General features: G+C 67.7%; 204 protein-coding genes, 1 pseudogene and 1 CRISPR repeat array (2 of these 206 only partly in view). Of the genes and pseudogenes, 88 read left to right on the forward strand and 117 right to left on the reverse strand.

Features of this window, described 5'->3' with window-relative positions:
* The 14 genes from G4D77_RS12320 to G4D77_RS12385 form a co-directional block, all read right to left on the reverse strand.
* A protein-coding gene (locus G4D77_RS12320) for a cell surface protein (RefSeq protein ID WP_154835791.1) crosses the window boundary here: on the reverse strand, positions 1 to 1,123 show its 5' portion. 587 nt of this gene lie to the left of the window's left edge; 1,123 of the gene's 1,710 nt are visible here — the first part of the coding sequence; the start codon lies at positions 1,121 to 1,123; the stop codon falls past the left edge of the window.
* Between the two features lie 211 nt (positions 1,124 to 1,334).
* Positions 1,335 to 1,772, reverse strand: coding sequence for a hypothetical protein (locus tag G4D77_RS12325; RefSeq protein ID WP_154835793.1), 438 nt, complete (start codon positions 1,770 to 1,772; stop codon positions 1,335 to 1,337).
* Positions 1,773 to 1,848: 76 nt separating this feature from the next.
* Positions 1,849 to 4,374 carry a type II secretion system secretin GspD gene (gene gspD, locus G4D77_RS12330; RefSeq protein ID WP_154835795.1) on the reverse strand — a complete coding sequence of 842 codons (2,526 nt, stop codon included), beginning with the start codon at positions 4,372 to 4,374 and terminating at the stop codon, positions 1,849 to 1,851.
* 38 nt (positions 4,375 to 4,412) lie between these two features.
* Positions 4,413 to 5,096, reverse strand: a complete 684-nt coding sequence (locus G4D77_RS12335; protein WP_227740848.1) for a hypothetical protein — start codon at positions 5,094 to 5,096, stop codon at positions 4,413 to 4,415.
* Positions 5,093 to 5,668, reverse strand: a complete 576-nt coding sequence (gene gspM / locus G4D77_RS12340; protein WP_154835797.1) for a type II secretion system protein GspM — start codon at positions 5,666 to 5,668, stop codon at positions 5,093 to 5,095. The genes G4D77_RS12335 and gspM overlap by 4 nt, the downstream gene beginning before the upstream one ends.
* Positions 5,665 to 6,804 (reverse strand): PilN domain-containing protein, encoded by a 1,140-nt coding sequence (locus tag G4D77_RS12345; RefSeq protein WP_193726175.1) that lies wholly within the window; start codon positions 6,802 to 6,804, stop codon positions 5,665 to 5,667. The genes gspM and G4D77_RS12345 overlap by 4 nt, the downstream gene beginning before the upstream one ends.
* Before the next feature lie 65 nt (positions 6,805 to 6,869).
* The gene (locus G4D77_RS12350; RefSeq protein ID WP_154835801.1) at positions 6,870 to 7,661 is read right to left on the reverse strand and encodes a general secretion pathway protein GspK; all 792 of its coding nucleotides are present in this window, start codon (positions 7,659 to 7,661) and stop codon (positions 6,870 to 6,872) included.
* 5 nt (positions 7,662 to 7,666) lie between these two features.
* Positions 7,667 to 8,323, reverse strand: a complete 657-nt coding sequence (locus tag G4D77_RS12355) for a prepilin-type N-terminal cleavage/methylation domain-containing protein (protein WP_154835803.1) — start codon at positions 8,321 to 8,323, stop codon at positions 7,667 to 7,669.
* Complete coding sequence (locus G4D77_RS12360) at positions 8,320 to 8,685, reverse strand: type II secretion system protein (protein WP_154835805.1); 366 nt, start codon at positions 8,683 to 8,685, stop codon at positions 8,320 to 8,322. Before G4D77_RS12360 ends, G4D77_RS12355 begins: the two co-directional genes overlap by 4 nt.
* A gap of 38 nt (positions 8,686 to 8,723) precedes the next feature.
* A complete protein-coding gene (locus G4D77_RS12365; RefSeq protein WP_046240069.1) occupies positions 8,724 to 9,170 on the reverse strand; it encodes a GspH/FimT family pseudopilin in 447 nt (148 codons plus the stop codon).
* 52 nt (positions 9,171 to 9,222) lie between these two features.
* Positions 9,223 to 9,663, reverse strand: coding sequence for a type II secretion system major pseudopilin GspG (gene gspG, locus G4D77_RS12370; protein WP_017405949.1), 441 nt, complete (start codon positions 9,661 to 9,663; stop codon positions 9,223 to 9,225).
* 32 nt (positions 9,664 to 9,695) lie between these two features.
* Entirely contained in the window at positions 9,696 to 10,913 is a 1,218-nt protein-coding gene (locus G4D77_RS12375) for a type II secretion system F family protein (RefSeq protein WP_016446466.1), read from the reverse strand.
* Complete coding sequence (gspE, locus tag G4D77_RS12380) at positions 10,906 to 12,612, reverse strand: type II secretion system ATPase GspE (protein WP_016446467.1); 1,707 nt, start codon at positions 12,610 to 12,612, stop codon at positions 10,906 to 10,908. Before gspE ends, G4D77_RS12375 begins: the two co-directional genes overlap by 8 nt.
* A 199-nt stretch (positions 12,613 to 12,811) precedes the next feature.
* Positions 12,812 to 13,624, reverse strand: coding sequence for a type III pantothenate kinase (locus G4D77_RS12385; protein WP_016446468.1), 813 nt, complete (start codon positions 13,622 to 13,624; stop codon positions 12,812 to 12,814).
* 185 nt (positions 13,625 to 13,809) lie between these two features.
* Between G4D77_RS12385 and lysM the strand changes: the two genes are divergently transcribed.
* Positions 13,810 to 14,280, forward strand: a complete 471-nt coding sequence (gene lysM / locus G4D77_RS12390; protein ID WP_016446469.1) for a peptidoglycan-binding protein LysM — start codon at positions 13,810 to 13,812, stop codon at positions 14,278 to 14,280.
* 169 nt (positions 14,281 to 14,449) lie between these two features.
* On the opposite strand, the gene G4D77_RS12395 is transcribed toward lysM, so the two are convergent.
* Positions 14,450 to 15,208 carry a maleate cis-trans isomerase family protein gene (locus G4D77_RS12395; protein ID WP_154835806.1) on the reverse strand — a complete coding sequence of 253 codons (759 nt, stop codon included), beginning with the start codon at positions 15,206 to 15,208 and terminating at the stop codon, positions 14,450 to 14,452.
* 1 nt (position 15,209) lies between these two features.
* The gene (locus G4D77_RS12400) at positions 15,210 to 16,184 is read right to left on the reverse strand and encodes a Bug family tripartite tricarboxylate transporter substrate binding protein (protein ID WP_016446471.1); all 975 of its coding nucleotides are present in this window, start codon (positions 16,182 to 16,184) and stop codon (positions 15,210 to 15,212) included.
* Between the two features lie 105 nt (positions 16,185 to 16,289).
* On the opposite strand from G4D77_RS12400, the gene G4D77_RS12405 reads away from it, so the two are divergent.
* Entirely contained in the window at positions 16,290 to 17,225 is a 936-nt protein-coding gene (locus tag G4D77_RS12405) for a LysR family transcriptional regulator (protein WP_016451833.1), read from the forward strand.
* A 22-nt stretch (positions 17,226 to 17,247) separates the two neighbouring features.
* On the opposite strand, the gene G4D77_RS12410 is transcribed toward G4D77_RS12405, so the two are convergent.
* The 6 genes from G4D77_RS12410 to glyQ all read right to left on the reverse strand — a co-directional run bounded on the left by G4D77_RS12410 (position 17,248) and on the right by glyQ (position 23,439).
* Positions 17,248 to 17,688 (reverse strand): rhodanese-like domain-containing protein, encoded by a 441-nt coding sequence (locus G4D77_RS12410; protein ID WP_154835808.1) that lies wholly within the window; start codon positions 17,686 to 17,688, stop codon positions 17,248 to 17,250.
* A 90-nt stretch (positions 17,689 to 17,778) separates the two neighbouring features.
* Positions 17,779 to 18,699 (reverse strand): M48 family metallopeptidase, encoded by a 921-nt coding sequence (locus tag G4D77_RS12415; protein ID WP_016446473.1) that lies wholly within the window; start codon positions 18,697 to 18,699, stop codon positions 17,779 to 17,781.
* A 13-nt stretch (positions 18,700 to 18,712) separates the two neighbouring features.
* Entirely contained in the window at positions 18,713 to 19,453 is a 741-nt protein-coding gene (locus G4D77_RS12420) for a lysophospholipid acyltransferase family protein (RefSeq protein WP_016446474.1), read from the reverse strand.
* Positions 19,454 to 19,603: 150 nt separating this feature from the next.
* A complete protein-coding gene (locus G4D77_RS12425; RefSeq protein ID WP_016446475.1) occupies positions 19,604 to 20,173 on the reverse strand; it encodes a D-glycero-alpha-D-manno-heptose-1,7-bisphosphate 7-phosphatase in 570 nt (189 codons plus the stop codon).
* Positions 20,174 to 20,354: 181 nt separating this feature from the next.
* Positions 20,355 to 22,466 (reverse strand): glycine--tRNA ligase subunit beta, encoded by a 2,112-nt coding sequence (gene glyS / locus G4D77_RS12430; protein ID WP_154835810.1) that lies wholly within the window; start codon positions 22,464 to 22,466, stop codon positions 20,355 to 20,357.
* A gap of 34 nt (positions 22,467 to 22,500) precedes the next feature.
* Positions 22,501 to 23,439 (reverse strand): glycine--tRNA ligase subunit alpha, encoded by a 939-nt coding sequence (gene glyQ / locus G4D77_RS12435; RefSeq protein WP_016446477.1) that lies wholly within the window; start codon positions 23,437 to 23,439, stop codon positions 22,501 to 22,503.
* Positions 23,440 to 23,797: 358 nt separating this feature from the next.
* Between glyQ and G4D77_RS12440 the strand changes: the two genes are divergently transcribed.
* Complete coding sequence (locus tag G4D77_RS12440; protein ID WP_154835812.1) at positions 23,798 to 24,910, forward strand: SPFH and helix-turn-helix domain-containing protein; 1,113 nt, start codon at positions 23,798 to 23,800, stop codon at positions 24,908 to 24,910.
* Between the two features lie 73 nt (positions 24,911 to 24,983).
* Positions 24,984 to 26,159, forward strand: a complete 1,176-nt coding sequence (locus G4D77_RS12445; RefSeq protein WP_034365104.1) for a TFIIB-type zinc ribbon-containing protein — start codon at positions 24,984 to 24,986, stop codon at positions 26,157 to 26,159.
* A gap of 12 nt (positions 26,160 to 26,171) precedes the next feature.
* Here G4D77_RS12445 and G4D77_RS12450 read toward each other — a convergent pair whose 3' ends face one another.
* The 6 genes from G4D77_RS12450 to G4D77_RS12475 form a co-directional block, all read right to left on the reverse strand.
* Complete coding sequence (locus tag G4D77_RS12450; RefSeq protein ID WP_046985768.1) at positions 26,172 to 27,287, reverse strand: TIGR03364 family FAD-dependent oxidoreductase; 1,116 nt, start codon at positions 27,285 to 27,287, stop codon at positions 26,172 to 26,174.
* 33 nt (positions 27,288 to 27,320) lie between these two features.
* A complete protein-coding gene (locus G4D77_RS12455) occupies positions 27,321 to 29,087 on the reverse strand; it encodes a putative 2-aminoethylphosphonate ABC transporter permease subunit (protein ID WP_154835814.1) in 1,767 nt (588 codons plus the stop codon).
* Complete coding sequence (locus tag G4D77_RS12460) at positions 29,084 to 30,157, reverse strand: ABC transporter ATP-binding protein (RefSeq protein ID WP_016446482.1); 1,074 nt, start codon at positions 30,155 to 30,157, stop codon at positions 29,084 to 29,086. The genes G4D77_RS12455 and G4D77_RS12460 overlap by 4 nt, the downstream gene beginning before the upstream one ends.
* Before the next feature lie 14 nt (positions 30,158 to 30,171).
* Positions 30,172 to 31,215, reverse strand: a complete 1,044-nt coding sequence (locus tag G4D77_RS12465) for a putative 2-aminoethylphosphonate ABC transporter substrate-binding protein (RefSeq protein ID WP_126311299.1) — start codon at positions 31,213 to 31,215, stop codon at positions 30,172 to 30,174.
* 178 nt (positions 31,216 to 31,393) lie between these two features.
* Positions 31,394 to 32,134 (reverse strand): GntR family transcriptional regulator, encoded by a 741-nt coding sequence (locus G4D77_RS12470; protein WP_213757963.1) that lies wholly within the window; start codon positions 32,132 to 32,134, stop codon positions 31,394 to 31,396.
* Positions 32,135 to 32,144: 10 nt separating this feature from the next.
* Positions 32,145 to 33,596: an NCS1 family nucleobase:cation symporter-1 gene (locus G4D77_RS12475; RefSeq protein WP_154835816.1), complete on the reverse strand. Its 1,452-nt coding sequence runs from the start codon at positions 33,594 to 33,596 to the stop codon at positions 32,145 to 32,147.
* Positions 33,597 to 33,809: 213 nt separating this feature from the next.
* On the opposite strand from G4D77_RS12475, the gene G4D77_RS12480 reads away from it, so the two are divergent.
* The gene (locus G4D77_RS12480; RefSeq protein WP_123694161.1) at positions 33,810 to 34,691 is read left to right on the forward strand and encodes a LysR substrate-binding domain-containing protein; all 882 of its coding nucleotides are present in this window, start codon (positions 33,810 to 33,812) and stop codon (positions 34,689 to 34,691) included.
* 6 nt (positions 34,692 to 34,697) lie between these two features.
* On the opposite strand, the gene rfbC is transcribed toward G4D77_RS12480, so the two are convergent.
* From rfbC to G4D77_RS12530, 10 genes are all read right to left on the reverse strand, one after another.
* A complete protein-coding gene (rfbC, locus tag G4D77_RS12485; protein WP_154835818.1) occupies positions 34,698 to 35,246 on the reverse strand; it encodes a dTDP-4-dehydrorhamnose 3,5-epimerase in 549 nt (182 codons plus the stop codon).
* A complete protein-coding gene (gene rfbA, locus G4D77_RS12490; protein WP_012203207.1) occupies positions 35,243 to 36,133 on the reverse strand; it encodes a glucose-1-phosphate thymidylyltransferase RfbA in 891 nt (296 codons plus the stop codon). The genes rfbC and rfbA overlap by 4 nt, the downstream gene beginning before the upstream one ends.
* 40 nt (positions 36,134 to 36,173) lie before the next feature.
* Positions 36,174 to 37,076 carry a dTDP-4-dehydrorhamnose reductase gene (gene rfbD / locus G4D77_RS12495; protein WP_016446489.1) on the reverse strand — a complete coding sequence of 301 codons (903 nt, stop codon included), beginning with the start codon at positions 37,074 to 37,076 and terminating at the stop codon, positions 36,174 to 36,176.
* On the reverse strand, positions 37,073 to 38,143 hold the full coding sequence (gene rfbB, locus G4D77_RS12500; RefSeq protein WP_043789903.1) for a dTDP-glucose 4,6-dehydratase: 1,071 nt from the start codon (positions 38,141 to 38,143) through the stop codon (positions 37,073 to 37,075). The genes rfbD and rfbB overlap by 4 nt, the downstream gene beginning before the upstream one ends.
* A 164-nt stretch (positions 38,144 to 38,307) precedes the next feature.
* Positions 38,308 to 39,531: a beta-ketoacyl-ACP synthase I gene (gene fabB / locus G4D77_RS12505; protein ID WP_016446491.1), complete on the reverse strand. Its 1,224-nt coding sequence runs from the start codon at positions 39,529 to 39,531 to the stop codon at positions 38,308 to 38,310.
* Entirely contained in the window at positions 39,528 to 40,052 is a 525-nt protein-coding gene (fabA, locus tag G4D77_RS12510; RefSeq protein WP_016446492.1) for a bifunctional 3-hydroxydecanoyl-ACP dehydratase/trans-2-decenoyl-ACP isomerase, read from the reverse strand. The genes fabB and fabA overlap by 4 nt, the downstream gene beginning before the upstream one ends.
* A 178-nt stretch (positions 40,053 to 40,230) precedes the next feature.
* On the reverse strand, positions 40,231 to 41,838 hold the full coding sequence (lnt, locus tag G4D77_RS12515; RefSeq protein WP_331655184.1) for an apolipoprotein N-acyltransferase: 1,608 nt from the start codon (positions 41,836 to 41,838) through the stop codon (positions 40,231 to 40,233).
* 91 nt (positions 41,839 to 41,929) lie between these two features.
* A complete protein-coding gene (locus tag G4D77_RS12520; protein ID WP_016446494.1) occupies positions 41,930 to 42,811 on the reverse strand; it encodes a CorC family transporter in 882 nt (293 codons plus the stop codon).
* A 106-nt stretch (positions 42,812 to 42,917) separates the two neighbouring features.
* Positions 42,918 to 43,643, reverse strand: coding sequence for a GNAT family N-acetyltransferase (locus G4D77_RS12525; protein WP_016446495.1), 726 nt, complete (start codon positions 43,641 to 43,643; stop codon positions 42,918 to 42,920).
* Between the two features lie 135 nt (positions 43,644 to 43,778).
* Positions 43,779 to 44,261, reverse strand: coding sequence for an Lrp/AsnC family transcriptional regulator (locus tag G4D77_RS12530; protein ID WP_016446496.1), 483 nt, complete (start codon positions 44,259 to 44,261; stop codon positions 43,779 to 43,781).
* Positions 44,262 to 44,635: 374 nt separating this feature from the next.
* Between G4D77_RS12530 and G4D77_RS12535 the strand changes: the two genes are divergently transcribed.
* Both G4D77_RS12535 and phhA read left to right on the forward strand, forming a co-directional pair.
* On the forward strand, positions 44,636 to 45,754 hold the full coding sequence (locus G4D77_RS12535; RefSeq protein WP_223275136.1) for a Bug family tripartite tricarboxylate transporter substrate binding protein: 1,119 nt from the start codon (positions 44,636 to 44,638) through the stop codon (positions 45,752 to 45,754).
* A 64-nt stretch (positions 45,755 to 45,818) separates the two neighbouring features.
* Entirely contained in the window at positions 45,819 to 46,730 is a 912-nt protein-coding gene (gene phhA, locus G4D77_RS12540) for a phenylalanine 4-monooxygenase (protein ID WP_016446498.1), read from the forward strand.
* On the opposite strand, the gene G4D77_RS12545 is transcribed toward phhA, so the two are convergent.
* Positions 46,664 to 47,653 (reverse strand): esterase/lipase family protein, encoded by a 990-nt coding sequence (locus tag G4D77_RS12545; RefSeq protein WP_154835822.1) that lies wholly within the window; start codon positions 47,651 to 47,653, stop codon positions 46,664 to 46,666. The two genes, phhA and G4D77_RS12545, sit on opposite strands and share 67 nt — an antisense overlap.
* Positions 47,654 to 47,854: 201 nt before the next feature.
* On the opposite strand from G4D77_RS12545, the gene G4D77_RS12550 reads away from it, so the two are divergent.
* The 4 genes from G4D77_RS12550 to G4D77_RS12565 all read left to right on the forward strand — a co-directional run bounded on the left by G4D77_RS12550 (position 47,855) and on the right by G4D77_RS12565 (position 54,364).
* Positions 47,855 to 49,555 (forward strand): AMP-binding protein, encoded by a 1,701-nt coding sequence (locus tag G4D77_RS12550; RefSeq protein WP_126311293.1) that lies wholly within the window; start codon positions 47,855 to 47,857, stop codon positions 49,553 to 49,555.
* A gap of 85 nt (positions 49,556 to 49,640) precedes the next feature.
* Positions 49,641 to 50,600, forward strand: a complete 960-nt coding sequence (locus tag G4D77_RS12555) for an MBL fold metallo-hydrolase (protein WP_154835824.1) — start codon at positions 49,641 to 49,643, stop codon at positions 50,598 to 50,600.
* A 672-nt stretch (positions 50,601 to 51,272) separates the two neighbouring features.
* On the forward strand, positions 51,273 to 53,573 hold the full coding sequence (locus G4D77_RS12560) for a catecholate siderophore receptor Fiu (protein ID WP_154835826.1): 2,301 nt from the start codon (positions 51,273 to 51,275) through the stop codon (positions 53,571 to 53,573).
* A 110-nt stretch (positions 53,574 to 53,683) separates the two neighbouring features.
* Complete coding sequence (locus G4D77_RS12565) at positions 53,684 to 54,364, forward strand: Fe2+-dependent dioxygenase (RefSeq protein ID WP_154835828.1); 681 nt, start codon at positions 53,684 to 53,686, stop codon at positions 54,362 to 54,364.
* A 14-nt stretch (positions 54,365 to 54,378) separates the two neighbouring features.
* Here G4D77_RS12565 and G4D77_RS12570 read toward each other — a convergent pair whose 3' ends face one another.
* Positions 54,379 to 54,942, reverse strand: a complete 564-nt coding sequence (locus G4D77_RS12570) for a DUF4124 domain-containing protein (protein ID WP_047217751.1) — start codon at positions 54,940 to 54,942, stop codon at positions 54,379 to 54,381.
* Between the two features lie 108 nt (positions 54,943 to 55,050).
* A complete protein-coding gene (locus G4D77_RS12575) occupies positions 55,051 to 57,030 on the reverse strand; it encodes a lytic transglycosylase domain-containing protein (protein ID WP_016446505.1) in 1,980 nt (659 codons plus the stop codon).
* Between the two features lie 15 nt (positions 57,031 to 57,045).
* Between G4D77_RS12575 and G4D77_RS12580 the strand changes: the two genes are divergently transcribed.
* Positions 57,046 to 57,618, forward strand: coding sequence for a 5-formyltetrahydrofolate cyclo-ligase (locus tag G4D77_RS12580; protein ID WP_016446506.1), 573 nt, complete (start codon positions 57,046 to 57,048; stop codon positions 57,616 to 57,618).
* Positions 57,619 to 57,759: 141 nt separating this feature from the next.
* On the opposite strand, the gene queC is transcribed toward G4D77_RS12580, so the two are convergent.
* On the reverse strand, positions 57,760 to 58,518 hold the full coding sequence (gene queC / locus G4D77_RS12585; protein WP_047217753.1) for a 7-cyano-7-deazaguanine synthase QueC: 759 nt from the start codon (positions 58,516 to 58,518) through the stop codon (positions 57,760 to 57,762).
* Positions 58,519 to 58,606: 88 nt separating this feature from the next.
* Here queC and G4D77_RS12590 point away from each other — a divergent pair, with 88 nt between their 5' ends.
* On the forward strand, positions 58,607 to 59,299 hold the full coding sequence (locus tag G4D77_RS12590; protein WP_016446508.1) for a glutathione S-transferase family protein: 693 nt from the start codon (positions 58,607 to 58,609) through the stop codon (positions 59,297 to 59,299).
* A 212-nt stretch (positions 59,300 to 59,511) separates the two neighbouring features.
* Positions 59,512 to 60,765 carry a multifunctional CCA addition/repair protein gene (locus G4D77_RS12595; RefSeq protein WP_154835830.1) on the forward strand — a complete coding sequence of 418 codons (1,254 nt, stop codon included), beginning with the start codon at positions 59,512 to 59,514 and terminating at the stop codon, positions 60,763 to 60,765.
* Positions 60,766 to 60,790: 25 nt separating this feature from the next.
* Here the strand turns inward: G4D77_RS12595 and G4D77_RS12600 are convergent, their stop codons facing one another.
* A complete protein-coding gene (locus tag G4D77_RS12600) occupies positions 60,791 to 62,743 on the reverse strand; it encodes a sensor histidine kinase (RefSeq protein ID WP_154835832.1) in 1,953 nt (650 codons plus the stop codon).
* 73 nt (positions 62,744 to 62,816) lie between these two features.
* On the opposite strand from G4D77_RS12600, the gene G4D77_RS12605 reads away from it, so the two are divergent.
* A complete protein-coding gene (locus G4D77_RS12605; protein ID WP_016446511.1) occupies positions 62,817 to 63,500 on the forward strand; it encodes a response regulator transcription factor in 684 nt (227 codons plus the stop codon).
* A gap of 42 nt (positions 63,501 to 63,542) precedes the next feature.
* Here G4D77_RS12605 and trxC read toward each other — a convergent pair whose 3' ends face one another.
* Both trxC and G4D77_RS12615 read right to left on the reverse strand, forming a co-directional pair.
* A complete protein-coding gene (gene trxC, locus G4D77_RS12610; protein WP_016446512.1) occupies positions 63,543 to 63,977 on the reverse strand; it encodes a thioredoxin TrxC in 435 nt (144 codons plus the stop codon).
* A 76-nt stretch (positions 63,978 to 64,053) separates the two neighbouring features.
* The gene (locus G4D77_RS12615; protein ID WP_012203183.1) at positions 64,054 to 64,248 is read right to left on the reverse strand and encodes a DUF2905 domain-containing protein; all 195 of its coding nucleotides are present in this window, start codon (positions 64,246 to 64,248) and stop codon (positions 64,054 to 64,056) included.
* Positions 64,249 to 64,381: 133 nt separating this feature from the next.
* Here G4D77_RS12615 and G4D77_RS12620 point away from each other — a divergent pair, with 133 nt between their 5' ends.
* The gene (locus G4D77_RS12620; RefSeq protein ID WP_154835834.1) at positions 64,382 to 65,272 is read left to right on the forward strand and encodes a hypothetical protein; all 891 of its coding nucleotides are present in this window, start codon (positions 64,382 to 64,384) and stop codon (positions 65,270 to 65,272) included.
* Between the two features lie 26 nt (positions 65,273 to 65,298).
* Here G4D77_RS12620 and G4D77_RS12625 read toward each other — a convergent pair whose 3' ends face one another.
* Positions 65,299 to 66,312: a class I SAM-dependent methyltransferase gene (locus G4D77_RS12625; RefSeq protein WP_016446514.1), complete on the reverse strand. Its 1,014-nt coding sequence runs from the start codon at positions 66,310 to 66,312 to the stop codon at positions 65,299 to 65,301.
* A gap of 116 nt (positions 66,313 to 66,428) precedes the next feature.
* On the opposite strand from G4D77_RS12625, the gene G4D77_RS12630 reads away from it, so the two are divergent.
* The 4 genes from G4D77_RS12630 (at position 66,429) to G4D77_RS12645 (ending at position 69,366) form a co-directional block, all read left to right on the forward strand.
* Positions 66,429 to 67,214 carry an SDR family oxidoreductase gene (locus G4D77_RS12630; RefSeq protein ID WP_016446515.1) on the forward strand — a complete coding sequence of 262 codons (786 nt, stop codon included), beginning with the start codon at positions 66,429 to 66,431 and terminating at the stop codon, positions 67,212 to 67,214.
* A 42-nt stretch (positions 67,215 to 67,256) separates the two neighbouring features.
* On the forward strand, positions 67,257 to 67,628 hold the full coding sequence (locus G4D77_RS12635; protein WP_016446516.1) for a dihydroneopterin aldolase: 372 nt from the start codon (positions 67,257 to 67,259) through the stop codon (positions 67,626 to 67,628).
* Complete coding sequence (ttcA, locus tag G4D77_RS12640; RefSeq protein WP_016446517.1) at positions 67,622 to 68,593, forward strand: tRNA 2-thiocytidine(32) synthetase TtcA; 972 nt, start codon at positions 67,622 to 67,624, stop codon at positions 68,591 to 68,593. Before G4D77_RS12635 ends, ttcA begins: the two co-directional genes overlap by 7 nt.
* A gap of 77 nt (positions 68,594 to 68,670) precedes the next feature.
* Entirely contained in the window at positions 68,671 to 69,366 is a 696-nt protein-coding gene (locus tag G4D77_RS12645; protein WP_154835836.1) for a DUF4136 domain-containing protein, read from the forward strand.
* 74 nt (positions 69,367 to 69,440) lie between these two features.
* Here the strand turns inward: G4D77_RS12645 and G4D77_RS12650 are convergent, their stop codons facing one another.
* Genes G4D77_RS12650 through G4D77_RS12665 form a run of 4 tightly spaced genes read right to left on the reverse strand, consistent with a single transcriptional unit; the run spans position 69,441 to position 74,664 of the window.
* The gene (locus tag G4D77_RS12650) at positions 69,441 to 71,168 is read right to left on the reverse strand and encodes a dipeptide ABC transporter ATP-binding protein (protein WP_213757964.1); all 1,728 of its coding nucleotides are present in this window, start codon (positions 71,166 to 71,168) and stop codon (positions 69,441 to 69,443) included.
* Positions 71,165 to 72,103: an ABC transporter permease gene (locus G4D77_RS12655; RefSeq protein ID WP_012203172.1), complete on the reverse strand. Its 939-nt coding sequence runs from the start codon at positions 72,101 to 72,103 to the stop codon at positions 71,165 to 71,167. Before G4D77_RS12655 ends, G4D77_RS12650 begins: the two co-directional genes overlap by 4 nt.
* Complete coding sequence (locus tag G4D77_RS12660) at positions 72,100 to 73,065, reverse strand: ABC transporter permease (RefSeq protein ID WP_016446522.1); 966 nt, start codon at positions 73,063 to 73,065, stop codon at positions 72,100 to 72,102. The genes G4D77_RS12655 and G4D77_RS12660 overlap by 4 nt, the downstream gene beginning before the upstream one ends.
* Positions 73,066 to 73,071: 6 nt before the next feature.
* Entirely contained in the window at positions 73,072 to 74,664 is a 1,593-nt protein-coding gene (locus G4D77_RS12665; protein WP_126311288.1) for an ABC transporter substrate-binding protein, read from the reverse strand.
* A gap of 354 nt (positions 74,665 to 75,018) precedes the next feature.
* Between G4D77_RS12665 and G4D77_RS12670 the strand changes: the two genes are divergently transcribed.
* Together G4D77_RS12670 and G4D77_RS12675 are read left to right on the forward strand one after the other, a co-directional pair.
* Positions 75,019 to 75,510 carry a YjjA family protein gene (locus tag G4D77_RS12670; RefSeq protein ID WP_047326234.1) on the forward strand — a complete coding sequence of 164 codons (492 nt, stop codon included), beginning with the start codon at positions 75,019 to 75,021 and terminating at the stop codon, positions 75,508 to 75,510.
* A 203-nt stretch (positions 75,511 to 75,713) separates the two neighbouring features.
* Positions 75,714 to 76,355: a histidine phosphatase family protein gene (locus G4D77_RS12675; RefSeq protein ID WP_017406433.1), complete on the forward strand. Its 642-nt coding sequence runs from the start codon at positions 75,714 to 75,716 to the stop codon at positions 76,353 to 76,355.
* A 24-nt stretch (positions 76,356 to 76,379) separates the two neighbouring features.
* On the opposite strand, the gene G4D77_RS12680 is transcribed toward G4D77_RS12675, so the two are convergent.
* Complete coding sequence (locus tag G4D77_RS12680) at positions 76,380 to 77,384, reverse strand: Bug family tripartite tricarboxylate transporter substrate binding protein (protein ID WP_047217760.1); 1,005 nt, start codon at positions 77,382 to 77,384, stop codon at positions 76,380 to 76,382.
* A 236-nt stretch (positions 77,385 to 77,620) separates the two neighbouring features.
* Here G4D77_RS12680 and G4D77_RS12685 point away from each other — a divergent pair, with 236 nt between their 5' ends.
* The 5 genes from G4D77_RS12685 to G4D77_RS12705 all read left to right on the forward strand — a co-directional run bounded on the left by G4D77_RS12685 (position 77,621) and on the right by G4D77_RS12705 (position 84,154).
* Positions 77,621 to 79,456: a lysoplasmalogenase family protein gene (locus tag G4D77_RS12685; protein ID WP_154835837.1), complete on the forward strand. Its 1,836-nt coding sequence runs from the start codon at positions 77,621 to 77,623 to the stop codon at positions 79,454 to 79,456.
* Positions 79,457 to 79,748: 292 nt separating this feature from the next.
* Positions 79,749 to 79,985, forward strand: coding sequence for a hypothetical protein (locus G4D77_RS12690; protein ID WP_012203161.1), 237 nt, complete (start codon positions 79,749 to 79,751; stop codon positions 79,983 to 79,985).
* Between the two features lie 214 nt (positions 79,986 to 80,199).
* Positions 80,200 to 80,619, forward strand: a complete 420-nt coding sequence (locus G4D77_RS12695) for a hypothetical protein (RefSeq protein WP_154835839.1) — start codon at positions 80,200 to 80,202, stop codon at positions 80,617 to 80,619.
* Between the two features lie 18 nt (positions 80,620 to 80,637).
* On the forward strand, positions 80,638 to 83,397 hold the full coding sequence (gene mgtA, locus G4D77_RS12700; protein WP_213757965.1) for a magnesium-translocating P-type ATPase: 2,760 nt from the start codon (positions 80,638 to 80,640) through the stop codon (positions 83,395 to 83,397).
* 40 nt (positions 83,398 to 83,437) lie between these two features.
* Positions 83,438 to 84,154: an MgtC/SapB family protein gene (locus G4D77_RS12705; RefSeq protein ID WP_012203158.1), complete on the forward strand. Its 717-nt coding sequence runs from the start codon at positions 83,438 to 83,440 to the stop codon at positions 84,152 to 84,154.
* Between the two features lie 7 nt (positions 84,155 to 84,161).
* Here G4D77_RS12705 and ruvB read toward each other — a convergent pair whose 3' ends face one another.
* Positions 84,162 to 85,247, reverse strand: coding sequence for a Holliday junction branch migration DNA helicase RuvB (gene ruvB, locus G4D77_RS12710; protein ID WP_016451874.1), 1,086 nt, complete (start codon positions 85,245 to 85,247; stop codon positions 84,162 to 84,164).
* A 7-nt stretch (positions 85,248 to 85,254) separates the two neighbouring features.
* Positions 85,255 to 85,827 carry a Holliday junction branch migration protein RuvA gene (gene ruvA, locus G4D77_RS12715; RefSeq protein ID WP_016446532.1) on the reverse strand — a complete coding sequence of 191 codons (573 nt, stop codon included), beginning with the start codon at positions 85,825 to 85,827 and terminating at the stop codon, positions 85,255 to 85,257.
* A gap of 125 nt (positions 85,828 to 85,952) precedes the next feature.
* Here ruvA and G4D77_RS12720 point away from each other — a divergent pair, with 125 nt between their 5' ends.
* Together G4D77_RS12720 and ybeY are read left to right on the forward strand one after the other, a co-directional pair.
* Positions 85,953 to 86,924: a PhoH family protein gene (locus G4D77_RS12720; RefSeq protein WP_016446533.1), complete on the forward strand. Its 972-nt coding sequence runs from the start codon at positions 85,953 to 85,955 to the stop codon at positions 86,922 to 86,924.
* Positions 86,925 to 87,000: 76 nt separating this feature from the next.
* Entirely contained in the window at positions 87,001 to 87,459 is a 459-nt protein-coding gene (ybeY, locus tag G4D77_RS12725; RefSeq protein WP_012203154.1) for an rRNA maturation RNase YbeY, read from the forward strand.
* A gap of 24 nt (positions 87,460 to 87,483) precedes the next feature.
* Here the strand turns inward: ybeY and acuI are convergent, their stop codons facing one another.
* Together acuI and G4D77_RS12735 are read right to left on the reverse strand one after the other, a co-directional pair.
* Positions 87,484 to 88,470 carry an acrylyl-CoA reductase (NADPH) gene (gene acuI, locus G4D77_RS12730; RefSeq protein ID WP_154835843.1) on the reverse strand — a complete coding sequence of 329 codons (987 nt, stop codon included), beginning with the start codon at positions 88,468 to 88,470 and terminating at the stop codon, positions 87,484 to 87,486.
* 41 nt (positions 88,471 to 88,511) lie between these two features.
* A complete protein-coding gene (locus tag G4D77_RS12735) occupies positions 88,512 to 89,102 on the reverse strand; it encodes a CoA transferase (RefSeq protein ID WP_227740850.1) in 591 nt (196 codons plus the stop codon).
* Here G4D77_RS12735 and G4D77_RS12740 point away from each other — a divergent pair.
* Together G4D77_RS12740 and G4D77_RS12745 are read left to right on the forward strand one after the other, a co-directional pair.
* Positions 89,089 to 89,394, forward strand: a complete 306-nt coding sequence (locus G4D77_RS12740) for a LysR substrate-binding domain-containing protein (protein WP_080650098.1) — start codon at positions 89,089 to 89,091, stop codon at positions 89,392 to 89,394. The genes G4D77_RS12735 and G4D77_RS12740 overlap by 14 nt on opposite strands.
* 190 nt (positions 89,395 to 89,584) lie before the next feature.
* Entirely contained in the window at positions 89,585 to 90,343 is a 759-nt protein-coding gene (locus G4D77_RS12745; RefSeq protein ID WP_013804301.1) for a sulfite exporter TauE/SafE family protein, read from the forward strand.
* A 10-nt stretch (positions 90,344 to 90,353) separates the two neighbouring features.
* On the opposite strand, the gene G4D77_RS12750 is transcribed toward G4D77_RS12745, so the two are convergent.
* Positions 90,354 to 90,719, reverse strand: coding sequence for an Arc family DNA-binding protein (locus tag G4D77_RS12750; RefSeq protein WP_154835845.1), 366 nt, complete (start codon positions 90,717 to 90,719; stop codon positions 90,354 to 90,356).
* A 156-nt stretch (positions 90,720 to 90,875) separates the two neighbouring features.
* On the opposite strand from G4D77_RS12750, the gene G4D77_RS12755 reads away from it, so the two are divergent.
* The gene (locus G4D77_RS12755) at positions 90,876 to 91,241 is read left to right on the forward strand and encodes a hypothetical protein (RefSeq protein WP_017406420.1); all 366 of its coding nucleotides are present in this window, start codon (positions 90,876 to 90,878) and stop codon (positions 91,239 to 91,241) included.
* Between the two features lie 37 nt (positions 91,242 to 91,278).
* Positions 91,279 to 94,010: direct repeats of the CRISPR family, unit length 28 nt; unit sequence TTTCTGAGCTGCCTATGCGGCAGCGAAC.
* Positions 94,011 to 94,140: 130 nt separating this feature from the next.
* Here G4D77_RS12755 and cas6f read toward each other — a convergent pair.
* From cas6f to csy1, 4 genes are read right to left on the reverse strand one after another with little or no spacing between them, the layout of a single operon-like run.
* Entirely contained in the window at positions 94,141 to 94,707 is a 567-nt protein-coding gene (gene cas6f / locus G4D77_RS12760; protein WP_154835847.1) for a type I-F CRISPR-associated endoribonuclease Cas6/Csy4, read from the reverse strand.
* A 5-nt stretch (positions 94,708 to 94,712) separates the two neighbouring features.
* On the reverse strand, positions 94,713 to 95,741 hold the full coding sequence (csy3, locus tag G4D77_RS12765; RefSeq protein WP_154835849.1) for a type I-F CRISPR-associated protein Csy3: 1,029 nt from the start codon (positions 95,739 to 95,741) through the stop codon (positions 94,713 to 94,715).
* Between the two features lie 54 nt (positions 95,742 to 95,795).
* Positions 95,796 to 96,884, reverse strand: coding sequence for a type I-F CRISPR-associated protein Csy2 (csy2, locus tag G4D77_RS12770; RefSeq protein WP_043789325.1), 1,089 nt, complete (start codon positions 96,882 to 96,884; stop codon positions 95,796 to 95,798).
* Positions 96,881 to 98,287: a type I-F CRISPR-associated protein Csy1 gene (gene csy1, locus G4D77_RS12775; RefSeq protein WP_154835851.1), complete on the reverse strand. Its 1,407-nt coding sequence runs from the start codon at positions 98,285 to 98,287 to the stop codon at positions 96,881 to 96,883. Before csy1 ends, csy2 begins: the two co-directional genes overlap by 4 nt.
* 503 nt (positions 98,288 to 98,790) lie before the next feature.
* Here csy1 and G4D77_RS12780 point away from each other — a divergent pair.
* The gene (locus G4D77_RS12780) at positions 98,791 to 99,102 is read left to right on the forward strand and encodes a HigA family addiction module antitoxin (protein ID WP_016451884.1); all 312 of its coding nucleotides are present in this window, start codon (positions 98,791 to 98,793) and stop codon (positions 99,100 to 99,102) included.
* Positions 99,103 to 99,105: 3 nt separating this feature from the next.
* Here the strand turns inward: G4D77_RS12780 and cas3f are convergent, their stop codons facing one another.
* The 5 genes from cas3f to G4D77_RS12805 all read right to left on the reverse strand — a co-directional run bounded on the left by cas3f (position 99,106) and on the right by G4D77_RS12805 (position 107,104).
* Positions 99,106 to 102,594: a type I-F CRISPR-associated helicase Cas3f gene (gene cas3f, locus G4D77_RS12785; RefSeq protein WP_154835853.1), complete on the reverse strand. Its 3,489-nt coding sequence runs from the start codon at positions 102,592 to 102,594 to the stop codon at positions 99,106 to 99,108.
* The gene (gene cas1f, locus G4D77_RS12790; protein WP_154835855.1) at positions 102,591 to 103,613 is read right to left on the reverse strand and encodes a type I-F CRISPR-associated endonuclease Cas1f; all 1,023 of its coding nucleotides are present in this window, start codon (positions 103,611 to 103,613) and stop codon (positions 102,591 to 102,593) included. Before cas1f ends, cas3f begins: the two co-directional genes overlap by 4 nt.
* Before the next feature lie 115 nt (positions 103,614 to 103,728).
* A complete protein-coding gene (locus G4D77_RS12795; RefSeq protein ID WP_154835857.1) occupies positions 103,729 to 105,504 on the reverse strand; it encodes a dipeptidase in 1,776 nt (591 codons plus the stop codon).
* A 122-nt stretch (positions 105,505 to 105,626) separates the two neighbouring features.
* Positions 105,627 to 106,097, reverse strand: coding sequence for a D-aminoacyl-tRNA deacylase (dtd, locus tag G4D77_RS12800; protein ID WP_012203138.1), 471 nt, complete (start codon positions 106,095 to 106,097; stop codon positions 105,627 to 105,629).
* A complete protein-coding gene (locus tag G4D77_RS12805) occupies positions 106,094 to 107,104 on the reverse strand; it encodes a cation diffusion facilitator family transporter (RefSeq protein ID WP_047326242.1) in 1,011 nt (336 codons plus the stop codon). Before G4D77_RS12805 ends, dtd begins: the two co-directional genes overlap by 4 nt.
* 86 nt (positions 107,105 to 107,190) lie before the next feature.
* Between G4D77_RS12805 and G4D77_RS12810 the strand changes: the two genes are divergently transcribed.
* From G4D77_RS12810 to G4D77_RS12845, 8 genes are all read left to right on the forward strand, one after another.
* A complete protein-coding gene (locus G4D77_RS12810) occupies positions 107,191 to 108,729 on the forward strand; it encodes a sensor histidine kinase (RefSeq protein ID WP_213757966.1) in 1,539 nt (512 codons plus the stop codon).
* The gene (locus tag G4D77_RS12815) at positions 108,726 to 109,367 is read left to right on the forward strand and encodes a response regulator transcription factor (RefSeq protein ID WP_016446543.1); all 642 of its coding nucleotides are present in this window, start codon (positions 108,726 to 108,728) and stop codon (positions 109,365 to 109,367) included. Before G4D77_RS12810 ends, G4D77_RS12815 begins: the two co-directional genes overlap by 4 nt.
* 157 nt (positions 109,368 to 109,524) lie before the next feature.
* Entirely contained in the window at positions 109,525 to 110,028 is a 504-nt protein-coding gene (locus G4D77_RS12820; protein ID WP_026062812.1) for a GlcG/HbpS family heme-binding protein, read from the forward strand.
* 210 nt (positions 110,029 to 110,238) lie between these two features.
* Positions 110,239 to 112,311 (forward strand): putative bifunctional diguanylate cyclase/phosphodiesterase, encoded by a 2,073-nt coding sequence (locus G4D77_RS12825; protein WP_016446545.1) that lies wholly within the window; start codon positions 110,239 to 110,241, stop codon positions 112,309 to 112,311.
* A 3-nt stretch (positions 112,312 to 112,314) separates the two neighbouring features.
* A complete protein-coding gene (locus G4D77_RS12830; protein WP_016446546.1) occupies positions 112,315 to 113,811 on the forward strand; it encodes an AMP nucleosidase in 1,497 nt (498 codons plus the stop codon).
* 53 nt (positions 113,812 to 113,864) lie between these two features.
* Complete coding sequence (locus G4D77_RS12835) at positions 113,865 to 115,148, forward strand: GGDEF domain-containing protein (RefSeq protein WP_154835861.1); 1,284 nt, start codon at positions 113,865 to 113,867, stop codon at positions 115,146 to 115,148.
* A 24-nt stretch (positions 115,149 to 115,172) separates the two neighbouring features.
* A complete protein-coding gene (locus G4D77_RS12840; RefSeq protein ID WP_034366837.1) occupies positions 115,173 to 116,114 on the forward strand; it encodes an ATP-binding cassette domain-containing protein in 942 nt (313 codons plus the stop codon).
* 6 nt (positions 116,115 to 116,120) lie between these two features.
* Positions 116,121 to 116,942 carry an ABC transporter permease gene (locus tag G4D77_RS12845; RefSeq protein WP_016446549.1) on the forward strand — a complete coding sequence of 274 codons (822 nt, stop codon included), beginning with the start codon at positions 116,121 to 116,123 and terminating at the stop codon, positions 116,940 to 116,942.
* Positions 116,943 to 116,956: 14 nt separating this feature from the next.
* Here the strand turns inward: G4D77_RS12845 and G4D77_RS12850 are convergent, their stop codons facing one another.
* The gene (locus tag G4D77_RS12850; protein WP_154835863.1) at positions 116,957 to 118,549 is read right to left on the reverse strand and encodes a GMC family oxidoreductase; all 1,593 of its coding nucleotides are present in this window, start codon (positions 118,547 to 118,549) and stop codon (positions 116,957 to 116,959) included.
* Between the two features lie 157 nt (positions 118,550 to 118,706).
* Between G4D77_RS12850 and G4D77_RS12855 the strand changes: the two genes are divergently transcribed.
* On the forward strand, positions 118,707 to 119,555 hold the full coding sequence (locus G4D77_RS12855; protein WP_016446551.1) for a 3-hydroxybutyryl-CoA dehydrogenase: 849 nt from the start codon (positions 118,707 to 118,709) through the stop codon (positions 119,553 to 119,555).
* Positions 119,556 to 119,630: 75 nt separating this feature from the next.
* Here G4D77_RS12855 and G4D77_RS30855 read toward each other — a convergent pair whose 3' ends face one another.
* From G4D77_RS30855 to G4D77_RS12865, 3 genes are read right to left on the reverse strand one after another with little or no spacing between them, the layout of a single operon-like run.
* Entirely contained in the window at positions 119,631 to 120,425 is a 795-nt protein-coding gene (locus tag G4D77_RS30855) for a HipA domain-containing protein (protein WP_227741048.1), read from the reverse strand.
* Between the two features lie 30 nt (positions 120,426 to 120,455).
* Positions 120,456 to 120,959, reverse strand: a complete 504-nt coding sequence (locus G4D77_RS30860; protein WP_227740851.1) for a HipA N-terminal domain-containing protein — start codon at positions 120,957 to 120,959, stop codon at positions 120,456 to 120,458.
* Positions 120,956 to 121,360 carry a helix-turn-helix domain-containing protein gene (locus G4D77_RS12865; protein ID WP_016446553.1) on the reverse strand — a complete coding sequence of 135 codons (405 nt, stop codon included), beginning with the start codon at positions 121,358 to 121,360 and terminating at the stop codon, positions 120,956 to 120,958. The genes G4D77_RS30860 and G4D77_RS12865 overlap by 4 nt, the downstream gene beginning before the upstream one ends.
* Positions 121,361 to 121,572: 212 nt before the next feature.
* On the opposite strand from G4D77_RS12865, the gene G4D77_RS12870 reads away from it, so the two are divergent.
* From G4D77_RS12870 to G4D77_RS12880, 3 genes are all read left to right on the forward strand, one after another.
* The gene (locus G4D77_RS12870) at positions 121,573 to 122,388 is read left to right on the forward strand and encodes a crotonase/enoyl-CoA hydratase family protein (protein ID WP_047218472.1); all 816 of its coding nucleotides are present in this window, start codon (positions 121,573 to 121,575) and stop codon (positions 122,386 to 122,388) included.
* A gap of 102 nt (positions 122,389 to 122,490) precedes the next feature.
* Positions 122,491 to 122,961, forward strand: a complete 471-nt coding sequence (locus G4D77_RS12875) for a MarR family winged helix-turn-helix transcriptional regulator (protein ID WP_154835867.1) — start codon at positions 122,491 to 122,493, stop codon at positions 122,959 to 122,961.
* Positions 122,962 to 123,028: 67 nt separating this feature from the next.
* Complete coding sequence (locus tag G4D77_RS12880) at positions 123,029 to 123,445, forward strand: organic hydroperoxide resistance protein (RefSeq protein WP_016451896.1); 417 nt, start codon at positions 123,029 to 123,031, stop codon at positions 123,443 to 123,445.
* Here G4D77_RS12880 and G4D77_RS12885 read toward each other — a convergent pair whose 3' ends face one another.
* A complete protein-coding gene (locus G4D77_RS12885) occupies positions 123,446 to 124,198 on the reverse strand; it encodes a 2'-5' RNA ligase family protein (protein WP_154835869.1) in 753 nt (250 codons plus the stop codon). It lies immediately after the preceding gene.
* 30 nt (positions 124,199 to 124,228) lie between these two features.
* On the opposite strand from G4D77_RS12885, the gene G4D77_RS12890 reads away from it, so the two are divergent.
* Complete coding sequence (locus G4D77_RS12890) at positions 124,229 to 125,293, forward strand: serine/threonine protein kinase (protein WP_016446558.1); 1,065 nt, start codon at positions 124,229 to 124,231, stop codon at positions 125,291 to 125,293.
* A 116-nt stretch (positions 125,294 to 125,409) separates the two neighbouring features.
* A complete protein-coding gene (locus G4D77_RS12895) occupies positions 125,410 to 126,360 on the forward strand; it encodes a diguanylate cyclase (protein WP_016446559.1) in 951 nt (316 codons plus the stop codon).
* A 74-nt stretch (positions 126,361 to 126,434) separates the two neighbouring features.
* On the opposite strand, the gene G4D77_RS12900 is transcribed toward G4D77_RS12895, so the two are convergent.
* Complete coding sequence (locus G4D77_RS12900; protein WP_043789314.1) at positions 126,435 to 126,902, reverse strand: hypothetical protein; 468 nt, start codon at positions 126,900 to 126,902, stop codon at positions 126,435 to 126,437.
* 271 nt (positions 126,903 to 127,173) lie between these two features.
* On the opposite strand from G4D77_RS12900, the gene G4D77_RS12905 reads away from it, so the two are divergent.
* A complete protein-coding gene (locus tag G4D77_RS12905) occupies positions 127,174 to 128,385 on the forward strand; it encodes an MFS transporter (protein ID WP_431604981.1) in 1,212 nt (403 codons plus the stop codon).
* Positions 128,386 to 128,413: 28 nt separating this feature from the next.
* On the opposite strand, the gene soxR is transcribed toward G4D77_RS12905, so the two are convergent.
* Entirely contained in the window at positions 128,414 to 128,884 is a 471-nt protein-coding gene (gene soxR, locus G4D77_RS12910; RefSeq protein ID WP_034400108.1) for a redox-sensitive transcriptional activator SoxR, read from the reverse strand.
* A gap of 128 nt (positions 128,885 to 129,012) precedes the next feature.
* On the opposite strand from soxR, the gene G4D77_RS12915 reads away from it, so the two are divergent.
* From G4D77_RS12915 to ureC, 7 genes are all read left to right on the forward strand, one after another.
* Positions 129,013 to 129,540, forward strand: coding sequence for a RidA family protein (locus tag G4D77_RS12915; protein WP_154835871.1), 528 nt, complete (start codon positions 129,013 to 129,015; stop codon positions 129,538 to 129,540).
* A gap of 46 nt (positions 129,541 to 129,586) precedes the next feature.
* On the forward strand, positions 129,587 to 130,825 hold the full coding sequence (locus G4D77_RS12920; RefSeq protein ID WP_154835873.1) for an MFS transporter: 1,239 nt from the start codon (positions 129,587 to 129,589) through the stop codon (positions 130,823 to 130,825).
* A gap of 199 nt (positions 130,826 to 131,024) precedes the next feature.
* A complete protein-coding gene (locus tag G4D77_RS12925) occupies positions 131,025 to 131,933 on the forward strand; it encodes an urease accessory protein UreD (protein ID WP_070080685.1) in 909 nt (302 codons plus the stop codon).
* A gap of 17 nt (positions 131,934 to 131,950) precedes the next feature.
* Entirely contained in the window at positions 131,951 to 132,253 is a 303-nt protein-coding gene (locus tag G4D77_RS12930; RefSeq protein WP_154835875.1) for an urease subunit gamma, read from the forward strand.
* Between the two features lie 11 nt (positions 132,254 to 132,264).
* Positions 132,265 to 132,876 (forward strand): HupE/UreJ family protein, encoded by a 612-nt coding sequence (locus G4D77_RS12935; RefSeq protein WP_154835877.1) that lies wholly within the window; start codon positions 132,265 to 132,267, stop codon positions 132,874 to 132,876.
* A 27-nt stretch (positions 132,877 to 132,903) separates the two neighbouring features.
* On the forward strand, positions 132,904 to 133,209 hold the full coding sequence (locus tag G4D77_RS12940) for an urease subunit beta (RefSeq protein ID WP_193726252.1): 306 nt from the start codon (positions 132,904 to 132,906) through the stop codon (positions 133,207 to 133,209).
* Positions 133,210 to 133,374: 165 nt separating this feature from the next.
* Positions 133,375 to 135,078 carry an urease subunit alpha gene (ureC, locus tag G4D77_RS12945; RefSeq protein WP_154835881.1) on the forward strand — a complete coding sequence of 568 codons (1,704 nt, stop codon included), beginning with the start codon at positions 133,375 to 133,377 and terminating at the stop codon, positions 135,076 to 135,078.
* A gap of 15 nt (positions 135,079 to 135,093) precedes the next feature.
* Here the strand turns inward: ureC and G4D77_RS12950 are convergent, their stop codons facing one another.
* Entirely contained in the window at positions 135,094 to 135,498 is a 405-nt protein-coding gene (locus G4D77_RS12950) for a type II toxin-antitoxin system death-on-curing family toxin (RefSeq protein ID WP_034366858.1), read from the reverse strand.
* A complete protein-coding gene (locus G4D77_RS12955; RefSeq protein ID WP_016446570.1) occupies positions 135,495 to 135,722 on the reverse strand; it encodes an AbrB/MazE/SpoVT family DNA-binding domain-containing protein in 228 nt (75 codons plus the stop codon). The genes G4D77_RS12950 and G4D77_RS12955 overlap by 4 nt, the downstream gene beginning before the upstream one ends.
* 65 nt (positions 135,723 to 135,787) lie before the next feature.
* Here G4D77_RS12955 and ureE point away from each other — a divergent pair, with 65 nt between their 5' ends.
* The 3 genes from ureE to ureG are packed head-to-tail and all read left to right on the forward strand — an operon-like array spanning position 135,788 to position 137,809.
* Positions 135,788 to 136,438, forward strand: coding sequence for an urease accessory protein UreE (gene ureE / locus G4D77_RS12960; RefSeq protein ID WP_154835884.1), 651 nt, complete (start codon positions 135,788 to 135,790; stop codon positions 136,436 to 136,438).
* A complete protein-coding gene (locus G4D77_RS12965) occupies positions 136,431 to 137,147 on the forward strand; it encodes an urease accessory protein UreF (protein WP_154836431.1) in 717 nt (238 codons plus the stop codon). Before ureE ends, G4D77_RS12965 begins: the two co-directional genes overlap by 8 nt.
* Before the next feature lie 20 nt (positions 137,148 to 137,167).
* A complete protein-coding gene (gene ureG, locus G4D77_RS12970) occupies positions 137,168 to 137,809 on the forward strand; it encodes an urease accessory protein UreG (RefSeq protein WP_016446573.1) in 642 nt (213 codons plus the stop codon).
* A 19-nt stretch (positions 137,810 to 137,828) separates the two neighbouring features.
* On the opposite strand, the gene G4D77_RS12975 is transcribed toward ureG, so the two are convergent.
* The 4 genes from G4D77_RS12975 to htpG all read right to left on the reverse strand — a co-directional run bounded on the left by G4D77_RS12975 (position 137,829) and on the right by htpG (position 145,216).
* Positions 137,829 to 138,584: an exosortase H-associated membrane protein gene (locus tag G4D77_RS12975; RefSeq protein WP_012203109.1), complete on the reverse strand. Its 756-nt coding sequence runs from the start codon at positions 138,582 to 138,584 to the stop codon at positions 137,829 to 137,831.
* A 10-nt stretch (positions 138,585 to 138,594) separates the two neighbouring features.
* Positions 138,595 to 139,146: an exosortase H gene (xrtH, locus tag G4D77_RS12980; RefSeq protein ID WP_017407194.1), complete on the reverse strand. Its 552-nt coding sequence runs from the start codon at positions 139,144 to 139,146 to the stop codon at positions 138,595 to 138,597.
* 149 nt (positions 139,147 to 139,295) lie between these two features.
* Positions 139,296 to 142,904 (reverse strand): IPTL-CTERM sorting domain-containing protein, encoded by a 3,609-nt coding sequence (locus G4D77_RS12985; protein ID WP_154835888.1) that lies wholly within the window; start codon positions 142,902 to 142,904, stop codon positions 139,296 to 139,298.
* 365 nt (positions 142,905 to 143,269) lie between these two features.
* Positions 143,270 to 145,216: a molecular chaperone HtpG gene (htpG, locus tag G4D77_RS12990; protein WP_213757967.1), complete on the reverse strand. Its 1,947-nt coding sequence runs from the start codon at positions 145,214 to 145,216 to the stop codon at positions 143,270 to 143,272.
* Positions 145,217 to 145,459: 243 nt separating this feature from the next.
* Between htpG and aqpZ the strand changes: the two genes are divergently transcribed.
* The 3 genes from aqpZ to G4D77_RS13005 all read left to right on the forward strand — a co-directional run bounded on the left by aqpZ (position 145,460) and on the right by G4D77_RS13005 (position 149,442).
* Positions 145,460 to 146,164 (forward strand): aquaporin Z, encoded by a 705-nt coding sequence (aqpZ, locus tag G4D77_RS12995; RefSeq protein ID WP_016446578.1) that lies wholly within the window; start codon positions 145,460 to 145,462, stop codon positions 146,162 to 146,164.
* A 238-nt stretch (positions 146,165 to 146,402) separates the two neighbouring features.
* On the forward strand, positions 146,403 to 148,628 hold the full coding sequence (locus tag G4D77_RS13000) for a TonB-dependent receptor (protein ID WP_154835890.1): 2,226 nt from the start codon (positions 146,403 to 146,405) through the stop codon (positions 148,626 to 148,628).
* A gap of 133 nt (positions 148,629 to 148,761) precedes the next feature.
* Entirely contained in the window at positions 148,762 to 149,442 is a 681-nt protein-coding gene (locus G4D77_RS13005) for a Fe2+-dependent dioxygenase (protein ID WP_154835891.1), read from the forward strand.
* Between the two features lie 24 nt (positions 149,443 to 149,466).
* On the opposite strand, the gene G4D77_RS13010 is transcribed toward G4D77_RS13005, so the two are convergent.
* The 4 genes from G4D77_RS13010 to G4D77_RS13025 form a co-directional block, all read right to left on the reverse strand.
* On the reverse strand, positions 149,467 to 151,878 hold the full coding sequence (locus G4D77_RS13010) for a TonB-dependent siderophore receptor (RefSeq protein ID WP_154835893.1): 2,412 nt from the start codon (positions 151,876 to 151,878) through the stop codon (positions 149,467 to 149,469).
* A gap of 119 nt (positions 151,879 to 151,997) precedes the next feature.
* Positions 151,998 to 153,068, reverse strand: coding sequence for a FecR domain-containing protein (locus G4D77_RS13015; RefSeq protein ID WP_034366863.1), 1,071 nt, complete (start codon positions 153,066 to 153,068; stop codon positions 151,998 to 152,000).
* Positions 153,068 to 153,565: a sigma-70 family RNA polymerase sigma factor gene (locus G4D77_RS13020; RefSeq protein ID WP_016451916.1), complete on the reverse strand. Its 498-nt coding sequence runs from the start codon at positions 153,563 to 153,565 to the stop codon at positions 153,068 to 153,070. Before G4D77_RS13020 ends, G4D77_RS13015 begins: the two co-directional genes overlap by 1 nt.
* A 212-nt stretch (positions 153,566 to 153,777) precedes the next feature.
* Positions 153,778 to 155,292 carry a pseudouridine synthase gene (locus G4D77_RS13025; RefSeq protein WP_411527926.1) on the reverse strand — a complete coding sequence of 505 codons (1,515 nt, stop codon included), beginning with the start codon at positions 155,290 to 155,292 and terminating at the stop codon, positions 153,778 to 153,780.
* A gap of 270 nt (positions 155,293 to 155,562) precedes the next feature.
* On the opposite strand from G4D77_RS13025, the gene G4D77_RS13030 reads away from it, so the two are divergent.
* Complete coding sequence (locus G4D77_RS13030; RefSeq protein WP_126311254.1) at positions 155,563 to 155,844, forward strand: hypothetical protein; 282 nt, start codon at positions 155,563 to 155,565, stop codon at positions 155,842 to 155,844.
* Positions 155,841 to 156,380 carry a hypothetical protein gene (locus G4D77_RS13035; RefSeq protein ID WP_043789294.1) on the forward strand — a complete coding sequence of 180 codons (540 nt, stop codon included), beginning with the start codon at positions 155,841 to 155,843 and terminating at the stop codon, positions 156,378 to 156,380. Before G4D77_RS13030 ends, G4D77_RS13035 begins: the two co-directional genes overlap by 4 nt.
* Before the next feature lie 17 nt (positions 156,381 to 156,397).
* Here the strand turns inward: G4D77_RS13035 and G4D77_RS13040 are convergent, their stop codons facing one another.
* Positions 156,398 to 157,264, reverse strand: a complete 867-nt coding sequence (locus tag G4D77_RS13040; protein ID WP_074920648.1) for an IclR family transcriptional regulator — start codon at positions 157,262 to 157,264, stop codon at positions 156,398 to 156,400.
* 57 nt (positions 157,265 to 157,321) lie between these two features.
* Here G4D77_RS13040 and G4D77_RS13045 point away from each other — a divergent pair, with 57 nt between their 5' ends.
* Genes G4D77_RS13045 through G4D77_RS13055 form a run of 3 tightly spaced genes read left to right on the forward strand, consistent with a single transcriptional unit; the run spans position 157,322 to position 160,712 of the window.
* On the forward strand, positions 157,322 to 158,491 hold the full coding sequence (locus tag G4D77_RS13045; RefSeq protein ID WP_074920650.1) for an acyl-CoA dehydrogenase family protein: 1,170 nt from the start codon (positions 157,322 to 157,324) through the stop codon (positions 158,489 to 158,491).
* Positions 158,492 to 158,505: 14 nt separating this feature from the next.
* On the forward strand, positions 158,506 to 159,504 hold the full coding sequence (locus G4D77_RS13050; RefSeq protein WP_046986749.1) for a Bug family tripartite tricarboxylate transporter substrate binding protein: 999 nt from the start codon (positions 158,506 to 158,508) through the stop codon (positions 159,502 to 159,504).
* On the forward strand, positions 159,504 to 160,712 hold the full coding sequence (locus G4D77_RS13055) for a CaiB/BaiF CoA transferase family protein (protein WP_154835897.1): 1,209 nt from the start codon (positions 159,504 to 159,506) through the stop codon (positions 160,710 to 160,712). The genes G4D77_RS13050 and G4D77_RS13055 overlap by 1 nt, the downstream gene beginning before the upstream one ends.
* An 18-nt stretch (positions 160,713 to 160,730) precedes the next feature.
* Here G4D77_RS13055 and G4D77_RS13060 read toward each other — a convergent pair whose 3' ends face one another.
* The 3 genes from G4D77_RS13060 to G4D77_RS13070 all read right to left on the reverse strand — a co-directional run bounded on the left by G4D77_RS13060 (position 160,731) and on the right by G4D77_RS13070 (position 163,268).
* Entirely contained in the window at positions 160,731 to 161,645 is a 915-nt protein-coding gene (locus G4D77_RS13060) for a nucleotidyl transferase AbiEii/AbiGii toxin family protein (protein WP_154835899.1), read from the reverse strand.
* A complete protein-coding gene (locus tag G4D77_RS13065) occupies positions 161,642 to 162,379 on the reverse strand; it encodes a type IV toxin-antitoxin system AbiEi family antitoxin (RefSeq protein WP_017405425.1) in 738 nt (245 codons plus the stop codon). The genes G4D77_RS13060 and G4D77_RS13065 overlap by 4 nt, the downstream gene beginning before the upstream one ends.
* 160 nt (positions 162,380 to 162,539) lie before the next feature.
* Entirely contained in the window at positions 162,540 to 163,268 is a 729-nt protein-coding gene (locus G4D77_RS13070) for a Crp/Fnr family transcriptional regulator (protein ID WP_016446592.1), read from the reverse strand.
* A gap of 320 nt (positions 163,269 to 163,588) precedes the next feature.
* On the opposite strand from G4D77_RS13070, the gene G4D77_RS13075 reads away from it, so the two are divergent.
* The 8 genes from G4D77_RS13075 to G4D77_RS13110 all read left to right on the forward strand — a co-directional run bounded on the left by G4D77_RS13075 (position 163,589) and on the right by G4D77_RS13110 (position 173,579).
* Positions 163,589 to 165,526: an AMP-dependent synthetase/ligase gene (locus G4D77_RS13075; RefSeq protein ID WP_017405426.1), complete on the forward strand. Its 1,938-nt coding sequence runs from the start codon at positions 163,589 to 163,591 to the stop codon at positions 165,524 to 165,526.
* Positions 165,527 to 165,540: 14 nt separating this feature from the next.
* Positions 165,541 to 166,326: an ABC transporter ATP-binding protein gene (locus G4D77_RS13080; protein ID WP_013804350.1), complete on the forward strand. Its 786-nt coding sequence runs from the start codon at positions 165,541 to 165,543 to the stop codon at positions 166,324 to 166,326.
* Between the two features lie 10 nt (positions 166,327 to 166,336).
* Positions 166,337 to 167,266, forward strand: coding sequence for a branched-chain amino acid ABC transporter permease (locus tag G4D77_RS13085; protein WP_016446594.1), 930 nt, complete (start codon positions 166,337 to 166,339; stop codon positions 167,264 to 167,266).
* 24 nt (positions 167,267 to 167,290) lie between these two features.
* Positions 167,291 to 168,355, forward strand: coding sequence for a branched-chain amino acid ABC transporter permease (locus G4D77_RS13090; RefSeq protein ID WP_016446595.1), 1,065 nt, complete (start codon positions 167,291 to 167,293; stop codon positions 168,353 to 168,355).
* A 230-nt stretch (positions 168,356 to 168,585) separates the two neighbouring features.
* Positions 168,586 to 169,902, forward strand: coding sequence for an ABC transporter substrate-binding protein (locus G4D77_RS13095; RefSeq protein ID WP_016446596.1), 1,317 nt, complete (start codon positions 168,586 to 168,588; stop codon positions 169,900 to 169,902).
* Between the two features lie 173 nt (positions 169,903 to 170,075).
* The gene (locus G4D77_RS13100; protein WP_016446597.1) at positions 170,076 to 170,909 is read left to right on the forward strand and encodes an ABC transporter ATP-binding protein; all 834 of its coding nucleotides are present in this window, start codon (positions 170,076 to 170,078) and stop codon (positions 170,907 to 170,909) included.
* A gap of 190 nt (positions 170,910 to 171,099) precedes the next feature.
* Positions 171,100 to 172,347: a phenylacetate--CoA ligase family protein gene (locus G4D77_RS13105; RefSeq protein WP_154835901.1), complete on the forward strand. Its 1,248-nt coding sequence runs from the start codon at positions 171,100 to 171,102 to the stop codon at positions 172,345 to 172,347.
* Between the two features lie 242 nt (positions 172,348 to 172,589).
* Entirely contained in the window at positions 172,590 to 173,579 is a 990-nt protein-coding gene (locus tag G4D77_RS13110) for a tripartite tricarboxylate transporter substrate-binding protein (RefSeq protein WP_016446599.1), read from the forward strand.
* Positions 173,580 to 173,688: 109 nt separating this feature from the next.
* On the opposite strand, the gene G4D77_RS13115 is transcribed toward G4D77_RS13110, so the two are convergent.
* On the reverse strand, positions 173,689 to 174,204 hold the full coding sequence (locus G4D77_RS13115; protein WP_016446600.1) for a hypothetical protein: 516 nt from the start codon (positions 174,202 to 174,204) through the stop codon (positions 173,689 to 173,691).
* Positions 174,205 to 174,268: 64 nt separating this feature from the next.
* A complete protein-coding gene (locus G4D77_RS13120) occupies positions 174,269 to 175,153 on the reverse strand; it encodes a LysR family transcriptional regulator (RefSeq protein WP_017406673.1) in 885 nt (294 codons plus the stop codon).
* Positions 175,154 to 175,304: 151 nt separating this feature from the next.
* Here G4D77_RS13120 and G4D77_RS13125 point away from each other — a divergent pair, with 151 nt between their 5' ends.
* The gene (locus tag G4D77_RS13125) at positions 175,305 to 176,288 is read left to right on the forward strand and encodes an aldo/keto reductase (RefSeq protein WP_154835905.1); all 984 of its coding nucleotides are present in this window, start codon (positions 175,305 to 175,307) and stop codon (positions 176,286 to 176,288) included.
* Between the two features lie 22 nt (positions 176,289 to 176,310).
* Here the strand turns inward: G4D77_RS13125 and G4D77_RS13130 are convergent, their stop codons facing one another.
* Genes G4D77_RS13130 through G4D77_RS13140 form a run of 3 tightly spaced genes read right to left on the reverse strand, consistent with a single transcriptional unit; the run spans position 176,311 to position 178,635 of the window.
* Positions 176,311 to 176,640 carry a DUF1840 domain-containing protein gene (locus G4D77_RS13130; protein ID WP_016446603.1) on the reverse strand — a complete coding sequence of 110 codons (330 nt, stop codon included), beginning with the start codon at positions 176,638 to 176,640 and terminating at the stop codon, positions 176,311 to 176,313.
* A 33-nt stretch (positions 176,641 to 176,673) separates the two neighbouring features.
* Positions 176,674 to 178,002, reverse strand: coding sequence for a class I SAM-dependent methyltransferase (locus tag G4D77_RS13135; RefSeq protein ID WP_154835907.1), 1,329 nt, complete (start codon positions 178,000 to 178,002; stop codon positions 176,674 to 176,676).
* A gap of 24 nt (positions 178,003 to 178,026) precedes the next feature.
* Positions 178,027 to 178,635: a hypothetical protein gene (locus tag G4D77_RS13140; protein WP_154835909.1), complete on the reverse strand. Its 609-nt coding sequence runs from the start codon at positions 178,633 to 178,635 to the stop codon at positions 178,027 to 178,029.
* A 22-nt stretch (positions 178,636 to 178,657) separates the two neighbouring features.
* On the opposite strand from G4D77_RS13140, the gene G4D77_RS13145 reads away from it, so the two are divergent.
* The gene (locus tag G4D77_RS13145; RefSeq protein WP_154836432.1) at positions 178,658 to 179,944 is read left to right on the forward strand and encodes an aminopeptidase; all 1,287 of its coding nucleotides are present in this window, start codon (positions 178,658 to 178,660) and stop codon (positions 179,942 to 179,944) included.
* Here the strand turns inward: G4D77_RS13145 and G4D77_RS13150 are convergent.
* Positions 179,896 to 181,323 (reverse strand): ATP-binding protein, encoded by a 1,428-nt coding sequence (locus tag G4D77_RS13150; protein WP_061287197.1) that lies wholly within the window; start codon positions 181,321 to 181,323, stop codon positions 179,896 to 179,898. The two genes, G4D77_RS13145 and G4D77_RS13150, sit on opposite strands and share 49 nt — an antisense overlap.
* The gene (locus G4D77_RS13155) at positions 181,316 to 181,990 is read right to left on the reverse strand and encodes a response regulator (protein ID WP_016446608.1); all 675 of its coding nucleotides are present in this window, start codon (positions 181,988 to 181,990) and stop codon (positions 181,316 to 181,318) included. Before G4D77_RS13155 ends, G4D77_RS13150 begins: the two co-directional genes overlap by 8 nt.
* 150 nt (positions 181,991 to 182,140) lie before the next feature.
* Here G4D77_RS13155 and G4D77_RS13160 point away from each other — a divergent pair, with 150 nt between their 5' ends.
* The gene (locus tag G4D77_RS13160; RefSeq protein WP_154835911.1) at positions 182,141 to 183,907 is read left to right on the forward strand and encodes a phosphoethanolamine transferase; all 1,767 of its coding nucleotides are present in this window, start codon (positions 182,141 to 182,143) and stop codon (positions 183,905 to 183,907) included.
* An 18-nt stretch (positions 183,908 to 183,925) separates the two neighbouring features.
* On the opposite strand, the gene G4D77_RS13165 is transcribed toward G4D77_RS13160, so the two are convergent.
* From G4D77_RS13165 to G4D77_RS13190, 6 genes are all read right to left on the reverse strand, one after another.
* On the reverse strand, positions 183,926 to 184,441 hold the full coding sequence (locus G4D77_RS13165; RefSeq protein ID WP_154835913.1) for a nucleoside deaminase: 516 nt from the start codon (positions 184,439 to 184,441) through the stop codon (positions 183,926 to 183,928).
* 14 nt (positions 184,442 to 184,455) lie between these two features.
* The gene (locus G4D77_RS13170; RefSeq protein WP_012203071.1) at positions 184,456 to 185,223 is read right to left on the reverse strand and encodes an ABC transporter permease; all 768 of its coding nucleotides are present in this window, start codon (positions 185,221 to 185,223) and stop codon (positions 184,456 to 184,458) included.
* A 16-nt stretch (positions 185,224 to 185,239) separates the two neighbouring features.
* Entirely contained in the window at positions 185,240 to 186,082 is an 843-nt protein-coding gene (locus tag G4D77_RS13175) for an ABC transporter ATP-binding protein (RefSeq protein ID WP_154835915.1), read from the reverse strand.
* Positions 186,083 to 186,151: 69 nt separating this feature from the next.
* Entirely contained in the window at positions 186,152 to 187,189 is a 1,038-nt protein-coding gene (locus G4D77_RS13180; RefSeq protein WP_043825805.1) for an ABC transporter substrate-binding protein, read from the reverse strand.
* A 55-nt stretch (positions 187,190 to 187,244) separates the two neighbouring features.
* On the reverse strand, positions 187,245 to 187,760 hold the full coding sequence (locus G4D77_RS13185; RefSeq protein WP_034390074.1) for a nucleoside deaminase: 516 nt from the start codon (positions 187,758 to 187,760) through the stop codon (positions 187,245 to 187,247).
* Between the two features lie 10 nt (positions 187,761 to 187,770).
* Positions 187,771 to 188,799, reverse strand: a complete 1,029-nt coding sequence (locus tag G4D77_RS13190) for an ABC transporter substrate-binding protein (RefSeq protein WP_016446613.1) — start codon at positions 188,797 to 188,799, stop codon at positions 187,771 to 187,773.
* Between the two features lie 597 nt (positions 188,800 to 189,396).
* Here G4D77_RS13190 and G4D77_RS13195 point away from each other — a divergent pair.
* Positions 189,397 to 190,419 (forward strand): isopenicillin N synthase family dioxygenase, encoded by a 1,023-nt coding sequence (locus tag G4D77_RS13195; protein WP_047468388.1) that lies wholly within the window; start codon positions 189,397 to 189,399, stop codon positions 190,417 to 190,419.
* 201 nt (positions 190,420 to 190,620) lie between these two features.
* Here the strand turns inward: G4D77_RS13195 and G4D77_RS13200 are convergent, their stop codons facing one another.
* The 4 genes from G4D77_RS13200 to G4D77_RS13215 all read right to left on the reverse strand — a co-directional run bounded on the left by G4D77_RS13200 (position 190,621) and on the right by G4D77_RS13215 (position 194,364).
* Positions 190,621 to 190,875 (reverse strand): acyl-CoA-binding protein, encoded by a 255-nt coding sequence (locus G4D77_RS13200; RefSeq protein ID WP_012203065.1) that lies wholly within the window; start codon positions 190,873 to 190,875, stop codon positions 190,621 to 190,623.
* Positions 190,876 to 190,991: 116 nt separating this feature from the next.
* Positions 190,992 to 191,771: an ABC transporter ATP-binding protein gene (locus G4D77_RS13205; RefSeq protein ID WP_154835917.1), complete on the reverse strand. Its 780-nt coding sequence runs from the start codon at positions 191,769 to 191,771 to the stop codon at positions 190,992 to 190,994.
* Between the two features lie 61 nt (positions 191,772 to 191,832).
* Positions 191,833 to 193,041 carry a M20 aminoacylase family protein gene (locus G4D77_RS13210; RefSeq protein ID WP_154835919.1) on the reverse strand — a complete coding sequence of 403 codons (1,209 nt, stop codon included), beginning with the start codon at positions 193,039 to 193,041 and terminating at the stop codon, positions 191,833 to 191,835.
* Between the two features lie 165 nt (positions 193,042 to 193,206).
* Positions 193,207 to 194,364 (reverse strand): ABC transporter substrate-binding protein, encoded by a 1,158-nt coding sequence (locus G4D77_RS13215; RefSeq protein WP_126311243.1) that lies wholly within the window; start codon positions 194,362 to 194,364, stop codon positions 193,207 to 193,209.
* Positions 194,365 to 194,561: 197 nt separating this feature from the next.
* Here G4D77_RS13215 and G4D77_RS13220 point away from each other — a divergent pair, with 197 nt between their 5' ends.
* Together G4D77_RS13220 and G4D77_RS13225 are read left to right on the forward strand one after the other, a co-directional pair.
* Positions 194,562 to 196,640, forward strand: a complete 2,079-nt coding sequence (locus G4D77_RS13220) for a molybdopterin-containing oxidoreductase family protein (protein WP_154835921.1) — start codon at positions 194,562 to 194,564, stop codon at positions 196,638 to 196,640.
* 90 nt (positions 196,641 to 196,730) lie between these two features.
* On the forward strand, positions 196,731 to 198,497 hold the full coding sequence (locus G4D77_RS13225; RefSeq protein WP_154835923.1) for an ABC1 kinase family protein: 1,767 nt from the start codon (positions 196,731 to 196,733) through the stop codon (positions 198,495 to 198,497).
* Between the two features lie 196 nt (positions 198,498 to 198,693).
* Here G4D77_RS13225 and G4D77_RS13230 read toward each other — a convergent pair whose 3' ends face one another.
* The 3 genes from G4D77_RS13230 to G4D77_RS13240 all read right to left on the reverse strand — a co-directional run bounded on the left by G4D77_RS13230 (position 198,694) and on the right by G4D77_RS13240 (position 201,782).
* Positions 198,694 to 199,668 carry a Bug family tripartite tricarboxylate transporter substrate binding protein gene (locus G4D77_RS13230; RefSeq protein ID WP_016446620.1) on the reverse strand — a complete coding sequence of 325 codons (975 nt, stop codon included), beginning with the start codon at positions 199,666 to 199,668 and terminating at the stop codon, positions 198,694 to 198,696.
* 81 nt (positions 199,669 to 199,749) lie between these two features.
* Positions 199,750 to 200,763 (reverse strand): TraB/GumN family protein, encoded by a 1,014-nt coding sequence (locus G4D77_RS13235; protein WP_154835925.1) that lies wholly within the window; start codon positions 200,761 to 200,763, stop codon positions 199,750 to 199,752.
* Positions 200,760 to 201,782 (reverse strand): fumarylacetoacetate hydrolase family protein, encoded by a 1,023-nt coding sequence (locus tag G4D77_RS13240; RefSeq protein WP_034390060.1) that lies wholly within the window; start codon positions 201,780 to 201,782, stop codon positions 200,760 to 200,762. Before G4D77_RS13240 ends, G4D77_RS13235 begins: the two co-directional genes overlap by 4 nt.
* A gap of 126 nt (positions 201,783 to 201,908) precedes the next feature.
* Here G4D77_RS13240 and G4D77_RS13245 point away from each other — a divergent pair, with 126 nt between their 5' ends.
* The 8 genes and pseudogenes from G4D77_RS13245 (at position 201,909) to G4D77_RS13280 (ending at position 211,582) form a co-directional block, all read left to right on the forward strand.
* Entirely contained in the window at positions 201,909 to 202,688 is a 780-nt protein-coding gene (locus G4D77_RS13245; protein WP_012203056.1) for an IclR family transcriptional regulator, read from the forward strand.
* A gap of 167 nt (positions 202,689 to 202,855) precedes the next feature.
* The gene (locus G4D77_RS13250; protein ID WP_193726177.1) at positions 202,856 to 204,034 is read left to right on the forward strand and encodes a DUF3108 domain-containing protein; all 1,179 of its coding nucleotides are present in this window, start codon (positions 202,856 to 202,858) and stop codon (positions 204,032 to 204,034) included.
* Between the two features lie 235 nt (positions 204,035 to 204,269).
* Positions 204,270 to 204,563, forward strand: coding sequence for a BTH_I0359 family protein (locus G4D77_RS13255; protein WP_034363542.1), 294 nt, complete (start codon positions 204,270 to 204,272; stop codon positions 204,561 to 204,563).
* Positions 204,564 to 204,801: 238 nt separating this feature from the next.
* The gene (locus G4D77_RS13260; RefSeq protein WP_154835927.1) at positions 204,802 to 206,259 is read left to right on the forward strand and encodes an MFS transporter; all 1,458 of its coding nucleotides are present in this window, start codon (positions 204,802 to 204,804) and stop codon (positions 206,257 to 206,259) included.
* Positions 206,260 to 206,272: 13 nt separating this feature from the next.
* Positions 206,273 to 207,791: pseudogene (locus G4D77_RS13265) on the forward strand (FGGY family carbohydrate kinase).
* Positions 207,788 to 209,470, forward strand: coding sequence for a glycerol-3-phosphate dehydrogenase/oxidase (locus G4D77_RS13270; protein WP_074920704.1), 1,683 nt, complete (start codon positions 207,788 to 207,790; stop codon positions 209,468 to 209,470). Before G4D77_RS13265 ends, G4D77_RS13270 begins: the two are co-directional and overlap by 4 nt.
* Positions 209,464 to 211,014 (forward strand): FAD-binding oxidoreductase, encoded by a 1,551-nt coding sequence (locus G4D77_RS13275; protein ID WP_154835929.1) that lies wholly within the window; start codon positions 209,464 to 209,466, stop codon positions 211,012 to 211,014. Before G4D77_RS13270 ends, G4D77_RS13275 begins: the two co-directional genes overlap by 7 nt.
* 1 nt (position 211,015) lies before the next feature.
* Entirely contained in the window at positions 211,016 to 211,582 is a 567-nt protein-coding gene (locus G4D77_RS13280) for a glycerol-3-phosphate responsive antiterminator (protein ID WP_012203049.1), read from the forward strand.
* A gap of 8 nt (positions 211,583 to 211,590) precedes the next feature.
* On the opposite strand, the gene G4D77_RS13285 is transcribed toward G4D77_RS13280, so the two are convergent.
* From G4D77_RS13285 to G4D77_RS13335, 11 genes are all read right to left on the reverse strand, one after another.
* Entirely contained in the window at positions 211,591 to 212,685 is a 1,095-nt protein-coding gene (locus G4D77_RS13285; RefSeq protein WP_046239402.1) for an AbrB family transcriptional regulator, read from the reverse strand.
* A 72-nt stretch (positions 212,686 to 212,757) separates the two neighbouring features.
* Entirely contained in the window at positions 212,758 to 213,330 is a 573-nt protein-coding gene (locus G4D77_RS13290; protein ID WP_154835931.1) for a hemerythrin domain-containing protein, read from the reverse strand.
* A gap of 52 nt (positions 213,331 to 213,382) precedes the next feature.
* Positions 213,383 to 214,036, reverse strand: a complete 654-nt coding sequence (locus tag G4D77_RS13295; protein ID WP_026062994.1) for a DUF4276 family protein — start codon at positions 214,034 to 214,036, stop codon at positions 213,383 to 213,385.
* Between the two features lie 2 nt (positions 214,037 to 214,038).
* A complete protein-coding gene (locus G4D77_RS13300; protein ID WP_154835933.1) occupies positions 214,039 to 215,271 on the reverse strand; it encodes an AAA family ATPase in 1,233 nt (410 codons plus the stop codon).
* 102 nt (positions 215,272 to 215,373) lie between these two features.
* Complete coding sequence (locus tag G4D77_RS13305) at positions 215,374 to 218,967, reverse strand: ribonucleotide reductase barrel domain-containing protein (protein WP_154835935.1); 3,594 nt, start codon at positions 218,965 to 218,967, stop codon at positions 215,374 to 215,376.
* A gap of 55 nt (positions 218,968 to 219,022) precedes the next feature.
* Complete coding sequence (locus G4D77_RS13310; RefSeq protein WP_154835937.1) at positions 219,023 to 219,700, reverse strand: carbonic anhydrase; 678 nt, start codon at positions 219,698 to 219,700, stop codon at positions 219,023 to 219,025.
* 14 nt (positions 219,701 to 219,714) lie between these two features.
* A complete protein-coding gene (locus tag G4D77_RS13315; protein ID WP_154836434.1) occupies positions 219,715 to 220,536 on the reverse strand; it encodes a peptidylprolyl isomerase in 822 nt (273 codons plus the stop codon).
* 94 nt (positions 220,537 to 220,630) lie between these two features.
* Positions 220,631 to 221,368: a respiratory nitrate reductase subunit gamma gene (narI, locus tag G4D77_RS13320; RefSeq protein ID WP_046986886.1), complete on the reverse strand. Its 738-nt coding sequence runs from the start codon at positions 221,366 to 221,368 to the stop codon at positions 220,631 to 220,633.
* Positions 221,365 to 222,078 (reverse strand): nitrate reductase molybdenum cofactor assembly chaperone, encoded by a 714-nt coding sequence (narJ, locus tag G4D77_RS13325; RefSeq protein WP_154835939.1) that lies wholly within the window; start codon positions 222,076 to 222,078, stop codon positions 221,365 to 221,367. Before narJ ends, narI begins: the two co-directional genes overlap by 4 nt.
* Positions 222,079 to 222,089: 11 nt before the next feature.
* Entirely contained in the window at positions 222,090 to 223,631 is a 1,542-nt protein-coding gene (narH, locus tag G4D77_RS13330; protein ID WP_012203041.1) for a nitrate reductase subunit beta, read from the reverse strand.
* Positions 223,632 to 223,649: 18 nt separating this feature from the next.
* A protein-coding gene (locus G4D77_RS13335; protein WP_016446635.1) for a nitrate reductase subunit alpha crosses the window boundary here: on the reverse strand, positions 223,650 to 223,948 show its final stretch. Its footprint extends 3,556 nt past the window's final position; 299 of the gene's 3,855 nt are visible here — the last part of the coding sequence; its start codon lies off the right edge, out of view; its stop codon occupies positions 223,650 to 223,652.

A 223,948-nucleotide genomic window follows, 5' to 3' on the forward strand; every position in this document is an offset into this window, starting at 1 on the left:
GGGTTGCCAGCTGTTGCGACAGCGCCTGAGCCTGAGCCAAGGGAGCGGTAGCGCCAACGGCCGTGAAGTAAGGCGTCGACATGTCGGGCAGGTCGTATTCGCCAGCAGCGATCACGGGGTTCGTGAAGCTGCCACCGGAAACGGCGCCAGCTGCAGTCTTGCTAGTGCCGACATTCAGCGTACGGAACAGCGGGTCAGCCGTCACGTTGTTGGCAGTCGCTGCGTCAACAGAGTTGGCACGCTGAGGGAACAGCACGAAGTTGCCGCGAGCAGGCACGCCATTAGCCACTGCGGTCAGAGCCGTAGCAGCGCCGGAGAACGTGGTGGTCTGGGGCACGTTCATGATGTACCAGTCACCCAGCAGACCTGTGGTCGGGGTAGCCAGGCCAGCCGCAGCAGCGTCACCTTCCACCGTGTAGTTGGTGTTCAGAACAGCAGTGTTCAGGACAGAGCTGTCGCACTCAGCCACGCCAGCAGCGTTGTGCTTGATGGTCTTGTACAGAGCCGAACGTGCACCGGTAGTACCACCACCGTAGACAGAAGTGCTCGGGATGTCAGCCATGTTGAAGATTTCAACGTAGCCTTCACGCGAACCAGCAGCTTGGGCGTCAGCCGACAGCTTGGGGTTCAGACGAGCGGTCGTGCCGTTGAAGAAGCCAGCCTTGCCAGCCACCTTGCCACCGTCCACTGCCATGGGAGCCGAGTTCAGCTTGGGCAGCGTGCAGGTGTTGTCGGAGCTGACCAGTTGCAGGATGCCGTTGGAACCTTGGGTCACAGCAGCAGTCCACACGTCCTGGGGCGACAGGAAGACTTGGAAGTCCATCAGGTCGTCAGAGTTGGCAGCGCCACGGAAACGAACCTTCACGGCCTTGCCGTTCAGAGTGTCGGTGTTCACCAGGTGCAGCACGGTCATGTTGCCGTTCTGGGCGGTGAAGTAAGGCACCACCAGGTTGTGACCCGTGCCGCCTTCGTTCAGTTCAAAACCAGTTGCATTGGAAAGACCCAGCTGAGTAGCAGAAGGAACAGCACCGTTACCGCGGATCACGTCGGCCGATGCCGCACCTGCAAAGCCCAGGCCACCAACCATGGCAGCAATGCTCAGGGCCAGAACATTTTTCTTCATAAGAACTATCTCCAGTAAAAAAGATAAGGTAGTTGCAACCACCACGATTGATCGCCGAGGAATCGTAGCACAGCCAGTTAAGCCAACATGTGGCTTTTTGGGAGCACGCAAGCATGATTTTGCGAAAAAAACAACACTTGCCTGGCTGGCGCCGCTACAGGGACGGCGAATTATCCCTGACATTTATCTTTGAGCCCAGCGGTTTCTGGGGTCAGTCCAGGAAAAGCCACCACTGACCGTCTTCAAGCACCCACGCTTCGGTGATGCTGATGGGCACATCGACCCCAGGCATGCTTGGCGCCGTGGTCGTGAAGTTACGACGTATCACGCAGCGTTCGGGATCACAGTTCGTCGAAAGCCGCTCCCCCCCCTTCAGTGTGGTCGCCACACCGTTCTCCAGGCGGAAGCGCTCCTTGGTCTTGAGCGCGCGATAGGAAGGCGTGAGGTAGGCGTATGCCGCATCCAGCTCCCCCGCCTGACGCGCCTTCAGATAGGCAGCCGAGCGCTTGTTGACAGTATCTTCAGGTCCCTGGGCCTGATCCGACGTTGTGGCGCAACCTGCCAGAACGGTAGCGCAAGCCAGGCCCACGCCCCATTGCAGCCAACGCGGGCGCAGCACCGAGGCAGAGACAAGTATCGAGTGGTTCATGCGTTTTATATCTCCAGAAAAAGAGGTGGGGTTGGAGGCCCGTGGCCTTCAAACGTTCCCAAGGAACACAGCGACTTCAGCGCGGGACTGGCGTGAGAGGACCGACCTCCACAGAAGCCTTTGACGAACCGGCAGGAGGCAGTGACGACGAAGATGATGACTTCAGTGTGGGCGCCAAGGCACGCATCTGCTCACGCAGATCGTCACTGACTTCACGCACGTCGATGTCAGTTCGCACGACACGAGGGGTGATGATGACGATCAGTTCGGTTCGTGCACCCGAGTTGTTGGTGGAACCAAACAGGTTGCCAACCACGGGCAGATCATACAAATAAGGTATTCCGGAACGACCTTCACTCGAATTTTCCTGGATCAGACCACCCATGACGATGGACTCCCCTGATCGCACAGCCACACGGCTCGATATCTGCCGCTGCAAGAAGGCACGTTGTTGAGTCACTTCATCCCTGGCTCCCACATCCGTCACGGACTGATTGACTGTCATAGTGACAAGATTTCCGGCATTGACAGAAGGGACGACCTGCAAATTTACGCCTGTGTCCTTGTACGAAAAATTGTCGATGGTGGTCCCTGAAGTACCAGTGACGGTGGTACCGGATTTGTAAGGCTGCTGCGTACCTACAGCGATAGCCGCCGGATGGTTATCCAGCACCATCAGCGTGGGACTCGCGACCACCTTCACCTGGGTCTTGCCCGCCAGAGCAGTCAGCACAGCTTTGATATTGCCCAAGGAGTTTTTGAGCGTGTAGTTAAAGCCCTGTCCAAGGCTCAAATCAGCCAGTCCTCCTGTGGCAGCGTCCAAGGCTGCAGCACCGGGCGGGCGGCCTTCCCCACCTTGACCCAACACCCCGCCATTCCCGCTATAGCCTTTATTGCCCACATCGCCGCTGAAGGCCCACTGCAATCCATAGCGCAATGTGTCATTGAGCGTCACCTCCACAATGCTGGCTTCAATCAACACCTGGGTGGGCGGCAGATCCAGCTTCTTGAGTGACGCTTCAATACGCTCGTACTCTGCGGGCGTGCCCCAGACAAGAACCGAGTTGTTGAGTTCATCCGCCATGACCCGGACGCTGCCCAACGTGGCAGTGACCGAGCCCGTGCCTTGGCCGGTGCCCGTCTGGTTGCCGAACCCAGATGTCATCCCGGACCCAAACCGCTGACCCGAATTCGAGCCGAATCCGCTATTGCCGAAACTGCCGCTGCTACCGAAGCCGCCACTGCTACCGAAGCCGCCACTGCTACCGAAGCCGCCACTGCTACCGAAGCCGCCACTGCTACCGAAGCCGCCACTGCTACCGAAGCCGCTATTGCCGAAACTGTTGTTACCAAAGCCCGAGGCTCCCGAAGTGGACGTTCCCAGCCCGGGAGCAACCCCACTGTTCGCCGTACTGCCAGAGGATGCGCCGCCAAAGATGCCCGCCAGAACACCCGCAAGGTGCTTGGCATTGCCGTTTTGCACGCGATAGATGTTCAACTGAGGCGCTGCGCCTCCGGAGCCCGGCTGGTCCAGCTTGGCGATCCAACGGCGCGCCTCGTCCAGGTAAGCGGCGCGTGGCGTGATGACAAGGATGCTGTTGAGCCGTTCAATGGGCATGATGCGCAGCGCGCCGAACAAGGGGTTGGCTTCCGTAAGCGCTGCAGCCCCCGCTGCCGCATTCGCCGCAGGTGCCGCACCCGCAACACCACTGGTGCCTGCCCTGGCCGCACCCGCGGCTGCAGGCGCTGCTGCACCGCCGCCCCCACCATTCATCAACTGCAAGGCAGCGCTGACTTCCTGGATGGAGACATATTTAAGAGGGAACACCCCTACCGACATTCCCTCGAGCAGGTTCACGTCAAAAGTGCGCACCATGTCCAGCCAGCCTTCGGCCTGCGCCCGAGATCCCGCCATGACCAGCAGATTGCGGATGTTGTCCACCCGCACGATGGCGTCGCCAGGCACCATCGGGCGCAAGATGGCCGCCATCTCGTTGGCGCCAATGTACTGAAGGGGCACGATGATAGTCCCGTAGCCTGGGGCCAGCGGAGTGGATGTCGTGGCTTGGCGCACCGTGGCACCAATGCTCTTGAGGGCGTCGACACGGCCGACATGGTAGGTGCCGCGCGCATCGCGAACCATGGCCATGCCGTTGGCCTGCAATGCGGTCTCCAGCAGATTCAGCGCCTGGTCGGCAGGAATATTGTTGCGAGTGCTCAGCGTGACATTTCCCGCAATCGGGGGGTGAAGCACGTAGTCCAGGCCAAGAATGTCTCCCAGCACGGTACGCACCACTTGGGCCAGCGGAGCATCTTCGAAGTTGAGCTTGACAGGCGCTCCTGTCACCGGAGGAAAGGTCTTGGCCTCGCCCAGCAATTTTCCAGTGCCCTCGAGAATCCGGGGCTGCTGCGATTGCGCCGAATCGTCAGACTTCTTGCCCGCTTGCTCTTCACCATCCGGGAGAAATACATAGTCGCCCTGAGAAAGATCGGTACGGAAATGGCTGACGAAATTATTCTTTGCAGGCTGCGCGCAGGCCAGCAGCAACTGGCACACGGCAAGCGCCAATGCGGTTCGGATAGGACGATTAGGCAGTTGCATAAATTTTCTTGACTGATTGTTGGGTTCCTGGCGCTTAATCAGCGCACGGCTCCGTCGCCAGGGCTCCCTGCTGGGGATGGAGCGGGCCTAAGAGTTCGACTTGCATCACGTGGATCAAAAACTGCAGCGGCTTGCGGCGAAGACTGCCCTTGATACACAGGAGCAGTAGTTCTCGGACGGCTACTTGGCGATACCGCGGGCTCTTTGTCCATCGCTGCCTTGGTCAGGGCGATCCTGCGTTGCACGCCGTTGCGCTCCAACTCGATTTCCCGCCCTTGCACGCTCAACAGCTTCCACCCGCCAAGGCTCTGGCCCAGCATCAGACGCTGCTCCTTGCCCTCATACTGCACGATGGCCCCAACGACAGGGCCATCAAAGACCCCGGATATCTTGGCCATCGCCCAATGATCAGGCTCTGGAGGAGGCTCATCCTTCTTGGGTGGTGGAGGAGGTGGTGGTGGAGGTGGCGGCCTGCGACTGAGGGCGAATAGAGGCCGCTCCTGCATCTGTAGCAGCAATTGGTCGTCCTTCCGGGACTCTGGCGACGGTGCCTGCGGCTGCTTGGGAAGCAGCGCCTGGATGTCCGCCTTGACAGGGGCAGGCGGCTGCCATGTGCTGTTCTTGATATCCAATTGCGGAGTGAACCAGGCCCAGGCCAGCCCCCCCACAAGCAGTACCAGGATGGACGCTGTCGCCCAACCCAACCAGTTGATCTGCTTCACGATGTCTTGCTCCGGAGAATGCTGAAGGTGAACTGCGCACTCAACCTCGGAGCAACTTTGGGGCTGACATTCAGAAGCCCGGCCTGAAGGTTGAACTCGACGTCTTCGAGCCAGATGGTGGGCGTTATGTCGCGCAGGGATATGAGTGCCATTTGGATGGCTGGCCACTCCCCTTCGGTAGACATGATGACGTCAATGCGTTCATAGGGGCCTTCCTCCGGATTGGGACGGACTTGGCTGCTCACAATAGACAAACCAGCTCGATCCATTGCCGTGCGCAAACGCTGTTGTATGGCATTGCCAGTCTGGGTGGTATCGTTCTCCCCCGGATAGATGTGGTTGGCCTTGGCCTGTGCAACGCGCTTCAGAGCCTGCTGGATCTCTTCTTCCTGTTGCTGCATGCCAAGAAGCCGGGCATAGCGCGGCTCCAGCGTGGCCAACTGCTCCTGCCCCCACTGATGCTTCGCATGCACCCACAGCCCGACCAAGATCAGGGGCAGCAGCAGCATTCCGACCAGCACAGCCAGGATGGCCCACTGGCGCCAAGCCCGCTTTGAATTCATATTTGTCATGCGCCTTCCTGTGGAGGGTGTTGCCCTTCGGGCGCATCCGATGCCGGATTTTCCTTGGGCGCATCCTCTGATGCATGCAATCCAAGAATTGCAGGATCGATTACAGCTTCCAGTGCAAAGCTCTCCTTGCTGGAGCGGGAGGCGCGCGTCACCGCGCTGGGCAGGCGGACTTCACGAAAACCTGGCTCCCGCGACAGCAGCTCGACCACTTCGGAGGTATTGTCACTCAGGCCTTGCACGCTCAATTTCGTGCCCTTGATCTGTACCCGCTGCACTGCCGTGTCGTCAGGCAGCACCCGGGTCAGCGCGGCCATTACTCGAACATGGTCAATCTGCTGCTGCTGGCGAGCGAGGAGTTCGGACACACTTTCAGCTTCGGCCATCAATCCTTGCCGCTTGCCAACCACTTCCGAGGTGGACCGGGTCAGCTTGGCAAGTTGATTACCAGCATCGATGGCACGCAGCCGCAACTGCGCCGTGGGAGTGATGGCCAATCCGATAGCCAGAACCAGCGTCCCGAGCAGGCCAGCCACCAGCCAGCGTCGTTGCTTTGCCTCAAGCTGCAGCCTGCGCTGCTCACCAAAGCCGGTCAACATGATCGGGTTTGCCCCGGCGTTGACCCAGACCTCAGGTACCGAGCCCTGCGGCAAGTTGGCGTAATGCTCCTGCAACTCCTCTGCAACCAGACTGCGGGAAGTGATTACCACATCCACTTGCTGTGCAGCAGACAGCTGCGCGCCCGGGCGCACGACATGAGCCCAAAGTGTCTGATCTTCCCCGAATGGCGACATGGTCTGCACATCCAGTAATACAGCACCTTGCAATGCTTTAGGCGGCATGGACGGCAAGCGCAGACTGCGCAAAAGCACCTTGTCTGCAGAGAGCAAAACGGCGGCATACGCAGTCGACGCTCCTTCATTCGTCTGTATGCGCTCTCCCCAACGCAGACGGTCCCCTCGAACTAGTGCAATGGTGCCTGCAGGCACATTCACTCCATGGACTTGCATCGGCGAGGAAGGCATGCAGCGGCGTAGCAGCGGCAGGCGCTCCAACTGCTGCCAGGCTTCCCGCAGTTGACCTCCGAGCGAACTCAGGTCAATACCAAACAGCTTCGCATCGGAAGTCAGCAACGACATATTCCTTGCCACCCCTTCAAACGTTGTGCCATGTCGAAATTCTTCCTTTCTTGGCAAATAAGGCGCTATATGCGCCCCCTCCAGGCCTGGGAGGCCGAGAGAAGGACCCATGGCAGATTTCCCGGCCGGCCTCCGCCAGCCAAATCCACTTGGCGCACGACCAAGGCATCGCCCGCTCCATCAAAGGGCACCTTGGCAATGAATGAAAACCGGGAGCTGGCAATACCTTGCTGCAGTGTGACGCCTCCCTCCTCCAGCCACGGCCGCATGGATTCTGGTGAGGCCGCCGGATTGACACTGCCCCGACCATCAGAGTCCGCGACGATAAAGTCCCGGATGCTGGCAAGAACTCCATAAGTCATGCCAGGCACCTGCAACAGGTCTTCTGGAGCATCCCAGGCTGGCCGCAATGGCCGTGTTCCACCCGACACCAGCCGGGCCTGAACAATGGCCTGCGCCAAAGCATCGGCTGCCCCACCGTCCATGCCTGCGGCCCGGGACAAGAGACGCGACAAAAGCGCGGGGGGAGCATCGTTGATGTTGACCAAACCACTCCAGGGGGTGATGGCGACATCTATTATCCTGCCCGCCACTGGCACGGGCACCACCGTAAACTCACGGACATCCATGGGTTTGAGCGCCATGCGCTGTAAAAGCTGATAAATGGCGGCCTCGCCAATGGCTCGCGATTCCGTAGTCTGGCGTGCCACCCCGGCTATTGCAGCCTCCCTGCGCACGACACCCCCAAGGCTATTGGCGAAAATGGCCATGGCCGCCACAATCCACAGTACAAGCACCAGCGCCATGCCACGCTCGTTCAACCGCTCCCGCAGAGGCTTCGCACTGTCGAATCTCATCAGAACTAGCCTCCTCCCAGCACAGCCCTACCGGAACTTGCGGGATTCGACCCCGCAGGCGTACGCATGGCAATGATTGTCAGTGGCCATGGGCCACGATCCGTCTGCACCTCGATCTGTACGGCAGATGGCAGTTCCTTGTCGTTGTCCTTCTCGGGGCCCCATTGCGGCTGCCAATGTGCCACACCCAACCGGGCGTTCTGGTAACGCAAGGCAAAAGCAGTGACGCCACGATCAAGCACATAAGACTGGCTTTGGGCCCAGTCAGGCTCGACATCCTGGCCCTGCCATGGTGCGAAGCGCAGCACCAGCGCATCGCCTTCGACAGACAGTTGAAAATGGGTGCGCCCGCCCGCACCGAAGCGTGCAGGCATGATGCCCAGCCAGCGCATTCCCTGGGGCCCGCCCTGGAAGAACAGCTCGCTTTCCCCCTGCTTGCGAATGCCTGCCAGCCGCCTTACACCCGAGGCCTGACCCATGACCGAGCGCAGAAAACCAACGGACACGCGCAGATGGTCCATTCGATCAAGGCGCGCATCGACACGCTCCTGCGTCTGCGATACCGTGGACATCACCGATGCCAGGCCCAGCGTGAGCATGGACAGCAGAACCATGGCGACCAGAAGCTCGACCAGAGTGAAGCCTTGCTGGCGCGCCTTCATCGCGTCACCTCACCTGGCTGCAAAGGCCGCTGGGGACGCAGGGTTTCATACAGCCAACTGCGCCCCTCCGCCGTGATGGTGATGCGCAAGGTATGCAATGGCACCGCTCTCTCTGGTAAATCGCTGACAGGAAATGGTGCCGAGGCCACTTGCCAGGCATAAGGGCCGTCCTGCCCAGATGTTTGCACTCCGGCAGCGTCAACCATTGGAAATGCATCCATCAACGAATCTGCCAGCAGGGCTGCCCCCTGAGCTTGTTCGAGCTTTGCGACGCCACGCGCCGATCCACCCACGGCGCGATAGATCATCGCAACCGAGATAGCCATGATGGTCAACGCCACCAACAGCTCCAGCAAGGTCATGCCCCGCACCCGGGTGCGGGCTCCAGCGCGCCGACGCACTACAGGGCCTCTTTGGTGACTTGGCCGGACAGCCAGTCCACACGCAGACGCACGCCGCTGCCGCTTTGCGCGCGGGCGAGCGAAATGCTGCCGCCCGTGGCACCGCCCTCGGGCAGGAAGACGATGGTCTGGCTGCCGTCAGGCAGGGCCATGCCGGCTGCCGTGGTCAGTTGCACCGTCAGGCTGTCGGGCAGCTTGGCCGTGGCCTGGCCGGCGATGCCGTACTGCCGACTATTCGTATTGACCGCAAATGCCACGGGCATGCCCTGCAACGTGGCCTGCTGGCGCGCCTTGCGCAGCAGGGCCGTCACGTCCTGCACCGTCTGCCTATAGTCCACGGCATCGCGCAGCTTGCCCATGGCAGGCGGCACGATGCCGATGATGGCGGCAAGGATGCCGAAGACCACCAGCAACTCGATCAGCGTGAAACCATGGGCGCGCTTCAAGACATATTCCCGGCACGGAGGCAGCGTTGCACTACGGCGTCAGACCAGCAACTTACTTGGTGTTGCGGATATCGGAGGCCTCGCCCTCGCCACCAGGTGTGCCGTCGGAACCCAGCGAGAGGATTTCCAGGTCGCCATTGGCAGCCGGGTAGGTGTAGCGGTAAGGGTTGTTCCAGGGATCATTCGGCACGCCACCCTTCAGGTAAGGGCCTGCCCAGCCGGCGACGCCAGCGGGCTGCTTGACCAGCGCATCCAGGCCTTGCTGCGAGGTGGGATAGCGGCCCACGTCGAGCTTGTACAGCTCCAGCGCCTTTTCGATGTCGGCAATCTGCACGCCGGCCGTCTTGGTCTTGGCTCCGCCCAACTGGTTCAGCACCTTGGGGCCGACCAGGCCGGCCAGCAGGGTCAGGATGGCCAGCACGACCAGCAGTTCGATCAGCGTGAAGCCACGCTTGCGGGCGCGGGAGGACAGTTGCTTTTGCATGCGCATCATCTTCTACATACCTTTCAGACAATTCAGATTCATCAGACGGCCAGATCGTTGACGGACAGGATTCCGAGCAGGATCGACACGATGATGGAGGCGATAAGGATACCGAGGACCAAGATCAGCGCCGGCTCCAGCATGGTCAGGAGGCGTTTGATCGCGTTTTCGACCTCGCGGTTCAATATGTTGGACAGCTCCAGCATCATGTCGCCCAGGCGGCCGGTTTCCTCGCCCACCCGCACCAGATTCAGGGCCAGGGGCTCGAATTCTCCGGTTTTCTGGGCAGCATGGGCCATGCGATGGCCTTCCTTGACCATGGGACCCATTTTTTCCAGGCGCTCGCGGATGGCGACGTTGGAGACCGTGTCGCTGGCAATGCGCAGTGCGGTCAGCAGCGTGACGCCGTTGCCCAGCAGCGTGCCCAGCGATCGGCTGAACAAGGTGAGCTGGTACTTGCGCACCACGCCACCCAGGCCCGGCAGGCCCAGCAGCCACGATTGCCAGGTCTGGCGGCCCTTGGGGCTCTTGGCCCAGCGGGAAAAGGCCCAGCCCAGCGCGCCCAGCACGATGAACACCGCCCAGCCGTAGCTGCGAAACGCATGGCCCAGCCCCATCACGAACTGCGTGGGAAGGGGCAGCGCGTCGCCCATGTCGTTGAAGAGCTGCTCGAACTGCGGGACCACGAAGCCCAGCATGGCCACCAGGGACAGCACGGCCACGCCCAGCAGGATGGCCGGATAGATGGTGGCCGAGACCACGCTGTCGCGCAGGGCACGCTGGCGCGCCATGTGTTCCACCAGCCGGTTGAGCACACCCGACATCTGGCCGCTGGCCTCGCCCGAGCGCACCATGTTGATATAGAAGTCGCCGAACAGGTCATGGTGCTTGCCCAGCGCCTGGCTCAGCGGCATGCCGGCCTTGACGCTGTCGAGCACGGACTGGAGCATGGCCTGCATCTGCACCTTGTGGCTCATCTCCACCAGGACCTTGAGCGCATTGTCCAGCGACAGGCCGGCACGCATCATGATGGCCAGTTCGGTGGTCATGCCCTGGATGTCGTCGGCCTTGATGCGGCCTTTCTTGAGCGCACGCGCCGCCAGCGGCACATTGCCCAGGCTTGCGGCTTCCTCGACCTTGATGGGCGACAGGCGGCTCTTGCGCAGGTGCACCACCACCTCGGCCACGGCCGCAGCGGAAAAAGTGCCCTTGACCATCTGACCGCGGCTGTCCACGGCCTCCCAGCTGTAATCAGGCATCGCTCTGGTCCTGGGTCACGCGCAGCACTTCGTCGAGCGTGGTGACGCCCGAGGCCACCTTGCGCAGGCCGTCGTCATAGAGGCTCAGCATGCCGCTCTTGGCGGCCATGGCATGCAGGGCGTTGGCATCCTGGCCTTCGATGATGGCGCGGCGCAGCGGCTCGTCGATGACCATGAGTTCGTGGATGCCGGTACGCCCCTTGTAGCCCGTGCCGCGGCAGTGCTCGCAGCCGACGGCGCGGTAGATGGGCGAGCCCTCGCGCAGAAAGCGCTTGAGGCCGCTGCCCTCGATGGCGGCCGTCGGCAGTGTGTCGGGCTGCTTGCAGCGCGAGCACAGCGTGCGCACCAGCCGCTGGGCCAGCACGCCGTTGACCGAGGAGGTGATCAAGTAGCTCTCCACCCCCATGTCGCGCATGCGGGTGACGGCGCCTGCGGCGGTGTTGGTGTGCAGCGTGGACAGCACCAGGTGACCTGTCAGGGCGGACTGCACGGCGATCTGCGCGGTTTCTCCGTCACGCATTTCGCCGATCATGATGATGTCCGGGTCCTGGCGCAGGATGGAGCGCAGGGCGTTGGCGAAGGTCAGGTCGATCTGGGGATGGACCTGGATCTGGTTGATGCCGTCGAGCTGGTATTCGACCGGGTCCTCGACGGTGATGATCTTGTTGGAAACCGCGTCGATCTTGGACAGGGCTGCATACAGCGTGGTGGTCTTGCCAGAGCCCGTGGGGCCCGTGACCAGCACAATGCCGTGCGGCTTGGCCAGCAGCGTGTTGAATTTCTCGAGCGTGTCCGCCTCGAAGCCCATGCTTTCCAGACGCAACCTCACGCTGGCGCGGTCCAGCACCCGCATGACGATGCTCTCGCCATGCACCGTGGGCGCGGTGGAGACGCGCAGGTCCAGTTCGCGGCCCTTGGCGCGGGTCTTGATGCGGCCGTCCTGCGGCAGGCGGCGCTCGGCAATGTCCAGATGGGCTAGCAGCTTGACGCGCGAGCCGACGGCCGCGCTCAGCCGGGGCGGCACGAGTTCGGCCGCGTGGATCACGCCGTCCATGCGGTAGCGCACCTGCAGGCCGGCTTCAAAGGGCTCGAGGTGGATGTCGGAGGCGTGCAGCTCGATGGCGCGGGAAATGATGCCTGTGACCAGGCGGATGACGGGCGCCTCGCTGGCCAGGTCCTTCAGATGTTCGACGAAGTCGCCACCCGTGGCGTCCGATTCCCAGTCCTGGCCTTCTTCCCCTTCGGGTTCCTGGCCTGCTTCGGACAGTGCCTTGCGGATGTCGGCCTCCAGCGCCAGCACGGGCTTGATCTGCAGCCCCGTGGCCAGGCGCAGCGCCTTGGTGATGAAGGGGTCCTGAGGCACGGACATGGCCACTTCGAGCACGCCGTCCTGCAGTGAAATGGGGCAGACGCACTGCGCATCCAGAAAGCTGGCCAGCAGGCCCGGCACGTCGGGCAGCAGGTCGGGAAACTCTTCCGCACGCAGCCAGCGCATCTGCAGCTGCTCGGCCAGCGCCTGGGCCACGTCGGTTTCCGCCACCACACCCAGCTGTACCAGCACCTGGCCCAGGTAGCCGCCCAACTCCTGCTGCGCCTGCAGGGCGTTTTGCAGATCGCGCTCGTTCAGCTTGCCGGCGGAAAGGAGGCGTTCGCCCAGCCGCCCCTTGATCGGGGCTTCGACAGCGGCAATCGGTTCCATGAGGTGATTGGTGGAAGACATTGCCGCGGATTATCCACTGTCGCCGCATCCCCCGCCAAAGGCATTGCATGCGACACCCAGGGGCGCCGCCTTCCCGTCATCAACTGTTACGTGCGCAATCGTGCGGCGCGATGCTGCGCTGCACGATGAAAAGTGGCCTCAGGCGGTTCCAGGCGTTGTCAGGTGGTTCAAGGCGGCTTCAAGCCGCCTTCACCGCCTCCGCGGGCAGGCCGCTGGCATCACCCCAACGGCGCTGGGCCATGACCAGCAGCCCCTCGAAGATGAGGTTGTCCACCAGTTCGAAAGGCCGCGTCATGCTGGGCACCATCTTCCAGCCGGCGCCGCCGGCCATGACGCAGGCAGGCTCCATGCTGCAGTGCATGTAGAGATGCTGGTACATGCGCTCCACGGCACCGGCGATGGCGTAGGTGCCGCCGCTGGTCAGGGCGTCGCTGGTGTTGGTGGGAAATGGCGTGACCGCGCCCGTGGGCACATGCAGGCCGGCCGTGCCGCTTTCCAGGGCGCGCAGCATGATGCCGTGGCCCGGAAGAATCAGCCCGCCCATGAAGTGGCCATGCTGGTCCAGCGCGTCCACGGTGACGGCCGTGCCGACCATGACCACGATCAGGGGCCGCTCGGGGCCGCGCTGCAGGATGTGCTGGCGCGCACCGATCATGGCCACCCAGCGGTCCGCACCCAGGCGCGACGGAAAATCGTAGCCATTGGTGACGCCGGCCTCGGCTGCGCTGGGCACGGCCCACTGCGGCTCGAAATCCCAGCCCAGCATCATGTCGATCTGGTCGTGCACGCGCCGTCGCGCCGTGTCGCCAGCCACCACGCAGCCCAGCATGCGCGTGGGCGTGGGCAGGTCGCTCCACGGCCCTTCGGCCAGGTGCTCGATGTGCTCAAGGAACTCGGCGCCGTGCGCCAACAGGGCAGCGCCAGGCCGATGCGCGTCGTACATCGCCCATTTCAAGCGGGTGTTGCCGATGTCTATGGCCAAAAAAGTCATGGGCGGGATTATCGGAGTTTTCCGGAGGATAGCGTCAGCCATGGACGACAACTGAGTGAGGACGTGAACGCAAGAATGGCGCAAATGTCAAAAATCCGGGAGCGCTCCTGCCCGGCAGCGCGCGCTGCCACTGTTAGGCGTTACATTGGCCTTTCCGTTTTTCCACCCACCAACAGGAGTCACCCATGGGACTTTTCAGTTTCATCAAGGAAGCCGGCGAAAAGCTGTTCGGCGGCAGCGCCGCACAGGCAGCCGAGCCTGCGCAAGACCTGAATGCCAAGGCGGCCAAGGCCATCGAGACCTATATCGGCACGCAGAACCTGGGCGTCAGTGACGTGAAGGTGCAGTTCGACGGCTCGCAGGGCAAGGTCACGGTGCTGGGCACGGCACCTACCCAGGCGGCCAAGGAAAAGGTGACGCTGTGCTGCGGCAACGTCTCCAGCGTGCAGTCCGTGGACAACCAGATGACGGTGACCAACCCCGAGCCCGAAGCCCAGTACCACGACGTGGTGCGCGGCGACACGCTGTCGGCCATTGCCAAGAAGTTCTATGGCGATGCCAATAAGTACCCGGTGATCTTCGAGGCCAACAAGCCCATGCTGAGCCACCCCGACAAGATCTACCCCGGCCAGAAGCTGCGCATTCCGGCAATCTAAGCCCCCCCTGAGCGGCGTCGCCGCTTCCCCCTGAGGGGGACGACACCCTCGCGGCGGGGCGGCCCTTGCTCGGTGTCTCTGACCTGGCTCATGCCAGTTCTGGATGCCGCGAATTAGACCTACCCCGCTCCGAGAAAGGCCGCAATAGCGGCCTTTCTCAATGAAAGATTCAGTATTTACCGCTCAACAGCGCACCGAATCGCGGAACGGCTGTCGGCAAGCCCAGGCGCTTGAGCATCATGAACGTCGTGGCCACCGAGGAAGACAGTACCGGCAGGCCCACGCGGTCCTCGATGGGCTGCACCGAGGCCAGCGAGGGCATCTGCACGCAGGCCGAGGCGATGACCGCGTCGGCATTGGCCGTGTTCAGGCGCCGCGTGATCTCGATGGGTGCGCGCGCATCCTGGGCGCCCACCTGCAGGTTGTCGGCAATCTCCAGCGAGATGCTGTCCACCACTTCGATGCCTTCGTTCTCTATGTAGTCGATGACCAGCTGCGTCAGCGGCTTCATATAGGGCGCCAGCAGCGCCACCTTCTTCGCGCCGATGGCGTGCAGGCCATCGACCAGGGCGCCGGCGCTGGTGACCACAGGCGCGGGGCCGCCGTTGTCCACGGTGCGCTGGTGCAGGCGCGTCTCGGAGACACGGTGGTAGCCGCGCCCCATGCTCATGATGGCCACCAGGCAGGCATAGCCGAGCACATCGACACGCGCATCCGACAGTTCCAGCGCGCAGCGGTCGCTGTCGCCGTCCATGGCAGCCAGCTCCTCCTTGGTCACATGCTTCATGCGCATGCGGCTGGAGTGAAAGGTGAAACGCTCGGGCGCCAGGGCCTCGCGGGCCCGCAGGATGGCGGGGATCTCGGTCTCCATCGTGGTGTTGGAGCTGGGCACGATCTGCCCGATACGGAAATGGTTTTTGGCTGTCATGTCAATCCATCGTGATGTGGTTGGCCTTGATGACCTTGCCCCAGTGGTCCGTCTCGCGCTGGACCAGGGCGGCCAGCGCCTGCGGGCCGAGGAATCGCGGCTCCACGCCCTGCAGGGCCGCGCGCTTTTGCACGTCAGGCGACTCCAGGGAGGTCTTGAGCGCGTCCGACAGCCTGGCGATGGCGTCGGGCGGTGTGCCCGCAGGCGCGAACAGGCCGACCCAGGCCTCCAGCTCGAAGCCCGGCAGGCCCGCTTCTGCGGTGGTGGGCACATCGGGCAGCATGGGATGGCGCGTCTTGCTGGTCACGGCCAGGGCCCTGAGCTTGCCCGTCTGCACATGGCCCAGCACCGAAGGCGGCGTGGTGATGAACATCTGCACCTGACCGCCCAGCACGTCCTGGATGGCCGGGCCGGACCCCTTGTAGGGCACATGCGTGATCTGGGTCTGGGTCACCTGGGCGAACACGGCCGTGCCCACGTGCGACAGCGAGCCATTGCCCTGCGACGCATAGTTGACCTTGCCCGGGTTCTTGCGCAGGTAGGCAATGAATTCCTGCAGACTGTTCGCCGGCACCGAAGGATGGACGGCGATCACATTGGTGGCGGCCACGATCAGTCCCACGGGCACCAGCTCGGACTGGGCCCAGGGCAGCTTGGGAAACAGCGCCGGATTGCCCACGTGGTAGGCCGAATACGAAGCCAGCAGCGTGTAGCCGTCCTTGGGTGCCCTGGCCACCATCTGGTAGGCAATGTTGCCGCTGGCCCCGCCCCGGTTGTCCACCACGACCGACTGCCCCAGCAGGCGCGACATCGGATCGGACGCCAGGCGTGCCGCCGTGTCCACCACGCCTCCGGGCGGATTGGGGACCACGAGGGTGATGGACTTGGCTGGAAAGGCCTGGGCCTGGACGGTTCCTGCGCCCAGCAGGGCGGCCGCTGCCAGGCCGGCGGCCTGCAGCACAATGCGTCGATTCATGCTTGTCTCCATGTTCTCTTTGTACCGGCGCATTCTTGCGGGCCTGCTCGCGGTCGAAAAGCCGTATCTCGTTGATCCATCCTTCGTCTCTGGTGGAGGATGGGAATGATCAACCTCCACCGCTTCGATCTGCTGACACTGCGCCTGTATGTGGCCGTGGTCGATGCCGGCAGCCTGACGGCCGGCTCGCGCACGCTGGGGCTGTCACTGGCAGCCGCCAGCAAGCGCGTGGCCGAGCTGGAGCAGCACTGCGGCGTGACCCTGCTGGTGCGCAGCAAGCGCGGCGTCACGCCCACGCCCGCCGGCCAGAGCATGTACCACCATGCCGTGGACGTGGTGGCCCGGCTGGAGCATCTGGCCCTGGCCATGGACGACTTTCGCAGCGGCGCCACAGGCCAGTTGCGCCTGTGGGCCAACAACTCGGCGTTCGCAGGCTTTCTGCCGCGGCTGCTGGCCGACTTCATGGCCTCCCACCCAGGTGTCTCGGTGGACCTGGAGGACGCGCTGAGCGAGGAATCCGTGCGGGCCGTGCTCAGCGGCGTGGCCGAACTGGCCATCATTGGCGAGAACACGCCACTGGAAGGGCTGAGCACCCAGGTCTGCGATGTGGACGAACTGGTGCTGGTCATGCCGCGCGGCCATGCGCTGGACACGGACGACGACTCCCCCGTGCCCCTGGCCACCGTGCTGGACCACGACTTCGTGAGCCTGGCCCGCTCCACCTCGCTGATGCGGCGCATTGCCGCTGAGGCCGAGTCCATCAACCGGCCGGTGCGGATCCGCATCCAGGTGCGCAGCTTCGATGCCATGTGCCACATGGTCTCGGTGGGTCTGGGCCTGGCCATCCTGCCGCGCGCGGCCACCGCGCCGCACCTGGCCGCGCGGGCACTGCGGCTGCGCCCGCTGGGGGCGCTCAACACACGGCGCCGGCTGTTGCTGGCCATGCGCTCGCAGGCCACGCTGTCGGGACCGGCCCAGGCCCTGGTGGACATGGTGGCCGCCCGGGCGGCGGCGCTGGGGTTCGCGCAGCCGCAGCGCTGAGCGACGCCAGGTCGGCGCCGGCTTACTGGCGCCAGGGCAGGCCGCGCAGGCGCCAGCCGCCGACATGGCCGCGCTGGCTGTTGGCGTCCACATCGCCCTCAAAGCCTTCGAGGATGTTGTAGGCCTCGATGCCCAGTTGCGCTGCGCGCTGGGCAGCGGCCACCGAGCGCACGCCGCTGCGGCACAGCAGGACCACCTTGCCGCCCTCAGGCACGGCGGCGCGCAGCTGGCTGTCGAAATCGGGGTTCATGGCCATGGACGGCCACTGCTTCCAGGCCACGGCCACGGCGCCGGGTACGCGGCCCACCCACTCGCGCTCGGCATCGGTGCGCACGTCCACCAGCGCGGCTTCACCGGATTGCAGCCATTGCCAGGCAAGTTCGGGAGGAATGTCGCCTGCATAGCCCTGTGCGGGCTGGACGGCCAGGGGAATGGCTGCGGGAACGGGAGCGTTTGCGGACATGGATGGGCTTTCTTGATAGGACGCGGTTGTGTGCCCGGCAAGAATAACCGTCCAGCCCGACTGGCGCCGCCTCGCCGGTGCCCGGATCGCCTATTCCCAGGGCGGCAGCAGCCTGTCGCGCAGCACCTGGCGCTGCGCCTCCCAGCCCGGCATCACGCTGGCCACCGTGGCCCAGAAGCGCGGGCTGTGGTCCATGTGGCGCAGGTGGGACAGCTCGTGCACGACCACGTAGTCGATGACCTCGGGCGTGTGCTGCATGAGCCGCCAGTTCAGGCGGATGGCCCCTGCGGTGTTGGCGCTGCCCCAGCGCGTGCGCGCGCTGGTCAGGCGCAGGCTGGTCCATTGCACGCCCAGCAGCGGCGCATGGCGCTGCAGGCTGGCCGTGAACCAGGAGCGGGCCTCGCGCAGCATCCAGGCCTGCACGCAGGCACGCACCTCGGCAGCCGATGCGTCTGGCGCCAGGGGCAGGTGCAGGGACTGGCTGCCGTCGGCCGCCTGTTCGCGGTGGACCTGGCGGGTGCGCAGCGGCTGGGCTTCGCCACCGGTGAGAAGCAGTGCCAGGGGACGCCCCAGATAGTCGATCTGGCCGCCGTGCTCCCACCGGATGCGTGCCGACTGCTGGGCCCGCTGGCGCTGTCCGGCCTCCTGAAGCTTGCGCAGTATCCAGCCCGACTTCGCATCCAGTGCCTGCCCGATGGCCGTCATGCTCACCCATGCGGGCGCGCTGACCACCAGCCCCTGCGTGCCGATGGTGAAGCCTATGGTGCGCCGGCGCGACCGCTGCAACCGAAAGTGCAGCACCTGCCCCTGGAGAACCGCCTGCTGGTTGGCTTGCGGATGAACGAAGGAACTGTGCACGGAGCCGGCGGGCGGGGTGGGTGCAGGTGCAGGCAAAGCCTGCGGCGCTTCGGGTTGAGCGGATCGCTCACGGCGCGGCCTCAGCCCGCCGTCCTGTCTTTCCGCGGCGGGCGGCACCAACCAATCCCAGGAACGCTGTGCCGTGTCCGCCATGCCGATTCCTGCCTCAGGCGCGGTAGGCCTCGGGGTCGAGGCGCTGCATCTCGGATTCGATCCAGTTTTCGACTTCCACCATCAGCTCCTCGTGCTTGCGGCCCACGGAAGGGATGGGCTTGCCGATGGAGACATCGACCACGCCCGGCGTCTTGATGAAGGCCTTGCGCGGCCAGCACTTGGCCGAGGTGACGGCAATGGGCACCACGGGCACGCCGGTCATGATGGCCAGGCGCGTGGCGCCGGTCTTGTACTCGCCGCGTTCGCCGCGCGGGATGCGCGTGCCTTCGGGGAACATGATGACCCAGGTGCCCTGGGCCAGCAGGCGCCGGCCCTGCTCCACGACCTTGTGGAATGCGCGCGACCCGTGCTTTCGGTCGATATGGATCATGTCCATGCTGCCGATGGACCAGCCGAAGAAGGGCACCATGAGCAGTTCCTTCTTGAACACATAGGCCAGCGGGCGCGGCATGATCGCCGGCATGAGGAAGGTTTCGTAGGTGGACTGGTGCTTGACCAGCAGCACCACGCCCTGCTTGGGGTCGGTGGGCAGGTTCTCCATGCCCTGCACGCGGTGGCGCACGCCCATGATCACGCGGGCGCTGTCCACCGACAGCTTGAGCCAGGCGCGCGCCACGGCATAGACGCGGCGCGGCCCGCCGCCCAGCCAGCGCGTGAGCAGCACGGCCAGGGTGTAGGGGATCACGGTGATGCCCATCCAGAGCATGTGGAGGGTGGAGCGGATCAGGGACATGGCGGCAGTGTGGTGCAGAAAGCGGCGCAGCGGCCGGGCGGCTGGCCCGGGCCTTGCGCCCTCAGGAATCGGAATTCACAAAGATAGCATTGTGCGCAGGACAGCAGGCCGGCGGCGCATGGACAAAGCGCTGTTCGGGCGTTCAGGCGTTCAGGGAGCCGGTGCGGCATCTGCCGGAACCAGCGCATCGGCCAGCGCGGCCAGGCTGGCATGGCGCCGGGTGCCGGCAGGCAATCCGGGCGGAAGTTCGCCGTCCAGAGACACTCCGGCGCTGGCGCCCGTGCAGACCAGGTGCAGGCGTGCGCCCATGGCCGCTCCGGCCTGCAGGTGGGCCACGCAGGAACCTATGACCCACAGCTGCTGCCCCTCGACGCCGAAGCGCTCGGCAATCTGCTCGAACAGCGCCGTGCCGGGCTTGCGGCAATGGCATTCCTCGTCCGGGGCATGGGGGCAGTAGAAAACCGCATCGACGCGCGCGCCTGCCGCCGCCATTTCGCGATGCATGCGCGCGTGCACGGCATTGAGCTCGGTCACGTCGAACAGGCCCCGGCCCAGGCCTGGCTGGTTGGTGGCGACCACCACATGCCAGCCCGCCCGGTTCAGGCGCGCCACGGCTTCCAGCGCACCGCGCTGGGCCTTCCAGGCCTCGGCCGAGCCGATGAACCCCTCTTCACCGATCTGGTTGAGGGTTCCGTCACGGTCCAGGATCGCAATTTTCATGGTCGGGTCCCAAGAATGTCAGAACTCAATTGCGCGCGTCCCAAGACGAGGGACACCGAGGAAGGGCCTAGGCCGGCCGCGCCGCCCCGCACCGAGGGTGTCGTCCCCCTCCCTTGCGAAGCAAGTAGAGAGGCGCCGTGCCACGGGGGGAAGGCGCGAAGCGCCTCAGGGGGTGCTCCATTCACGCCAGTCGCGAAAGGTCCGCCACGCGGTTCATGGCTTCGTGCAACGTGGCCAGCAGGCCCAGGCGGTTGGCCTTGAGCGCCCGGTCTTCGGCGTTGACCATCACATGCTCGAAGAAGGCATCGACCGGGGCGCGCAGCGCGGCCAGAGTCTGCAGGCTGGCCGTGTAGTCGCCGGCAGCAAACTGCTGCTGCGCCTTGGGCGCCACCGATTGCAGGGCTGCGTACAGGTCCTTCTCTGCCACCTCGGCCAGCACGGCCGCGTCGACCTGGGCCTGCACGGCCTGGTCGGCCTTCTTGAGGATGTTGCCCACGCGCTTGTTGGCGGCGGCCAGGGCCGGTGCCTCGGGCAGCTCGCCGAAGGCGCGCACGGCTTCCAGGCGCTTTTGCACGTCGGACAGGCGCTGCGGGCGCAGGGCCAGCACCGAGTCCACTTCCTGGGCCGAGAAACCCTGCTCGCGCAGGTTGCCGGCCAGGCGGTCGTAGATGAAATCGGCCAGCTGGGGCGTGGCGTCCTCGATCTTGTCGCCGAAGGCGGGCAGCACGCTGACCAGCAGGGTTTCCAGGTCCAGCGCCAGGTCCTTCTCGACCAGCATGCGGATCACGCCCAGGGCGTGGCGGCGCAGCGCGAAGGGGTCGCGGTCGCCCGTGGGCAGGTTGCCGATGCCGAACATGCCGACCAGGGTTTCCAGCTTGTCGGCCAGGGCCACGACCACGCCGGCGTTGCCGCGCGGCAGTTCGTCGCCCGCAAAGCGGGGCTTGTAGTGGTCCTCGATGGCATCGGCCACGGCCACGTCCAGGCCGTCGTTGAGCGCGTAGTAGCGGCCCATGGTGCCCTGCAGTTCGGGAAACTCGCCCACCATGTCGGTCACGAGGTCGGTCTTGGCCAGTTGCGCGGCCAGGTCGGCCTGCTGGGCCAGGCCCGTGTCGCCCAGCTGGCGGGCAATGCTCTTGGCGATGGAGCGCACGCGCTCCACGCGCTCGCCCTGGGTGCCGAGCTTGTTGTGGTAGACCACCTTGCCCAGCCCGTCCACGCGCGAGGCCAGGGTCTTCTTGCGGTCCTGGTCGAAGAAGAACTTGGCGTCGGCCAGACGCGGGCGCACCACGCGTTCGTTGCCGCCGATGACGGCGCTGGCATCCTGGGGGCTGATGTTGCTGACCACCAGGAACTGGTGGGTCAGCTTGCCGGCGGCGTCCAGCAGCGGGAAGTACTTCTGGTTGGCCTTCATGGTGAGGATCAGGCATTCCTGCGGCACGTCGAGGAATTCCTTCTCGAACTCGCAGACCAGCACATTGGGGCGCTCGACCAGGGCCGTGACTTCGTCCAGCAGGGCCTCGTCCTCGATGGGACGGACACCGCCGCCCACGCGCTCGGCAGCGGCCTGCAGCTGGCGCGCGATCTCGGCACGGCGCTCGGCGAAGCTGGCGATGACGGCGCCTTCCTCGCGCAGCTGCGCGGCGTAGTCATCGGCGGAGCGGATGACCACGGGATCGACCGCCGCCTCGAAGCGGTGGCCATGCGTGGCCGTGCCGGCCGTCAGGCCCAGGGCCTTGACGCCGATCAGCACCTCGGTGCCGTGCAGCACCACCAGGCCGTGGGCCGGGCGCACGAAATGGACGCTGCTCCAGCCGTCGGCCAGTTGGTAGCGCATGACCTTGGGGATGGGCAGCCGGGCAATGGCTTCGTCCAGCGCCTTTTGCACGCCGTCGGCCAGCATCACGCCGCGCACGGTGGAGGCGTGGAACAGGGCTTCGGCCTTGCCTTCGCCCTGGCGGGTCAGGCTGGCAACGGCTTCTTCGCCGGCGCCCAGGGCGGCCAGCTTCTTGATCAGTGCGGGCGTGGGCTTGCCGTCGGCGTCCAGGCCCACGGAGACGGGCATGAGCTTTTGCGACACGGCCTTGTCCTCGGCCTGGGGCAGCACTTCGGTGATGTGGGCGGCCAGGCGGCGCGGCGAGGCATAGGCCGTCAGGCGCGCTTCGCTGGAGGCCAGCAGGCCCTGGGCCTTGAGCTGCTCGAACAGCACGCCGGCAAAGGCGTCGCCCAGCTTTTGCAGCGCCTTCGGGGGCAGCTCTTCGACAAACAGTTCAACAAGAAGATTCGATGCGTTCATGGTCTGGTGTTCTCTCGGTGCAGCGGTGTCCGCCTCAGGCGGCCTTCTTGCCCTGTTGTTCGGCGGCCTTGGCCAGCTCGGCCAGCACTTCGTCGGCATGGGCCTTGGGCGCCATGGGGAAGCCCAGGCGCGCACGGCTGTCCATATAGGCCTTGGCCACGGCGCGGGCCAGGTTGCGGATGCGGCCGATGTAGGCGGCACGCTCCGTCACGCTGATGGCGCCGCGCGCATCGAGCAGGTTGAAGGTGTGGGCGGCCTTGAGCACCTGCTCGTAGGCCGGCAGCGCCAGCTGTTCGCCGATCAGGTGGTTGGCCTGCTTTTCGTGGGCGCTGAAGGCGGTGAACAGGAAGTCGGCGTCCGAGTGCTCGAAGTTGTAGGTGGACTGCTCCACCTCGTTCTGGTGGTAGACGTCGCCGTAGCTCAGGCCGTCGGTCCAGGTCAGGTTGTAGACGTTGTCCACGCCCTGCAGGTACATGGCCAGGCGCTCCAGGCCATAGGTGATCTCGCCGGTGGCGGGCTTGCAGTCGATGCCGCCGACCTGCTGGAAGTAGGTGAACTGGGTCACCTCCATGCCGTTGAGCCAGACTTCCCAGCCCAGGCCCCAGGCGCCCAGCGTGGGGTTTTCCCAGTCGTCCTCGACAAAGCGGATGTCGTTCTTCTTGAGATCGAAGCCCAGGGCCTCGAGCGAGCCCAGGTACAGCTCCAGGATGTTGTCGGGCGCGGGCTTGAGCACGACCTGGAACTGGTAGTAGTGCTGCAGGCGGTTGGGGTTGTCGCCGTAGCGGCCGTCCTTGGGGCGGCGGCTGGGCTGCACGTAGGCGGCCTTCCAGGGCTCGGGGCCCAGGGCGCGCAGGAAGGTGGCGGTATGCGAGGTGCCCGCGCCCACTTCCATGTCATAGGGCTGGAGCAGCGCGCAGCCCTGGTCGGCCCAGTAGGACTGCAGCTTGAGGATGATTTGTTGGAAAGTGAGCATGACTTGTTTCAGGCGTCGCACGCAGGCCGGGGCCGCGCCGGTGAATGAGAGGCGGCTCGCGCCGCGCAAACGACGATTTTAAGGCGCCGCCCGGCCCTGCGCCGTGGCGCGGGCCTGCGGCCCCACGGCAGACGCTCCACAGGGCGATCTGCATCAAAAAACGGAGCAGGCGACACATGCCGGCAAAGGCCGTGGCGCGCGAAGCCCCGAAAGCCCGCCTTGCACGACGCATCCGGATCATTTTTTGACAATTCACCGGGGCAGCGGCCGGTGGCCGTTCGCCACGCCGCCATGCACGCCGCCTAGAATGGCCCATTGACCTTTTTTGTCGTGGACCACCACCGCCCCGGAGCCTGCCATGAACCTGATGAACATCATCACCAAGCAACTGATAGAGATCATCGAGTGGACCGATGACTCGCGCGACACGCTCTCCTACCGCTGGCCCGACGACGACAAGGAAATCAAGAACGGCGCCCAGCTCATCGTGCGCGAGTCGCAGCAGGTGCAGTTCGTCTCGGCCGGCCAGTACGCCGACCTGTTCAGCCCCGGCAAGCACACGCTGACCACGCAGAACATTCCCATCCTGTCCACCATCCAGGGCTGGAAGTACGGCTTCAACTCGCCGTTCAAGTGCGATGTCTACTTCATCAACACGCGGCTGTTCACGGGCAACAAGTGGGGCACCTCCAACCCCGTGATGGTGCGCGACCAGGACTTCGGCGCCGTGCGCCTGCGCGCCTTCGGCACCTATGACTTCCGCATCGTCGAGCCGGCCAAGTTCCTCAAGGAAGTGGCGGGCACGGACCAGAACTTCCGCATCGACGAGTTCGCCGACACCATGCGCTCGCGCATCATCAGCGTGTTCACCGAGTCGCTGGCCAAGGCCCGGGTGCCCGTGCTGGACGTGGCCCAGCGCTATGGCGAGCTGGGCGATGCGCTGCTGCCGCTGATCAACCCGGCCATGACGGACAAGTACGGCCTGGAGATCACCAGCTTCGTGCTGGAGAACGTGTCCGTGCCGCCCGAGGTGGAGCAGGCCATCGACAAGCGCTCCAGCATGACGGCCATCGGCAACCTCAACGACTACGTCAAGTACCAGATGGGCCAGACCATGACCACGGGCGGCGAAGGCGCTGCCGCAGCCACCCTGCCCGCCACCATGGCCATGGGCTTCGGCATGGCGCAGGAGATGATGAAGAGCATGCAAAACGGCGGCGGCGCCGGCGGCGCACCGGCCGGCCAGGCCTCCGACCCGTTCTCGCCTGCCGCCGCCCAGGCAGCCCAGGCGCCGGCAGCGCCCGCCGCCGGTGGCCTGCAGGTGCTGACCCCGGCGCAGGCGGCCCAGGTGCTGGGTGTGAGCGAGGCCGATGTGCTGGCCGAGATCCAGGCCGGCAACCTCAAGGCGCGCCAGATCGGCAGCCAGTGGCGCATTGCGCAAGCCGCACTCGATGAGTTCCTGCGCGGCTGACATTTCCGTGGTTTGACCCCTTGCGGCGCCAGGCCCTGCCTGGCGCCGCGTCCCGTTTTCCAGGACCGATGCCGTGAGCGCGCCCTCCTCCAGTTCCTCCAGCACCTCGACTTCCCCCGCCTCCGGTTCCTGGGAGGCCGCTGCCGCCGCGCCGGCCATGGTGCGCAAGCACCCCTGCCCCGAATGCGGCGCCAACCTCGAATGGAATGCCCAGGCCCAGGCGCTCAAGTGCCCGTACTGCGGCACCACGGTGCCCTGGAGCGAGGAAACGCGCGAGGAACTGGGCCGCGATGTGGTCGAGCAGGACCTGGCCGAGGCGCTGCGCAACCCCAAGTCCGGCCGGGGCTGGGGCACGGAGGACCGCTACGAGGTCCAGTGCCAGAACTGCCGTGCGATCTCGGTCTTCGTGAACCGCACCGTGGCCCAGCGCTGCGACTTCTGCGGCTCGCCCTCCATCGTGGCCCACGAGGGCCAGGGCGATGCCATCACGCCGCAGAGCATCCTGCCCTTCAAGATCAGCGACGGCCAGATCCGCGACCGCATACGCCAGTGGTACGGCAGCCGCTGGTTCGCGCCCAACCGCCTGAAATCCGCCGCGCTGACCGACACGCTGCACGGCGTCTACCTGCCCTACTGGACCTTCGACGCCCACGCCAGCGCCGACTGGCAGGCCGAGGCGGGCTTCTACTACTACACCACCGAGTCCTACCGCGACAGCAACGGCAACGTGCAGACGCGCCAGGTGCGCCATGTGCGCTGGGAGCCGGCCTCGGGCAGCCTCGCCCATTTCTTCGACGACGAGCTGGTGCCCGGCACCGTGGGCGTGCACGCCAACCTGCTGCGCCAGGTGGAGCCCTTCCCCACCACCACCGACCTCAAGCCCTACACGCCCGAGTTCGTGCGCGGCTGGACGGTGGAGCGCTACCAGATCGACCTGGGCAAGGCCGCCCAGGTCAACGTGCAGGACATGGACGAGCAGCTGCGCGCCCTGTGCGCGCGCCAGGTGCCCGGCGACACCTACCGCAACCTGCAGATGCAGCGCGAGTACCAGGGCCGCACCTTCAAGCACATCCTCGTGCCGGTCTGGCTGGTGGGCTACACCTACGGCAGCAGGACCTTTCAGATCATCGCCAACGGCTACACGGGCCAGATCGCGGGCGAGCGCCCCTACAGCGCCCTCAAGATCACGCTGGCCGTGCTGGCCACGATCATGGTGCTGGCGCTGCTGTGGGTGATGTTCGGACAGTAGGCCAGCTGCCGCTCACCACGCGCTCCAGACCTCTTCGGCAAGCCCGAAGGCGGTGCTCGCGCCGGAACCTCCGGTGACCGCCACCACGCGCGTGGCCTCGTCGGGCGCATGCACCACGCAGGGCGCGTCCTGCGCACTCGGGTAGACGCCAACCCAGCGCTCTACCACCTGCGCATCGCGCAGGTGCAGGGCCTCGTTCATATGGCGCAGCATCAGCCGGTCCACGGCTTCGCTGGCAAAGGGCGGGGGCGCTGCGCCGTAGTGGTGGGAGTCGCCCACCACCAGGCTGCCGTCGGCGCTTTGCACGGCGATCAGGTGGATGCCGTGGGCCAGGCTCTCGCCCTCCTCCCGCTCCAGCTCGGCGCGCAGCGCGGCGGCTTCGGGCAGGGCGCTGTAGCCCTCGTATCTGACCATGCTCAGGTCCCCCATGACCGAGCCCTTGAGCTGCAAGCCCGGCTGCGGCCGCACGCGCAGCATCTGCAGCTGGCACAGCTGGATGCGGTGCGGCGCCCACAGGCCGGCGAACAGGCCACCCGGGTCGGCGTTGTTGCAGACCACCACGCGTTCGCCGTGGTAGCTGGCGCGGGCGCTGCGCACCCGGGGTGCCGCCACCTCGAGCACGGCCTCGCCAAAGCGGAAATCCACGCCCATGGCCTGCTCCAGCCACTGCGCCAACCTGGCAATGGCTGTGCGCGACTCCACGCGCAGCTCATGCGGGCTGTAGAGCACGGCGCTGAGGTCTTCGGTGCGCAGTGCCGGGTGGCGTTCGGCGGCCTGGGCCGGCGTGAGCAGCTCGCAGCGCTCGCCCATGGAGGTGCTCAGAAAGGCGTGGAGCACGGCCTCGGCGCTGGCCCGGCGCGCCGTCAGCCACAGCCCGCGGTGCACGACCTCGATGCCGGCCTGCGGCGCGATCTCGGCCCAGGTATCGCGCGAACGCATGGCCCGCTGCCAGTGGGCGCCCGCCTGCTGCCCCGTGACAGTGACAAAGCCGAAATTGCGGATGGAGGCGGAGATGCAGGCCGCGTCGCGCTCGATGACGAGCACGCTGCGGCCACGGCGCGCAGCCGCATAGGCGTGGGCCAGGCCGACAATGCCGGCCCCCACCACGATCAGGTCGTAGTTCTTCATGGGAGAAAACAGAGGAGAGGGAAAGGAAAAAAGTCAGCGCTGGCGCCAGCGCTGCGTGCGCCGCTGCACCCAGGCATCCAGCGCCGCGATCAGCAGCCGGCCCGCAGCGGCCGTGGCAAAGATCAGCGTGGCCATGGCGGCGGCCGGCGCGGTGTCGCCCGCGTCGTCCATGGCCAGCACGGCCACCGAGGCCAGCGTGGTCTCGGGCGAGTACAGGAACACCACGGCCGACACCGTGGTCATGGCGTTGACGAAGAAATAGCCGGCCACCTGCATGACCACGGGCAGGCATACCGGCAGGTGCACGCGCCACAGCAGCGTCCAGAAGGCCACCCCCATGGAATCGGCCACGCGCTCGTACTCGGCATCGAGCTGCTGCAGCGCGGCCAGTTGCGTGATGTGCGCCACCGAGAAGAAATGCGCCACCGAACACAGCACCAGGATGGCCATGCTGCCGTACAGGAAGTGCAGCGGATTGCCCTGGGCATTGAAGAACAGGATGTAGCCCAGGCCCAGCGCCAGCCCCGGCACGGCCATGGGCAGCGTGGCCACGGCATGCAGCCACTGGCGCGTGCGCGCCCAGCGTACGGGCTTGGCCACCAGGTAGGCGGTCACAAAGCTCAGCACCGCGCCCAGCACGGCCGTGGCCAGCGCCATGGACAGCGAGTTGCCATAGCTGGCCCAGCCGCCGCCGTCCATCATGTCGAAGCGGTAGTTCTTGAATGTCAGCGTGAGGTTGTACGGCCAGTAGCTGACCAGGGAGGCCAGCACGGCCGTGCCCATGACGGCCAGCAGCGCCAGCGCCACCAGCGCGCAGTAGGCGAACAGCGCGCGGTCCAGCGGCGCATGGGGCTGGGGCACCAGCGGCACGGAGCGCACGCCCATGGTGGCCGCCTGGCGCGCACGCAAATGGCGCTCGGCCGCAAAGGCCAGGCCGGCCGGCACCAGCAGCAGCATGGCCACCACCGCACCCATGGACAGGTTTTGCTGGCCGATGACCTGCTTGTAGATGTCGGTGGCCAGCATGGCCGTGTTGCCGCCAATGACCTTGGGCACGCCGAAGTCGGTCACCACGAGCACGAAAACCACGATCCACGAAATCATCAGCCCGTAGCGGCTGGCCGGCAGCGTGACCTGGCGGAAGCTGCGCCAGCGGCTGGCGCCCAGCGTGGCGGCCGCCTCGTACAGGCGCGCATCGCCCGAGGCCAGCGTGGTGCACAGAATCATCAGCGCATGCGGAAAGGTCCAGAGCACCGAGCCCACGATGATGCCGAAGGGCCCGTAGGCCGAGCCCCCCTGCAGCCAGCCCTTGAGCAGGCCCTGGCTGCCGAACAGGTAGATCAGGCTGATGGCCATGAGCAGCGAGGGCGCCAGCAGCGGCACCAGGGCCAGCGCGCGGAACCAGCGCGCCAGCGGCATGCAGCTGCGCACCACGCCATAGGCGTAGGCATAGGCCAGCAGCACGCAGACCGTGCTGCTCACGGCCGACAGCCACAGGCTGTTGAACAGCGATTGCGCCACGCCCGGCATGCGCGCATAGGTGATGAACTGGGCCAGACCCGTGAAGCGGCCCGTGTCGTCCCAGAAACTCCTGCCCAGCAGGCTGGCCACCGGCAGGGCGATGGTGGCCAGCAGCCAGGCCAGTGCGCCCAGCACCAGGGCGCCCAGCCACCAGCGCTCCCAGCCTGCGCTGCGCCCCTGCGGACGCACGGGTCCTGCAGGCGCGCTGCGGCGGGCGCAAGCGGAGCGGTCCACCGGCACCGGCACGGAAACGGCCGTGTCCATGGGATGCGCGCTCATGCGGCCTTCCTCGCGTCGGGCGCCGCCAACGGCTGCAGCGCAGCGGCGGGCAGTTCCATCAGCACCTCGCCCTGCAGCCAGTCGGGCAGGCCCACGTCATGGCGCAGGGGCCACTGGGCGTCAACCTGGCATTGCAGCGTGGGGCTGTACAGGCGCACCAGGGCCATCGATCCGAGGAAGGAGGTCTCCACCACGCGGGCGCGCAACAGGTTGGGCAACGCCGTGGGCTGGGCCGGGTGCAGCACCACGCTTTCCGGACGCACGCCGACCAGCAGCGCGTCGCCACGCTCGAAGCCGGCCAGCGCACAGCGCAGGCTGGCTTCGCCGATGCGCACCTGGTCCGCCCCCTCGGCCGTGGCCGGCAGCAGGTTCATGCGGCCCACGAAACCGGCCGCGAACTGGCTCACGGGCTGGGCATAGAGCTGCTCGGGCGAACCCTGCTGCTCGATGCGGCCCTGGTGCATGAGCACCACGCGGTCGGCCATGGACAAGGCCTCTTCCTGGTCGTGCGTGACCATGATGGAGGCGATGCCCAGCTGGCGCTGCAGCTGGCGGATCTCGCTGCGCAGCTCGGTGCGCACCTGGGCATCGAGCGCGGACAGCGGCTCGTCGAGCAGCAGCAGGCGCGGCCGGGGCGCCAGCGCGCGGGCCAGTGCCACGCGCTGCTGCTGGCCGCCCGACAGCTGGGCCGGGTAGCGCTGGGCCTGCGCGCCCAGACCCACCAGGGACAACATCTCGGCCACGCGCTCGCGCGCCTGCGCCGCAGGCTGCCCGTTCAGCCCGAAGGCCACGTTCTGCGCGGCCGTCAGGTTGGGAAACAGCGCATAGCTCTGGAACACCACGCCGAAGCCACGGCGCGCGGCCGGCCAGCGCGTGATGTCATCGCCCTGGAACAGCACCCTGCCCTCGTCAGGCATGTCGATGCCGCAGACGATGCGCAGCAGCGTGGTCTTGCCGCAGCCCGAAGGGCCGAGCAGGCTGACGAACTCGCCCGCCTCCACGTTCAGGTCAATGCCGCGCAGCACCTGCTGCTCGCGGTAGCGCTTGGCGATATGGTCTATGCGCAGCATGGCGTGGCTCCGGCTTACTTTTTCTCTGCCTTGGCTTCGTAGCGGCGGCTCCACTCGGCCAGGATGCGCTCGCGGTTGGCCGCGGCCCAATCGAAGTCGTTCTTCGCCAGCCGCTTTTCGAGGTCGGCAGGAATGAACTCCAGCTTTTCCTGCGCCTCGGGCAAGGCCAGCACGGCGAAGTTGGCGGCGTAGAGCTTGTTGGCCTCGGGCGTGACGGCCCAGTCGGCCAGGGCCTTGGCGGCTTCCTGCTTCTTGCTGGTCTTGAGGATGGCCGTGGCCTCCACATCCCAGCCCAGGCCTTCCCGGGGGAAAACGATGTCGATGGGCGCACCGTCCTTCTTGGTCTTGCTGGCTCGGTATTCGAAGCTCAGGCCCACGGGAAACTCCCCGGCCCCTGCCTGGCGGCAGGGCTTGGAGCCGCTGTGCGTGTACACGCCCATGTTCTGGTGCAGGCCGTCCATGTAGGCCCAGCCCTTGTCCTCGCCCATGATCTGCAGCCAGGCCGCGACCATCAGGTAGCCCGTGCCGCTGGAGGCCGGGTGGGGCATGGTGATCGTGCCCTTGAACTCGGGCCTGACCAGGTCGGCCCAGCTGGCGGGCACCGGCAGCTTGCGCTTGCCGGCCTCCACGGTGTTGAAGCAGATGGCCGAGGACCACAGGTCCATGCCCACCCAGGTTGGCTGGGCGCGCGGATCGCGCATGTTGGCTCGCACCTTGTCCAGGCCCTTGGGCGCGTAGGGCTGGAGCATGCCCTGCTTGTCCAGCAGCATCAGCGAGGTGGCGGCCACGCCCCAGATCACGTCGGCCTGGGGATTGGCCTTCTCGGCCAGCAGGCGGGCCGTGATGATGCCCGTGCTGTCGCGCACGAACTTGAGTTCGATCTCGGGATGGGCCTTCTCGAAGCCGCTCTTGTAGGCCTTGATCTGGTCGGCCTCCAGCGCGCTGTAGACCAGCAGCTCGGTCTTGGCCGCGTGGGCCAGGGAGGCGAAGGAGGCGACGGTCAGCGCCGCAGAGGCAATGGCGAGGCGGCGGCCCAGGGAGGCAAGGGTGTGGCGCATGGCGTGTCAGTTCCGTTGTGGGTTCGTGGACAGGCGGCAGGGTCGCCACCTCTGACACCCACTTTAGGAAGCGCAGGTGAAACGCCCGTGTCACACAACGGAAATTTCGCGAAGCGGGTATTGGCGGATTTGGGTGCCCTCCGCCCCCTAGGCGCCCCCCGCCCCGCCCCCACCCTCTTCAGCGGCGCAGCTTTACCCTGCCCGGGCGCTCAGCCTGGGCCGTCTGCGGCTGCAGTGCATCCAGCAGCCGGTCCTGCAGGCGCGCGCGGTGTGCCAGGTTCTCATCCAGCCGCGCGGCCAGCGCGTCGATGTGATCGCGCATCAGTTGCTCGGCGCGCGCCATGTCGCCGGCGGCCAGCGCATCGACGATGGCCTCATGGTCGGCATTGGAGTGCTGGGCCTCGGTCTGCGACTGGTACAGCGCAGACACCAGGGTGGTGCGCGCCGACAGGTCGGCCATCATGGCCGTGAGAAAGCGGTTGCCCAGTTGCTCGGCCAGGCAGACATGGAAGTCGGCCAGCAGCACGCTGCGCTGGCCGGCGTTGTCGGCCTCGGCGATGGCGCCGCGCTCCTGGGCCACATGCTCGCGCAGCGTGCGTATGGCCGCCTGCAGCGGCCGGCCCGCGTCGCGCAGCATGCCGGACTCCAGCACGCGGCGCGCGGCATAGGTTTCCTGGGCTTCCTCGAACGAGGGCTCGACCACGTACCAGCCCTGGCGCGAGCGCACCTCGACGAAGCCGCGCGCCTGCAGCTGCATCAGCGCCTCGCGCACCATGGTGCGGCTCACACCGAAGACCTCGGCCAGCTCCTTTTCGCCCAGGCGTTCGCCAGGGCGCAGCTTGCGCTCGACGATGGAGCGCATGACGCGCTCGGCGATCAAGGCCGGCCCGGTGGCCGGCGCATCCTGCGGCTCGGACATGGCGGCCTCCTCAGGCTGCGGCCGGAATGCGGCGCGGGCGCAGCGTGGCCATCACCCAGTACACGCTGCCGCCGATCAGCACGCCGAAGAACCAGCCGTAGGTGCCCCACCAGACCGGCAGCAGGCTGGTGAAGTTGGGCAGGATGGTGGAGAACACGCTGCCGATGCCGGTGGCAATGAGCGCGTTGACGTTCCAGCCGCCCTCGTAGCGGTACTCGCCATGCTCGTCATACAGCGCCGCCACGTTGATGTTGCCCTTGGCCACCAGGTAGTAGTCCACCAGGATGATGCCCAGCAGCGGCCCCATGGTGGCGCCGATGGCGTTCACGAAGTGGGCAGCGCCGCCCTCCCATGGTGCAAAGGGGTAGAGAGCCAGGGCGATCAGTGCGGCGATGTATCCGCCGCGCTTGAAGTCGATGCGCTTGGGAAACACGTTGGAAATATCGAAGGCCGCCGAGACGAAGTTGGCCACCACGTTGATGCCCAGCGTGGCCACGGCAAAGGTGACGGCGGCCAGCAGGGCCAGCACCCAACTGTCGAACTTGGCCGAGATCTGCTCGGGGTGCAGCAGCACCTCGCCATAGACCTTGAAGGCCGCAATCGTGGTGATGCCGGCCACCAGCGAGAACGCGATCAGGTTCACGGGCAGGCCCCAGAGGTTGCCCTTGGCGACCGCTTCCTTGTTCTTCGCATAGCGCGAGAAATCGCAGAAGTTCAGGTACAGCGCCGCAAAGTAGGTGATCCAGGTCGCGCCCACGGCCATCAGCGCCCAGAAGCTGCCCGGCGCGCCGCTCACCCCCGCATCCTTGGTCTTGTCCAGCAGCACATCCATGGGAATGCCGTGGTCGAAGCTGAAGCCGCCGGCCTTCACGCACAGGCCGATGGCCAGCACCAGCATGGCGATCCACACGGCAGGCCCGGCCCAGTCCTGGAATCGCCGCACGGTCTCCATGCCCCTTTGGATGATCAGCAGCTGCAAGGCCCAGATGACCACGTAGCAGATCACCTCCAGACCCGAATGGCCCAGCCAGTGCGTGGTCTGGTGGAAGGATAGCAACGCCTCATTGCGCACCAGCAGCGCCACCATGGCGCCCGAGGCCGCCGCCGTCTGCGCCCCGTACCAGAAGCAGGCCACGATGGCTCGCACCAGGGCAGCCAGATTCGCGCCCCATACCCCGAAGGACGCACGCGCCAGCACCGGATAGGGCACGCCGGTCTTCTCGCCCGCATAGCCCACCAGGTTCATCAGAAAAAAGATGACCAGGGAGCTGATGCCGATGGCGATCAGAAAATTGACGAAGCTGCCGCACAGCAGAAACAGGCTGGCCGCCAGGTAGTAGCCCCAGAGGCTATGCACGTCCGAAGTCCAGACGTTGAAGATGCTGAAGGCGCCCCAGCGGCGGTCCCTGGTGGGCGCCAGATCTTCGTTGTAGAGACCTGGCGAGGGGTTGCGGATGTCCATTGATGCGCTCCTTGACCACGAGTAATCACTGACACAAGACCAGCCGAAACCCATGATCAGCTGGCACACAAACTGGCACGCAAACTGGTATGCAAGAAGTGTGCCTTTGGGCGCAGGAGTTTTTTCCCGGGACATACCCGGCCACCGCAGGCCTTCGGGCTGCGGCGACATGGTGAAATATGGAGCCGGACCTCCCCTCCCTCCAACCCCGCCATGTTCGTCACGCAGCTCAAGTCCTTTTTCTGGGTCGCCCGCCTTGGCAGCATCACGCAAGCCGCGCGCCAGCTCGCACTGAGCCAGCCCACCGTGACCACCCAGATCCGCGCGCTGGAAGAGCACTACGGCGTGGAGCTGTTCCATCGCCAGGGCGGACGGCTGTCCATCACCGATGCCGGCTTGCGCCTGCTGCCCCAGGTCGAGCAATTGCTGCTGCAGACCATTCAGCTGGAGTCGGCGCTGCGCCATTCGGGCGATGCCAGCCAGGGCCAGCTGCGCATAGGCGCGACGGCGCCCTACTACGTGCTGGACATTGTCAAGCGCTACCAACGGCGCTTCGAGCGGGTGGAAGTGGCCATCGTGGGCGGCAACTCGCGCCAGATGGTGCAGGCGCTGGTGGACTACCAGGTGGACCTGGCGACCTCGTCACACCTGGAGAGCGATTCGCGCCTGCTGCGCGTGGAGTTGGGCCAGGACCCGCTGGCCCTGCTGGTGCACCGCAGCCACCGGCTGGCGCAGCGCACCATGGTGCAGGCGTCCGATCTGGTGCACGACACGCTGATCCTGCGCGAGCGCGGCTCCATGACGCGCCAGCTCACCGAACAGATGCTGGCCGCCGCCGGCCTGGCACCGCGCCACATCATGGAAATCGCCAGCCGCGAAGCCATCCGCGAGGCCGTGATCCGCGACATGGGCATCAGCGTCTTCGCCCGGCATGAAGCCTCGGCCCACCCCGACATCGTCGTCCTGCCCTTTGCAGGCCCCGTGCCGCGCCTGCCCGAATACCTGTACTGCCTGCGCGAACGCCGCCAGGCCCGGCTGATCGCCGGCTTTCTGGAGGAAGCCGTGCCGGGCGGGGTGCTGCCGGACCAGATGTGAACCGGCTCAGGCCAGCTCGGCATCCGCCAGCAGCGGCTGCTTGAGGTCCTTGTCCGACAGCGACATCTCCACATTGAGCTGCGGCCATTGCACGCCGATGGCAGGGTCATCCCAGGCAATGCCGCGATCGGCCTGGGGCGCGTAGAAGGCCGTGGCCTTGTAGAGGAAGTCGGCGCTGTCGCTGAGCACCATGAAGCCGTGGGCAAAGCCTGGGGGCACCCACAGCTGGCGGTGGTTGTCTTCCGTCAGCTCGGCGCCCACCCATTGGCCGAAGGTCGGCGAGCCCTTGCGGATGTCCACGGCCACGTCGAACACGGCGCCGCGCACCACGCGCACGAGCTTGCCCTGGGCATGGGGCGGCAGCTGGTAGTGCAGGCCGCGCAGCACGCCTTTCTTGCTGCGGCTGTGGTTGTCCTGCACGAACTGGTGGTCCGTGCCCGTGGCCTGGTTGAAGGCCTGCTGGTTGAAGCTTTCGAGGAAGAAGCCGCGATCGTCACCAAACACCTTGGGCTCGATCAGCATCACCTCGGGGATGGCCAGGGGTGTTGCCTTCATGCGTGCACCTTTTCCTTGAGGATCTGCAGCAGGTACTGGCCGTAGCCATTCTTGGCCAAGGCCTGGCCCAGCGTCTCGAGCTGGGCGCGATCTATCCAGCCCTGGCGGAAGGCGATCTCCTCGGGGCAGGAAACCTTCAGGCCCTGGCGCTGCTGCAAGGTGGCGATGAACTGGCCGGCTTCCAGCAGGCTGTCGTGCGTGCCCGTGTCCAGCCAGGCATAGCCACGGCCCATGAGTTCCACATTGAGCTGGCCCTTGTCCAGGTACAAGCGGTTGAGGTCGGTGATTTCCAGCTCGCCGCGCGCCGAGGGCTTGATGGACTTGGCCAGCTCAACGACCTGGTTGTCGTAGAAATACAGGCCCGTGACCGCGTAGTTGCTCCTGGGCTGCTTGGGCTTTTCCTCCAGGGAAAGAACCCGGCCCTGGGCGTCGAACTCGGCCACGCCATAGCGCTCGGGGTCCTGCACGTGGTAGGCAAACACCGTGGCGCCCTCGCTGCGCGCGTCAGCGCGTTCGAGCAGGCGGGGGAAGTCGTGTCCGTAGTAGATGTTGTCACCCAGCACCAGGGCGCTGGGGGCGCCGGCCAGGAAGTCTTCGGCGATCAAAAAGGCCTGGGCCAGGCCATCCGGGCTGGGCTGGACTGCATATTCGAGCTTCAGGCCCCATTGCGAACCGTCGCCCAGCAATTGCTCGAAGCGCGGCGTATCCTGCGGGGTGCTGATCACGAGGATCTCGCGGATGCCCGCGAGCATGAGAGCGCTCAGCGGGTAGTAGATCATGGGCTTGTCGTAGACCGGCAGCAGCTGCTTGCTGATGGCCAGCGTGGCCGGGTGCAGGCGGGTGCCGGAGCCGCCCGCGAGGATGATGCCTTTGCGTGTCTGGTTCATGTCCTGGATCCTGGGGTTCTGCTGAAGCGCGCAGCCGCGCTCAGATGATTTCCTGCAGCATGCGGTCCACGCCTGCCTGCCAGTGGGGCAGGCGCAGGCCGAAGGTCTGCTGCAGCCGGTCGGTGTTCAGGCGGGAATTGTGCGGACGCTGCGCCGGGGTGGGAAAGGCGCTGGTGGGCACGGCAGCTATGCGCTGCACCTTCCAGGGCCGGTCGGGCGCGAGTTCGCGGGCGCGGGCGATCACGTGGCTGGCATAGGCATGCCAGGTGGTCTCGCCACCGGCCACCAGGTGGTACAGGCCCTGGTCGCCAGGTTGGCGCTGCAGCTGGCGAATGGCATGGGCCGTGACGTCGGCGATGAGGTCCGCGCCCGTCGGTGCGCCCCATTGGTCGTCGATCACGCTCAGTGCTTCACGCTCCTGGGCCAGGCGCAGCATGGTCTTGGCGAAGTTGCCGCCGCGCGCCGCATAGACCCAGCTGGTGCGAAAGATCAGGTGGCGGCAGCCCGAAGCCTGGATCAGCTGCTCGCCTTCGAGCTTGCTGCCGCCATAGACGGACAGCGGCGCCGTGGCCTCGGTCTCCGTGCGCGCAGCGCTGCCGCTGCCGTCGAAGACGTAGTCCGTGCTGTAGTGCACCAGCAGCGCGCCGGTCTGCGCCGCCTCGCGGGCCAGCACCTGGGGAGCCAGCGCATTGAGCAGCCGCGCCTGTTCCGGCTCGCTTTCGGCCTTGTCCACGGCCGTGTGGGCGGCGGCATTGACGATGACATCGGGACGCAGAGCGCGCACGGTCCGTGCGAGTTCATCGAGGCGAGAGAGATCGCCGCACAGGCCCTGGCCACCGGCGTCGCCCTGGCGCTCCAGCGCAATCAACTCGCCCAGCGGCGCCAGGCTGCGCTGCAGCTCCCAGCCCACCTGTCCATTGCGGCCCAGCAGCAGCAGCTTCATGCGCCGGCTCCCTCCGTGTACTGGCGGCTGACCCATTCGCGGTAGGCGCCGGACTGCACATCGGCCACCCACTCGGGATTGTCCAGGTACCACTGCACGGTCTTGCGGATGCCGGTCTCGAAGGTCTCCGCGGGCTTCCAGCCCAGTTCGCGCTCGAGCTTGCGCGCGTCGATGGCATAGCGCCGGTCGTGACCGGGGCGGTCCTTCACATAGGTGATCTGGGCAGCGTAGCTGGTGCCATCGGCCTTGGGGCGCAGCTCGTCGAGCAGCGCGCAGACGGTGTTCACGATCTCGACGTTGGGCTTTTCGTTCCAGCCGCCCACGTTGTAGGTCTCGCCCAGCCTGCCGGCCTCCAGCACGCGGCGGATGGCGCTGCAATGGTCGCGCACATAGAGCCAGTCGCGCACCTGCATGCCATCGCCATAGATGGGCAAAGGCTTGCCGGCCAGGGCGTTGACGATCATCAGGGGGATCAGCTTCTCGGGGAAATGCAGCGGGCCGTAGTTGTTGCTGCAGTTGGTGGTCAGCACGGGCAGGCCGTAGGTGTGATGCCAGGCGCGCACCAGGTGGTCGCTGGCGGCCTTGCTGGCCGAGTACGGGCTGTTGGGCTCGTAGTTATGGTCTTCGGTGAAGGCCGGTGCCGCTGGCGCCAGGCTGCCATAGACCTCGTCGGTGGAGACATGCAGGAAGCGGAAGGCCGCCCTGGCCTCGGCATCCAGCGCGCTCCAGTAGCCGCGCACGGCCTCGAGCAGGCGGAAGGTGCCGACCACGTTGGTCTGGATGAAGTCCTCGGGGCCGTGGATGGAACGGTCCACATGGCTTTCGGCCGCGAAGTTGACCACGGCGCGCGGCTGGTGCTCGGCCAGCAGGCGGGCCAGGACTTCGCCATCGCCGATGTCGGCCTGCACGAAGACATGGCGCGCATCGCCCTGCAGGCTCTCCAGGCTCTTGAGGTTGCCCGCGTAGGTGAGCTTGTCCACGTTGAGCACCGGCTCATCGCCGGCAGCCAGCCAGTCCAGCACGAAATTGGCGCCGATGAAGCCGGCGCCGCCTGTGACAAGAATCATGGTTCAACCTTGCAAAATTTCATTGTTCTTGGTTCGGGGTTCAGGCAGCAGCCTGCCGTGCTGCCTCCCGCGCGACCTGGGCATTGTCGGCGTTCACCAGTGAAAAAGCCCGCAGGAGGCGGGCTTTTTCCTTCAGGACACGCCTTTTACACACCAGGGCGTATTCACTGGCCCTGCCAGCGGCGCAGCACCAGCGAGGCGTTCGTGCCACCGAAGCCGAAGCTGTTGGACAGCACGGTGTTCAGCTGGGCATCGCGTGTGCGCGTGACCAGGGGCATGTCGTTCAGCGCGGGATCGGGCGTGTCCACGTTGACCGAACCCGCGATGAAGCCCTTGTTCATCATGATCATGCAGTAGATGGCTTCCTGCACGCCGGTGGCGCCCAGCGAGTGGCCGGTCAGCGACTTGGTGGAGGAGAACGGCGGCACCTGGTCGCCGAACAGCGCGCGCATGGCGCGCACTTCCTGCATGTCGCCCACGGGCGTGGAGGTGCCGTGGGTGTTGATGTAGTCCACGCCGCCTTCGAGGCCTTCAAGGGCCTGCTGCATGCAGGCGATGGCGCCGTCGCCCGAGGGCGCGACCATGTCCTCGCCATCGCTGGTGGCGCCAAAGCCCACGACTTCGGCCAGGATGTTCGCACCCCGGGCCTGGGCGTGCTCCAGGCTTTCCAGCACCACCGCGCCGCCGCCACCTGCGATCACGAAACCGTCGCGGTGGGCGTCATAGGCGCGCGAAGCCTTTTCGGGCTGGTCGTTGTACTTGCTGGACATGGCCCCCATGCCGTCGAACAGCAGTGCCATGCCCCAGGACAGCTCTTCGCCGCCGCCGGCAAACATCACGTCCTGCATGCCCCAGGCGATCTGCTGCGCCGCTGCGCCGATGCAGTGCGCCGAGGTGGAGCAGGCCGAGGTGATGGAGTAGTTGATGCCCTTGACCTTGAAGTTGGTCGCCAGGCAGGCGGACACCGTGGAGCTCATGCAGCGCGTGACCTGGTAGGGCCCGACGCGGCGAATGCCCTTTTCGCGCAGCGTGTCGGCCGCCTCGATCTGGTTGGCCGGCGATCCGCCGCCCGAGCCCATGATCAGGCCGGTACGCGGATGGCTGACCTGCTCGGGAGCCAGGCCGGCCTGGGCGATGGCATCTTCCAGCGCGATCTGCGCATAGGCAGCGGCATCGCCCATGAAGCGCAGCTGCTTGCGATCGATACGTGCCTCGACGTCGATCTCCGGCACACCGGCCACCTGGCTGCGCATGCCCAGTTCGGTGAACTTCGGCATGGCCTTGATGCCAGTGCGCCCCTCGCGCAGCGAGGTCTCCACGGTATCGAGGTCGTTGCCGATGCACGAGACAATGCCCGCGCCGGTGATGACTACGCGACGTTTGGTCATGCTGCCGTTCCCTGGCCTTCACCCTCGCGCAGGAACAGGCCCACGCGCAGGTCATTGGCGACGTAGATTTCCTTGCCATCGGCCAGCAGGCGTGCATCGCCGATGGCCATGTTGAGCTTGCGCTTGATCACGCGCTTGATGTCGATTTCGTAGGTCACGAGCTTGACGTCAGGACCCACTTCGCCCGTGAACTTGACTTCGCCGGCGCCCAGCGCACGGCCCCGGCCGGGAAGGCGCAGCCAGGTCAGGTAAAAGCCGATCAGTTGCCACATGGCGTCCAGACCCAGGCAGCCGGGCATGACGGGGTCGCCCCGGAAATGGCAGTCGAAGAACCAGAGATCAGGCTTGATGTCGAGTTCGGCGACGATCTTGCCCAGGCCGTGGGCGCCACCATCCGTGTCGATGTGCGTGATGCGGTCGAACATCAGCATGGGAGGCAGTGGCAGACGCCCGCTGTCTGCGGAAAACAGCTTGCCTTCGCCCGAAGCGATCAGTTGCTCATACGAAAAAGAATCGGCCATTGTCTAACTTGCTCCACGGCGGCACTGACGCCACCTCTATCTCTGAATGGGTGCGGCCCGCAGCGGACCATGCAGCCGCGCATTATCGGGGCTGAACGTTGCCAGACTGCAACAAAACCCCGAGGCCGCATCAAAACTCTGCCACAAAAGCCACGCCGACCCAGGTCGCGGGACTTGGCTACAGCCCCTGAACCGAGGCCCTGCGGCGGCCGATCCAGGCCACCAGCAGCACCGCCGCAGCAGCGGCGCACAGCGGGACCAGACCTGCTGCATTCACCCAGCGCGCAAACGGTGTCAAGGCCTCGCGGCCCTGCACACTGGCCTCAAGCACCGCGCGCTCGTAAGGCACCAGCGCGTGCGTCACCATGCCCCGGTGGTCGATGGCCACCGTGGCGCCGGTATTGGTGGCGCGCAGCATGGGGCGCTCGAACTCCAGCGCCCGCATGCGGCTGATGGCCAGATGCTGGTCGATCGCCACGCTGTCGCCAAACCAGCCGATGTTGCTGAAATTCACCAGCACCGTGGGCGCCGTCGCTGCATTGCCGAAATGTGCACCCAGCTCTTCGCCAAACAAATCCTCGTAGCAGATGTTGGGTGACAGCCGCTCGCCAGCCCAGGCCATGGAAGGCTGGCCCAGCGCGCCGCGGTTGAAGTCGCCCAGCGGTATGTTCATCATCTGCGTGAACCAGCGAAACAGCGGCGGGATGAACTCCCCGAAGGGCACCAGATGGTGCTTGTCGTATTGGTAGTCCTGGATCTGGCCAGGCTGCCAGCCCACGACCGAGTTCGTATAGCCGGCCTCTTCCGAGCCCAGCGGAATGCCCAGCAGCGCCGCCTGCCGGCCTCCCTTCTTCAGATATGGTTCGCGCAGCAGGTCCAGGTATTCCTCGGGCAACTGCTGGGGCAGCAGGGGCACGGCCGTCTCGGGTGCGACCACCAGCTGCGCCGTGGCCGCGCGCAGCTCCCGCCCGTACCAGCCCAGGGCCAGCGGAATGCCGCTGCCGGCCTCGAACTTCTCATCCTGCGGGATATTGCCCTGCAGCATGGCCACGCTCAGCGCTGGCCGTTCGGCCGATGGTGCATTGATGGCGGCATCGCGAAGCCACCACAGCCCGCCCCAGGCCAGAACCAGGGCCGCCACAGTGGCCGCGCACCGTGCAGGCCGAAGGGCTTGTCCGCCCCGCGAACCGGCCGCCAAGGCGGCCAGCCAATACGCCAGCCAGGACGCCACCGCCCCCGTGCCGTAGACGCCGATCCAGCGCGGCAGCACCGACAGGGGCCCTTCGACGTGGGCATAGCCCCCCGCGCCCCAGGGAAAGCCGGTCCACAGCCAGCCACGCGCCAATTCGGCCAGCAGCCAGACGGCGGCGAAAAGCAAGGCGCCGCCCGCCGTGCTGGTGGGGCGCAGCTTGTGCCAGCCCCAGGCGGCCACCGCGTAGTAGCTGCCCAGGAAGGCCGCAAGCGCCAGCACGGCGGCAACGGCCAGCGGCGCAGGCAGTCCGCCATAGACATGCATGGAGATGAACAGCCACCAGAAGGTGGCCACCAGCCAGGCGGTGGCATAGAGCATGGCCCGCCCCGCCGCCTGGGCCGGGCGCTGTGCCGTCTGCAGGGCGCGTGCCAGCACGGCCAGCGACAGAATCTGCAGCCACCACAGCGGGCGGCCATAGCCGCCGACCAGGCTCAGCGGCCCGTCGCCCTGGCCGCGCGCCCAGGGCCAGGCCAGCGACAGGGCCTGGGCTGCCCCCGCAAGCAGCAGCAGCACGCCCAGGGCGAGCCGGCCCATGCGCCGGCCGTCTTGCGAAAAAGCGGAAGAACTGGACAGGGGCATCGGCCAGGTACGGGAGAGATGTCGGTGGGGATAGAAAGGGGCAGCCTCAGCTGCGCAGCAGACTGTCGGCTGCGGGATCGCGCACCACCTTGAACCAGCGCACGGCGCCGCCCTTGGTGTGCAGCACGGTGAATTCCAGGCCGGCCAGATGGATCTGCTCGCCGCGCTTGGGCACATGGCCCATTTCGTGGGCGATCAGGCCTCCGATGGTGTCGAACTCATCTTCGGGATCGCGGGCATGCAGGGCGACCTCGAAGGCTTCGTTCACATGCTCGATGGTGGTGTCGCCCGCCACGCGGTAGCTGTTGTCGGCCAGGGCGAAGATGTCGCCCTCGTCCTCGGGGATGTCGAACTCGTCCTCGATCTCGCCGACGATTTCCTCCAGCACATCCTCGATGGTCACCAGGCCTGCCACGCGGCCGAACTCGTCGATGACCACGGCCAGATGGTTGCGGTTGCCCCGGAACTCGCGCAGCAGATCATTCAGGCCCTTGCTCTCCGGCACGAAGGCGGCGGGGCGCAGCAGGGCGCGGATGTTCAGGTCCGGTGAACGCTGCAGCTTGAGCAGGTCCTTGGCCAGAAGGATGCCGATGATGTTCTCGCGCTCGCCCTGGTAGACCGGGAAACGCGAATGTGCAGTGGTGATGACCTGGTGCAGCAGTTCATCGAACGGAGCGTCGATGTTGACCAGGTCCATGCGAGGGGCTGCGACCATGACGTCGCCGGCCGTCATGTCGGCCATGCGTATCACGCGTTCGAGCATGACGCGGGACTCGGGGCCGATGACCTGGTTGTCCTCGGCGTCGGCCAGGGTCTCGATCAGCTCGTCAGGAGAGTCAGGGGCCGGGTGGATGAACTCGGCCACCTTTTGCAGGAAGCTTCGCTTGCTTTCCTTCTCGGAAGAGCGCGCAGGATGGGGGTCGGACACTGTCTTGGAGTGCAGGACGTGCGGTAGTGAAACAAGCCGCAAGGATAGCGGATTGCTCCGTCACCCCTGCATGCGCTGCGCCAATTCCCTTTGCGGCGTTTTGCGCCTATTCGCCGGCCTGGTGGCGGCCATCCTGCACGCCACGGCGGATTTCCTGCACGTCGGCCAGGAAATCCCAGAACTGCTTGGCCTGCTTCTTGAGCTGGTAGTCCACCTCGCCGATGTGCTCGGTCATCAGCGACGCCATGTGCGTGTCGATGCCGGCGGGCGGCAGCTGCAGGTAGGCCTCGGACTCGGAGCCATCGCGCTTGATGGTGGCGCCGGCCTTGCGCGCAATCTTGAGCATGGCCGTGTTCTCCGACAGCGCGTGGATGAACATCATGGACACGCCCTTGGTGCGTGCATGGATCACCGCGCGGTTGAACAGGCGCCCGCCGTAGCCGCGGCCGCGTGCCTGCTTGAGCACGGAAACGCCGAATTCGGCGCAGCTCTTGTGCTCGGGATGCGAGGCAAAGGCCAGATGCGCCATGGCGATCAGCTCGAGCCGGCGGTTGTAGATGCCGAAGATGTCGTCGCGCTCGAAATCAAGCTGCATCGCATAGCGGCGAACCTGCTCGTCGCTGGCCGCATAGCCAAAGCGCAGGTAGCGGTCGCCTTCATCGAGCTTGAGCAAATGCGCCACCACGCGTTCGCGGTGGGACGGGCCCAGCGAACGAATGGGCACCATGGACGCGGAGCGCCCATCGGGACGGTGCGGCTGGCCTGCGCTCGCACGCAACATGTCCCGGCCGGCCTGCCAGGACGCCTTCAACCAGTCTTTGGATGCATTCATGGCTCAAATATAGGTAAAAACCCGAGGTCGAGCAACGAAGATACTGCAATGCAACAAAACCGTAAGGTTTTGGCATGCAAACCAATTTCCCCTCCCTGCAACACCCGACGGCCTGGCGCCTGTCGAGCCCGAAGGCTACAAAGGCACGGCCGTGGTCACCTTGACGCGGTCCATCACGAAGCTGGTCTTGCAATCCTGCACGCTGGGATGCTTGAGCAAGGTGTCCATGACGAAGCGCGTGTAGTGCTGCATGTCGGCCACGACCACACGCATCAGATAGTCCATCTCCCCGGTCAGCGACACGCACTCCACCACTTCGGGCCAAGTCTGCACGCTGGCGCGGAACACGTCCATGGGGTTGCGCTTGCTGGTCTCGGTGTACTTCTCCAGGCGCACGTTGAGATAGGCGGTCAGCCCCAGGCCCACGGTCTCCGGCTGGACCAGGGCCACATAGCGGTCGATCACGCCGCTGTCTTCCAGGCGCTTGACCCGGCGCAGCACGGCACTGGGAGACAGGCCGACCTGCTCCCCGATGACGTCATAGGTTTCCCGGCCGTTGGCCTGCAGGCGGCGCAAAATGGCCCGATCCAGTTTGTCGATGGTGTGCGTGGCGCTCATGGCGGTGGACTCGTAAATAAGTACGGATTTTTTCAGGGTTAACCCGAATTAACCAGTTAAATTGCGATAAACAAAAGAATTCCGCAATTTTCACGCATTCCGCATTTTCCCACCAAGGGCAAACGGCAAAAAGCTGAAGCCCCTCCCGCCTACAGTGACAGCACTGATCGCAAGCCCGCAGGCCATGCCTGGGGCGCCCGAAACACTGTCCTGCACAAAAAGGCCGGAGACCCCCATGAAAGCCCCGCTGAACCTGGCCCAGTTCCCCGCTCGCGCACAGACGGCCCGGTGCGCGCAGGACATGGGCGCGTGCGGCCTCAGCGGCAGTCGGCGCTGCCTATACTGCGGGGATCGCCTCCATTTCGCTTCACGCCATGACGCCCCGCCACGACGCCACCCGCGCCATGCCACGCCATGCCCGTGCATCTGCGCCAGTACGTGCACCTGCGGCAGCCGGCCCGCAGCCGTCGGCCCGGATGGCGCGGCGCAGCCTGCTGGCGGCCCTGGCCGCCCTGCCCTGGCTGCCGGCTTCGGCACAGCCCCAGCCGCCCCCGACAGCCTCGACAGCCTTGACAGCCCCGGCGCGCGACGCGAAATCCGACGCCCTGACCCTGATCGTTCCCTATGCAGCCGGCGGCCCCCTGGACCGCACGGCGCGTCCTCTGGTCGAGGCCAGCTCCGCGAAGCTGGGGGCCATCCACATTCTTTACGTGCCGGGCGAAGGCGGCGCCAAGGGCTCGAACATGGTGGCCCAGGCCACGGCCCAGGACCGCTTGCTGCTGATGGGCGCGGCCGCCACGCACGCCGTGCTGCCCTGGCTGCAGCCCCAGCTGGGCTACGACCCGCTGCGCGACTTCCAGCCGCTGGTGCTGGTGGCGCGCATGCCCAATGTGCTGGTGATGCGCAGCGATCTGGCGCGCCAGTGGCGCATACGCACGGCGCTGGACCTGCAGCGCTTTCTTGCCAAGCACCGCCAGCCGCTGCGCTATGCCTCGGGCGGGCCGGGCAGCAGCGGGCACCTGTCGGGCGAGATGTACCAGATGCTCACGCGGCTGCCGCTGCTGCATCTGCCGTTTGGCGGAACGCAGCCGGCGCTGTCGGCCCTGCTCGACGGATCGGCCGATCTGCTGTTCGACAGCCTGGCGTCCTCGCTGCCGCACATCCGTGCAGGCCGGCTGCAGGCCCTGGCCGTGACCACGCTGGAACGCGTGCCGCTGCTGCCCGAGGTGCCCAGCCTCAACGACACGGTACCGGGCTTCAACCTCGCCAACTGGTTCGGCCTGTTCGCGCCTGCCGGCTGGCCCGCCGACCTGGCCCAGCGCCATGCCGCCGTGTTCTCGAAGGCCATGCGCAGCAGTCCGGTGCAGGAAACGCTGACCGCCATGGGCGTGCTGCCCGAAGACCTTCAGCTGCAGGAGTTCGCGCGCTTTGTGCGCTCCGAGCACAGCAAATACGGCCTGCTGGTGCAGGCCGCCCGAATCCGCCAGCTCTGAGCCGCGCAGGTGCCTTGCCTGCCCCCGGCCCGGGGCAGCAATGACAAGATCCCTGGAGAGCACCATGATGAGCACCGCAGCGACCCCCACCTCGTCCCACGCCCCCGCCCACGCCCCCGGTGTGGCACCCGTGGTCTACGGCCAGGCCGACCGCCCCCCGCGCGGCGACTACAGCCGCGCCAGCGACGACTACACCTGCGCGCAGGACTACGACGCCTACACCGAGGCCGACCACGACACCTACCGGCGCCTGTACGAACGCCAGTCCGCCCTGCTGCCGGGACTGGCCAGCCAGCACTTCATCGACGCCCTGCCCTCGCTGGGCGCCAAGGACCGCATTCCGCGCTTCGAGGAAGTCAACGAGCGCCTGCGCCGCGCCACGGGCTGGGAGATCGTCGGCGTGCCGGGCCTGATTCCCGAGGTGCCCTTCTTCTCGCTGCTGGCCAACCGCAAATTCCCGGTCACGGACTGGATCCGCAAGCCCGAGGAGTTCGAGTACATCGTCGAGCCCGATGTCTTCCATGACCTCTTCGGCCATGTGCCGCTGCTGTTCAACCCCGTCATCGCCGACTATATCCAGGCCTATGGCCAGGGCGGGCTCAAGGCCGCCGAGCTGGGCGCCTGCGAGATGCTGTCGCGACTGTACTGGTACACCATCGAGTTCGGGCTGATCCGCGAGCAGGGTGGCCTGCGCGCCTACGGCGCGGGCATTCTGAGTTCTTCGGGTGAGCTCAACTACTCGGTGCGCAGCCCCGAGCCGCAGCGCCTGCCGCTGTCGCTGGAGCGCGCCATGCGCACGCTCTACAAGATCGACACCTACCAGCACACCTACTTCGTGATCGACGACCTGCAGCAGCTGTTCGACCTCACGGCCGCCGATTTCGAGCCGCTGTACCGCCAGCTGCGCGATCAGCCGACCATCGCGGCCGATGCGCTGCTGCCCGGTGAAGTGGCCCTGCAGACTTCCGCGTCCTGAAGCCGCTCGCGCAGCTCCAGGCAAAAGCGCCAGACGCGCTCGTCGAACACCAGCTGCACATGGGCCACGTCGTCCAGGCGGTGCGCGTGCTGCCCTGGCAGCGTGGCCACGGGGAAGGGAAAGACGATGTTGTCGCAGCAGCTCCACCAGCAGCTGAAGGCCACCTCGGGCGGCGGCGGCCCCAGGCGCTGCAGCCAGGAACTGTCCTCGCGCATCTGAAGCGCCGGCAGGCCATGGGCGAAGCGCGCCATCCAGGTGCCGCGGTGCGGCGTGGCCAGGGTCACCACATGGGCAGCCAGTTGCCGACGCTCCTGCGCGGACAACCGGCCCAGCCAGGCACGCACCACCAGCCCGCCCATGCTGTGGGCCACGATCAGCGGCGCCCGCCCCGTGGCCTGGGCCATGCGGCGTGCGCAGGCATCGAGATCAGCCACCATGGCGTCGATGGATGCGCCGTGCGCCGGCTCCAGCGTCATGGCCGCGCAGGCAATGCCGCGTTCCTTGAGCCGCCGCAGCCATGGCGCCCAGACCGCGCGATTGCAGAAGAAACCGTGGACCAGCACCATGCCGACCTGGCCTGTGACCGGGCTTGCGTTTTGTCCTGCGGCCGGGTCACCTGGCCAGCCATCGGCCTCGGCATGGACCCGGAAGGGCAGGCGCCAGCCAAACACCTGCACGGCCAATGCCCACTCGGCGAGCCAGGCTGCCGCCACCGTGCGCCAGGCGGGCACGGGTGCGCCGGCCTTGCGCACCACGCGGCGCATCAACACCATCTGCAGGCCCAGATGCAGGCCCGGCCAGCACAGGCCCGGCAGCGCTCCTGCCAGCGCCAGCCCGCGCGATTCCGGCCACCACCATGCCAGCCAGGCCATGGCGCCGGCCAGCGTGCCCAGCGCCACCATTTGCAGAATGCGTGCGTTCACGGCAGCCCGCCCTCCCTGAAAAAAACGCCAACGTAGCACACAGCGGCCGCACTTTCGTAGGGACGCCGGCCCTTGCCTAGGACAACCCCGCGTAGACCGCAAAGCACCCGCCTGACCAGAATCAGCCGCAGCGGTGGCCGGCCGACCGGCGCCTGCCCCTTTGCCGTTCCCCTGTCTCACCAGCAACCCAAGGTACCCTGCATGGACGCTGCGCCCTGGCTCAAGAACTATCCCGCCGATGTGCCCCACGAGGTGCATCCCGAGCAATACCGCTCGCTCACACATCTGCTGGAGGAAGCCTTCACCCAGCATGCGGACCTGCCCTTTTCGGTCTGCATGGACCGCTGGATGAGCTACCGCGAGCTGGACCAGCTGTCCACGCGCCTGGGCGCATGGCTGCAGGGACTGGGACTGGAGCCCGATGCGCGCGTGGCCATCATGCTGCCCAATGTGCCGCAGTTCGCCGTGAGCATGGCGGCCGTGCTGCGCGCGGGCTACACCTGCGTCAACGTCAATCCGCTGTACACCCCGCGCGAGCTGGAGCACCAGCTCAAGGACTCGGGCGCCACGGCCATCATCATCCTGGAGAACTTCGCCCACACCCTGGCCGACGTGATCGAGCGCAGCGCCATCCGCCATGTCTGCGTCACGGCCATGGGCGATCTGCTGGGCGGCATGTATGGCAGCTGGATCACCTTCGCCGTGCGCCACCTGGCCAAGATGGTGCCGGCCTACAGCCTGCCGCTGGACGGCGAGGGCGGCACGGTGCGCGAGGTCACGACCTTTTCCCAGGCGCTGGCGCGCGGTGCCCAGAAAGAGCTGCGGCCCAGCCAGGCGGGACTGGATTCGGTGGCCTTCCTGCAATACACGGGCGGCACCACCGGGCTGTCCAAGGGTGCCGTGCTCACCCACCGCTGCATCGTGGCCGCCACGCTGCAGGCGCATGCCTGGTTCACGCCGGCCCTGCACGGGCGCGTCAGCGCGCAGGACACGCACATCATCGCGGCGCTGCCGCTGTACCACATCTTCGCCCTCACGGTGAGCCTGTTCGCCATGCGCATGGGGGCCAGCCTGAGCCTGATCCCCAATCCGCGCGACATCCCCAAGTTCGTCAAGGTGCTGCAGAAACGGCCTTTCCACATCCTGCCGGCCGTCAACACCCTGTTCAACGCCCTGCTCAACAACGCCCAGTTCCGCGAGCTGGACTTCTCGCAGCTGCGCGTGTCGCAGGCCGGGGGCATGGCCGCCAGCGAGGGCACGGCGCGCCAGTGGCAGCAGGTCACGGGCAGCGTGATGATCGAGGGCTGGGGCATGAGCGAGACCTGCGCCATCGGCACCAACAACCCCGTCACCGCCACCGCCTTCAGCGGCACCATCGGCCTGCCGCTGCCGGGCATCTCCATCGCCATCAAGGACGACGAAGGCCGCGATCTCCCGGCCGGCGAGGCCGGCGAGCTGTGCATCAAGGGCCCCAACGTCATGCGCGGCTACTACAACCAGCCTGACGAGACCGCCAAGGCCTTCACGGCCGACGGCTACATGCGCACCGGCGACATCGGCGTGATGGACCAGGAAGGCTACACCCGCATCATCGACCGCAAGAAGGACATGATGGTGGTCAGCGGCTTCAACGTCTATCCGAACGAGCTGGAGAACGTGATCTCCATGTGCCCCGGCGTGCTCGAATGCGCGGCCGTGGGCGTGGCCGACGAGCGCCAGGGCGAAGCCATCAAGGTCTACGTGGTGCGCAGCGACCCGGCGCTGACCGAGGACCAGGTGATGCGCTTTTGCCATGACCAGCTCACCGGCTACAAGCGCCCGCGCACGGTGGAGTTCCGCGACGAACTGCCCAAGACCAACGTAGGCAAGATCCTCAGGCGCGCCCTGCGCGATCCCGCCTGAAACCCGCACGGCCGCAGCTGTAGCCCACGCGTCAGCCGTGGCTGCCTGCGGCTGTTAGCCTCGGGCAAAAGCTGCCCACCTCCTCATGACAACCTCCGCCCCAACCAGCGACAGCGCCGCGCTGCCCCCCGGCATGACCGTGCTGGAGCGCGGCTGGCTGTCGGCCAACAACATCGTCTTCGCGGCCGACCCTGCCGATCCGCAGGACGACGGCGCGGCCGTGGTCGATACCGGCTACGTCAGCCATGCCGATCAGACCGTGCTGCTGATCGAGCAGACGCTGGCTGGCCAGCCGCTGGCGCGCATCCTCAACACCCATCTGCACAGCGACCACTGCGGCGGCAATGCCGCACTGCAGGCGCGCTGGCCGCAGGCCCGGACCTATGTCGCGCCGGGCCAGGCCGAATTCGTGCGCCACTGGAATCCCGAGGCGCTGAGCTACACCCCCACCGGCCAGGAATGCCCGCCATTTGCGCTGACCGGCGTACTGCAGCCCGGCGCCAGCGTGCGGCTGGCCGGGCGCGACTGGCAGATCCATGCCGCGCCGGGGCATGACCCGCACTCCATCATCCTGTTCGAGCCTGCCAGCCGCACACTGATCTCGGCCGATGCGCTCTGGGAAAACGGCTTCGGCGTGGTGTTTCCCGAAATCGAGGGCCTGCAGGCCTTCGAGGAAGTGGCCGCCACGCTGGATGTGATCGAGGCCCTGGCCCCGCTCACCATCGTCCCCGGCCACGGCGGCGTTTTCACGGGCGTGGCCGCGGCGCTGGACACGGCGCGCCGCCGCCTGGACGGCTTTGTGCGCGCCCCCGAGCGCCATGCCCTCTACGCGGCCAAGGTGCTGCTCAAGTACCGGCTGCTGGACTGGCAGCGCGTGCGCACCACTGAACTGCTGGCCTGGCTGGACGCCACGCCCTACTTCGGCCTGCTGCATACAGGCTATTTCAGCCACGAGACCGCCGAGCACTGGAGCCGCACGCTGGTGGATGCGCTGGTGCAAGCGGGCGCGGCGCAGCGCGAGGGCGAATGGGTTCACAACGCCTGAACGAAACAGATCCGCGATAGGCGCAAACCACGCCAATCACATCACCGGCCGCAAGCACTGCGCAGCTGCGGCACCACGGGCAGCATCTTCATCGACCGCGTGCGCAACCTGGGCAGCCCGATGCGCGACACCTTCAACATCGAGGACATCGAGATCGTCAAGGGCGCCTCGGGTTCCGAGTACGGGCGCAGGCGCCCTGGCGCCCGCCAATCTCTACGATCCCGGCGTCAGCGATGCGATCACGGGCCAGGACATCCGCTATGCCGGCCAGATCAACGAAGGCCACACCAAGACCCTTGCGCTGTACGCCTTCATGGCCTGGGAGCTCAGCGCGAACCTGAGCCTGCAGCTGAACGTCTACAACCTCGCCAACCAGCGTTACATCGCCAGCCTGAACAGCGACGGCGCGCGCCACATCCCGGGCGGGGCGCGCTCGGCCAGGCTGGTCGCCGCGCTGAAGTTCCGAGACAGGGCTGTTGCTGGGCGGCAACGGCCATCCATTCACTTATCAGATTATTCTTATATTTTTATTAGGAATCATTACCATTCTCAATCCAGGCAAAACTGCCTGATCCAGCCAGCACCGGCAAGCCAAGACAGCTCTCCAGCCGCCCGCGCAACGCCGGCCAGCAAGCCAGCATGTTCACTGCCCATCCCGCTTTCCGCTCAACCATGGCGAACTCCAACTCGTACATCAAAAGCCGCAAACACGACAGCGCTGGCCGCTCGCCGTCGGCCGGCATCATCGCTGCAGCCGCGGCCCTGGCCACCCTGGGCCTGCCGGCCGTGGCCCAGACACAGACGCCCAGCGCCAGGACCGTGCCCAGCCTCAAGGAAGTGACCGTCGAAGGCTCGCGCAGCACCGGCTACGAACCCGCACAGGTCTCCTCCCCCAAGTTCACGCAGCCGCTGGTGGACACGACGCAGACCATCTCCGTCATCAAGGAGCAGGTGCTGCAGGAACAAGGCGCCACCACGCTGACCGAGGCGCTGCGCAACGTGCCCGGCGCCGGCACCTTCTACGCGGGCGAGAACGGCAACACCAGCACGGGTGATGCCATCTACATGCGCGGCTTCGACACCTCCAACAGCATCTATGTGGACGGCGTGCGCGACGTGGGCTCCATCTCGCGCGACGTGTTCAACACCGAGCAGGTGGAAGTCACCAAGGGCCCGGCCAGCACCGACTACGGCCGCAGCGCGCCCACCGGCGCCATCAACATGGTCACCAAGCAGCCCAGCCTGGCCGACAGCTTCGGCGCCTCGCTGGGTGCGGGCTCGGGCAGCTACAAGCGCTCCACCGTGGACTGGAACAAGAGCCTGACCGGCATGGGCGGCGCGGCCTTCCGGCTCAACGCCATGGTGCAGGACGCCGGCGTCGCCGGCCGCGACCGCGTGGCCAATGACCGCTGGGGCATCGCACCGTCGTTCGCCTTCGGACTGAACACCGACACGCGCACCTACCTGAACGTGCTGCACGTCAAGCAAAGCAATGTGCCGGACGGCGGCGTGCCCACCATCGGCCTGCCCGGCTACAGCAACACCGATGCGCGCCTGAACGCGGGCCGCCCCGTGGACCCCAGCCGCTTCTACGGCACCAGCGCCGACCACGACGACGTGACGGCCGACATGGTCACGCTGCGCGTGGAGCACGACTTCACGCCCGACACCACGCTGCGCAACACCACGCGCTGGGGCCGCACCAAGCAGGACTACCTGCTCACGGCCTTCATGACGCTGTCCAGCAACAACAGCAGCAATCCCGCCGACTGGACCGTGTCACGCAGCCTGCCGACCTTCAAGAACCAGGTCAACGACATCGTCACCAACCAGACCAACCTGACGACCAAGCTGGCGACGGGCAGCGTGCGGCACGAGCTGAGCACCGGGGTGGAGATCACGCGCGAAAAGCAGAGCAACTACGGCACGGGCACCACGGGCGCCTGGCCCAATGCCAGCCTCTATGACCCGCAGGTGCCCAGCTCCGGCCTGAACTGGTCGCGCAACGGCGCCGACAGCAAGGGCTCGACCGACACCTTCGCGCTGTACGCCTTCGACACGCTCAAGTTCAACGAGCAATGGCAGGCCAACGCCGGCCTGCGCCTGGACCGCTACAAGACGCAGTACGACGCACGCGCCGTCTGCGGCGGCCGCAGCGGCCCGGCCTGCGGCAGCAATCCTGCAGGCACCGTGCTGCCCAGCGCCGTGGGCCTGGAGGCCTCCGACACCCTGCTGAGCTGGAAGATCGGCGGCCTCTACAAGCCCGCGCCCAATGGCAGCGTGTACGTGAACTACGCCCTGTCGCAGCAGCCACCGGGCGGAGCCAACTTCACGCTGTCCACGGCCGCCAACAACGCCAACAACCCCAACATGGACCCGCAAAAGGCCAAGACCGCCGAACTGGGAACCAAGTGGGAGCTGATGGACAAGCGCCTGCTGCTGACAGGCGCGCTGTTCCGCACCGAGATCACCAACGAGATCGTCACCAACCCTGACGGCACCGTGGGGCAGACCGGCAAGAAGATCGTGCAGGGCCTGGAGCTGGGCGCCACGGGCCAGATCACGCCCGCCTGGGGCGTGACTGCCGGCTACACGCTGCAGGATACCAAGGTGGACACGGGCGCCACCGTGGCGCAGGACGGCTCCAGCGGCCTGACCTATACGCCCAAGAACGCCTTCTCACTGTGGACCAGCTACCAGTTCCCGTTCGGCCTGACGCTGGCTGGCGGGGCGCGCTACTCGGGCGGACTCAAGCGTGGCACCGACGGCGCCGTGGGCACGCCCAACTTCACCGATGCCTACTGGGTCTTCGACGCCATGGCCAGCTACCGCATCAACAAGAACGCCGACATCCAGCTGAACTTCTACAACCTGTTCGACAAGGAGTATGTGGGCGCCATCAACAAGAGCGGCTACCGCTATTTCCCGGGCACGCCGCGCTCCGTGCGCGTGACGGCGAACTTCCGCTTCTGAGTGGATGCAAGACGGGCGGCCGCGCCGGCCTCGCCGCGCGCAGAGCGCCGACAATCCCAGTACCGCCCCGGCCCCGCCGGGGCTTTTTCCATGCGAGGAGGACCCGCACCATGATGCTGCACATTCCCGACGTGCTCACGCGCCAGCAGGTCACTGCGATCCGCACAGCCATCGACGCCGCCGACTGGGTGGATGGCCGTGCCACGGCGGGCAGCCAAGGCGCCCGGGTCAAGCGCAACCGCCAGTTGCCCGAAGACTCGCCCGTGGCACTGGAGCAGGGCCGCACCATCGAGCAGGCGCTGGCGGCCAATGCGCTGTACTTCAGTGCCGCCCTGCCCGCGCGCACCATGTCGCCGCTGTTCAACCGCTACGCGGACAGTGAAACCTATGGCCTGCACGTGGACGGTGCGGCACGGCGCCTGCCAGGCGCGCAGCAGTGGATGCGCACCGATGTGTCCTGCACCCTCTTCCTCTGCGATCCCGAGGACTACGATGGCGGCGAGCTGGTCGTGGTGGACACCTACGGCACGCACGAGGTCAAGCTGCCGGCCGGCGACCTGATCCTCTATCCCTCCACCAGCCTGCACCGCGTGGAGCCCATCACCCGGGGCGAGCGCGTGTGCGCCTTCTTCTGGGCGCAAAGCATGGTGCGCGACGACACACGCCGCGCCATGCTGTTCGAGATGGACCAGACCATCCAGCGCCTGCGCGAGAAGCTGGGCGAGACCGATGAAACCCTCAGCCTCGCGGGCCAATATCACAACCTGCTGCGCATGTGGGCCGAGACCTGAGGGATCGGATCCCTTCAGGGCTTGTGCTTTTCCGCGCAGCCGATCAGGTGGTTGTAGCTGTTGGACATGCACTGGTACATGGCCTTGGAGCGGCCCGTGGAGGCCTGGCAGTCGGCCACCGTGGCGTGCGTGCGCGCCTCGCGGAACTTGCCCGCGGTTGCATCGAACTGCGCCTGCGTGATGTAGCCGCCCTTGAGGTTCTTCTGGCCGTTCTCGACCATGGTGTCCACCTGGCTGCGGATGTTGTCCACGGCGGCTGCGCAGTTCAGCGGCACCTCCTTGGAATCGACCTTGCTCAGGCCCTTGGCCACGCCGTCCGCCAGCTCGCGCACCTGCTTGGGCAGCTTCTTCGTGCCGTCGGGATTGCGCTCTTCGCCAAACCGGCCCGAGCCTGCGCCCGAGCTGCCATTGGGCGAGACCTTGATCTGGCCGGCATCGGCCTGGTCGACGGGCAGCTGCGAACCGTAGTGCGTGCGCCCTTCGGCATCCACCCATTTGTAGACGGGCTGCGCCGCCGCCGTGCACGCCCATGCAAGACCCAGCGCGACCCAGGCCGCGCGGCTCCCTGTTGTTGTCATTCTTGAAACCCCTGCGGTATCCGGGGCCGCGGCATGCGACCCGCCAGTCGGTAACCAAGTGTAGCGCCGACAGGCATCGCCGCACCCCGCAGGAATGTCAAGTGCGGCTCAGGGCAGATCCTTGCTGGGGTCGGGCGTGGCCGCATCACGCGGGCCGATGGTGCCCAGGCGGCTCTTGAGCGACTGGGGCTGGCCCGTGATCAGCGCCGCGTAGTTGGTGGTGTTGGACAGCACCTTCTTCACATAGTCGCGCGTCTCGGTGAAGGGCACGTTCTCGGCCCAGATGGCGGCGTCGAGCACCGGGCCGTTGCGCCAGTTGCGCGGGCGGCCGGGGCCGGCGTTGTAGCCGGCCGCAGCCAGCGCCATGGAGCCGTCGAAATCGTCCAGCGCCAGCTTCAGATAGGCGGTGCCTATGGTGATATTCACATCGCGGTCATTGATCATGGACGGGGAAAAGTCCGTCATGCCGATCTTGCGCGCCGTCCACCGGGCCGTGGCCGGCATGACCTGCATCAGGCCCGAGGCGCCCACGCCCGAGCGCGCATCCATGATGAAGCGGCTTTCCTGGCGGATCAGTCCATAGACATAGGCAGGGTCCAGCCCGATGGAACGCGAGCGCGCCAGCACCGTGTCGTGGAAGGGCATGGGAAAGCGCTGGCTCCAGTCGGCAAAGCTGCGGGTGCGCTCGCTGGTGTTGATGCAGCGGTCCCAGACCTGCTGCTGGCAGGCCAGGTCGGCGGCAGCCAGCAGTTCGCGGTCGTTCATGCCGCCGGCCTGGTGCAGGTTGGTGGCGTAGTTCCATTCACGCACGCCTTCGCTGCGCAGGCCGTTCTGGATGGCGTAGAGGCCGCGCACCAGGCTGGGGTTGGCGCGGGCGGCGGCCTTCTCCTGTGCCGTGGGCGGCGCAGGCGGCGGTGGGGCCGTCACGCGCTGGCCGATGTCCTCCAGCGCCAGCTGTTCGTAGAAACTGCCGGGGCCGGCCATGTCCTCCAGCAGTTGGCGCGCCTCGGAGCGCTCCTGCTCGCTGGGGCGGCCCGACAGCAGGGCGCGGGCCTTCCAGTAGGTCCATGTGTGTTCGGTGCGCTCAGGTCCCATGGCGTCGATGGCGCGGCGCACCGTGCGCCAGTCGCCTGCACGCAACGCGGCACGCACCTTCCAACCCAGCAGTTCGTCGCTGAGATCGCCGTCCTTGCGCACCTTGCCGAAATAGGCCGCAGCCTCGGGCTGCAGCTTGAGCGCGGCCTGCTTGCCGATCACGCCCCAGGCCCAGTTGTTCTCTTCGGCCGTCAGCCGGGCACCCCAGCCGCCTTCCAGCTGGGTGGCCGCCGCCGCCGGGTCGCTGGACGCCATGCGGATCAGCGCCAGCAGCGCCAGTTCCTTGGGCACGGCACCGCGCACGCGCGTCTGCCCGGCAAGGTATTTCGCCGGCGAGGCGAACACCTGCGCCACCTGGGGCAGGGCCTCGGGCGCGACGATGGCCACGGCATCGCGCGTAGCCTTCTGGCGATTGGCCTCGGCCGACTGGCGTGCCTTGCGCCAGACTTCGGGCTCGCTGATCTGCTTGGCTGCGTACAGCTCGCCGGCAGCATAGGTGCAGCCGTCGTCGGCGTCGCGCTGGGCCCACCACAGGTCGCGCACCTGCTGGCCAAGATTGGCGGCAGGCTGGCCCTTGAGGTTGTCGATCAGCAGGGCATAGCAGTTGACGGAACGGTCATCGCGCATGCGAAACGCACCATGCACCTGGTCGAACATGCCCCAGTCGCGCCGCTGCCCCAGCAGCAGCAGCCAGTCATTGCGCAGCCGGTCTTCCTGGTAGGTGCCGGGCCAGCGCTTGAAAAACCCCAGAATCTCGTCGGCACTGGCTTCTTCGAGCCGGGCCTTGAGTTCCCAATAGGCGGCCCAAGGTTCGAGCACATGGCCACGCGCAGAAGGCAGCAGCTGCGTGAGCTTGGCCTTGTCGCCCTTGCGAAAGGCCTGCTGCATTTCCAGCAGGACGTCGTCGCCACGGTTTTGCGCCAGCGCAGGCGTGGCTGCGGTGGTCCAGAGGGAAGCCGCCAGAAGCGGTGTCAAAATCTTCAGCCAGTGCATGGAGGAAATTATCTGATGGACAAAGCAGCCCTGCGCCGCAGCTTGATAGACCAGCGCCTCAACCTTCCCGACCGATTGCAGCGCGCCGACGCGCTGCAGCAGGTCATGCGCTTTTGGCTGATACAGCGGCCCGACAGCATCATCGGCGCCTATTGGCCGATCAAGGGGGAGTTCGACCCGCTGCCAGCGCTTCACCGGTGGAAGGAAGATGGCGAGCTACAGGGTACCCCACAAAGACGCCGCATCGGATTGCCGGTGATCGACAAGCAGCGTAAGACACTCAGCTTTCACGCCTGGTACCCGGGCTGTCCCATGGAAGAGGACGCCTATGGCATCCCCAAGCCCAAGGACACCGAAACCCTCACCCCCACCCTGCTGTTCGTGCCCTGCGTGGGCTACGCGGCCGGTGGCTACCGCCTGGGCTATGGCGGCGGTTTCTACGACCGCACCCTGGCCGAGCTGCAGCCCAGGCCCTTCACCGTGGGTCTGGGCTACGGCTGCGGCTATGTGGACGAGTTCGAGCCCGAGCCGCATGACCTGCCGCTGGACGCCATCTTGAACGACCACGGAGTCGTCTGGCCGGTGTAGAACAAGCACCCCCTGAGGCGCTGCACGCCTTCCCCCTCTCTGCCCGCTTCGCGGGGGAGGGGGACGACACCCTCACTGCGGGGCGGCCCTTGCTCGGTGTCCCTCGCTTTTGGCCGCGCCGGTTTCTAGCGCTGTGCTTCTTTAGTTTGCTGTCTCGCGCTGCGCCTGCCATTGATGCCAGCCGCGGGCTCGCAGGTCGCAGGCGGGGCAGGTTCCGCAGCCGTAGCCCCAGTCGTGCAGCGTCTCGCGCGTGCCCTGGTAGCAGGTGTGGGTGTCGCGCTGGATGAGGTCCACCAGGGTGTCGCCACCCAGGTCGTGGGCCATTTGCCAGGTCTGGGCCTTGTCTATCCACATGAGCGGGGTTTCGATGCGCAGGCGCCGCTCCAGGCCCAGGTTCAGGGCGAGCTGCATGGCCTTCATGGTGTCGTCACGGCAGTCGGGGTAGCCGGAGTAGTCGGTTTCGCAGACGCCGGTGACGATGACCGACAGGCCGCGACGGTAGGCCAGCGCGCCGGCCAGGGTCAGGAACAGCAGGTTGCGGCCGGGCACGAAGGTGTTGGGCAGGCCGTCGGCCTGCATGGCGAAGGCCACGTCCTCGGTCAGGGAGGAGCCGCCGATCTGCTGCAGCACGTCCAGCGAGAGAACATGGTCGTCACCCAGACGCGGTGCCCATTCGGGAAAGTCCCTGGCCAGCCGCTCACGCACCTGCTGGCGCACCTGCATTTCCACGCTGTGGCGCTGGCCGTAGTCGAAACCCAGGGTCTCGACGCGCTCGTACATCGACAGTGCCTGCGCCAGGCAGGTGGTCGAATCCTGGCCGCCGGAAAACAGGACCAGCGCAGCCGTGTGGCGCCCCGCTGGCGCCTGGGGGGAAGAGCTATCGTTTTGCATGGCACGCATTAGAGCGCGCCCAGGCAGCGCCCGGCTCCTACATGGGTTTTCCTGCCATGCTTGCTAAGCTGTAGGGCCTATCGCGAAGGTTGCGGCCATGCTCACGCTCTATATCGGCAACAAGAATTACTCATCCTGGTCCATGCGCCCCTGGGTGCTGATGCGCCAGGCCGGCATTGCTTTCGAAGAAGTCATGCTGCGCTTTGACAGCTTCGACGAGCAGTCCGCCTTCAAGCAGCGCGCCCGCGCGCTGTCTCCCTCGGGCCGCGTGCCCGTGCTCATGGATGAAGGCATGGCCATCTGGGACAGCCTGGCCATCTGCGAGTACCTGGCCGAGAAATTCCCTGAAAAACACCTGTGGCCGACCCTGGCCCTGAACCGCGCCCGCGCGCGCAGCCTCTGTGCCGAGATGCACAGCGGCTTCGGCGCGCTGCGCTCGCTGTGCCCAATGAACATCGAGGCCCAGTTGCCCGAGGTCGGCGCGCGGCTGTGGGCCGAGCGCGCGGACCTGCGCGACGATGTCCAGCACCTGTCCGAGCTGTGGCAGCCGCTGCTGTCCACGGCCAGCGGCCCCATGCTGTATGACCAGTTCAGCATCGTCGATGCCTTTTTCGCGCCCGTGTGCATGCGCCTGACGACCTACGAGCTGCCGCTGGCCCCGGCCATCGACGCCTACGTGCGCCGCGTGCGCGCCTTGCCGGGCGTGCAGGACTGGGTGCAGGGCGCACTGGCCGAGCACGATTTCCGGCCGTTCGAGGAGCCCTACCGCAGCGCGCCTGCGGCCGGCTGAGCGGCGCACCAGCAAAAGTCGGAGCACTGCTGCGCTGGGGTGGGCGCGGCCTGCGCAATGCCGCGGTTGCGGAGCCAGTGCAGCGGCCGTCCGGCTGGCGCTGCTTGAGTTCGTCTCCAGAAAGAATCCGGAAGAAAGCATGCGCTCGGCACTCCATCGGTGCGTGGAGGCAGCCCGCCATCATGTCACCGCCCAGGCCCTACCATTGCGGCATGAGCGAATTTCAGGTGTACATGGTGGGCGGCGCGGTGCGCGACCGTCTTTTGGGGCGGGCCGTGCATGACCGCGACTGGGTGGTGGTCGGCGCCACGCCCGAACAAATGTCCGCGCGCGGCTTTCTGCCAGTGGGGCGGGACTTCCCGGTCTTCCTCCATCCCGAGACGCACGAGGAATACGCGCTGGCGCGTACCGAGCGCAAGAGCGGCCTGGGGTACCGGGGTTTCGTCGTGCAGGCGGCGCCCGATGTCACGCTGGAGCAGGATCTGGCCCGGCGCGACCTGACCATCAATGCCATGGCCGCTCCTGCGGACTGGGATGGTGAAAGTGCCATCACCGATCCCTACCACGGCCAGGCCGATCTTCAGGCCCGGGTGCTGCGCCATGTGACCGGGGCCTTCCGCGAAGACCCGGTGCGCATCCTGCGCGTGGCGCGCTTCGCGGCACGTTTCCACGAATTCACGGTGGCGCCGGAAACCATGGCTCTGATGCAGGAGATGGTGGCCGGCGGCGAGGTGGATGCCCTGGTGCCCGAGCGCGTGTGGCAGGAGATCAGCCGTGGCCTGATGGAGCGCCGCCCCTCGCGCATGTTCGAGCTGCTGCGCGAGTGCGGTGCGCTGGCCGTGCTGCTGCCCGAGCTGGAGCGGCTGTGGGGCGTGCCCCAGCGCGCCGAGTACCACCCCGAGGTCGATACCGGCGTGCACGCCATGATGGTGCTGGACATGGCCGCACAGCTCGACGCCCCCCTGCCCGTGCGATACGCCTGCCTGGTGCACGACCTGGGCAAGGGAACGACGCCGGCCGATGTGCTGCCGCGCCACATAGGCCATGAGCAGCGCAGCGCCCGGCTGGCCGAGAAAGTGGGCGAGCGTCTGCGCGTGCCCACGGACTGCCGCGAACTGGGCGACGTGGTGGCGCGCGAGCACGGCAACATCCACCGCAGCGGCGAACTCAACGGCGCCGCCATCGTCCGCCTGCTGGAGCGCTGCGACGCCATCCGCAAGCCCGCGCGCTTCGAACAGGCCCTTGCGGCCTGTGAATGCGACGCGCGGGGGCGCCTGGGTTTCGAGGACCGGCCCTACCCCCAGCGCGCCCGCCTGCGCGATGCGCTGGCTGCCGCGCTGTCCATCTCCACCTCGGACATCGCGGCCCAGGCCGCCGCGCGCGGCAAACAGGGCAAGGCCATAGGCGAGGCCGTGCAGGCGGCACGCGCGCAGGCCGTGGCAGATTGGCTGGCGCAGGCGGCCTGAGCGCAAAGGCCGCCACACACGGGAATCAGGCTCGCGCCACGGGCAGGACCAGTCGCAGGCACACGGGCTGCTCGCCTCCTGCCGTCAACAAGGCCACGCTGCCGCCCAGCCGCTCGGCGATGCGCCGCACCAGGTACAGCCCCAGCCCGGCGCCGGGCCGGTGCTGGGCGTTGCGGCCACGGTAATACCTTTCGAACAGCTGGTCCTGGTCCGCCTGGGCAATGGGCTCTGCCGGATTCGAGACCTGGATCTCCAGACCCTCGCCCTGCCTGGTCACGTCCAGGCGGACCGATTCGCCCTCGGGCGTGTGGCGGTCTGCATTGGCCAGCAGATTGCGCAGCGCGATGCGCAGCAGGCCGGCATCGGTGATCAATTGCTGCGTGCCCCCGCCCAGTTGGCAGACGATGCGGCCGGGCGCAAAGTCCAGGCACAAGCCATCCACCAGCGCATGCAGGTCGCACGGCTGCAGGCGCGGCTCGGCATGGGGCTGGGGGTCGGCCATGCGGTCGTCGGCCAGGCAGTCGTCCACCAGGGCCAGCAGGCGCTGGGCGGCTTCGCGGATGTTGCGGCTGCGTGCCAGCGTCTTGTCGGGCGGTGCAGCCAGATTGCGCGCCAGTTGCTGCGCACTGGTCAGGATGATGGCCAGCGGCGTGCGCAGTTCGTGCGAGACCATGGCGACAAAGTCGCGCTGCTCCTGGCGCACCCTGCGCTCCAGCGCCAGCGCCTCGCTGAGTTCGCTTTCGCGCAACTGTCGCTGCCGCAGTTCCGCCTCCAGCCGGACCTGCTCGCGCTCTCGAATGCGGCGCCTGCGCTCGTATCCGCCGATGATCCAGCCACTGAGCAGCAGCATGTGCGCCATGGTGCCCAGCGCGGACGCATGCGTGGACACCAGCGCGGTCAGCGCGTTCATGGGCAGCCAGCCCAGGTTGCGCAGGAAAGAGATCAGCACGCCGGCATAGAAGATGCCGAACGCCAGCATGAAGAACCGTGCCGGGGCGTGGCCGCGCCGCCACAGCCAAAGGGCGAATGCGAGAAAGCCCACGGTCAGCGGCAGGGTCATGGCCTGCACCGGGACCATGCCCGCCGAGTAGTGCCCCGACACCACCAACAGCATGCAGCACAGGCTGAACAGCCACAGCAGCGGCACGATCTGGCGTACCAGCCGCGGATACAGCGATGCCAGCTCCAACTGCCTGCAGGCCAGTTGCATGGAGATCGCCAGGGCGCCGGCAATGCCGCATCCCAGCAGGCGGTCGCTCCAGAAACCCGGCAGGCCCGTCAACTGCTGCACCAGCCCCAGCGATACCACCTCATTGAGCACGCAGACGCTGAGATAGGCCAGAAACAGGCCGCTCACCGGAGCCCGCGTGCCCAGCCAGAACACCAGTTGCACGCCAATCAGCAGCAGGTACAGCCCGAAGTACAGGCCGAACGAGAGGGCCTCGCGCCGCGTATGGTTGTCGAACGCCAGTCGCTGCCACAGATCGATACGGGTGACGAGCGCGTTGCGCGCACGCAGGCGCACCAGCAACTCGTATGACCCGGCGGCAGCAGGTTCGAACTGGAATGCGGGACTGCGGTAGTCCACCGGCCAGGCGTGACGCGGAATCTCTTCGCCGCTGCGCCCCAGCAGCTGCCAGGGGTCGCCAGGCCGGCGCACATGGACCTCCACCTCATCGAGCAGGGCATTGCCCAGCAACAGCATCCAGCTGCCGGGCTGCTGCACCTGCAGCGGCATGCGCAACCAGACCGCCGCCTGCGTGAAGCTGGCGTTCAGGTGCCCTGGCATCGCCTTCCACCCGGGCGCCAGGTCGGCCTGCCGGACATCGAGCAGGCCCGAAGCGTCATCGAGCCGCTGCCACTGCCCTGCGGTCTCCTGCATGGGCACATCGGGGTCCAGCACGAGGGTCCGGGCCTGGAGCAGCAGTGGGCACAGCAGCCAGGCCAGCACGATGAGGGTTGCACGGTAATATCGCATCTGAAGTCCACCACGGGGCCGCCAGCGTACACCAGCTGTCTGCGCTGTCACCCGCCTGCCCTCCTCCCAGTCCATGCTTGATGTGATCCTGCTCGAAGACGAGCCCGTGCTGCGCCATGAACTGGGCGAGTTCCTCGAATCCCTGGGCTATGCACCGCAGTGCGTGGCCAGCCTGCAGGAGTTCGACCGCCATTTCGATGCGCGGCGCCACCGGCTGGCCATCATCGACATCGGCCTGCCCGACGGCAACGGCCTGGCGCTGATCCAGCGCCTGCGCCAGCAGGGCCAGCAACTGGGCATCATCGTCTTCAGCGCGCTCAACAGCAGCGCCAACCGCATCGACGGCCTGGAGATCGGCGCCGACCACTACCTGGGCAAAGGCTGCGATCTCGACGAGCTGGAAGCCACCCTGGCCGCCCTGGTGCGGCGCCTGGGCCTGCAGCAGCGCCAGGCGCCGTGGCTGCTGCAGCTTGGCCCCAGCCGCCTGCAGCCCCCCGCCTCGCCCCCTGTGGCGCTGTCACACCAGGACCTGCTGGTGCTGCACTGCCTGATGGGCAAGGCAGGGGCCAGCGTCAGCCGCCGCCAGATCGTGCAGGCGCTGGGTGGAGACTATCTGGTCTACGACCAGCGCCGCCTGGACACCCAGATGCGCCGGCTGAGGCGCAAGGTGCAAGAGGCCAGCGGCCAGCAGCTGCCTGTCAAGACGCTGCGCAACAGCGGCTATTGCTTCTATCTGCCGGGTGAAGTGCAGGCCTGAGGAAGGGCCTGAAGGCGCCCGGTCCTTGCGGCCCGGCAACCATCAGACGACCGAGCGCACCCAGCGCACGATCTCGCCGGCAGGCAGCGCGCCGGAGACACGGGCGATCTCGCGTCCTTCCTTGAACACCACCATGGTCGGGATGCTGCGGATGTTCCAGGGCGCGGCAGCGTGGGGGTGCGCCTCGGTATCGAGCTTGGCCAGCTGCACGCCGGGCGCCAGCGCCTGAGCCGCCTGCTCGAAGGCCGGAGCCATCATGCGGCAGGGGCCGCACCAGGGGGCCCAGAAATCGACCACCACGGGCACCTGGCTGCGCCCCACATGCCTGGCGAAGCTCTGCGCATCCAGCGCCACGGGCTGGCCGGTGACCAGCGGTTGATGGCAGCTGCCGCAGTCAGGCGCGCTGCCCAACTGGTCGGCAGCAATGCGGTTGGTGGTGTGGCAATGGGGGCAGACGAAATGCAGCTTGTCGGACATGGGCGGCCTCTTGTTGGCGAGTCATGGGGGCAATTGCATGCATATACGGGCGCTGCGCCCATGCTTCAAGCCATGCTCAGACCAGCTTGGCGATCAGGGCGGCAATCACGCTGAGCAACACGGTGCTGGCAATGGGCAGAAAGATCACGCGGCCGAACAGGCGAAAGCGGAAGTCGCCCGGCAGGCGGCCCAGGCCTATGCGTTCCAGCCAGGCGTGCAGGCCATTGAACAGCAGCAGGGCCAGAAAGATGACGAGGAGCCAGCGGATCATGGCGCCGAGTGTACGGCGGCGCGGGACCGGGCCATACAGAGTACACCGCGTCATGCACACGACATATGGACTGCCTACATTGCCGCTGTCCCCCCCTCTTCATCGCCTCCAGGCCGACCACCACGAATTCGCCATGCAACGCAACCGCCGCCTTCTTCTTGCCGCAGCCCTGCCCGCCGCCTTGCTGATGACCGCCTGCGCCAGCGCACCTGCGCCGACAGCCCGACCCGGCGCCATCGACAACAGCGCCCTGCAGCGCAGCGACTTCCGCGCGCACCAGGCCACCTATGGCCTGGTCTACCGCCTGCCGGCCGATGCCACCGCCATCCTGGACAGCCAGGTCGCACCCGTGGTGCACGAGCAGTTGCTGCGCCTGAAGCTGGTGGCCGAGGCCAACACCTTCAATCTGCCCCATGTCACCGTGGTGCATATCCATAGCGCCGACCCCTCCACGCCGCGCAAGATGCTGGCGGCCCTGCCGGCGCTGCCGCCCGTGCTGCAGGACGTTCACCTGAAGAATTTCTACACCACCGAGGCCGCCAAGGGGGCCGGCAAGCCCTGGTGGCTGGACCTGGGCATCGTCAAGTCCGGCCCGGCCTACGATGCCATGATGGACTTCAACACCCGCGCCACCGCCGCCATGGCGCCGCTGCGCGACGGCCCGCTGCCGCGCGTGACGGGACCCGTCTATGCCCGCATGAACGACTCTGCCAAGGCCATGGTGCAAAGCGTGGGTGTCAGCGGCATCAACCAGGTGCAGGCCGGCAAGGAGGTGCGCAGCCACAACCCGCACAACACCCTGGTCTACAGCGAAGCCACCTTCACGCCCGAGATCGAGCGCGCCATGGGCGAGACCGCCGCGCGCCTGAACCGCATCCTGCCCGGCGGCTTCACGACCACGTTCGAGAACCTGTCCATCGTGGAGCTGGGTTTCTCGGGCAACGTCACGCGCGAGATCTACCGCATCAACCTCAAGGACCAGACGGCCTACGAGGTGAGCAACGGCCGAAGCGTCCAGCGCTGAGGCCGGGGCAGAGCTCTGGCCGGCGGCTACAGGCGGTGCGTGCGGTCGCCGCGCACAAAGCCCATGGCGTCCCAGGGCTCCACGCCCTTGGCCAGGCCGATGACCTTGAACAGCTCGCCCATCTCGTGCTCCATCATCAGCTTGGTGGCCATGGCGCGCGGGCCCTGGGCCAGTGCGTCGAGCTTGGGGCCCAGGCCGCAGTTGATGAGGAAATGGGCCTGCGAGGTATAGCCCAGCACCTCGAAGCCCGCCTCCTGCGCTGCCACGGCCGTGCCCGTGAAGTTCACATGGGCCGTGATGTCCTTGAGGCCGACATCGGCCAGCGGATCGTCGTCCACCTTGTGCAGCCGGTGGCACACCAGGGTGCCCATGTGGCGCTGCGGGTGGAAATACTCGGATTCGCCAAAGCCGTAGTCGATGAAAAATGCCGCGCCGCGCGCCATGCGCTCGCCCAGCGTGCGAATGAAGGCCTCGCCCTGCGGGTGGATTTCGGTCAGGTAGTCGTGCTCGCCCTCGATGTCCATCGGCGGGCGCAGTGGCGTGGGCCTGTCTTCCCAGCCCAGGCTGCCGTCCGGCTGCAGCACCACGCCGCGCTCATGCCAGACACCTGCCTTGCGCACCAGCAGCTGCACGGGCATGGCATCCAGCACCTCGTTGCCGATGACCACGCCTTCGAGCCTATCGGGCAGGGCATCGGCCCAGTGCACCAGGCTTTCGTACTTCACCAGCCTGAGCTGCTGTCGCGCACGCAGCGTGCCCGACAGGTCGACGATGGTGTAGCGGTCCGGCCGCACGCCCAGGGCCGCCAGCTCGTCCAGCACCTGCAGCGCCAGCGCGCCCGTGCCGGCGCCAAACTCCCAGACTTCGCGGGTGTGCGTGCGCTGCAGCGCCTCGGCCACCTGGGCGGCCAGCAGTTGGCCGAAGACCGGGGACATCTCGGGCGCGGTCACGAAATCGCTGCCCGACGATGGCATCAGCCCGAACTTGGCGGTGTCATTGGCGTAGTAGCCCAGGCCCGGCTCGTACAGCGCCAGGGCCATGAAACGGTCGAAAGCCAGCCATCCGCCCGAGGACGCAATCTCTTGCGCAATACGGGTTTGCAGGGCGGCCGTTAAAATTGAGGGTTCTGTCGTCACGATCCGTACATTGTCCTCGAATGTCCTCACCTGCCCGAACACGCACAGTTTTGGTGACCGGCGCGGCCCGCCGCCTGGGGCGCGACATCGCGCTCGCGCTTGCCAGCGCCGGTTGGCAGGTGGCCGTGCACTACCGCGACTCCCACGACGAGGCGCTGGAGACGGCCGCCACCTGCGCTGAACTGGCCGGCGACAGCGCCGCCCTGGATGCCGATTTCTTCAACGAGGACTCGGTGCGCTCCCTGGTGCCGCGTGCCGTTGCGCACTTCGGCCACCTGGACGCCGTGGTCAACAACGCCTCTCTGTTCGAGCATGACGACGCCGGCAGCTTCAGCTACGTGGCCCTGGAAGCCCACCTGCGCAGCAACACCGGCGCGCCCATCCTGCTGGCCCAGGCGCTGCATGCCCATATCGAGGACCGCGTGGCGGCCGGCGAGGAGCATGCCAGCGGCGCCGTGATCAACATGCTGGACCAGAAGCTCTGGAACCAGAACCCCGATTTCCTCAGCTACACGCTGTCCAAGGCAGCGCTTGAGGCCGCAGGCACCATGCTGGCGCTGGCCCTGGCGCCGCGCGTGCGCGTGGTCGGCGTGGCCCCGGGCCTGACGCTGACCAGCCACATGCTGAGCCAGGAGCGCTTCGAGGCCCTGCACCGCCTCAGCCCGCTGGGCCGCTCGTCCAGCGCGGCCGACGTGGCCGCCACCGTGTGCTTTGCGCTGGACAACCAGTCCATCACGGGCACTACGCTGCTGGTCGATGGCGGCCAGCACCTGCAGCGCTTCGAGCGCGACTTTTCCATGATGTAGGCGCCTGCCCGCGCCCATCCCCACACTCCACGGCTTTTCCCCATGAACTCCGCCACCGGACAACAGATCCTGACGCTCACGGGTTTGCGTTTCGACGCCAACCTGGGCATCCTCGCCCACGAAAAACAGATGCCCCAGCCCATCCAGGTCGATGCCGAGCTGAGCCTGGGCACGCAGCCGCTGGCTCCGCGCGACGACGACATCCTGCATGTGCTGGACTACCGCAAGGTGCGCCAGATCATCATCGATGAATGCACGGCCGAGCATGTGAACCTGCTGGAGAGCCTGATCGGCAAGCTGGCCCAGCGCCTGATGCAGCTGCCCGGCGTGATGGGCGTGCGCGTGAAGATCGCCAAGCTCGAAATTTTTGACGACTGCGAAGTGGCCATTCGCGTCGAGACAGGACAATGGTGAACCCCATGAACGCAGTGACCGACAACCCCTGGCTGGCCGAAGAAGCCGCCGCCGACGCCCCCGCAGACACCGCAGGCGGCAACCGCATCAAGATCGAGCGCGAGCAGATCAAGCTCGAAAAGCGCCTGTGCCGCGAGGTGGGCCGCGCCATCACCGACTTCAACATGATCGAGGAAGGCGACAAGATCATGGTCTGCATGTCGGGCGGCAAGGACAGCTACACGATGCTGGACGTGCTGCGCAAGCTGCAAAAGCGCGCGCCCGTCAAATTCGAGCTGGTGGCCGTGAACCTCGACCAGAAGCAGCCCGGCTTTCCCGACCATGTGCTGCCCGAGTACTTCAAGAGCATCGGCGTGGACTACCACATCGAAACGCAGGACACCTACAGCGTGGTCAAGCGCGTCGTGCCCGAGGGCAAGACCACCTGCGGCCTGTGCTCTCGCCTGCGCCGCGCCATCCTGTACAAGGTGGCCGACGAGCTGGGCTGCACCAAGGTGGCCCTGGGCCACCACCGCGACGACATCGTGCAGACGCTGATGCTCAACATGTTCTACGGCGGCCGCATGAAGGGCATGCCCCCGAAGCTGGTCTCGGACGACGGCAAGCATGTGGTGATCCGCCCGCTGTGCTACGTGCCCGAGAAGGACACCGTGCGCTGGGCCCAGTACCAGAACTTCCCCATCATCCCCTGCAACCTCTGCGGCAGCCAGGACGGCCTGCAGCGCGTGGCCGTGGGCGAGCTGCTGCGCGAATGGGACAAGAAATTCCCGGGCCGCGTGGAAAGCATGTTCCGCGCCATGGGCCACATCGTGACCACGCACATGATGGATCCCGAGCTGCACGACTTCAAGAACGCCAAGGCCACCGGCATTGCCGACCCCAACGGCGACATGGCCTTCGACCATGAAGAGATGCCAGTGTCCGCATCGCTGCCCGGTCTGCAGGTGGTACAACTGTCGTCCTGACGGCTGAACCTATCACAATCGCCCCACTCCAACCAAGGCCCGTGCAAACGGGCCTTTTTTCGACCAAGGAGTACACCATGAAGCTGCGCTGCATCCATGTCCTGGCCATCGTGGCCACGGCCTTGCTCACCGGCTGCGCCAGCGTGCGCGAAGTCCAGAGCACCGTCCAAAGCTATTCCACGCTGGGCGCCCTGCCCGCGCCGCCCACCTACCGCCTGGAAGTGCTGCCCTCGCAACGCGAGGCGCAGACGCATTTCGCGGCCATCGAGTCCCAGGCCCAGCAGGCCCTGGGCCGCGTGGGCCTGCAGCGCGACGACTCCCGGGCCAGCCTGATCGTGCAGATCGGTGCCGACGCTCGCTATGCGCGCGACTACGCCGCCTGGCCCTACTACGACCGCTGGGGCGGCCCGCGCTGGGGTTGGGGCCTGGGCTACGGGCGCGGCTGGGGCATGGGCTTTGGCGGCAGCTTCATGTTCGACGGCCCGCCGCTGGAGTACTACCGCGCCGTCAGCATCGTGATGCGCAACGCCACCACGCAGCAGATCGTCTACGAGACCTCGGCCCAGCGCCAGGATGTGTGGACCGACGACCCGGCCATCTTCGGCATCCTGTTCGACGCTGCGCTCACCGGCTTCCCCAACCCGCCCAAGGGCTCGCGCGTGGTGCGCACCACCATCGGTCCGGTGCAGCAGGGTGGCGCGCCGGCGCAGCCGCCGGCCCAGGGGGCACCTGCAGCGCAGGCCGTGCCGGCCACGCCAGCACCCGCCCGGTAAGCCATCGCGCGCCCAAATCAAAGGCCTGCAGACGCAGGCCTTTTTTGCATGGTGATGGCGCTTGAAGCAGTGCCTCAGTGCACATGCTCCATATCCGGCACGGCAGCCATCAGCGCGCGCGTGTACGCATGCTGCGGTGCATCGAGCACGGCGCCGGCCTCGCCGGTCTCGACCAGTCGGCCGCGCTGCATGACGCCGATGTCGTCGCACATGTGGCGGATCACGGCCAGGTTGTGGCTGATCAGCAGGTAGGTCAGGCCGAACTCCTCCTGCAGGTCGCGCATGAGGTTGAGCACCTGGGCCTGGACCGAGACATCCAGCGCCGAGGTGGGCTCGTCGCAGATGATGAACTCGGGCCGGCTGGCCAGGGCGCGCGCAATGGCGATGCGCTGGCGCTGCCCGCCCGAGAACTGGTGCGGGTACTTGCGCGCATCGTCGGGCTTCATGCGCACGCGGCGCAGCGCCTCCTGCACGCGCTCGGCCGTCTCGTCCTTGCCGGCCGTGAGGGCCAGCACCTGCAGGGGTTCGGCAATCAGCTCCTGCACGGTCCAGCGCGGGTTCAGGCTGGCATACGGGTCCTGGAAGATCATCTGGAAGCGCCGGCGCATGGCCACGGTCTGCGCGGCCGGGCTCCACTTGTCCACGCCGTCGAACAGTACGGTGCCGCTGGTGGGCGGCGTCAGCCCGGCCACCATGCGCGCCACCGTGGATTTGCCCGAACCGGACTCGCCGACCAGGCCGAAGGTGGAGCCCCTGCGGATCGAAAAGCCGACGCCGTCCACGGCCTTGAGGATCTTTTTGTCCTCGCGCGCCAGCAGACGGGCCAGCCAGCCGCTGGACAGGTCGAACTCCTTGCACAGATCCCTGACCTCCAGCAGGGCAGCCGCGGGCTCCTGCGCTCCGGCCCCGGGCTGCCAGGGCACGGCGGGCGCGGCCGGGCCGCCGCCCACCTCGGGCACGGGCAGGCGCTGCACGCGGTGGTGCACGCTGGGAATGGCGCCCATCAGCACCTGGGTGTAGGGCTGCTGCGGCGCGTCCAGCACCTGGCGCACGGGGCCGGTTTCCAGCACGCGGCCCTGGTACATGACCATGACGCGGTCGGCCGTCTCGGCGATGACGCCCATGTCGTGCGTGATCAGCATGGCGGCCGCGCCGCGCTCCTTGCACACGCGGCGCAGCAGGGCAATGATCTGCGCCTGCACGGACACGTCCAGCGCCGTGGTGGGCTCGTCGGCAATGATGAGTTCGGGCTCGGCGCACAGCGCCAAGGCAATGGCCACGCGCTGGCGCATGCCGCCCGAGAACTGGTGCGGATACTGGGCCATGCGCTCGCGCGCCTGCGGGATCTCCACCTCTTCGAGCAGGGCCAGCGCGCGTGCCTCGGCCTCCTTCTCGGAGACGGGCAGGTGCGTGCGGATGGTCTCCATCAGGTGCCGGCCCACGGTATAGACCGGGTTCAGGCTGGTCAGCGGGTCCTGGAAGATGGAGCCTATGCGCCGGCCGCGTATGCGCCGCAGGTCCTCGCCGCGCAGCGTGTCGATGCGCTCGCCGCGCAACTGCACCGTGCCGGCCGAGATGCGGCCCGGCGGCTCGATCAGGCCGATCACGGCGGCGCCCGTCATGGACTTGCCCGCGCCAGACTCGCCGACCACGCCCAGGATCTCGCCGGGCGCAATGTCGAAGGACACATCGTCCAGCACCTGCACGGGGCCCTTGTAGGTGTCGAAGGTGACGGACAGGCCGCGAACGCTCAGCACCGCAGGCTGTGCGGGGGGCTGCCCGGATTGTTGTGTCGTGCTCATTGCAGCTTGGGGTTCAGTGCGTCGCGCAGCCAGTCGCCGACGAGGTTGACGGACAGCGCCAGCGCCAGCAGCACCAGCGAGGGGAACAGCAATATCCACCACTCGCCCGAGAACAGGAAGCCCTGGCCGATGCGGATCAGCGTGCCCAGCGAAGGCTGGGTGGGCGGCAGGCCCACGCCCAGGTAGGACAGCGTGGACTCGGCCACGATGGCATGCGCGAAGCTGATGGTGGCGATCACCAGAATGGGCGCCAGCAGGTTGGGCAGGATGTGGCGCACCAGGATGGCCACGCGGCTGCGGCCTATGAGCTGGGCCGCCAGCACGTAGTCCTTGTGCTTTTCCACCATCACCGCGCCGCGCACGGTGCGTGCGTACTGCACCCAGTCGGACAGGCCGATGGCCACGATGATCACGAAGACCGCCATGTCGTCGCGGTAGCCCTCGGGCAGCAGGCCGCGTGCGATGCCGAAGACCAGCAGCGCCACCAGGATCACGGGAAAGGTCAGCTGCACATCGGCGATGCGCATCATCAGCGTGTCGAACCAGCCGCCCGCATAGCCGCAGACCAGGCCCAGCGGCACGCCGATCAGCAGGGACAGCCCCACGGCCGACACGCCCACCAGCACCGACATGCGCAGCCCGTAGAGGATGGCGCTCCAGACATCGCGGCCCTGGTCGTCCGAGCCCAGCGCGTACAGCGTGCCGCTGGTGCCCGCCTGGCCCGGCGGCGTGAAGGCATCCATCAGGTCCAGATTGGCCGGATCGAAGGGGTTCTGCCACGCCAGCCAGGGCGACAGCAGCGTGGCCGCCACGATCAGCGCCAGCACCAGCGCCGCCGCCTGCACCAGGCGCGAGCGTGCAAACGCGCGCTTGACCGGCGAGTCGCTGGCGCGCCAGCCCGTGGGAGGGATTGCTTGTTTGGCGGAATCGGTCATCGGTTTCTCAAGCGGGGGTCCACGATCACGTACAGGAAATCGACGAGCAGGTTGATGCCCACGTACAGCAGCGCGATGAACATCAGGTAGGCGGCGATCAGCGGCACGTCCACGCCCTGGATGGAGGAGATGAACAGCAGGCCCACGCCGGGCCACTGGAACACGGTCTCGGTGACGATGGCAAAGGCGATCAGGGAGCCGATCTGCAGGCCCGCGATGGTGATCACGGGAATCAGGGTATTGCGCAGCGCATGGCCGAAGTACAGATCGCGCTCACGCAGCCCGCGCGCACGGCCGAAGCGCATGTAGTCGGCGCGCAGCACCTCCAGCATCTCGGCGCGCACCAGGCGCATGATCAGCGTCATGTTGTAGAAGCCCAGCGTGATGGCCGGCAGGATCAGCGCCGACCAGCCCGAAGCCGTCAGCAGCCCGGTCTCCCAGCCGCCCAGCTTCACCGTCTCGCCGCGCCCGAAGGACGGCAGCCAGCGCAGCTCCACGGCAAACAGGTAGATCAGGGCGATGCCGATCAGGAAGGTGGGCAGGGACACGCCCACCAGCGACACCGTCATGATCGAGCGGCTCAGCCATCCCTCGCGCCGTATGGCCGTGTACACGCCCAGCGCCACGCCGATGACCAGGGCGAACAGCGCCGCCGTCATCGCCAGCTCCAGCGTGGCGGGCAGGCGCTCGGCAATGATCTCGGTCACGGGGCGCTTGAGCCGGTAGGAGATGCCCAGGTCGCCCTGCAGCACCTTGCCCACGTAAGCCAGGTACTGCAGCGGCACGGGCTTGTTGAAGCCCAGGCTTTCCGTCAGCGCCTCGCGCTCGGCAACCGTCGCGTCCTCGCCCAGCAGGCTGATCGTGGGATCGCCGATATGGCGGAACACCATGAACGAGACAAAGGAGACGGCCAGCAGGACCAGGGCGGACTGGCCCAGCCGGCGCAGCAGATGGACCAGCATCGGCGCTTACTTCTTCTCGAACTTGACGAACTTGAAGTGCAGCGCGTTGTCCGGGTGCACGGGCACATTGAGCCGGGGCACGGACGCGAAGTGGATCACCTGGTCATGCAGCGCAATGTAGAAGCGCTCCTTTTGCACGGTCTCCCAGATGCTCTTGATGGTGGCATCGCGCTTTGCCTTGTCGCTCTCCGAGGACAGGGACAGGATCTTGGCATCCACATCGGCATTGCTGTAGTGCGTCGCGTTCTGCGCGCCACGGCTGTCCTTGCCGCGCGTATGCACCAGGAAGTCGAAGATGTAGGCCGAGTCGTAGGTGGGCACGCCCCAGCCGTACAGGTAGAAGTCGCTGTCCGCCTTGGTCAGCGAGACGCTGTGCATGGCGATCGGCCGGGCCGAGACTTCGGTCTTGATGCCGATGCGACCCAGGAAACCGGCCACTGCCGTGGCGATGGCCTCGTCGTTCACATAGCGGTCGTTGGGCGTGTTCAGCGTGATGGTGAAGCCGTTGGGGTAGCCCGCCTCGGCCAGCAGTTGCTTGGCCTTGGCGGCATCCGCCTTGGGATAGGCCGCAAAGGCCTTGTCGTAGCCGTTGACGAACGACGGCGCGATCACGCCCGTGGGAATCGACAGGCCGCGCATCACCGAGCGCTTGATCGCATCGCGGTCGATGGCCAGCTCGATGGCCTGGCGCACCTTGGGATCGGCCAGCGGATTCTTGCCCTTGACGTTGCTGCTCTTGAGCTCGGCCGCACCCACGTTCAGGCCCAGGAAGATGGAGCGGTTCTCGGGGCCTTCATTGATGCGCAGGCGCTTGTCCTGCTTCAGGCGCGCCACGTCCTGCGCGGGAATGTCCTGGGCGAAATCCACCTCGCCCGACAGCAGGGCCGCCACGCGCGTGGCCGGCGACTTGATGGGCAGGTAGACCAGCTCGGTCACCTGCAGCGGGAACTGGCCCTTGCCCCAATAGTCGGGGTTGAGCTTCATCACCGTCTTCGAATCGACCTCGCGGCTGGCCAGCACATAGGCGCCCGTGCCGTTGGCCGCGCGCGTGGCGCCATTCTCGGTCTTGCTGGCCGTGTCCTGCGTGGTCTCGGCGCCGTTGGCCTTGGACCACTTCTCGCTCATGATGAAGAGATTGGTCAGGTTGTCGGGGAAGATCAGGTTCGGGCCCTTGGTCTTCACATGCACCGTGAGATCGTCCACGGCCTTGGCCTCCTCCATCGAGGACAGCAGGGACTTGACCTGGGCGTTCTCGCCCTTGGCGCGGTTCAGCGAGAAGACCACGTCGCGCGCCGTGAACGGCGTGCCGTCATGGAACTTGACGTTGGGGCGCAGCTTGAACTCCCAGACCGACGGGTCGGAGGTCATCTTCCACGAGGTCGCCAGCGTGGGCACCAGCTTGCCGTCGGCCGAGCGGATGACCAGGGTTTCGTAGATCTGGTGCAGCAGCACGAAATTGGTGCCCACGTTGAAGGCATGCGGGTCCAGCGAAGTCGGATCGGAGCCGCGCGCCCAGCGCACGGTCTCGGCCTGGGCCAGCGCGGCCGAGGTCAACAGGCCTGCGGCCAGCAAAGAACTGCCCAGAATCTTCATGATCATTTGTCTGCTCCCCTGTGGATTGATTGGAAAGGCGGCGGCCATGCGGCGCAGCAGCCCGGGCGCCGCAAGAAGCGGGCCATATAGGTGCGCCCCACTTTAAATAACTTTTTCAGCTTGTTGAATTGATTTTTATACTTAAAAGCCATTTCCAAATAACAAGACTGCCGCCGCGGCCCGCCAATGGTGTGCGGCCATCATGGACAGGCCAACGGCTTTGACAGCTAGTGAAAACGCGAAAGACCGACACGGCCCGCTCTGGCAAAGGTTTGCAATCGGGCACAGGTCTGCGCCGCACGGCGTGCTAATTTCAGGCCCTGTATCGAGCCTGCGGGTTGCCGCGGAAAGGAAGCATCCATGAAGACATCCATTGCCAGCGCACTGCTGTGCGCCATGCTGGGCCTGGGCGCCCTGCCTGCCCAGGCGTCGGGCCTGGGAGACTCGCTGCGCCAGGCCTCGGGCCTTGGCGGTGACAAGGCCGCCGCCAGCAGCGAAGGCGCCGGCTCCGGCCTTGGCGGCATGCTGGGTGCGGGGGCAGGCGGTGCGGGCGCGCTGTCCGCCCTGGGCCTGAGCCCCTCGGCCACGGCCGGCAATGCGGCAGGCGTCATCTCCTACTGCATGAAGAACAACTACCTCAATGCCGACAAGGCGGCCCAGGTCAAGGACCAGTTGCTGGGCAAGCTGGGCATGCAAAAGCAGGAAGAGCCCAAGGACACGGGATTCCAGAACGGCCTGGGCGGCCTGGTCACCGGCGCCAACGGCAAGAGCTTCAGCATCGACAAGCTCAAGGGCGACCTCAAGGAAAAGGCCTGCGACTTCGTGCTGGACAACGCTAAATCGCTGATCTGACCCCCTGAGCGGCTGCGCCGCTTCCCCCTTCTCGCTTCGCGGAGGGGGACGACACCTTCGGCTGGGCGCCCCCGCCGCGAGGCGGCTCTTGCTCGGCGTCCCTGAGTGGGGCCGCGCCAGTTTCAACGGCGGCGCGCGATGCAGGCTTGCCTGGCTTGCGGGACAATGCCTGCTCTTTTTGCAGCACCCCACGCCAGCCCCTCATGCAAGCCACGCGCATCATTGCCATCCGCCACGGAGAAACCGCCTGGAATGTGGACGCCCGCATCCAGGGCCATCTGGACATTCCTCTCAACGACCTGGGCCTGTGGCAGGCCGCCCAGGCCGGCAAGGCCCTGGCGGGCGAGCCGGTGGCCGCCATCTACAGCAGCGATCTGCTGCGTGCCTATGCCACGGCCGAGGCCGTGGCCGCGACCACGGGCGCGACGCTGACGGCCGACAAGGGCCTGCGCGAACGCTGCTTCGGCAGCTTCGAGGGCCAGACCTTCAACGATATCGAGGCGTCCCACCCGGAGGACGCGCTGCGCTGGCGCAAGCGCGATCCCGAGTTCGTGCCCGCAGGCGGCGGCGAGTCGCTGCTGATGCTGCGCGACCGCATCTCGGCCACGGTGAACCGCCTGGCCGGCCGCCACGCAGGCGAGCAGATCGTGATCGTGGCGCATGGCGGCGTGATGGATGTGCTCTACCGCCTGGCCACGCACCAGGAAGTGCAGGCACCACGCACCTGGGCGCTGGGCAACGCGGCCATCAACCGCCTGCTGTGGACGCCCCAGGGCCTGGGCCTGGTCGGCTGGGGCGATGTGCAGCACCTGGAAGGCGGTGCGCGCGACGAGGTTTTCAGCTGAACGCCCGCACTGCAGCGCAGGCCCTCATTCCACCTGGATATTGGCGGACTTGACGATCTGCGTGTAGCTCGCCTTTTCCTTCTTCAGGAATTGGGCGAACGTGGCCGGCGTGCCCGAGCCGGGCGTGGCGCCGCTGTCCTGCAGGCGCTTGCGGACCTCGGGCAGCTTCAGCACCTCGGCCAGTTCGGCGGCCAGGCGGCTGACCACGGGCTCGGGCGTGCGGGCGGGGGCGAACAGGCCGGTCCAGGCTTCCAGCTCGAAGCCCTTCAAATCAGGAGCCTCCGCAAAGCTCATCACCTCGGGAATCACGTCGATGCGCTGTGCCGAGGTCACGCCCACGCCTTCCAGCTTTTTCTGCTGCACCAGCGGCGTGGCGCCGGTGGTCATCAGAATGCCCAGATCGACCTGGCCGCCCATGACCTCGCTGGTGACCTGTGCCACGCCACGATAGGGCACATGGACCAGGCGGATGCGGGCACGCTCCTGCAGCCGCTCCATGGCCAGGTGCAGCACCGTGCCCACGCCCGGGGTGGCATAGGTCAGCGCGCCGGGCCGGGCGCGGGCCATGCTGATCAGCTCGTTGAGGTTGTGCACGGGCAGGCCAGGGCGGGCCACGATCACCATGGGCGCCACCGAAGTCAGGCCCACGGGAGCCAGATCACGCTCGGCGTCATAGCGCACGGAGGAGTTCACCAGTTGCGCAATGCTCACCGGCCCGTCAAAGCCCAGCAGCAGCGTGTAGCCATCGGCATGCGAGCGCGCCACCTTGCTCACGCCCAGCACGCCGCCGGAGGCCGGCACGTTGTCCACCACCACCGACTGGCGCAGCCGCGCACCCAGCTTTTCGGCCACCAGCCGCGCCGTGGCGTCCACATCGCTGCCCGCGCCGAAGGGCACGATCAGCGTGATGGGCCCGCCTGCCGGCCAGGGCTTGCCCGCGCCCGGCGCGGCATGGGCGGCGGGTGCAGCAGCAAGGGCCGCAGCCACTGAGGCGGCAGCCGATAGCAGGGAGCGTCGGGACAGGTGCATGGAGCGTGGGCATGCGCGGCGCATGCCGGCGAAGGCGGTGCGGGCTGGCAATGGCCTGCAGGGCAGGGACGGCCAGCGCGTGGAAAGCGGGCGATTCTGCCATAGGGCGCAATTTTCCTGCCACACGCTTGCCACGAAGCCCTATTTATTGCAATCCGTTTCAACCCTTGTGATTCCGTGTCCTAGGGTTCTCGCCTAAGGCGCTGCCCCGCCGTCATGCCCAGAATCGGCTGACCATGCTCTCACCCAGCCAAGTCATTGTCTTCGCCACTCCTGCCTTTTTGCTGCTGATCGCGCTGGAATGGGGCGTGAGCCTGTGGCGCGGGCGCAATGCCTACCGGTTGGCCGACGCCATCAGCTCCATCAGCCTGGGCATGCTCAGCCAGACCAGCGCCGTCTTCACCCAGCTGCTGCGCATAGGTCTGTACACGCTGGCCTTCGAGCACCTGGCGCTGTGGCGCAACGATGCCTTCTGGACCAGCATTCCCGGCTGGCTGCTGGCCCTGCTGTTCTACGACTTCTGCTACTACTGGCTTCACCGCATGGGCCACGAAGTGGCCGTGCTCTGGGCCGCGCATGCCGTGCACCACCAGAGCCAGGACTACAACCTGTCGACGGCGCTGCGCCAGACCAGCTCGGGCGCGCTGCTGGGCTGGCTGTTCTACCTTCCCATGGCGCTGGCCGGCGTGCCGCCGCTGGTGTTTGCCATCGTGGGCCTGATCGATCTGCTCTACCAGTTCTGGGTCCATACCGAGCAGGTGCGGCGCCTGGGCTGGTTCGACCGCTGGTTCTGCGCGCCCAGCAACCACCGCGTGCACCACGCCGTCAATGACTGCTACCTGGACAGGAACTACGGCGGCATCCTCATCGTCTGGGACCGCCTGTTCGGCACCTTCAAGCCCGAAGACGACAGCGAGCCCTGTGTCTACGGCACGCGCGGCCTGCTGCAAAGCTGGGATCCGCTGTGGGCCAACGCCGTGGTGTACCGGCAACTCATCCATGACAGCTGGCATGCGCGGCGCTGGGGCGACAAGCTGCGCGTCTGGCTCAAGCCGCCCGGGTGGCGCCCTGCCGACGTGGCGCAGCGCTTTCCCAGGCCGGCCTTCGACCTGGACGCGCACCGCGTGCTCTACGCACCGGACATGCAGCGCAGCCTGCGCTGGTTTGCGGGCCTGCAGTTCGTGGCGCTGATCGCCGGGGTGTCGCTGTTCCTGTGGCATGCCGACCAGTCCTCGACGGCGCGCAATGCGCTGTGGTTTGGCGTGCTGCTGGCCTGCCAGTGGGCACTGGGCGCGGCCATGCAGGGGCGCATCAGCCTGTGGGTGGCCCTGGCCATCGAGGCCGGCGCGCTGGCCACCGCCACCAGCGTGCTGGACATGCTGCACTGGCACTGGCTGTTCAAGCCGCTGGCCATGGTCTTTGCGCTGATCGCTGTCATGCAGATGTGGCGCGGCAGCGCGGCGTTCTCGGCGCTGGCGAAACCCGCGCGCGGCGCCTGCTGGCTGGCCGCGGCGCTGGCGGCCTCGATGGCGGGCGACGTGTTCCTGATGCTGCCCGATCTGTTCATCCCGGGCCTGGCCAGCTTCCTGCTCGCCCACCTGGCCTATATCGTGCTGCTGCGCCAGGACGCACCCTGGTTTGCGCACCGGCCCTCGCTGGCCGCCACGCTGGCCCTGGGCGCGGGCATGTATGCCGTGCTCTGGCAGGGCGGCCTGCCCGCCGCGCTGCGCCTGCCCGTGGCCGCCTATGTGCTGGTCATTGCGCTGATGGCGGCGCAGGCCCTGGGCCGCGCGCGGCATCTGGGCGGCAAGGCGGCCTGGCAGGTGGCCATGGGTGCCTGCTTCTTCATGGCCAGCGACTCGCTGCTGGCCATCAACCGATTTGTGCAGCCCTTCGACGGCGCGCAAGCCGGCGTGCTGACCACCTACTACGCGGCGCAGTTGCTGATCGTGCAGGGCTGGCTGGCCCGTGGCGCATCGACATCAGGGTTGACCCGAGGCAGCTCGCAAGGCACAATGGCGGGATCGCATTTTCAGGAGTCCTTCCGTGGACAGTGCCAGTTCAACCAGTGACAAACAGCGCGCCGCAATGGCTACGCTTCTGGCTGACTGACCGACTCCTGTGAAGGGAGCGGCCATGTCGGCCGGCTTCCTTCCATTGCTGCGTTTCCCCTTGGATCTTCGCGCCCGCCCGGCGCTGCAGTTGCGCTTGGCATGCATCAGGTACGCCGCTCCTGCACCGAAGATTCCAATGGCTGTTGATCACTGACCGCGTGCCCGTGTGGCTGCCATCGAGCAGCGCGCGGCCCACGCTGCTTGACGGCCCTGCCCGCGGCAGTCTTCCTGGTTCGCCAAGGAGAAAGCCATGTCCACACCGTTCGTCCGCCCCGCAATGCAACGCCTGCAGCCTGCCACTGCCGCGCCCTGCCCCGGCGCCACCGGCACGCGCGTGGCTGCCTCCCAGGCAGCAATGCAGGCCAAGGCACAGGCACAGATGCAGGCCCAGGCCCCATCGGCCATGGAGCACGCCATGCACCTGGACCTGCAGACCCACTGGCCCACGCACCGCATCCGCAGCTTTCTGAGCCTGCAGCCGCGCTGAGCGCGCGCCGCAGCCTTGCCCGCCCCATCGTCAGAAAGGAGTTCCCCCATGGACCCCGATCCGAGTCGATCTTGCCCTGACCCCTCCGATACGGTCCGGCCGCACATGCCTGCGGCCCTTCCGCCCCTTCCCAAGGCCCCGGCCGGGAGACCCGCGCACGTCCATTGACGGATAGGTGCCGGGCTTCTTTCGGCCGCAACGAAAGAAGCCCGCCATGCAACACGTCATCACCGCGCTGCGCACCACGCCGGCAACCACGCCCGCCACAGCACCCGTCTCCACACGCGCCAGCCGCACCTCCCACACCACCCGCGCCAGCACCTTGCAGCTGGCCCTGCAAGCCGCCATTGCGGCACGCCACACTGGGCAACTGCACACCCTGCTGCAGCAACACGGCCCCGATCTCTTCGCCCATGCCCTCGTGGCGCTCACGCAGCGCCAGCAGGCCGACGTTCTGTCCCTGCTGGCGGCGCAGGAGCGCGCCGAGGTCTACCGCCATCTGCCCGCCCACGCGCGGCGCCAATGGCTGCAGTCGGCCACCGTGGCCCGCCCGCCGCTGCGCCGCCGCCTGCTGTGCGCCTGCCAGCGCAACTGGCACTGGCTGCGCGCCACCCTTCGCTCGAGCCAGGCCTGAGCCACCGGGGAGGTCGCCATGAAAAACCTCAAGCACCTGTTCCAGGCCTTTTTGCGCAGCCGCCACGCCCTGGGGCTGTTCCGGCGCAATGCCCTGCCCTCGGGCACGGCCGTGCACCACTCGCGCTCGGTATCGCCGACCCTCACGCGCGAGCTGCTGCGCGCCTCGCGCGATGACATCGCCGCCGTGCTGGCGCGCACCGGCTCCAGCGAGGACGGCCTGACCCGCGAGCAGGCCCGCGCCGCGCTCACGCGTCTCGGCCCCAACGAGGTCGAGCACGAAAAGCCGCTGCCCGGCTGGCTGCACCTGTGGTACTGCTACCGCAATCCCTTCAACCTGCTGCTGACGCTGCTGGCCGTGGTCTCCTACGCCACGGAGGACATGAAGGCCACGGTCGTCATCGCCTCCATGGTGCTGCTGTCCACGCTGCTGCGCTTTGTGCAGGAAGGCCGCTCCAACCGCGCCGCCGCGCGGCTCAAGGCCATGGTCAGCAGCACGGCCACGGTGCTGCGCCGCAATGGCGGCCCCACGGCTCCTGCAGATGCCGACTCCGCAGACGCCCCGCACAGCGGCTTCGGCCAGCAGGCGCGCCGCTACGAGGTGCCGCTGCGCGAGGTCGTGCCCGGCGATTTCGTGGTGCTGTCGGCCGGGGACATGATTCCTGCCGACTGCCGCGTGCTCAGCGCCAAGGACCTGTTCGTGAGCCAGTCCGCCATGACCGGCGAATCCCTGCCCGTGGAAAAGCGCGCCGACGCCAGTGCATCGAATGGCACCGGCGTGCTGGACGCCAGCAACCTGCTGTTCATGGGCACCAACGTGGTCTCGGGCACGGCGCTGGCCGTGGTGCTGGCCACGGGCAACCGCAGCTATTTCGGCACCATTGCCACGCGGGTGACCTCCAACGACCGCGCGCCCACGGCCTTCGAAACCGGGGTCAACAGCGTCAGCTGGCTGCTGATCCGCTTTGCGGCCGTGATGGTGCCCGTGGTGCTGTTCATCAACGGCTACACCAAGGGCGACTGGGCCGAGGCCTTCCTGTTCGCGCTGTCCGTGGCCGTGGGCCTGACGCCCGAGATGCTGCCCATGATCGTGACCTCCACCCTGGCCAAGGGTGCCGTGGTGCTGTCGCGCCGCAAGGTCGTGGTCAAGCGGCTGGACGCCATCCAGAACTTCGGCGCCATGGACGTGCTGTGCACCGACAAGACCGGCACGCTGACCCAGGACCGCATCGTGCTGGAGCGCCACACCGACGCCTTCGGCCAGCCCTGCGACGAGACGCTGCGCTTCGCCTACCTCAACAGCCACTACCAGACCGGCCTGAAGAACCTGCTCGACCATGCCGTGCTGGAACACGTGGAGCTGCACACCCAGATGCGCGTGGCCGAGGACTACCGCAAGGTCGATGAGATCCCCTTCGACTTCGAGCGCCGCCGCATGTCCGTGGTGGTGGCCGAGCGCGGCCACCACCACGAGCTGATCTGCAAGGGCGCGGTCGAGGAAATCCTGGGCGCCTGCACCCGGCTGCGCGAGGGCGACGGCACGCGCCCGCTGGACGAGGAGCAGCTGGCCCGCGTGCGCCGCGTGACGCGCGAACTCAACCGCGAGGGCCTGCGCGTGGTCGCCGTGGCCATGAAGGAAGTGCCGCCGCACAAGAGCGACTACGGCGTGGCCGACGAGTCGGAGCTGACCCTGATCGGCTACATCGCCTTCCTGGACCCACCGAAGGAAACCACGGCCGAGGCGTTGGCCGCCCTGGCCGCGCACGGCGTGGCCGTCAAGCTGCTGACCGGCGACAACGAACTGGTGGCCGCCAAGGTCTGCCGCGATGTGGGGCTGCCCGCAGACCACATCATCCTGGGCACGCAGATCGAGCACATGAACGACGAGATGCTGCGCCAGACGGTGGAGCGGCATCAGCTGTTCGCCCGGCTCACGCCGCTGCACAAGGAGCGCATCGTGCATGCGCTGCGCGCCAACGGCCACATCACCGGCTTCATGGGCGACGGCATCAACGACGCCCCGGCCCTGCGCGCGGCCGACATCGGCATCAGCGTGGACAGCGCCGTGGACATCGCCAAGGAAGCGGCCGACATCATCCTGCTGGAAAAAAGCCTGATGGTGCTGGAGCAGGGCGTGATCGAGGGCCGGCGCACCTTCAGCAACATGCTGAAGTACATCCGCATGACGGCCAGCTCCAACTTCGGCAACGTGTTCTCGGTGATGGTGGCCTCGGCCTTCATCCCCTTCCTGCCCATGCTGCCGCTGCACCTGCTGGTGCAGAACCTGCTGTACGACCTCTCGCAGATCGCCATCCCCTTCGACAACGTGGACGACGAACTGGTGCGCCAGCCGCTGCGCTGGAACCCGGCCGACCTGGGCCGCTTCATGGTGTTCTTCGGGCCCATCAGCTCGCTGTTCGACATCCTGACCTTCGCGCTGATGTGGTTCGTCTTTGCCGCCAACACGCCCGAGCAGCAGACGCTGTTCCAGTCGGGCTGGTTCGTCATCGGGCTGCTCACGCAGACGCTGATCGTGCACATGATCCGCACGCCCAGGATCCCCTTCCTGCAAAGCCGCCCTTCCTGGCCGCTGCTGCTGGCCACGGCGGCCGTGATGGCGGCCGGCATCTTCCTGCCGATGGGGCCGCTGGCCGGCTACTTGAAGCTGCAGGCGCTGCCGGCGGCCTACTTCCCGTGGATGATTGCCATATTGCTGGGCTACGCTTGCCTGGCCACGCTGCTCAAGCGCGTCTACATCCGCCGCTACGGCTGGCAGTGACGCACCCTTCAACCCATTCACCAGGAAAGTCCGGAACCCCATGCAGGCCCTGCAGAACCTCAACCCCGGCGCCATGCTGGACACCTTCGTCAGCCTGACCACGGCCTTCGTGTTCGGCGCCCTCATCGGCCTGGAGCGCCAGGTGCGCCAGCGCACGGCGGGGCTGCGCACCAACACCCTGGTCGCCGTGGGCGCGGCCGTCTTCGTGGACCTGGCCGTGCGCCTGGGCGGGGCCGAGGGCGCCACGCGCGTGGTGGCCTACGTGGTCTCGGGCGTGGGTTTCCTGGGTGCGGGCGCCATCATGAAGGAAGGGGCCAACATCACCGGGCTGAACACGGCGGCCACGCTGTGGGGCTCGGCCGCCGTGGGCGCCTGCGCGGGCGCCAGCCTGGTGGCCGAGGCCGGCCTGGCCACGCTGTTCGTGCTGGCCAGCAACACCTTGCTGCGCCCCGTGGTCAACCGCATCAACCGCCGCCCGGTGGATGACGAATCCACGGAGTCGACTTACTACGTCTACGCCATCTGCCACCGCGGCGCCCAGGGCGATGTGCGAGAGCAGATGCTGGAGCTGCTGGAGAACGCCAGCTACCCCGTGCGCGGCGTGGAAACCCATGCCTTCGGGCCGCAGGACACGGAGATCGAGGCCATGCTCTACGCCACCTCGGTGGACTCCGACGAGCTGGACCGCGTGATCGCCGCCATCGAGGCCCTGCCCGGCGTGCTGCAGGCCTTCTGGAACGCCGGCACGGAGGAGTGAGCCTGCGTCAGCTGGCGTCGTCGCCCGGCACGGGAAGGCCCAGGTGGCGGTACGCCGCCTGGGTCGCCATGCGCCCGCGCGGCGTGCGCTGCAAAAAGCCCTGCTGGATCAGGTAGGGCTCGATCACATCCTCGATGGTGCCCGCCTCCTCGCCGATGCTGGCCGCGATGTTGTCCAGGCCCACGGGGCCGCCGTCGAAGCGGTGCACCACGGCCTCCAGCAACTTGCGGTCCATGATGTCGAAGCCCTGGGGATCGACATCAAGCATGGCCAGCGCGCGGTCGGCCAGCTCGCGCGTGATGCTGCCGTCGCCGCGCACATCGGCATAGTCGCGCACGCGGCGCAGCAGGCGGTTGGCAATACGCGGCGTGCCGCGCGAGCGGCGCGCGATCTCGAAGGCGCCCTCGTCGTCAATCGGCGCGTTCAACAGGCCTGCACTGCGCCGCACGATGCGCGCCAGCTCCTCGGCCGTATAGAACTCCAGCCGCGCCACGATGCCGAAGCGGTCGCGCAGCGGGTTGGTCAGCATGCCCGCGCGCGTGGTCGCGCCCACCAGCGTGAACGGCTGCAGGTCCAGCTTGATGGAGCGCGCCGCCGGCCCCTCGCCGATCATGATGTCGATCTGGTAGTCCTCCAGCGCCGGATAGAGGATTTCCTCGACCACGGGCGACAGGCGGTGGATCTCGTCGATGAACAGCACATCGTTGGCTTCGAGGTTGGTCAGCAGCGCCGCCAGGTCCTTGGGCTTTTCCAGCACGGGGCCGCTGGTCTGGCGCAGGTTCACGCCCAGCTCGGCCGCGATGATGTGCGACAGCGTGGTCTTGCCCAGGCCCGGCGGGCCGAAAAGCAGCACATGGTCCAGCGCCTCGCTGCGCTTTCGGGCCGCGCCGATGAAGATCTCCAGCTGCTCGCGCGCCTTGGCCTGGCCCACGTACTCCTGCAGCAGCTTGGGGCGCAGGGCGCGCTCCATGGCCTCTTCCCCGCGCGAGACCGGCGCTGCCGAAATCATGCGCGGCTTTTCCGGTGCCTTGTCGGGCGCGAAACCGCCCTGCGGAAAGCCGCCCTGCCCGAAATCGTCGGTATGGATGCTCATGCGCCGCTCACTTGGCCAGCGCCTTCAGCGCCAGCTTGATGCCTTCGGTCACACCCACGTCGGGCGGCAGCTTCTTGAGCGCGGCGGCCGCATCCTTGTCGGAATAGCCCAGCGCCATCAGCGCCTGCACGATGTCGTTCTGGTCGTTGTTCACGAACAGCGACTGCGCGCCCGTATCGGCGCCGATCTTGCCCTTGAGCTCCAGCAGCAGGCGCTCGGCCGTCTTCTTGCCGATGCCCGGCACCTTGACCAGGCGGCCTACCTCCTGCAGCGTCACGGCCTGGGCCAGGTCCTCCACGCTCATGCCGCTGAGCACCGACAGCGCCATGCGCGGGCCGATGCCGGTGATCTTGATCAGCTCGCGGAACGCCTGGCGCTCGCTGTGCGTGCCAAAGCCGTACAGAAGCTGCGCATCCTCGCGCACCACGAAGTGCGTCAGCAGGCTGACCCTGGCCCCGCTGGCCGGCAGGTTGTAGAAGGTGCTCATGGGCACCTGCACCTCGTAGCCCACGCCGCCGCAGTCCACCAGCACCTCGGGCGGGTTTTTTTCCAGCAGCGTTCCTGTCAATTTGCCTATCATTGGTGTCCTTTGCCGCCCCAGGGGCGGCTTTTCATGCCCGTCCGCAACCGAACGCCGGCCCATTCACAGGGTATGGCACCACGCCCTCGCGCTGGCCGCCGCCCGGAATCTCTGGAATTATCCGCGTGATCCTGCGCCACACATTCACACCCCACGACAACAACCGGTTGAGCCATCTGTGCGGCCCGGCCGACGCGCACCTGCGCACCATCGAGATCGCACTGGGCGTCAAGATCGCCCACCGCCACGAGCAATTCAAGATCGACGGCCCCAAGGCCAAGGCCAACGACGCACTGGAGCTGCTGCAGGCCCTCTACGAGATGGCCGACGACCCCATCCTGGACGATTCGCTGCAGCTCATGCTGGCCGGCGACACCGAACTCATCGAGCAGCCCCTGGACGCCATCCAGCTGTCCACGCGCCGCCCCGACCTGCGCGCGCGCACGGCCAACCAGTCGGCCTACCTGGAGAACATCGCCCGCCACGACATCACCTTCGGCATCGGCCCGGCCGGCACCGGCAAGACCTACCTGGCCGTGGCCTGCGCCGTGGACGCGCTGGAGCGCAGCGCCGTGCAGCGCATCGTGCTCACGCGCCCGGCCGTGGAAGCAGGCGAGCGCCTGGGCTTTCTGCCCGGCGACCTCACGCAGAAGGTCGACCCCTACCTGCGCCCGCTGTACGACGCGCTCTACGACCTCATGGGCTACGAGAAGGTGCAAAAGGCCTTCGAGCGCAATGTGCTGGAGATCGCGCCGCTGGCCTTCATGCGCGGGCGCACGCTGAACAACGCCTTCGTCATCCTGGACGAGGCGCAGAACACCACGCCCGAGCAGATGAAGATGTTCCTCACGCGCATCGGCTTCGGCGCCCGCGCCGTGGTCACGGGCGACGTCAGCCAGATCGACCTGCCCAAGGGCGCCCTGAGCGGCCTGATCGATGCCGAGCGCGTCTTGAAGCGCGTCAAGGGCATCGCCATCAACCACTTCACCAGCGCCGACGTGGTGCGCCACCCGCTGGTGGCCCGCATCGTGGACGCCTACGACGCACGCGGCCAGGCCCCTGCGCGCCGCGCCGCACCGCGCCTTGCAGCGCCTTGATCCCGACAGCCACAGCAGACGCCCGCCCACGGGCGCTCCAAAGCTCAAGCCCAAGCACACGCCCACGCACTCCCCCATGTCCCTGAACCAACTGCAACTGTCCCTGCAATTCGCGCGCTTTGCCGAGGCACCTGTCCACCGCGCCGTGCTGTCCCGCAGCAAGGTCACGCGCTGGATACGCCATGCCCTGGCCGTCGATGCCGAAATCACCGTGCGCATCGTCGATGCCGAAGAAGGCCAGCAGCTCAACCGCGAATACCGCCAGAAGGACTACGCCACCAACGTCCTGACCTTCGACTACCAGCAGGAGCCCACCGCCATGGCCGACCTGGTGCTGTGCGCCCCCGTGGTCGAGCGCGAGGCGCGCGAGCAGAACAAGACGCTGGAGGAGCACTACGCCCACCTGCTGGTGCATGGCACGCTGCATGCCCAGGGCTGGGACCATGAAACCAGCGAGCAGGACGCCGAGGAAATGGAAGCCTACGAGACCGAGATCATGGTCGAGCTGGGCTTTGCCGACCCCTACGCCAAGTAGGCGGCACCAGGGCCCACGCGGGCCTCAGCGCGCCGTATCGATGACGACCCGGCCGCGCACCTGGCCGGCAAGCAGCCTGGGCGCCAGCGCAACCGCATCGGCCAGGCCCGCCTCTTCGGTATTGCGCTCCAGCACCTCGCGCGGCAGTTCGGCAGCCAGCCGCGCCCAGGCCTGCTCGCGCCGCGCCTGCGGCGCATAGACGCTGTCGATGCCCAGCAGCGACACGCCGCGCAGAATGAACGGTGCTACGGAAGCCGGCAGGTCCAACCCCTGGGCCAGTCCGCAGGCTGCCACGCAGCCGCCGTAGCGCAGACTGGCGCACACATTGGCCAGCGTATGGCTGCCCACGCTGTCCACGGCCGCCGCCCAGACCTCCTTTTGCAGCGGCTTGCCGGGCGCATCCAGGCTGCTGCGCTCCACGATCCGCGCCGCGCCCAGCGCCTTCAGGTGCTCGGCCTGTTCGGGCCGCCCGGTGCCGGCGTGCACCTCGAAACCCAGGCGCGACAGCAGGGCCACGGCAATGCTGCCCACGCCGCCATTGGCCCCCGTCACCAGCACGGGGCCGCTGGAGGGCGTGATGCCCTGCGCCTGCAGCGCCATCACGCACAGCATGGCCGTATAGCCGGCCGTGCCTATGGCCATGGCATCCCGTGCGCTGAAGGCCTCGGGCCGGCGGATCAGCCAGTCGCCGTTCACGCGCGCCTGCTGGGCGAGCCCGCCCCAGTGGGTCTCGCCCACGCCCCAGCCATTGAGCAGCACGGCATCGCCGGGCTGGAAACGCGCGTCCTCGCTGTCCAGCACCGTGCCGGCCAGGTCGATGCCAGGCACCATGGGGAACTGGCGCACCACGGGCGAGCGTCCCGTGATGGCCAGTGCATCCTTGTAGTTGAGCGTGGAATGCGAGACGGCCACGCGCACCGCGCCGGCGGGCAGGCTGGCTTCGTCCAGCTCCACACACTCGGCACGGGTTTCACGCGGTACGGGTTGGGTCAGCAGCAAGGCTTTGAACATGGGGTCTCCAGCAAGGCAGTGGCAAAGGAATCCAAAGGCAATCAGGACTGCGGCGCGCCCAGCACGCCGCTGCGGCACAGGCGGGCGATGGCCTCGTCCGCCATCCCCAGCTCCCGCAGCAGCGCAAGGTTGCCATCGCCCAGGACGGGGGCCGGCGCACCCGGCAGGGGCTCGGCATCCATCCACCGGAACCCCAGTCCCGGAGTGTCCACCGCAGCGCCGCCGGCGCCATAGCTCACAGGTGACACGGTGCCGGCAGCGCGGGCCTCGCCCAGGAACTCACCCAGGCGCCGCACCCTGGCGGCAGGCACGCCCACGGCGTTGAGCCGGGCTTCCATGTCCCGTGCGTTGCGTGCGGCGAAGGCCTCGGCCAGACATGCCTGCAGTCGCTGCAGCGCGGACGCATCGCGCGCGGCAACAAAGCCGCCCTCGGGCGCGTTGAAGGCATCGAGGTCCAGCAGCGTGGCGTCCTCGCACAGGGCATCGAGCCCCAGTACGCTGGCGAGCCTGCGGACCTGCTGCGGCGTATTGGCGGCCGTGGACAGACAGCCGTCGGCGCACCGGTAGGTGTCGGCCGCCGGGCTCCCCGTATAGCCCCGGTTGCCCACGCGCAGCTCCATGCTGCGCCGCATGATGGAAGAGGTGTTCCGCCGCGAAGGCGTGATCGCGCCCACGCCCGTCATCGAATCCACCAGCCCCTTCACCAACCTGCAACTGGTCCGGGCCGGCCTGGGGCTCAGCGCCGTACCCGACTCCACGCTGCAGGCCTCGCCCCGGTCGCTGGGGGTGCGCAGGGTGCATGTCACACCCGCCATCTCCATGGGCCCCGTGGCGTTGATCTACCGCAGCGCCGTCGCCAACCCGCGCGTTGTCCTGCTGCGCGCCACGCTGGGCCTGCCCGGCCCGGCGGTGGAGCCGCCCTAGTCGTCAGGCGGCCGCCACGCCGGCGCGATCCTGTCCTTTTGCGCAAAGCAGCCCTGACCCCGCCGCCATGCCGGTGCGACAGCCCGCCCGATGGTCCGGCACTAAGATCGGCCTCGACCTATAACACCGGCCTGGCCGCGCAAGGCCTCGGCGGCCTGCCGATGCCTGGCCCCAGGAGGAGACAACACCCATGTGGGACATCGCACTGCTCATGAGCGCCGCCTTCGTGGCCGGCGCGCTCAATGCCGTCGCCGGGGGCGGCAGCTTCCTCACCCTGCCCGCTCTGGTCTTCACCGGCGTGCCGCCCGTGGCCGCCAACGCCACCGGCACCGTCGCCCTGCTGCCCGGCTACATGGCCGGTGCCTGGGGTTTTCGCCAGGACATGGAGCCGCCGCCCGGCCTGGGCATGCGCGGCGTCATCGTGCTGTCGCTCATCGGCGGCTCGCTGGGCGCGGCCCTGCTGCTGGTCACGCCCGACCACCTGTTCCGCAAGGTCGTCCCCTGGCTGCTGCTGGCCGCCACCGCCATGTTCGCCTTCGCGCCCCAGCTCAGGCGCATGGCATCACGCGGCAGCGCCGAGCATGCAGCCCATGCCTCACCCGTCAAAGCCGGCGCCGGCATGCTGGCCGTGGCCATCTACGGCGGCTACTTCAACGGCGGCCTGGGCATCCTGCTACTGGCCCTGTTCGGCCTGCTGGGCCAGACCAGGCTGCATGCCATGAACGGCATGAAGAACCTGGTCTCCGCCCTGCTCACGGCCATTGCCGTCGCCATCTATGCGGCCGGCGGCGTCGTGCAGTGGGAGCAGGCCCTGGTCATGATGATCGCCGCCACCGCAGGCGGCTACGGCGGCGCCCGCCTGGCGCGCCGCATCCCGCCCGAATGGCTGCGCGCGGGCATCGTGCTGACGGGGCTGGTGATGGCGGGGGTGTTTTTCTGGAGGCAGTGAGGCCAGAAAGCTACTTCTTCGGCGCCGCACTCTGCGCTGACTTCGATACGCGCTTGCCTGTGGATTTTTCCGGCGTCGCCGCATCCGTGTCTGGCTGAGGGCCGCTCTGTGGCAGGGCCAGGGCTTGCGCAAGCGAATGCAACCGCTCTTCGATACGCTTCACGGTTTCCAGTGTTTCGTCACCGACGCGGGTATCCAGATTCATTTGCGAACTATCGCTGTCCATGCCCGAAACGTGCGGCGCCGCAAAGGTCTGCTGTAGCCGAGCCACGACCTCGGCAGTCATTGAGCGCCGGTTCTCTTCGGAAGCGGCATCCAGCAGATCCTTCAGCTCCTGAGGGATACGCATGTAGATGGTTGGGTCGTCGCGTGCCATCCGCGCACTTTGCCATGGAACACACTTGCCATTCTCTATGCACAGTGCATAGAATATTGAGTGCATAGATCGTGCATAGAAAGCCCGAGTCATTGAAGCGACGACAAAGGAATCGATATGGCTGCGTCACGGCACTCAACGAACAAGCCCTGCACGATGGACACCGCTGCCTGGCCCACCATGCAGCAAATGATCGCCCTGTCCATTGCCCGCGCAGAGAGGGGGCTGGTTGCCCTGATCGAAACACGCTGTGCCGACATGGACTGGCATGACGCGGATGTAGAGGTGGACCTGGCCGCAGACCTGGCGCTGAACCACATCCGGCAAATCCGGCACAAGGTATTCGAGGACGCCAGTGAATTCGACAACGAGTGGTACCTCGCCCGCGCAGCCATCGCCCTGGCAGCCCAGGCCTTCAACCGGCCACAGAGCCTCTACGCCCGGCGCCTGAAACTGCTCCTGCAACTGTTTGATGAAGCACCGTCCTTTGTGGAATACGCGGAGCATGGTCCGGAAGGTTGAGGGCAGAGGCTTCTCTGTCGCATCCAAGTCAGCAGCCTTTCTGAGCTGCCTACGCGGCAGCGAACCTGAGCGCCCCCCGCGCCGGGCGGCTCCGTTTTCTGAGTTGCCTACGCGGCAGCGAACGATTACCTGTCGAACCTGTATGCGGGGATCATTTTCTGAGCTGCCTACGCGGCAGCGAACCTGTGCTGCATGGCGTTACCCTGGAGGCGGATTTTCTAAGCTGCCTACGCGGCAGCGAACTGCTGGAGCCGGGCACGTTCGAGCAAACCTATTTTCTGAGCTGCCTACGCGGCAGCGAACTACAACGGCGGCCAGGAATGGCGGCCACCGCTTTTTCTGAGCTGCCTACGCGGCAGCGAACGAGCATCTTGTTCGTTGATGTGACCGGACCTTTTTCTGAGCTGCCTACGCGGCAGCGAACGACGCCGTGCAAGGCTGCCTGGCCCAGATCGATTTCTGAGCTGCCTATGCGGCAGCGAACTGGCGGCCAGTTGAACCCGGCACATTCCCGCTTTTCTGAGCTGCCTATGCGGCAGCGAACGGCCTGGCTGCCAACTACTTCACCTTCGACCTTTTCTGAGCTGCCTATGCGGCAGCGAACGTGGCCGCCACTGGCCCAATACCCGGGTTCCATTTCTGAGCTGCCTATGCGGCAGCGAACGCACCGTGGCCGGCCAGCAAGGCCCTTGCCAGTTTCTGAGCTGCCTATGCGGCAGCGAACAGCTTGCCAGTTGGACGCAGAGCACGGAGCTTTTTCTGAGCTGCCTATGCGGCAGCGAACCTCCGCCTGCTGCTCGACTCGGTAGTCTTCTGTTTCTGAGCTGCCTATGCGGCAGCGAACAGGGGACGGATGAGCCACATCTGCTCGTATTCGGTTTCTGAGCTGCCTATGCGGCAGCGAACCGGCCGCACGGAAGGTCTTCCTGGTGGCGACGTTTCTGAGCTGCCTATGCGGCAGCGAACAGGCCACGTCATCCAAACCACTGCAGCGCATTTTTCTGAGCTGCCTATGCGGCAGCGAACAGCTCTCCTTGTGCCCAGTGGGGCGCTGAGCGTTTCTGAGCTGCCTATGCGGCAGCGAACCATTGGGATCTTCGCGCCCTCCAGCCAAGCGATTTCTGAGCTGCCTATGCGGCAGCGAACGCCGGAGGGTGTTGTCAGCGTTGTGCTGCCATGTTTCTGAGCTGCCTATGCGGCAGCGAACGTGTGGAGGTTGGCTTGCATGGCTTCCTTTTTTTTCTGAGCTGCCTATGCGGCAGCGAACGGTGGCCCATGTAGAAAGCGCCTGCTTTTCCTTTTCTGAGCTGCCTATGCGGCAGCGAACCAGGACCACCAGCGCGGCCTTGTCGCCGGTATTTTCTGAGCTGCCTATGCGGCAGCGAACGTCCGAACGGCCGGGCAACTGGACTACGTGCTTTTCTGAGCTGCCTATGCGGCAGCGAACGCCGAGGCTTCGGCGGCAGTCGTCTTCGGCTCTTTCTGAGCTGCCTATGCGGCAGCGAACGCCACCTCATCGACGTGCTGATGTGCATCCCTTTTCTGAGCTGCCTATGCGGCAGCGAACCCGTGACATGGTGCGCAGTGGCGCGATGGACTTTTCTGAGCTGCCTATGCGGCAGCGAACGCTGCGATCTGGGCTTCGAGTTCGGCCTTGCGTTTCTGAGCTGCCTATGCGGCAGCGAACCGCGTTTATGCGGCCAACGAGTACCACAGCAATTTCTGAGCTGCCTATGCGGCAGCGAACCAATGGCGGGTTGCACGCAAGCGTTTGGAGATTTTCTGAGCTGCCTATGCGGCAGCGAACTGATCTATTCTCATGATGCCAATGGCGGAGCTTTTCTGAGCTGCCTATGCGGCAGCGAACGGCAGGTAGCGCAGCTTCCATGTGGGGTGGAATTTTCTGAGCTGCCTATGCGGCAGCGAACTTGATGAAGTGGCAGGACTTCTACCGCGCGCCTTTCTGAGCTGCCTATGCGGCAGCGAACGCGAGCGCGGCTTGGCCGCCCGCCTTCTTGATTTTCTGAGCTGCCTATGCGGCAGCGAACGCACGGTGGCCGGCGTGTCTACCGTGCTGCCTTTTCTGAGCTGCCTATGCGGCAGCGAACCGCTGACGCTATCTGAGGACACACCATGCACTTTTCTGAGCTGCCTATGCGGCAGCGAACGGCGCCGTCGCCCGGCCGCGTTTCCGTGACCTTTTCTGAGCTGCCTATGCGGCAGCGAACTCGGGGAAGGTTGATGTCAGGCGCTGGCGTGTTTTCTGAGCTGCCTATGCGGCAGCGAACATGGGCGCGCCGGTCAGCATCGATCCTGCATTTTTCTGAGCTGCCTATGCGGCAGCGAACGTCGAGGGGCAAGCCCTGGAGCTGATCAACCGGTTTCTGAGCTGCCTATGCGGCAGCGAACCCTGCGGGTCGGCATCCACTGCAGGCGCAGCATTTCTGAGCTGCCTATGCGGCAGCGAACATCAATACTCTTCTGTTCCTGTTTCTGTTCCTTTTCTGAGCTGCCTATGCGGCAGCGAACAAGGTGCGCGCTCGGGCTCATGTCCCCGATGCTTTCTGAGCTGCCTATGCGGCAGCGAACGTGGCTGGGTGGTGGACAACGTGAACCGCAACTTTCTGAGCTGCCTATGCGGCAGCGAACTCGCTGCAGCCATCGCAGCCCAGGCCAAGGAATTTCTGAGCTGCCTATGCGGCAGCGAACGCGCGCCAGCTCGGTGACGGCGTCCACCAGCATTTCTGAGCTGCCTATGCGGCAGCGAACTAGACAAAAATCCTCCCAATTCATTGATTTTTAAAGAACTTTCACCCCTAACCCGAAAACACCCCAAAATTCCGAGGCGTCGCCAAGTTGTTGATTTGAAAGGCGACCCCACAGGCCGCCAGAAAAAGGGTCAGAACCAGGGAACAGCAGTTCCCAGGCTCAGCCCGTAGGTGTTGAAGCCTTCCTGGCCCGCCGTGCCCTGCACCGCTTTCTGCTCCACGAACAGGCAAAACGGCTGGCCGGTGCTGGCGCTGCGCAGTTGAACGTAGGGCAGGTCCGGGGTGCGCTCCACGCTGTCGGGGATGGCGGCCGCAGCCTGTTCGGCGGTTTCTCCCTTGCGCCGCATGCGGCGGCGGCGCAGGCGGTCGGGGCTGGTCTTGAATTGCCGGCGTTGCACCAGGCAGGGCACGGCGCCCTCTGGTACCAAAGCTGGCAGCGTGCAGTGCACGTGATCGCGCATGCCCTGCAGCCAGGGCTGTTCCATCAGGCAGCGCAGCGCGGCTTCACTGCCATGCAGGCGCAGGATGGTGCCCAGAGTGCGCGGACGCAGGCTGTAGCCGGGAAAGCTGATGCCTATGTCCGCGCTGCCCAGTTGCACGAGCGCGCGGTGCAGCTTGGTGACCAGCGCGCCCAGCAGGTGGGCGTGGCTGAATTCCGGGTCAGGCAGCAGCGTGATGTCGATGTAGTGCGAGGTCATGGCCATCAGCTCGCATCGCCGAAGACGCCGCCACGGATCAGCACGGCCATCACGAAGTGCTGCTGCTCGACGGGAGGCACCTTGTCCTTGAGCAGCCAGTCGTCCAGCAGGGTGTAGAAGTCCTGCTTTTGCTTGGGCTGGCGCCAGGCCTTGCCCTGGGTGGTGACGGAGCCGTAGGGCTCGACCGCGATAGGGCCCAGGTCCTGCGCGCCGTCGTACCAGGTGTCGATGGTGCGCAGGGCGTTGCCGATTTTCTGGGAGTGGATGGCGGCGACCTCCTGGCCTTTTTCCCCGATCTGGTAGAGCGTCTTGCTCTTTTTGGTGCTGCCCTTGTCGAGGATCAGTTCCTGCGAGGGGAAGACTTCCTGGCCCGCGCCCAGGCGCACAAAGGCCGTGATCTGCAGCAGCACATGGGCCTTGCCCTCAAGGCCGTCTGCGATCACGCTGCCCAGCGCCGCCACTTTCTCGTCAGGCTGCTCCAGCGTGCGCAGGTTGTGGGCCAGCGCATCGAACGACCATGCCTGCCCGGCCTTGCCATCCTTGAGCTGCACCACCTGCACCTGCACGCTTTCCGCGCCCACGCGGTTGCGCCACAGAAATCGCCCGTTCGCCAGGTTGGCCGCATAGCGGTTGGCCAGTTCGGCAAAGCCCTGGGCCGAGGCATAGGTCTGGACGGTCTGCGCGAGCCTGGCCTGGTATTCGGCGCTGTTGCAGGCAGACGGCGTGCCCGCGCCAGACAGCACGCGCAGCGTGAACTGCACCTTGAGCGTGTCGGCATCGGCGGGCAGGGCTGCCACGTCCACGGTCTGCAGGTTGGGGTTCTCGATGGCAGCGTCGAGCTTGGCCGGGTCCTGGTCCTTGGTCTTGAGGCGGTTGGAGATGGTGCCGCGCACGGATTTCTCGCGCAGCTTGACGGAGGGCCAGGAGGCGGAGGCCGCCCGGTCATCCCAGTTGCCTGCGTGGAAGACGGCGTCGGAGGGGTCGAGCTTGCGTTCGAAGGCGAGGACGGATGCGGTCTTGAGGGTGCTGGACATGGTGTTCAATCCTTTGGCAATACGGTGTGAAAGGCGGCGGTGCAAGGACGCGGGTCAGGTGTATGCATAGCTGTCGTCGTCTTCCTGCTCCTGGGCTGCGGCGTCGTCAGGGTCGGCCACGGTTGCGGGGTCTGGCACGTAGCCGCTGCGGCAGCGGTAAAGGCCCCGCTTTTCATCGGTGTGCGCATGCCACAGCAGTTGCTCCAGATGGGTGAGGCGGTGCGGGCTGATCCATTCGCCCAGCGAGTAGACCGACTCCACGAAGCGCAGCGGCGTGGTGGCATCGCGGGCGTTGAGCACTTCGCCTGCGGCATGCGATGGCGAGAGCGCCGCATAGCCCACGGGCACAGGCACGATCCACCCGCTGCCCGGGCCGCGCCAGGGGTCTGCCCATGGCTGCTTGCCATCGGCAGGCGGGGGCTGGCCTTCGGCCGCTGCCACGGGCTCGTGGTTGAAGCGCGATGCATGCAGCCAGGCGTCGAGCAGCGTGGTGTGCGCCGCTTTGTCGCGCAGCCTGTGCAGGCGGTCGGCCAGCAGGTCGTCACGCCCCACCAGGGCGAAGCCCGGCAGCCACTGGCGCCGCCATTCTCGGAACTGTCGGCTGCGCTCCGTGGCGTCTTCTGCCAGCACGGACAGCCTGGGGCGCACGCGCCTGCCGGGCGCGGCACGCGATGGCAGCAGGCTGCCGCCGGCCACCCGCATTTGCGACAGGATTTGCCCGGCTTCATCGGCCCATTGCTGCATCGGCTCGGCAGCGCTTTGCACCAGGGTCGGGGCCGAGTTGGAGCCAGGGACGCGTTTTTCCGAGACGGTGAAGACCAGGGAGATGTCGAGGTGGATGCGCCCTTCCTCCACGATGGCGGCGGTACTGCCGTCCTTGTCCACCGGGTTGCGCGTGAGGTTGAAGCTGCGCACATAGCCCTGCGTCACCTGCTCCTGATGGTGGTGGCAGACCACGCCCACCGCGTGCAGGCGCAAGGGGATGCCGGCCTGCGCCAGCTTGCGCTCCAGCGCCCACATCAGGCCGGTGAAGGCGGTGATGGAGGGGAAGCCATGGGTGAGCGGGCTGGAGATGGCGTTGGCGTTCTGGACGCGCAGATGGGGGAAGGTCAGGATGGCCTGCGGTTGTGGCGATTGCCTCATACCACGCCCCCCCTGTGCATCACCAGTTCATCATGCGTTTTGCGGATAGGGATATAGGCCGGGGCGTCCAGCCTTTTGCGCAGTTCACGCAACTGCTGCACAAAACCATCCTCATCGGTCAGCAGCTCTTTCCGCCACACACGCGCCTCGGCGTCGCCCACAGGCAACTGGCCGAACAGCTGGCTGTTGAGCCAGTTGGCAAAGCGTTTGCCTACCTCGGCAGGCCAGTCCATCCAAAGCCATTCGCGGGCGAAATCTGCTTCATCGCGCAGTTCGGCCCGCAATGGGTCCAGCCACAATTGCTCTTCACGCACCAGCTTGCCGAAGCGTTCTGAGTCGCAGCTCCAGCCAGCTGGCAGGGCCTGCTGCACTTCGCCGGCGAGCGAGACCATTTCATCGATCAGCGCATCGACGAAGGCTTCGCGGCGCTCGCGCGTTTGCAGGTTGGGCTCCGGGTCGGTCGCAAGGAAGGCACGCAGCTTGCGCACCGTGCTGCGCACCTCGGGACGTCCGATGAACAGCTTGTCGAACACGGAGCTGGCATGCACCGGCAGCCGTACATCGCTACTGCGCCAGACCGGTGGCAGCGAAGCCAGCAGGTAGTTGACCCCGCCACGCTCGCTGTTGAGCTGGGAAATATTCTGTGGCTTTGTCCCTCCCATCTTCTGGACGGCCAGCCCAGGGTAGTCATGGAAGACGCCGTCATGCGCCTTGCGCTCGCGCCGCGCCTGCCGGGCCGCCTTGTTGCTTTCCCCAAAGCGGTCTTCCTGCACCTGCGCATGCACGGCATGCGCCAGCGAGGTGGCAAACAACGGCGCCAGCAATTCATAGCCTTCATCGGCACAGGCATCGCTGCCCGTCAGCCAGTACAACTGCTTGGCCCGCGTGTGCGAACTGGGTATGCCCGCGCGCGGCTGGGTCAGGCCGACGAAGGCATCGCGCAAGCCCATGGCCTGCTGCGGGTCCTCATGCAAGGCTTGGAGCGCGCCCGGGTCTTGCGCCAGCAGCGCGGCCAGCAGGCTGGTGCCGTCCACCTGGACCTTGAGGAACTTGTAGACGTCAAGCGCCGCCGCATTGCCCACCACATCGCCAGAGAAGGACTGCCCCAGCGCATGGCTTCCCAGTTCCTGCAGCACGGGCAGGCCGGCCGGCTCCACATAGAGATTGGTGCCGCGCGCATCGGGATGTATGGGCTTGAGGGAGTGGGTGACGGCCTGGATTTGATCGACGCGCTTGGCAGCACTGGCCACCCAGGTATCACGCAGGAATGATGCGACGAGTTCGTCACGCTGAGGATCGTCAGGCTTGAGCTTTTCGAGCTTGGAATGCAATCGTTCTTGCAGGAACTGGTCGATTGCCGCACGAAAACCTGCCTTGCGCCCTGTTGCCGGGGCGTTGGACATAGGGATCACCTTTCGTGAGAAATGAAAGATAATTCCTCGGTCAACGAACTGACCGAGGAACTTGATGTTGCGACTGGAAAGTCGTCATAACGCTCTTCTGAGCGCGTGATTGCTAGCCACTGTGACCTCTCTTTCTTGGTTAGCGCCTTGAGAGCACGTTGTTGACACAGTCACCACCTGTTGTTAGCGCAGCAGGTGGTGGCATTCCATAATTCCAACCAGTCAACTCTTCACGATAAACCGCAGGTTTAAATAACCAACTTGGCAGCTGGATCGTAGCCGCTACGTGGTATCTTCGCAACCGCTTTCGAACAGGAAGCTCAGAAAAGTCACCTCTTCAAGATGACCGCCACATTTCTGCTGAACAAGCAGCGCCTTTGCCACTGAAGTGCTTCAACAGGCTGCCAAGTGGCAACCTTGCCAACCCAAAGATCAAGCGGCACTGCCAATCCGTGCAACACAGATAGCCGAAATCGACTCGCCTTCATGGAGTTGGAGTTTGGATGATCAAAGCAGAGATGCGCCCCATACACCCAGGTGAAGTCCTGCGCGAGGACTACCTGAAGCCCATGGACATGAGCGCCAACGCGCTGGCCAGGCACCTGCACGTTCCCGCCTCGCGCGTGAACGACATCGTGCTGGAGCGGCGCGGCATCACGGCCGACACGGCGCTGCGGCTGAGCCGCTTCTTTGGGGGCGACGCGCAGTCCTGGCTGAACCTTCAGACCGCCTACGACCTGCGCACGGCAGAGCTGAACGCGGAGTTGCAGGCGTCCGTGAGGCAAGTTCATCCGATGCAGCTGCATACCGCCTGATCCTCAGGCCCGGCCCACAAAGCCCAGCACGCCATGCCAGCGCCAGCCCTGTGCCTTGTCGGGCAGGCTGGCCGTGGCGTACTTGCTTGCACAGGCATCCAGCGCCAGCCCCTTGCCCTCCGCCAGGGCAAGCAGTTCATGCATCAGGTCGGCCTGCCCCCATGCAGTGACCGCCCCCTTCCGTAAGTCCAAGGGCTCCCGGTGCAGCAGGCTGTCCTGCACCAGCACATGGAGCTTGTCGCCCCGCCGCTGGCCATCGACCACGCGGTGCAGTTGCAGGCCCTCTTCCTCCTCATCCGGCAGAAACACCACATCCACGCGCGGCAGCGGGTCGTAGCGGAAGCGCTGGAACTGCGGCAGCAGGCCCGTGAGCCAGAAGCAGGCTGGGCTGGCCCAGTGCAGGCTGGCGGCGCGCAGCACCGGCGTGGCATCCGGGCTGTCTGCGGGGCGCGGCAGCATGGTGTCGTGCAGGCGGGCGTGTTCCAGGTCCACGAGGTTCCTGGCCGGGTGGAACTGCTCCCTGGCCACTTCGATGCGGGCTCGGGCGTCCACGGGCCAGAGGGGCTCGCCCTTGGTGTGCTTGGCCAGCAGCGATTGCAGGTCATGCGAGCGCAGGTGGAAGTACCGCGCCGTGTCCGCCTTGTCATCCACCGGCTCCATCTCGAAACCCGGCTTGCAGAATGCCGCCCGGCCTGGATGCTCGAAAGCGCGCAGGTTGCTGTCCAGCACCCGCATGTTGGCCTCCTGCACCGCACCCGACCGGTGGCGCCGCACGCGTCCGGCCAGCTGGATCAGCGAGCGCATGGACGAGGGCTCGACCACCGCCCAGTCATAGTCGTGGTCGCGGCCCACTTCGGTGACGGGGGAGCCGAGCACGATGAAGAGGTGTTCGACCTCATCGTTGGCATCAAGCAGTGCGCGGATGGCCGGCCTCTGGAAGATGGGGTCTGCGCCGTCGGGGGAGCGGCGGTCCAGCACGGTGTCCAGGTGCCGCTCGATGCTGGAACGCGCCAGCAGCGGAAATTGCGAGTGGTAGACGCACAGGTGCACTCGCACGCCCGGCGCGGGAGCGCCCTGGCCAAACATGGCCACGGCCACGTCGAACAGCGGTTCGATGTTGGCCATGCGGATGAGGCCGAAGCTCACGCGCTTGCCGCTGGCGGGGTCAATGCCATGGTTGCCCGGCTGCTGGTGCAGCTGCCATGCATGCTCCAGCGCGATGCGCGCAAAATCCCGGCGCCGCGCGGCCGGGTCCAGCCCCTGCCAGCCGGCAGGCAGGGGAGCGATGGCAGCCAGGCGCCGCACCTCGGCCCGGGCGAGCTGGGCCACGCGCTTTTGCACAAAGCCTTCATGGCCTGCACGAAACCCTGCACCATCGGCACAGTCCAGCGCCTGCTGGTGGAATTCGTCCACCCACAGACAGCAGATGGCCACTGGCTCGCCGGGCCGCTCGCCGCGATGGCGCTGGAAGATCTCGCGCCCGGCGCGGTAGGCCAGGTAGAGCCCCTCCACCAGCGCTGGCGGCAATGTGGCCGAGGACAGCAGCACGCGTGAGCCCAGCAGGCCCGCCCAGTGCACGAGCCGCGTGAGCGCGGGCAGGTCGGCCATGTCGAAATCATCGGGCTCGTCCAGTACCAGGTCGCCCGTCATGAGGCGCAGCATGGGCGCGATCTGGCGGCCGCCGCGCAGGCTTTCAGTGGCGGGCGTGAGGTGGTCCACGGTGCAGGCCAGCACGGGCGCGGCGATCAGCGAGCGCACCTGCGCATCGTCGGTCAGGCGCTGCAGCAGTGGGTGCTGGTCATTGCCGTCGAACAGGACTTGCCCGCCTTCGTCGAGCAGCGCCTGGCGCGAGGCCGAACCCGTGGCCTCGGCCTGCGCTTCCCAGTACTCGAACAGCGCGCGGCTGGCCGCGCCGCCGACCTTGATGGCGAGCTGGTCGTCGCCCAGTCCCAGGTCGTTCTGGAACACCCGCCCCGTCTGCAGCGTGAGCGTGCGCAGGCCGATGGCGAAGGCACAGCGCATGCCCACGCCCGGGTCGGCCAGCGCGTTCATGATGCGGGCATTGCCCAGCGTCTTGCCGCAGCCGGTGGAAGCCATGTTGACGATGAAGCCGCCCTGGCTGGCGGCCCGGTGGCGCACGCTGGCAGCCAGGTCGGCAGCCTTGTCCTGCCACTGGAAGCGCGCGTTGCTGCTGCGCTTCTTGAGGCCGCGATGGCTGCGCAGTGCCGGCAGGCTGCGCGCCAGCGTGGGCAGCGAGCGCGCCACCAGCGTGGCATGGGCCTGCACGCCAAGCAGGTGCTCGTCCAGCGTCTGGTTGAAAGCGGACGCGGCGCCTGGAGCTGCACTATTGCGCCGGGTGTTGGCGTACAGCGGATAGCCCGCGTTGCGGAAAGGCTGGCGGCGCGCCTCGTCCTCGATGCTGGAGTAGTGGTGGTCGGCCAGCATCAGGCACAGGCGCGAAAGGTGCAGCGTGAACGGATCGCCCAGGCTTGCAGCGTCAAGCGACCGGCCCGTCAGTTCCTGCAGTTTGAGCGCATAGCGCGCCGCCTGCTTGCGCCAGGCGGCCGTGGCCACCGGAAGGCCCTGCGGGAAGTCCCAATGGGAGCGCACTTTTGCCGGATCGGCTTTCTCGCGCGGCTCGTTCCAGTCGGCGCTGATGCACTGCAGCAGCTGCTCGATCTCATTGCTGTTGACGAAGCGCGGGCGCGCGCCGAAGCGGCACCATTGGCGGCGGTCGGGCTCCAGCTCGTCGTCGGACTCCTGCCGGCCTGCAGCGACCGGCATGCAGGGCAGCCGATGGTGTGTCAGAACCAGCCAGGCCACGGCGGTGGCCAGCGGCGGCAGCGCCTTGAACGGCAGAAGCTGGCTGGCCTGCGGCTCGTCCAGGCCATCGCGCAGAAGGCGGCCGCTGCGGTGATCCAGCCATTGCGCCTCAAAGGCCCGGGCGTCGGCAGCCTCATCCACACAGGCTGCCAGCCTTTGCAGCCATGCCGCGTCGCTGTCGCCGCCCACGAAAGCCTGGAACAGCCGCACCGACACCCATTCATGGCGGTAGTGGTTGCGCTCGCGCAGGCCCGGATTCTTCAGCCGGTCCTGGAATGCCCTGGTGGCCTTGCCCAAGTCATGCACCAGGGCCGCCAAAGCGGCCAGCGCCGTGATCAGTGGCAGGTGGTGCCAGTGGCTTTCGTCTTCTGCGCGCAGCACGTTGCTGGCCGTGGTGTTGGTGGGCACGGCGCCTTCGGCGTTGAACTGGCGCCCGTCGCCCACGACCCACAGCAGTTCGCTGTGGTCGTGCCCGCGTATCCAGTGGCAGGCCACGGCGGTGTTCTTGCGCGCGCTCTGGCGCAGCAGCTTGCGCACGGTGTCGAGCCCGGCCGCGGTGATGGGCGTCTGCCAGGTGCGGTCGCCGCGCCGCTCGGCAAACTGGTCGAGGATGCGGCGCGTTTCGGTGAGGGCGCGCTTGCTGCACTGGGAGACGAAGAGCACGTTCATGTGCCGCCCTCCTGCACAGCGCCGGGCGTTGTGAGCGTGGCGGGCGCGCCGGCCATGCGCGCCGTGTCGACGGCAATGCGCTTGAGCGTGTCGATGATGAAGTCCAGCGATTCGCTGCGCGTAAGGGCCTCTATGCATTGGCGGCGAAATTGCGGCTCGTCGTCGCCGCGCATGGCCGACAGGAAGGCCTGGGGCAGGATGGCGGCATCCTTGACCAGGTCGGCCGCATCGAACACCAGGCCGCCGCGCCGCGTCTTGCCATGCAGAACGGCTAGGCCGTGGGGCAGGCCCAGCACCCAGGTGGCCGTGGCGCCCAGTCCGTAGGCCAGGTAGTTGCCATGGTCCAGATAGCGGTTGGCTGCATCGGTGCCGGTGCCGCGCTTGGCGCGCGTGAATTCGCCATATCCCACGGTGTCCACGGCGAGCTTGAACAAGGCCTTGGTCAGCCGTGCCTCATCGGTCAGCAGTGTCATGACATCGGGCGCATTGGCCATCAGCGCCGCAAATTGCTGCACCAGCGCCTTGAGGCGCTCCATGTCCACGGAAAACCCTGCTTCGCGCAAGGCTCGTGCGCCCCATTCCTGCTGCATCCGCTGCAATCGCAAAGCCTGCAATTGCTTGGCGGCATGCAGGCGCAGTTCATCGTCAAACCAGAATTGGACCCAGGCCTGCAGGTATTCAGTGGGGCGGTACTCGCTTTGCGGAGTGAGCCAGGCGACTTCAACGTCAACTTCATTGGCGCCGAACAAGGGCGTGCCGCCGCCACCACAAAAGCCCACCAGCACCCCAGCCTTGGCCAGCTCCCGCATGGCCGCCTGCGTGATGGAGGTGCCGGTGCCCAGCAGGATGCTGGTGGTGTTGGCAATGGGAATATTCCAATACAGGCTGCGCTTGCCGGCATCGGTCACATATTCCACCCGCCCGCCATTGACCAGGACACGGCAGTGCTCAAGGTAATAGATGTTGGCGCGTTTGGAATGGAGAATGGTCTTGAGATCCTGGCCTTTGATGTCCTGCATTGCAGCCTCCCGCAGGCAGTTGTATCAAATTGCCAATCCCCTTCAATGGCCTGCCCCAGGAATAAAAAGGCGCCTTGCTTCCACAAGGCGCCTTTCTTTACATCCCAGTGAATGATCACTGCATCTGCTTCAGATTCCCAATCCGCACCAGCATTTCCGTGAACATCTGCATGTCGGCGCGCAGGTCGGGCAGTTCCTTGTATTCGAGCGCGTTGTGCGCCGTGTACTTCTTGCCGGGCATGGCGGGGCCGAAGTTGATGGCGTTGGGCATGAGCTTGGCCGTGGTGCTGCCGGCCGTGGGCACGGGCTTGGCGTCCAGGCCCGTGGTGTCGCCGAAGATGTTGAGCAGGGTGGACAGCCAGGCGCCCTTGGGGTCGCGCGCCATCCAGTTGCCCTGGGTGTACTGCAGGGTGAGGGGAACCTTGGCGGCCTCGCTCCAGCGGGTGATGCGCTGCTCGACTTCGGTGCGCAGCTGCTCGGGCGTCTTGCCGCGCGGCATGCGCACGTTGGTGGTGACTTCGAGCTTGCCGTCGGCCGCCTTGATGAGGTTGGGCGACAGGGTCAGCGGGCCCATGAAGTCGTCTGCATAGGCAACGCCCAGCTGCTTGCCGAAGTAGTCGAGGCCGAAGGCGCCGTTGATGTAGCGCAGGGCGTTGCTGTAGGCATTGGGCTGGACCAGGGCCACGCCATCGGTGGGCATGAGCACCTGCTGCAGGAACAGCGTCAGGCGCGGCACGGGGTTGACGCCTTCCTCAGGGCGCGAGCCGTGGGCCGAGGTGCCCGTGACCTTGACGGTGGCCGTCGCGCCGCTGTGCTGTATGTCGATGGTGAACGGTCCGCCCTGCCCGGCATAACTGGTGGTGAAGTCACCCTTGGCCGCCTGCAGGCGCGCGGCGATGGCGGCAATGGCGGCTTCGTCGCTGGCCGTGATGGTGGCGGTGGCGGTCTGGGCAATGGCGTTGGCCGAGGCGGCGCCGGCCATGGCGGTGATGGCCGGGCGGGCGGGGTCGGTCTTCACGTCGTCGAACACGGCCTTGAGCGCGCCCGAGCCTTTTTCCGCGACGACGGCCGGGTACTTGCTGTCCAGCACGATGTTGTAGGCAGGCAGCGTGGTCTTGCCCTGGTAGTACTTCATGGCGTCGCCGCCGGTTTCCTCGGTGGTCTCGATCATGAGGCGTATGGCGCGCGACAGGGGCAGGCCGCTGTCCTTGACGGCCTTCATGGCGAATAGCACGGTGGCGATGGAGCCCTTGTCGTCGATGGTGCCGCGCCCGTACAGCTTGTCGCCCACGCGCGTGACCTTGAAGGGGTCGATGGCCTGGCCGTCCAGCACCCATTCGGCGGGGACGACGGGGACGACGTCGGCATGGGTGAGGATGCCGAATTCATCGGTGCCCGAGTTCGAGGCGCTCGCGGTGTTCGCAGGCAGGGTGACCTCGAAGATTCGGTTGTCCACGTTGCGGTACTGCAGGCCGAAATCCCTGGCCATCTGCTGCACCAGTTCGCCGAAAGCCAGGATGGCCGGGCTTTCGTGCGGCGGCACCTTGGCATCGCGCACCGTGGGCAGGGCCACCATGCGCTCGATGCTGGCCAGCACCGCCTGCTCCTGCGTCAGCCGCGTGTACAGGCCCAGCAGGCGGGCGATGTGGTTGAGTTCATCCCCCGTGAGCGCGGCGCCTGCGGCATGGCGCTGCACGGCCTGGGCGATGGCAGGCTGCGCGGCCGCGGCCTGCTTCAGGAAGCTGGCGAAGTCGGTAGGTGCCGGCTGCGCCTGGGCCAGCGCGTCCAGCGCGGGCTTCTTGAGGGTGTCGGCGCCGGCCGCGCCGCTCCACGCCAGGGCCATGCTCATGGCAAGGGCCAGGGTGGAGGCTTTGAACGGATGGTTCTTCATGGTCGTCGGTCTGTCGATGAATGCTGAGGCCGCAAGAATACGGTCTTTGCAGGCATGTTCCGACCAGGCCGCGCTCGCAGATCGCGCCAGAATCCGCCCCAGAACAGCAGGTCTGCGGCGCGCTATGCCGCGGTGGCCGGAGCTATCGACAGCGGAATGGTCACGGGCCCGTCGTTGAGCAGGTGCACCTGCATGTCGGCCCCGAAGCGGCCCGTGGCGACTTCCGGGTGCAGGGCGCGCGCCCGCTGCACGATGTAGTCGTACAGGCGCTCGCCCTCGGCCGGTGGCGCGGCGCGCGTGAAGCTGGGGCGGTTGCCGCCGCCGGTGTCGGCCGCCAGCGTGAACTGGCTGACGATGAGCAGGCCGCCGCAGGCGCCCTGCCCGTCCAGGTCCTGCACGCTGCGGTTCATCTTGCCCGCGTCGTCGGCAAAGATGCGCAGCTTGAGCATCTTTGCCAGCAGCTTGTCGGCCTCGGCCTCGGTGTCGCCGCGCTCTGCGCAGACCAGGGCCAGCAGGCCGGGGCCTATGCTGCCGGCGACCTGGCCGTCGATTTCCACGCGGGCCTGTTTCACGCGCTGCAGGATGCTGATCATTGTTCGGGGTTCGGGTTCTTGTCGGTGGATGGGGAAGGAGTGTCCGCCTGGCCTGCCGCCTCGATGGCGGCTTCCATGGCGGTCTGCATGCCCAGGGGCAGCAGCTCGATGCGCGCATACAGGCCGGGCACGGCCTGCAGCAGTTCGGCCTCGATCTCGGTGCGCAGCCGGGCGGCGCGGGCCACGCTCCAGTCGCCGGGCACATGCATGTGCAGGTCGGCAAAGCTGCGCTCGCCGGCACGCCGGCTGGAGATGTTGTCGAAGACCACGCCATGCTCGCGGTGCGCGTGGCGGTCCAGCACGGTGTCGATGCGCAGGCGCTCGGGCGCGTCCAGCGCCTGGTCCATCAGGCCCTGGGACGACTGCCAGACCAGTTGCGCGCCCTGCACGCAGATGTTGATCGCAACCCCTATGGCCACGGCCGCGTCCAGCCAAAGCCAGCCTGTGAACGCTGCGCCCATCAGGCCGATGACGACGCCGGCCGAGGTCCAGACATCGGTGAGCAGATGGCGGGCATCGCCCTCCAGCGCCATGGAGCGGTGCTGGCGCGCCGAGCGCAGCATGGCCACGGCCAGCAGCCCGTTGAGGGCGGAGCTGACCACGGACAGCGCCAGGCCCCAGCCCAATTGCTCCAGCGGCTGCGGGTTCCACAGCCGCGCCAGCGCCGCCCAGGCGATGGCCAGGCTGGCGCCGATGACCAGGATGCCCTCGAAGCCCGCAGAGAAGTACTCGGCCTTGTGGTGCCCATAGGGATGGTCGGTGTCCGCCGGCCGCTTGGCGATGGTGACCATGGTCAGCGCGAACACGGCGCCGGCCAGGTTGACGAAGGATTCGAGCGCATCCGACAGCAGGCCCACCGAACCCGTGAGCCACCAGGCCAGGGTCTTGAGCACGATGGTCAGCAGGGCCACGGCCACCGAGATGCGCAGCAGGCTGTGCGGCGCCATCCAGCCGGCCGCGGAAGCGGGGGCGGTAGCGTTGGCAGTAGAGGGAGTGGGTTCGGCCATGCTGCGCTGCGGTACGTGGGGGGGTGCTTCGGATTAGACCACCGCGTGCCCACCGCGTGCGCGAGCCGCATGACAGAATCCGCGCCATGAATGGATGGCAGCGAGCAGCGGGGTGGGTGCTGGCCTGGGCCCTGGCCGCAGGCTGTGGCGCGGCCTGGCTGGCGCATGGGCGCCTGCAGTCGCTGCGCGAGGTCTTCGACACCGATGCCCGCATCGCCCACCGGCTGCTGAGCCAGCGCATGGTGCAGCACGACGCCGTTCTGGGCACGCTGGCCCTGCTGCAGCCGCGCCAACCCGCATCCGGCCAGGCCTCATGGAAGCAGTTGCCGCGCCTGTATCCCCAGGTGCTGGATGTGGCGCGCCGCGCGGCCACCGCAGGCCAGCCCTGGCCCGAGACCTGGCCGCCCGGCATGGCCGAGGCCGAGCGCCGCTCCCAGGCCAGCGGCCAGGCCGAACTGGCCCTGGCCGACCTGGTCCGGGGCCGGCTGTACCTGGTGCAGGCCGGGCTGCCGGCCAGCTACGCGCTGCTGCTGGACCTGCGCGCCACGATTCCCGCCGACGAGTGGCCGCTGCCGCCCGCCACCAGCCCGGTGCGCGCATGGCTGGCCCTGGGCGGGCAGGAATTCGTGATCCAGCCGGGCCGAGCCGCCGCGCACGGCTGGAACACATGGTCGTGGGAGGTGAGCAAGACCCTGGCCTCGCCCAGCCAGCCTCTGGTGCTGCACCTGCGCCAGCCGCTGGACGCCACGGTGCTGCCCTGGACGGCCATGCTGGGCTGGGCCCTGGGCTGCGCGCTGGCGGTGGGCGCGCTGCGCACCCTGCTGCGCCAGCGCGTGGCCCGCCGCCGCGCCGAGCAATTGCTGCAGCTGGGCCAGGTGGCGCGGCTCAATACGCTGGGCGAACTGGCGGCCGGCATGGCGCATGAGCTGAACCAGCCGCTGACGGCCGTGCTGTCCAACAGCCAGGCCGCGCGCCGCCTGCTGGCCGAGGACCCGCCCGAGATGGACGCCGCACGCCAGGCCATGGGGCAGGCTGCCGAGCAGGCCAAGCGCGCATCGGCCGTGGTGGGCAGGCTGCGCCGCCTGGTGGAGCGGCCGGGGCTGGCGCCCCAGGCCGAGCCGCTGGATCTGGGCCAGGCCGTTGCCGAGGCGCTGTATCTGCTGGAGCCCGAGCTGCGGCGCCGCCAGGTTCAGGTCATGGTGCAGGCCGCCGATCTGCCCGCCGCCCAGGCCGACCCCGTGGCGGTGCAGCAGATACTGCACAACCTGCTGGTCAATGCACTGCAGGCCATGGACGAGCAGCCGCCCGCAGCCCGCCATCTGCGGGTGGAGCTGGCACGCCGCGACAGCCGCCTGATGGTGGCCGTGCACGACAGCGGCCCCGGCGTGGCGCCCGAGATGCGCCAGCGCCTGTTCACCCCGTTTGCCACGGGCCGCGCCCAGGGCCTGGGACTGGGCCTGACGCTCAGCCAGAGCCTGGCCGAATCCATGGGCGGCAGCCTGGAGCTGGCCGCATCCGCCGCCACCCCGCCGCAAGGCGGAGCGCGCTTCGAGCTGCTGCTGCCTGCGGCCCATGGCCCGGCACCTGCCGCACCCAACGCCCCTAAGGAACCACTGACCCCATGACTGCCGCGCCCGCCCAAGACCTGTCCCCGCTGATCCATCTGGTCGATGACGACGAGGCCGTGCGCGACAGCCTGGCCCTGCTGATCGGCACCGTGGGCCTGCGCGTGCAGTGCTGGGCCGATCCGCTGGCCTTTCTCGACGGGCTGGACCGCCAGGGCATAGGCGCCATCGTGCTGGACGTGCGCATGCCCGGCATCGGCGGGCTGGCCCTGCTGGGCCGGCTGATGGAGCAGGGTGTGGACCAGCCCGTGATCATGCTCACCGGACATGGCACGGTGGACATGTGCCGGCGCGCCTTCAAGGCCGGCGCGGCCGAGTTCCTGGAAAAGCCCGTGGACGACGAGGTGCTGATCGATGCGCTGCAAAGCGCCGTGCGCCAGCATGTGCAGTCGCGCGAACGCCAGCAGGCCGACCGCGATGCCCAGCAGCGCTTTGCGCAGCTTTCCGCGCGCGAACGCGAGGTGCTGGGGCTGATCGTGCAGGGGCTGACCAACAAGGAGATAGGCCGCAGCCTGGAGCTGTCGCCCCGCACGGTGGAGACGCACCGCGCCAACCTGTTCGCCAAGCTGGATGCGCCCAGCCTGGCGCAGCTCATACGCCGCTACGCCAGCCTGGCCGATCCGGCGGCAGGCGCCTGAAGCTCCACCGCCGCGCCCAGCGCGCCTGGCTTCTCCGTATTTCTACGCAGCGGCGCGCGTAACCGTCCGAATGGTGCGCGGCGACGGCATTTTCTACAGTGCATGCATGCCGTCCGGGCTTGTGTCCCGGGCCGTCCTGACCCCCAAGGAGAAGACCATGCAACGCCGCACCACCAAGCTCGCCACCCTCGCCGCCCTGACCCTGGGCCTGATCGCCACCGCCGCCCAGGCCGATGCCGTGCGCACGGAAAAGAACATGTCGCTGGAGCTGGCCAACCAGATCGCCGCACGCAGCGTGGCCGCCTGCGCCGCCGACGGCCATGCCGTCACCGCCACCGTGGTGGACCGCGCCGGCACCGTGCGCGCCGTGCAGCGTGCCGACAACGCGGGCCCCCACACGCTGGAGGCCAGCCGCCTGAAGGCCTACACGGCCGCATCGGCCAAGAACAGCACGCTGGCCATCATGGAGGGCGCGCAGAAGAACCCCGGCGCCGCCAACCTGGTGAATATTCCCGGCTACCTGCTGCTGGGCGGTGGCCTGCCGGTGAAGGTGGGCAACGAGGTGATCGGCGCCGTGGGCATCGGCGGCGCGCCTGGCGGCCACCTGGACGACAAATGCGCCCAGGCCGCGCTGGGCCAGGTGCAGGAACTGCTCAAGTAAGGCGCCCGCAAGGGCTACCACACTGCGCCGCACCGCGCCCGGCCGCGCCTGCCCTTGATGCGGCGCTGCAAAAAAAAGACAGGCCGCCACGGCGGCCCCTGATGCCCGACAGCCGCACGCGCCCCCACGCGTCAGCGGCCGCTCACCCTCGCACAAGAGCGCTATCAAAATCTCTGCGATTCCGCTATAAATCCCCAGCGAGGGGGACGCATGCCAGAGAACATCGATGCGCAAGACACGGGGCCCGATGATGCGCTGTTGCGGCTGATAGCAGACACGGCTCCGGCCATGCTGGCCTATTTCGATGCGCGCACGCTGCGCTGCCGCTTCGCCAACATCAACTACGCACGCAATTTCGGCTTGACGCCCGCCGAGGCCGTGGGCAAGACCGTGCGCGAGATCGTGGGCGAGGCCGTGTGGCAGCTCATCGCGCCGCAGGTGGAGCGCGGCCTGCGCGGCGAGCATGTGCGCTACGAGCGCGAAGTGCCCCAGCCGGACGGCCCGCCGCGCCATATCGAGTCGCTGCTGATGCCGCACTTCGAGCAGGGCCGGCTGCAGGGCGCCGTGGTGCAGATCACCGACGTGAGCCACCACCACCATGTGGCGCAGAAGGTGCGTGACAGCGAAGAGCGCATGCGCAAGTTCACCGAGGTCACGACCGAGGCCATCGTCATGCACCGCGACGGCCTCATCATCGACGGCAACGAGGCCCTGTCCCGCCTGGCCGGCTACACGCTGGACGAGCTGATCGGCCGCCCCATCCTCGACTACATCTGCCCGGAATTCCGCCTCTACGCGCTGCAGTACATGCGCAGCGGCCGCGAGGACCGTTTCGATGGCGCCCTCCAGCACAAGGACGGCCACCGCATTCCCGTGGAGATCGAGGCCAAGACCATGCCGGCCGGGGGCAGGCCCTACCGCATCGTGCTGGTGCGCGACATCACGCTGCGCCAGCTGGCCCAGGAGCGCATGGACTTCCTGGCCCAGCACGACCAGCTGACTCAGCTGCCCAACCGGGTGCGCCTGATCCAGATGCTGCGCCAGGCGCTGTCGCTGGCCTCGGTCAAGCAGCGCACGCTGGCCGTGCTCCTCATCGACCTGGACCATTTCAAGACCATCAACGACTCGCTGGGCCACCAGGCCGGCGACCTGCTGCTGTGCGAGGTCGCCCAGCGCCTGCGCGGCAGCGTGCGCGCCCATGATCTGGTGGCGCGCGTGGGCGGCGACGAATTCGTGGTCGTGCTCACCGATGATCCCGATCCGCAGGAGACCGAGACCCAGGCCAGGCACCTGCAACGCATCATCGAGGCACCCTGCACCATCGACGGCACGCCGCTGGTGGTCTCGCCATGCATGGGCATCGCCATGTACCCGGGCGACGGAAAAAGCGCCGAGGAACTGCTCAATCGCGCCGAAAGCGCCACGCACACGGCCAAGGACAGCGGCCGGCGCAACCTGCAGTTCTACGCACCCGCCCACGGCGGCCAGGCCACCCAGATGCTGATGCAGGAGCAGCAACTGCGCGGCGCGCTGGAGCGCGGCGAGTTCGAGCTGCACTACCAGCCCCAGACCTTCACGGCCGATGGCCGGCTGGCGGGCTTCGAGGCCCTGGTACGCTGGCGCCACCCGCAGCGCGGCCTGGTGCTGCCCGGCGAGTTCATCGGCTTTGCCGAGGCGCGCGGCCTGATCTCGGCCATAGACCACTGGGTGCTGCGCGAGGCCTGCCGCCAGGCTCGCCAGTGGCAGGACGAGGGGCTGCGGCCCGTACCCCTGTCCGTGAATGTCTCCGCGCTGGAATTTCGCCAGCGCAACATGGCGCGCGAGGTGGCCCTGGTGCTGGAGGAAACCGGCCTGGAAGCGCGCTGGCTGCACATCGAGCTGACAGAGTCCACGCTGATGCACACCAGCGGCCAGGTGCAGGACACCTTGCAGGCGCTGCAGGCCCTGGGCGTGGGCCTGGCCATCGACGACTTCGGCACCGGCTATTCCTCGCTGGCCTATCTGCGCCGCCACCCCATCAACCAGCTCAAGATAGACCGGTCCTTCATCGCCGACGTGCCCGATAGCGAGGACGACACGGCCATCGTCACCGCCATCGTGCAGATGGGCCACAGCCTGCATCTGGACATCGTCGCTGAAGGCGTGGAAACACCTGCCCAATTGGAGCTTTTGCGCGACCTGGGCTGCGGCATGATGCAGGGGTACCTTGTGGCGCCGCCCATGCCGGCCGACAGAGCGCGCGCCTGGCAGTTGCACAACAGTCATCCAGTCCAACGACAATAGCCCATGGTTTCGCTTCACAACCCCTCGCAGGCCTCACGGGCCGCAGCCACCTTGCACACCGACCCCCAGCGGGCCCTGGAGCATGTACAGCAGATCTACCGGGAGCAGATAGAGCACCTGCGCACGAACATGCAGCGCTTCGTCTCCGGTGAAACCCCGGCCGCCCCCGTCCACGCCTACTACCCCTTCGTGCGCATGCATACGGCCACCGTGTCACGCGCGGACACGCAGCTGGCCTACGGCTTTGTCGAGGGGCCGGGCACGCACGAGGCCACGCTCACGCGGCCCGACCTGTTCTCGCGCTACTACGCCGAGCAGTTCCGCCTGCTGATCAAGAGCCACGGCGTGCCGCTGGAAGTGGGCCTGAGCGACAAGCCCATCCCCATCCACTTCTCGTTTGCCGAGAACGACCACATCGAAGGCACGCTGTCGCGCGAGCGCCGGCAGCTGATGCGCGATGTGTTCGACCTGCCCGACCTCGAGGCCATGGACGACGGCATCGCCAACGGCACCTGGCGCCCCCAGCCGGGCGAGGCCCTGCCGCTGTCGCTGTTCACGGCCCCGCGCGTGGACTATTCGCTGCACCGGCTGCGCCACTACACGGGCACCCAGCCGGAGTGGTTCCAGAACTTCGTGCTGTTCACCAACTACCAGTTCTACATCGACGAGTTCATCCGCCTGGGCCACGCCGAGATGGCCCGGGAGGACAGCGAGTACGTGGCCTTCATCGAGCCCGGCAACGTGGTCACGCGCCGCACCGGCCTGCCGGCCCAGCCCAATGACGAGCTGGGCACGCCGCCGCCGCGCCTGCCGCAGATGCCGGCCTACCACCTGGTGCGCGCCGACCACAGCGGCATCACCATGGTCAACATCGGCGTGGGGCCGGCCAATGCCAAGACCATCACCGACCACATTGCCGTGCTGCGCCCGCACGCCTGGATGATGCTGGGCCACTGCGCGGGCCTGCGCAACAGCCAGCAGCTGGGCGACTACGTGCTGGCCCACGCCTATGTGCGCGAGGACCATGTGCTGGACGAGGAGCTGCCGCTGTGGGTGCCCATTCCCGCGCTGGCCGAGATCCAGCTGGCCCTGCAGCAGGCCGTGGCCGACGTCACGCAGATGGACGGGCCCGACCTCAAGCGCATCATGCGTACCGGCACCGTGGCCAGCACCGACAACCGCAACTGGGAGCTGCTGCCCAACAACCTGCCCCAGTTGCGCTTCAGCCAGAGCCGCGCCGTGGCGCTGGACATGGAAAGCGCCACCATCGCGGCCAACGGCTTCCGCTTCCGCGTGCCCTATGGAACGCTGCTGTGCGTGTCCGACAAGCCGCTGCACGGCGAGATCAAGCTGCCCGGCATGGCCAACCACTTCTACCGCGAGCGCGTGGACCAGCATCTGCGCATCGGCATGCGCGCCATCGACATCCTGCGCGAGGGCGGCACCCAGCGCCTGCACAGCCGCAAGCTGCGCAGCTTCGCGGAGGTGGCGTTCCAGTAGCGCGGCCACCTTCTTCCAAGGACCCCGCTTCGCACCGCCATCCAGGGACGCACATGCCATCCACGCTGCCCACCCTGGATTTTTTCTCCATGACCTCGGTCGTGGCCCTCAACATGATGGCCATGTCGGCCGCCCTGCCGCTGGCCATGGGGCGGCGCGTCAGCGGTGCCGCGCGCCATGCCCAGCATTTCTTCCTGATCCAGGCCGGTGCCTGGATCTTCATCCTCATCGCCAGCCGCCTGCCGCAAGGCCTGCTCTCGCGCGAACTGCTGTCGCTGGGCGCAGCAGCCTGCGCGGCATCGGCACAGTGGCAGATGGCGCGCGCCTTGCGCGAATGGCTGGGGCCCCGGCCGCCCTGGCTGGAACGCGGCCTGATCGCGCTGTGCTTTCTGGGGCCGCTGGGCTTCACCCTGCTGCTGCCCCACTTGTCCTTGCGCACCGGCTGGTTCAGCGCCGCCCACGGACTGAGCCTGCTGGCGCTGGCCGGCCTGTGCCTGGAGCCACGCCGCCCCGTGGCACGCAGCTGGCGCTATCTGATGTGCGGCGTGGCCGTCTTCATGGGGCTGGTACTTCTGGTGCGCAGCTACCTGGCCCTGGCCACGCCCTTCCTGCCCAGCTTCACGGCCGACAGCGGCGCCAACCAGATATTCGCCCTGCTGGTCACGCTGAGCAGCACGCTGCTGATGGTGGCCGTGCTGGTGGCCTGGCGCGACGAGACCAACCAGCAGCTGCGCGACATGGCCTTGCAGGACATGCTCACCGGCCTGCCCAACCGCCGCGCCCTGCTGGAGCGCGCCCCCGCCATGCTGGCGCATGCCCAGCGCCACCGGCAGGCCCTGGCCCTGGTGATGCTGGACCTGGACCACTTCAAGCATGTCAACGACGAATACGGCCATGCCATGGGCGACCGTACGCTGTGCCTCTTCGCCCGCCTGCTGCAGCAGCAATTGCGCAGTGACGAAATCGCTGCGCGCTGGGGCGGCGAGGAGTTCTGCCTGCTGCTCTACACCACGGACGACGGTGTGGATACCCTGTGCACCCGGCTGCAGTCCGCGCTGCTGCAGGCCTCGACGCAGACGCTGGGCTTCGAAATCCGCTTCAGTGCCGGCTGCGCCCACGCGCCCCAGGTCTGGGACGGCCTGCGCCTGGAAATGCTGCTGCCCGCCGCCGATGCCGCCCTCTACGCTGCCAAGCGCCGCGGGCGTGACTGCTGGACGCAGGTGCGGCTGAGCCCACCGCAGCAGCAGGCCTGCGCCGATGCGCCTGCTGTATCGGAGACGTCGGAGACGCCGGATGCGCCGGCCAGGCCCGCACTGGCCGCCAAGCCTGCGCGCTAGCCCCGGACCCCAGGAAAACGCTCCATGCCCGCGCTCTTCGACGCCCTGAACCTGCGCAAGCGCTACGGCGACACCACGGTGGTCGATGACCTGTCCTTTTCCATCGCTCCCGGCGAATGCCTGGGCGTGATCGGCCCCAATGGCGCGGGCAAGACCACCACGCTGCGCATCTGCCTGGGCCTGACGGCACCCGATGCGGGCCATGTTCTCTACCACCCCGAAGACGGCTCGCCGCCGCTGCACATGCCTGCCGATGCACTGGCCATCAAGGCGCGGCTGGGCGTGGTCTCGCAGAACGACACGCTGGACCCCGACTTCAGCTGCGCGGAAAACCTGGGCGTCTACGCGCGCTACTTCGGACTGGGTACGGCGCAGATGCGTGACCGCATACCGCAGCTGCTGGACTTCGCGGCGCTGTCGCACAAGGCCGCGGCCAGGCCGGGCGAGTTGTCCGGCGGCATGAAACGGCGCCTGTCCCTGGCGCGCGCCCTGGTCAACGACCCGCGCCTGCTGCTGCTGGACGAACCCACCACGGGCCTGGACCCGCAGGCACGCCACCTGATCTGGGAGCGTCTGCAGTGGCTGCTGCAGCAGGGCAAGGCCATCTTGCTGACCACGCATTTCATGGACGAGGCCGAGCGCCTGTGCTCCCGGCTGCTGGTGCTGGACCATGGCCGCAAGATCGCCGAAGGCCGCCCGCGCGAACTCATCGCCGAGCACCTGGAGCCCGAAGTGGTCGAGGCCTACGGCAACGGCGCCCTGGGCCTGGCGCATGACGCGGCACTGCGCCCCCTGGCCGGGCGCACCGAGGTCAGTGGCGACACCGTCTTCTTCTATACGCACGACGCGCGCCCGCTGCTGCAGGCGCTGGCCGCGCACAGCCACCTGCGCACCCTGCACCGCCCGGCCAACCTGGAGGACCTGTTCCTCAAGCTCACCGGCCGACAGATCAGAACCGACGGCTGAACCACCATGACCGAACCCGCATCGGACACCCCCAGCATCTGGCGCCCGCCCGACCTGTCGCTGCGCTGGTGGCCGGTGTTCCTGCGCAACCTGCTGGTGTGGCGCAAGCTGGCCCTGCCCAGCCTGATCGGCAACATCGCCGAGCCGCTGATGTGGCTGGTGGCCTTCGGCTACGGCATGGGCGCCTTGGTGGGCGAGGTCACCGTGGGCACCACGGGCCGGCAGGTGCCCTACATCCTGTTCCTGGCCAGCGGCTCCATCTGCATGAGCGCCATGAATGCCGCCAGCTTCGAGGCGCTGTACTCGGCCTTCTCGCGCATGCATGTGCAAAAGACCTGGGACGGCATCATGAATGCGCCCATCAGCCTGGACAGCGTGCTGCTGGCCGAGATGCTCTGGGCCGCCTTCAAGGCGCTGTTCACGGTCACCGCCATCCTGGGCGTGATGCTGGCGCTGGGCATCAGCCACTCGCCCAGGCTGCTGGTGGCCTGGCCCGTGCTGCTGTGCGTGGGCATCATGTTCTCCAGCATCGCGCTGATCTTCAACGCCCTGGCCAAGGGCTATGACTTCTTCACCTACTACTTCACCCTGGTGCTCACGCCCATGATGTTCCTGTCCGGCGTGTTCTTCCCGCGCGAGCAGCTGCCCGAGGCCGTGCGCCTGGCCTCGGACTGGCTGCCGCTGACCAATGCCGTGGAGCTGGTGCGCCCGCTGTTCATGGACGAGTGGCCGGCCCACCCGCTGCGCCACGGCCTGGTGCTGGCCGCCACCACGGTGGCGGCCTACTGGTTTGCGCTGGCGATGACGCGCAGGCGCTTCAGGGCCTGAGATCCGGCCGTTCTTCAGCGCGCTGCGGCGCGGATCATGTCCACCGCCTTCTCCGCGATCATCACCGTGGGCGCATTGGTGTTGCCGCTGACGATGCGCGGCATGACCGAGGCATCGACCACGCGCAGGCCCTTGATGCCGTAGACGCGCAGCTGCGCATCGACCACGTCCATGGGCCCCGGCCCCATGCGGCAGCTGCCCACGGGGTGGTAGATGGTGTCGGCATGGCTGCGGATGAAGGCCTCGATGCCCGCATCGTCCTGCGCGCCGGCCGAGGCCGGCATCTCGCGCCCGCCCAGGGCCGCCAGCGCCGGCTGGGCCAGGATCTCGCGGGCGCAGCGCACGCCGTTCACCATGCGCCGCAGGTCCTGCGCGTCGGAGAAAAAGGCCGGATCCACCAGCGGCAGGGCCAGCGGGTCGGCACTGGCCAGGCGCAGGCTGCCCCGGCTGGCCGGCTGCAGCACGCAGACATGCAGGGAATAGCCGTGGCCCCAGACCGTCTTGCGCCCATGGTCCACCAGCTTGGCCACCACGAAGTGCAGCTGCAGGTCGGGCGCAGCCTCGCCAGGGCTGCTGCGGATGAAGCCGCCCGCCTCGGCAAAGTTGGTGGTCAGCATGCCGCGCCGCTGGCTGCGCCATTGGCCCACGGCGGCCAGCAATCTGCGTGCGCCCCCCAGGGACAGGCCGAAGCTGTCGGTCAGCTGCGCGCCATCGACCACCAGCACCACATCCGGGTGGTCATGCAGATGGGCGCCCACGCCGGGCAGGTGGTGGACCACATCGATGCCCAGCGAACGCAGGTGATCGCCCGGCCCCACGCCAGACAGCATCAGCAGTTGCGGCGACAGCAGCGCGCCGCCGCTGAGCAGCACCTCGCGCCGGCAGTGCAGTTGCTGCACCGTACCGCCCTGCAGGTACTCCACGCCCACGGCGCGCCGGCCCTCGAACAGAATGCGCAGCACCTGGGCACCCGTTTCCACGCGCAGATTGGGCCTGGCACGGTGCGGCGCCAGATAGGCCTTGGCGACGTGGTGGCGCTCGCCGTTGCGCTGGGTGACCTGGTACAGGCCCACGCCCTCCTGCGCCTGGCCGTTGAAATCCGCGTTGTGCGCATGGCCGGCCTGCACGCCCGCCTGCACGAAGGCCCGGGACAGCGGGTTGGGATCGCGCAGCTCGGCCACGTTCAGCGGCCCGCCCGTGCCGTGCCAGGCGTCGGCGCCGCGTTCGTTGTGTTCGGCGCGCAGGAAATAGGGCAGCACCTCGCTCCAGCTCCAGCCCGGGTTGCCCTGGGCGGCCCAGTGGTCGTAGTCGGCCGGCTGGCCGCGCACATAGACCATGGCGTTGACCGCGCTGGAGCCGCCCAGCACCTTGCCGCGCGGCTGGTGGCCACGCCGCCCGCCCAGGCCCGGCTGGGGCACGGTGGACAGGCCCCAGCTGTGGCGCCCGCCCTTGGCCATGGCGGCCATGCCTGCCGGACAGTGGATGAGCACGCTGGAGTCGGGGGGCCCGGCCTCCAGCAGCGCCACCTGCGTCTCGGCATCCTCGCTGAGCCGCCCGGCCAGCACCGAGCCCGCCGAGCCGCCTCCGATCACGATGTAGTCCAGCATGCCTCCCCCTCCCCTGCGGTGTAGCCATCCACTGTTGCAGTCGCCTGCGCGGCGCCGCAAGCCGGGGCAAACCCGGTGGATGCTCCGAATCCCGCTACGATCGCTGGATCGCATTCACGTTCGCATTCACTTTGTTCGTTTGAGGAGACTGACAGTCATGGCAATTCAAACCGTAGGCATCATCGGCGCAGGCACCATGGGCAACGGCATCGCGCAGGCCTGCGCGGTATCGGGCATCGACGTGGTCATGGTGGACATCTCCGATGCCGCCGTCCAGAAGGGCGTGGCCACCGTCTCGGGCAGCCTGGACCGCCTGATCAAGAAGGAAAAGCTGACCGAGGCCGACAAGGCCGCCGCCCTGGCCCGCATCAAGACATCGACCGACTACGCGGCGCTCAAGGGCGCGCAACTGGTCATCGAGGCCGCCACCGAGAACTACGAGCTCAAGGTCAAGATCCTCAAGCAGCTGGACGCCCTGCTGGATGCCGACGTCATCGTCGCCACCAACACCTCGTCCATCTCCATCACCCAGCTGGCCGCCGTGACGGGCCGTGCCGACAAGTTCATCGGCATGCACTTCTTCAACCCCGTGCCCATGATGGCGCTGGTGGAGATCATCGTCGGCCTGCAGACCAGCGACGAGACGCACGCCACGGTCAAGGAACTGTCCGAGCGCCTGGGCAAGAGCCCCATCACCGTGAAGAACGCCCCCGGCTTCGTGGTCAACCGCATCCTGGTGCCCATGATCAACGAGGCCTTCTTCGTGCTCGCCGAAGGCCTGGCATCGGCCGAGGATATCGACGCCGGCATGAAGCTGGGCTGCAACCAGCCCATCGGCCCGCTGGCCCTGGCCGACATGATCGGCCTGGACGTGTGCCTGGCCGTGATGGAGGTCTACCTCAAGGAATTCGGCGACAGCAAGTACCGTCCCTGCCCCCTGCTCAAGGAAATGGTGGCCGCCGGCCGCCTGGGCCGCAAGACGGGCCGCGGCGTGTACAGCTACTGATACACCGCCCCCAAGGCCAAGCGAAGGCGAAGGCAGCTCAGGCTGGCCTTCGCCTTTTGTTTTGGTGGCCGCGCGCTACTTGGTTTTGCGCACCAGCGCCAGCATGTCCTCGATGACGATGTGACGTATCGACCTGAGCATTCTCAGGTGGGCACTTCTTGTGGAATGGTCCATTGCAGAGTCGGCAGGCTGGTGGAGCTGGCCAGCCTCGAATTCTGCGATCAACGTATCGGCCTGCGGAGCCAGCATGCCAAGCATCCTGTCGAGCACACGTCCGCTTGTGCTCTGGGTCAGGCCCAAGGCCGTACCTGCGGCCAGCAGCTTTCCGTAGGTCACGTCGGCAAAGAAGGCCGCACCCGCAAGCGGAACCGTCAGCCGCTCCTGTGGCCATACCGCATGTTCATCGGCGTAAGCCCGCGTGTGATAGACGGCGGTGCTCAGGAGATCGTAGAACGGCGCCAGCCTGACGCCGCCCCGGTCCACCAGGAACGACAGATTCTTCAGATGACTGTCGCTGTTGCCCACCAGGGTGTTGAACAGCAGCCACTGATAGATGCCCATCCGGGCTTGCGCCTTTTCGCGGCAGCGGTCCATCAACGACGCCAGTGTCTGGATGCTGGCTCCTTGATATTTGAAAGTCCGGGCCAGGTCGAGCAGTTGGCAGGCATCCACCACATGCAGTCGCAGCCACTCTTGGGACGCTTCATCAAACACGCGGTCAAAGCGGTTGATGACATAGGCCGGCTCGGGCGTGTACAGCAGGTGTACCGGCGGCACATCAAGCCCCAGGCGCCCGGCAAGCTTCATGGTGAAGGCCTCGTTGACGGTCGAGTGCGGATAGCCTTCGGCCGTGGAGTCCGGCTTGAGGATATGGCTGGAAGCCGTCCCTTGGAAGGGTTCCTACAGGCGAGCGGTTTTCTCGTCGTACAGCACCACCATTTTGTGCTGCGCTCCAGCCAGGGACATGCGCTTGGGTGATCCGGCATGCAAGGATGTGCGCGGCAAGTTCCTGAGTCTTAGTGACAGTTCGCCGAACTCCAGCCTCCTTGCGCCGCGCTCGGCTGCACCCGCCCCAGGCGGCAGCAGGACCAGGGATCCGGCCGATTCCGCGCCAAGGGCCTGCAACAGGCCGAAGGCATCGTGCTCATTCACCTCCAGCTCTTTGCTGATCGCACTGCGCAGTGCTTCCTCGGGCAGCAGGTTGTCGAAGAACCATTGGACGCTGCGGTGCGTAGATCCGTCGATGTGCCTGCGCTTTGCCAAGGAAATGCCGGGCGCCAATGGGAAAGCGCGAGGGTCGCCCATCCACTCCTCCTCATAGGCAAAGCCCCAGACATCCCTGTTTTCGACCAGCTTTCCGGCAAGCCGGCCGTTGATGAATACGTCCAGGATGCGTGCGGTCACGGCCTGTTCTTTTCGAAGGCGGTGCGGAAGAACGCATCGTCCGAGTCGCGGGCACCGGGCTCCTCCCTGACTTCAGCGGCTGGCCCTCCGTCCGGTGCGCCCTGGCGCGTTCGGTACTCGTGGGAACCATGGGACTCAGGTGGCAGCCTGGCCTGGCGGCGCTGCAGATAGGCCTGCTCGGTTCCCTCGGGAAGGTCGATGAGCACCTCGATTCCCAGTTCGGACAGCAGTTGCAGCACGCGCCCAAACTGGACCGTGGGCTTGCCGCGCTCCACGTCCCGCACAAAGACATGGCTCACGCCTGCGGCGCCTGCTGCATCGTCCTGGCGCAAGCGCCGCGCCTTGCGAACGGCCCATACCGCGTCACCGAGTGCATCCACAGAGTCGATGGAGATCTTCATGGCTTCAATGAAATCGAAAGCATGGTTTCGATCTTATCGATCGGCAATGGCGCTGGCAATGAATCGAAACGAACTTATCGATTTTCATCGATCAGCTTCCCAAACCTCAGAAAACGAAAGCATTGCTTAGATATTCATTTCGTTTTCAACCGTCCTCTGCGCGACTGCACCCATCCCTGGCCTGCTCTAAGGTCCATGCGCAGGAGACACGCATGGACATCAACACCCCCACCCCGCCGCCCGAAGGCTGCATCAGCTGCGAAGTGCGCGGCCATGTGCTGCTGATCGGCATCAACCGTCCCGCCAAGCGCAACGGCTGGACGCCCCCCATGTTCCAGCAGCTGGCCGAGGCCTATACCCGGCTGGACGACGACCCGCAATTGCGCGTGGGCGTGCTGCATGCGTTCGGCAGCCATTTCACGGCGGGGCTGGACCTGCCGGTGATGGCGGAGTACCTGCGCTCGGGCAGGAAGGCCATCCCGCAAGGCCTGGTGGAGCCGCACGACTACGGCCTGGTCGGCTACCGGCGCCGCGCCAAGCCCATGGTGGTGGCGGTCAAGGGCATTTGCTTCACGGTGGGCATCGAGCTGATGCTGGGCGCCGACATCGTGGTCGCGGCCGACGACTGCCGCTTTTCCCAGCTGGAGGTGCAGCGCTGCATCATGCCCACGGGCGGCGCCACGCTGCGCATGGCCGAACGTGCGGGCGTGGGCAATGCCATGCTGCACCTGCTGACGGCCGACGAATTCGACAGCGCCGAGGCCTATCGCCTGAACTTCGTGCAGAAGGTGGTGCCGGCCGGCGAGGAGCTGGCCGAGGCGCTGCGCATTGCCGAGCGCATTGCCGCCCAGGCCCCGCAGGCCGTGGTGGCCACGCGGCTCAATGTGCTCAAGGCCATCGAGCTGGGCCAGGCCGCCGCCGTGGCCGACTTCATTCCCGTGCAGCAGCGCCTGGCCAGCAGCGAGGATGCGGCCGAGGGCGTGCGCTCCTTCATCGAGAAACGCCCCGCTCGCTTCACGGGCCGATAGGCCCCCTCGGTCCCTCGACCCCTGCGGATCTTCACCTTCCGATCCGAAGGGGTTTTTCAAATTAAGTTGTGCACAATTTAATTGACAGCAATAATTAAACCCATGCCCAGCAGCCACCCCCTTCCTCTCGACAGCTCCGAACTTCTGCGCCTGGACAACCAGGTCTGCTTCGCGCTGTACTCGGCATCGCTGGCCATGACCAAGCTGTACAAGCCCCTGCTCGATGGCATCGGCCTGACCTATCCGCAGTACCTGGTGATGCTGGTGCTGTGGGAGCGCGACGGCCTGACCGTGTCCGAGATCGGCGAACAGCTGTATCTGGATTCGGGCACGCTGACCCCGTTGCTCAAGCGCCTGGAAGGCGCGGGCCTGCTGGAGCGGGTGCGCGATGCGCAGGACGAAAGGCGCGTGCGCATCACGCTCACGCCGCAAGGCCGGGCGCTGCGCGATGCGGCTGAAAAGATTCCCGCCTGCGTGCTGCAGAGCACGCAGTGCACGCTGCCCGAGTTGCAGGCGCTGACGCAGCGACTGGGCGCACTGCGCCAGCGGCTGGTGCCGCGCCGCAGCGATTGACGACCACCCACAGACGATTTCCTCCACCCGTCCGCACCGCCGGACAACTTTGCAAAAGGAAGACACCATGGCCCAGCTCGAAAAAGTCCTCTACACCGCACGTGCCCACACCACCGGCGGCCGCGACGGCGCCTCGCGCACCGATGACGGACGCCTGGATGTGACCCTGTCCTCGCCAGGCACCAGCGGCACGGGCACCAACCCCGAGCAACTGTTCGCCGCCGGCTACTCGGCCTGCTTCATCGGCGCCATCAAGGCCGTGGCCGGCAAGCAGAAGATCAGCCTGCCGCAGGACCTGGCCATCGACGCCGAAGTGGACCTGGGCACCATCCCCAACGCCTACGGCATCGCCGCGCGCCTGAAGGTCAGCCTGCCCGGCATGGACAGGGCCGCCGCCCAGGCCCTGGTGGACGCGGCCCACCAGGTCTGCCCCTACTCCAACGCCACGCGCGGCAACATCGACGTGCAGATCACCCTGGCCTGATCAGGCCCAGTCCGGCCTCTGCAGCCAGTGCAGCCTGCGGCCCAGGAGGTCGTAGCGGGCGTGACAGGTCAACGGCCCGTGCAGCACATCGGCTGCATAGCTGACCAGCGCGATCTCGCCCACGGCGGCCTGCCAGTGCTCCTGCATTGGCAGGCCGCTCATCCATTGCAGCACCTGGTCACGGGGCCAGGCAGCGCTCCAGGCGCCCAGCGTCACATGGGGCACGTAGGGGCGCATCGCCTCGGTCAGCGCCAGCCCTGGCCCTGTCTGCGCGAGCACGCCATGCAGTCCTTGCAGCGTGCAGCCGTCCGGCCTGTCGTCGCGCACCTGAAGGTAGGGCGCCATCTCGAAACTTCCCCAGCCACCGAACTCCAGCTGCAGCGGCGCGGCCGGCAGGTGCTGCAGCGCGAGCAGGTTGCGCGACAGTTGCGCCGCGCCGTAGGCCTGCGGCAGTTGCGCACCGCCATCCAGAAAGCCCGCGGTGGCCAGGGTCACGTGCAGTTGCCGCTGGCAGTGCGGGACCAGCGCCGCGCCCAGCCAGCGGCGTGCCTGCGCACAGGCGGCTTGCACGGCGTCGCGCACAGGCGGGGCCAGCGCCTGCATCGTCACCACCCAGACCGCATAGCGGCCACGGCCGAGGTGCCAGGCGCTCCAGTCGTCGGATGGCCCGGCCGCACTGGCGATGGCATGGGATTGCAGGAAGTGGGGCAGCAGCGGCACGGCGGGCGGATCGGCGTTGTCGGGCGGACGCAAAGCTTAAGCCAGCCCGGCGACAATCGCCCCATGTCTGCCACACCATACGATCCTGATCTGAGTGCCGTCCCCGATGCCGGTTCGCACGCCTATGCCCGGCTCACGCCCGACGCCGTGCTCGACGCACTGGCCTCGGTCGGCCTGTGGGGCGATGGCCGGCTCACGGCCCTGGCCTCCTACGAAAACCGCGTCTACCAGGCCGTGCTGGAGGACGGCGAACGCGTGGTGCTGAAGTTCTACCGCCCGGGCCGCTGGAGCCGCGATCAGATCCTGGAGGAGCACGCCTTCAGCGCCGAGCTGACGGCCGCCGAAGTGCCTGCCGTGCCCCCGCTGGTGCTGGCAGGTGCCACGCTGCACAGCTACGCGGGCTTTGATTTCTCGGTCAGCCCCTGGCGCGGTGGCCGCCCGCCCGAGCTGGACGATTTCGAGGTGCTGGAGTGGACCGGGCGCTTCCTGGCCCGCATCCACACCGTGGGCGAAGCCCGCCCGTTTGTGCACCGGCCCGCGCTGGATCTGGCCACCTTCGGCCACGACTCCATGCAATGGCTGCTGGACCGGAAAATGATTCCGCTGGAGGTGGAATCCACCTGGAAAGCCGCCTGCCAGCGCGCCCTTGAGCTGATGGCACCCGCTGCCGACGGCCTGAGCGCAGCCGGCCACTTCGGCCTGCACAGCGCGCGCACGCTGCGCCTGCACGGCGACTGCCATCCCGGCAACGTGCTGTGGACGCCGCTGGACGACGAAGGCCATGGCGGCCCGCACTTCGTGGACCTGGACGATGCGCGCACGGGCCCGGCCGTGCAGGACCTGTGGATGCTGCTGTCGGGCGACCGCAGCCAGCGCACGCGCCAGCTGGGGGCCCTGCTGGATGGCTATGAACAGTTCCGCCCCTTCGACCGCCGCGAGCTGGCCCTGATCGAGCCGCTGCGCACGCTGCGCCTCATCCACTACAGCGCCTGGCTGGCGCGGCGCCAGGACGACCCGATCTTTGCCATCAACTTCCCCTGGTTCGGCACGCCCGACTACTGGCGCGGGCAGGTGGACATGCTCAACGAGCAGATCGAGGCGATGCAGGAAGAGCCTCTATACGCCTGAGGCCACCGGGCCGCCTGCCTGCCGAAGACAGAGATCTTTACAAATTGTCCAGACCCCCTGCGCCCTATCCAGGGCTGCGGGTTCCGGGGTATTCTCGGCCCGAAATCCCACCGGCCATGCCCTACTCCGCCTTCCCCCCTACGCTGCCCAACCCGCTACAGCCCTTGCCTGCCGGGCAGAAGGTGCTTGTGGTGGACGACGTCCCGGACAACGCCGCCATCATCTGCCAGGTGATCAAGGATCTGTGCAGCGTGCTCATGGCCCACACGGGCGAGGACGCGCTGACCCTGGCCCGCCAGTACCTGCCCGACCTCATCCTGCTGGACATCCGCATGCCCGAGATGGACGGCTTCGAGGTCTGCCGGCGCCTGAAGGCGGACCTGGAAACCGCCCACATCCCCGTCATCTTTCTCACGGCGCTGACCGAGCCCCATTGCGAGGAACTGGGACTGAACCTGGGCGCGGTGGATTTCGTGACCAAGCCCTTTCGCCCGCCCGTGCTCAAGGCGCGTGTGCGCACGCATCTGGAGATTGCACAGCAGCGCAAGATGCTGCAGCTGCTCTCGCACAGCGACGGGCTGACGGGCACGGCCAACCGGCGCTTTTTCGGCGCCCAGCTGGAGCGCGAGTTCATGCGCCTGCAGCGGCTGGGCGAGCCGCTGTCGCTGGTGATGATCGATGTGGACCACTTCAAGGCCTACAACGACCACTACGGCCATCTGGTCGGCGATGAATGCCTGAGCCAGCTGTCCCAGGCCATACAGGGCGCGCTGCACCGGCCTGGCGACCTGCTGGCGCGCTATGGCGGCGAGGAATTCGTCTGCCTGCTGCCCCATACGGCGCTGGACGGCGCGGTGCTGGTTGCGCAGGGCATCGTCGATGCGCTCAGGGCGCTGGACCTGCCCCACGCCGCCTCGCCCCTGGGCCATGCGCTGACCGTCAGCCTGGGTGTGGCCAGCATGGCGCCTTCGCCCGACAACAGCGCCGACCAATTGCTGGCCGATGCCGACCGGCGCCTGTACCTCGCCAAGAACGCGGGCCGGGACCGTATCGTCTGGGCGGGGTGAACCGAAGCTCCCCCTGAGCGGCTGCCCTAGGCTGGGCCAGGCGCACCTTCCAGGGCGACGCATACGCTTAAGCGTTAGCAACGCCCGTCGACGCGGCAGGCCGGTACGACCTGACCGCTGGCGTCGCGCCATTGCAACTGGCTGGCGGGTGTCTGGGAGGGCGCTGCAGGTGCGGGCTCCTGCGGTGTTTGGGTGGCGGAGCGCTGCGGGTCGTGCAGCACGGTGGACGAGCCCACGCCCACACCCACCCGCGCGCCGCCCACGCCCGTGGAGGCGCCCACGCCGGCGCTGCCCAGGACCTGGCCGCTCTGGTTGACGCCCACGCCAACGCCCAGCGGCCCCACGCCCGTGCCGACGCCGGCGCTCAGCCCGCCGCTGCCCAGCCCGACGCCCACCGATACCGGGCCGACGGGAATGCCTATGCCCACGCCGCCGCCTACCGAGCCGCAACCGGCCAGCAGCAGCGCGCAGGCGGCAAGCGCGGCACCAGCCGCCTTGCGCAATGGCGGGCAGGTGATGAAGGCGGTGGGTGGAACTGGCATGCCGGACTCTCTGGACAAGGGAAAACACAGGGACGGCCACAGGGTACACCCGCCCGCCTGGCGCACGATGCCAGCGGTATGCCCGGGTGCATGCCAGGGGCTCGGAGGCGGCGAAACACCCAGGACACGCGGGTTTCTTAGAATTCACCCATTGGCCTGCGGGTCATTCCAGATTCCATGCGCTCCCGGACAGTGCCGCGGCGCCTCGGGGCGCAAGGCCTGCGCGGCGCCTCTTTCCCTCGCTTTCGTCTTCTTCGCGTTCCCTTTTTCTATGCAAACCCGTTGGCCGCCCTATGCGTGGGTGTGTTTTTCCATGTGCGTGGGTGTCATGGGCACGGCCCTGGCCAGCCCGCTGTACCCGCTGTACCAGCAGGCCTGGGGGCTGCAGCCCAGCCACATCACGCAGATCTTCGTGGCCTACATGTTCGGCGCACTGGCCAGCCTGCTGTTCCTGGGCCGGCTGACCGACCGCTTCGGCTTTGTCGCCGTGCTGCGCGCCGGGCTGATCCTGATGACGCTGGGCGTGCTGGCCTCCACCGTGGCCTGGAACGTGCCCAGCTTTGCGCTGGGCCGCGTGGTGATCGGCGTGGCTTCGGGGCTGATCACCACCTCGGCCTCGGTGGGCATGACCCGGCTCAACAACCGGGGCGACCTGCAGCGCGCCGCGGCCACGACCAGCCTGACCATTGCCTTCGGCTTCGGGCTGGGCCCCGTGGTGGGCGGGCTGATCGCGCAGTGGCTGCCCTGGCCGCTGGTCACGGCCTACATTCCGTCGCTGGGGCTGGGCCTGCTGGCCGTCTATGCGCTGTACCAGGTGCGCATCGCCGAGCCGGCGGAGCTGGCCTCCACCCAGGCACGCGCGCTGCACTGGCGTGATTTCATGCCCACCATCACCCTGCCCGAGCGCCGCTTTGCGCGCCACTACGCGCTGGGCGGCATGTGTGCGTTCTGCGCCTTCGGCATGTTCAGCCTGTTCGCATCGCTGGCGCCCAGCTTCATGCAGCGCATGGTGCCCTGGCATGGGCCGGCCGTTTCGGGCCTGTCCATCGGCGTGATCCTGTTCCTCTCGGCGGGCTTCCAGTACCTGGCGCGCCCGCGCCCGACCAAGGGCTCGGCCATTCTGGGCTTTGCCTGCCTGGTGGCCTGCAACCTCCTGCTGCTGGTCAACAGCTTTGCGGGCTCGGCCTTGCTGTTCGCGCTCAGCGTGATCGCCACGGCGGCGGGCCACGGCCTGTGCAACCTGGCGGGCATGTCCATCGTCAACAAGGTCTCGACACCGGCCACGCGCACGGGCCTGCTGTCCACGTACCTGGTGGTCGGCTACCTGGGCACCATCGTGCCCATCCTCGGCCTGGGCTGGCTCTCGGACCACATCGGCATCACCGAGGCCCTGGTCGCCTACTGCATCGTCATGGGCGCGCTGGCCGGCTGGCTGTGCTGGATGTGCACGCGCACGCCCACGCTGCCCATGCCCAAGCACTAGGGCCTGTTCGCGCCCACGCGCAGGCTGTTCAGCGAAAGTGCGGCCCCGGCCCGTCCTTGGCCAGGCAATCGCCGTCATTGCGCAGCGGGCAGACCTTGAGGGACAGGCAGCCGCAGCCAATGCAGCCGTCGATCTGGTCGCGCAGCTGGGTCAGCCCCTGGATGCGCGCATCCAGCGCATGGCGCCAGCGCGCGGACAGCGCGCTCCAGTCGGCCTGCGTGGGCGTGCGGCCGCTGGGCAGCTCCTGCAGCGCCTCGGCAATCTCGGCCAGCGGCACGCCCATGCGCTGGGCCACCCTGATGACGGCCACGCGCCGCAGCACGGCACGCGCATAGCGGCGCTGGTTGCCGGGCGTGCGCAGGCTCTCGATCAGCCCCTGGCGCTCGTAGAAATGCAGGGCCGAGACGGTGATGCCACTGCGCCGGGCCACTTCGCCCACGGAGAGGATGGCCGGCCCGTCATGGTCGGACGCGGTGACACCGGCAGAAGACAGATTCATGGCAGCAGAAAATAGGCGCAGGAAAAATAGGTCCAAGCAGGCCTGCATTTGACCTCAACTTTGGTTGAGGTTTCACACTGGCAAGCCTCACCGGTCCAGCCGGCGCACTTTCGGACTCCAGGCCCACCATGCAACACGACGCACTTCCAGCCGCCTCGGCACAGCCCGCCGCTTCCACGGCCCCGCAACTGCACCATCTGCAGCCCGCCGGCCTCTACGACGCCACGCCCAACGGCTACACCCATGTGGTCACCGTGCACGGGCCGGCGCAATGGGCCTTCGTCTCGGGCCAGGGCGGCGAGAACCAGGCGGGCGACTTGCCCGACAGCTTCGCGGCCCAGGCGCAGCAGGCCCTGTCCAACCTCAAGCTGGCGCTGCAGGCGGCGGGCGCGGACATGGGCCAGGTGGTCAAGCTGACCCTGCTCATCGTGGACCACTCGGAGGCCCGCTTCAACGACTGGCAGGCCGCCGTGCGCCTGCATTGGAGCGACGGTGCCCCCGGCGATGGCGCCCCCAGCAATACCCTGCCGCGCTTTCCGGCCTGCACCCTGATCCCCGTGCCCCGGCTGGCCCTGCCCGGCATGCTGATCGAGATCGATGCCGTGGCCGCACTGCCCGCCACCGCCCAGCCGGCGCGGCCGCCGCTGTGGGTCTGAGCCATCCGCTTGCCACCCATCAGCAGATACCACAGGCATTCGTCCGATGAACAGATCCTCCCCGGCCCCCGCCCTGCCCTCGCCGCCCATGCAGGCCACCGCCGCGCCCGTGCTGCCCCAGAGCACCCTGCTGCTCATGGCCACGGCCTGCGGCCTGTGCGCGGGCGCCAACTACTTCAACCAGCCGCTGCTGCACTCCATCGCCATGGACCTGGGCATCAGCGAGGCGCGTGCCTCGCTGACGGTGACCATGGCCCAGGTCTCCTATGCGCTGGGACTGCTGCTGCTCGTGCCCCTGGGCGACATGCTGGAACGCCGCCGCCTGGTGCTGGGCCTGATGCTGCTGGCCGCGCTGGGCATGCTGGCCAGCGGCATGGCGCACAGCTTTGCGCTGCTGGCGGCGGGCACGCTGATGACGGGGCTGTTCTCGGTCGCGGCCCAGGTGCTGGTGCCCATGGCGGCCAGCTTTGCGGCGCCCGGCGCCAGCGGGCGCGCCGTGGGCCTGGTCATGAGCGGGCTGCTGATCGGCATCCTGGCCTCGCGCAGCGTGGCCGGCGTGCTCTCGGACCTGGGCGGCTGGAATGCCGTGTACTGGGTCGGTGCCCTGGCCACGGCCGGCGTGGCCCTGCTGCTGCGGCGCGCGCTGCCGCTGGCGCAGCCGGCCCAGCGCATCGGCTATGGCGCGGTGATGCGCTCCCTGCTCACGCTGGCGCGCGAGCAGCCGCGCCTGCGCAGCCGGGCGCTGATCGGCGGCATGGGCTTTGCCACGGTGAGCGTGCTGTTCTCCACCATGGCGCTGCTGCTGGCCGGGCCGGGCTACGGGTTCGGCGATGCGCAGATCGGCCTCATCGGCCTGGTCGGCGTGGCCGGCGCCCTCATGGCCAACATGGCCGGCCGGCTGGCCGACCGGGGGCTGGAGCAGCGCACCACGCTGGCCGGCGGCCTGCTCATGCTGGCGGGCTGGGGGGCGCTGTGGCTGGGCGGCACCAGCCTGTGGTGGTTCCTGGCGGGGCTGCTCATCGTCGATGCTGCGCTGCAGGCCCTGCACATCAGCAACCAGAACGTGATCTACGCGCTGGCGCCTTCGGCGCGATCGCGCATCAATGCGGTCTACATGACGGGGTACTTCATCGGCGCCTCGCTGGGCTCGGCCGTGGGCTCGACGGTGTGGCTGCACTGGGGATGGACGGGTGCCAGCGTTGCAGGCCTGGCCCTGAGCCTGTGCACGCTGGCCGTGGTCGCCTGGGACAGAAGCCTGGCGCGCCAGGCCAAGGCACGGGCGTAGGGCATCGCACCAACCTGCGGCACGGCGGCGCAGGAATGCACCGCAAGCGTGCCACATTCCGCGCTGCGCATGGCAGCGCACGCACCAATCCGATGCGCCAGCGCACCAGCAGGGCGCAGCCACCACTGCACCGGATTGGCACGCTAAATGCATGACGGAAGGCCGTTACCACCCACACGCCCTGTACCGTCCGCCCCCCATGTCCGCAGCGCTACCGATCACCGCCGTGCCCACGTCCGCCTCGGGCTGGCAGGCCATGCTGGAGCTGCGCTTCGGGCACCGTGCCGGCCAGGGCAGCGTGCTTTCCCACGCACGCCACAGCGGCCCGCTGCGCGTGCAAAAACCGCTGCACCCCGAAGGCCCCGGCATCTGCCATGCCGTGCTGCTGCACCCGCCCGGCGGCGTGGCCGGCGGCGACCAGTTGCAGATCGATGTGACCGTGGAGCCCGGCGCCCACGCCCTGCTGACCACGCCAGGCGCCACGCGCTGGTACAAGTCCCAGGGCCGCCCGGCCGCGCAGCGCGTGCGGCTGCGCGTGGAAGAAGGCGCCATCCTGGAATGGCTGCCGCAGGAAAACATGCTGTTCGCCGGTGCCGACGCCACCATGGCGCTGGACCTGGAGCTTGCCCCGGGTGCGCGCGCCATCGGCTGGGACGCCACGGTGCTGGGCCGCTATGGCGCAGGCGAGCACTGGAACCATGCCGACGCACCGCCTGCGCGGCTGCAGCTTCACAACCGGCTGACCCATGCGGGCCTGCCACTGTGGCTGGAACAGGGCGAGCTGCACTGCGGCCATGCCCTGCTGTCCAGCCCGGTTGCCTGGGCAGGCTTGCCCATACAGGCCAGCCTCTGGGCCGTGGCACCGGAACCCCTGGCTTCCATGGAGCCATTGAGCGAGCAACTGGCCGCCAGCCTGCCCTGGAGCGACGAAGTGCGCGCCGGCGCCAGCCTGCTGGCCGGCCAGGGCGGCGCGCCCTCGGTGCTGCTGCTGCGCGTGCTGGCGCGGCGCATGGAGGCGGCACGGGCCGTGCTGCATGAAGGCTGGCGCCTGCTGCGCCCCGCACTGCTGGACATGCCTGCCCGCCCTCCCCGCCTCTGGGCCACCTGATCAACGGAGACTCATCCATGGAACTCACCCCGCGTGAAAAAGACAAGCTGCTGCTGTTCACCGCAGCCCTGGTGGCCGAGCGGCGCAAGGCGCGCGGCCTGAAGCTCAGCTACCCCGAGGCCGTGGCGCTGATCAGCGCTGCCGTGCTGGAGTGGGCGCGCGACGGCAGGACCGTGGCCGAGCTCATGCACCTGGGCACCACGGTGCTGACGCGCGCCGATGTGATGGAGGGCATCCCAGAAATGATCCCGGACATCCAGGTCGAAGCCACTTTCCCGGACGGCACCAAGCTGGTCACCGTTCATCACCCGATCGTTTGAGGAGATCCGCCATGTTCCATCCCCGCCTTCTGCTCGCCCCGGCCCTGCTGGCCGCCGCCACGGCTGCCAGCGCCCATACGGGGGCCGGCGCCCACCTGCATGCCGGCGACGGCGCCATGCAGGCCCTGATGGCCGGGCTGTCCCATCCCATTGCGGGCCTGGACCATCTGCTGGCCATGCTGGCGCTGGGCCTGTGGTGCGGGCTGATGCTCCAGCGCCAGTGGCTGCCGCCCGTGGCCTTTGCCGCATGCATGGCGCTGGGCCTGGCGCTGACGCAGACCCCGCTGGAGCTGCCGGCCGTCGAGCCCATGGTGGCTGCCTCGCTGCTGGCCTTCGGCCTGCTGCTGGTGGCCCAGCGCCGCCTGCCCGTGGCCCTGGCCATGGTGCTGGCCGGCGCCTTCGCGCTGTTCCACGGATACGCGCATGGCGAGGTCTTCCCCCACGCGCTGCCCGCAGCCGTGTTCTGGGCCTACATGGCGGGCATGGTCGCCACCACGCTGGTGCTGCATGCGCTGGGCGTGGCCTTTGGCCGGGCCATGCGCGGCGGCACGGCATCGGCCTGGGCCGCACGCCTGGCCGGCGTGGCCGCCATGGGCTATGGCGCAGCAGCCCTGGCAGGCTGAGCGCGGGAGCCGCACATGACCGAGCGCATCACCCCCGGCGAACTGCTGGCCGAGCCCGGCGAGATCCTCCTGAACGCAGGCCGGCCCGTGCAGACCCTCACGGTCACCAACACCGGCGACCGGCCCGTGCAGGTGGGCTCGCACTTTCATTTCTTCGAGGTCAACGAGGCCCTGCACTTCGACCGCGCCGCCGCACGCGGCTGGCGGCTGAACATCGCGGCCGGCACGGCCGTGCGCTTCGAGCCCGGGCAGGAGCGCACCGTGGAACTCGTGGAAATCTCCGGCGACCGCATCATCTTCGGCTTCAACGCCAAGGTGATGGGCAGGCTTTGAAGTACCCCCTGAGCGGCTACGCCGCTTCCCCCTCTCTCGCTTCGCGGGAGGGGGACGACACCCTCGGTGCGGGGCGGCCCTTCCTCGGTGTCCCCGGGGTGGACCACGCCGGTTTTAAGTACAACGAGCAACGCATAGCGTCGTAGACAACAGAAAGGGAATGCTATGGCAAGCATCACGCGTAAGGCCTATGCCGAGATGTTCGGCCCCACCGTGGGCGACCGCCTGCGGCTGGCCGACACGGCCCTGGTCATCGAGATCGAGAAGGACCACACGATCTACGGCGAAGAGGTCAAGTTCGGCGGCGGCAAGGTCATCCGCGACGGCATGGGCCAGAGCCAGCGCATGGCCGCCGACTGCGCCGACACCGTCATCACCAATGCCGTGATCATCGACCACTGGGGCATCGTCAAGGCCGACATCGCCATCAAGAACGGGCTGATCGCAGGCATAGGCAAGGCCGGCAACCCGGACATGCAGCCGGGCGTGACCATCGTCATCGGCCCCGGCACGGAAATCATTGCGGGCGAGGGCATGATCGTCACGGCCGGCGGCATCGACACGCACATCCACTTCATCTGCCCGCAGCAGATCGACGAGGCGCTGACCAGCGGCGTGACCACCATGATCGGCGGCGGCACGGGCCCGGCCACGGGCACCTTCGCCACCACGGTCACGCCCGGCCCCTGGCACATGGAGCGCATGCTGCAGGCCGTGGACGGCTACCCCATGAACATCGGCCTGCTGGGCAAGGGCAACGCCAGCCAGGCCGCGCCGCTGCGCGAGCAGATCGCGGCAGGCGCCATCGGCCTGAAGCTGCACGAGGACTGGGGATCGACGCCCGCCGCCATCGACTGCTGCCTGGGCGTGGCCGACGAGACCGACACCCAGGTCGCCATCCACACCGACACGCTCAACGAGGGCGGCTTCGTCGAGGCCACGGTGGCCGCCTTCAAGGGCCGCACCATCCACACCTACCACACCGAAGGCGCGGGCGGCGGCCACGCGCCCGACATCATCAAGGTCTGCGGCGAGGCCAACGTGCTGCCCTCGTCCACCAACCCCACGCGGCCCTACACGGTGAACACGCTGGACGAGCACCTGGACATGCTCATGGTCTGCCACCACCTGGATGCCTCGATTGCCGAGGACATCGCCTTCGCCGAAAGCCGCATCCGCCGCGAGACCATCGCCGCCGAGGACGTGCTGCACGACCTGGGCGCCTTCTCCATGATCTCCAGCGACAGCCAGGCCATGGGCCGCGTGGGCGAGGTCGTGCTGCGCACCTGGCAGACCGCGCACAAGATGAAGGTCCAGCGCGGCAGCCTGCCGGGCGACAACGCGCGCCACGACAACTTCCGCGTCAAGCGCTACGTGGCCAAGTACACCATCAACCCCGCACGCACGCATGGCATCGCCCATGTCGTGGGCTCGGTCGAGGTCGGCAAGCTGGCAGACCTGGTGCTGTGGCGGCCTGCGTTCTTCGGCGTCAAGCCCAGCCTCATCCTCAAGGGCGGCAGCATCGCCAGCGCCGCCATGGGCGACCCCAACGCCAGCATCCCCACGCCCCAGCCCGTGCACTACCGCCCCATGTTCGCGGGCCAGGGCAGCGGCGTGGCGGCGGCCAGCCTCACCTTCGTCTCGCAGGCCGCCCAGCAGGCCGGCGTGGCCGACCGCTACGGTCTGCGCAAGCGCACCGTGGCCGTGGAAAACTGCCGCAGCGTCAGCAAGCGCGACATGGTGCACAACGACTGGCAGCCCGACATCAGCGTCGATCCCGAGACCTACCAGGTCGTGGCCGACGGCCAGCTGCTGACCTGCGAGCCCGCCACCGAGCTGCCGATGGCGCAGCGGTATTTTCTTTTTTAAGGGGGAGCAATGGGGTCAGCGGGGCAAGGGCGCACTGTGCTCACGTATCCAGAGGGCGAACCCGGCCTCGTCCAGTTCGCCTGCGGCCAAGGCCACCATGGTCAGCACACAGGACTCGTCACCCGCCGTCAATTCCCAGCCATTGAGATGGAGAAACAGCTCGGTCGCCACAAAGGCTGTGCGTTTATTGCCATCCGCAAAGGGATGGTTGCGCGCGATGCCAAAGCCATAGCTGGCTGCCAGCTCGGCCGCATCAGGCGCCCCATAAGCGGCCAGATGGCGTGGCCTGGCCAGGGCGGATGCCAGCAACCCGGCATCACGCACGCCCGCCGGGCCACCATGCTCGGTCAGTTGCTCTTCGTGAACAGCCAGCATGACGGCCTCGCTGAGCCAGACCCAAACCTGCATGTTCCCGGTCATTTCGCCAGCTCACGCAAAACACCACGCCGCTTTTTCATGATCAGGCGCGCTGCATCCATCTGCTGCCCGAAGTCCTCGTCATACGGAGAAAGCTTGATGCCACCGTCGGCAACCTCGGTCAGATACACCGTGTCGCCTTTGCCCAGGTTCAGCTTCGCCAGAATCTCCTTGGGCAGGATCAAGCCCACGGAATTGCCGACCTGGGTGAGTTTGAGAGTGGTCATGATGGAATCTCCAGGGAAGTCATTGACTTCGCAATGTTATAACGAACGTTAATACGAAACAATTCATGCTCACCGTCAACAAACACATGCCCCAGGGCGGCGGCCTTGCCGCCGTGCTGGTCAGGCGCGCCGCCACGCTGGAACTGGACTGGGACATGCGCCAGAAGAGCCGCTTTGCGGCCATCGATTCCACGGGGCGCGAGCTGGCCGTGGTGCTGGCGCGCGGCAGCGTGCTGCGCGGCGGCGATGTGCTGGTGGCCGAGGATGGCAGCCTGGTCGCCGTGCGCGCCGCGCCCCAGGCGGTGTTGCGCGTGACGGCGGCTACGCCGCTGGGCCTGCTGCGTGCGGCCTACCACCTGGGCAACCGGCATATCCCGGTGGAGGTCACGCCCACGCACCTGCACCTGGAACACGACCCCGTGCTGCACGACATGCTGCTGCGCCTGGGCGCGCAGGTGGCCCTGGTGGATGCGCCCTTCGAGCCCGAGGCCGGCGCCTATGGCGGCGGCCACCGCCACGGCCATGACGCCAGCTTTGCCGAAGACCAGGCGCTGGCGCAGAGCGTGTATGCGCTGCATGACCATGGGCACGCACACGGCCATTCACACGATCATTCCCACGGGCATGAACATGGCCACGAACACAGCCATGACCATGACCATGATCACAAAGGCTGCTGCGGACACGGGCACGGCCACGACCATCCGCATGGCTGACCTGTCGATACAGGGGCTGTGCGCCCTGCTGCACCTGGCATCGCCCCAGCTGCCCGTGGGCGGCTTCAGCTATTCGCAGGGGCTGGAGGCCGCCATCGAGCACGGCCTGGTCACTGACGCCGGCACGGCGCGCACCTGGATTTCCGATGCGCTGGTCCACGGCTTTGCACGCTGCGAGGCGCCGCTGTGGCTGCTGCTGCGCCGGGCCTGGAGCGAAGGCGACGAAGGGGCAGTGCACGAATGGAACCAATGGTTCATTGCCAGCCGCGACAGCCGCGAGGCCCGTGCCGAGACGCTGCAGATGGGCTGGTCGCTGCACAGCCTGCTGCGCTCCGTGCCCTGGGGCGGCGAGGCCTTTGCGCCCCGCATCGCACAACTGGGCGCGCTGGTGGACAACCCTGGCCTGGCCTATCCCACGGCCTTTGCCTGCGCCTGCGCCGCCGTGGATGCCGACGAGGACCATGCCCTGCTGGCCTATGGCTTTGCCTGGCTGGAGAACCAGGTGGCCGCCGCCATCAAGGCCGTGCCGCTGGGCCAGGTGGCGGGCCAGAGCCTGCTGCTGGCCCTGCATCCGCTGCTGGAGCAGGCCGTGGGCGAGGCACGCCGCCGCGCCAGCGAGGCGTCGCCCCGGCTGGACACCATGCTGCCCCAATGGAGCGTGCTGCAGGCGCGGCACGAACACCAGTACTCCCGGCTCTTCCGGTCCTGATCACTCACCCCAAGTCCACCATGAACACCCGCACCAAGAAACTCCCCCCGCTGCGCGTCGGCATCGGCGGCCCGGTCGGCTCCGGCAAGACCACGCTGCTGGAGATGCTGTGCAAGGCCATGCGCGCCCACTACGACCTGGTGGTCATCACCAACGACATCTACACCAAGGAAGACCAGCGCCTGCTGACGGTGGCCGAGGCCCTGCCGCCCGAGCGCATCATGGGCGTGGAGACCGGCGGCTGCCCGCACACGGCCATCCGCGAGGACGCCTCCATCAACCTCGAGGCCGTGGACCGCATGCTGCGCCAGTTCCCCGAGGCGGACATCGTCTTCATCGAAAGCGGCGGCGACAACCTGGCCGCCACCTTCAGCCCCGAGCTGTCGGACCTGACCATCTACGTGATCGACGTGGCCGGCGGCGAGAAGATTCCGCGCAAGGGCGGCCCCGGCATCACCAAGAGCGATCTGCTGGTGGTCAACAAGACCGACCTGGCGCCCTACGTGGGCGCCAACCTGTCCATCATGGAAGCCGACACGCAGCGCATGCGCGCCCACAAGCCCTATGTGATGGGCAGCGTGAAAAGCGGCAAGGGCCTGCGCGAGGTGATCGACTTCATCACCGAGCGCGGCCTGCTACCGCCCATGCCCGCTCAGGCCTGAAGTCGGCCGCGCACGGCCTTCAGCGCTGCGGCGTGCCGCTGGTGGCCTTGGCCTTGGGCAGGGTGGCCGCGCTGCTGGAAGACACCAGCGGGTGGCCGGTGGAGGTGGCCGCGCCATCGGTCTGGCGCCAGGCCGAGGGTTTGGGCGCCACCATGGGCTGGGGCGCGGCGGCAGGCGCCCGGCTGCGGTTCCAGGCCGGCAGCAGCACGCGGCGCACAAAGCCCATGTCCAGCGCCAGCCACAGCAGCACCGGGCACAGCGTGGGCACCATCAGCCCGCCCATCTGGTAGGCGTAGACGATGGCCTCCAGCTGCCATGTCTGTATGCCCAGCACGTTGAGGTCGAGCCGCGCCGCAAGGCACAGCTGCATCAGCACCTGCGAGACCACGCTGAAGGTCTGCAAGGGCAGCAGCGCCACATACCCCACCAGGATGCGCCACCACCGGCCCGGCCCCCAGGCCGCCAGCAGCATGGCCACCAGCACCGGCAGGCCGTAGCCGTAGCGGGCGGGATCGACCTCGACGATGGCCTCGGCGCGGCGCCAGCCGGTCTGCTCGTTGGAGACCTGGACCGAGGAATTGACGACCAGGTTGCGGGGCGTCTCCAGGTCCACGCGCTGCACCCAGCCGTTGGCGGCGTTCTCCAGCACCCACTTGCTCATGCCGGACACCGGCACGGCCAGCCAGCCAGCCGCCAGCGTCCAGGCCAGGGTCAGCACCACGATGCCGCCCATGGCCAGGGCCGCGAAGCGCGAGATGGGATTGCGTCCGATCATGGCCTGCTCCTCAGGCGGCCACGGCGGCAGAGGCAGCCGTGGCAGGCGGCAGCGGCGGCTGGCCGCCGTCATCGTGCGACGGCGCCTTGCGGCCGCTCCAGCGCACCCACAGCAGCCAGAACACCAGCACGTCCAGCATGATCAGCGCCTGCCAGAGGTACTCATGCGCGAAGTTGAAGGCCGTGGTGCTCCACTGGCCCAGGTAGAACAGGCTGATGACGCGCAGCACGTTGATGGCCTGCACGGCCACGAAGCCGGCCAGCAGGCCCACCAGCTTCTGGCGCCATGACGAGGGGAAGGCCATCACGGCGGCAAACAGCACGATGTAGGCCTCCAGGCCGTTGCAGCCGGCCTCGATGGAGACGCCGAAGCCCGTGGCCGTGTTCCACAGCACCTTGCCCGTGGCCGAGGCCGTGCTGTCGAACCAGGTCACCAGCGAGGCGCAGATGTGCGCCAGGAAGGCCGTCCAGGGCAGCACGATGTGCTGCTGCACCCAACTGAGCAGGTTCAGCCCGAACATCGTCAGCTGGATGGCCAGAAAGATCAGAAAGAAACGCAGCATGGCAGGTCTTGGAGTGTTGGTTGCCGGGCTTGCGACCTGGCGGTTGCGAAACAGTGTCCCTCTATAGGCTCGCATTATCTTCGGACCGCTCAAAGACGACAAAGGCCGGTGCGTGAATCACGCCACCGGCCCTTGTCGTCACGGGCGCATCACCGACGCTCGCGCCTGCGCATGGTCCCCAGCGCCATCAGCGCCAGCAGGGACGACATCAGCATCAGGCCCCACTGCGACAGCGTGGGAATGCTGGCCGTGCCGCCCGGCCCCGGCTTGAGCGGCGTGGTGGTCGTGCTCTTGTCGTTGTCGGGATTGCCGTCACCGGGCACCGAGACCGTTGCCGAGTTGACCAGCGGGCGGGCGCCCTTGTAGGGCTTGTCCAGCTTGGTCTCCAGCGTGAAGACGGCCGTGCCGCCCTGGGCCAGCTGCGGCACGCTGCAGGTCACGGTGCGCGTGCCGCTGGCATAGCTGCAGCCTGCCGAGGCCGAGACGAACTCCAGCCCGGCGGGCAACACGTCGGTCACCGAGCCGCCCGCGGGCGACTGCGGATCGCGGCCGTAGTTGGTGACGGTCAGCGTGTAGCTGGCCGTGTCGCCATCGTCCAGCGGGCCGGCGGGGCCCTGCTTGCCGATCCCCAGGTCCACGGCATTGCCCTGGCGGCTGGTGGAGGTCCGGTCGGTGGTGGTGTTGTTGACGATCACATCGCCGCCATTGCTCAGCCATTCCGTCTCGAAGGGCTTGACCGAGGCCTCGTGGTAGATGGTGCCGCCCGATGCCTTGTCGGGCAGGGTCTGTGCACGCATCTTGAACTTGATGGTCATGCTCTGGCCCGGCGCCAGCGAGGGGATGGTGCACTGCAGAGGCCCGCTGGTCGCGTTCAGCGCCGGCTGCACGCCGCACCAGGATGCGGAGGCGCCGGGAATGCCGGCCAGCGCCAGGCCGTTCTGGTAGCTGAAGGTGGCCGTGGAGCCCGATGCGGGGAACTTGTCGGTCACGACCACCTGGGTGGCGTAGGAGGGGCCGGAGTTGGTCACCGTGATGGTGTATTCGGTGTCCTCACCCAGCACCAGGCCGTCCGCCGTGTGGCGCATGCTGATGTTCACATCCAGCTCGGCACGCTTGAGCCGGGCCTTGGCCTCGGCCTGGTTGTTGGCCTTGGTCAGTTCCTCGGTGGCGGTGTCCACGGCGACCGTGTTGAGGATCTCCGTGTCAGCCGCCAGATCGCCGCGCGAGCGCATCTTGTAGGTCACGGTGTACTGCGCGCCTGTGGGCAGCGGATTGGCCCAGGCGCACTCCAGCGTTCCGCCCTGCACGCCATCGGTGGCAGCCGGAGTGCAGGTGCCGCCGCCGGAGACCGTGGGCGTGCCGATGAAGATGGCGTCTGCAGGCAGCACGTCCTTGAGCGTGACATTGGCGGCCGACGAGGGGCCGTAGTTGGGCACCGTGACCGTATAGGTCAGCGGCTCGCCCGCAGCCGCCACCTTGGGCGAGACCTGCTTTTGCGCTGCGATTTCCGCGATGGCCTGCACGGTGATGCTGGCCGTCGAGGAATCGTTGCCGGGATCGGCGTCATGGATGTCCAGAGACTGGGCCGAGGCCGCGTTGGCATAGGTGCCGGTGGTGGCGCGCTTGGGGCGGATCTTGACCTCGATCACCACCTCGGCCTCCGGGGCCATGGAGGTGATGTCGCAGGTCAGATCGCGCGTCTCGCTGTTGACGCCGCCCGAAGGAGTGCCGCAGCTGGCGTTGGCGCCGGAGACGATGCGGCTGGAGACAAAGCCGCCGCCCGGGTAGGTGTACGGCACGGGATTGCCGGCCTCGTCCACCGGGTTGCCGCCCACGATGCGCACGCCGTCGGTCTGCTTGACCAGGGACTGCAGCGCGTCGCGCACGCGGACATTCGTCACCGTCGTGCTGGCCGAGTGGTTCTTCACCACCAGCTGGTAGGTGACCTCCTCACCGCTCTTGATGGCAGCCGGCGGCACGGGGCTGACCACGCTCTTGACGATGCCCACATCCACCTTGTCGGCAGACACGGTGACGGTCGCGGAGGTGGTGGCCGATGCATTGTCCCGGCCGATCACGCCAGCGGAGGCGTTATTGGTGAAGTCCAGATGGCCCGAAGCCAGCGTGACCTTGGCCCTGACCGTGATCTGGCGGCTGGCGCCCACGGCCAGGCCCGCGGTCGAGGTGCAGCTCTGGGTGGCGCAGGTCCAGTCACCCGCGCCGGTGCCCGCACCGGACATGCTGACGATGGCCATGCGGCCGTCTGCGGGGTTGTCGGTCACAGTGATCTGCTGATTCGGCAGCACAGGCATGGGACCGTTGTTGGTCACCGTGATCGTGTACTGGAACTCCTGACCCGCCAGCACCGGGCGGCTGGGGCCGGCCTTGACGAGGCGCAGCCGCGCATCGTTGCTGAAGCTCACCGCCGCGCTATCGGTGTTGTTGGTCTTGTTGGGCTCGTTGAGTTCGGGTGGAACCCCGATCACGCCCTGATTGACCAGTTGCGCACCCGGCGTTCCACCCGCAGCCACGCTGGCCTTGAAGCGGATGGCCTGCATGTTGGCGTAGCCCGCCACCGGGTACTCGCCCGCATGGGTGCAGGTGACGGTGCCGCTGTTGTGGCCGCAGAGCCAGGGCGCCGTGCTGCCGTCGAAGCCCGTGAAGGTCACGCCGGCCGGCAGGGTGTCGGTGACGGTGAGATCGCGCGGCACGAGGGAGCCGCCTTCGCGGCGCGGCTGCAGCGTATAGGTGACCTCGGTCGCCTGCAGCGCATCCAGCACCGTGGGCGCCACCTGCTTGCGCAGCGAGACATCCACGAACTCGCTGCCGCTGGAGACCACGGCGGCGCTGGCGGTGTTGTTGCCGGACTGGCCGTCCGGCATCTCCGTGCTGGCGTCCTTGTAGCCCTTGACGCTGGCAGCGCCGGCAATGGTGCCGCTCATGTTGGCGATGGCCGGCACGGTGATGGCTGGCAGCACGGCGCCTGGCAGCACCGGGCCGCCGCGCGTGCAGTTGAGCTCGCCCGAGATCAGCGGATAGCCCGAGGCCGGCGTGCAGCTCCAGCCGCTGCCTGAGGGCACGCCCGTGACCACGGCGCCGTTGGGCACGGGGAAACGCACCACGGTACGGCCACCGGCGGGGACCTCGGACGGGCCCTTGTTCTGCACGTCGATGACGTACTGGAAGGCGCCGCCGTTGGCGACGCTGGCGGGAGCCGCCATCGCGATGGCCAGATCGGCGGCCTCGGTGGTGGTGAAGTTGCGGTCCAGCTGCGTGTTGTTCTGGTCGTTGTCGTAGTCGGGCGAGGCCATGCGCGCGCTGGCCACGGCGCGCCAGTTGGTGCCGACGGTCGGCAGGATGACCTCGAAGCCCACGGACTTGAAGCCATCGGCGGGCGCCAGGTTGCCGATGTTGCAGACCAGCGTGTTGTTGCCTGCGGTGAGCACCGTGCCGGCAGCCGGTGCCGTGCAGGTGATGCCGCCCGGGCTGCTGCTGTAGCCCTGGAACACGGCGCCCACGGGCAGCACCTCGGTCAGGGTGACGCCTACGGCGTCGGGACCGATGTTGTTGTGCCTGACCTTGGCCACATAGGTGAAGGTGCCGCCGGCAGGCCCTGCCGATGCGTCCTGTCCGTCATAGAGACCATCCTGGTTGACCAGGATGTCGGTATCGGCCGGCGCCGCCACGGCAGCCGCTGTTGCCAGCAAGCCGCCGGACAGCAGCGCACGCGCCAGCCAGCCCTTTCTCGTGAAAGCCATACAAACCTCTCTTTTGCTTCGTTGACAGCGCCGAATGCCGCAGGCACGGACGCACGGGGTGCCCGGCTGGAACAGCTCTGTCAAAAAGCCGACAACCGGACGCACCAAAGGGAGGCATGATGGTTCTTTATTACCAAAAGTAAATATGATATGGAATTTTTGACAAAAGTGAGTATTTAGAAGAATTTGTGAGTTTTTCGTGAGTCCACCGACGACTACCGGTTTTCCTCACGGATTGCAGACGTGAAAAAGCCGGTGGCAGCTTGGCTGGCACCGGCTTGGAAGGCTTGTCTGCCGCGCGCTGGCACGACAGTGAGCAGGCACTGAGGCCTATGGAATGCGCCTGGGCGATCCTTGTGAGGAACTCACGCGAGAAGAGCGTTCACGCGCTTGACGTAGGCGGCCGGGTCCTCGGGCATGCCGCCTTCGGCCAGCACGGCCTGGTCGAACAGGATGTTGGCCAGGTCATGGAAATGCACCGATCCGTCCAGCTTCTTGACCAGCGGATGCTCGGGGTTGACCTCCAGCACGGGGCGGGCGTCCGGCGCCTGCTGGCCGGCCTGCTTGAGCAGGCGCGCCAGCTGCAGGCTCATGCCGCCGTCCTGCACCACCAGGCAGGCCGGCGAGTCGACCAGGCGCGTGGACACGCGCACGTCCTCGGCCTTGTCCTTGAGCGCCTCCTTGAGCTTGGCCAGCAGGGGCTTGAAGGCTTCGGCCGCTTCCTCGGCGGCCTTCTTTTCCTCTTCGTCCTGCAGCTTGCCCAGGTCCACGGCGCCCTTGGCCACGGACTGCAGCGGTGTGCCGTCGAAGTCGGTCAGGTAGCCCATGGCCCATTCGTCCACGCGGTCGGCCATCAGCAGCACTTCGATGCCCTTCTTGCGGAAGACTTCGAGCTGCGGGCTGTTGCGCGCTGCCGTCAGGGAGTCGGCCGTGATGTAGTAGATCGCGTCCTGGCCTTCCTTCATGCGGGCCTTGTAGTCGGCCAGCGAGACCATGGCGTCTTCCTGGCTGGTGGAGGCAAAGCGCAGCAGCTTGGCGATGCGTTCCTTGTTGGCGAAGTCCTCGCCCAGGCCTTCCTTGAGCACGGCGCCGAACTCGACGTAGAACTGGCTGTACTTGCCTTCCTTGGCCTTGTCCTCTTCGCTGACCACGTCGGTGACGCCGTCCGTGCCTTCGCCGGCCTCGTGGCGATCGTGCTTGGCCAGGTCTTCCAGCATGGACAGCACGCGCTTGGTGGAGCCGTCGCGGATCAGGCGCACGTCGCGGCTTTCCTGCAGCAGCTCGCGGCTGACGTTCAGCGGCAGGTCGGCCGAGTCGATCACGCCCTTGACAAAGCGCAGGTAGCCGGGCATCAGCGCCTCGGCGTCATCCATGATGAAGACGCGCTTGACGTAGAGCTTGACGCCGGCCTTCTTGTCGCGGTTGTAGAGATCGAACGGTGCCTTGGCCGGAATGAACAGCAGCTGCGTGTACTCGGTGTTGCCCTCCACGCGGTTGTGGCTCCAGGTCAGCGGGTTCTCGAAGTCGTGGCTGATGGCCTTGTAGAAGTCCTGGTACTGCTCGGCCGTGATGTCCTTCTTGGGACGCGTCCACAGCGCGCTGGCCTTGTTGATGGTCTCCCACTCGCCGGTCTTGACCATGGCGCCGGGCTGGTCGTTCTCGCCGTCCTTCCATTCCTCCTTCTCCATGAGGATGGGCAGGCTGATGTGGTCGGAGTACTTGCCGATGACCTGCTTGATCTTCCAGGCATTGAGGAACTCCTCGGCCTCGGGGCGCAGGTGCAGCGTGATGCTGGTGCCGCGCTGGGGGCGCTCGATCTGCTCGACCTCGAACTCGCCCGTGCCGCCGCTGGTCCAGCGCACGCCTTCGGAGGCCGGCAGGCCCGCGCGGCGTGTCTCCACGGTGATCTTGTCGGCCACGATGTAGCCCGAGTAAAAGCCCACGCCGAACTGGCCGATCAGCTGCGAGTCCGACTTCTGGTCGCCCGACAGCTTTTCCATGAAGGCCTTGGTGCCGCTCTTGGCGATGGTGCCCAGGTTGTCGATGGCTTCCTGCTCGCTCATGCCGATGCCGGTGTCGGCAATGGTCAGCGTCTTGGCGGCGGCGTCGAAGGACACGCGCACTTCCAGGTTGGGCTGGTCTTCATACAGCGCGGCATTGTTCAGCGCCTCGAAGCGCAGCTTGTCGCAGGCGTCCGATGCGTTGGAGACCAGCTCGCGCAGGAAGATCTCGGGGTTGGAATACAGCGAATGCGTGACCAGGTGCAGCAGCTGTGCAACTTCGGCCTGAAAAGAATGGGTTTGCTTGCTCATGCAGACAGTGTCCTATGTCCTATGGGTTCACAACAGGGAAAAAATCAGCCCTCATCTCGGGTCGGCGGATGCAATTTCAAGAGCCCGCCGCCCCTGTGGCAACGCAGGCTCTGGACGATTGTTCACTTTCTTGCCCTCTCGGCAGGCCAGGCGCAGCGCTATAACTGCGCCACTTTCCGCCATTCGGCGGGCAGTGCGCGCAGGGCCCGGGCGCAGCGGCGGGCCTGTTTCAGGAGATTTCCCATGCACAGCTCTGTTCAAAAATGGTCCGCAGAATTCCTCGGAACCCTGTGGCTGACCCTGGGCGGCTGCGGTGCGGCCGTGCTGGCCGCCGCCTTCCCGCAGGTGGGCATCGGCCTGGTCGGCGTCTCGCTGGCCTTCGGCCTGACGGTGGTCACCGGCGCCTATGCCTTCGGTCCCATCTCGGGCGGGCACTTCAACCCTGCCGTCTCCGTGGGCCTGGCCATGGGCGGGCGCTTTGCCTGGAGCGAGCTGCCGGGCTACGTCGTGTCCCAGGTGCTGGGCGCCATCACGGGCGCAGGCATTCTCTACGTGATCGCCACGGGCAAGGCCGGTGCCGACATCGGCGGCTTTGCCACCAACGGCTTCGGCACGCATTCGCCGGGCGGCTACGGCATGACGGCTGCCCTGGTCACCGAGGTGGTAATGACGGCCTTCTTCATCCTGGTCATCCTGGGCGCCACGGCCAAGCGCGCGGCAGCCGGCTTTGGCGGGCTGGCCATCGGCCTGTGCCTGACGCTGATCCACCTGATCTCGATTCCCGTGACCAACACCTCGGTCAATCCCGCGCGCAGCACGGGCCCGGCCCTGTTCGGTCCCGAGATCGCCGTCTCGCAACTGTGGCTGTTCTGGGTGGCCCCCATCGTGGGCGCGCTGATCGGCGCCGTGATCTACAAGGCCCTGCTGTCCAATCCGGCCGACGAGTAAGGCCAGGCACGGGCGCAGCAGGCGCCCCGCAGCAAACCCCGGCGGCTGGCGACAGCCGCTTTTTTTCGTCCGGCAGCAGCCGCGTTTTCATTGGACCTTTGGTGAAACACGGTTTTCGTTTGTTGCATGGCGGCAACGCGAAGGACTTTTACCCAGGGCAAACAGGCCAACTTTACGAAGCAGAAACCGAACACTAGTGATTCGCAATAACAATCCGCGGGCTTTCATCGGAGTGAACATGAGCAAAATCCAACAAATCCTCCCCCCCGCGAACCTCACCCAGCTGGCCCTTGCCGCTGCCCTGTGCCTTGCTGGCACCCCGGCCTTTGCGCAGGCCAGCACCACGCTGGGCACCGTGAACGTGACGTCTTCGACCGAAGCGCCCGTGAAGACCGACAACGCCTCCTCGGCCAAGTTCACGGCCCCGCTGGTGGACACGCCCAAGACGGTGCAGGTCATCAACGAGGAAATCATCAAGCAGACCGGCGCGACCAGCCTGCAGGAAGCCCTGCGGTCCACGCCCGGCATCACCTTCGGCAACGGCGAAGGCGGCAACCCCTCGGGTGACCAGCCCTTCATCCGCGGCATGGATGCCCAGGCCAGCACCTTCGTGGACGGCATGCGCGACATTGCGGCCGGTACGCGCGAAGTGTTCAACCTGGAATCGGTGGAGGTCATCAAGGGTGCCGATTCGGCCTATGCCGGCCGCGGCGGCGCTGGCGGCTCCATCAACCTGGTGACCAAGAAGGCCAGGAACGAGAACTTCATCAGCGGCGACGTGGGCCTGGGCACGGACAGCTACCGGCGCGCCACCATCGACGCCAACCGCGTGCTGGGCGAAGGCGTGGGCCTGCGCCTGAACGCCATGGTGCACGACGCCGACGTTCCCGGCCGCAGCGGCCCCGAGAACAAGCGCTGGGGCATCGCCCCCACGGTGACCTTCGGCATGGGCACGCCCACCGAGGTCTCGCTGTCCTGGCAGCACCTGCAGACCGACAACATTCCCGATGGCGGCGTGCCCTACCTGTACACCAGCACGGCGGCCGCCGGCCTGCCCGGCGGCAGCGTGGTGCGTCCCACCTACGGCAGCAACCGCGACAACTGGTACGGCCTGACCAGCCGCGACTACGAGAAGGAAAAGAGCGACCTGTTCACGGCCACCGTCGAGCACAAGTTCACCGACACGAACAAGTTCCGCAACAGCCTGCGCTACAGCAAGACCGAACAGGACTACCTGTGGACCCAGCCCGACGACAGCAAGGGCAATGTCGTCAATGGCTATGTGTTCCGCCGTGGCAATGCACGCGTGGCCGACATCAAGACGCTGCAGAACCTGTCGGAATTCACGGGCAAGGCACAGACCGGCAGCGTGGGCCACAGCTACGCCTTCGGCCTGGAGCTGTCCAAGGAAAAGGCCGAGTCCCGCACCGCCGCGCTGCAGACCACCAACACCACCTGCACGGCCGCCAGCCTGTGGTGCGCCTCGCTGAACAACCCGGACAGCAGCCCGCTGTGGAACCTGCCCGTGACCCTGGGCGACCCCAGCCACAACAAGATCGACACCGTGGCGCTGTACGGTTTCGACACGCTCAAGTTCAACGACCGGTGGCTGCTCAACGCCGGCCTGCGCCTGGACCACTACAAGCTCAGCGCCTCCGGCCCCGCCGGCCGCAACACGCCGGCCTATGACCTGAGCCGTTCGGACACGCTTTTCAACTACCAGCTGGGCCTGGTCTACAAGCCGGCCACCAACGGCAGCATCTACGCCAGCCTCGGCACCTCCTCGCGCCCCGGCGGCTCCATGCTGGGCAACGGCAACGAGGACCTGGGCATCTCCACCGACCAGCTGGCCAACCTGGCGCCCGAGAAGACCCGCTCGCTCGAGCTGGGCACCAAGTGGGACCTGATGGAAAAGCGCCTGGCGCTGACCGCCGCGCTGTTCCGCAACGACGTGACCAATGCGCGCATCACCGAAAACGGCGTCACCTACATGGGCGGCAACAAGGTGGTCAACGGCGTGGAGCTGGGCTTCACGGGCAGCGTGCTGCCGGGCCTGAGCGTCTTCGGCGGCTACACCTACATGGACAGCGAGCAGAAGAACGCAGGCGCAGGCAACGTGGCCAACGGCCAGCCCTTCCCCAACACGCCCAAGCACAGCTTCAGCCTGTGGACCAGCTACAAGCCCATGGCCAAGCTGACCGTGGGCCTGGGCATCTATGCCCAGAGCAGCGTGAACCAGAGCTACATCCGCTCCACCGTGGATGGCGGCATCGTCACCAAGGGCGCCAGCGGCTATGCGCGCTACGACGCCATGGTGGCCTACCAGATCGACCGCAACCTGACCGTGCAGCTGAACCTGTACAACCTGGGCGACAAGGTCTACTACAGCGGCGTGCGTTCGCCCCACTACGCGACCATGGCCGCAGGCCGCTCGGCCGTGGCCTCGCTCAAGTGGACGTACTGATCTGCTGATCGCCCCGGGCGAACGCGCAGCGGCTTGACGCTGCGCAGATCACCGCAAAGCCCCGCAGGCCATCGCCGCCTGCGGGGCTTTTTTGCGGGACACTCATTGATTCCGCCCCTGAGGACCGCCTGCCATGATGCTCCGCATACCCGCCCTGCTCAGACCCGACGAAGTGCGCCAGTGCCGCCAGGCGCTGGAGCAGGCCCCGTGGCAGGACGGCCGCGCCACGGCCGGCCCCCTGGCGGCCCAGGTCAAGGCCAACCTGCAGCTGCCGCTGGACAGCCAGGCCGGCCAGGCGATAGGCAACCTCATCCTCGACAGGCTGGGGGCCAGCGCGCTGTTCATGTCGGCCACGCTGCCGCTGAAGGTGCTGCCGCCGCGCTTCAACCGCTACGAAGGCGGCGGCACCTACGGCAACCACATAGACAATGCCATCTTCACCATCCCCGGCACGGCCATCAAGGTGCGCAGCGATGTCTCCACCACCGTATTCCTCAGCGAGCCCGACGAATACGAAGGCGGCGAGCTGGTCGTGGAAGACACCTTCGGCCACCAGAGCGTGAAGCTGGCCGCAGGCGACGCCATCGTCTACCCCGGCACCAGCCTGCACCGCGTCAACCCCGTCACGCGCGGCACGCGCTACGCCAGCTTTTTCTGGACCCACAGCCTCGTGGCCTCGGACGAGCAGCGCCGCCTCCTGTTCGACCTGGACCAGCAGATCCAGCAGTTGACGCTGCGCCACCCGGGCGACCCCGCCCTATCCGCGCTGTCCGGCACGTACCACAACCTGTTGCGGATGTGGTCGCAGGCCTAGTGGCACAGCCGCCAGGCAGCCGCATCAGAACCTGTAGCGGGCCGTGACCAGCACATTGCGCGGATCTCCATACACGCCCGTGCCGTACGAACCCAGGCCCGGCATATAGGTCTTGTCGAACAGGTTGTTGACGTTCAGCGTCACCGACCACTGGCGGTCCACGTCGTAGCGCGCCATCAGGCCCACCAGCGCATAGGCACGCTGGTCGGCGCGCGCGTAGGGAGCGGCGGACTGCTGGTAGTAGGTGAGGCTCTGCCAGGCCAGCGACCCGCCCACGGTCCACTGCGGGTTGAGACGGTAGCTGGTGCTGAGCTTGAACAGGTGGCGCGGCTGGTTGGTGTTGACCGCGCTGAGGATCACGTCGGGCTGGGCCGGCGCACGCGAAGTGCGGTAGGTGTAGCCGCCGTAGATGTTCCAGGCCGGCGTGATGCTGCCCGACACCTCCATCTCCACGCCCTTGCTGGTCACGCCGTCGATGGCCGCATAGACCTCTTCCCCGGATTGCGGGTTGGCGCTGACGTACTGCGCGGCATTGCGCTGCTGGATGTGGAACAGCGCCAGCGAGGCGTTGAGCCGGCCGTCCAGGAACTCGCCCTTGACGCCCACTTCGCGGCTGCGGCCCGTGAGCGGCGGAAGCGGGCTGCCGGCAGCGTCCTTGTAGTAGGTCTGCGGATTGAAGATATCGGTCTGGCTGGCGTACAGCGACAGCTGGCGGTTCAGGTCATACACCACGCCCGCATAGGGCACGGTCTTGTGCGCCACGCGCAGCGCGTTGTTCACGACGTAGCTTCCGTTCAGGCCCGTGGTGTCGTCCAGCATGTCGTACCAGCTCACGCGCGCACCCAGGATCACCGACAGATCGTCCGTGGGCCGCAGGCGCGCGGCGCCGAAGACACCCTTTTCCACGATGCGCGTCATGCGGTGGTTGCGCAGCTGGAAATCGGGCCGGGGCACCTGGCCGTCCCACTCGAAGTAGTTGCCCACGGGGCCGTAGGCATTGCTGTAGCCGGGCGCATGGCGGCGCTGGCGCGACCAGCTGGCGCCGAACGACAGCTCATGCTCGCGCCCGAACAGCTGCAACGGCCCGGACAGCGCCGCATTCACGGCCTGCGTGGTGGCATCGGTGGGAATCTTGTTGGACAGCATGTTGATGCCCAGGCCGCTGACCGGGTCCACCATGCCGTGGGCTGCCACGCCGACCTCCACGTCGCGCGACTGGCGCAGCCGGCTGGCAGACAGGTCCATCTTCCAGCCATTGCCGAAGCTGTGCTTGAGTTCGGCAAACACGTTGGTGCTGTCGTTGTCCCAGTACGACCAGCGCGCCGCAGGGTTGAGCGAGGTGGGGAAGTGCGTGCGGCTGCCATCCTTGAAGAACAGCGGGATGTGGCCGAAGCTGGCCCCGTCGGCGCGCGTCTGCATGTGGTCAATGCCCAGGCTGGCCACGGTGCCCGGGCCCAGGTCGGCCTCGATGATGCCGTACAGGCTGCGCACGTTGCGGCTGTAGTCGTCCACATGGGACCTGGCGTTCTGCGCCACGGCCACCACGCGGGCGCGCACGCGGCCGTCTTCGGTCAGCGGCGCGGAGATGTCGCCCACGCCGCGCAACCGGTCATGGCTGCCGATGGCCGCCTCGGCCGAGGCCTGGAAGGTCTTGGTGGGCCGCTTGCGCACCAGATTGACCACGGCCGACGGATAGCCCGCGCCCGTGAGCAGGCCTGTGGCGCCCTTGACCACCTCCACGCGGTCATAGATGGCGCTGTCGGCCAGCGAGGTCGTGTACTGGTTGGCCGAGTCCATGGTGTTGGGCACGCCATCGAACTGGAAATTCTCGATGGCATAGCCGCGCGAGTAGAAGGTGGTGCGCTCGCTGTCGTTGCGGCCCACGGTGATGCCGGGCGTCTTCTCCAGCACCTCGGGCAGGCTGGTCAGGCCCTGGTCGTCCATGAGCTGGCGCGTGACCACGCTGACCGACTGCGGCGTCTCGCGCTGCGACAGGCCCAGCCGTGTGGCCGTGCTGGACTGGCGCGTGGCGTAGGAGCCCGTGCCTTCGGAGACCGCGCTGCGCTCGGCAGCGGCCGTCACGTTGACCGTGGCCAGCGTGGCACCGGCGGCCGCCACGGGCGCCACCTGCTCCACGCGCCGCAGCGCATAGCCGCCGCCGGCCTGGCGCACGGCCTGCCAGGCGGTGCCGGCCAGCAGCGCCTCGAAGGCAGCCTCCACCGTGTAGCTGCCGCGCAGGCCCGCGCTGCGCTGTCCGGCCGTCTGCTCGGCCGTGAAGATCAGGGCCACGCCGGCCTGGGCGGCCGTGCTGCGCAAGGCGGCATCCAGCGGGCCGGCAGCGACGTCATAGCTGCGCTGGGCCTGGGCCAGCACGGCGGCGGGCATGAGCGCGATGGCCAGCGCCAGCGCGGGGCGGGGCATGAAAAGGGGTTGCATGGTCCTGGGTTCTCCCTGTGTTCCGATGTCGAAAATCAAAGCTCTCGGAAACAAGGAAGCGCGGCGCGGGAAATCGGGTCACCCCCGGCGCAAAAAAAGCGAAAAGGAAGAAAAAAGCCTCAGCCGCGCACCTGCGCAGGCTCCACCACCACCCACCAGCGCGTGCGCCAGCGCAGTTGCACGGGCAGCGCACCGGGCAGCATGGCCAGCACGGCGTCCGTGCCATCGATGCCGCCTTCGTCCAGCGGGAACACGCCTGAGAACCGCAGCCCGGCCACGGCCGGATCGGCGTGCAGCCAGCCGGGGCGGTAGCGGTTGAGCTCGGCCAGGAAGTCGTCCAGGCGCTGGTTGTCCACCCACAATTGGCCCCGGCTCCAGGCGTCGTCCGCGGGGCCGGCCGGCTGCACCGTGCCCCAGCCCGTGCGCGTGAAGTCCATGGCCTCGCCCGCCTGCAGGCGCCGTGCGGATGCGCCTGTGCCGGCCGGGCGCAGCTCCACGGCGCCCTCGAACACCGCCACGCGCGCACCTGCCTGGTTGCTGCGCACCATGAAGCGCGTGCCCAGGGCGCGCACGCGGCCGTGGGCGGTCTCCACCACAAAGGGCAGATCGCCCAGCGCACCTGCGGGATGACCGGTGGTGAACAGCGCCTCGCCGGCCAGCAGGCGCAGCCGGCGCTCGCTGCCGTCGAACTGCAAGGCCACAGCGCTGCCGGGGCCCAGCAGCATGTCCGTGCCGTCGGGCAGGCTCCAGCGGCGGCGCTGCGTGCCGGTGGAGTAGTCGGCCGCCATCTGCTGCCACTGAGGCGTGCGGCTGGCCAGCCAGCCCGCGCCCGCCGCCGTGCCCAGGCCCGCGAACAGGCCCAGCAGGCGCCGCCGCGCAGCCCGGGGAGCAGCGGACAGGCCGCGATAGCCCGCGCCACCGGCATTGAGCCCCGTCAGCGCGCCCGTGACGGCCTGCAGATGAGCCCAGGCGCGGCCATGGTCGGCGTCTTCATCGAGCCAGCGCTGCCAGCGCGCCCGGTCGGCGGCCGAGGCCTGGCCCGATTGCAGCAGCGCAAACCAGCCTGCCGCCGCCCGCGCCACGCCGGCCGGCAAGGGCCGGCCCAGCGCCTGGGGCGCCTGGATACTGCTGCCGGGTAGCGGCGTGGCGCTGGACAGGCGCCGAGGATCGGAAGGAGGCACCGGCGCCATCAGGACAGAGCCAGCACGAAGCAGCGCTCATAGCCCTGGGCCAGGTAGCGCTTGACGCTGGTCATGGACACGCCCAGGCGCGTGGCGATGTCCGCATAGCTCAGGCCTTCGAGGTGGGCCAGCAGGAAGGCCTCGCGCACCTTGGGCGCCAGCGCGTCCAGCGCCTGGTCCACGGCCTGCAGTGATTCGAGCGCGATCAGCCGCTCCTCGGGCGAGGGAGCCAGCTCGGCCGGCAGCAGGGCCAGGGTGTCGAGATAGGCGCGCTCCAGCAGCCGGCGCCGGTGCTGGCGGATCACAAGATGGCGGGCCACGGTGGCCAGGAAGGGGCGCGGCTGCTCGATGCGGCCGGCCATGCCCGAGGTGATCACGTTGACGAAAGTGTCGTGCGCGATATCGGAAGCCTCGAACACATTGCCCAGCCTGTGGCGCAGCCAGCCTTGCAGCCAGCCGTGGTGTTCGACATAGAGGGTGTGTACAGGATCGGCCGGTGCGCGCATGAAAAGACGGACGCGCCCCGGACTGGCGTGCCGCAGCGCTGAAGCTCGTTTGAGAATGGTTCGCATTCTAAACACGAGCTGTGCGCTCACTGAAACCGGCGCGGCCCAAGACCAGAGACACCAAGCAAGGGCCGCCCCGCCGCGAGGGTGTCGTCCCCCTCCCCCGCGAAGCGGGTAGAGAGGGGGAAGCGGCGCAAGCCGCTCAGGGGGTGCTAAAAGCCTTCGTGTGCACCCAGATAGCGCCACTGGCCCACAGGCAGGTTGCCCAGCGTCACGCGGCCGATGCGGATGCGCTTGAGGCCCACCACGCGCAGGCCCACCAGTTCGCACATGCGGCGGATCTGGCGCTTCTTGCCTTCGGTCAGCACGAAGCGCAGCTGCTCGGGGTTCTGCCAGTCCACCTTGGCGGGCTTGAGTTCCTCGCCGTCCAGCGACAGGCCATGGCACAGGCGTGCCAGCTGCTCGGCCGGGAACACGGATTGCACGTCGATGTCGCGGTCGCCGTAGGTCACGCGTACCAGGTACTCCTTGTCCATCTCCGAGTCTTCGCCAATGATCTGGCGCGCCACGCGGCCATCCTGGGTCATGACCAGCAGGCCCACGGAATCGATGTCCAGCCGGCCGCAGGGCGCCAGGCCCTTGAGCTGCGCGAAGTTGAAGCGCGTGCGGCTGGTGTCCTGGTTCCAGTGGTTCTGGGGAGTGACCAGGACCACGGCGGGCTCGTGGCCATCCTCGGCCTGTCCGCTGACGTAGCCCATGGGCTTGTGGATCAGGATGGTGACCTGCTGGTCCTGGCGGTCACGTGCCTCGCGCTCGACCGTGATGCGGTCGGCGGCCACCACGTTCTGGCCCATGACGGCGAGTTCGCCGTTGACGCGGACCCAGCCCTTGTCCACCCACTCGTCGGCCTCGCGGCGCGAGCACAGGCCCATGTCGGCCAGGCGCTTGTTGATGCGCACGGCGCCCGGAACCTGCTCCTGCACGGGCGCGGGGGCACGCTTGACGGGAATCTCGCGGCTGGCGCCACCGTCGGCGGGACGGTAGGTGCGGATGCCGCTGAGCGGACGGTAGGCGGGTTCGGCCTGGGCCGGCGCATCGCGGCGCGGGCCGCGGGCGTCATCACGGCGGGGACCCCGGGCGTCGTCACGGGGGCGATCACGGAAGCCGCCCTCCCGGGGGCCGTCACGTTGCCCATCACGCGGACGCTCGTCGCGCTGGCCATAGGGCCGGTCGCGGCGATCATCCGGGCGGGGCGGACGCGGGGGACGGGAGTCGCGCATGTCGCCCGCATGGCGCGTGTCACGCGCATCACGGGGATCGCGCTGCTCGCGCGGGGCACGGTTTTCGCCGCCGCCCTGGCCACGCCAGTCGCCACGCGGCTGGGAACGGTCCAGGTCCTCGGCACGGCCGAAACCGCTGCTGCGCGGGCGCTGATCACGGGCGTCGCCGCGGGGTGCCGCATCACGGGCATCGCCGCGAGGGCCTGCATCACGGCGGTCGGAGCGCTCGTAGCGTTCATTGCGCCCGCCGCGTTCATTGCGGTCATTGCGGTCGTTGCGCGGGCCGCGTGCGCCCGCAGATCTGCCTGCGCCACCAGAGGGGCGGCGGGCATCGCCAGCCGGCTCGGCCTGTGGCTTTTCGGGGCGGCGCAGCACAGGGCGCGCGGAGGGCGCTGCCGCCTCGTCGGCGCCGGGCCGGGACGGTTTGGAAGAAGTAGGGGATGACATTAGGCCGCCATTGTCGCGCGGCACGGCCTGCAGCGGCAGCGCCCTGCGGCCAATACGGGCATTGCGCTCGGCTATCGGCCCCGCGCTGCCCCGGCCTGCCGGGACCCCTGCGCGGCCCCGCAGCGAAGCGCCTGCACGAAGGACGGCACACCCGTTGTGCGAGCCCGATTCCCGTCCATGGCAATGCACCTGGCCCCCAGGCCCATCCCATTCGCTGTATCCGTCGCGATATGCATATTCATATGAATCCCCAATGAAAGATGGATCAGGATGAATCAACTCGCCACGAAAATTCGCCATCCGGCCAATGAGGAAATAACAGCCCATGGCATTGAATATGTAAAAAACTGTATTTCTCACGAGCGCATTCATTCATTTTCCATTGCAAACCAATCCATTGGGCTTGCCATTTCCCATGTATCTCCCCATAGAATGGCGCCCGTCCAGAGACAGGGGCCCTCTTTCGAGACAACAGCCCTGCGCGCAGCGCCCGCTGCGGCATCCAGACCATCACGCCCGGAATCCCGCCTCATTCAACAAGGAAAACCATGAGCGATACACCCAACCTATTGAATTCCATGCCCTTGAAAGAACAATTCAAGGCGCTGCTCATCACCAAAATGGACTTGACGGGAATCGAGTGGTCCGATATGGAGACCGCCATCGGCCCGAATGCCGACAAATACCGTCCGCTGTGGGAGCGCATGGTCGGCGGGAAAAAGGGATTCTTCGCCGCACTCAGTCCCTGCTGGACGGCCATTCCCTTCATGGGCGTGTCCTGGGCCATTGCCCGCCGCGTCTACGCCTATGCCGTGGTGGCCTTCATCACCCTGTTGATCATCAACCTGCTGATGCCCGGCACGGGCGGCGCCGGGCGCGTGCTCGGCATCGCGGTGGCCATCTCGTTCACGGTCAAGCGCACCTACCTGCAATGGCTGGTCACGCGCATACAGCAGATCAACCAGAGGGGCCTGGCGGGCGCTGCGCGCGAAGAGGCGCTGCGCCAGATCGGTGGCCTGGACCAGAAGAACGGCTGGATCTCCTTCGGCGTGCTGCTGGCCATCGGCATCGTGCTGGCCGCCTTCTGAAGCGCCAGGCCCACAGATCAGCGGTCCACGGGCAGCCGGTCGCACAGGGCCACCAACTGCGCCAACTGGGGGCCCACATCCCGGATCAGCGTGCGGGCCGGCATGCGCAGGCCCGGCACGGCGCAGTTGAACAGCAGCCGGCGCGACCCGTAGCGGATGCGCGAGGCCGCACCCACTGCGCACACGCCCAGGCCGGAGTCGCCCATGTTGACCGCGAAGCCCCGGGCGGCATAGTGCGCCAGGCTTTCGCTGGCGTTGTCCATGCAGCGCGCGTATTCCTCGGGCCGCTGGCTGCGCACGCGCCCCAGAAAGCGCTGCAGCTCGTCAGCGTCGAGCTGGGCCAGGCCGGCGCGGCCCATGGCGGTTTCCAGCACGCCGCGAACCGCGCCCACGCCGGGGCGCTTGAGCGTGCCCCCCTCCCAGGCGCAGGTATCCAGGTAGACCACATCCAGGTCCATGACCACGCCCACCGATACCGCCCCCTTCACGCGGTCGGCCAGGGCCTGCATGGGCAGGCGCAAAGGCCCCAGCAGCGGCGTGTTGATCACATAGGGGTAGCCCAGGGCGACGGCGGCCGGGCCGACGAAATAGCGGTCCAGCCGCTCGTCATGGTCCAGGTAGCCCATGGTCTGCAGGCTGCGGCACAGCCTGGACACGGTGGGGCGCGGCAGGCCCAGGCGGCGGGCCAGCTCGCTGTTGGCATGCGGGCGCGGGTCGCTGACGAAGCACTGCAGGATCATCAGCCCCTTGGCCAGCGTGCCCGCGAAATACGGGTCCTGCTCGCGGATGCGGCAGACATCCTGCGAGTCCCTGGGTTGGTGGGCAATGGGGGTGTGGGGCACGTGGCGATTGTGCGGACCACGGCCGCAAAGCCGCAACTGCATTTCAATATTTGAAACTGCATTGCAGCCCTGGTGCCCGCGCTTCCTACAGTGCGGCCCATGAGCCAAGCCCCCACCCCCCATCCCGCCGACGCCCGCCTGCAGGCGTTGATTGCAGACATCCGCCATTTCGTGCGCCACCGCTGGCATCCGCTGGAGGATCAGATCGAGCGCGATGACGAGATCCCGCCCGCCGTGGTCCAGGAACTGCGCGACAAGGGCTATTTCGGCTGGAGCATTCCCCAGGCCTACGGCGGCCTGGGCCTGAGCACCGAGGAACTGGTGCGCTGCGCCTTCGAGCTGTCCCAGGCCTCGGTGGCGCTGCGGGCCCGCGTGGGCACCAACACCGGCATTGGCTCGGAAGCCCTGGTGGCCGACGGCACCGAGGCGCAAAAGCAGCGCTGGCTGCCGCGCATGGCGCGCGGCGAGCTCACGGGTTGCCTGGCGCTGACCGAGCCGGACGCGGGCTCGGAGGCGAGCAACATCCAGACCACGGCGCGCCGCGAGGGCGACCACTATGTGCTCAACGGCAGCAAGCGCTTCATCACCAATGCGCCGCTGGCCGATGTGTTCACCGTCATCGCCCGCACCGGCGAAGGCAGCACGGGCAGCGAGGGGCTGACGGCCTTCTTCGTGGAGCGCTCGCCGGGCCTGGTGACAGGCCAGCCCTATCGCAAGATGGGCCAGGCGGGCTCGCCCGTGTCCGACGTGCATTTCCAGGACTGCCGCGTGCCGGCCGACCAGATCATCGGCGGGCGCGAGGGCCAGGGCTTCAAGACCGTGATGAAGGTGCTCAACAAGCAGCGCCTGCACCTGGCCGCGCTGTGCACGGGGCCGGCGATCCGCATGCTGGACCTGGCGCTGGCCCATGTGCGCCAGCGCGAGCAGTTCGGCCAGCCGGTGGCGAACTTCCAGCTGGTGCAGGCCATGCTGGCCGACAGCCGCACCGAGATCTTCGCGGCGCAATCCATGATCCTGGAGGCCGCCCGCGCCCGCGACCGGGGCGAGGACGTGGCGCTGTCCGCCTCCATGTGCAAGTACTTCGCCTCCGAGATGTGCGGCCGCGTGGCCGACCGCGCCGTGCAGATGTTCGGCGGCGCGGGCTATGTGGCCGACTTCAGCCCCATCGAGCGCTACTTCCGCGACGTGCGCCTGTTCCGCCTCTACGAAGGCACCAGCCAGATCCACCAGCTCAACATCGCCAAGCTCATGCTGCGCGAGAGCGCCTGACACCGGAGGCCCCCATGACACGCCCCCTCACCTCGAAGCACCTGGCCAACCTGGGCCTGCTGGCCGCGCTGTGTGCCTGCGCGCAGGCTGCCCAAGCGGCACAGACGGCCCAAGCGGCTTTTCCCGATCGGCCCGTGCGCGTGATCGTTCCCTTTCCCGCAGGCGGCAGCACCGACCTCGTGGCCCGAGCGCTGTCGGTGGAACTGGGCAAGGCCCTGGGACAGCCCGTGGTGGTGGAGAACAAGCCGGGCGCGGGCAGCCTGGTCGGCTCGGAACTCGTGGCCCGCGCCGCGCCCGACGGCTACACCCTGCTCATGGCAGGCCTGAGCAATGTCTTCCTGCCCCATGTGCACGCCAACCTCAAGTGGAATCCGCTGACCGACTACGAGTACATCGGCCTGGTGGCGGACCTGCCCAACGTCATCGCCGTCAACGCCAAGACCCCCTACCGCACGCTGGCCGAACTGGTGGCGGCCGACAAGGCCAGGCCCGGCACGCTGTCCTTCGGCTCGGCCGGCACGGCCACGCCCTCGCACCTGGTCTGCGAGATGGTCAACCACCGGCTCGGCACCAAGATGCAGCACCTGCCCTACAAGGGCAACGCCCCGGCCGTCAACGACCTCATGGCCGGCCACATCCCGGTGATGTGCAACAACCTGGGCGGCACCCTGCCCTACATGCAGGGCGGGCAGATCCGCATCCTGGCGCAGACCGGCAAGAGCCGCTCGCCCGCCGCGCCCGACATTCCCACCTTTGCCGAGCTGGGCGTGGCCGGGCTGGACACCGGCCTGTGGGTGGGCCTGGCCGCGCCCAAGGGCACGCCGCAGCAGATCGTGGCCACGCTCAACCAGGCGCTGGCCAAGGCCATGGCCTTGCCCGAGACACGCGACAAGCTGGCGCGCCTGGGCGCCACGCCGCTGCCCACGCAGGCGGCGGACTTCCACCAGCGCGTGGCCGAAGACCGCCGCGCCTGGGAGCCCGTGCTGAAGAACGTGGACCTGAAAGGCAACTGATGCAGCGCCAAGGCTATCCGCTGGAGGGTGTGCGCATCCTCGACATGGCCACGGTGCTGGCCGCCCCCTTCTCGGCCACCCTGTGCGGCGACCTGGGCGCCGACGTCGTCAAGCTGGAGCTGCCCGGCGGCGGCGACACGCTGCGCAGCCTGGCCCCCGTGCACGACGGCCACGCCGTGTTCTGGAAAACCGCCAACCGGGGCAAGCAGGGCATCTCGCTGGACGTGCGCAAGGCCGAGGGCCGCATGCTGTTCCTGCGGCTGATCGAGGATTTCGACGTGCTCGTGGAGAACTTCCGCACCGGCACGCTGGACCGCTGGGGGCTGGACCTGGCCACCTTGCATGCTCGCAACCCGCGCCTCATCGTGCTGCGCCTGACGGGCTTCGGCCAGACCGGCCCCTATGCGCGCCGGCCGGGCTTTGCGCGCATCTTCGAGGCCATGAGCGGCTTCGCCCACCTCACGGGCGAGGCGGGAGGCCCGCCCCAGCACATGAACTACCCGCTGGGCGATGCCGTGGCCGGGCTGTTTGGCGCCTTCTCCATCGCGGCCGCACTGGCCGAGCGCAATGCAAAGCCTCCAGGCGAACGGCGCGGCCTGGAGATCGACCTGTCGGCCACCGAAGCCATGCTGCGCCTGCTGGACCCGCTGGCGGCCGAGTACCAGCTGGGCGGACAGGCACGCAGCCGCACGGGATCGTGCGCGGGCTACACGGCGCCCTCCAACGTCTACCGCACGCGCGACGGCGCCTGGCTCACTGTGGTCGCCACGGGCGATGCCATCTTCGCGCGCCTGTGCCAGGCCATGGACCGCGCCGACCTGGCCGCCGACCCGCGCTTTGCGGACAACGCCGCGCGCATCCGCCACCTGCAGGCACTGGATGCGCTGATCGTGCAATGGTGCGCAGGCCTGGACTGCACCCAGGCCATGGCCGCGCTGGCCGCGCACGACATCCCGTTCAGCAAGGTCTGTTCGGCCCAGGACGTGCTGCAGGACCCGCATTTCGCGGCACGCGGCAGCTTCATCGCGCTGCCCGACCCCGACCTGGGCCCCCTCACCGCCCCCGCGCCCGTGCCACGCTTCACCGGCCGCCAGGCCCCTTCGCCCCGCAGCGGCCCGGCCACCGGCCAGGACAATGCACGCATCTATGCGGCATTGGGGCTGGATGCGCAGCAGCAGGAGAGGCTGCGGCGCGAGGGCGTGATCTGAAAATGTGCAGTGCTGGCGTCAGATGGCCAGCCGTGCGGCCAGCAGGTCCGCCTGCTCGGCGAACTTGCGGGGATGGGACGTGCGCAGCTGCGCCAGGTTCTGCACCTTCCATCGCACGCCGGGCAGGTGTTCGAGATGGGCGATGTCCAGCGCCGGCCAGTCGGGGGCTCCAGCGGCCAGCGACAGCAAAAAGCGCCGCTCACTGGCATCCAGCCCTTGCTGAAGCTCCCGCAGCAACCGCTCGCGTGCTGCGAGCAGAGATTGCAGCGACACAGGCTCGGCCGTCATGCCCCGGAAGTTGTTTTCGAAATCGTGCCGGACATCACGCAAGGGAGGAAACAGCACTTCGTGCAACGGCCGGTTGCTACAGGCCAGATAGACCACGAACGCGCGCCGGATGCCAGGAGTGATGCCGCCGTGCGCGAACAGCTGCATCACATCGAACAGATCACGCGGGTGCTGCCGATCCAGGGCGGCCACGAGCTTGCCGCCGTACACGTCCTCTGCGGAGACCACGGGAATCTCCAGGTCAGCCATCAGCACATCGCGCGCAGTTGGCGTGAGCGAGGCCTGCCGCACCGGCAGCACCGTGCCCCGCATGACATAGTTCACTTCGATCTTGACCTGCACGGGACCGCGGCGCACCAGCAGCTTGGTCTGGCCCGCTGCAGCCACCGGCGCATGGGTCTGGAAGCCCCGCTTCGTCAGACGTTCTGCCGCTTGCCGGATGGCCTCATTGATCCGTTGCAGCGCCTCATCGCGCGACGGCCTGTGGTCGGGAAACACCAGGTCCAGATCAACGGACAGACGCGGCATATCGCGCACGAACAGGTTGATCGCGGTTCCGCCCTTCAGCGCGAACGTGTCATCCACAAACACCAGCGGCGCGACCTGTGTCAACAGGCGCGCGGTATCGAGATAGGTCTGGTTCATGCCTTGAGCACCAACAGACCATCGGCTGATCGGGACACCCAGGGCCGGCCGCTGCCCGTGGGCAGCATGGCCGGATCGAGCCTTGCAGCCCAGGGCAGCGCCCCCTCGCGCCCGAGTTGAAGGCACAGGCGCACGGTCTTGACGCTGGTGCAGCGCTGCAGAAGTTCACGCAGCACATCGGCGCGCAGGCTGTACGCGCTCTCCACCAGCTCCCTGGCTTCCTGCAGCGGCTGGCGCACGCCCACATCGCTCAGAAGCTCCAGCAGTGCACGCTCCGGCGCCGAGACCTGGGCGGCACCGCTGCGTTGTTCGAAGGGCCCGACATGCAGCAAGGCACCGGGTTGCTCGTCGAACAGCCTCTTGCGGTGGTATTCAGCGGGAAAACGCTCGGTGAACCATGGCGGCAGCTGCCCGGCGGCCCAGCCATACAGCTGCAGCACCGGCTGCTGCGCCACATACTGGCGCATGCCGTACCAGTCCAGCGCCGACTTGCCCCCCACATGCAGGCCCTCCAGGCGGCGCTGCAGCACGCCCAGGCTCGGATGCAGGGCCAGACTGTCGTTGGGCCGGCAGAAGACCCCCCGCATCAGGCGCTTCAGCCAGCCCGCGCGCACGTAGTGGACAGCCAGGTCTGCGGAGATGCCCAGCCCTGCCAGATCCTGCGAGGTGATGGGTGTGCCCGCAGGCAGCTGCGTGTAGAGCGCGTTTAATTTGCTTGCCCCGGTCGTAGTCATGCTGCGATTCAAGCACTTATTCCAAACACGGGCAACTTTGATATTTCCTTCTAATCGTAGTTCTACTACGATTTTCAATACTTTTCAAAATTTCATGGCGACATGCATCGGTACTGGTCCATGCCGATGGGTACGGCGCCAAAGCGGACGCCGCGCATGCTCAGGCCGCCCGCCGCGCCGTCGCAAACAGCCCGCTGCGCAGCGCTTCCAGGTCGAGCACGCGCAGGCCGCCGTACTCCACGACGATGGCGTTTTCGCGCTGCAGCACGGACAGCGCCTCGTTGACGCGCTGGCGCGACAGGCCCACCAGGTAGGCCAGCTCCTGCTGGGTGATGCGCAGCACCTCGCCCACGCCCGGGTACAGCAGCGGGTGAAAGAGCGCGGCCAGGCTGCGGGCCACGCGCAGGTCGGGGTTGGTGAGGCGGTCGATTTCGCGGGCCGAGATGAACTGGCCCAGGCGCTCGTTGAGCTGGCTCATGACGAAGCGGTTGAAGCCGATGGAGTGGTCCAGCAGCCAGTGGAAGGTGTCGATGGGCAGGCCGGCGACCACGCTTTTGCGGATGGCCTGCACGTTGTAGCGGTAGGGCTCGCGCTTGACGGCCGTGCCCTCGCCGAACCAGCCGCCCGGAGGCAGGCCGGCCAGCGTCATGCTGGCGCCATCGGCGCCATCGGTGTTCATCTTGAGCAGGCCTTCGACCACGCCGAACCAGTAGGTGGGCGCGCGGCCGGTGCGGCAGACGTAGTCGCCGGACTGTGCGTCGCCGACGACCAGCGCCTTGTGCGCGCGCTCGCGCTCGGCGGGCTGGAGCAGGGCCAGCCAGGGAATGCCATCGAGTTCCTCGGGTCGGGGCGCACGGCGGCGCTGGTGCAGTGACAGTTCTTGGCTCATGGAGTCGCGGCGAGGGTGCGCGGATGAATCAACAAAACCACCCAAGCATTGCCCGAGGCCAGTGGCTGGCGTGAGCGGGATTTCCAGAAGGACGGCGACCCGCTGCGAACGGGCTGGAGCGCAAGCCCCCCAACGGGCAATGAGACCGTTTTGGCACCATTTGTTACGGCGCGTTTTCCCGATGATGAGTTTCCCGAAGATTGTCGTCAAACAGACACCACGGCGTCAAAGCCAGTCCTACGATGCAGTCCAAGCCGGTGGGTCTCAGCCTGGGCATTTGCACCACGCGGCCACCATCCACGAACAACCAAGGACATGGAATGACGACCACGTTCCCGCACCTGCTGCTCCAGCATGCTGCCCAGCGCCCACAGGCACCGGCGCTGCGCGAGAAGGAATACGGCATCTGGCAGACCTGGAGCTGGAGCGAGGCCGCGCAGACCGTGCGCCACATGGCCTGCGGCCTGGCGGCGCTGGGCCTGGCACGCGGCCAGAATCTGGCCTTCATCAGCGACAACCGGCCCCATGTCTACATGGGCTTCCTGGCCGTGCAGGCGCTGGGCGCCGTGCCGATCCCGCTGTACCAGGACGCGGTGGCGGCCGAGATGCGCTTCGTCATCGAGGATGCCGAGATCGACTTCGCCTTCGCCGAGAACCAGGAGCAGGTGGACAAGCTGCTGGAGGTGCGCGAGAGCGTCCGCGGCCTGGGCCACATCATCTATGACGACCCGCGCGGCCTGCGCCACTACGACCAGCCGGGGCTGATCAGCACCGAGGCGCTGCTGCAAAAGGGCAAGGAATGGGAGGCCGCCCACCCGGGCGCCTGGGATGCCATGCTGGCGGCGCTGTCGCCCGACGACGTGTCCGTCATCCTCTACACCTCGGGCACGACGGGCAAGCCCAAGGGCGTGTGCCAGACCCACCGCAGCTTTGGCGAGTCGGCACGCGGCGGTGTGCAGGTGGACCGCCTGGGCCCTGGCGACAACGTGATCTCCTACCTGCCTCCGGCCTGGGTGGGCGACCACCTGTTTTCCTTCGCGCAGTGGCTGGTGGCGGGCTTCACCATCAACTGCCCGGAGTCGGCCTCGACCGTATCCATCGACCTGCGCGAGATCGGCCCCAGCTACTACTTCGCGCCGCCGCGCATCTTCGAGGGCATGCTGACTTCGGTGTCCATCCGCATGGAGGATGCCGCGCCGTTCAAGCAGTGGATGTACGGCCGCGCCATGGCCGTGGCGCGGCGCGTGGGATCGGACATCCTGGACGGCAAGAAGGTGGGCGCGCTGGATCGCCTGAAGTACGCGCTGGGCGACCTGTGCATCTACGGCCCGCTGCGCAATGCCATGGGCCTGTCGCGCATCCGCGTGGCCTATACGGCGGGCGCGGCCATCGGGCCCGAGCTGTTCCGCTTCTTCCGCTCCATCGGCATCAATCTCAAGCAGCTCTACGGCCAGACCGAGACCTGCGCCTATGTGTGCATACAGCGCGACGGGCAGGTGGAACTGAGCAGCGTGGGCCAGGCCGCACCGGGCATCGAGCTGAAGATCGCCGACAACGGCGAGGTGCTGCTCAAGGGCGTGTCCGTGCTCAAGGAGTACTACAAGCGCCCCGATGCCACGGCCGAAGTGGTGGATGCCGACGGCTGGTTCCATACGGGCGATGCCGGCGTGATCGACGCCAGCGGCCAGCTGCGCATCATCGACCGCGCCAAGGACGTGGGCAAGACCAGCCGGGGTGCCATGTTCGCGCCCAACTACATCGAGAACAAGCTCAAGTTCTTCCCCCAGATCAAGGAGGCCGTGTGCTTCGGCCACGGTCGCGACCAGGTCTGCGCCTTCATCAACATCGACTACGAGGCCGTGGGCAACTGGGCCGAGCGCCAGGGCCTGCCCTACGGCGGCTATGTGGACCTGGCATCGAAGGCCAAGGTGCTGGAGATGGTGGCCGACTGCGTGGCCCAGGTGAACGCCGACCTGGCCGCCGAAGCCGGCATGGCCGACACGCAGGTGGCGCGCTTCCTGGTGCTGCACAAGGAGCTGGACCCCGACGACGACGAGCTGACCCGCACGCGCAAGGTGCGCCGCGGCTTCATCGCCGACAAGTACGGCGTGCTGGTTGATGCGCTGTACACGGGCAAGCGTGAGCAGTTCATCGAGACCCAGGTCAAGTTCGAGGACGGCCGCACCGGCAGCGTCAGCGCCACGCTGTCCATCATCGATGCCAAAACCCATTCGGTGGCTGCCACCGCCAGGGCCTGACCGGAGCCGCTGACATGACCCACAAGAAGATCGGCGATGTCATCCTCGACATCAAGAACATCAGCCTGCGCTTCGGCGGGGTGAAGGCGCTGACGGACATCTCGTTCGATGTGCGCGAGCACGAGATCCGCTCCATCATCGGCCCCAACGGCGCGGGCAAGAGCTCCATGCTCAACTGCATCAACGGCGTGTACACCCCGTCCGAGGGATCGATCACCTTCCGGGGCAAGACCTTCAGCCACATGAACAGCCGCCAGGTGGCCGAGATGGGCGTGGCGCGCACCTTCCAGAACCTGGCGCTGTTCAAGGGCATGAGCGTGATCGACAACATCATGACCGGCCGCAACCTGCAGATCAAAAGCGGCATCCTGATGCAGGCCCTGCGCCTGGGCCCGGCCCAGCGCGAGGAGATCCGCCACCGCGAGTTCGTCGAGCACATCATCGACTTCCTGGAGATCCAGGCCTACCGCAAGACCCCCGTGGGCCAGCTGCCCTACGGCCTGCAAAAGCGCGTGGACCTGGGCCGCGCCCTGGCCATGCAGCCGCAGGTGCTGCTGCTGGACGAGCCCATGGCCGGCATGAACGTGGAGGAAAAGCAGGACATGTGCCGCTTCATCCTCGATGTGAACGACGAGTTCGGCTCCACCATCGTGCTGATCGAGCACGACATGGGCGTGGTCATGGACATCAGCGACCGCGTCGTGGTGCTGGACTACGGCAAGAAGATCGGCGACGGCGCACCCGACGAGGTGCGCCAGAACGAAGACGTGATCCGCGCTTACCTTGGCACCAGCCACTGAGGGGACTGACATGGGATTTTTTCTGGAAACCTTGTTCGGCGGCCTCATGGTGGGCACGCTGTACGCGCTGATCGCCATCGGCTTCGTGCTGATCTTCAAGGCCTCGGGCGTGTTCAACTTCGCCCAGGGCGCGATGGTGCTGTTCTCGGCCCTGGCCATGGCGCGCTTTTCCGAGTGGATCCCGAAGTGGATCGGCATGGAGCCGGGCTGGTTCACCAACCTGCTGGCCATCTGCGTGTCGCTGGCCATCATGGTGGTCGTGGCCTGGGTGATCGAGCGGCTGGCGCTGCGCCACCTGGTCAACCAGGAGCCCATCACGCTCTTGATGGCCACGCTGGGCATCGCCTACCTGCTCGACGGACTGGGCCCGATGATCTTCGGCAGCGCCGTCTACAGCATCAACGTGGGCATGCCCAAGGACCCCATGTTCATCCTCGACGGCCTGTTCGAGGGCGGCGTGCTGCTGAGCCAGGAAGACCTGTATGCGGCCTGCATCGCCGCGCTGCTGGTGGCCGCGCTCAGCGTGTTCTTCCAGAAGACCAAGACCGGCCGCGCGCTGCGCGCCGTGGCCGACGACCACCAGGCGGCGCAGTCCATCGGCATCCCGCTGTCGCGCATCTGGGTCATCGTCTGGTCGGTGGCCGGCGGCGTGGCCCTGGTGGTGGGCATCATCTGGGGCTCCAAGCTGGGCGTGCAGTACTCGCTGTCGCTGGTGGCCCTGAAGGCCCTGCCCGTGGTGATCCTGGGCGGCCTGACCTCGCTGCCCGGCGCCATCATCGGCGGCCTGATCATCGGCGTGGGCGAGAAGCTCTCCGAGGTCTACCTGGGCCCCATGGTCGGCGGCGGCATCGAGACCTGGTTCGCCTACGGCCTGGCCCTGTGCTTCCTGCTCGTGCGGCCCCAGGGGCTGTTCGGCGACAAGATCATCGACCGCGTCTGAGACCGTATACGGAGAACTTGCACCATGTTTTATCGTGAGAACGGTCAATTCAAGACGACCTACGCATCCGACCAGCAGATCTTCGGCGTCGCCCAGGACCGCTGGGCCATCGTGGCGCTGCTGGCCGTCGCCTTCCTGGTGATTCCCTTCAGCGTCAGCGACTACACCTTCCAGGCCGTGCTGATCCCCTTCCTGATCATGTCGCTGGCGGCGCTGGGGCTGAACATCCTGGTCGGCTACTGCGGCCAGATCTCTCTGGGAACGGGCGCCTTCATGGCTGTGGGCGCCTATGCGGCCTACAACCTGCAGGTGCGTTTCGAGGGCATGCCGCTGCTGGTGGCCCTGATCGGCGGCGGCGTGCTGGCCATGGTCTTCGGCGTGATCTTCGGCCTGCCCAGCCTGCGCATCCGCGGCCTGTACCTGGCCGTGGCCACGCTGGCCGCCCAGTTCTTCGTGGACTGGCTGACCAGCCGCGCCGCCTGGGTGACGAACAACTCCTCCTCGGGCTCGGTGAGCGCGGGCCCGCTGTCCATCATGGGCTGGAAGATCGACACGCCCATGGAAAAGTACCTGCTGTGCCTGGGCATCCTGTGCCTGCTGGGCCTGGCCGCCAAGAACCTGGTGCGGGGCGCCATCGGCCGCGAATGGATGGCCATGCGCGACATGGACGTGGCCGCCAGCGTGATCGGCATCCGCCCGACCTACGCCAAGCTCAGCGCCTTTGCCGTGAGCAGCTTCATCGTCGGCGTGGCCGGCGCGCTGTGGGGCTTCGTACACCTGGGTGCCTGGGAGCCTGCGGCCTTCAGCCTGGACCGCTCGCTGCAGCTGCTGTTCATGATCATCATCGGCGGCCTGGGTTCGGTGGTCGGCAGCATCTTCGGCGCGGCCTTCTTCGTGCTGCTGCCGCTGCTGCTCACCCAGGTGCCTCACTGGCTGGGCCTGCCGCTGTCCACGGCCACGGCGACCTACCTGGAGCACATGATCTTCGGTGCGCTGATCGTGTTCTTCCTGATCGTGGAGCCGCACGGACTCGCGAAGCTGTGGGCAACGGCAAGGCAAAAGCTTCGCGTCTGGCCCTTCCCGCATTGATATGACACCCCCTGAGTCGCTTCGCGCCTTCCCCCTCTCTACTCGCTACGCGAGGGAGGGGGACGACACCCTCGGTGCGGGGCGGCCCTTCCTCGGTGTCCCTGACCTGGGGCTCGCCAGTTCCACAGATGGCGCCAGGAAACATGGAATGTTTGATTCTGATCGAGACAGGGCGCCACAGAGTGCCGGATAACCGGGGAATCTTCCCCAGCCAACTAGGAGACAACGTCATGATGTTCAAGAAAGTCGCCATCGCCGCCGCCACCGTCGCAGCCGGAATCGGCGGCCTCGTGGCCGCCCCCGCCGTCCAGGCCCAGGACCAGTTCGTGCCGCTGCTGGTCTACCGCACGGGCCAGTTCGCTCCGCTGGGCATTCCATGGGCCGATGGCAAGCAGGACTACATCAAGCTGGTCAACGCCAAGGGCGGCATCAATGGCGTGAAGATCGCCTACGAGGAATGCGAGACGGCCTACGACACGGCCAAGGGCGTGGAGTGCTATGAGCGCCTGAAGGGCAAGGGCGGCGGCGCGGCGGGCTTCGATCCGCAGTCCACCGGCATCACGTTCGCCGTGACGGACAAGGCGCCCGGCGACAAGATGCCCATCATCACCACGGGCTACGGCCTGTCGCAGTCGGCCGACGGCAAGGTCTTCGAGTGGAACTTCCCGCTGCTGGGCAACTACTGGACGGCGGCCGACTCCATCATCCAGGACATCCTCAAGAAGGAAAAGGGCAGCCTCAAGGGCAAGAAGATCGCCCTGGTCTACCACGACTCGCCCTATGGCAAGGAACCCATTCCGCTGCTGCAAAAGCGCGCCGCCAAGGAAGGCTTCGACCTCACGCTGCTGCCCGTGACGGCGCCCGGCGTGGAGCAGAAGTCCACCTGGCTGCAGATCCGCCAGCAGCGCCCCGACTACGTGCTGCTGTGGTCGGCCGGCGTGATGACGCCCACGGCCGTGCGCGAGGCGCAGGCCACCGGCTACCCGCGCGAGAAGATGTACTCCATCTGGTGGGCCGGCTCGGACCATGACGTGAAGGACATCGGCGCCGGCGCCAAGGGCTACAACACCGTGACCATCCACAACACGGCCGAGCACGACAAGGTGCACGACGAGGTCAAGGCCATGGTCTACGACAAGGGCCAGGGCACGGCCACCGACGCCAAGGAACTGGGCGCCATGGCCCATACGCGCGGCATGGTGATCTCCATGCTGCAGGTGGAGGCCATCCGCACGGCACAGGAAAAATACGGCAAGGGCAAGGTCATGACCTCCGAGCAGGTGCGCTGGGGCCTGGAGAACCTGAACCTCACGCAGGAGCGCCTCAACGAGCTGGGCTTCGGCAAGATCATCCGCCCCGTCAAGACCAGCTGCGACAACCACCTGGGCACCGACTGGTCGCGCATCGCCCAGTGGGATGGCGCCAAGTGGAAGGTGGTCTCCGACTGGTACCAGGCCGACAAGTCCATGGTCGAACCGCTGGTCAAGGAGTACGCGGACAAGTACGCCAAGGAAAAGAACGTAAAAGCTAGAACTTGCACCCCCTGAGGCGCTTGCGCGCCTTCCCCCTCTCTACCCGCTTCGCGGGGGAGGGGGACGACACCCTCGGTGCGGGGCGGCCCTTCCTCGGTGTCCCTGAGTTGGGGCATGCCCCGCGCAGAGATGCTTCGAGAGTTGCGGCCCCGCACTCCGCTTTCGTATCAACGCCCATGGACGACGCCATGACCACCGCACCCACCTCCGCCCCGGCCGCCAGCGATCCGCTGCTCGTGGTCAATGGCATCGAAGTCATCTACAACCATGTGATCCTGGTGCTCAAGGGCGTTTCGCTCCAAGTGCCGCGCGAGAGCATCGTGGCCATCCTGGGCGGCAACGGCGCGGGCAAGACCACCACGCTGCGCGCCATCTCCAACCTGCTCAAGGGCGAGCGCGGCGAGGTGACCAAGGGCACGATCGAGCTGGAGGGCGAGCGCATCGAAAGCCTCACGCCCTCCGAGCTGGTGCAGCGCGGCGTGGTCCAGGTCATGGAGGGGCGGCACTGCTTCGCCCACCTGACCATCGAGGAAAACCTCATGACCGGCAGCTACACGCGCACCGACAAGGGCGAGATCGCGGCCAACCTCGAGAAGGTCTACAACTACTTTCCGCGCCTGAAGACGCGCCGCACCTCGCAGGCCGCCTACACCTCGGGCGGCGAGCAGCAGATGTGCGCCATCGGCCGCGCGCTGATGGCCAACCCGCGCATGGTGCTGCTGGACGAACCCTCGATGGGCCTGGCCCCGCAGATCGTCGAGGAGGTGTTCAACATCGTCCGCGACCTCAACAGCAAGGAAAAGGTCACCTTCCTGCTGGCCGAGCAGAACACCAACATGGCGCTCAAGTACTCGGACTACGGCTACATCATGGAAAGCGGCCGCATCGTCATGGACGGCGCAGCCTCGGACCTGGCCAGCAACGAGGACGTCAAGGAGTTCTACCTGGGCGTGGGCGGCGGCGAGCGGAAAAGCTTCAAGGACGTGAAAAGCTACAAGCGCAGAAAACGTTGGCTTGCATGAATACCCCCTGAGTCGCTTCGCGCCTTCCCCCTGAAAGGGGGACGACACCCTCGGTGCGGGGCGGCCCTTCCTCGGTGTCTCTCGCCTGGGGCCGCGCCGGTTTCGCAGGCAACGGCGTTGCTGAATTTCTGGAATAAACCACTATCACTGGCCGGACTCCATCTGCCCTTTTCCACATACAGGACTAGCCATGAGTGCCTTCTACGACGCGCTGGAGACGCGCACCCCTGACGAACGCGAAGCAGCGCTGCTGGCCGCCCTGCCCCGACAGATCGCCCATGCGCAGCAACAGTCGGCTGCCTTCGCCCGGATCCTGGACGGCGTCGACGCCGCGCAGATCACCAGCCGCGAGGCCCTGGCCCGCCTGCCGGTGACGCGCAAGTACGAGCTGCTGCAGCGCCAGGCCGAGCAGCGGCCCGCGCAGATCTTCGGCGGCTTCAACGCCATCGGCCTGGGCCAGCCCATGCCGCGCCTGTTCTGCAGCCCCGGCCCCATCTACGAGCCCGAGAGCCGCCGCCCCGACTACTGGCGCATGGCGCGCGCGCTGCATGCCTCGGGCTTTCGGCCCGGCGAGCTGGTGCACAACTGCTTCAGCTACCACTTCGTGCCCGCGGGCTCGATGATGGAAAGCGGCGCCCATGCGCTGGGCTGCACGGTGTTCGCAGGCGGCACGGGCCAGACCGAGCAGCAGGTGCAGGCCATGGCCGACCTGCGTCCCGCCGGCTACGTGGGCACGCCCAGCTTCCTCAAGATCATTGTGGAAAAGTCCGTGGAGATGGGCCTGCCCATCCCGTCCGTGGCCAAGGCCATGGTCTCGGGCGAGGCCTTTCCGCCCTCGCTGCGCGACTGGCTGGCCGAGCGCGGCATCGCGGGCTACCAGTGCTACGCCACGGCCGACCTGGGCCTGATCGCCTACGAGACCGAAGCGCGCGAAGGCCTGGTGCTGGACGAGCAGGTCATCGTCGAGATCGTGCGCCCCGGCACGGGCGACCCCGTGGCGCCCGGCGAGGTGGGCGAACTGGTGATCACCACCTTCAACCCCGACTACCCGCTGATCCGCTTCGGCACGGGCGACCTCTCTGCCGTGCTGCCCGGCCAGTGCCCCACGGGCCGCACCAACGCACGCATCAAGGGCTGGATGGGACGCGCCGACCAGACCACCAAGGTGCGCGGCATGTTCGTGCACCCGGGCCAGATTGCCGACGTCGTGCGCCGCTTTCCGCAGGTGGGGCGCGCAAGGCTGGTGGTCACGGGCGAGATGGCCAATGACCAGATGCAGTTGCTGGTCGAAACCCGCGAGACCTCGCCGGGCCTGGCCCAGCAGCTGTCCGACGCGGTGCGCGAAGTGACCAAGCTGCGCGGCGACGTGCAGATGGTGCTGCCGGGCACGCTGCCCAATGACGGCAAGGTGATCGAAGACGCGAGGTCGTACAAGTAGCCACCGAGGCGCGGGGGACGGTGGCCGCGCCGCCGCGCAGCCGGCGCAATCCCTGAAAACATGACGCCTGTCAAGCCTCCAAGGGTTTGCACTAGATCAATGGCAAGGGAATCTGCTGCGGCGCAATAGAAACAATTCTTAAAATTCGTCTCCTCGTGCATTCGGTTTCTTTTGCGTGTTTGCCCTTTAGGGCGAAAACGCATCGCCCCCTATCATTTGCACGCCATTCACCTGGAGACACTATGAAAGCATTGTTCAAGATCGCAGCCATCGCCCTGGCAGCCGGCGCAGCCATTGGCGCTCATGCGCAGGACTATCCTGCCGCAGGCAAGACGATCACCCTCATCGTGCCGTTCACCGCAGGCGGCCCGACCGACAAGGTGGCCCGCGATCTGGCCGAGTCCATGCGCAAGCATCTGAACAATGCCACCATCGTGGTGGACAACGCCGACGGCGCCGGCAGCACCATCGGCACGGCCAAGGCTGCACGTGCCCGCCCTGACGGCTACACGCTGCTGATCAACCACATCGGCATGTCCACGATCCCGTCGCTGTACCGCAAGCTGTCGTTCAACGTGCTCAACGACTTCGAGTACGCCGGCATCATCAACGACGTGCCCATGACCCTGATCGGCCGCCCCAGCCTGCCGGCCAAGAACTTCGCCGAGGTCAAGGACTGGATCGGCAAGAACCAGGGCAAGGTCAACCTGGCCAATGCCGGCATCGGTTCCGCCTCCCACCTGTGCGGCCTGATGCTGCAGGCGGCCATGAAGACCGAAATGACGCCCGTGCCCTACAAGGGCGCCGCGCCGGCCATCGCCGACCTGATCGGCAACCAGGTCGACCTGCTGTGCGACCAGACCACCAACACCACGGGCCAGATCACGGCCAAGAAGGTCCAGGCCTATGCCGTGACCACGCCCAAGCGCCTGGTCATGCCCGCACTGAAGGACCTGCCGACGCTGGCCGAAGTGGGCGTGCCTGACTTCCAGGTCACCATCTGGCATGGCCTGTACGCGCCCAAGGGCACGCCGGCCGACGTCGTCAAGAAGGTCAACGAGGCCATGAAGGCCGCCCTCAAGGACCCCGAGTTCATCAAGCGCCAGGAAGCCCTGGGCGCCGTGATCGCCAGCGACGGCCGCATCGAACCCGAAGGCCACAAGAAGTTCGTCCAGGCCGAGATCGAGAAGTGGGGCAAGGTCATCAAGGCAGCCGGCACCTACGCCGACTGATCCCGAGGACCACCACCGCGACGGATCGCCCGGTTGCAACCACGATCAAGCCCGGCTTCGGCCGGGCTTTTTCGTTGGCGGGGACGGCGCGACAGCGGCGATGCAGGGTTCAGGGCGCCGGCCCGCGCAGCGCCATCACGGCCTGCCAGCTGCCGCCGCGCTGGCTTGCGTTGTAGAGGTTGCTCTGCGTGTTGCCGGGACCTTCGTAGTAGCTGCCGCGCATCAGGCATTGCGATCCCGAGGCCGTGCAGTGCACGAGCTCGACGCCGAACATCAGCGCCGGCCGGCCGCTGGCCCGGTCCAGCACCTGCTCGCCGCCCTTGCCCACGTCGCAGGCCGAAGCCGGCCGCACCTGGCTCTGGCCGCTGAGCAGGGCCAGCGTGCCGGCATCGGGGTCCAGCAGCGCCCATCCACGGCCGTTGCCTATGCAGTAGGCCGCCGCCTTGGGGCCGAGGTTGGAGGCGTTGTCCAGAAACAGCAGCGAATACACGGCCGCCGCCGCTCCCGGGGGCGCCTGCGGGCCGGTGGGCGCCTTGGGCCTGTCGGCGCAGGCGGCCAGCGCCAGCGTGGCGGCCAGCGCGCCCAGCCAGGGCAGGAATCGGGAGGAATGACGGAGGCGGTGCATGGAAGTCCTTTCTTTCTCGCAATCTGCGTGCGTGTTTAACACGGCGCGCGGCCCCTGCTGCGGCTCAGGCCGGGCCTTCGAGTTCGGCATGCCGCCGCTCGAACAGTTCAATGAGGTGGTCCGCCACGGCCCGCACCCGCCGCGAATGGGCAAGGTCGGCATGCATGGCAAGCCAGATGGGCTGATCGGCGCCCAGCTGCGGCTCCACGCAGACCAGCCCCGCCTGCCGCGCCAGGAAATGCGGCAGCACGGCCAGGCCCAGGCCCGCCTGGGCCGCGGCCAGCTGCGCGGACAGGGTGTTGGTCTCCAGCCGGCAGGGACGCCCGCGCAGGGCGCGCGCCATCCAGCGTGCGGCGGGCAGGTGGGCATGGCTGTCGTCCCAGCCGATGAAGGCGTCGCCTTCGAAGGGGTCCGGGCCGCTCCGGCCAGCGCGGCCAGCAACATGGCCGGCCGATCCGTACAAGCCGAAACCCAGCGTTCCCAGGCGCCGGATCGTGACGTGGCCGGCCTCGGGCTGGGTCATGCGCACGGCCAGGTCGGCATCGCGCCGGTGCAGGTTCAGCGTCTGCACGCCGCTGACCAGCTGCACGCGCAGCCCCGGATGGCGCGCGAACAACTGCGCCAGCGAGGGCACGATCAGCGGGTTGGCCAGGTTCTCTGCCGTGGCCAGCCGCACCACGCCCGCGACCTGCGCCTGGCTGTGCGCGGCATCGCCCAGGGCCTGGGCCGCCTGCTCCAGCGTCTCGGCCGGGGCCAGCAGCGCCTGGCCGTCGGCCGTGAGCCGATAGCCGCTCTGGTGGCGGCTGAACAGCGGCATGGCCAGCGCGGACTCCAGCCGGTCCAGCCGGCGCGAGACCGTGGCCACGCCCAGCCCCAGCGCGGCCGAGGCGCCGCTCAGGCTGCCGGCGCGGGCAATGGCCAGGAAGATGCGGGCGTCGTCCCACTGCAATGAAGTGCTCCTTGGTTTTCCTGGAAAGCCCTTGCGGAGAGCCTTTGTGGAAATGTTTTCCGGAAATGGAAGATCGAAGCGCGATTTTCTCAGTAGGCAAGCCCACCCCGGAAAACCATACTGGCCCCTTGTTTCAGCAAGAGGATATGCAATGCAACAACGCACACTTGGCCACGATCTGCAGGTATCCGCCCTGGGCCTGGGCTGCATGGGCATGAGCGAGTTCTATGGCCCGCGCGACGACGCCCTGGCGCTGCAGGCACTGGACCATGCCGTGGAGGCCGGCATCGACTTCCTGGACACGGCCGATGTCTACGGGCCGCACCACAACGAGGAGCTGATCGGCCGCTTCCTGGCATCGCGCCGCCCGCGCGTGAAGATCGCCACCAAGTTCGGCATCGTGCGCAAGGCCGGCGAGTACCGGCGCAGCATCGACAACAGCGCGCAGTACGCGCGGCAAAGCTGCGAGGACTCGCTGCGGCGCCTGGGCGTGGAGCGCATCGACCTGTACTACGTGCACCGCGTCGATGCCACGCGGCCCATCGAAGAGACCATGCAAGGCCTGGCGCGCCTGGTGCAGGAAGGCAAGATCGCCCGCATCGGCCTGTGCGAGGTCAGCGCAGCCACGCTGCGCCGCGCCCATGCCGTGCACCCGGTGGCGGCGGTGCAGACCGAGTATTCGCTGTGGACGCGCGAGGTGGAGGACGAGGTGCTGCCCGCCTGCCGCGAGCTGGGCGTGGGGCTGGTGGCCTATTCGCCGCTGGGGCGCGGCTTTCTCACGGGACGCTTTCATGGCGGCACGGCCTTCGAGCAGGGCGATTTCCGCGCCAGCCTGCCGCGCTTTCAGCCCGGCAACATCGACACCAACCAGGCCCTGGTGGGTGCCGTATCGGCCCTGGCGCAGCGCAAGGGCAGCACGCCTGCGCAGATCGCCCTGGCCTGGCTGCTGGCCCAGGGGCCGGACGTGGTGCCCATTCCGGGCACCCGGCGCATCGCCCATCTGCAGGACAACCTGGGCGCGCTGTGCGTGGCACTGACGCCCGGCGAGCTGGACGAGCTGCGGCGCGCCAGCGACGAGCTGCCCGTGGCCGGGCAGCGCTATACGGAGGAAGGCATGAAGGGCATCAACGCCTGACGGGCCAGCGGGGGCCGCCGGCTTACCAGGTGACGTCGCTGTTCTCGGCTGCGCTGCGGCGCAGCATGTCGATCATGGGCGCAGCGCGCTGGCGCAGGCTGACGGCATCGCGTGCGCCCGGTGCGGCATTGTCCTGGTCGCCATCCTGCGCATCCTCTTCCTGGTTGGCCTTGCGGCGGGCATCGTCATCGGCCACGGCGGCTTCCAGCGCATCGATGGCGGCCGGGATCTGCTGGACGGTGATGATGCCGCTGGCGCCGGGCGTCTTGCCGACGATCTCCAGGACCTGGCGGCCGTTGGATTCGAGCATGATGACGTCGGCCGTGGCACGGGACTTGAACTTGTAGAGCATGGCTATCCTTTTTCTGTGTGGCGTGTCATGCACTCAGCGGTACATGTACTCGCGGTTGAAAGCATAGTCCGATTGGGCTCCCACCATGGACCCCGACTGCAGCCGTCCGTCGGGATGCGTGCACAGCATCTGGTGCAGGGCGATCCAGCCGCGCTCGAAGCCCATGGCGCAACCCGCCAGATAGAGCCGGTAGGCGCGCAGCACCTTGGCGGCACCTTCGGCATCGGCATGCTGCTCAAGGATACGCTGCGCCTGCGGCAGCTGGGCTTCCAGTGCGTCGGACCAATTCCACAGCGTGCGTGCGTAGTGGGGCCGCAGGTTCTCCGTGTCCACCATTTCCAGCCCGCTGTGGCCGATGTCGTGCAGCACGCGGCTCACATGCATCAGCTCGCCGCCGGGGAAGATGTAGCGGTCGATGAACTCGCCCATGCCCGCACCCAGCTGGGTGTTGTCCACGCCGCCCGCGGTGATGCCGTGGATCAGCGCCATGCCGCCCGGGCGCAGCAGGCGGTGCACGGTCTGGAAGTACTCGGGCAGCTGGGCCTGGCCCACATGCTCGAACATGCCCACCGAGCCTATCTTGTCGAAGGGCTGGCCGGGCGCCAGCGCGCGGTAGTCCAGCAGTTGCATGTCCACCCTGCCCTGCAGGCCGCGCTCGGCAATCAGCTGCTGCACATGGCGGTGCTGGTTGTGCGAGAGCGTGATGCCCGTGGCCGTGACGCCGTAATGCTCGGCCGCCCACAGCAGCAGCGCGCCCCAGCCCGCGCCGATGTCCAGGAAACGCTCGCCGGGCCGCAGGTCCAGCTTGCGGCAGATGTGGTCGAGCTTGGCCTCCTGGGCCTGGGCCAGCGTCATCTGCGGATCGCGGAAGTAGGCGCAGGAATAGACGCGGCGCGGGTCCAGCCACAGGCCGTAGAAGTCGTCGGAGATGTCGTAGTGGAACTGGATCTGCTGGGCGTCGCGCGCCAGCGTGTGCGCGGCCATGGAGCGCATGCGGGCCATGGCATGCACCCACCAGTGCGATGTGCCGCGCACCGGATCGGATTGCAGCAGGCTGGCGGCCACCGCCATCACGTCGCGCATGCGGCCATCGATGCGTACCAGCCCCTCCACGATGGCACTGCCCAGTGTCCCTATCTGCCCGGCCGCCAGGCTGGCCATGGCCGCCATGGACTGGAAATGCAGCACCACCTGCGCATCCGCAGGACCGGCGCGCTGGCCGGACGGCAGGATCACGGCCACGGGAACAGGGAGAGACGCCAGCCGCGCCTCGATGGAGCTCAGCACTTGTGTCATGGCGTTCATTTTTGACAGCAAGCCGCACTGCGTCAATCGCAGCCTGGGCTGTGCATGGCGGGGCATGGCGCCCCGCCACAGAAGGGGCGATCAGGCGATCAGCTGCCTGTAGTCGCGCCGTGTCTGGTCACTCACCGAAGCAAGCACTTGCTCGAAGGGCGTCTTGTGCCGTGCGACCAGCCGCAGGGATGCCACGGCGCGCGATTTGCAAAACCAATGACAGGTGTACTGCATGAGCAACAGCTCGGCCGTCATCATGAAGGCGCGCGCACGGCGTTCGTCCTCGGTGGCGCTGTCGGCCACGCGCACGGAGGCAATGCCGCGCGCATGCAGCTGCATGGCGTCGCGCAGATCGAAGCCGGACGACGGGAACAGCCGGTCCAGATAGGGCAGCGCCACGGGCAGCGTGCTCACGCGCGTGAGCTGCGGATCGGCCGAGGCCATTTCCTTGGCAAAGCGCTGGAACTGCTCGACCAGGCTGGTTTCGGTGTTGTCCAGCACGGTCCAGATCTGGGCGCGGCGCTGCTCGTCGTTCTCGCCCAGGGCGCGCAGATAGCCTTCGATCAGGCCGCCCATCAGCTTCTCGATCTGGAAACGCCCCAGATACTGGGCCAGCAGCAGGGTATGCCGGCGCTGCTCCTGCGTCTTGAGAAGGTAGATTGCGATGAAGACAATGATCGCCAGCGTGAAGAAGTCCATGAAAGCAGCAAGGGGGCCAAGGGTGCGTGAAGGCTTGAGTGTAGTCAGGCGCGGCCTGCCCGCGATTTTGGCGGGCATAGGCCTGCTGCTGGGCGGCTGTGCCAGCACAGGGGCCGGCGGCGACGGCCTGGGCTATTACTGGCAGAGCCTGCGCGGCCAGATACACCTGCTGCAGGCCAGCCGCCCCATTGACGACTGGCTGCAGGACGACAACCTGGCACCCGCGCTGCGCGAGCGCCTGCTTGCGGCCCAGCGCATGCGCAGCTTCGCCGTGCAACGGCTGGGCCTGCCCGACAACGCCAGCTACCGCCGCTACGCCGATCTGCAGCGGCCCTTTGCCGTGTGGAACGTGGTGGCCGCGCCGCCCGACAGCCTGGAGCTGCACCGCTGGTGCTTTCCCGTGGCCGGCTGCGTGGGCTACCGGGGCTACTTTTCCGAGGCAGACGCCGTGGCCCAGGCCCGGCTGCTGGCCGACCAGGGCCTGGAGTCCGGCAGCTACGGCGTGCCCGCCTATTCCACGCTGGGCTACCTGAACTGGCTGGGGGGCGATCCGCTGCTCAACACCTTCGTGGGCTGGGGCGAGGGCGAGTTCGCCGGCCTGCTGTTCCATGAGCTGGCCCACCAGGTGGTCTACGTGGCCGGCGATACCGCCTTCAACGAATCCTTTGCCACCACCGTGGAGCGCCTGGGCGCAACGCTGTGGCTGGCCACCGAGGCCGGCCCAGCCGCCCGCGCGCGCTGGGAGTCCAGCCAGCTGCGGCGTACGCAGTGGCGGGCACTGACCGGGCGCACGCGCCAGGCGCTGCAGCAGCTGTACCAGGACCCGCAGCGCGGCCCCGCCATGCAGCAGGCCAAGGCGCAGATCTACCAGCAGCTGCGCAGCGACTACGCTGCGCTGCGTGCGCAATGGCGCAGCGCCGATGCGGCCCTGCTGACCACCGATGCACAGCGCCAGCTCTACGAACGCCACCAGGCCCGGCTGGACCAATGGGTGGCCGATGCCAACAACGCCAGCTTCGGCGCGCTGGCCGCCTATGACGACTGGGTGCCGGCCTTCACCGCGCTGTGGCACCAGGCCCAGGCCCAAGCAAAGACCCAAGCTCCGGCCCAGGCCCAGCCCGGCAACGAGGCAATCCAGGGCTGGCAGCGTTTCTATGCCGAGGTGCGGCAGCTGGCCGCCCTGCCCGCAGCGCAGCGCAACGCCAGGCTGTGCAGGCACATGCCGGCCGATGCGCCCCTGCCGTCTGCCTGCGCCCCGGCTCAGGCCGGGGCGTCGGAATCTGCGGACGGATCGCGCCCCGGCAACTGAATGCGTGCCAGCAGGCCGCTGGAGCTGCCAGGCGGTGGCGACTGCAGCTGCAGGCTGCCGCCGTGCTGGGCCACGATCATGGACACGATGGACAGGCCCAGGCCATAGCCCGGCGATGCCAGTTCGCGCACGGCGCCCTGGGGCAGGCGCAGATCGTCCACATGGCGCACATGGCGCTCGCGCGCGGTGCCCAGCGCCACGGCGTCCATGCCCGGCCCCTCGTCGCGCACCTGGACGGTATGGCTGTCGCAGACTTCGAGCAGCACCTCCGAGCCATCGCTGTAGCGCAGCGCGTTCTCCACCAGGTTGCGCAAGGCAATGGCCAGCGTGTCCACGTCGCCCGCCACCGGCCCGCAGGGCTGCTCGGGCAGCACCACGTCCAGCCGCAGCTGGGTGGATTCGTCCTGCTGCCAGAACTCGGAGGCCACCATGCTGGCCAGCGTATCCAGCCGCACATCGTCCTGCGCCAGCGCCGAGCCCGAGGCCGCGCGCGACAGCTGCAGCAGCTTTTCCGTGCGCTGGCTCAGCCGCTCCAGCGCCTCGTGCGCGGCCCGCACGTCGGCGTTGTCCACGCCACGGTCCAGGGCCGTCTGCAAGCGCAGCGTGGCCACGGCCAGCGGCGTGCGCAGCTCGTGGGCCGCATTGGCGGCCATGGAGCGCTCCACCTGCAGCGCATGCGACAGGCGCTGCATCAGGTGGTTGATGCCCCGGCCCAGCCGCCACAGCTCGCGCGGCATGGCGTCCAGGTCCAGCGGCTCCAGGTTGGAGCCGCCGCGCTCGCTCAGCTGCAGCTGCATGTCGCGCAGCACGCGCAGGCGCCGCCGCGCGGTCACGCGCAGCGCCCAGCCCATGAGGGCGAGCATGACCACCATCACCGAGCCCAGCGCCAGCAGCGCCCGCTGCAGCGCCTCGCTGCGCTCGACCATCGGATCGGCCAGCATCAGGAACAGCGGCTGCCGGGGATGGGCCACCACATAGATGCGCCAGCCCTCGCGCTCGTAGAAGCCCTCGCGCATGGGCACGGCAAAGGCCGCCACGGGGGCGGCCTGGGTGCGCAGCAGCACGTTGCCGCGGCCGTCCTGCAGCTGGTAGACCAGATCCTCGGCCTCGTCGCCCGGCTGCGAGGCCACATGCGGGCGCTGCACGCCCTCGCGCGAGTGGTCTTCCTGTTCCAGCTGGTGCACGGCCACCTCCAGCAGGCGGTGGCCGCTGTCGATCATTTCCTGGTCGAAGTTGTGGTGCACGATGTGGCTGACATACCAGGCCAGCGCCAGCACGCAGGCCAGCCAGACGGCGGCCAGGGCCAGTGTCAGCTCGCGGGCCAGCTGGTCGGCCAGACGGGGCGGCAGCGCCAGGCTGTAGCGCTGCGGCTCATCCATGCTCGAGGGCCAGGCGGTAGCCGGTGCCGCGCACGGTCAGGATGCGGTCGCGCCCGAGCTTGCGGCGCAGCCGGCTGATGAACACTTCCAGCGTGTTGCTGTCGGCCTCGGCATCGAAGCCGTAGAGCGCATCGAGCAGATGCTCGCGCGCGTGCACACGCTGCGGCTGGGCCGTGAGCACGCGCAGCAGCGCCCATTCCTTGGGCGTGAGCAGCAGGGTGCGGCCGGCGTCGCGCACCATTTCACGGGCCAGGTCGATCTCCAGCGTGCCCATGCGCAGCACGGCGTCCTGCCCGGCCTGCATGCCACCGCCGCGCCGGCTCACGGCGCGCAGGCGGGCCAGCAGTTCCTCGGGGTCGTAGGGCTTGACCAGATAGTCGTCGGCGCCCGCGTCCAGCCCGCGGATGCGGTCGCTGACCTGGTCGCGGGCCGTCAGCACGATGGTGACGGGAGGCTGCGCCAGCCGGCGCAGCGTGGGCATGAGCGCCAGGCCGTCACCGTCGGCCAGGTGCAGGTCCAGCAGCACGGCCGCGTAGCTGGCACCGGCCAGGCAGGCGCGCGCCTGGGCCAGAGAAGGCACGCTGTCGATCAGAAAGGCCTTGGAGCGCAGATAGCTGCCCACCGCCTGGGCCAGGGCCTCATCGTCTTCGACCAGCAGGATTCGCATGGGAGGTTGGGCCTTCGCACATCAGGATGCGCACCGGATACGGACTGAACAAGCGTGGCGCAAGGGGGGGGGGCGGCAGGGGTTCAAGCTGAACGGAGTCTGAACGCGGGGTTCAGATGTTCTTAAGCTGCGAATTCTACGCTCGCGGCCATGTCAGAACGCCTGCTCGCCCGCCCCCCCTTTGCCGGCTCCTCCGGCACCGGCCAAGCCCCGGCCCCATCTTCTGCCCAGCCTGCCCAGGCGGCCCCCGCCAGCCTCGCGGCACGGCTGCGCACGGCCTGGACCGCACCGCGCTCGCCCCAGGCCGTGGCCCTGGTGCTGGCGCTGTGGCTGCTGGCCACCGCCAACTGGGCGCTGTGGCGGCGCCTGCCCCACCTGGAAGGCTATGACGGCAGCCTGGCCGCCCTGGTGCTGCGGCTGCTGCCCCTGGGCCTGGGCGGCCTGCTGCTGCTGCTGTCGCTGACGGCCTGGCCGCGCGGCATGAAGCCGCTGTGGATTGCCCTGCCCTGGATTGCCGGCGCGGCCCAGTACTTCATGACCGCCTACGGCACGGTGATGGACGGCGGCATGATCAACAACATCCTGCAGACCGACCTGCGCGAGAGCAGCGACCTGTTCAACCCCCAGCTGCTGCTGCAGCTGCTGCTGGTGGCCGGCCTGCCCACGGCCTGGCTGCTGCGGCTGCGCGTCATCCGCCCGCGCCGCGGCATGCAGACCGTGCTGCGCACGCTGGCGCTGCTGGCCGCCTCGGTGCTGCTGCTGGCGGCCTCGGTCTTTGTCTCGTACCGCGAGCTGGCGCCCGTGGTCCGCAACAACCTGTGGATGCGCCACATGCTCAATCCGGTCAGCCCGGTGCTGGCCTCGCTGGATGCGGTGCTCAAGCCCATCCTGCGGCCCAAGCGCCCGTTTGCCAGCATTGCGGCCGGCGCCACGCTGGGCGCCACCTATGCGGCCGAGCGCAAGCCGCCGCTGTTCGTCATCGTCGTGGGCGAGACGGCGCGCGCCGCCAACTGGGGCCTGAACGGCTATGCGCGCGACACCACGCCCGAGCTGGCCAGGCGCCAAGTGCTCAACTGGAGCAACGTGACCTCCTGCGGCACCAGCACGCGCGAATCCGTGCCCTGCATGTTCTCGCACCTGGGCCGCACGGGCTTCTACAAGAGCAAGGTGGACTACGACAACCTCGTGGACGTGCTGTACAACGCCGGCCTGGCCGTGCTGTGGCTGGACAACCAGGCCGGCTGCAAGGGCGTGTGCGACCGCATTCCCAACGCCAGCACGGCCGACCGCCTGGACACGCCCGACGGCAAGGCCCTGTGCTCCAGCGATGGAGAATGCCTGGACGGCATCCTGCTCAGCGGCATCGACGAACGCATCGCCGCGCTGCCGCGCGAGCGCCGCGAGCGCGGCGTGGTGCTGGTCATGCACCAGATGGGCAGCCACGGGCCGGCCTACTACAAGCGCTCCACGCCCGAGACCAAGGTCTTCCAGCCCGAATGCCTGACCAATGCGCTGTCCAGCTGCACGCGCGAGCAGGTGGTCAATGTCTACGACAACTCCATCCGCTACAACGACCATTTCCTGTCGCAGACCATCGACTGGCTGACGCGCCAGCAATCGCGCTACCAGACCGGCATGGTCTACATGTCCGACCACGGCGAGTCGCTGGGCGAGATGGGCATCTACCTGCACGGCATGCCCTACGCCATGGCGCCCGACGAGCAAAAGCACATTCCCATGATCGCCTGGCTGGGCAACCTGGGCCAGCGCACCGGCGTGTCAGAGCGCTGCGTGCGCGGCCAGCTGGACGCGCCGCTGTCGCACGACAACCTCTACCACACCACCCTGGGCCTGCTGGACGTGACCAGCCCCACCTACCAGAAGCCGCTGGACGCGCTGGCCGGCTGCCGCAGCTGAGCCGCCCGCGCAGGCGGCTCAGCCCTGTTGCCAGAAGCCCCGGTGCGGCGCCAGCATCTCCTCCTGCAGCGCAGGCACGGGCCCCACGACCTGCACGGCGCGCTGCCCGCGCGCGAAGACCTCGCGACAGGGCAGGGACAGCGTGGGGTTTTCGGGATGGTTGCCCGTCAGCGCCAGCAGCGCCGTTTCCTCGGCGCCGTAGAGCACGCGGCCTATGCCGGCCCAGTAGATGGTTCCGGCGCACATGGCGCAGGGCTCGAAGGTGGTGACCAGGGTGCACTGCGCCAGGTAGGCGCCCGGATAGTTGGCGGCGGCCGTGCGCGCCAGCGTGGACTCGGCATGGTTCACCGTGTCGATGTTGCCCTGCTCGGCCAGCACAGTCTCGCCGTCGGGCGCCAGCAGCAGCGCGCCAAAGGGATGGCGGCCCATGGCCATGGCCCGCTCGGCCACGGCGCCTGCGCGGCGCAGCTGGCGGGCCGCCTGTTCGTCGGTCAGGGGCGTCATGGAAGGTGTCGTCGCGGGTGCGGGCGTCATGGCCGGATTCTCCTTCACTCGCCCTGCGAGCCGCGCCGGGCCCAGCCCGTGGTGCGCTTTTCGATGGCGCTGAACAGCTCGTACATCACCATGGCCATGGCGCCCACCACGATGAGGCCGGCAAAGGCCAGGCCCATCTGCATGGACGAGCCGGCCGACACCAGCAGGTAGCCGATGCCTTCGTTGGCCGCCGTCATCTCGCTGACCGTGGTGCCCACGAAGGCCAGGGTGATCGCCACCTTCAGCGAGCCGTAGAAGTAGGGCATGGAGCGCGGCAGGCCGACCTTGATGAGCACGTCCCAGCGCCGGGCGCCCAGCACGCGCAGCACATCCTCCAGTTCGGGCTCCAGCGTGGCCAGGCCGGTGGCGATGTTGACCATGATGGGAAAGAAGCTGATCAGGAAGGCCGTGAGGATGGCCGGTCCCGCGCCGATGCCGAACCAGACCACCAGGATGGGCACGAAGGCCGCCTTGGGCAGTGCGTTGAAGGCGGTCATCAGCGGATAGAACGCCGCATAGGCCAGGCGCGAGGAGCCGATCAGAAAGCCCAGCAGCACGCCCACCACGATGGCGATGCCAAAGCCCGCCATGGTCACCCAGTAGGTGCGCCAGGCATGGGCGGCGATGATGCCGCTGAACTCGGCCAGCTGCCGGCCGATGGCCCAGGGGCTGGGGAAGATGAATTCCGAGACCTCGAAGGCCGAGCAGATGACCTGCCACAGCAGGATGACCGCCAGCAGCAGCACCCAGGGCGCCCAGCGTTCCGCGTATTTCTTGTGCATGTGAATCTCCCCCGTTCTATTGTTGGATGGCCGCGCCGGTCTTGCGCATGGCGCCGATGTGGCCGCGCAGCTCGTGCACGATGTCGGTGAATTCGCGCGTGTAGGTCAGCTCCAGCTCGCGCGGGCGCGGCAGCTCGATGTCGCGGCGCACCACGAAGCGGCCCGGGCTCTTGCTCATCACGTACACGGTGTCGGCCAGGAAGACGCTTTCGCGCAGGTCGTGCGTGACCAGGATGACGTTGAAGCGCTGCTCGGCCTGCAGGTCGCGCAGCACGCACCACAGCTCCTCGCGCGTGAAGGCGTCCAGCGCGCCGAAGGGCTCGTCCAGCAGCAGCATCTGGGGCTCGTGGATCAGCGCGCGGCAGATGCTGGCGCGCTGCTGCATGCCGCCCGACAGCTGCCAGGGGTACTTGTCCTCGTAGCCGCCCAGGCCCACCTTCTGCAGCAGGGCGCGCGCACGCGCCTCGTACTCCTTGCGCTTTTGGCGGAACTGCGAGCGGTGCGGCTCCACGATCTCCAGCGGCAGCAGCACGTTGTCCACCGTGGTGCGCCAGGGCAGCAGCGACGGCGCCTGGAAGGCCATGCCCGAGATCTTCAGCGGCCCGGTCACGCGCTCGCCGTTGACCATGACGCGGCCCATGGAGGGCATCTTCAGCCCCGTGGTCAGCTTCATGAAGGTGGACTTGCCGCAGCCCGATGGGCCGACGATGGCGATGAACTCGCCGCTCCGCACCTGCAGGTCGATGGCCTCGACCGCGAAGTGGTTGGCGCGCAGCAGCTCCTCGTTGTAGGCAAGCCAGACGTCGCGGAACTCGACGAAGAAGGCGTCGTCATCGCCGTGGGATGTGGAGGAATTCATGTCAGGCAGCAGGCAAGGGCCGTGCACGCCACCCGCTGGCGCACGCGCACGGTGTCAATCACTTTGTCGTCACTTCTTGGGCAGGATGTTCAGCTCGGCCGCAGACGGCAGGAAGCTGCCGTTCCAGACCTCGGCCGGGTTCACGCGCGTCTTGGTGGCGTAGACATCGGAGACCTGCGACGCCATCAGCGACAGCCGTGTGGGCACGACCTGGCCAAAGCCTTCGGCACGCGCGTCGGCGCTGTTGACCACGGTGTCGATGGCCAGTTGCAGGCGGCGCGTCTCCAGCTGGGTGTTGACGATGCCGTCGCGCTCCTTCACGTAGGCAATGGCCGCGCCCGGGTTGGCGATGACTTCCTTGGCCCCCTTGGCGAAGGCCTGCAGGAAGGCCTTGATGGCGGCCGGGTTCTCCTTGATCAGCTTCGGGCTGGCGATGATGGCGTTGCCGTACAGCTTCACGCCGAAGTCCGCATAGGGCATGACCACCACGTCGGCGGCCTTGATGCCCCGCGCCTCCAGGTTCAGCAGCGAGGTGAAGGTGAAGCCCGTGATGGCATCCACATCGCCGCGCACCAGCATGGTCTCGCGCAGCGGCGGGTCCATGGCCGTCCACTGCACGGTGCCGACCTGGTTGGCCTTGGCGAACAGCGGGAAGGCGCGGCGGCCCGCATCGAACACGGGCGCGCCCAGCTTCTTGCCGGTGAGGTCGGCCGTCTTGGCGATGCCGCTTTTCTTGAGCGCCATCACCGAGGCCGGCGTGTTGTTGTAGACCATCATCACGGCCACGGGCTTGTTGGGCATGTCCGGGTTGTTGGCCTGGAACTCCATCAGCGCCGCGATATCGGCAAAGCCCAGGTCATAGGCGCCCGAGGCCACGCGCTGCACCACGCCGCCCGAGCCGCTGCCGGCATCGACCGTGACATCCAGGCCCGCGTCCTTGAAGTAGCCCTTGGCCACCGGCTGCAGGAAGAAGGCGGCCGGCCCCTCGAAGCGCCAGTCCAGCTGGAACTTCAGCGGCGTGGCCGCGTGGGCCTGTGTATGGGCCGTTGCCAGGCCGGCGCTGGCGGACAGGGCCAGGACGGTGTGCAGGAACAGTCGTTTTTGCATGGTGGGCTTCCTCTCTGGTGGTCAAAAGAAACGGTGGGGACGGAACGGGGCCGGATCAGCTTTTCCAGGCGCCCTGGTGCGAAGCGGCGGCCTCGCCGATCAGCGCCGGGCCTATGCATTCGATGGCGTGGGACGAGGCGGCGAACACATCGCGGCAGGACAGCTCGGCATCCTTCTGGTCCAGGCGCTCGCCGCGGAATTCGCGCAGGCGCACGGCGTCTATGCCGTAGACCACGCGGCCTATGGCCGACCAGAAGATGGCGCCCGCGCACATCACGCAGGGCTCGGCCGATGAATACAAGGTGGCTGCGGACAGCGCCTCGCGGTCATGCAGGGGGCTGGCCAGGCGGATGGCCGACAGCTCGGCATGGGCCGTGCAGTCGCCGCTCTCGCCGTTGGCGTTGGAGGCCTCGGCCAGCACGCGGCCATCGGCGGCCACGATGAGCGCGCCGAAAGGGCGGTTGCCGCGTTTGCGCGCGCGGTCGGCCATGGCGATGGCGCGGCGCAGGTACAGGCCGTCGCGCTCGTCGAGCGAGGCCTCAAGGGGCAGTGAAACGGTGGCGTGGTCCATGTGCATTCCCTCAGGCCTTGGCCATGCGCGCGGCCAGCGGCGGCAGCAGGCTGCGGTTGAACAGCGCATCGGCCGACACGGGTGCCTTGAGGCCGAAGGCCTGGCTGACCTGCTCGGCCTGGCGGGCCAGCAGCTGCGGGTCGATGTCGCCCAGGCCGTGGCGCTGCGTATCGGGCGCGGCCAGGTATTGCGAGGTGATGGCCCAGCGCGCCAGTTCCAGCTTTTCATCCAGGATGGGCTCGCGCTGGCGCACGGCGGCCACGGCCAGCGCAGGCTGGGCCAGGCATTCGATGAGGGCGCGGTTGCTGGCGCGCAGGAATCCCGCCACCAGCGCCGGCTGCTCGGCCACCAGAGCGCTGGAGGCCAGGATGGCATTGCCGTACAGCTGCACGCCCGCATCGGTGTAGCGCAGCACCGACAGCTCCTCGGGCTTGATGCGTGCGAACAGCGACACGGCCGAGTCATGGAAATAGGTGGCCGCATCCACATCGCCGCGCACCACCACGTTGTCGCGCGCCGAGAACTCCGTCGTGGTCCAGGCGAACAGGTCGGCCGGCAGGTTCTGGCGCTGCGCGACCAGGGGCCAGACGCGGCGGGTGGACTCCACGGCGGCGGCGGCCACCTTCTTGCCCTTGAGGCTGGCGAACTCGCCCGTGATGCCCCGGTCCTTGCGGCCGATGATGGCGAACGGCGCGCGGTTGTAGTACTGGTAGACGGCCTGCACGCGCGCCGCGCCCGCGTTCTGCGCGTTGAACTCGATCAGCGAGCTGATGTCGCCCAGGCCCAGCTGGTAGGCGCCGCTGGCCACCCGCGTGATGGATGCCACCGAGCCCGAACCCACGTCGATGCTCACGTCCAGCCCCTCGTCGCGGTAGTAGCCCTTTTGCAGCGCCACGAAAAAGGGCGCGGTCTGCGAGGTCACGCGAAAGTCCAGCGTGAACTTCAGCGGTGTCAGCGCCTTGCCCTGGGCGAAGGCACCGGGCATCACGGCACTGGCAGCGGGAAGGGCGGCGGCGGCAAGGAAATGGCGGCGTTGCATGGTGGAACTCTCAGTCGCTATCAACATGGGGACCGGCCGCTGGCATGGGGCCGGGCGGCTGGCGTGACATGAGCAATTTCCGGGCAACGCGCACTGGGCGCGTGCTGAACGCTTCTACTCGTTCGTCCTTGTATGCAAAGTGCGTACCACCCCCTGAGTCGCTTCGCGCCTTCCCCCTCTCTCGCTGCGCGGGAGGGGGACGACACCCTCGGTGCGGGGCGGCCCTTCCTCGGCGTCACTGGGCTGGGCCGCGCCGGTTTTCGACGCGGCGTGCATGCATCAGATTGGTGCCAGACGGTTCCGATGCGGCGCGTGCACCAAGCTGCCCGGCCCTCTTGCACCACGATGGAACGCAGGCGGCCATGAACCGGCCTGCGCGGGCTGGCGCGCTGTTTGCTTGGGTGGTTGGCAAGAGTAGAAGCGTTCAGCTTGCCGGTCTGTGCCGGCGCGGGTCATTGCTCTTGAAGCGGGTGCGGGAGCGGCGTGGCTGCGACCTGTGCCCTGTCAGCCACTTCAAGAGCGACGGGCGGGACCGGTGTTTTTTTGCGCCGGCCGCTGCGTGCCTTGCCACTGCCTTTGCGGCAAAGGAAACAGACCATGAACATGCTTGCCAACTCCACCCTGCCTTCGGCACCGGCGTCAGATTACGCGCTGGGTGAACTCGCCAAGGAGGCCCGCATGGGCGGCCAGGGGCAGGAGACGCGCGCACGGGAGGTGCGGGTGATCGACATCTCCGACTTCGACCGCCGCAAGGCCGAGATCGCCGATGCGATCTGGCAGGCCTCGGTGGAGATCGGCTTCTTCCAGGTGTCGGGCCACGGTATTCCCCAGCCCGATATCGATGCGGCCTTCGGGCGTGCCGAGCAGTTGTTCGCGCTGCCGCGCGAGGTGAAGGCGCAGTGGCCGCTGTCGCGCAATGCGGGCTGGGAGCACAAGGCGCAGATCCGGCCTTCCACGCGCACGCCCGACCAGAAGGAGTCCTACCAGGTGACGCGCCCGCGCATGGCCGGCCTGTGGCCCACGCAGCAGGAGCTGCCGGGCTTTCAGCAGGCCACGCTGGACTTTGAGCGCCAGTGCTGGCAGGTGGGCATGCAGCTGCTGTCGTGCTTTGCGCACAAGCTGGGCTTTGATGCGGACTTCTTCACGCGCGCCCACGACCCTTCGGTGCCCGCCTACCAGAGCACGCTGCGCATGCTGCATTACTTCGCGGTCGATCCCGCGCTCAAGGATGAGCTGGGCCTGTGGCGCGCAGGCGCCCACACCGACTTCGACTGCCTGACCCTGCTGTTCCAGCGCGCGGGCCAGGGCGGCCTGCAGGTGCTGCCGGGCAAGGAGATGGAGGGCCAGCAATGGACGCCCGTGGACCCCGTGGAGGGCGTGATCACCTGCAACATCGGCGACATGCTCACGCGCTGGAGCGACGACCAGCTGCCCAGCAACTTCCACCGCGTGCGCAATCCCCTGCCCCATGAATACCAGGGCGCGCGCTACAGCCTGGCCTTCTTCTGCCAGGCCAACGAGGACGCGGTGATCGAGGGCCCGCAAAAGAAGTACCCGCCCATCACGGGCGCGGAGTACCTGCGCCAGCGCATCAGCGCGAACTTTTCCAACAAATATTGATCCCCCTGAGCGGCTGCGCCGCTTCCCCCTGAGGGGGACGACACCCTCGGTGCGGGGCTGCCCTTCCTCGGTGTCCCTGGGGTGGGCCGCGCCAGTTTCCAGCGCTCCACTCTTTGACATAGTGTGGTGTGGCCTGGCCGGAAACGACAAGGCCCCGGAGTCCGGGGCCTTGCCTGTGTCTGCGATCGGTGGTGGTGTTGATCAGCGCAGCGATTCGATCAGGTCGATGTACTGCTGCTTGGCATCGTCGGCCGAGGTGTCCTTGAGCTTTTCCCAGGCGTCCCACTTGGCGCGGCCGACCATGTCGGTGAAGCTGGGCTTCTTGGCCTCGTTGTCGCCTTCGGTGGCCTGCTTGTACAGCGCGTAGAGCTTGAGCAGCGTGGCGTTGTCGGGGCGCTCGCTGATCGAGGTGGAGTTCTTGACGGCGGCCTCGAAGGCGGCGTTCAGATCGGACATGGCGGGTCTCCTGGTGGGCGGTTCGTGTAGCGGCACAGTGTAGCCAAAAATGCAGGAATTTAGAACGACCGTGCTTTTTTTCACCGTCATCCGAACCGAGACCGGCCATGCCCCTCCTATGCTGCGCTGCACAGGTGCCCGGCCATGGGCCATAGGTCTGCCTCGCAAGGCACGGGGGCCGGCGCCTGGCCCCGGGCGCTGCCCGGTTGCAGGATGCGGCCGTGCTCCATCACGACCACGCGGTCGGCGACGGCGAAGGCCTGCTGGCGGTCTTGCGTCGCATAGACGGCCGTACAACCCAGGCTGCGCAGCAGCCGGGGAATTTCCTCGCACAGGCGCTCGCGCAGGTTGCCGTCGAGGCCGGACAGGGGTTCGTCCAGCAGCACCAGGCGCGGGCGCTCCACCACGGCGCAGGCCAGCGCCGCACGCTGCTGCTGGCCGCCCGACAGGCTGCCGGGAAGGCGCTCGCCCATGCCCTGCAGCCCGACCAGGCCCAGGGTCTGCTGCACCCGCTCGTGGATCTGCGCGCGAGGCAGGCCGCGCATTTCCAGCGCGAAGGCCACGTTGGCCTGCAGGCTCATATGGGGCCTGAGCGCATGGTCCTGGGGTACCAGGCCCAGCTCGCGCCGCTCGGGCGGCAGGGACTGCGAGGCGCTGGCCACGCACTGCCCGCCCATCCAGACTTCGCCGCGGCTGGGCTGCTCCAGCCCGGCCAGGATCTTGAGCAGGGTGGTCTTGCCGCAGCCCGAAGGACCCAGCAGGGCCAGCACCTCGCCGGGGGCGATCTGCAGACTGATGTCCTGGAGCACGGCGCGCTCGCCGTGGATGCGCTTGAGCTGCCGGGCTTGGACGGCCACGCCCTGCGCGGCGGCCGTGGAGGATTCGATGGAGGTCACAGGGACCGCATGCTAGGTGCGGTGTGTGACATGCCGGTGTCGGCCGGACCCCGCAAGGGCCTCAGCGCGTGGGCTCGCTCAGCCAGCGCTGGGCCAGCTTCACCCAGAACGTGGCGCCCTGCGGAATCAGCTGGTCGTTGAAGTCGTAGCTGGGGTTGTGCAGCGTGCAGGGACCGCCGCCGTGGCCGATGGCGCGGTGGTCGCCGTCGCCATTGGCGATGAAGCAGTAGGCGCCGGGCTTTTCCAGCAGCATGAAGGCGAAGTCCTCGGCGCCCATGGACGGCTCCTGGGGCAGCACATTGGCCTCGCCCACGAACTCGGCCATGACGCGGCGTGCGAACTCGGCCTCGGGCGCGGAGTTGATGGTGGGCGGGTAGTTGCGCACGAACTCGAACTCGCAGCGCGTGTCATGCGCCGCGCAGATGCTCTCGGCCAGGGTCTTCATGCGCCGCTCGATCAGGTCCAGCACCTCCAGCGTGAAGGTGCGCACCGTGCCCTGCAGCTCCACGCTGTCGGGCACCACGTTCGTGGCCTCGCCCGCGTGGACCATCGTGACCGAGACCACGCCCGCCTCGATGGGCTTGACGTTGCGGCTGACGATGGTCTGCAGGCCCAGGATGAGCTGGGCCGCCACGGGCAGCGGGTCGATCACCATGTGCGGCATGGCCGCGTGGCCGCCCTTGCCGCGCACGACGATGCGGAACTCGTTGCTGGACGCCATGGCCGGGCCCGGGCCCACGGCCATGGTGCCGGCCTTCATGCCCGGCCAGTTGTGCATGCCGAACACGGCCTGCATGGGGAACTGGGTGAACAGGCCGTCCTCGACCATCTCGCGCGCCCCGCCGCCGCCCTCTTCGGCCGGCTGGAAGATCAGGTGCACCGTGCCCTCGAAGCTGTCGCGGTGCGCGGCCAGGTACTGCGCGGCGGCCAGCAGCATGGCCACGTGGCCGTCATGTCCGCAGGCATGCATTTTTCCGGCGTGGCGGCTGGCGTGCTCGAAGGTGTTGAACTCCTGCATGGGCAGGGCGTCCATGTCGGCGCGCAGCCCGATGGCCCGGCCGCTGGCGCCGCCGTCACGGCCGTGGATGGTGCCCACCACGCCCGTGCGGCCCAGGCCGCGGTGCACGGCGATGCCCCATCCCTCCAATTGCCGGGCCACGAGGTCGGCAGTGCGGATCTCCTCGAAACACAGTTCGGGATGGGCATGTATGTCGCGGCGCAGCGCGGTGATCTCGGGTGCGCTGTCCAGCAGCTCCTGCAGCAAGGCCATGGGGGTTCTCCTTCTAGAGCGTGTTATGCACTTTTAAGTACCCGCGTTGGTTCTGCGCGCTGGTGATCGCAAGGCGCAGTGCGCCGCCAAGGCTCATGCCTTGGCAAGCGCTGCAACGCCGCGAGCGCCTGCGCGCAGAGCCAACCCTCCGGGAAAGCTGCAAGCCTACACCCGGACCTTGCCGTCGCCGGTCAGCATGGACAACTCCACGAAGCGCGGCTTGGCCGATTGCGGCTTGAAGGCCAGCGGGAAGCCGGCCACCTGCTGGCCGTGCATGGCATCGAGCGCCGCGACCAGGCCGTCGCGCGTGGGCTTGCCCGAGGCCGAGGCCTGGCGCAGCGCATCGGCGAACACGCGTGCCGCCAGATAGCCTTCCATGCTGGAGTAGTTGGGCGTCAGCTTGCCGCCGCCCTTCTGGATGGCCGCCAGGAAATCGCGCGTGATCTGGCGCGAGGTCTGGAAGGGCGAGGGCACGACCTGGGTGACGACCACCCCTTCGGCATCCTTGCCCAGCGTCTGCGCCAGTGCCTGCGAGCCGACGAAGGAGACGTTGTAGAACTGCCCGCCAAAGCCCGCCTGGCGCGCGGCGCGCACAAAGGCCGCGCTGGCCGAGTAGGTGACGATCTGCACGATGACATCGGCGCCCAGCGGCACCAGCGTCTTGACGGCGGCGGCCACATTGTTCGAGTTGCGCTCCACCGTGGCCGCGCCCACGGGCTCCAGCCCCTTGGCGGCCAGCGCCGCCTTGACGCCAGCCAGGCCCGATTCGCCATAGGCATCGTTCTGGTGCAGCACGGCCACCTTCTTCAGGCCCAGGCCCGTGAGGTGCCGCACCATCAGCGCCGTCTCGTCGGCATAGGAGGCGCGCACGTTGAAGACCAGTTGGGCCAGCTGGGGCTGGCGCAGCGCGTCGGCGCCCGTCAGCGGTGCGAACAGGGGCACGCGCGCCTTTTGCAGCAGCGGCAGCGCGGCCATGCTGGTGGAGGTGCCCACGTAGCCGAACAGGGCGAACACGTCGTCGGACAGGAAGCGCTGGGTATTGGCCGCGCAGCGCTCGGGCTCGTAACCGTCGTCCATCACGCGCAGTTCGATGTTGCGCCGGGCAATGCCCCCCTGCGCGTTGAGCTGCTCGAAGTACAGCTTGGCGCCTTCATGGAAGGGCTGGCCGATCTGTGCTGCAGACCCGGTCAACGGGCAGGACTGGCCCAGCACGATGGTGCCACCCGCGTCCTGGGCGCGCACTGCGCCGGTCCAGGTGGCGGCAGCCGCCGTGCTGGCTGCGATGAACTGTCTGCGGCTGAACGCCGTCTTGGGTCGGAGCATGAACTTGCCTGTTTTTGTCACTGGAATCGGCGCCGTTGCTGCGTGCAGCCGGCTGCAAGGGTCCGCATAATAAAGACAAGCGGCGATTGCGGCATGCAAGACCGGCACCGCCCCTTGCCCGTGACGGCCTTTTCCTGTTTTTCCGGCTTTCACGGTTCTTTCGCAAAGTCCCCACCCTGTCCGAGACCGCTGCCACCATGTCCTCCGCCACGCCCCCACTCCAGGCCACCTCACAGGTCCTGGGCGCCTGCCCCCATGACTGCCCCGATACCTGCTCGCTGGTGACCACGGTCGAAGACGGCATCGCCAAAAGAGTCCAGGGCAACCCCGACCATCCGCACACGGGCGGCGTGCTCTGCGCCAAGGTCAGCAAATACACCGAGCGCAGCTACCACCCCGAGCGTGTGCTCACCCCGCTGCGCCGCGTGGGCCCCAAGGGCTCCGGGCAGTTCGAGCCCGTGGGCTGGGACGAGGCGCTGGCCGACATCGCCGCCCGGCTGCACGCGCTGGCGGCGCGCGATCCCGAAACCATCCTGCCCTACAGCTACGCAGGCACCATGGGCCTGGTGCAGGGCGAGAGCATGGACCGGCGCTTCTTCCACCAGCTCGGCGCCTCGCTGCTGGACCGCACCATCTGCTCCAGCGCCGGGGGCGAGGCCCTGAACCTGACCTATGGCGGCAAGCTGGGCATGCGCGTGGAGCATTTCACCGAAAGCCGGCTCATCCTCATCTGGGGCAGCAACAGCATCGGCAGCAGCCTGCATTTCTGGCGCTATGCACTGGAGGCCAAGCGCAACGGCGCGCGCCTGGTGTGCATAGACCCGCGCAAGACCGAGACCGCCGACAAATGCCACGAGCACCTGCAGCTGCTGCCCGGCACCGATGCCGCCCTGGCGCTGGCCCTGATGCACGAGCTGATCACGCACGGCTGGCTGGACCATGACTACATCGCGCGCCACACGCTGGGCTGGGAGGAACTCAAGGCCCGCGCCCTGCAGTGGCCGCCCGAGCGCGCGGCCCAGGTCTGCGGCCTGCCCGTGGAGCAGATCCGCCAGCTGGCGCGCGACTATGGCACCACCACGCCCGCCGCCATCCGCCTGAACTACGGCGTGCAGCGCGCGCGCGGCGGCGGCAATGCCGTGCGCGCCATCGCCTGCCTGCCGGCCCTGGTGGGCGCCTGGCGCCACCGTGCCGGCGGCCTGCTGCTGTCCGCCTCGGGCGCCCTGCCCGCGCAGCGCGCCCGACTGCAGATGCCGCACCTGCTGGGCGAGCGCCGCCCGCGCACCATCAACATGAGCACCATCGGCGACGCCTTGCTGCACGAAGGCGGCAATGGCTTCGGCCCGCGCGTGGACGCCATCGTGGTCTACAACAGCAATCCCGTGGCCGTGGCGCCCGAGTCGGCCAAGGTCGTGGCCGGCTTTGCGCGCGAGAACCTGTTCACCGTGGTGCTGGAGCAGTTCATGACCGACACGGCCGACCTGGCCGACTACGTGCTGCCGGCCACCACGCAGATCGAGCACTGGGACATCCACGGCAGCTACGGGCATACCGACGTGCTGCTCAACCGCCCCGCCATCGCGCCGCTGGGCCAGGCGCGCAGCAACGGCCAGATCTTCCGCGACCTGGCCGCGCACATGGCGCGGCATGACGACGCCTTTGCCGCTGCCCATTTCCAGACGGGAGACGAGCAACTGTGCCGCGAAGCCTTCGAGGGCCGCGGCGTGGACTTCGACGAGCTGCTGGACAAGGGCTTTGCCACCCTGGCCCTGCCCGAGGCCCCCTTTGCCGAGGGCGGCTTTCCCACGCCCTCGGGCCGCTGCGAATTCACCAGCGCCGAGCTGGCGCGGCGCGGCATGGACCCGCTGCCCGACTACCTGCCCAACTACGAAACCGCCGAAACGGATGCGCGCTACCCGCTGGCCATGATCTCGCCGCCGGCACGCAACTTTCTCAACAGCAGCTTCGTCAACGTCAAGAGCCTGCGCACCATGGAAGGCCGCCCGCTGGTGGAGCTGCACCCCGACGACGCCGCCACGCGCGGCGTGGCCGAGGGCGACCGCGTGCGCGTCTTCAACGACCGGGGCAGCTACGAATGCCACGCAACCCTCAACGGCCGCGCGCGCCGTGGCGTGGTCAACGGCCTGGGCATCTGGTGGCGCAAGCACGGCGACAACGGCACCAATGTCAACGAGCTCACCCACCAGCGCCTGACCGACCTGGGCCGCGCGCCCAGCTTCTACGACTGCGCGGTACAGGTGCAGCGGCTGGCCTGAGCCCCGCCCCGGAGGCGGGCGATTCCTGCGCAATGGCGTCTGGCGCATCGGCACAATGGACCGCATTGCCACCACCGACAGGAGATGCCCATGCTGCAAACCGCCGTGGTCGCCGTGCGCGACCGTGCCCGGCTGCAGGAAATCGTCGGCGTGCTGCTGCGCTTCGGGCTGGCCGACCTGGTCGACACGCTGGGCCTGGCCCGCTTCGCGCCGCGCGGCAGCCAGCCCCATCCCGAGCATCCGCTGGATGCCAGCCGCCCCGAGCGCCTGCGCATGGCCCTCGAACACCTGGGCCCCAGCTTCGTCAAGCTGGGCCAGATCATGGCCACGCGCTCGGACCTGCTCGCGCCCGAATGGACGGCCGCCCTGCAGCAACTGCACAGCCACGCCGCCCCGCTGCCCTGGGAGACGGCCCAGCCATTGATCGAGCAGTCGCTGGGCCTGCCCGTGGAGCAGGTGTTCACGCATTTCGATCCCGTGCCGCTGGCCTCGGCCTCCATGGCCCAGGTTTACCGTGCGCGGCTGCCTGCGGCTGAAGACCGGGATGACCGGGATGACCGGGAAGGCCGGGAGGACGGCAGCGGCAGCGACAGCCCCCCTGCGGCCCGCGCTGCCGACATCGAAGTCGTGGTCAAGGTCCAGCGTCCCGGCCTGCGCCCCCAGATCGAAGCCGACCTGCGCCTGCTCGAGCACCTGGCGCTGCTGGCCCAGGAACAATGGCCGCAGCTGGCGCGCTACCGCCCGCGCGAGGTCACGCGCCAGCTGGGACAGGCGCTGCGCGAGGAACTGGATTTCACCGTCGAAGCCCACAACGGCGACGCCGTGGCACGGCACTTCGCGGCCCAGCCCGAGATCGTCGTGCCGGCCATCCACTGGGCATTGAGCGGGCCGCGCCTGCTGGTGCAGGACTTCGTGCCGGGCGTGCCAGCCTCGGCCGTGGGCGCGGACCCCGCGCTGGACGGCCCGCTGCTGGCGCGCCGTGGCGCCTGCGCGTTTTTGCAGATGGTGCTGCGCGACGGTCTGTTCCACGCCGACCCGCACCCGGGCAACCTGCTGGCCCTGCCCGGCAACCGCGTCGGCTTCATCGACTTCGGCATGGTCGGGCGGCTGTCTCCCCAGCGCCGCCGCCAGGTGCTGGGCCTGATGCGCGCCCTGGTCGAGGGCCAGGGCCGCAGCCTCTCGGGCGTGCTGCTGGAATGGGCGGCCGAAAGCGAAATGCCCGGCCGCGCCCCGCCCTCAGCCGCACGCATCGAGGCCGCCGTGGACCGCTTCGTGACCCGCCATGGCCCCGGCGCCAGCAACGGCCGCCTGGTCATGTCCCGCGCACTGCAGGACTTCATGGCCCTGGCCCGCGAAACCGGCGTGGCCCTGCCCGCCGACATGGCGCTGCTGCTCAAGGCCCTGATCACGGCCGACCAGGTGCTGCTGCAGCTGGACCCGCAATTCGACGTGGTGCAGACGGCCACGCCCCTGGTCAAGGCCCAGCTGCTGCAGCGCTACTCCCTGCGCAGCCTGGCGCGCCAGCGCCGCGCCGCCATGGCGCAATGGATGGACCTGGCCGACGACGCGCCGCACACCCTGCGGCTGGTGATGCAACGATTGCGCTCGGGCCGGCTGCAGGCCGACCTGGACATACGCCACATCGACCGCCTCTCCCAGGCCCTGGAACGCGCCGCCACCCGCCTGGCCCTGGCCGTGGTCTCCGGCGCCTTCATCCTGGGACTGGCCCCCGGCCTGCTGACCATGGGCCCGCGCCTGTGGGGCATCCCCCTCTTCGCCGCCCTGGGCGTGGCCGGCGCCGCCGCCAGCCTGGCCGTTCTGTTCACCACCATGCGCAGGCAGAAGGCGCTGGATTGATGGCTGGATTGATCGCTGGATTGGCGATCAGGAACGCCAAAAAAAAGCAGCACCAGCGCATCAGATCAAAGCCGGGCGCCGCCCCCAAAACCGCCACGGCCCAACCCAGAGACACCGAGGAAGGGCCGCCCCGCACCGAGGGTGTCGTCCCCCTCCGCGAAGCGAGAAGGGGGAAGCGGCGCAGCCGCTCAGGGGGTCAGTCCAATTTGACGCCCGCGCTCTTGATGATCGCCCCCCAGCGCTTGGATTCCGCGCGCGACATGGCCAGGAACTGCTCGGGCGTGCCGGGCAGCGCCTCCATGCCGAAGTCCTGCATGCGCTTGACCACGGCGGGGTTGGCCAGGGCCTTGTTGAGTTCGGCGTTCAGGCGCTGCACCACGGCGGGGGGCATCTTGGCAGGGCCCAGGATGCCCTGGAAGGCATAGACCTCGGTGTCGGGCACGCCGACCTCGGCCAGCGTGGGCAGCTCGGGCAGGCTGGGCACGCGCTTGCCCGTGCCGATGGCCAGGGCGCGCACCTTGCCCGACTGGATCACGGGCAGGCCCGAGGCCAGGTCCAGGAACATGCAGGGCACCTGGCCGCCCATCACGTCGGCCAGCGCGGGCGCCGCGCCGCGATAGGGGATGTGCGTCAGGAAGGTGCCCGTGCGGTTCTTGAACATCTCCATGGCCAGGTGGTGGGGCGAGCCGTTGCCGGGAGAGGCGTAGTTGACCTGACCCGGATGCGCCTTCACGTAGGCCAGGAATTCCTTGAAGGTCTTGGCCTCGAAGTTCGGGTTCACCACCAGCGCCATCGGGAAGCGGCTGATGCCGCCGATGTAGGTGAAGTCCTTTTCGGGGTTGAAGGACAGCTTGCTGAACAGGTGCTCGTTGTAGGCCAGCACGGCGTTGTCGGCCGACATGATGGTATAGCCGTCGGGCTTGGCCGTGGCCACGATCTGGGCGCCGATGTTGGTGGAGGCGCCGGGGCGGTTGTCCACCACGATGGTCTGGTTCAGCGTCTGGCGCATGGCCTCGGCCACGGTGCGCGCCAGCACGTCGGTGCCGCCGCCGGGCGGATAGGGCACGACCCAGCGGATGTTGCTGGCGGGCCAGTCCTGCGCCTGTGCAAAAGGCGCGGCCATGCCGGCGGATGAGGCCGCCACGGCGGCCAGGAATTGTCTACGGTCCATTGTTGTCTCCTGTGGGATGGGTGTGGATGGGTCCTGGCCGCGCCCTGTTGCTCTTGTTCATGGAGGCGGTGGCCGTGTGTTTCAGGGCGGGCTGGCTGCGGGGAACTCCACGCGCTGCACCTTGAAGCCCTGGGCCGCCAGCAGCGCCGGCAGGCCGCGCGTGCCCACCATGTGCAGGGCGCCCACGGCGGCGAACACGCTGCGGCCGGAACGGATCTGCCGCGCCACTTCGCGCGCCAGGCCGGGGTTGCGGCCATAGACCATGCGGTCGTAGTCGGCGCGCTCGGCGGCATTGGCCATGCAGTCGCACCAGTCGGGCAGGCTCTCCAGCAGGTGGATGCGGCCATCGGCCCAGACCTTCGCGATCAGTCCCAGCTTCTGGGCGGCGATGCCGCTTTCCAGCTGGCGCAGGCCGGACTCCACCGTCTCGGCCACGCGCGCGGGGTCGTCCGAGACCAGCTCGCGCAGTTGCAGCTCGGGCGTCTCCAGCGACAGCACGGGCTTGCCCAGGGCCAGCGCCACACCGGCCAGCGAGAAATCGATGCCATAGGACGCGTCCAGCCCCTCGCTGCGGCCGGCCAGCGACAACAGGGAGATCACCTGGGCGTCGGGGCGCAGCAGAGCCAGCTCGGGGCCGGCGCAGGCCAGGCGCCTTTGCTTCTCAAGCCGGCGCTGGAGATCGCCGCGCAGCGGCGGCGCATCGGGCCGCGCCTGCATGCCTGCGAACAAGACCTTCATGACCTCGGGATCGAGGATGTTCAGCTCCAGCGCCAGGCTGTCGGAGGCGCGCAGCGCGTCCGCCACCGTGGGGCCGGGCACGCTCCAGTCAAGCTTGGCCGCGTGCATGGTCCCGTAGAGCCAGCTGGTGCGGCCCCGGTGCTCGATGCGCCACAGCAGCCCACGGTCCTGCGCCTTGCGCTGCATGGCGCGGATCTCGTCCGGGCCGGGCATGCGCGCCTCGGGCGGGCAGGTGACGGGGTCCGCGGCCGGGGGCGCCGCGAATGCCGCGGCCAGCGGCGACAGCGCCAGCGCGGCCAGGCCGGCGCGCAGCGACCTGCCCGCCAGGCGCCACCAGGGTGCGCAGACGCGGCTCATTCGGCAGGCTCGACGATGTTCTGGTCGATGGCGCCGAAGATGCTCTGGCCGTCCTTGCCCTTCATCTCGATGCGGATGGTGTCGCCAAAGCGCATGAACTCGGTCTTGGGCGCGCCGTCCTGGATGGTCTCTATGCAGCGCTTCTCCGCAATGCAGCTGTAGCCCTTGGGCCACTCCATGCGCCGGTTCTTGCCCTTGCCGCTTTCCACGCCCTTGTTGCTCACGGTGCCGCTGCCCACGATGGAGCCGGCGCGCACATTGCGCGTCTTGCAGATATGGGCGATGAGCTGGCCGAAGTGAAAGCTCATGTCCTCGCCCGCATCGCACATGCCGACCTTGCGGCCGTTCCAGGTGGACTGCAGCGTCAGGTGCAGGCGGCCGCCCTTCCAGGCGTCGCCCAGCTCGTCCAGCGTCACGGCCACGGGGCTGAAGGAGGTGGCGGGCTTGGACTGGAAGAAGCCGAAGCCCTTGGACAGCTCATTGGGGATCAGGTTGCGCAGGCTCACGTCGTTGGCCAGCATGACCAGGCGCACGCCGCCCAGCGCACGCTCGGGCGTGGCGCCCATGGGCACGTCGGCGGTGATGACGGCGATCTCGGCCTCGAAGTCGATGCCCATGGACTCGCTGGGCACCACCACATCGTCGCAAGGGCCCAGGAAATCGTCGCTGCCGCCCTGGTACATCAGCGGGTCGGTGTAGAAATTGGCGGGCACCTCGGCGCCGCGCGCCTGGCGCACCAGCTCCACATGGTTGATGTAGGCCGAGCCATCGGCCCACTGGTAGGCGCGTGGCAGCGGCGCCATGCACTGGCGCGGATCGAAGGCAAAGGCATGGACCGCCTTGCCGCTGTTGAGCAGGTGGTACAGGTCCTGCAGCTGGGGCGCCATGTAGCTCCAGTCGTCGAGCACCTGCTGCAGGCGGCTCGCTATGCCGGTCGCATAATGGGCCTGGCTCAGGTCGCGTGACACCACGACCAGTTGCCCGTCCCGCGATCCGTCCTTGTATGTGGCAAGTTTCATGCTGCTCCCCCGTGCCGCCGCCGCGCGCCACGGCATCCGGGCAGCGGCCTGGACACCCATGGCGACGCAGCCACGAATTACGATAAGTTAAATTGATTTAACTAAACAAAACCAAATTCTATTGCAATGGACAAGGAACGCGCAGGGATTCAATCGGTCGAGGTCGGTTTTACATTGCTGGAGGCGCTGACGCGCGCCCGGGGCCCGCAGATGCTCAAGGACCTGGCGTCCGACGCCGGCATGAGCGCCGCCAAGGCGCACCGCTACCTCGTGAGCTTCCAGCGCATCGGCCTGGTCACCCAGGACGCGCGCACCTCCCGCTACGACCTGGGCCCGGCCTCGCTCAAGCTGGGCCTGGCATCGCTGGCGCGGCTGGATCCCGTGCGGCTGGCGCGCGAACGCATGCCCGCGCTCATGGAGCGCATCCACCACACGGCGGCCATCGCCGTCTGGGGCAACCACGGGCCGACCATCGTGCACTGGGAGGAAAGCGCGCAGTCGGTCACCGCCAACCTGCGCCTGGGCGACGTCATGCCCATGCTGGCCTCGGCCACCGGGCGCTGCTTCGCGGCCTGGCTGCCGCGCGAGGTCACGGCCCCGCTGCTGGAGCCCGAGGTGGACAAGGCCCGCCGCATCCAGCGCAAGGACCTGCCGCTCACCCCCGAGGCCATAGACGCCATGCTGGCCGAGGTGCGCGAGCGCGGCACCGCCCGCGTGGTCGATACCGTGCTGCCCGGCATCGTGGCGTTTTGCACGCCGGTCTTCGACTCCTCGGGCCATATCGTGCTGGGCCTGACCACGCTGGGCTCGATTGCCACTTTCGACCCCGAATACGGCGGCGCCATCGATGCGCCCCTGCGCGAGGCCTGCGTGCAGCTGTCCCAGGACCTGGGCTGGAATGCCTGAGATGAAGCTACACCCCCTGAGTCGCTTCGCGCCTTCCCCCTGGAAGGGGGACGACAGCCTCGCTGCGGGGCGGCGCGGCCGGCGTAGGCCCTTGCTCGCTGTCCCTGGCCTTGGGCCGCGCCGGTTTCATGGGCTGTGGGTGGCGCGCGGCACTATGGATAACTGACATGAGCCTGCGCCAGCGCGCCCTGCCCGCCCTCACCGCCGTGGTGCTGGGCGGCCATGCGCTGGCCCTGCTGGGCCTGCCGCTGTGGAACCAGGTATCGGCACCGCGCACCGAGGTGGCGGCCATGCAGACACGGGCGCTGTCCCTGCCCGAGCCACCTGCGCCCCCGCCTGCCGCCGCGCCCGAGACACCTGCGCCCGTACCCAAGCCGCAACCCCGCCCTCGCCCCAAGGTCCAGCGCCCGACACCCGCCGCGCCCACCGCACCCGTGGCCGAGCCGCTGGACACGCCCATCCGCGAAACCGTCGAACCCTTGCCGATGGCCGCAGCGCAGGAGCCTGACGCATCGGACGCCTCGGAAACCGCCAGTGCTGCTGCCGATGCAGGTGCCGGCAGCGAGCCAACCCCGGCCACACCGCCGGCGCCGCCCGCTCCCAAGCCCGAACCCGAAACACCGTCCGCTCCCTCGGCCGGCCCGGCCCAGGGCATGGCCATCACCTCGCCCGACGGCACGCCGCTGGCCTCCGACGCCCCCGTTCCCGTGCAACTGCCCGATCCCGCGCGGCTGTCGTTCGCCGTCACCGGCCAGGCCAAGCGCTTCAACTATTCGGCCAATGCCGAGCTGGTCTGGCGCCATGCCAACGGCCAGTACCAGGCCAGCCAGGAAGTCAGCCTGTTCCTGCTGGGCTCGCGCTCGCAGACCAGCGAGGGCCGCATCACCGACAGGGGACTGGAGCCCAGCCGCTTCAACGACAAGGCGCGCAAGGAGCAATCGGCGCAGCTGGCGTTCGACCAGAACCTGGCGCGCTTCAGCACGGGCGCGCCCGACGCGCCCATCGCGCCCGGCGCCCAGGACCGGCTCAGCGTGTTCCTGCAGCTGTCGGCCCTGCTGGCGGCGGCGCCGCAGCGCTACCCGGCGGGCACGCAGATCAGCTTCATCACCGTCAGCGCGCGGCGCGCCGACCGCTGGACCTTCCGCGTGGGCGAGACCGAGACGCTGGACCTGCCCTCGGGCAGCACGCAGGCGCTGCGCCTGGACAAGATCGCAGCGGCCGGCGATGACCAGCAGGCCTCGCTGTGGCTGGCGCCGTCCATGCAATACCTGCCCGTGCGCATCCGGCTGGCGCAGGACAACGGCGACTTCGCTGACCTGCAGCTCAAGAGCCGCCAGGCGCCATGACACAGGGGCCACCGGTGGGACACCGGTGATTTCCCGGTAGTCCTGCACTTGCAGCCACCGCCACCGCCCGCCTACCACAGCGCGGCCTGCGGCACACGCCGCAGCGCATGCCAATCCGTGGAATACTGCATGCAAGTGCCTGCGATAGATCGGGACCCCCACGGTCCTTGAAATCCGGCGCTTCGCAGCCATGTAGGCTGTGCGACGCCCGGCAACGGGCCAGAAAGGGAACACCATGCAAATGCTTTACGACTCCGAATCTTTTGTGGTGCTCCATCTGCGTCCCGACATGGATCCGGATGCAGCGGCCGGCGAAGCTGCGGTCGATGCCGCCCGCCAGCTGCCACGCCACGGCTTCGAAATCGTGGACAAGCGCTCGGGCAAGGAGGTCTACCTGGATGGATCCTGGGCCGAGATGTTCCAGAAGCAGATCATCGCCTGGCAGCAGGACGCCCCCACCGAGGAAGAGGTCGAGGACGCCCTGGAGCGCTACGCCGGCCTGGCCCAGCAGCCTGTCGTGGTCCACTGACAGCACACAGCGCACGGTCCCGTGAAGGGACTTCGCGCCAGGCCCGCCGCAGAGAACCTGCGGCGGGCCTTTTCTTTGGGCGCGGCCATTGCGCGCACCCTGGTGCTTTCACCGATCCGCAGGCTGCGCCTGCTGCCTAGAATCGCCGCACAGGTTCAAGATTTGAAGACCATCTGTGAGATGGTCTTGTCGCGCCTGTACGGTTTGCCGGCCTCTTGCAGAAACACAGGAGGCCAGCATGCAGACCAGCATCCACAGGGTTCGCGGCGTTCAGGATGTCATCGCCTACATCGACGCACGCCAGGGCATTTCAGGCCGCGCCGGCACCATCTGGTGGCTGGCCCTCGGCGGACTTTTCCTCGACGCATTCTCCAACTCCGCACTCAGCGTGGGCCTGGGCCCCATGACGCGCGACCAGCGGCTGACGCCGGCCGAAGTGGCCTGGATGACGTCGCTGGCCTCCTGGGTGTCCATCGCCTTCAATCCCATCGGCGGCTGGATGGCCGACCGCTGGGGCCGCATGCGCCCGCTGGTCATCGCCAAGGTGCTGGCCGTGGCCGGCGCGCTGCTGGTCAGCATGGCGCCCGACTACGCCACCATCCTCTTCGGACGCTTCTTCGTGGGCGCGGCCTATGGCATCGACTTCGCCATCGCCATGGCGGTGCTGGCCGAATTCACGCCCGCCCGCCTCAAGAGCCGGCTCAATGTCTGGCAGGGCATGTGGTACATGGCCGTGTGCAGCAACCTGGTGCTGGCGCTGTGGTTCCATTCCTGGGATGTGGGCGATTCGCTGTGGCGCTATTCGGTGGCCGCCACGGCGGTGTTCGGCCTGTTCATCCTGGGCATGCAGGCCGCGCTGCTGGTGGAAAGCCCGACCTGGCTGGCACGCAAGGAGCGGCTGGATGACGCCGCCCGCGCCATGACGCGCATCTACGGCGCACACGGCCAGCGCTTCGAGGCCGCGCCGCCCGCCGAACGCCTTCCCGTGCTCAACCCGGCGCGGCGCGGGCTGGCCAATGTGCTGCTGATCTTTCGCGGCATCTACCTGCCGCGCACGCTGCTGGCGGCTACGGTGCAGATAGGCCAGTCCATCCAATACTTTGCCGTGGGCTGGTACCTGCCGCTGATCAGCGCCTCGCTGTTCGGCAAGGACTTCCGCGAGGCCACGCTGGGCGCGCTGGTGTTCAACGTGTTCGGCATCGTCGGCGGCTTCCTGTCGCCCGTCATCGGGCGCAGGCTGGGCCTGCGGCGGGCCTCGGCCTTCGGCTTTGCGCTGGTGTTCCTGATGCTGCTGGTGCTGGGCCTGTTCAACGGCCGCATGCCGATCTGGCTGGCCGTGGCCGTGCCCTCGCTGTTCATCCTCTTTCATTCGGGCGGGCCCGGCGCCAACGGCAAGAGCCTGTCCACGCTGTCGTTCCGCAGCGAGCTGCGCGCGGGCGCCAATGGCGTGATCGGTGCGCTGGGCGCCATGGGCGCGGCGCTGGGGCTGCTGGTGTTCCCGCTGTTCCGCCAGCAGTACGGGCTGGAGAACACCTTCCTCATCCTGTCCGTGGTGCCGCTGCTGGCCAGCATCGTCTGCTTTTCCATCCGCTGGGACCCCACGCGCACCACGGTGAACCCCGACGACGAGCCCGGCGCGCCTCAGTTCGCGGACGACGCCGCCCCGCCCGCCAAGATCGCTCAAACCACCGCCTGAAAGAGAACACCCCATGCACCATGAAGCCGTGATCCTTTGCATCGACGAAGGCACCTCGGGCACGCGCGCCGCCGTCGTGGGGCGCGACGGGCAGGTGTCCGCCCAGGACTATCTGCCGCTGGAAATCCACTGCCCGCGCCCCGGCGTGGTCGAGCAGGACGCCGACCTGCTGCTGGAGCGCACGCTGGACGTGTGCCGCCGCGCCATCGCCCGCGCCCAGGGCAGCGGCCAGCAGATCGTGGCCCTGGCCATTGCCAACCAGCGCTGCTCGGCCGTGCTCTGGGACACGGCCACGGGCCGTTCGCTGGCGCCCATCATGGTCTGGCAGGACTCGCGCCACCGCGACGAACTGGCCCTGCTGGCCGGCGACTGGGATGCCCGGCTGATCCGTCACGCGGGCCGGCCCGTGGGCGTGCGTTCGCCCTACCTGTGGGCCGCGCACAAGCTGCGCGAATGCCCGGCCGTGGCCCAGGCCTGGCAGCAGCGCCGCCTGGCTGCTGTGGCATCTGTCGGATGCGCGCGCCGTGGTCACCACGCCCACCAATGTGACCTCGGGCAACGCCTATGCGCTGGGCGATCACCGCTACCTGCAGGACTGGTTGGACGCGCTGGAGTTTCCCGCCGAGTTGCTGCCCCGCCTGTGCGAGGACGTGCAGGACTTCGGCCGCACGCGCACCGAGCTGCTGGGCCTGGCCGTGCCCATCCTGGCCTGCGCGGGCGACCAGCATGCGGCCGCGGTGGGCCTGGGCTGCCTGGAGCGGGGCCAGGCGCTGTGCGTGCATGGCACGGGCAGCTTCGTCGATGTGCTCACGGGAACAAAGCTGCCCGCGCATGACGCGGCCCATGAAAGCTCGCTGACCATGACGGCGCGGCGCATGGACGGTGTCTCGCGCTATGCCATCGAGACCTATGTGCCCACCACGGGATCGGCGCTCAACTGGGTCTGCGAGAAGCTGCAGTGGTTCGACAACCCGCAGCAGATCAGCGCCCTGGCCCGCGAGGCCGAGACGCCGGCCGACCTGGTCTTCATCCCCGCGCTCACCGGCCTGCGCCTGCCGGCCATGGAGCCGGGCGCGCGGGCCTCGATCTCGGGCGTGTCCATGGCCACCTCGCGGCCGCAGCTGGCGCGCTCCATCCTCGAAGGCATTGCGCATTCCGTGGCCTCCTGCGTGCAGGCGGACGAGGCGGCCGCAGGCACCGAGGTGGGCGAGCTGCTGGTGGGCGGCGGCCTGTCGGGCAGCGATGCGCTGCTGCAGATCCAGGCCGACCTGGGCGGCCTGCCCGTGCGCCGCCTGGCCGATACCGACAAGGCCAGCCTGCGCGGCATCGCCTTCATGGCCGGCAGCGCAGGCCTGCTGTGGGACGGGCTGGAGCAGGCCTGCGCCACGCTGCGCACCGAAGCGGTCTTCACCCCGCGCATGGCCGCCGACGAGCGCGGCGAGCGCCGCCGCATCTGGCGCGCCCGCGTGGGCGACGAACTGGCCCGCGCCCGGGCCCCCGGCCGCAGCGCCGCCCTGGAGGGCTGCGCATGATGCAATGGCCCTTTGGCAAGGAGCGCAGGGACAGCGCCGCACTGACCCAGACCGCGCCGCTGCAGCTGCAGCGCGCGGACCAGCTGGCTCGGCTGGGTGACGAGGCATTCGACCTGCTGGTCATCGGCGGCGGCATCACCGGCGCCTATGCGGCGCTGGACGCCAGCCTGCGCGGCCTGCGCGTGGCGCTGGTGGAGAAGGACGACTTCGCCTCGGGCACCTCGTCCAAGTCCTCCAAGATGGTGCACGGCGGCCTGCGCTACATCGAACAGGGCAACCTGGGGCTGGTGCGGCACTCGCTGCTGGAGCGCCAGCGCCTGCGCCGCAATGCGCGCCACCTGGTGCAGCGCCTGCCCTTCCTGTTTCCCGTGATGGAGCGCGACGGCGTCTTCGACGCCCGCCTGGCCAAGGCCTTCGGCAGCCTGCTGTGGACCTACGACCTGGCCGGCGGCTGGCGCGAAGGCATCCTGCACCGCAAGCTCGGCAAGGCCGAGGTGCTGTCGCACTGCCCGACCTTCCGCGAAGAGCAGCTCCTGGGCGGCTACATGTACTTCGATGCGCGCGTGGACGATGCGCGGCTCACGCTGGCCGTGGCGCGCACGGCGGCCTTCCATGGCGCGGCCGTGCTCAACCATGCCCGGGCCACCGCCATCACGCGCAACGCCCACGGCGGCGTGGACGGCGCCATCGTCCAGGCCGATGGCCGCGAGATCACGGTGCGCGCGCGCAGCGTGGTCATGGCCACGGGCGTCTGGCTGCGCGACTGGGATGGCCGCAGGCCCGACCAGCAGGCGCAGCTGCACGTGCGCCCCGCCAAGGGCGTGCACGTGGCCATTCCCTGGCTGCGCATACGCAACGACTGCACCGTCACCATCCCCGTGCCGGGCCGCAGCCGGCGCGCCACCATCACGCGCTGGGGCGATGTCTCCTACCTGGGCACCACCGACGAGGACTATGCGGGCAGCCTGGACGACGTGCACTGCACGCGCGCCGAGCTGGACTTCCTGCTCGAAGGCGCGCGATCGGCGCTCAAGGTGGACCTGTCGCCCGAGGACGTGGTCGGCTCCATCGCCGGCTGCCGCCCCCTGGTCGGCCCGCCCGGCGGCAAGACCGTGGAGATGAAGCGCAACCACGAGATCCATGTGGCCGGCGACGGCCTGGTCACCATCGTCGGCGGCAAGCTCACCACCTCGCGCCACATGGCCGAGCAGACCGTGGACGCCGTGGAAAAGCTGCTGGGCCGGCGCACGCGCTGCACCACCGCCTCGGCCTTCCTGCTGGGCGCGGCCGGCTACGACGCCCAGGCCATCACGGCCACGGGCGGACTGTCGGCCCACCTGGGCGAGCGCTACGGCACGGAAGCGCGCTTCGTCAGCGACATCCTCGACGCGCATCCCGCGCTGGCCCGGCCCATCGTCGAGGGACTGCCCCACACCGAGGCCGAAGTCGTCTACGCCGCGCGCCACGAAATGGCGCGCACGGTGGAAGACGTGCTCTCGCGCCGCATGCGCGCCCGGCTCATGGCGCGCGATGCATCGGCCCGCGCCGCAGCGCGCGTGGGCGACATCCTGGCCCAGGAACTGGGGCTGGCACCTGCGCAGATAGCGCAGCAGATCCACGACTACCGCCGCGCCATGGAGCGCGAAAAACAGATTTTGATGGGAGACATCCAATGCTGAGCAAAGACGCAATCGCCCGCGGCTACAACCGCCGCAACTACGTGGTGGGCGCCCCCACGACCCCGGGCTGGGCGGCGCAGGCCGCACCCGCAGCCGACCGCCCTGCCTCCGAAGGTCCTGCCTGCGGCCTGCAGCACGAGCCCGTGGCCGTGCCCGAGGCCGTGCTCGCCGCGCTGCGCGCCGCCTGCGACCGCGTGCAGACCGAGCGCGCCGACATCGTTGCCGGCACGCGCGACTGGTGGGCCCGCACCATGGTGGCCGAGACCTCGGGCCACCCGGCCACGCCGCAGGCCGTCATCGCCCATGCATCCACCGTGGAGCAGGTGCAGGCCGTGATGCGCATTGCCGATGAACACGCCATTCCCGTCACCGTCTCGGCCGGGCGCAGCAACGTCACGGGCGCGGCCCTGCCCCTGCGCGGCGGCATCGTGCTGGACCTGTGCGAACTCAATCGCTTCATCGCCATGGACGAGCAAAGCCAGATCGTCGAGGTCGAGGCCGGCATGTTCGGCGACGTGTTCGAGGAAACCATCCAGCGCCGCCACGGCATGACCATGGGCCACTGGCCCTCGTCCTTCGGCATCAGCACCGTGGGCGGCTGGGTGGCCTGCCGGGGCGCGGGCCAGCTGTCCACGCGCTACGGAAAGATCGAGGACATGGTCCACGGCATGGACGTGGTGCTGGCCGATGGCCGCCTCGTCACCGTGGGCGGCTACGCGCGCGCGGCCATCGGGCCGGACCTGCAGCAGCTGTTCATCGGCTCGGAAGGCACGCTGGGCGTGATCGTGCGCATCCGCTTCAAGCTGCACCGCCTGCCCGACCACGGCCGTGCCATCGCCTATGGCTTTGCCAGCTTTGCCCAGGGCCTGGAGGCCTGCCGCCAGATCCTGCAGCAAGGCGCCAACCCCGCCGCGCTGCGGCTGTACGACGCGCTGGAAAGCGGCGTGCAATTCGGCCGCAGCGACCTCAACGTGCTGCTGATCGCCGACGAAGGCGCGCCCGAGATCGTCGATGCCGTCATGGCCATCTGCGAACGTGTGTGCGCACCCTTGGGAGAACGGCTCGACGGCGCCGCCACCCTGGAGCGCTGGCTGGACACGCGCTACCTGACCGGCAAGAGCGCCGAGGGCTTCAAGAAAGGCCCGGGCTTCGTCGCCGACACGCTGGAGATGTGCGGCCCCTGGAAAGACCTGCCGGCCATCTACGAGGAAGTGGTCGCCGCCCTGCAGGCCATCCCCGGCACCCTGGCCGGCTCGGCCCACCAGTCGCATGCCTATGTGGATGGCGCCTGCCTGTACTTTTCGCTGCGCGGCGAGGTGGCCGTGGACCAGCGTGCCCAGTGGTACCGCGCGGCCTGGGACGCGGCCAACGCCGTGCTGCTGCGCCACGGCGCCACGCTCAGCCACCACCACGGCGTGGGCCTGCTGCGCGCGCCCTACATGCGGCAATCGCTGGGCCCGGCCTTTGCGCTGCTGGAGGCCACCAAGCGCATGCTGGACCCCAAGAACCTGCTCAACCCCGGCAAGCTGGGGCTGGACCTCTGACATGGGCCGCCCGGACAACTCCCTGGGCGCGCGGCTGGCGCGCCGCCCCGTCATCGCCACCCTGTACGGGGCCGAGCAGATGGACGCGCTGCTGGCCAGCCAGGCCGAAGTCGCCATCGTCGCCAACATCGAACTGCGCCGGCTGCGCTCGGTGATCTCCACCATCACCGGGGCGGGCAAGATCGCCATCGTCAATATCGACAGCTGCGACGGCATCTCGCCCGACAAGGGCGGCGTGGACTACCTTGTGGACCTGGGCGCCAGCAGCCTGCTGTCCACGCGCGTGGCCACCATCCAGCGCGCCAACAAGGCCGGGCTGCTGACCATGCAAAAGGTCTTCGTCACCGACCGCTCCACCTGGCCGCGCAGCATCAAGGCCGTGGAGCAGAGCGACCCCAACCTCGTGCAGATCATGCCCGCCCCCATGCTGGCCCATATCACCGAGGCCGAGCGCCGCATCCTGCCGCCGCTCGTGGCCTCGGGCTTCGTCTGCAGCCAGGAGCAGGTCCAGCAGGCGCTGGCCGGTGGGGCGATTGCGGTATCGACCAGCGACAGTGGACTGTGGTGAGGCGGGCCCTAGGCCGTGCGCGACGCGGCCGGCCCGCGCGCCTCCACCCAGCGGAACAGCGGCGCCACCAGCAGCAGCACGGCGATCAGCCGGCAGACCTGGAAGGCCGTGACCACGGGCACGCCCAGCTGCAGCACCTTGGCGGTGATGGCCATCTCGGTGATGCCGCCCGGCGAGGTACCCAGCAGCAGCGTGACCCAGGGCAGGTCCACGGCCAGGTGCAGCAGCCAGGCAAAGCCCGCGCAGATCGCCATGAGCCCCACGGTGCCCACGGCCACGGAGCCCAGCCAGCGCGGCGCGGTGTGCAGGAATTCGCGCTTGAAGCGCACGCCCAGGCTGATGCCGATCACCAGCTGCGCCGCATTGACCAGGGCCTGGGGCACGGCCGACAGTTCCTGGCCGCACATGGTCAGCAGCATGGACACCAGCAGCGCGCCCAGGAACCAGGGGTTGGCGCGCCTGAGCCGGTCCATGGCCCAGGCGCCCAGGCCCGTGAGCACGGCCAGCAGCGCCAGCCCCGGCCATTCGACGATGCGGATGCTGGGCGGCGTCAGCCCCTCCAGCCCGTGCAGGCCACTCCACTGCAGCGCGAACGGAATGCTCACGGTGACGATGACCAGGCGCAGGCTGTGGCTGGCCGCCACCAGGTCGGTGCGCGCGTTCTCGCGCTCGGCCAGCAGCGTCATCTCCGACGCCGCACCAATGGCGCCAGCGAAATAGGTGGTGGCGCGCATCTCGCCCGCCGGTATCTGCGGCATGCGCGGCGCATGCACGCGGTACAGCCAGGCGCCGAAGCCCCAGCCCAGCAGCAGCGCCCAGACAATGGCCACGGCAATCGCCCACCACAGCCCCGCGATCAACTGCACCACGGCCGGCGTGAAGTACAGGCCCAGCGAGGCGCCGATGATCCACTGCCCGCCGTTGCGCAGCCGGCCCGAACTGGCCGTGGGCGCGCCCAGGATGGAGGCCAGCGAGGTGGCGATCAGCGGCCCCAGCATCCAGGGCAGCGGCGTGCGCAGCCACAGGCACAGCTGGGCGGCGGCAAGGGCGCCCAGCAGGGTCAGTGCGATGCGAAGCAGGAAAATGGGGCGGCGCTCGGGCATGGCAGGCGAGGCGGGGGCAGGTCCAAAGCCTGCGAGTATCGCCGCGCCGGCTCCCGCGCGCTGCCGGCGGCGCTATCTCCGTGACAGGTCCGCGCCCCGCCGCACCGCCATCTCGCGGCCCATGGCCGCCTGCGCTGCCTCTGGCAGCATGCCACGCGCCTGCGGGTAGGCCAGCCGCTCTTCATTCTCGACATGGCTGGCATAGCAGGCCGCGAAGCGTTCGAACACCTCCTCGTCAGCCGCGCCAAAGCCCTGGGACTGCCCCTCGGCCATGTCCAGCAGCGGCTGGCGCGCCAGCGCCCAGTCGGCACTCATCAGGCCGTGCTCGCGCTGCAGGCGCTGCACCAGGGCCACGGTCTGCGCATCGCCCTGCTCCAGCAGCGGCGGGAAGACATGCAGTTCCTCGTCCTCATGGTGCAGCGGCGCCGCCTGGTCGAAGTAGCGCAGGATGTCGCGCGCCGCCTGGCGTGCGCTGTCGTCGCAACCTTTGGTCCGGAGATGCACACGCAGCCGGTCCAGCAGCGCCAGCATGCGCAGCACGCGCTCGTGGCAGGCTTCGAGCATCTCGAAGGGCTGGTCGAAGCCCACGGCCGGTGCGCTCCAGCCTGGAAGCGTGGAGGTTCGCTGTGCAGGATCGTGGTTCATTTTTTGTCCAGCAAGACTCTCGACAAAGACAGGGTAGCGCAACGCCTGCGCTTCATCCCTGCCCGGCAGTCAGCCGCCGCAAGCCATCGCGGAATTTGCCAAAGCTTGGCGATTCATTGCGCTCCACATCCAGGTGCGGGCCTATGTTCCTGGCCCACTCATGCTTGATCTGCCCCGGCAACGGCCAGCCGGCATGTTTGATGGCGGCGTGGCCGCCCGGATGGATTGCGTCGGCCAGCAGTTCCCAGGTGCCGCAAACGCTGTCTTGCCGGTAGCGGGCCAGCACATCCTTTTTTGCTTTGGGGTAGGCGGCAATCAGCGCCTGGCGATCGCCGAGGTACCAAGCCTCCATCTCCTCGATGGCGAGGCGAAACAGGGTTCGGGGCGCGGGGTCACATTGCTGGAGTATCGCGTCCAGTTCGCCAAGAAATTGCCTGCAGTCGCGTGTGTCGCTGTCAAGAACCACCACGACGGCATCAATGCCGTGCGTCTTGCCATGCGCTCGCAGAATCCCCGGCAGCCTGTCAAGCAAGGTCATCTTGACGGGATCGCCTTTCTTGCCGAGTCCTTTGGGGATGCGGCCGATCCCCTTGAAATCGTGGATTCGCCAGGTGTGCGGCTGGCCTTGTTCGCCAATGATCTGCGGCAGCAACGTTTCGACCAGCCGTGCGCCTGAACCATCCTCCACCAGCACCTCGATATGCATGCTCACCTCGCGTCCAGGTAGTCGCTGTACCAGAGCCCCCCCAGAGGCAGGCCCTCTTCCACGAGGTTGCGAACCAGTTCAATGTCGGAGGCGCGGCGGATGGCAGAGAAGCCGTCCTCACCCTTCTCCAGAATCCAGACCTCCTTGGGCGAGAGCGCATCCACAAAGTAAGGCTGGTGCGTGGTGACAACGACCTGCGGAGCCCCTTTCTTGCCGGTGGCGTGGCTGCGCAGTTCGTTGGCCAAGGCTTCCAGCAAGCGGTGATACAGGCCGTTCTCCGGTTCTTCTATGCAGATGAACGGTGGCGGCTCGGGGTCTTCCATCAACAGCAGGTAGGCGAAGATTTTCAAGGTGCCATCGGACATCTGGGACGCATAGAACGGATCGGCAAACGCACCGTCGTTGAATCTCAGCAGCACGCGCTTGTCGTCCGTGACCTTGGTGTCGATGCTCGTCACCCCGGGGATCTTGGTGGCGATGCGGTCCAGGATGACCTGGAAGCGCGCCTTGTGCTCGCGCTCCATGTACTGGACCACGTTACCGATGTTGTCGCCATGCACATTGAGGTGGCGCTGCACTCCCGCCGGCTGGATGGTCCGCGCGGCATCGGGGTGGAAATAGGACAGGTACCAGCCCTTGAGGAAGTCCCGAAAGCGCTTGATGCGCGGGTGCTCTTTCAGGGTTCCCAGCGTGGCAATGCCAAGTTGGCGCAGATCTGTCAGCTCAACGTCTTCCTGGGCACGGTCTTCTTCGTCGCTCTCTGCCTCGACTGCCTCTTCCCCGGCCCAGACCTTGCCAATCCCGTGATTCAAGCGCAGAAACGGATAAGGCCTGCCGTGCTTCTGGCCTTTGCGGCGCTGTTTCAGGACTTCGGATTCCACAAACGGCCGGCCGCTCGCATCCATGTTGATGGCCAGCTCGTAGGTGATGGGGCGCTCGCCCGGCCCCTCGCGGTAGTAGATGTCGAACTGAATCGCTTCATTGACGCCAAGAGCGCGCATGCGCTCGAAGCCACCGCGCAGCTTGTCGTCACAGGCGGTCTCCACATCCGTGTTCAGGCAGTCAGCCACAAAGCCAAAGGCATCGAACAGCGTGCTTTTGCCCACCCCGTTCTTGCCGATGACCACCGTGAAAGGGGTCAGCGGATCACCTTTTTGATCGGTCGAAAGCTTGCCCAGCGTGATGTCACGCAGCGCCTTGTAATTGCGGACCCTGAAACCTTCGATCTGTGCCATCTCAACAACCTCTCCCGCGAATGCGACATCACCGCCACGGCGACCTGTGCAAGCCATTCCACAAAGGACTGCAGATTATGGTGCACGGGGCCACGGTAACTTTCACCCGCAGCTCCCCAGGTTGCCGCAGGCCGTGCAGTACTCGCAGCCGTCCTTGCGGATCACGGCATGGGCGCCGCATTCCTCGCATTTGCGGCCGGCCATGACCATGGGGTCGGTGGCCAGGGCCTCGGGCTCGGGCAGCGGCGATGGGGCGGGCGGCGCGCCGCTGCCGCGCCGCGCCAGGATGCTCTGCACCGCATAGGCGATGGCGGCCACTTCGGAGTCGTGCCACATGGGCACGCGCGCGCCGTCTTCGCGCTGGTGGGTGCCCAGGCGCACGGGGCCCCGGTCCCAGGCCACCTTGCGCATGTCGCTGAGGGCGCGCTCCAGGAAGCCGCCGCGCGCGGCCAGTGACAGCAGGCGCATGCTGGAGGTCACCCATTGCTGGGACTCGCCGCTCTGGCCCACGGGCATGAAGAATTCGATGGCGCGGTCCACCGTGCGGCCATCGGGCAGGACCACGGGCAGGAAGGAGACGACCAGGTACAGGCGCTTGGGGCCTTGCTGGGTCCAGTACTCGATCTTCTCGGCCACGGCGTCCAGCGCGCCCTGCGGGCGGCTTTCTATCACGGTGCGCAGCGGGTCGGGTGCGGAAGCCGCCGCTCCCGCCGGCGCAGGGGAGGCCGGCTGTTCAGCAGATTCGGGCGCATGGGTCTCGAGCACGGCGCCCAGGATGGTGTTGGGCCGGTAGGTGGCCAGGCCCTTGAGGCCTGCCTTCCAGGCCTGGCGGTACAGGTCCTTGAAGTCCTCGTAGGGGTAGTCGGCGGCCACGTTGACGGTCTTGGAGATCGCCGTGTCCACGAAGGGCTGCACGGCCTGCATCATGGCGATGTGGCCGGCCGCAGGCATCTGCAGCGCGCTGACGAAGTACTCGGGCAGCTGCTGCACGTCGCCGCCCAGCGAGCGGTACAGGCGCCAGGCATGGTCCTCGACCGCGTACTCGGCGCTGCCGCCATCGGCCGTGCGTTTCTTGCGCTTGTAGGTCCAGGAGAACGGCGGCTCTATGCCGTTGGAGGCGTTGTCGGCAAAGGCCAGGCTGACCGTGCCCGTGGGCGCGATGGACAGCAGGTGGCTGTTGCGTATGCCGTGCGTGCGTATGCGCTGGCGCAGCGCCTCGGGCAGGCGGCTGGCGAAGGTGCCTTCGGCCAGGTAGCCATCGGCGTCGAACTTGGGGAAGGCCCCCTTCTCGCGCGCCAGCTCCACCGAGGCGCCATAGGCCGCATCGCGCATGCGCTCGGCAATGCGCGCGGCCATGGCCCGGCCCTCGGGCGCGTCGTAGCGCAGGCGCAGCATGGCCAGCGCATTGCCCATGCCGGTGAAGCCCACGCCGATGCGCCGCTTGGCCTCGCTTTCCTCGCGCTGCTGCGGCAGCGGCCACCAGGTCAGCTCCAGCACGTTGTCCAGCGCACGCACCTGCACGGCCACGGCGCGCTCGAAGGCCTCGAAGTCGAACGCAGGCTCGCCCGCGAAACCGAACGGATGGCGCACGAAGCGCGTGAGGATGACGGGGCCGAGGTCGCAGCATCCGTAGGAGGGAAGCGGCTGTTCGCCGCAGTTGTGCACATACAGGCCATTGGCGTCGAAGGCGTGGCAGTCTGCCACCGTGACGTCATAGACCATTTCCTCGCCGTCGCTCTCCAACGCCTGGACGGTGGCAGTGAAGCGCTCACGGTTCGGGGTGCGCCGGTACTGGGCCAGGGCCTGCTCCAGCCGTTCGGCCTTGTCGGTATCCGCAAGGCCTATGCGGTCGGCAAAGATGCCAAGGTTGTCGCCGCTGATGACCAGTTCATGCTGTGCCTGGGTTGCATAGTCGCGCTGGCCGCCTTTGCCGTCGGGCATAGCGCGCAGTTGGGCTGGCCGACGGTTCTCATAAATCGTCGACGCCATGCCCTGGCGCAGCAGCATGCGCTGCACGGTACGCAGCAACTCAGAATCGCTCTGGGACAGGCGCAGGCTCACGCCCTTGTCCTGTGTGCCCTGGACCGATCCATCGGCATCAAACAGGCCGCGCAGCAGCCCTGCGGAAAATGCAGAAGAGGCCGCTTCCATGGACTTGGTGATGCACTTGCGCCCTGGCTCCATCCCCATGCCAAGCGCCAGATCGCGCAATGCGGCACTGGCCATGCGCGACTCGCCACGTCCCGCCACTGGCCGCTGGAATCCACGGAAATCCGCGCGGTGGCGCAAGCTGGCTGCTGCAGCCTCAGCGGCCTGCATGATGCCTGCCGCGCCCGTGGCGGCATAGGCCACCGCACTGCCGGCGTTGCCTGCAACCTGGCGCAGCTCGGGCGCCCATACGCTGATCACGGCCTTGTCGGCCTTGAGGGTTCCATCGCCTATCAGCAGGCCCAACAGGTAGCCTTCGGCCTCGGTGCCCTGCCCATCCCAGCCTTGAAACGCACGGTGGTTGTGCAGCAGTACCTCATCGCCTGCCTGCAGTTGGGCGGCCGGAGTCCATTCAGCCTGCAACGCATAGCGCGTACGGCGAGCGACACGCCGCACCAGATGGTCTGCGGTCAGGCGCAGCACCTGGCCCTCGCGTGTGGTCAGCCGCAGCACCGGCTTGCGGCCGGTGGCAAAGAAGCCCGCGCTTTCGGTGGCATAAACCTGGCCGTCGACCACGGCGCCAAATGTCTTTCCGACGAGGTCTGCAACCTGGGCTGGTCCCGACTCGGTGAGTACCCAGGTATCTGCCGTGACGCAAGGATTCGTCGCCGCGATCTCCTCGCAGTAGCGCAGGTTGTTGTCGTCGTTGATGTGGTCCAGGAAGAGGATGCCGGGCTCGGCGAAGTCGTAGGCCGAGCGCATGATGGTGTCCCACAGCGTGCGGGCGGGCAGGGTCTGGTAGACCCACTGGCCGTCGGCGCGCTGGTGGGCACCCTGATCCAGCAGGGCGGTGCCGGGGCGGGCGCGGTGCACCAGGTGCCAGGGCTGGTCTTCGGCCACGGCCTGCATGAACGCGTCGCTGACGCCAACCGAGACGTTGAAGTTGTTCCAGCGGCCCGGCGTGCGCTTGGCGGTGATGAATTCGAGCACGTCGGGGTGGTCGATGCGCAGCACGCCCATCTGGGCGCCGCGCCGCGCGCCCGCGCTTTCCACGGTGGCGCAGGACTGGTCGAAGACGTTGATGTAGCTGCACGGGCCCGAGGCCAGCGAGGCGGTGGCGCGCACCTCGGCGCCGCGGGGGCGGATGCGCGAGAAGTCGTAGCCCACGCCGCCGCCGCGGCGCATGGTTTCGGCGGCTTCGCGCAGGGCTTCGTAGATGCCGGGGTAGCCGCCGTCGTCCACGCCCTGGATGCAGTCGCCCACGGGCTGCACGAAGCAGTTGATCAGCGTGGCCTGCAAGTCGGTGCCGGCCGCGCTCATGATGCGCCCCGCGCCTATGGCGCCGGCCTGCAGGTTGGCCAGGAACAGGGCCTCGCATTCGGCGCGGCGCGCCTCGGGCTCGACCGAGGCCAGGGCGCGGGCCACGCGGGCGTAGAGCTCGCCCACGCCGGTCTCGCCGTCCTTGAGATATTTCTCGCGCAGCACATCGAGGCTGATGGGCTGCAGATCCGCCGCGTCCTGCGCGCGGCCCAGGTTTTCGCGATGCATTGGCATGGCTCCCGTGTTGACTTGCCTGCCGCCGTCCCTGGCACTTGCTCGGGCCTCAGTCGACAAGCACTTGTCCATCATGCTCCACGTAGGGCGGGTACGGCCCGGTGCCGCTGTGCGGAGCTTGAGATGCCGCAACAAAGCGGCCGGTCTGGACATCGAAGACATGGACTTCGCCGTCTTCGATGACATAGTGCCACCCGTGCAGGCTGAGCTGCCCGGCCTCTACCCGCGATCGCACCATGGGATAGGCCATCAGCCGTTCGAGCTGCAGCACGACGGCGCGCTGCTCGGTGCGGCGCAGCGCCTCGGGGCCGCCCTGCACGGGCAGCACGGCCTCGCGGCCCAGGTCCAGCCAGCGCTGCAGGTTGCGCGCCTCGGGCGAGACTTCTCCATACAGGGCCTTGATGGCTCCGCAGTGGCTGTGGCCGCAGACCACGATGCGGCTGACCTGCAGGTTGAGCACGGCGAATTCGATGGCCGCCGCCGTGCCGTGGTGGCCGTGCGATCCGTCGTACGGCGGCACGAAGGCGCCCACGTTGCGCACCAGGAACAGCTCGCCCGGCGGCGCCCCCGTGAGCAGGTAGGGCACGAGGCGCGAGTCCGAGCAGCCGATGAACAGCGTAGTGGGGTGCTGACCCTCTTCGACCAGGGTGCGGAACTGCGCGCGGTACTGCGGGAAGGCGTGCTCGTGGAAGCGCCGCAGGCGCTGCAGCAGTTCGTCGTCGGGCATGGGCACTTCCCCGGCTATTGCACCAGCGGCGAGTCGGCCGCATTGATGCGCACGCCCACCACTTCGGACTGGCCGGCCAACATTTGCAGGTACTGGTGGAGCGCGCTCACCCAGGTCTGCTGGTGCAGGGCCTGGGCGACGGCCGGGCGCGCCTGCTGCCAGTCGGGCAGAACGCCCGCCTCGCGCGCGCAGACCTCGACCACGTGCAGGCCGAAGCGGCTGTGCACCAGGCGCGGCAGCACGCCGATTTCCTGGGAGGCAAAGACATCGCGCGCAAATTCGGGCGCGCAATCGCTGCGGCCCAGCCAGCCCAGTTCGCCGCCGTGCTGGCCGCTGGGGCAGTTGGACCATTGGCGCGCGGCCTCGGCAAAGCGCAGGCCGGCGTCGTCGGCGCAGCGCAGCTCGATCAGCAGGGCCTCGGCCCGCTGGGTGAGGGCGCGCACGTCCACGCCGGGCGTGACGGCAAACAGCACGTGGCGCAGGCGCACGCGCTCGCCCTGGGCGAAGCGCGCGGGGTTGGCATCGAAGTGGCGGCGGCAGGCGTCCTCGCCAGGCTCGGGCAGGTGCAGCGATTGCTCCAGCAGCTGCTCTATGGCCTGGGAGGCGCGCTCGCTGATGACGCCGTCGTCGCCGGCCGCATCATCGGCGCCCAGCAGGCCTTCGCGCTGGGCCGCCTGGCGCAGCAGCTCGGTGCAGGCGCGCTGGCGCAGTTCGCGCTCGGGCGGGCGCTGTCCGGGTGCGTGCAGCGGCGTGTTGTTGATGCGGGCCACCTCGGCACCGGCCTCGCCCGCGGGCTGGAAGGCCGGCACTTCGGGAATCGCCGGGAGATCCCCCATCGGGGCAGAAGAAGAAGAAGAAGAAGGGGCAGAAGACGCGCAGCCGCAGTGGCCGCCGCCCGATCCGTTGCATCCATGTTCCATGTCGATCTCCTCAATGGCCGGGCTTGGCGTCACGGCGTGCCGACGATGCGGGCGGGCCCAGGCGGCGCGAGCGCACCAGCTGGTAGGGGCGCAGCAGGTAGACCAGGGTGCCGAAGCCGCTCCAGACGTGGACCAGGCGCGTGAAGGGAAAGACCAGGAAGATGCTCATGCCCAGGAACATGTGGGCCTTGAACACCCAGCCGGCCTCGGCCAGCAGCTCGGCTGCGCCGCCACGGAAGGTGACGATGCGCTGCGCCCATTCGGCCAGGGCCATCATCATGGAGCCGTCCATGTGCTTTGCAGACAGCGGGATGGTGGCCAGGCCCAGCAGCAGCTGCAGCCACAGCAGCCAGAGGATGGCGATGTCGCTGAACCTGGAGTGGGCGCGGATGCGCACGTCCGACAGCCGGCGGTGCAGCAAGATGGTGAGGCCGATGAAGCCCAGCGTGCCCGCGATGCCGCCGCTGACCATGGCCAGCAGCTGCTTGGCGCCTGCGGCCATGAAGGGCTCGTAGACGAAGTGCGGCGTGAGCATGCCCACGGTGTGGCCGAAGAACAGGAACAGCACGCCGATGTGGAACAGGTTGCTGCCCCAGCGCAGGCTGCCGCTGCGCAGCAGCTGCGAGGAATCGCTCTTCCAGGTGTACTGGTCGCGGTCGAAGCGCAGCCAGCTGCCGATGAAGAACACGGCCAGGCAGATGTAGGGGTAGAGGCCGAAGAGCAGGTGGTCTATCCAGGAGGGGGTCATGTCAGGCTCCATTGGCGGGGTCCTTGGGCTTGGGGCGCCGCCGTGCGGCGCACGAAATGCACAGGCTGCTCGGCGCCGGGGCGCGATTGGCCCTGGCTGCTGCAGCCGTCGAAGGCGGCGGGTTCGGCCCAGGCCTCGTCCATGGCGGGCTCGGGGCGGATTTCCACGCGCTCGGCCCTGTGGCCGGTGATCTCCAGCACGGCCGCGATCACGCTGGCGTAGGGGCTGTCGCGCCGCACCAGCGCCGTGAACAGGGCGTTGAGGATGTGGGCCATCTCGCCCAGGAATTCACGGGCGATGGCCGGCGGCTGGGTGGAGGCGAACTCCACCACCACGGCCAGGTGGTCGGGCAGTTCGTCGGCCTCGAAGGCCAGGCCCGCGCGCTCGTAGGTCTGCTGCAGGTCGATCAGCGCCGGGCCCCGGTCGGCCGAGTCGCCGTGCACATGCTCGAACAGGTGCAGCGAGGTCTGGTGACCCCGGTCGAAGGTGTCCACGTAGCGGGCCTCGGCCTCGAAGGGGTCCATGGACTGCAGCTGCTCGGCCAGCTGCTGCAACTCGCGCAGCCGCGCGGGCGCCACGGATTGCTCCAGGCGCAGGGCGTCGATCAGGCCCGGCAGCAGGGCGCGCAGCTCGGCGCCGGGGTAGCCGATGAGGCAGGCCAGCGCGCGCAGCGTCAGGCGCACGGGGGAGGATGTGTTGTGATTGAACATGGCGGCAGTCCTCACATTTGCGCGCGGATGGGGATGGTGCGCGGCTTCTTGCCGCCGAACAGGCTGGCGTCGGTGCTGCCGTCGGAGCAGCCGTTGCCGAACGAGAAGCCGCAGCCGCCGCGCAAATCGAACGCGCTTTCGGCGTATTCGCGGTGGGCCGAGGGGATGACGAAGCGGTCCTCGTAGTTGGCGATCGCCATGGTCTGGTACATGTCCTCGACCTCGTCCACCGTCAGTCCCGCGTACTGGAGCACGGCCAGGTTCTGTTCCTGGTCCACGTGCTTGCTGCGCTGGTACGCGCGCATGGCCAGCATGCGCTCCAGCGCGCGCACCACGGGCGTGGTGTCGCCGGCGGTGAGCAGGTTGGCCAGGTACTGCACGGGGATGCGCAGCTGCGAGACATCGGGCAGGTCTCCATTGATGGGGCTGCGGCCGACACTGTCGAGATGCCCGGCGTTCGCCGCCGAGGTGATGGGCGACAGCGGCGGCACATACCAGACCATGGGCAGGGTGCGGTACTCGGGGTGCAGCGGCAGGGCCACCTTCCAGTCCACGGCCATCTTGTAGACGGGGCTGGACTGGGCCGCCTCGATCCAGGCGTCGGGGATGCCGTCGATGCGTGCCTGGCGGATGACCTCGGGGTCATTGGGGTCCAGGAAGATGTCCAGCTGCGCCTGGTAGAGGTCGCGGTCGCGCTCCACGCTGGCCGCCTCCTCGATGCGGTCGGCGTCGTACAGCAGCACGCCCAGGTAGCGGATGCGGCCCACGCAGGTTTCGGAGCAGACGGTGGGCTGGCCGGCCTCGATGCGCGGGTAGCAGAAGATGCATTTTTCGGCCTTGCCGCTTTGCCAGTTGTAGTAGATCTTCTTGTAGGGGCAGCCCGAGACGCACATGCGCCAGCCGCGGCACTTGTCCTGGTCGATGAGGACGATGCCGTCCTCCTCGCGCTTGTAGATCGAGCCCGAGGGGCAGGACGCCACGCAGGCCGGGTTCAGGCAGTGCTCGCACAGGCGCGGCAGGTACATCATGAAGGTGTTCTCGAACTGGCCGTAGATGTCCTTCTGGATCTGCTCGAAGTTCACGTCATGGCTGCGCTTGCTGAATTCGCCGCCCAGGATTTCCTCCCAGTTCGGACCCCATTCGATCTTCTCCATGCGCTGGCCCGAGATCAGGCTGCGCGCGCGCGCCGTGGGCGCGGCCTTGCTTTCCCTGGCCGACTGCAGGTGCTCGTAGTCGTAGGTGAAGGGTTCGTAGTAGTCGTCGATCTGGGGCAGGTTGGGGTTGGCGAAGATGCGCATCAACAGGCTCCACTTGCCGCCCTGGCGGGGCGCGATGGAGCCGTCCGTGCGGCGCATCCAGCCGCCGTTCCACTTGGCCTGGTTTTCCCACTCGCGCGGGTAGCCGATGCCGGGCTTGGTCTCGACGTTGTTGAACCAGGCGTATTCGACGCCGGGGCGGCTGGTCCAGACGTTCTTGCAGGTGACGGAGCAGGTGTGGCAGCCGATGCACTTGTCCAGGTTCAGCACCATGCCGATCTGTGCGCGGATTTTCATCGTGTTTCTCCTTGTTGTTCAGGCATGGGCGGCTGCGCCGGCCTCGGCTTCGTCGTCGAGCCAATCTATGCGGCGCATCTTGCGCACCAGGACGAACTCGTCGCGGTTGGTGCCGATGGTTCCGTAGTAGTTGAAGCCGTAGCTGTACTGCGCGTAGCCGCCGATCATGTGGGTGGGCTTGAGCACGATGCGCGTGACCGAGTTGTGGATGCCGCCGCGCGTGCCGGTGATCTCCGAGCCCGGCGTGTTGATGGTCTTCTCCTGCGCGTGGTACATCATCACCATGCCCGGCTTGACGCGCTGGCTGACCACGGCCC

Origin of the sequence: Delftia sp. WY8, assembly GCF_018437695.1 — a bacterium.
Classification (GTDB): Bacteria; Pseudomonadota; Gammaproteobacteria; order Burkholderiales; family Burkholderiaceae_C; genus Comamonas; species Comamonas tsuruhatensis.

Excerpts from the sequence above, each read along its gene's own strand:
- G4D77_RS12325 (WP_154835793.1), bottom strand. The coding sequence starts at position 1,772 with ATGAACCACTCGATACTTGTCTCTGCCTCGGTGCTGCGCCCGCGTTGG.
- gspD (WP_154835795.1), bottom strand. The coding sequence starts at position 4,374 with ATGCAACTGCCTAATCGTCCTATCCGAACCGCATTGGCGCTTGCCGTG.
- gspM (WP_154835797.1), bottom strand. The coding sequence starts at position 5,668 with ATGACAAATATGAATTCAAAGCGGGCTTGGCGCCAGTGGGCCATCCTG.
- G4D77_RS12345 (WP_193726175.1), bottom strand. The coding sequence starts at position 6,804 with ATGTCGTTGCTGACTTCCGATGCGAAGCTGTTTGGTATTGACCTGAGT.
- G4D77_RS12350 (WP_154835801.1), bottom strand. The coding sequence starts at position 7,661 with ATGAGATTCGACAGTGCGAAGCCTCTGCGGGAGCGGTTGAACGAGCGT.
- G4D77_RS12355 (WP_154835803.1), bottom strand. The coding sequence starts at position 8,323 with ATGAAGGCGCGCCAGCAAGGCTTCACTCTGGTCGAGCTTCTGGTCGCC.
- G4D77_RS12360 (WP_154835805.1), bottom strand. The coding sequence starts at position 8,685 with ATGACCTTGCTGGAGCTGTTGGTGGCGTTGACCATCATGGCTATCTCG.
- gspG (WP_017405949.1), bottom strand. The coding sequence starts at position 9,663 with ATGATGCGCATGCAAAAGCAACTGTCCTCCCGCGCCCGCAAGCGTGGC.
- G4D77_RS12375 (WP_016446466.1), bottom strand. The coding sequence starts at position 10,913 with ATGCCTGATTACAGCTGGGAGGCCGTGGACAGCCGCGGTCAGATGGTC.
- gspE (WP_016446467.1), bottom strand. The coding sequence starts at position 12,612 with ATGGAACCGATTGCCGCTGTCGAAGCCCCGATCAAGGGGCGGCTGGGC.
- G4D77_RS12385 (WP_016446468.1), bottom strand. The coding sequence starts at position 13,624 with ATGACTTTTTTGGCCATAGACATCGGCAACACCCGCTTGAAATGGGCG.
- lysM (WP_016446469.1), top strand. The coding sequence starts at position 13,810 with ATGGGACTTTTCAGTTTCATCAAGGAAGCCGGCGAAAAGCTGTTCGGC.
- G4D77_RS12395 (WP_154835806.1), bottom strand. The coding sequence starts at position 15,208 with ATGACAGCCAAAAACCATTTCCGTATCGGGCAGATCGTGCCCAGCTCC.
- G4D77_RS12400 (WP_016446471.1), bottom strand. The coding sequence starts at position 16,184 with ATGAATCGACGCATTGTGCTGCAGGCCGCCGGCCTGGCAGCGGCCGCC.
- G4D77_RS12405 (WP_016451833.1), top strand. The coding sequence starts at position 16,290 with ATGATCAACCTCCACCGCTTCGATCTGCTGACACTGCGCCTGTATGTG.
- G4D77_RS12410 (WP_154835808.1), bottom strand. The coding sequence starts at position 17,688 with ATGTCCGCAAACGCTCCCGTTCCCGCAGCCATTCCCCTGGCCGTCCAG.
- G4D77_RS12415 (WP_016446473.1), bottom strand. The coding sequence starts at position 18,699 with ATGGCGGACACGGCACAGCGTTCCTGGGATTGGTTGGTGCCGCCCGCC.
- G4D77_RS12420 (WP_016446474.1), bottom strand. The coding sequence starts at position 19,453 with ATGTCCCTGATCCGCTCCACCCTCCACATGCTCTGGATGGGCATCACC.
- G4D77_RS12425 (WP_016446475.1), bottom strand. The coding sequence starts at position 20,173 with ATGAAAATTGCGATCCTGGACCGTGACGGAACCCTCAACCAGATCGGT.
- glyS (WP_154835810.1), bottom strand. The coding sequence starts at position 22,466 with ATGAACGCATCGAATCTTCTTGTTGAACTGTTTGTCGAAGAGCTGCCC.
- glyQ (WP_016446477.1), bottom strand. The coding sequence starts at position 23,439 with ATGCTCACTTTCCAACAAATCATCCTCAAGCTGCAGTCCTACTGGGCC.
- G4D77_RS12440 (WP_154835812.1), top strand. The coding sequence starts at position 23,798 with ATGAACCTGATGAACATCATCACCAAGCAACTGATAGAGATCATCGAG.
- G4D77_RS12450 (WP_046985768.1), bottom strand. The coding sequence starts at position 27,287 with ATGAAGAACTACGACCTGATCGTGGTGGGGGCCGGCATTGTCGGCCTG.
- G4D77_RS12455 (WP_154835814.1), bottom strand. The coding sequence starts at position 29,087 with ATGAGCGCGCATCCCATGGACACGGCCGTTTCCGTGCCGGTGCCGGTG.
- G4D77_RS12460 (WP_016446482.1), bottom strand. The coding sequence starts at position 30,157 with ATGCTGCGCATAGACCATATCGCCAAGCGCTACCGCGAGCAGCAGGTG.
- G4D77_RS12465 (WP_126311299.1), bottom strand. The coding sequence starts at position 31,215 with ATGCGCCACACCCTTGCCTCCCTGGGCCGCCGCCTCGCCATTGCCTCT.
- G4D77_RS12470 (WP_213757963.1), bottom strand. The coding sequence starts at position 32,134 with ATGTCCGAGCCGCAGGATGCGCCGGCCACCGGGCCGGCCTTGATCGCC.
- G4D77_RS12475 (WP_154835816.1), bottom strand. The coding sequence starts at position 33,596 with ATGGACATCCGCAACCCCTCGCCAGGTCTCTACAACGAAGATCTGGCG.
- G4D77_RS12480 (WP_123694161.1), top strand. The coding sequence starts at position 33,810 with ATGTTCGTCACGCAGCTCAAGTCCTTTTTCTGGGTCGCCCGCCTTGGC.
- rfbC (WP_154835818.1), bottom strand. The coding sequence starts at position 35,246 with ATGAAGGCAACACCCCTGGCCATCCCCGAGGTGATGCTGATCGAGCCC.
- rfbA (WP_012203207.1), bottom strand. The coding sequence starts at position 36,133 with ATGAACCAGACACGCAAAGGCATCATCCTCGCGGGCGGCTCCGGCACC.
- rfbD (WP_016446489.1), bottom strand. The coding sequence starts at position 37,076 with ATGAAGCTGCTGCTGCTGGGCCGCAATGGACAGGTGGGCTGGGAGCTG.
- rfbB (WP_043789903.1), bottom strand. The coding sequence starts at position 38,143 with ATGATTCTTGTCACAGGCGGCGCCGGCTTCATCGGCGCCAATTTCGTG.
- fabB (WP_016446491.1), bottom strand. The coding sequence starts at position 39,531 with ATGACCAAACGTCGCGTAGTCATCACCGGCGCGGGCATTGTCTCGTGC.
- fabA (WP_016446492.1), bottom strand. The coding sequence starts at position 40,052 with ATGGCCGATTCTTTTTCGTATGAGCAACTGATCGCTTCGGGCGAAGGC.
- lnt (WP_331655184.1), bottom strand. The coding sequence starts at position 41,838 with ATGGGCCGGCTCGCCCTGGGCGTGCTGCTGCTGCTTGCGGGGGCAGCC.
- G4D77_RS12525 (WP_016446495.1), bottom strand. The coding sequence starts at position 43,643 with ATGAATGCATCCAAAGACTGGTTGAAGGCGTCCTGGCAGGCCGGCCGG.
- G4D77_RS12530 (WP_016446496.1), bottom strand. The coding sequence starts at position 44,261 with ATGAGCGCCACGCACACCATCGACAAACTGGATCGGGCCATTTTGCGC.
- G4D77_RS12535 (WP_223275136.1), top strand. The coding sequence starts at position 44,636 with ATGACGCCCCGCCACGACGCCACCCGCGCCATGCCACGCCATGCCCGT.
- phhA (WP_016446498.1), top strand. The coding sequence starts at position 45,819 with ATGATGAGCACCGCAGCGACCCCCACCTCGTCCCACGCCCCCGCCCAC.
- G4D77_RS12550 (WP_126311293.1), top strand. The coding sequence starts at position 47,855 with ATGGACGCTGCGCCCTGGCTCAAGAACTATCCCGCCGATGTGCCCCAC.
- G4D77_RS12555 (WP_154835824.1), top strand. The coding sequence starts at position 49,641 with ATGACAACCTCCGCCCCAACCAGCGACAGCGCCGCGCTGCCCCCCGGC.
- G4D77_RS12560 (WP_154835826.1), top strand. The coding sequence starts at position 51,273 with ATGGCGAACTCCAACTCGTACATCAAAAGCCGCAAACACGACAGCGCT.
- G4D77_RS12565 (WP_154835828.1), top strand. The coding sequence starts at position 53,684 with ATGATGCTGCACATTCCCGACGTGCTCACGCGCCAGCAGGTCACTGCG.
- G4D77_RS12570 (WP_047217751.1), bottom strand. The coding sequence starts at position 54,942 with ATGACAACAACAGGGAGCCGCGCGGCCTGGGTCGCGCTGGGTCTTGCA.
- G4D77_RS12575 (WP_016446505.1), bottom strand. The coding sequence starts at position 57,030 with ATGCACTGGCTGAAGATTTTGACACCGCTTCTGGCGGCTTCCCTCTGG.
- G4D77_RS12580 (WP_016446506.1), top strand. The coding sequence starts at position 57,046 with ATGGACAAAGCAGCCCTGCGCCGCAGCTTGATAGACCAGCGCCTCAAC.
- queC (WP_047217753.1), bottom strand. The coding sequence starts at position 58,518 with ATGCGTGCCATGCAAAACGATAGCTCTTCCCCCCAGGCGCCAGCGGGG.
- G4D77_RS12590 (WP_016446508.1), top strand. The coding sequence starts at position 58,607 with ATGCTCACGCTCTATATCGGCAACAAGAATTACTCATCCTGGTCCATG.
- G4D77_RS12595 (WP_154835830.1), top strand. The coding sequence starts at position 59,512 with ATGAGCGAATTTCAGGTGTACATGGTGGGCGGCGCGGTGCGCGACCGT.
- G4D77_RS12600 (WP_154835832.1), bottom strand. The coding sequence starts at position 62,743 with ATGCGATATTACCGTGCAACCCTCATCGTGCTGGCCTGGCTGCTGTGC.
- G4D77_RS12605 (WP_016446511.1), top strand. The coding sequence starts at position 62,817 with ATGCTTGATGTGATCCTGCTCGAAGACGAGCCCGTGCTGCGCCATGAA.
- trxC (WP_016446512.1), bottom strand. The coding sequence starts at position 63,977 with ATGTCCGACAAGCTGCATTTCGTCTGCCCCCATTGCCACACCACCAAC.
- G4D77_RS12615 (WP_012203183.1), bottom strand. The coding sequence starts at position 64,248 with ATGATCCGCTGGCTCCTCGTCATCTTTCTGGCCCTGCTGCTGTTCAAT.
- G4D77_RS12620 (WP_154835834.1), top strand. The coding sequence starts at position 64,382 with ATGCAACGCAACCGCCGCCTTCTTCTTGCCGCAGCCCTGCCCGCCGCC.
- G4D77_RS12625 (WP_016446514.1), bottom strand. The coding sequence starts at position 66,312 with ATGGCCCTGGCGCTGTACGAGCCGGGCCTGGGCTACTACGCCAATGAC.
- G4D77_RS12630 (WP_016446515.1), top strand. The coding sequence starts at position 66,429 with ATGTCCTCACCTGCCCGAACACGCACAGTTTTGGTGACCGGCGCGGCC.
- G4D77_RS12635 (WP_016446516.1), top strand. The coding sequence starts at position 67,257 with ATGAACTCCGCCACCGGACAACAGATCCTGACGCTCACGGGTTTGCGT.
- ttcA (WP_016446517.1), top strand. The coding sequence starts at position 67,622 with ATGGTGAACCCCATGAACGCAGTGACCGACAACCCCTGGCTGGCCGAA.
- G4D77_RS12645 (WP_154835836.1), top strand. The coding sequence starts at position 68,671 with ATGAAGCTGCGCTGCATCCATGTCCTGGCCATCGTGGCCACGGCCTTG.
- G4D77_RS12650 (WP_213757964.1), bottom strand. The coding sequence starts at position 71,168 with ATGAGCACGACACAACAATCCGGGCAGCCCCCCGCACAGCCTGCGGTG.
- G4D77_RS12655 (WP_012203172.1), bottom strand. The coding sequence starts at position 72,103 with ATGACCGATTCCGCCAAACAAGCAATCCCTCCCACGGGCTGGCGCGCC.
- G4D77_RS12660 (WP_016446522.1), bottom strand. The coding sequence starts at position 73,065 with ATGCTGGTCCATCTGCTGCGCCGGCTGGGCCAGTCCGCCCTGGTCCTG.
- G4D77_RS12665 (WP_126311288.1), bottom strand. The coding sequence starts at position 74,664 with ATGATCATGAAGATTCTGGGCAGTTCTTTGCTGGCCGCAGGCCTGTTG.
- G4D77_RS12670 (WP_047326234.1), top strand. The coding sequence starts at position 75,019 with ATGAAGACATCCATTGCCAGCGCACTGCTGTGCGCCATGCTGGGCCTG.
- G4D77_RS12675 (WP_017406433.1), top strand. The coding sequence starts at position 75,714 with ATGCAAGCCACGCGCATCATTGCCATCCGCCACGGAGAAACCGCCTGG.
- G4D77_RS12680 (WP_047217760.1), bottom strand. The coding sequence starts at position 77,384 with ATGCACCTGTCCCGACGCTCCCTGCTATCGGCTGCCGCCTCAGTGGCT.
- G4D77_RS12685 (WP_154835837.1), top strand. The coding sequence starts at position 77,621 with ATGCTCTCACCCAGCCAAGTCATTGTCTTCGCCACTCCTGCCTTTTTG.
- G4D77_RS12690 (WP_012203161.1), top strand. The coding sequence starts at position 79,749 with ATGTCCACACCGTTCGTCCGCCCCGCAATGCAACGCCTGCAGCCTGCC.
- G4D77_RS12695 (WP_154835839.1), top strand. The coding sequence starts at position 80,200 with ATGCAACACGTCATCACCGCGCTGCGCACCACGCCGGCAACCACGCCC.
- mgtA (WP_213757965.1), top strand. The coding sequence starts at position 80,638 with ATGAAAAACCTCAAGCACCTGTTCCAGGCCTTTTTGCGCAGCCGCCAC.
- G4D77_RS12705 (WP_012203158.1), top strand. The coding sequence starts at position 83,438 with ATGCAGGCCCTGCAGAACCTCAACCCCGGCGCCATGCTGGACACCTTC.
- ruvB (WP_016451874.1), bottom strand. The coding sequence starts at position 85,247 with ATGAGCATCCATACCGACGATTTCGGGCAGGGCGGCTTTCCGCAGGGC.
- ruvA (WP_016446532.1), bottom strand. The coding sequence starts at position 85,827 with ATGATAGGCAAATTGACAGGAACGCTGCTGGAAAAAAACCCGCCCGAG.
- ybeY (WP_012203154.1), top strand. The coding sequence starts at position 87,001 with ATGTCCCTGAACCAACTGCAACTGTCCCTGCAATTCGCGCGCTTTGCC.
- acuI (WP_154835843.1), bottom strand. The coding sequence starts at position 88,470 with ATGTTCAAAGCCTTGCTGCTGACCCAACCCGTACCGCGTGAAACCCGT.
- G4D77_RS12740 (WP_080650098.1), top strand. The coding sequence starts at position 89,089 with ATGCTGCGCCGCATGATGGAAGAGGTGTTCCGCCGCGAAGGCGTGATC.
- G4D77_RS12735 (WP_227740850.1), bottom strand. The coding sequence starts at position 89,102 with ATGCGGCGCAGCATGGAGCTGCGCGTGGGCAACCGGGGCTATACGGGG.
- G4D77_RS12745 (WP_013804301.1), top strand. The coding sequence starts at position 89,585 with ATGTGGGACATCGCACTGCTCATGAGCGCCGCCTTCGTGGCCGGCGCG.
- G4D77_RS12750 (WP_154835845.1), bottom strand. The coding sequence starts at position 90,719 with ATGGCACGCGACGACCCAACCATCTACATGCGTATCCCTCAGGAGCTG.
- G4D77_RS12755 (WP_017406420.1), top strand. The coding sequence starts at position 90,876 with ATGGACACCGCTGCCTGGCCCACCATGCAGCAAATGATCGCCCTGTCC.
- cas6f (WP_154835847.1), bottom strand. The coding sequence starts at position 94,707 with ATGACCTCGCACTACATCGACATCACGCTGCTGCCTGACCCGGAATTC.
- csy3 (WP_154835849.1), bottom strand. The coding sequence starts at position 95,741 with ATGTCCAGCACCCTCAAGACCGCATCCGTCCTCGCCTTCGAACGCAAG.
- csy2 (WP_043789325.1), bottom strand. The coding sequence starts at position 96,884 with ATGAGGCAATCGCCACAACCGCAGGCCATCCTGACCTTCCCCCATCTG.
- csy1 (WP_154835851.1), bottom strand. The coding sequence starts at position 98,287 with ATGTCCAACGCCCCGGCAACAGGGCGCAAGGCAGGTTTTCGTGCGGCA.
- G4D77_RS12780 (WP_016451884.1), top strand. The coding sequence starts at position 98,791 with ATGATCAAAGCAGAGATGCGCCCCATACACCCAGGTGAAGTCCTGCGC.
- cas3f (WP_154835853.1), bottom strand. The coding sequence starts at position 102,594 with ATGAACGTGCTCTTCGTCTCCCAGTGCAGCAAGCGCGCCCTCACCGAA.
- cas1f (WP_154835855.1), bottom strand. The coding sequence starts at position 103,613 with ATGCAGGACATCAAAGGCCAGGATCTCAAGACCATTCTCCATTCCAAA.
- G4D77_RS12795 (WP_154835857.1), bottom strand. The coding sequence starts at position 105,504 with ATGAAGAACCATCCGTTCAAAGCCTCCACCCTGGCCCTTGCCATGAGC.
- dtd (WP_012203138.1), bottom strand. The coding sequence starts at position 106,097 with ATGATCAGCATCCTGCAGCGCGTGAAACAGGCCCGCGTGGAAATCGAC.
- G4D77_RS12805 (WP_047326242.1), bottom strand. The coding sequence starts at position 107,104 with ATGGCCGAACCCACTCCCTCTACTGCCAACGCTACCGCCCCCGCTTCC.
- G4D77_RS12810 (WP_213757966.1), top strand. The coding sequence starts at position 107,191 with ATGAATGGATGGCAGCGAGCAGCGGGGTGGGTGCTGGCCTGGGCCCTG.
- G4D77_RS12815 (WP_016446543.1), top strand. The coding sequence starts at position 108,726 with ATGACTGCCGCGCCCGCCCAAGACCTGTCCCCGCTGATCCATCTGGTC.
- G4D77_RS12820 (WP_026062812.1), top strand. The coding sequence starts at position 109,525 with ATGCAACGCCGCACCACCAAGCTCGCCACCCTCGCCGCCCTGACCCTG.
- G4D77_RS12825 (WP_016446545.1), top strand. The coding sequence starts at position 110,239 with ATGCCAGAGAACATCGATGCGCAAGACACGGGGCCCGATGATGCGCTG.
- G4D77_RS12830 (WP_016446546.1), top strand. The coding sequence starts at position 112,315 with ATGGTTTCGCTTCACAACCCCTCGCAGGCCTCACGGGCCGCAGCCACC.
- G4D77_RS12835 (WP_154835861.1), top strand. The coding sequence starts at position 113,865 with ATGCCATCCACGCTGCCCACCCTGGATTTTTTCTCCATGACCTCGGTC.
- G4D77_RS12840 (WP_034366837.1), top strand. The coding sequence starts at position 115,173 with ATGCCCGCGCTCTTCGACGCCCTGAACCTGCGCAAGCGCTACGGCGAC.
- G4D77_RS12845 (WP_016446549.1), top strand. The coding sequence starts at position 116,121 with ATGACCGAACCCGCATCGGACACCCCCAGCATCTGGCGCCCGCCCGAC.
- G4D77_RS12850 (WP_154835863.1), bottom strand. The coding sequence starts at position 118,549 with ATGCTGGACTACATCGTGATCGGAGGCGGCTCGGCGGGCTCGGTGCTG.
- G4D77_RS12855 (WP_016446551.1), top strand. The coding sequence starts at position 118,707 with ATGGCAATTCAAACCGTAGGCATCATCGGCGCAGGCACCATGGGCAAC.
- G4D77_RS12865 (WP_016446553.1), bottom strand. The coding sequence starts at position 121,360 with ATGAAGATCTCCATCGACTCTGTGGATGCACTCGGTGACGCGGTATGG.
- G4D77_RS12870 (WP_047218472.1), top strand. The coding sequence starts at position 121,573 with ATGGACATCAACACCCCCACCCCGCCGCCCGAAGGCTGCATCAGCTGC.
- G4D77_RS12875 (WP_154835867.1), top strand. The coding sequence starts at position 122,491 with ATGCCCAGCAGCCACCCCCTTCCTCTCGACAGCTCCGAACTTCTGCGC.
- G4D77_RS12880 (WP_016451896.1), top strand. The coding sequence starts at position 123,029 with ATGGCCCAGCTCGAAAAAGTCCTCTACACCGCACGTGCCCACACCACC.
- G4D77_RS12890 (WP_016446558.1), top strand. The coding sequence starts at position 124,229 with ATGTCTGCCACACCATACGATCCTGATCTGAGTGCCGTCCCCGATGCC.
- G4D77_RS12895 (WP_016446559.1), top strand. The coding sequence starts at position 125,410 with ATGCCCTACTCCGCCTTCCCCCCTACGCTGCCCAACCCGCTACAGCCC.
- G4D77_RS12900 (WP_043789314.1), bottom strand. The coding sequence starts at position 126,902 with ATGCCAGTTCCACCCACCGCCTTCATCACCTGCCCGCCATTGCGCAAG.
- G4D77_RS12905 (WP_431604981.1), top strand. The coding sequence starts at position 127,174 with ATGCAAACCCGTTGGCCGCCCTATGCGTGGGTGTGTTTTTCCATGTGC.
- soxR (WP_034400108.1), bottom strand. The coding sequence starts at position 128,884 with ATGAATCTGTCTTCTGCCGGTGTCACCGCGTCCGACCATGACGGGCCG.
- G4D77_RS12915 (WP_154835871.1), top strand. The coding sequence starts at position 129,013 with ATGCAACACGACGCACTTCCAGCCGCCTCGGCACAGCCCGCCGCTTCC.
- G4D77_RS12920 (WP_154835873.1), top strand. The coding sequence starts at position 129,587 with ATGAACAGATCCTCCCCGGCCCCCGCCCTGCCCTCGCCGCCCATGCAG.
- G4D77_RS12925 (WP_070080685.1), top strand. The coding sequence starts at position 131,025 with ATGTCCGCAGCGCTACCGATCACCGCCGTGCCCACGTCCGCCTCGGGC.
- G4D77_RS12930 (WP_154835875.1), top strand. The coding sequence starts at position 131,951 with ATGGAACTCACCCCGCGTGAAAAAGACAAGCTGCTGCTGTTCACCGCA.
- G4D77_RS12935 (WP_154835877.1), top strand. The coding sequence starts at position 132,265 with ATGTTCCATCCCCGCCTTCTGCTCGCCCCGGCCCTGCTGGCCGCCGCC.
- ureC (WP_154835881.1), top strand. The coding sequence starts at position 133,375 with ATGGCAAGCATCACGCGTAAGGCCTATGCCGAGATGTTCGGCCCCACC.
- G4D77_RS12950 (WP_034366858.1), bottom strand. The coding sequence starts at position 135,498 with ATGACCGGGAACATGCAGGTTTGGGTCTGGCTCAGCGAGGCCGTCATG.
- G4D77_RS12955 (WP_016446570.1), bottom strand. The coding sequence starts at position 135,722 with ATGACCACTCTCAAACTCACCCAGGTCGGCAATTCCGTGGGCTTGATC.
- ureE (WP_154835884.1), top strand. The coding sequence starts at position 135,788 with ATGCTCACCGTCAACAAACACATGCCCCAGGGCGGCGGCCTTGCCGCC.
- G4D77_RS12965 (WP_154836431.1), top strand. The coding sequence starts at position 136,431 with ATGGCTGACCTGTCGATACAGGGGCTGTGCGCCCTGCTGCACCTGGCA.
- ureG (WP_016446573.1), top strand. The coding sequence starts at position 137,168 with ATGAACACCCGCACCAAGAAACTCCCCCCGCTGCGCGTCGGCATCGGC.
- G4D77_RS12975 (WP_012203109.1), bottom strand. The coding sequence starts at position 138,584 with ATGATCGGACGCAATCCCATCTCGCGCTTCGCGGCCCTGGCCATGGGC.
- xrtH (WP_017407194.1), bottom strand. The coding sequence starts at position 139,146 with ATGCTGCGTTTCTTTCTGATCTTTCTGGCCATCCAGCTGACGATGTTC.
- G4D77_RS12985 (WP_154835888.1), bottom strand. The coding sequence starts at position 142,904 with ATGGCTTTCACGAGAAAGGGCTGGCTGGCGCGTGCGCTGCTGTCCGGC.
- htpG (WP_213757967.1), bottom strand. The coding sequence starts at position 145,216 with ATGAGCAAGCAAACCCATTCTTTTCAGGCCGAAGTTGCACAGCTGCTG.
- aqpZ (WP_016446578.1), top strand. The coding sequence starts at position 145,460 with ATGCACAGCTCTGTTCAAAAATGGTCCGCAGAATTCCTCGGAACCCTG.
- G4D77_RS13000 (WP_154835890.1), top strand. The coding sequence starts at position 146,403 with ATGAGCAAAATCCAACAAATCCTCCCCCCCGCGAACCTCACCCAGCTG.
- G4D77_RS13005 (WP_154835891.1), top strand. The coding sequence starts at position 148,762 with ATGATGCTCCGCATACCCGCCCTGCTCAGACCCGACGAAGTGCGCCAG.
- G4D77_RS13010 (WP_154835893.1), bottom strand. The coding sequence starts at position 151,878 with ATGCAACCCCTTTTCATGCCCCGCCCCGCGCTGGCGCTGGCCATCGCG.
- G4D77_RS13015 (WP_034366863.1), bottom strand. The coding sequence starts at position 153,068 with ATGGCGCCGGTGCCTCCTTCCGATCCTCGGCGCCTGTCCAGCGCCACG.
- G4D77_RS13020 (WP_016451916.1), bottom strand. The coding sequence starts at position 153,565 with ATGCGCGCACCGGCCGATCCTGTACACACCCTCTATGTCGAACACCAC.
- G4D77_RS13025 (WP_411527926.1), bottom strand. The coding sequence starts at position 155,292 with ATGTCATCCCCTACTTCTTCCAAACCGTCCCGGCCCGGCGCCGACGAG.
- G4D77_RS13030 (WP_126311254.1), top strand. The coding sequence starts at position 155,563 with ATGAATCAACTCGCCACGAAAATTCGCCATCCGGCCAATGAGGAAATA.
- G4D77_RS13035 (WP_043789294.1), top strand. The coding sequence starts at position 155,841 with ATGAGCGATACACCCAACCTATTGAATTCCATGCCCTTGAAAGAACAA.
- G4D77_RS13040 (WP_074920648.1), bottom strand. The coding sequence starts at position 157,264 with ATGCAGTTGCGGCTTTGCGGCCGTGGTCCGCACAATCGCCACGTGCCC.
- G4D77_RS13045 (WP_074920650.1), top strand. The coding sequence starts at position 157,322 with ATGAGCCAAGCCCCCACCCCCCATCCCGCCGACGCCCGCCTGCAGGCG.
- G4D77_RS13050 (WP_046986749.1), top strand. The coding sequence starts at position 158,506 with ATGACACGCCCCCTCACCTCGAAGCACCTGGCCAACCTGGGCCTGCTG.
- G4D77_RS13055 (WP_154835897.1), top strand. The coding sequence starts at position 159,504 with ATGCAGCGCCAAGGCTATCCGCTGGAGGGTGTGCGCATCCTCGACATG.
- G4D77_RS13060 (WP_154835899.1), bottom strand. The coding sequence starts at position 161,645 with ATGAACCAGACCTATCTCGATACCGCGCGCCTGTTGACACAGGTCGCG.
- G4D77_RS13065 (WP_017405425.1), bottom strand. The coding sequence starts at position 162,379 with ATGACTACGACCGGGGCAAGCAAATTAAACGCGCTCTACACGCAGCTG.
- G4D77_RS13070 (WP_016446592.1), bottom strand. The coding sequence starts at position 163,268 with ATGAGCCAAGAACTGTCACTGCACCAGCGCCGCCGTGCGCCCCGACCC.
- G4D77_RS13075 (WP_017405426.1), top strand. The coding sequence starts at position 163,589 with ATGACGACCACGTTCCCGCACCTGCTGCTCCAGCATGCTGCCCAGCGC.
- G4D77_RS13080 (WP_013804350.1), top strand. The coding sequence starts at position 165,541 with ATGACCCACAAGAAGATCGGCGATGTCATCCTCGACATCAAGAACATC.
- G4D77_RS13085 (WP_016446594.1), top strand. The coding sequence starts at position 166,337 with ATGGGATTTTTTCTGGAAACCTTGTTCGGCGGCCTCATGGTGGGCACG.
- G4D77_RS13090 (WP_016446595.1), top strand. The coding sequence starts at position 167,291 with ATGTTTTATCGTGAGAACGGTCAATTCAAGACGACCTACGCATCCGAC.
- G4D77_RS13095 (WP_016446596.1), top strand. The coding sequence starts at position 168,586 with ATGATGTTCAAGAAAGTCGCCATCGCCGCCGCCACCGTCGCAGCCGGA.
- G4D77_RS13100 (WP_016446597.1), top strand. The coding sequence starts at position 170,076 with ATGACCACCGCACCCACCTCCGCCCCGGCCGCCAGCGATCCGCTGCTC.
- G4D77_RS13105 (WP_154835901.1), top strand. The coding sequence starts at position 171,100 with ATGAGTGCCTTCTACGACGCGCTGGAGACGCGCACCCCTGACGAACGC.
- G4D77_RS13110 (WP_016446599.1), top strand. The coding sequence starts at position 172,590 with ATGAAAGCATTGTTCAAGATCGCAGCCATCGCCCTGGCAGCCGGCGCA.
- G4D77_RS13115 (WP_016446600.1), bottom strand. The coding sequence starts at position 174,204 with ATGCACCGCCTCCGTCATTCCTCCCGATTCCTGCCCTGGCTGGGCGCG.
- G4D77_RS13125 (WP_154835905.1), top strand. The coding sequence starts at position 175,305 with ATGCAACAACGCACACTTGGCCACGATCTGCAGGTATCCGCCCTGGGC.
- G4D77_RS13130 (WP_016446603.1), bottom strand. The coding sequence starts at position 176,640 with ATGCTCTACAAGTTCAAGTCCCGTGCCACGGCCGACGTCATCATGCTC.
- G4D77_RS13135 (WP_154835907.1), bottom strand. The coding sequence starts at position 178,002 with ATGCCCCGCCATGCACAGCCCAGGCTGCGATTGACGCAGTGCGGCTTG.
- G4D77_RS13140 (WP_154835909.1), bottom strand. The coding sequence starts at position 178,635 with ATGGACTTCTTCACGCTGGCGATCATTGTCTTCATCGCAATCTACCTT.
- G4D77_RS13150 (WP_061287197.1), bottom strand. The coding sequence starts at position 181,323 with ATGGATGAGCCGCAGCGCTACAGCCTGGCGCTGCCGCCCCGTCTGGCC.
- G4D77_RS13155 (WP_016446608.1), bottom strand. The coding sequence starts at position 181,990 with ATGCGAATCCTGCTGGTCGAAGACGATGAGGCCCTGGCCCAGGCGGTG.
- G4D77_RS13160 (WP_154835911.1), top strand. The coding sequence starts at position 182,141 with ATGTCAGAACGCCTGCTCGCCCGCCCCCCCTTTGCCGGCTCCTCCGGC.
- G4D77_RS13165 (WP_154835913.1), bottom strand. The coding sequence starts at position 184,441 with ATGACGCCCGCACCCGCGACGACACCTTCCATGACGCCCCTGACCGAC.
- G4D77_RS13170 (WP_012203071.1), bottom strand. The coding sequence starts at position 185,223 with ATGCACAAGAAATACGCGGAACGCTGGGCGCCCTGGGTGCTGCTGCTG.
- G4D77_RS13175 (WP_154835915.1), bottom strand. The coding sequence starts at position 186,082 with ATGAATTCCTCCACATCCCACGGCGATGACGACGCCTTCTTCGTCGAG.
- G4D77_RS13180 (WP_043825805.1), bottom strand. The coding sequence starts at position 187,189 with ATGCAAAAACGACTGTTCCTGCACACCGTCCTGGCCCTGTCCGCCAGC.
- G4D77_RS13185 (WP_034390074.1), bottom strand. The coding sequence starts at position 187,760 with ATGGACCACGCCACCGTTTCACTGCCCCTTGAGGCCTCGCTCGACGAG.
- G4D77_RS13190 (WP_016446613.1), bottom strand. The coding sequence starts at position 188,799 with ATGCAACGCCGCCATTTCCTTGCCGCCGCCGCCCTTCCCGCTGCCAGT.
- G4D77_RS13195 (WP_047468388.1), top strand. The coding sequence starts at position 189,397 with ATGAACATGCTTGCCAACTCCACCCTGCCTTCGGCACCGGCGTCAGAT.
- G4D77_RS13200 (WP_012203065.1), bottom strand. The coding sequence starts at position 190,875 with ATGTCCGATCTGAACGCCGCCTTCGAGGCCGCCGTCAAGAACTCCACC.
- G4D77_RS13210 (WP_154835919.1), bottom strand. The coding sequence starts at position 193,041 with ATGGCCTTGCTGCAGGAGCTGCTGGACAGCGCACCCGAGATCACCGCG.
- G4D77_RS13215 (WP_126311243.1), bottom strand. The coding sequence starts at position 194,364 with ATGCTCCGACCCAAGACGGCGTTCAGCCGCAGACAGTTCATCGCAGCC.
- G4D77_RS13220 (WP_154835921.1), top strand. The coding sequence starts at position 194,562 with ATGTCCTCCGCCACGCCCCCACTCCAGGCCACCTCACAGGTCCTGGGC.
- G4D77_RS13225 (WP_154835923.1), top strand. The coding sequence starts at position 196,731 with ATGCTGCAAACCGCCGTGGTCGCCGTGCGCGACCGTGCCCGGCTGCAG.
- G4D77_RS13230 (WP_016446620.1), bottom strand. The coding sequence starts at position 199,668 with ATGGACCGTAGACAATTCCTGGCCGCCGTGGCGGCCTCATCCGCCGGC.
- G4D77_RS13235 (WP_154835925.1), bottom strand. The coding sequence starts at position 200,763 with ATGAGCCGCGTCTGCGCACCCTGGTGGCGCCTGGCGGGCAGGTCGCTG.
- G4D77_RS13240 (WP_034390060.1), bottom strand. The coding sequence starts at position 201,782 with ATGAAACTTGCCACATACAAGGACGGATCGCGGGACGGGCAACTGGTC.
- G4D77_RS13245 (WP_012203056.1), top strand. The coding sequence starts at position 201,909 with ATGGACAAGGAACGCGCAGGGATTCAATCGGTCGAGGTCGGTTTTACA.
- G4D77_RS13250 (WP_193726177.1), top strand. The coding sequence starts at position 202,856 with ATGAGCCTGCGCCAGCGCGCCCTGCCCGCCCTCACCGCCGTGGTGCTG.
- G4D77_RS13255 (WP_034363542.1), top strand. The coding sequence starts at position 204,270 with ATGCAAATGCTTTACGACTCCGAATCTTTTGTGGTGCTCCATCTGCGT.
- G4D77_RS13260 (WP_154835927.1), top strand. The coding sequence starts at position 204,802 with ATGCAGACCAGCATCCACAGGGTTCGCGGCGTTCAGGATGTCATCGCC.
- G4D77_RS13270 (WP_074920704.1), top strand. The coding sequence starts at position 207,788 with ATGATGCAATGGCCCTTTGGCAAGGAGCGCAGGGACAGCGCCGCACTG.
- G4D77_RS13275 (WP_154835929.1), top strand. The coding sequence starts at position 209,464 with ATGCTGAGCAAAGACGCAATCGCCCGCGGCTACAACCGCCGCAACTAC.
- G4D77_RS13280 (WP_012203049.1), top strand. The coding sequence starts at position 211,016 with ATGGGCCGCCCGGACAACTCCCTGGGCGCGCGGCTGGCGCGCCGCCCC.
- G4D77_RS13285 (WP_046239402.1), bottom strand. The coding sequence starts at position 212,685 with ATGCCCGAGCGCCGCCCCATTTTCCTGCTTCGCATCGCACTGACCCTG.
- G4D77_RS13290 (WP_154835931.1), bottom strand. The coding sequence starts at position 213,330 with ATGAACCACGATCCTGCACAGCGAACCTCCACGCTTCCAGGCTGGAGC.
- G4D77_RS13295 (WP_026062994.1), bottom strand. The coding sequence starts at position 214,036 with ATGCATATCGAGGTGCTGGTGGAGGATGGTTCAGGCGCACGGCTGGTC.
- G4D77_RS13300 (WP_154835933.1), bottom strand. The coding sequence starts at position 215,271 with ATGGCACAGATCGAAGGTTTCAGGGTCCGCAATTACAAGGCGCTGCGT.
- G4D77_RS13305 (WP_154835935.1), bottom strand. The coding sequence starts at position 218,967 with ATGCATCGCGAAAACCTGGGCCGCGCGCAGGACGCGGCGGATCTGCAG.
- G4D77_RS13310 (WP_154835937.1), bottom strand. The coding sequence starts at position 219,700 with ATGCCCGACGACGAACTGCTGCAGCGCCTGCGGCGCTTCCACGAGCAC.
- G4D77_RS13315 (WP_154836434.1), bottom strand. The coding sequence starts at position 220,536 with ATGGGGGATCTCCCGGCGATTCCCGAAGTGCCGGCCTTCCAGCCCGCG.
- narI (WP_046986886.1), bottom strand. The coding sequence starts at position 221,368 with ATGACCCCCTCCTGGATAGACCACCTGCTCTTCGGCCTCTACCCCTAC.
- narJ (WP_154835939.1), bottom strand. The coding sequence starts at position 222,078 with ATGTTCAATCACAACACATCCTCCCCCGTGCGCCTGACGCTGCGCGCG.
- narH (WP_012203041.1), bottom strand. The coding sequence starts at position 223,631 with ATGAAAATCCGCGCACAGATCGGCATGGTGCTGAACCTGGACAAGTGC.